Origin of the sequence: Streptomyces sp. NPDC101776, assembly GCF_044766845.1 — a bacterium.
Classification (GTDB): Bacteria; Actinomycetota; Actinomycetes; order Streptomycetales; family Streptomycetaceae; genus Streptomyces.
In genome coordinates this window covers 803,682-1,031,976 of the sequence record NZ_JBIWMV010000001.1, presented here as the reverse complement: position 1 = coordinate 1,031,976, position 228,295 = coordinate 803,682, and the positions used below count along the sequence as shown (strand labels likewise).

Below are 228,295 nucleotides of genomic sequence, written 5' to 3'. Positions count from 1 at the left end.
GCGTCATCGACCTGGAGTCCGCCTTCCACGAGGACCGGGGCGGCGGCGCGGGCCTGGGCACCCCGGGGACGGTCACCCGGCGCGCGGTGGCCGCGGGCCGCGGTGACCGGCGCTCCGACTACTACGCGCTCGGCGGCATCATGCTGTGCTGCGTCCTGACCTGCCAGCAGAACGACCTGGTCGAACACGCCGTACCGCTACGCCTGTTGGACGCGGTGGCCGCCGATCTCGCCCTGCCCGCCGAACTGGTCACCCTGATCAAGGACCTCTACGACGAGGACGCGCCGCTGCCCGACCCGGCCGCCCTGCGCCGCCGCCTGACCGAGCTGCCGTTCACCACCGCCTGGCGGCAACTCCCGCCGCTGGCGCACCGCGTGACACCGGACCCGGAGTCGAGCGACGACCTGCGCCGACGGATCGCGACCACGCTCGACGGCGTCGCGAAGTACCTGTGCGCCACCGCGGACCCGCAACGCGAGGACCGGCTCTTCCCGGCGGACATGCTGGTCTTCGAGACCAACCCGCTCTCCGTCGCCCACGGCGCCTACGGCTGCCTCTACGCACTCCACGCCACCGGCGACGCGGTGCCCGACACCTTCCTGGCCTGGGCGCTGCGCAGGCCGACCGGCCACAAGGCACTGCCGCCCGGCCTGTACTACGGTTCCGCGGGCGTCGCCTGGGTGCTGTCGGCGCTGGGTCATCGCGACATCGCCGCGCGGATCCTGCGCGACGCCGCCGGGCATCCGCTGCTGTACACCGAGCCGGGCGTGCTGACCGGCGCCGCCGGACACGGCATGGCGTGTCTGCGGCTGTGGCGCGACACCGGCGGCACGGAGTTCCTCGACCGCGCCCGCGAGATCGGCGAACACCTCGCGGGCAGCGCCCGGCAGGAGAACGGCCGGGCGCACTGGCCCGCTGCCGGCGGGCACATCCCCGTCGGCTACGGCGAGGGCGCGTCCGGTGTCGCCATGTTCCTGCTCGCCCTGCACGCGGCGACCGGTGACGAGGACGCGCTCCGACTGGGGCGCGCGGGGCTGGAGTTCGACCTGTCCTGCGGTACGTACTCGCCCACCGGCCTGCTGTCCTTCCCGGCCGTCGCGGCCACCGACGAACCGACCACCGTCCTGCGTCACTACTGGGACGAGGGCACGGCGGGCGTCCTGACGACGCTGCTGCGCTACCACCACGTGACCGGCGACGAGTCCCTCGGCAAGCACATCGAGGAGCTACTGCCGGACGTACGGCGCAAGTACACGACGTTCCCGCAGTTGTTCCACGGGATCAGCGGCCTCGGCAACGTCCTGCTGGACGCGTACGAGTTCCTGGGCGACCCGGAGTTGCTGGGCGACGCGGAGCGGGCGGCCGAGGCGGTGCTGTGCAGCGCGGTGCGGCGACCGGAGGGCGTGGTGTTCCCGGGCGAGCAGACGGTGCGGGAGAGCTGCGACCTCGCGACCGGATCGGCCGGTGTCGCGCTCTTCCTGGACCGGTTCCGCAGGACCCGCCCCGGCGCGCGCACCAACACCAACTTCCTGCTGGACGACCTGATCGCACCGTCCGGGCCCGGCGCATGACCGCCACCGCGCCCCTGGACACGGCCGACGCGCCCCGGCTGAGCCGCAACCGGGAGTTCCGGCTGTTGTGGATCGGCCAGGCGCTGTCGGACTTCGGTTCGTCGATGACGTTCATCGTGCTGCCGCTGGTGCTGCTGGCGGCGGGCTACTCCGCCACGGTCGCCGCGACCATCGGCACGGCCTCCCTGGTCGTCGCGCTGGTGACCCGGCTGCCGGCCGGCTATCTGAGCGACCGCTACGACCAGCGCACGCTGATGCTGCTCTGCGACCTGATCCGGATGTTCGCCGTAGGGGCGGTGGCGCTCTATGTGCTGCTGCGCCCCGTACCGATCGCGCTGGCCCTGGCGACGGTGATCGTGTCGGACGCGGCGCTCGAGGTGTTCCGGCCGGCCCAGAACAAGGTGATCCGACGGATCGTGCCGACGGAACAGCTGGGCGCGGCGATGTCGTTGAACCAGGCGCGGGCCTACGGCGCCGACATCGCCGCGCCGGCCGCGGCCGGGCTGCTGCTGTCGCTCTCCCCTTCCGTTCCGTTCACGGTGGACGCGCTGACCTTCGGCGCCTCCGCGCTCTGCGTGGCCGCGGCGGTTCGATCGAGGCGCCCCGCCGAAGCACACATGAGTACGGCCGCCGCACGCCCCGACCGCGCCCGCTTCCGGACCGAATTCACCGCCGGGTGGCGGTACTTGATCGGGGACCGGTTCATGCGCTGCTCCGCCGCGTACTTCGCCGGTCTCAACGTGACGTTCTCCGCGCTGGCGTTCGCTCTGATCCTCGGCGTGGGCAGGCTGCCCGACGGTGCGGTCATGGTGGGAACGGCCATGAGCGCGGCGGCGGTCGTCGGCCTGGCCGGCTCCCTCCTCACCCCCCTCTTCCAGCGGCACATCCCCCTGAGGACGACCCTGGCGTCGGCTCCCGCGCTCGCCGCCGCGCTGCTGGCCCTCGCCTGGAGCAGCGGCAGCACCGTCGCGTTCGTCGCCGGCTTCTGCGCGTTGTGCCTGCTCACCCCGGTGAGCGCGGCGACGTTCGCCACGATCATGGCGGTCGCCGTGCCGGAGGAGATCTACGGCCGGGTCAGCACCACCAGCAGCCTGCTCGCCCAGATCCTCCAGCCGCTCGGGCCGCTGGCCGCCGGACTGCTGCTGGCCCGTTTCTCGCTGCCCACGACCGCCGCGCTCTTCGCGGGAACGCTGGCCGTGCTGGCGGCTGTCCCCCTCGTACTTCCCGACTCCCCCGCGCAGGACAGGAGTTCTTCGTGAGCACGGCACAGATCGACACCGCCGACGGCGCGCGCCCCGCCGCCCTTCTCTCCGTGTTGGAAGTGGGCGCGACGGACGGACAACTCCCGGCCGCCCAGGTCGTCCAGGAGATCGCCGACGTCGCCCGGGTCAGCGAGGACTGCGGCTTCCACCGCTTCTGGGTCGCCGAACACCACGGCTCGCCCGACGTCGTCAGCAGCGCGCCGGCGGTCCTCATCGCCCACATCGCCGCCGTCACCCGGCGCATCCGCGTCGGTTCGGGCGGAGTGATGCTCCCCGACCACGCCCCCTACGTCGTGGCCGAACAGTTCGCCACACTGGCCGCCCTGCACCCCGGCCGGATCGACCTCGGCCTGGGCCGCTCGTCGAGCACCGCCGGAACCCCGGCCTACCGCGCGGCGCTGGAGACAGCACTACGACGCGACGCCAGGGCGACGATCGAGTTCCCCGCCCTGATCGACGAACTCACCGGATTCCTCGACCCGTTGAGGCAGGACACACCGGACGACCCGGCCCTGTTCCTGTCCCCCCGAGTCACCGCACCGGCCGAGGTCCACGTCCTCGGAGCGAGCGAGAGTTCGGCCCGCATCGCCGCCGAACGGTCACTGCCGTTCGTCTACGGCCATCACCTGGGCTACTCCAAGTGCCGCCCGGCCGCGGTGGAACGGTACCGGGCGGCCTTCGTCCCCGGCCCGAGCGGAGCCCGGCCCTACCTCATCGCCTCGCTCAACGTGCTGTGCGCGGGCAGCGACGAGGAAGCCGAGCGGCTGGCGGTGCGGGCCGCGCGCCGGACCGTACGGCGGCGCACCGGGGCCGCGCCTGAGGAGTCCTTGCCGCCGGCCCGGGAGGAGTTCCTCGCGCACCGGTTCCTGGCGGACCAGCAGGTGGTCCACGGCGGCCGGGACACGGTGCTCAAGGCCGTCGACCAGGTGGCGGGGGCGCTGGGCGCCGACGAGATCATGCTCGTCCCCTTCGACCTCACGGGCACGGAACGCGCCCGGACCCTGCGGTCCCTCACGGGCCGACGGGCGCCGACCTCGCCACTCGCCCGGGCCGGCTGATCAGGTTCTTGCCACCGGTCAGCATGGACCGGTACTGAGCTTCGAGCACCGGACTGGGACCCAGGCCGAACTCCCCGGCCAGGAGCTGCCGGTACTCGTCGTACACGGCGAACGCCTCGGTCTGCCGCCCCAGTCGGAACAGCGTGTTCATGTGCGCGGCCCGCAGTCGCTCGCGGTGCGGATGCAGCGCCGTCAGCTCCCTGATCGTGCCGGCGACCGCCCGCGCGTTGCCGAGCCACAACTCGGCCTCCGCCCAGTCCTCGTAGACCTGGAGGTACTCCCGGTCGAGGTGGCCGGCCTCGTCGGACAGAGACCTCGAACATCGGAGTTCCGGCAGCGCGGGTCCGCTCCACAGTGTCAGCGCCTGGTTCGACAGCCGGGCCGCCAGGGGGAGTTCGCCCCTGTCAGCCGCCTCACGTCCGGCGGCGGCGAGTCTTCGGAACCGTAACGAGTCCAGTTCCTCCTCGTCCACCGACAGGAGATAGCCGCCCGCCCCACGGACCAACCGGCCGCGCGCACAGGCGCCTTCGAGGAGTTTCCGCAGCGCCCAGACATGGACCTGGATGTTCTTGCGCGCGGTCCTCGGCGGTCCGTCGTCCCACAGGGCGTCCGTCAGCGCTTCGACGGACACCATGCTGTTGGGACGGCACAACAGCATGGCGAGAAGCACCCGTTGTTTGAGCGGACCGAGCGGCAGCGCTCCCGCTCCGCCGTCGGTGACGGACAGCGGACCCAATACGGAGAACCGAACCTGACCGGGCCGCGGCGCGGCCACTCCTGCCTGCATCTGTACCCCCACTGTCGGACCACGGGACGAAAGAGTGATCCTCGGAACCGTGTCTGTCGCGTCCGGTTCCGTTGAACGGAACCGGACGACCGGTCGGCTGAACCGAGACGGCGACCGTCGCGGGAGCGGCGCAGGTGTTTCTGTTCGCGATCATCAACTGGCGGCCGGCGCAAAGGGGTTCCCGTACCGGTGTCCGGGTGCTGCTGCGTGGTGTCCCGGTGTCGCTGTTCCTCTCGCTTTCTTCGGTTCGCCTTCGCCAAGTACGAGTTCCCGGCCCGGAAGTTGTTGTCAGGCATCCTGTCGGCGGCCTATATGAGTCCGGGCCGAGTGCGTTCATTTCAGCTCTGGAGCGACTGCATCTCGTCCCTGGTCTTCCAGGTCACCCCCGACCGGCTCACTCTCCGGGTCGCCCTGGCCAACCTCTGATCTGCGGACACTTCCGATTTCGGCATCGGAAATGCCACGAATCCCTTGCGCAGACTTTGAGGAGATGACCGCGACGCATATGCCGAGTGCCGCGACTGCGCTATATTTCACGCCTCAACTCCTTTTGCTCGTAGGCGTTTTCCCCGCTCCCCGCCTCCCGCGAATTCCTTTCGCCCCAGGCCGGTTCCGTCCGTTTCCCCTCCGTGACACGCCTCACCGAAAGCCTCCGCTCCGTGGCCATCACCCTGCACGAGGACCGGCCTCCGGCCGGTCGCCATGCAGCCGTTCCGTCCGGCAGTCTGTTCCGACGGATCTACGCACCCCGCACCAGTGACGCCCTGGCGTTCTCCATGTCGACATACGCCATGCCCTTGCTGGTGCTGGCGATCACCCGCTCCTCGACGCTGACGGGCCTGGCGTTCGCCCTGGAGTGGACACCGCGGATCGCCGCGTTCGTACTGGCCGGGAAGGTGGTGGACCGGCGCGGCGCGGCGATCGTGTGCTTCCTCGCCTCGCTGCTGCGGTCCGTGGTGCTGGCCGGGGCGGCCGTCGCGCTGGCGATGCTGCCGCGGGGCACCGCGGAGACGGTGACCGTGCTGGTGCTGGCCGCGGTGACCGGCACCCTCACCCAGTTCAGCTTCGTCGCCAACGAGGCGGTCGGCGCGATCGTCACCCGGCGGGCGGAGAACCGACCGCACGGAGTGCAGTCGGTCCTCATCGGCATCGACCAGACCGCCATGCTCGTCGGCCCCTTGCTCGCGGGCTTCCTGCTGCTGGTCAGTCCGGGCTGGATGCTCGGCTGCCTGACCGCGCTGTCCCTGCTGGCGGCCGTGCTCGGCCTGCAGACCCCGCCGACCCCACTGCGGTCCGCCCGCCCGGACGGCGAGCGGACACCGGGCAGTCTGCGGACCGGACTGCGCATGCTGCACAAGGTTCCCGCGCTGCGCTGGCTGGTGGCGGGCCTGGCCTGTTCCAATCTCGCCCTCGGCCTGCTCCAGTCGGCCAGCCCCGTGATCGTGGTGCAGAACTTCGGCCGCTCCTCCGCCGACGTCGGCACCCTGTGGTCCGCCGCCGCTGCCGCGACCCTGCTGGCGATCACGCTCTGCCGGCTCGCCCTGAGCCGGGTCGACCTGTGGGGCGTGGGGGTGGTGTGCGCGACGTTCGCCTCCGCGGCCTGTCTGGCGCTCCCCCAGGCCCCGTCCTACGCCGCCTATGTGGTCCTCATAGCGCTGTTCATGGCGGGCGACGGCGGCCTCACCGTGGTCCTGCGCACCCTGCGCTCGCTGGTCATCCCCGCGACGGCCTTCGGCACCACGCTCTCCCTGACCATGTTGCTCCTGCTGCTGCCGTTCCCGGTGGCCGGCGTCCTCGTCGCCGTCACCCCGCCGGCCCACCTGAACACGGTCGTGCTGTGCTGCGCCCTGGTCCAGGCGGTCGCCCTGGCCATCACCTTCGTACGGCTGCGCAACGAGCCGACGCTACGCGCGTCCGCCGACCGGCCACCCCACGCGATGTTCCCGAACGAGCCGTAGACCAGGGCTAGTTGACCCGTTCACCACCTCGGGAGCCGCAGTTCGTGGTCGGGCCGGACGCGTCGCATGTAGGCGGTGTCGTCCCGGCCGCGCATGCCCGAGTCGAGGTAGAGGCGGTGCAACCGGTCGAGGGCGTCCAGGTCGAGCTCCACACCCAGGCCGGGGCCGGTGGGCACCTGGACCGCGCCGTCGCGCAGTTCCAGGACGCCGGGGACGACGATGTCGTCGGCCGCGTTCCACGGGTAGTGCGTGTCGCAGGAGTGGTCGAGGTTGGGGATCGTCGCCGCGACATGGGTCATGGCGGCGAGGCTGATGCCCAGGTGCGAGTTGGAGTGCATGGACACACCGAGCCCGAACACCTCGCAGACGACGGCCAGTTCGCGGGTCCTGCGCAGTCCGCCCCAGTAGTGGTGGTCGGTGAGGAGGACCTGGATCGCGCGCTGCTCGATCGCGGGCCGCAGATGCTCCCAGGCGATCACGCACATGTTGGTGGCCAGCGGGAGCGGTGACTCCTTCGCGACCCGCGCCATGCCGGGGATGGTGGCGGTCGGGTCCTCCAAGTACTCCAGGACGCCGTCCAGTTGGCCGGCCACGTACGCCGATGTCTCCACCGTCCAGGCCGTGTTGGGGTCCAGGCGCAGCGGCCGCCCCGGGAAGTCCTCGGCCAGTGCCCTGATCGCGGCGATCTCCTCGTCGGGCGGGAAGACACCGCCCTTGAGCTTGAACGACCGGAAGCCGTACCGCTGTTGCATCAGCCGGGCCTGCTCGACGATCCCCGCCGGGTCCAGCGCCTCACCCCAGTCGTCGGTGATCGCGGGCCTGCCGTCGAGGGCGGGGTGTTCGGCCCATTTGTAGAAGAGGTACGCGGCGAAGGGCACGGCATCGCGCACCTTGCCGCCGAGCAGGTCGCCGACCGGGCGGCCGAGCAGCTTGCCCTGGGCGTCGAGGCAGGCCACCTCGACCGCCGAGGTGGTCCAGCCGCGTTCGTGCGAGCCGGGGACGGTCGGCCGCAGGGCGGCGTCGATCGCGGCGAGGACGGCCGCCGTATCGAAGACGTCCAGGCCCACGACGACCTTCGCCGCCATCTCAAGTCGCTCCAGCCGGAGCGTGCCGCCCGTGGTCTCGCCGAGGCCCACGGTGCCGTCCTCCAGGACGAGTTGGAGGACGCACCGCAGGGCGAGCGGTTCATGGACGCCGTCGGAGTTGAGAAGGGGCGGGTCGCGGAAGGCGATCGGGGTGACGATCAGCTCACGGATCCGGGTTCCTGCCGTACTGCGCATGCGCCCAGCGCCTCCAGGCCATGGCCGATCGGTTTCACCAGCATCCTGCCCCGCCCCACCGGTTCTCAGTCGCCCCTCAGGCCCAGGCCGTCACGGGCACGAACGAGCTGTCCGTCCGGAAGAGATCGGTGCCGTCCGTCGGGTCCACCCGCAGTTGGTAGTTGTAGTGACGCAGGTAGTAACCGGGGTAGTTGTACGACTCGAAGCGCAACGCGCCGGTGACGGTGCCGGTCCGGGCGTAGAACGTGGCGTCCCGCGCGAAGGTCGCCGTGCCGTCGTCGGCGTCGAAGCGGCCCCGGAAGTCGTAGTGGCGGAGGTAGTTGCCCGCCGGGTCCCGGAAGGAGAACCCGGTCGCGTCGGCGAGGCCGGCGACGACGGTGAACGTGGACGCCTGCTTCAGGGCGGTGGTGCCGGCGCTGGTCACCACCGGCAGGTTGAGCAGGGCGGACACCTCCTGCCAGTAGCGGGTGGTGTAGTTGGCGGACCGGAAGGAGCGGGTGACTCCGGTCGCGAGGCTCGGGCCGCCGGTCACCGTCTCCTTGATGACCGTGAAGTGGCGTGCCGTGCCGGAGAGGGTGGTCAGCGCGGTCGGCGCGGACCAGGTGGCGAAGGTGTCGTAGCTGTCGCTGTAGTAATAGTTGCCGTCGCCGTAGCCGTCGAAGAAGATCCGCCAGCCGCCGTTGTCGAGCTGGACGACCGAGGGGCCCTCGCGGTAGCTGCCCCAGCCGGCCCAGTCGCCGGTCTTCGAGAGCGTGTAGGGGCCGGTGAGGCTGGTCGCGGTGCCGTACTCGATGTACTTCGCCGTCTCGTTCTTGGTGAAGGCGTGGTAGGTCGAGCCGATCCGCACGATGTACGTGTCGATGTGGTTGGAGCCGATGCCCGACAGGGCGACCGGTGAACTCCACGCCGTCAGCGCGGAGTTGGCCGCCTTCAGCCGGTACGGCGTGAAGATCCACTCGTCGTCGGTGGTGGAGCAGGACACGATGACGTTGACACTGCCGTCGCCGTCGACGAACCACTCGGGCGCCCACGCCCGGGACAGGTTGGTGATCGGGACGGTGTAGTCGTACAGGAACGTCCAGTTGACCCGGTCGGCGCTGCGCGCGAAGCCGATGGTGGTGCTGACGTCCTCCCAGGTGTGGGTGGTGTACGTCAGGTAGTAGTAGCCGTCGGTGTGCTTGAACACGCTCGCGTCGCGGATGCGGTTGCTCGGCGGGGTGTAGGCGGAGGACTGGACGAGCCGGAAGTCGGTGGCGTCGTCGGACTGGTAGACATTGACCGTGCCGTCGTCGCTGTTGAGGAACGGGACGATCGTGTAGCGGGTCGCGTAGCCGCTCGACGGGGCGGCGGCCAGGGCCGTGCCGAGCAGTCCGGGGGCCTCGCCCAGGACGAGCGCCGAGGCGGGCAGAACGGCCATCGCGCGCAGCAGGGCACGACGGGACGGTGTGGGGGGACGTGTGGTCACGGGCGGCTCTCCCGGAGACTCGGTGGATTCCCTGGTTCGCCATGTCGAACATGGTTCGCCAAGTCGGTCAGAAGGTAGGGGTGGGGCAGGAGTACGTCAATGCTTTGCGCAGTGCTGGGTGATCTCTGTGGGAAGCCTGTCGCGAGGTCCGAACCACCCACTCTTCAGGGCAGGTTGCCGCATCCGCACCATGCCGGGCGCCCGGACGTTACCGTTCGGTAGACCACGCGCTTCCGGAGGTGCCCGCCATGACGCCCGACCGTTCCGCAGGCCTGGCCGAGTCCGCCCGAGCACTGGCCGCCGGGGAGGTGACCGCACGGGCCCTGGCCGAACGGGCCCTGGCCCGGATCGAGTCGACTCAGGCCTCCCTGAACGCCTTTCGGATCGTACGGAGGGAAGCGGCGCTCGCCGAGGCCGACGCGGCGGACCGCGAACTGGCTGCCGGAGTAAGCACGTTGCTGCTCGGCGTGCCGGTCGCCGTCAAGGACGACACGGACGTGGCGGGCGAGCCGACCGCGTTCGGCTGCCGGGGCGAGTTCCCTCCGGCGGCCGAGGACGGCGAGGCGGTACGGCGACTGCGGGCGGCCGGTGCCGTGATCGTCGGGAAGACGAACACCTGCGAGTTCGGGCAGTGGCCGTTCACCGAGGGGCCCGCGTTCGGCGCGACCCGCAATCCGTGGAACTCCCTTCATACGCCCGGGGGTTCGTCCGGTGGCTCGGCGGCGGCGGTCGCCGCGGGACTGGTCCCGGCCGCGCTCGGCTCGGACGGCGCGGGTTCGGTGCGCATCCCGGCCGCCTGGACCCATCTCATCGGCGTCAAACCGCAGCGCGGCCGTATCTCGACCTGGCCGCGCGGCGAGTCCTTCCAGGGCATCACGGTCAACGGCACCCTCGCGCGCACGGTCGCGGACGCGGCCCTGCTCCTCGACGCGGCGAGCGGCAACCACGCCCAGGACCCGCACCGGCCGCCTGCGATCAGGATGACGGAAGCGGTGGGCCGCGACCCCGGGCGACTGCGCATCGCGCTCTCGCTGAAGCCGCCGTTCACCGCGCTGCCCGCCCGGCTGCGACCGGAGGTGCGGGCCAGGGTCCTCGAACTCGCTGAGAAACTGGCCCAGTTGGGCCACACGGTCGTAGAGGACGATCCGCCCTACGGACAGATCGGGTTGACGTTCGTCCCGCGCGCCACCGTCGGTCTCGCCGAGCGGGTCCACGAGGCACCGCACCCCGAACTCCTCGACCCCCGCACCGTGGACGCCGCCCGCCTGGGCCGCCGGCTCGGCGGGGCCCCGCTGCGGGCGGCCCGGCGCGCGGAGGCGGCCCTGCACGACCGGTTCGGCGCGTTCTTCGGGAGGTACGACGTGGTCCTCGCGCCCACAACGGCCGCTCCCCCGCCCGCGGTCGGCGCGATGCTCGATCTGAACGGCCTGGCCACCGACCGCGCGATGATCGCCGCGTGCCCCTACGCCTGGCCGTGGAACATCCTCGGCTGGCCCGGCGTCAACATCCCCGCGGGTTTCGTGGCGGGCGGACTCCCGGTCGGCGCCCAGCTGTTGGGCCCGTCGCACAGCGAACCCCTCCTGCTGTCGCTCGCCGCCCAGCTGGAGGCGGACCTGCGCTGGCACGAGAGGTGGCCGGAGCCGATCGGCACGGATTCCCCGGCGGCACGGGCGGGTTCGGCCCGTACCCTGTGACCATGCAGGATGCGTCGATGGTCGGGCTGATGGGGCGGGTCACCGGGACGGTCGGACCCGGGCTCGTCGGTGAGGTGATCGTCCGGGTGCGCGGGGGCGCCGAGCACTTCCTCGCGTATGCCGCCACCGGCACGGGCCGGATCGAGCGGGGGACGGTGGTGATGGTCGTGGAATACCTACCGCCACGTACCGTCTACGTCACAGAGGCGTACGACAGTTGAGCGTGCTCCCTCGCAGGTGAGAGCCGTTTCAAGGGCGTTCGCGTCAAGATTGCAACAAGGATCCGTCAACGTCTGTACCCCGGTGTCGCACAGGCGCACACTCCCTTCGTTCGGTGCCGAAAGGGCACCATCACAAGGGGGCGTATGCCGATGGTCATCGGCGTCGTAGCGGGGGTGGCGCTTGTCGCCGTCCTCGCACTGATCGGCCTGTTCAAGTCGATGTGGCGGGTCGCGGAGCCCAACGAGGCACTCATCATCTCAGGCTCCAAACACCGTACCGAAGGCCTTGAAGAGGGCATGGGGTTCCGCATCGTCACGGGGCGCGGCACGCTGGTGCTGCCCGGTGTGCAGGCGGTGCGCAAGATCTCGCTGGACCTCAACGAGACCGAGCTGCACGTGGATTGTGTGACCACCCAGGGCATTCCGCTCAAGGTGCGGGGCGTGGTCATCTTCAAGGTGGGCGACGACTTCGTGTCCATCGCCAACGCGGGCCGTCGTTTCCTCGACCAGCAGAAGATGATGTCGGAGCGGGTGCACAACGTGTTCGCCGGTCATCTCCGGTCCATCGTGGGCGGGTTGACGGTCGAGGACATGATCCGCGACCGGGAGAAGCTGACGGGCCAGACCCGTGCCGCGTGCGGTACGGAGATGGAGAAACTGGGTCTGATCGTGGACTCGCTGCAGATCCACGAGATCGAGGACCCGACCGGGTACATCAAGAACCTCGCGATGCCGCACGCCGCCGCCGTGCAGCGGGACGCGCGCATCGCGCAGGCCGAGGCGAACCGGCTTGCCACCGAGGCCGAGCAGCGGGCCGCGGCACACATGTCGGAGGCCACCCGGGACAGCGAGATCCTCCAGGCCGGCTACCAGGCCGAGCGCGACAAGGCGGCGGCGAAGGCCCGCCAGGCCGGACCGCTCGCGGACGCCGCCGCCCGGCAGGACGTCGTCGTCCAGGAGACCCGGATCGCCGAACTCGACGCCCTGCGCCGGGAACAGCAGCTCCAGGCGGACGTCCGCAAGCCGGCGGACGCCCAGGCCTACGAGACCCGGGCCCGTGCCGAGGCCGAACGTGACGCGCGGATCTCCGCCGCGCAGGCGAAGGCGAAGGAGACCGAGCTGGCCGCCCTGGCCGAGGCGAGCCGGATCAAGACGGCCGCGAACGCCGAGGCCGAGGCGACCCAGGCACGCGGTGCCGCCGCCGCGACCGCCACCAGGGCCACCGGTGAGGCCGAGGCGGCCGCCGCGCAGGCGAAGGGTCTGGCCGCCGCCGAGGCGACCCGGGCCCAGGGTCTCGCCGAGGCGGAGGCCATCAAGGCGAGGGCCGCGGCCCTCGCCGAGAACCAGGAGGCGGTGGTCGCGCAGCAACTCGCCGAGAACTGGCCGGAGATCGTGAAGGCCGGCGCCTCCGCGTTCGGCAGCATCGACAACATGGTGGTCCTCAACGGGGCCGACGGCATGGCGGAGATGCTCGCCAAGGCGCTCACCATGGGCGGCACGGGCCTCGGTCTGGCCCGCCAGCTGCTCTCCACGATGAACCAGAACGGCCAGACCCCGAACGGGACTTCGGCCCTGAACGGGAGCACGGCACCGCCGTCGCAGAAGGTGCCGGTGGAGAAGGACGAGAAGTGATCGTCTGACGGGCGCCCGGCGTCCGCGGTCACGGAGGCACGTTCTAAGGTGCCTCCGTGACCGCGTATACCGATGAGAACGTCCCGGGCCGCTTCGGCCCCTCCGCCACCACCGAGGCCGACCCGCGTGAGGTCGGCAAGGTCCGTACCGAGTACTCCCCCGCGCACGACGGCGACCCCGACCCCGGCGAGATCGTCTGGACCTGGGTGCCGTTCGAGGAGAACGACGGCAGGGGCAAGGACCGTCCGGTCCTCGTCGTGGCCCGTGAGGGCGGCGGGACCCTGCTCGCCGTCCAGCTCTCCAGCAAGCGGCACGACGGCGACCGCGAGTGGGTGGCGATCGGCAGCGGCCCGTGGGACAAGTCCGGCCGCGACTCGTGGGTCGACGTGGACCGCGTCCTGCGCCTGCACGAGGACGGCATGCGCCGCGAGGCGTGCGCCATCGACCAGATGCGCTTCAACCTCGTCCGCCACCGGCTGCACGAGCGCTACGGCTGGACCTGAGCGGCTACTTCTGGAGCTGAGGCTCCGGAAACGCCCGTACGAAGGCGTCCCGGACCGTGGCACCCGGTGTGCGGTCCAGGACGCCGAACACCACGTGCTCGAAGGCCCCGGCGAACCGTCCGCCCGGCCCGAGCAGCGCGTGGAAGGCGCCCGCGACCTGCGCCGGGTCGTGTCGGAATACTCCGCACCCCCAGGCGCCCAGGACCAGCCGCCGGTAGCCGTGCGCGAGGGCCGTCTCCAGCACCCGCTCCGCCCGTACGGCGATGGCCTGCGGCAGCTCGGCCGCGCGCTCCGGTGCCGTCCGCAGCACGACTCCGGCGTTCGGCGCGGCGGCGGTCAGGAAGCCGGCGGTGTACGGCTCGTCCAGGAAGCGGCCCTTGTCGTCGCGGAAGACGGGGACGGCCGGTGAGTGGATGACCCGGTCCGTGTAGAACGGGTCGCGGTGGGCGCGATGGTGGTCGTAGAAACCGCGGGCCTCAAGCAGGCAGGTGTACAGCGCGGAGGCGCGGCACAGGGCCTCTTCCTGGGCCTGTGCGCCGTTGAGGAAACCGCCGCCCGGGTTGCGCGCGGAGGCGAAGTTCAGGACGGCCACCGGGCCGGTCAGGCGGCGGGCGGCCTCCAGGCTGCTCTCGCCGGTGACCTCGATGGATGTCGCCACGGGCGAGAACGGTGGTGTCCGCACCGGTTCCGGTCCGTACAGGCGGGTGCCCGCGCGGGCCGCCTCGGTCTCCGCGGCGATGAACACCTCGTGCCCGTCCGCCGCGCGGTAGGCGCCGGCCGCCACGATCTGCTCGGTCTGCTGCGCGATGCCGCGCAGGCGCGCGCTCATGGCATAACCCCCGTGTACGCCATGAGCGCGCGCCCCGCGATCTCCCCCGCGCTCTCCCCCGTCGTGCTCATACATCCATCGTGAGCGATGCTGGTCGTGCGGTGCAACGGAGTTTCCGGGCTCCGCGAACAGCCGGAGAACCGGAGATTACCGATCCCGAACGTGGCAATACGCACCCTTGTGCGACCAGCCGCGAGGGTCTTGGGTGGTACGAGTGTGCCGACCCGGGCCCAACCGAAACCGGGCCGGTGGCATGGTGGAATCTCAGGAGGATCCCGACATGTCCGATACGGCAAGTGACTGTAGCGACTGTACCGAGCCCGCTGTCGCGGTCACCGAACCCGAGGTGGAAGCCCTGGTCAGGGGCATCTGCTTCAAGACAGGTCCGCCCCGCACCCTCGGGGTCGAGGTGGAATGGCTCGTCCACGAGCTGCGCCTGCCGCAGCTCCCCGTGACACCCGAACGACTGCGAGCGGCCTACACCGCTCTGAAGACCGTGCCTCTGAGGTCGGCGCTCACCGTCGAGCCCGGCGGCCAGCTGGAACTCAGCTCGTCGCCCGCCGCCTCCCTGATGGAGTGCATCGGTTCCGTCTCCGAAGATCTCGACGCCGTCCGCGCCGTGCTGGGCCGCGACGGCCTGGGACTGGTCGGCGTCGGCCACGATCCCTGGCATCCCCCGCGCCGGTTCCTGCGCGAGCCGCGCTACGACGCCATGGAGCGCTGCCTCGACCGCACAGGCCCCGCGGGCCGCCGCATGATGTGCACATCGGCATCCGTGCAGGTGTGCCTGGACGCAGGTTACGAGGAGCCGGGTCCGCTCGGCCTCGGCCGGCGCTGGTGGCTCTCCCACCAACTGGGCGCGGTCCTGGTGGCCGCGTTCGCCAACTCCCCGCTGGTGGGCCGCAGTCCGACCGGGTGGCGCTCCACCCGGCAGCTGATCTGGATGGAGATCGGCTCCGGCCGGGCGGGCGGGCCGCCACTGGACACGGAGCCGCGCGATGCCTGGACCGACCACGTCCTGGACTCGCCGGTAATGTGCATACGCCAGGACGAAGGCCCGTGGGACGTCCCGGAGGAGCTGACCTTCCGGGAGTGGATCAGATCGGGGTCGCCGAGGCCGCCGACCCGCGCTGATCTCGACTACCACATCACGACCCTGTTCCCGCCGGTCAGACCGCGCGGTCATCTCGAACTGCGCATGATCGACGCGCAGCCCGGGGACGACGGCTGGATCGTGCCGCTGGCCGTGACGACGGCGCTGTTCGACGACCCGGAGGCCGCCGAGACCGCGTACCGGGCCGTGAAGCCGCTGGCCGAACGGACCCAGGGCCTGCCCGCGCCGCACAACCCGCTGTGGATCGACGCGGCCCGCTACGGCCTGTCCGACCCGGAGCTGCACGAGGTCGCCCTCGTCTGCTTCGCGACGGCGCTGGAGGCCCTGCCCCGGCTGGGTGCCACCGCCGGGGTCACGGACGCGGTCCGCGCGTACTTCGACCGCTATGTCGTCCGGGGCCGCTGCCCCGCCGACGATCTGCTCGACCGCGTGCGCGGCACGGACAGCCGCCCGCACGGGAAGGACATGCTCACATGACCGACGCCGACACCTCCGCCGACATCGATATCGAGGCGCTCCGGCAACGGGCGTTGACCACCCTCACCACGGCCCGGGACCGCACCACGCTCCTGACGAGCTGCGTGGACGAGCCCGAACTCACCGCCCAGCACTCGCCGTTGATGTCCCCGCTGGTCTGGGACCTCGCGCACATCGGCAACCAGGAAGAGCTGTGGCTGCTGCGGGCCGTCGGCGGCCGGGACGCGATGCGGCCCGACATCGACGGCCTCTACGACGCTTTCGAGCACCCGCGCTCCGAGCGCCCCTCGCTGCCGCTGCTGCCGCCCGAGGAGGCGCGGCGGTACGCGGCCGAGGTACGCGGCCGGGTGACGGACGTGCTGGAGAGCACCGCGTTCCGTGGAACGCGGCTGACCGAGCTGGGCTTCGCCTTCGGGATGGTCGCCCAGCACGAACAGCAGCACGACGAAACGATGTTGATCACCCATCAGCTCCGCACGGGGCCGCGGGCGTTGACGGCTCCGGACCCGGAACCGGTACCGCTGTTCACCGGTCCGGCCGAAGTCCTCGTCCCCGGCGGCCCGTTCACGATGGGCACCTCCACCGAGCCGTGGGCCCTGGACAACGAGAAGCCCGCGTACCGCCGCGAGGTGGCGTCCTTCCACATCGACACGACCCCGGTGACGAACGGCGCGTATCTCGCGTTCATCGAGGACGGCGGCTACGACGACCCGCGCTGGTGGACGAAGGAGGGCTGGGCGCACATCCGCCGCAACTCCGTTGTCGCACCGCTGTTCTGGCGCAAGGACGGCAAGCAGTGGCTGCGGCGTCACTTCGGCGTGACGGAGGCCGTGCCGCCCGACGAGCCCGTCCTGCACGTGTGCTGGTACGAGGCCGACGCCTACGCCCGCTGGGCCGGACGCCGGTTGCCCACCGAGGCCGAGTGGGAGAAGGCGGCCCGCCACGACCCGACGTCCGACCGGTCGATGCGCTACCCGTGGGGCGACGCCGACCCGGCACCCGAACACGCCAACCTCGGCCAGCGCCACCTGCGCCCGGCACCCGCGGGCAGCTATCCGGCGGGCGAATCACCGCTCGGCGTACGGCAGTTGATCGGCGACGTGTGGGAGTGGACGTCGAGCGACCTGCAGCCCTACCCGGGGTTCCAGGCGTTCCCGTACAAGGAGTACTCGGAGGTGTTCTTCGGCCCCGAGTACAAGGTGCTGCGGGGCGGTTCGTTCGCGGTGGACGAGGTGGCCTGCCGGGGCACGTTCCGCAACTGGGACTATCCGATCCGGCGGCAGATCTTCTCCGGCTTCCGCACCGCCCGCTCGGGGGCCGTCTGATGTGCCGTCATCTGGCGTACCTGGGACCCGAGGAGCCGCTGGGCCGGCTCCTCGTGGACCCGGCGCACAGCCTGTACCGCCAGTCCTGGGAGCCGCGTCGACAGCGGCACGGGACGGTCAACGCCGATGGTTTCGGGGTGGGTTGGTACGTCGAGGGCGACCCGGTACCGGGCCGCTACCGGCGGGCCGTACCCATCTGGGGCGACCAGTCCTTCGCCGACCTGGCCCGCGTGGTCCGCTCGGGGGCGGTGCTGGCCGCCGTACGGGACGCGACGTTCGCGGGCGCGGACGGGGAGGCCGCGGCGGCGCCGTTCGCCGCGGGCCCCTGGCTGTTCAGCCACAACGGAGCCGTCACCGGCTGGCCGCAGACGCTCGCCGCACTGGCCAGGCGCCTGCCGCCGGTGGACCTGTTGTCCCTGGAGGCCCGCTGCGACTCGGCGCTCGTCTGGGCGCTGATCCTGGGCCGGCTGCGTGCCGGTGACGAGGAGGGCCAGGCGCTGGCCGACACGGTGCTGGAGGTCGCCCACGCGGCGCCCGGCTCCCGCCTCAACCTCCTCCTCACCAATGGTGAGTCGATCGCCGCCACGGCCTGGGGCGACACCCTCTGGTACCTCTCGGAGCCCGGCCGCCGCACGGTCGTGGCCTCCGAGCCCTACGACGACGATCCGCGCTGGACGGAGGTCCCCGACCGCACCCTGCTCACCGCGACCCGCGCCGAGGTCCTCCTCACCCCCCTGAAAGACCTCGCACCACCGAAGGAGCCCCGCACGTGAGTCCGTTCCTTCTCACCCGCACCCTGCCCGAGGACGCCACCGACGCGGCCCTGCGAGCCGACGTCCTCCAGGGCCTCACCCGCACCCCGAAGACCCTCCCGCCGAAGTGGTTCTACGACGCCCACGGCAGCGAACTCTTCGAGCGGATCACCGAGTTGCCCGAGTACTACCCCACGCGCGCCGAGCGGGAGATCCTCGTCGACCGGGCCGGCGAGATCGCCGCCGCGACCGGCGCCCGCACGCTCGTCGAGCTGGGCTCCGGGTCCTCGGACAAGACACGCCACCTCCTCGACGCGTTCACCGGCCTGGCCGTGTACGTCCCGGTCGACGTCAGCGAGAGCGCGCTCACCCAGGCCGGGCACGCCCTCGTCGAGGAGCGGCCGGGGCTCGACGTGCACGCCCTGATCGCCGACTTCACCGGCGCCCTCACCCTGCCGGAGACTTCGGGTCCCCGGCTGCTGGCGTTCCTCGGCGGCACGATCGGCAACCTGCTCCCGGCGGAACGCGCCACGTTCTTCGCCGGTCTGCGCTCGCTGCTCTCCCCCGGGGACGCGCTGCTGCTCGGCACGGACCTGGTCAAGGACGAGCAGGTCCTGGTCAGGGCCTACGACGACGCGGCCGGGGTGACGGCCGCGTTCAACAAGAACGTCCTGACCGTGGTGGACCGCGAGCTGGGCGCCGACTTCGACACCGGCGCCTTCGACCACGTGGCCCTCTGGGACGCCGGCAACGAGTGGATCGAGATGCGGCTGCGGTCCCGCACCGACCAGACCGTGAAGATCCCGGCGCTCGATCTCGCCGTCGACTTCGCGGCCGGCGAGGAACTCCGCACCGAGATCTCGGCGAAGTTCCGCAAGAACGGCGTAGGGACCGAACTGGCGGCGGCCGGGCTGGAGTTGGCCCACTGGTGGACCGACCGGGAGGGCCGCTTCGCGCTGTCACTGAGCGTGGTGCGCTGACGGCGGGGTGACGGGCCGTCTCGCGCACCGCCGCACCTTGGGGCACGGTGGAGTGACGCGTGACGCGCCCGTCACGGCCGAGAGGAGTACCCGCATGTCCGATCACACGTACCGGGTCACCGAGATCGTCGGCACCTCTCACGAGGGCATCGACCAGGCCATCCGCAACGGCGTCGCCCGCGCCGCGCAGACCCTCCGCAGCCTCGACTGGTTCGAGGTGACGCAGGTCAGGGGCCAGATCGAGAACGGGCAGATCGAGCACTACCAGGTCGGTCTGAAGGTCGGCTTCCGCATCGAGGACGAGGACTGACAGCCGTAGGGCAGAGACTCCTCAGGTCCGGCCCTCCCCCTCCTGTGCCGCCTCCAGCGCGGCGGAGGGGGCGGTCCAGCGGGCCCGTACGACCCTGAACCCGGCGCGCTCGGCGTCGTCGCAGACCAACTCGTCGTCGTCCACGAGAACCCGGATGTCGCGGTCCCGGGCGAGCCGCTTGAGGACCTCCAGCTTGGTGCGCCGGGCGGGCCTGCGGTCGTCGTTGCGCCGCATGAGGACCCGCCCGTCGGGCAGCCCCTGCGCGGCGAGCCAGGCGAGCGTGTCGCGCCGGCAGCGCTCGGGCCGCCCGGTCAAATAGACGACCTCGCACTCCTTCGCGTACTCCAGCGCCAGAGCGACGCCCTCCGCGAGCGGCGGGTCCTGCGCGGCGGCACCGAAGAAGCCGTCCCAGTCGCGCGGCTTGTTCTCCAGGAACCGCTGCCGGTGCGCCGTGTCGGCAAGGGTGTTGTCGAGGTCGAACACGGCGAGTGGCCGCCTGCTGTCAGCTGTCACCGGGCCACCTTAGGCGGACAGCGGGACCCCCTTCGCACGCGCCGGAGCCGTGGCCTCATGCTTTTGGCATGTCTGCCGCCATTCCCGCTTCCCGAACCTTCCTGATCGGCGCCGCTCGCGAGCGCCCCTGCACCCTGGTGGTCTGCCGGGGCTGCTGCTGCGGCGACCCGCGCAAACACCCCGGCACCGACCACGCCTGGCAGCTCGAACGACTGCGGTCCGGCGCCGCCGAGCACGGTTTCGCCGTCCGTACGACGGACTGTCTGGGCCCCTGCGACCAGGCCAACGTGATCGTGGTCCAGCCGTCGGCCGCGGGGCGGCGGGCCGGTGGGCGGCCGACCTGGGTGGGGTTCGCGATGGACGACGACTGCACGGAGGAAGTGCTGGAGTGGGCGGCGGCGGGCGGACCGGGGCTCGCGGAGCCGCCGGTCACGCTGGAGATGCAGTTCATCGACCCGCCACGGGACGCACGGGTCCGGTCCCGGCGACGGTGACGGGCACGCGAGCGGGTGTCGTGGCCTTCCACCGGGCGCGGCGACGGCGGTGTGCTGTGGGGCATCTGCCGCTCGGGGACGGCCACGGGGTCAACGCCACCTCGTCCCTCGGCGGCCGGCGAGGGCGTACGCGCACGGGCTGCCGCGCGCCGAGGACCGACCGCCCCGGGAATGCCGCAGGCTCCCTCGCGTTGAACACGATGTGAGTTCCGTGATCGCCTCGACCCCCTTCTCCGTCCTCGACCGCTCCCGCACCCGCGAGGGGCACCCGCCCGCCGAGGCGCTGCGTGACACCGTGCGGCTGGCGCGGGAGGCCGAGGAGCTGGGTTATCACCGGTTCTGGGTGTCGGAGCACCACGGCGTGCCCGGGGTCGCCGGTTCCGCGCCGACCGTGCTGGCCGCCGCCGTCGCCTCGGCCACCCGGACCATCCGGGTCGGCACGGGCGGGGTGATGCTGCCCAACCACCAACCCCTGGTCGTGGCCGAGCAGTTCGGGGTCCTGGAGTCGCTGTTCCCCGGCCGGATCGACATGGGACTCGGCCGCTCGGTCGGCTTCACCGACGGCGTGCGCAAGGCGCTGGGCCGTGACAAGGACGACGCCGACGACTTCGCCGGACAGCTCGACGAACTCATCGGCTGGTTCCGGGGCACCTCGCCCACCGGCGCGCACGCGCGCCCCTCCGAGGGCCTGAGCGTCCCGCCCTTCGTGCTCGCGATGGGCGAGGGCGCCGACATCGCCGCCCGGGCGGGCCTGCCGATGGTGATCGGCGACCTCCGCGACCGGGACAAGATGCGGCGCGGCATCGACCACTACCGCGCCCGCTTCCGCCCCTCCCCCTGGACCGCCGAGCCGTATGTCGTCATCTCGGGCACGATCGCCGTGGCCGCGACCCCCGAGGCGGCCCGTCGGCTCCTCGTCCCGGAGGCCTGGTCGATGGCGTACTCGCGCACCCACGGCACGTTCCCGCCGCTGCCGCCCGCCGAGCGTGTGGAGCAACTGGCCATGACCGAACGGGAGTTCGGCTTCTACGAGTCCGGGCTCACCGGACAGCTCGCGGGCACCGAGGAACAGGTGGCCCACGAGCTGGAGACGGTCCTGAAGGAGACGGCGGCCGACGAGGTCCTCGTCACCACCAGCACCTACGACCGCGAGGCCCTGCTGGACTCCTACCGGCGGCTCGCCTCACTCATGGGGTGAGCACCATCCGGAAGCGCGCGGCTCCGGACAGCATCCGCCGATAAGCCTCGCCCGCCTGATCCAGGGGCACGGTCTCCACCATCGGGCGGATGCCGTGCAGGGCGCTGAAGTCCAGAGTGTCCTGCACGTCCTGCGCGGTGCCGGACGGGTGACCCCGAACCACCTTGGCGCTCATGAGCAGTTGGAGCGGACTGATCCCCAACGGCGCGGTGTCCGCCCCGACGACGACCAGCTCGCCGCGGTGCCTCAGCCCTTCCACGGTCGCCGTGGCGGCATCGGCGTTGCCCGCCGTGGCGAGGACCACCTTGGCACCGCCCAACGCCCGCAGCGCCTCCGCGACTTCGGTGTCCGCCGTGCTGTCGACGTAGTGGTGCGCGCCCAACTGCTTGGCGAAGTCGGCCTTTTCGGCTCCGCGCGCGATCGCCACGGTCTCGAATCCCATGGCGACCGCGTACTGCACGCCCAGGTGCCCGAGACCGCCGAGTCCGAGTACGGCCACCAGGTCGCCCGGCCCGGCCGAACTGCGCCGCAGCCCGTTGAACGTGGTCACGCCCGCACACCCCATCGGCGCGGCGGCACTCGCGGGCAGCCCCTCGGGGATCCGGGCGAGCGCGTCGACCGGCGCCACGGTCATCTCCGCGAAGCCTCCGTCGTACGCCCAGCCGGGCACCTTGAGGTTCTCGCAGACGATGAAGTCGCCCTGCCTGCACGGGGTGCAGTAGCCACAGCTGCCGCCGAACCAGCCGACGGCCACCCGGTCGCCGACCCGCCAGCCCCGGTCCGAGGCGCCCTCGCCGAGCGCGTCGATGTGCCCGGCGATCTCGTGCCCGGTGACCAGCGGGAACTGCACTCCCGGCACTCCGGCGTCCACGAAGAAGGTGTCGCTGTGGCAGATCCCGCAGGCTTCCACGGCGATCCGCACATGGCCCGGGCCGGGCTCCGGCACGTCCCGCTCGACGATCGCGAACTCGCCGCCGGCGGCGCTCACTTGCGCGACTCGATAACTGGTCATACCTGTCTCCCAGAGGGGTGCGAACGCGGCCCAGCCCGTGCTCGGCCGCTCGGCTGACCCAGATCTCGATCGTGCGGTCGGCCGCGTCGACCCGGGCCCGGCGGCGGCGGTCGGCATCCGTGCCTTCCAACGTGGCACAGCGCGGCCACCCCCGCACCTCCGCACCCCCGCAGCTCACCGGGCGGCACGCGGCGGGCTCGCATAGACTCGCCAGGTCATGCACAGCCCCCGCGAGCCCTACGTCCCCGACCCCTACGTCCGTGTCCGCGACGCCCGCGAGCACAACCTCCAGGGCGTCGACGTCGACATCCCGCGGGATGTGTTGACCGTGTTCACAGGCGTCTCCGGCTCCGGGAAGTCGTCCCTCGCCTTCGGCACGATCTACGCGGAGGCCCAGCGCCGCTACTTCGAGTCGGTGGCCCCGTACGCCCGCAGGCTGATCCACCAGGTCGGTGCCCCGAAGGTCGGCGAGATCACCGGCCTTCCGCCCGCCGTGTCGCTCCAGCAACGCCGCTCGACCCCCACGTCCCGTTCCTCGGTGGGCACGGTCACCAACCTCTCCAATTCACTCCGGATGCTGTTCTCCCGCGCCGGCGACTACCCGCCCGGGGCCGAGCGCCTCGACTCGGACGCCTTCTCCCCGAACACGGCGGCGGGCGCGTGCCCCGAGTGTCACGGCCTCGGCCGGGTGCACCGGACGACCGAGGAGTCCCTGGTCCCCGACCCCTCCCTGTCGATCCGCGAGGGCGCGATCGCCGCGTGGCCGGGCGCCTGGCAGGGCAAGAACCTGCGCGACATCCTCGACACCCTCGGCCACGACGTGGACGTTCCCTGGCGCGAACTCCCCGCCGAAGAGCGCGAGTGGATCCTCTTCACGGACGAACAGCCGGTGGTCACGGTCCACCCGGTACGGGATGCCGACCGCATCCAACGCCCGTACCAGGGCACGTACATGAGTGCCCGCCGCTACGTCATGAAGACCTTCTCCGACACGAAGAGCCCGACCCTGCGGACCAAGGCCGAACGCTTCCTGACCAGTACCCCCTGCCCGGTGTGCGGTGGCAGCAGACTACGAGCCGAGTCCCTCTCGGTCACCGTCGCGGGCCGCACGATCGCCGACCTGGCCGCACTCCCGCTGGCGGAGCTCGCGGGCACGCTGGGCGGCACCTCGGAGGCGGCCCGCGTCCTGACCGAGGACCTCACCTCCCGGATCGCCCCCATCCTCGAACTGGGCCTCGGCTACCTCAGCCTGGACCGCGCGACCCCCACCCTCTCGGCGGGCGAACTCCAACGCCTGCGCCTGGCGACCCAGTTGAGGTCCGGCCTCTTCGGCGTCGTCTACGTCCTCGACGAACCGTCCGCTGGCCTGCACCCCGCCGACACCAGGGCCCTGCTCACGGTGCTGGACCGGCTCAGGTCGGCGGGCAACTCGGTGTTCGTGGTGGAGCACCACCTGGACGTCATGCGCGCCGCCGACTGGCTGGTGGACGTGGGCCCGCTGGCCGGCGAGCACGGCGGGCGGATCCTGCACAGCGGACCGGTGGCCGGGCTGGCGACGGTGACGGAGTCGGCGACGGCCCGCTTCCTCTTCGACCGCTCCCCCACCCCGACCCGCGAAGTCCGTTCACCGCGCGGCGAGTTGAAGGTGGGTCCGGTGACCCGGCACAACCTGCGGGACGTGACGGCCGAGTTCCCCCTCGGTGTCTTCACGGCGGTCACCGGCGTCTCGGGCTCGGGCAAGTCCACGCTCATCGGCGAGATCACCGAGGAACTGCCGGGCGTGGGGCGCCTGGTGTCGGTCGACCAGAAACCCATCGGCCGCACCCCGCGCTCGAACCTCGCCACCTACACCGGCCTCTTCGACGTCGTCCGCAAGGTCTTCGCGAGCACCGACGAGGCACGCCAACGGGGTTACGGCGTAGGCCGGTTCTCCTTCAACGTGCCGGGAGGCCGCTGCGAGACCTGCCAGGGCGAAGGATTCGTGAGCGTCGAGCTGCTCTTCCTCCCGAGCACCTACGCCCCCTGCCCGGACTGCGGCGGGGCGCGCTACAACCCCGAGACCCTCCAAGTGACGTACCGGGGAAGGAACATCGCGCAGATCCTCGACCTGACGGTGGAGAGCGCGGCGGACTTCTTCGCGGACACGGACACCCCGGCCGTGTCCCGCAGCCTCACCACCCTCCTGGACGTGGGCCTCGGCTACCTGCACCTGGGCAGGCCCGCCACCGAGTTGTCCGGCGGCGAGGCCCAACGCATCAAACTGGCCACCGAGTTGCAACGCGCCCACCGCACCCACACCCTCTACCTCCTCGACGAACCCACCACCGGCCTCCACCCGGCCGACGTCGAGGTCCTCCTCGGCCAACTTCACGGCCTGGTCGACTCCGGCCACACAGTGGTGGTGGTCGAGCACGACATGGCGGTGGTGGCGGGCGCGGACTGGGTGATCGACATGGGTCCGGGTGGAGGGGAGGAGGGCGGCAGGATCGTGGCAACGGGCCCGCCGAGGGATGTAGCGAGGGCGGCAGGGAGCGCGACAGCGCCCTATCTGGCAAGCGCGCTCGGCTGGTTGCCCTGTTTTTAGGGGGCGCGGGGAACTGCGCGACCAGCGACAGCGCGCCCGCACCCAACCGACTACCTGTCTTCCATCAACCCGGCGACCATTTCACGGGGCAGCCCATGCGTGTCATGGAGATACCCGTAGTCCTCCTCGGTCAACGCCCCCTGAAACCGCGGCCGGGACAACACCCTCCGCCCCCGCTCAAGAAGCCGCCCGAACCGCCGCTCCTCGTCGAGAAGAACATCCCGCACAATCCCGGCCCCCAGAGACTGCCGAAAATGATCCAACGTGTGCTCGACAAGCCCGACCGGCAGATCGCCCACCGTCCGCGAAGGATCATCCCGCCGCAGCACCGTGAGCAACCGCCGCACCAGCCGCCGTAGAACATACCCACGCCCGGTGTTGGAAGGCCGCACCCCGTCCCCCACGACCACGACACTCGACCGCAGATGATCACAGACCACCCGCGTCGACTGCTCGTCCAGATCCCACAGCGGCGGAACCGTCCTCATCCACGGCTCGAACAGATCCGTCTCGTAGACCGACCGCCGCCCCTGAAGGACGGACACGAGCCGCTCCAGCCCCATGCCCGTGTCGACGTTGACCTGTCGCAGCGGCACGAGCCCGCCGTCCTCGCCCCGTTCGTACCGCATGTGCACGTGGTTCCAGATCTCCACCCAGCGGGAGTCGGTGGTCGGGCGGCCCTCCGGTGGGCCGTCGCCGGTCCAGAAGAAGATCTCGGAGTCGGGGCCGCAGGGGCCGACGGTGCCGTTGGACCACCAGTTCTCGTCCCGGGTCGACTCCAGCGGCAGGCCCAACTCCCGCCAGGTGCGCAGGGATTCGAGGTCGGGGCCGACCTGTTCGTCGCCGCCGAAGACGGTGACGTACAACTTCTCGCTCGGGATGCCGAAGCCGTCCCGCAGGAGTTCGTGGCCCCAGCGCAGGCTCTGCGGGTGGTCGTAGTCGCCGAGCGACCACGAGCCGAGCATCTCGAACACGGTCAGGTGGGTGACGTCGCCGATCTCGTCGAGGTCGGTGGTGCGCAGACAGCGTTGGACGTTGACCAGGCGTCGTCCCTGTGGATGGGGACGGCCCTGGAGGTACGGCGTGAGGGGGTGCATGCCGGAGGTGGTGAAGAGGACCGGGTCCGAGGGCGGTGGCAGGAGGGTGCTGCCGGTGATCAACTCGTGCCCGCGTTCGCGGTAGAAGTCGAGGAAGGTGCGGACGGTGTCGTCGGTGTTCATCGCGGTGAGTCCTTCAGGTCGGTGGGGACCGGAAAGGAACCGCGGGGAGACCTGCGAAGAGGCTGGGAACGACACGTCCCGGCGGTCCGTTTCCGGCCGCCGGGAGAGGTCTGTGAGGTCAGGCGTCGGCAGCCGGCGAGCTGGTCGCTCGCGCGGTCGCGGTGCCGGTGTGCCTGATGATCCTCATGGACGCAACGCTAACAGGACGCCTCCGCGCCGTCCTGCGGATTTTCCGCGGGGCCTGCGTCACCGAGGTGCAGTGGTCCTGGTGCCGGGGCTGAGCGGTCACCCCGGACTGTGCCGCGTGGGCGAGGGAGCGGCGGTCGGGGTGGCTGCCGGGCGCGATGGTCTCGCCCACCTCGACCTCGGCGACCAGACCGCGCGTCGACACCACCCGCCACACCGAGGTGAGCAGGGAGTCGCTGCCGACGAAGGCGGGGGCCGTGCTGGCGGTGCCGCCGTCGGTGAGGTAGTGCAGGCCGACGGGCTGGACGGGTACTCCGGCGTCGAGCGCGGCCTGGAAGACGGCCCGTCGGAAGTGGCCCTGGGCCCGGCCGCACCAGGTGCTGCCCTCGGGGAAGACGGCGACCGCTCCCCCGGCGCGCAGGGCACCCGCGATGGAGGCGACCGTCTCGGGGAGTGCGCGCAGCCGGTCGCGGTCGATGAACAGGGCGCCGCTGCCCGCGGTGAGCGTGCCGGCGACGGGCCAGTGCCTGATCTCGGCCTTGGCCAGCATGCGGGCGGGGCGTACGGCGGCCAGCAGCGGGATGTCCAGCCACGAGATGTGGTTGGCGACCAGCAGCAGACCGCCGGTGGACGTGGTGGTGCCGGTGATGCGGAGCCGGATGCCGGCGGACCGGACGATCGTCCGGCACCACCAGCGCACCGCGCGGGCGGGGATCCGGCTGCCGACGGGGGTGAGTGCGGCCCCGACGGCCACCACGGCCAGGACGGTCACGAAGCGCAGCACGGCGCGCGGTACGGCCGTGACGGACCCCTTCGACTCGATGCACGTCCTGGGGGTGCAGGGCGCGCTGGGCAGCCAGACGCTCATCACGCCGGGACGAGTGAGAGGAAGTGCCGCAGATAGCGCGGGTTGACCCGGCGCATCGACAGCAGCACGTACAGGTCGGCGACCCCGAAGTCCGGGTCGTGGGCGGGCTCGCCGCAGACCCAGGCGCCGAGGCGGACGTATCCGCGCAGCAGCGGCGGGAGTTCGACGCGTCCGGCGGGGCGGGTCACGCCGTCGGCGCTCCAGGGCAGCAGCGGGCGTACCCGGAACTCCTCGGGGGCGAGGTGCTTGGCGCCGACCCGGTCCCAGGTGCCGGCGGCGAGGGCGCCGCCGTCGGCCAGCGGGATGGAGCAGCAGCCGGCGAGCCAGTCGTGGCCGCGGTCCACCATGTAGCGGGCTATGCCGGCCCAGATGAGGCCGATGACCGCGCCGTCGCGGTGGTCGGGGTGGACGCAGGAGCGGCCGACCTCGACGAGGCCGGGGCGGATGCCGTCGAGGGGGGCGAGGTCGAACTCGCTCTCCGAGTAGAGCCGTCCGGCGACCGCGGCCCGCTCGGGCGGCAGCAGCCGGTAGGTGCCGACCACCTGCCCGGTGACCGTGTCGCGGACGAGGAGGTGGTCGCAGTAGGCGTCGAAGGCGTCGACGTCCAGGCCGGGTTCCGGGCTGGACAGGTGGGCGCCCATCTCCCCGGCGAAGACGTCGTGCCGCAGCCGCTGCGCGGCACGTACATCGTCCTCGTCTCGGGCGAGCGTGACGGTGTAGCGGGTCGGCGCGGCGGGCTGCGAGGGACGGTCGAGGGTGGAAACGCCGGTCATGGCTCTCCCTGATCACGGGCCGGGGACGGCGGAGGAACAAGCTGGCCGGTTCCGTAAGTCCAGCCGCACTAGTTCTTCCTATGCCGGGCGTCCTGCGCGTGACCTGTGCCCGGAGCCGGGATGTGGGGTTGTTGAACGGCGTCCGCGTGCTCCGGTGCTTGGCGGGGCCGGGGATGAGCACCACTCCCGGCCCCGCCCGTCCGCGTCTTGTCGGCGAACGTTCTTGTCCCTCAAGGGAGTTCGTGGGGGTGTTCAGCGCTTGGCGACCTTGCGGGTCGCCCGCAGCCACTCCTTGTTCATGCTCGTGATGGACACCAGCGGGATGCCCTTCGGGCAGGCGGTGGCGCACTCGCCGGCCAGGGTGCAGCCGCCGAAGCCCTCGTCGTCCATCTGCGTGACCATGTCGAGGACACGGGTCTCGCGCTCGGGGGCGCCCTGCGGGAGGACGCCCAGGTGGTTGATCTTGGCGGAGGTGAACAGCATCGCCGCGCCGTTCGGGCACGCGGCCACGCATGCCCCGCAGCCGATGCACTCGGCGTGCTCGAAGGCGAAGTCGGCGTCCGGTTTGGGCACGGCGGTGGCGTGTGCCTCGGGGGCCGCGCCGGTCGGGGCGGTGATGTATCCGCCCGCCTGGATGATCCGGTCGAAGGCCGAGCGGTCCACGACGAGGTCCTTGACGACCGGGAAGGCCGAGGCGCGCCACGGCTCGATGTCGATCGTGTCGCCGTCCTCGAAGGACCGCATGTGGAGCTGACAGGTGGTGGTGCGTTCGGGGCCGTGCGCGTCGCCGTTGATGACGAGCGAGCAGGCGCCGCAGATGCCTTCGCGGCAGTCGTGGTCGAAGGCGACCGGGTCGTCACCCTTGAGGATGAGCTCCTCGTTGAGGGTGTCGAGCATCTCCAGGAACGACATGTCCGTGGAGATTCCGTCCACTTGATAGGTGGACATGGCGCCTTCGGCGTCGGCGTTCTTCTGCCGCCAGACGCGCAGGGTGAGCTTCATGCGTAGCTCCGCTGAGTGGGGTGGACGTACTCGAAGACGAGGTCTTCCTTGTGCAGTACGGGAGTTGAACCGGTGCCGGTGAACTCCCAGGCGGCCGCGTAGCCGAACTCCTCGTCCCTGCGCGCCGCTTCGCCGTCCGGGGTCTGCGACTCCTCGCGGAAGTGGCCGCCGCAGGACTCGGCGCGGTTCAGTGCGTCGAGGCACATCAGCTCGGCGAGTTCGAGGTAGTCGACGACGCGGTTGGCCTTCTCCAGCGACTGGTTGAACTCCTCGCCGGTGCCCGGGACCTTGATCCGCCGCCAGAACTCCTCGCGGATCTGCGGGATGCGCTCCAGCGCCTTGCGCAGTCCGCTGTCGGTGCGGGCCATTCCGCAGAACTCCCACATGAGTTCGCCGAGTTCACGGTGGAAGGAGTCGGGGGTACGGTCGCCGTCCACCGCGAGCAGCAGGTTGAGGCGGTCCTCGGTCTCGGCCAACACCTCCTGTACGGCCGGGTGCTGGATGCCGATCTCCTCGTGTCCGGGGTGCCGGGCGAGGTAGTCGTTGATGGTCGCCGGGAGCACGAAGTAGCCGTCGGCGAGGCCCTGCATCAGCGCGGAGGCGCCGAGGCGGTTGGCGCCGTGGTCGGAGAAGTTGGCCTCGCCGATCGCGAACAGGCCGGGGATGGTGGTCTGGAGGTCGTAGTCGACCCAGAGGCCGCCCATCGTGTAGTGCACGGCGGGGTAGATCCGCATGGGGACCGTGTACGGGTCCTCGGCGGTGATCCGGGCGTACATGTCGAAGAGGTTGCCGTACTTCTCCTCGACGGCCTTGCGGCCCAACCGCCGTGTGGCGTCGGCGAAGTCGAGGTAGACGCCCTGCCCGCCGGGGCCGACGCCCCTGCCTTCGTCGCACACGTTCTTCGCGGCGCGGGAGGCGATGTCGCGGGGCACGAGGTTGCCGAAGGCCGGGTAGATGCGCTCCAGGTAGTAGTCGCGCTCGTCCTCGGGGATCTGGTTCGGCGGGCGTTCGTCGCCCTTGGCCTTCGGCACCCAGATCCGGCCGTCGTTGCGCAGCGACTCGCTCATCAGGGTGAGCTTGGACTGGTGCTCGCCGGTGCGCGGGATGCAGGTCGGATGGATCTGCGTGAAGCACGGGTTGGCGAAGAGCGCGCCGCGCCGGTGGGCCCGCCAGATCGCGGTGGCGTTGGAGTTCATGGCGTTCGTCGACAGGTAGAAGACATTGCCGTAGCCGCCGCTGGCGAGCACGACGGCGTCCGCGAAGTACGTGTCGATACGGCCGCTGATCAGATCGCGCGCGACGATCCCGCGCGCTTTCCCGTCGATGACGATCAGGTCGAGCATCTCGGTGCGCGGGTGCATCTCGATGGTGCCGGCGGCGATCTGCCGGGACAGCGCCTGATAGGCGCCGAGCAGGAGTTGCTGCCCGGTCTGGCCGCGGGCGTAGAACGTCCGGGACACCTGCACACCGCCGAAGGAGCGGGTGTCGAGGAGGCCGCCGTACTCGCGGGCGAAGGGCACGCCCTGCGCGACGCACTGGTCGATGATCTCGACGGAGATCTGCGCGAGACGGTGGACGTTGGACTCGCGGGCCCTGAAGTCGCCGCCCTTGACGGTGTCGTAGAAGAGGCGGTGGACGGAGTCGCCGTCGTTGCGGTAGTTCTTCGCCGCGTTGATGCCGCCCTGGGCGGCGATCGAGTGGGCGCGGCGCGGGGAGTCCTGGTAGCAGAACTGGACCACGTGGTAGCCCTGTTCGGCGAGGGTGGCGCCCGCCGCGCCGCCCGCGAGGCCGGTGCCGACGACGATCACCGTGTGTTTGCGCCGGTTGGCCGGGTTGACAAGTTTCGCCTCGAAACGGCGGGTGTCCCAGCGCTCGTTGATGGGGCCGGTCGGGGACTTGGTGTCGGTGACGGGTTCCCCGGTCGTGAAGTCCGCGTATTCAAGGGCCATTTCAGCTCACCACTCCGGTCATGACGCCCACGGGCACGGCGATGAAGCCGGCGGTGAGCAGCAGCGCGAGGACATTGGCGGTCGTCTTCAGGGCGCGGTCGCGGCTGCGGCTGCCCGCGCCGAGGGTCTGGGCCGCGCTCCAGAAGCCGTGCCGGACGTGCAGGCCGAGGGCGAGCATCGCGACGATGTAGATGGTGTCGCCGTACCAGGTGGAGAAGGTGTCCACGACGTTCTGGTACGGGTGGCCCTCCTGGAAGCCGCCGGAGTGCACGGTGCCGGTCGTCAGGTCGAGGATGTGCCAGACGATGAACAGGGCGAGGATGATCCCGCCCCAGCGCATGGTGCGGGTGGCGTAGGTCGCCCGGGGTTTCTTGTGCACGTACTTGCTGGGGCGCGCCCTGATGTCGCGGCGGCTGAGCTGGTACGCGGAGACGGCGTGGGCGACCACGGCGACGACGAGGCCGATCCGGATCAGCCAGAGCGTCCACTCGTAGTGCATGAAGGGCTCGCCGACGGTGCGCAGCCAGTGGGCGTAGTGGTTGAACTCCCCCGCGCCGAAGAAGATCTTCAGGTTGCCGATCATGTGGACGACCAGGTACAGCAGCATGATCAGGCCGCTGACCGCCATCACTGCCTTCTTGCCGACGGAGCTGTCCCACACCGTGCGCGCCATCGACGGCCGTCGGTCCGTCCGCGTTGCCAGAGCCATGTCCAAGGACGTTAGGCGCCGACAGGTCGATCGGTCCAAGACATGATCTGCCTGGATTCCATAGGCTACGGCTATCGTGGGTGTATGCAGTTCCAGCAGCTCCAGTACTTCGTGGCCGTCGCCGAGACCCGGCACTTCACCCGGGCCGCCGATCTCGTCCATGTCGCGCAGCCCTCGCTGTCCCAGCAGATCAAGGCGCTGGAGCGGGAGTTGGGCGCGGATCTGTTCCTGCGGGCGCGGGGCAACATCACGCTCACCGACGCCGGCGAGGCGCTGCTGCCGCTGGCCCGGCGCATCCTGGCGGACGCGGACACGGCCCGGCACGAGGTCCTCGAACTGGTCCAACTGCGCAGCGGCCGGATCAGGCTGGGGGCGACCCCGAGTCTGTGCACTGGTCTGCTGCCGGATGTGCTGCGCGCCTTCCACGACCGCTATCCGGGCATCCGGCTGCTGATCGAGGAGGGCGGTTCGCACGATCTCGTACGCGAACTCGCGCGCGGCGCCCTGGACCTGGCCCTGGTGGTCCTGCCGCTGCCCACCCCGTCACCGGCGCTGACGACGGTGGAGCTGCTGCGCGAGGACCTGGTGGTCGTGTCGTCACCGGAGGCGCCGGTGCCGGGGCGTGGGCGGACGGTGCGGATCGCCGATCTGGAGGGCGAGCGTCTGGTGATGTTCCGGCACGGCTACGACCTGCGGGAACTGACCGTCGCCGCGTGCCGCGCCGAGGGCTTCGAACCCGACTTCGCGGTGGAGGGCGGCGAGATGGACGCCGTGCTCGGCTTCGTGCGGGCGGGGCTCGGCGTGGCCGTCGTACCGCGCATGGTGGCGACGAAGTCGGGGCGGGGGCTGCGGGTGACCCCGCTGGCGCGGCCCGGGCTGCACCGGACGATCGCACTCGCGCATCGCAGCGATGTGGCTCCGCCGCGGGCGGCGAGGGAGTTGCAGCGGATGCTGCTGGAACGTTGATCGCCCGTAGGATGTCGGTTTCTCGAACGGGGGTCCGGAATTGGGACGGATACGACTGGTCGGAGCGGCATTCGTCGGGCTGCTGATCGCGGGTTGCGCGGGCACGGGGAACACGCCTTCCGACGGCTCGGGGCGTACGACGGTCTCGGCGGCCGGAGCTTCCTCCGCCGCGCACTCCGGTACGTGGCGTGCCTGGACCATCGCCAACTCCGCTCAGGAGGGCCTCTGCCAGGCGACCGCGCATCAGCTCGTGTGCGGGACGCGCTCCGGCGGACTCCTGGGTCGGTCCCGGGACACCGGCAAGGTCACGTGGAGCGTCCCCGTGACCGGCAGTGTCAAGAAGCCCGTGCTCGTCGTCGACGCCGCCGACGAGCGGGCCGTGGCCGGCGGCGGTGAGATCCTGCGCGCCGCGAATCTGCGCACGGGCAAGGCAGCCTGGACCCACCGGCTGGCCGACGGCAGCACCTCCGCCGCCATCGGCGCGGCGGACGGAACCGTCTACGCCCTCGAAGCCCTGGCCGAGCCCTCCGAGGACGTCGTCCTGCGCGCCTTCCGAGCGTCCGACGGCAGGCAACTGTGGCATCGCACCGTCGACGCGGATCCGTACGGGAACATGGCGGCCTTCGGCGGTCGCGTCTACGTCACCGACGGCGCTCGGGTCACCGCCCGCGACGCCCGCACGGGCGCGGCTGTGGCGACCAGCCCGCGCGCCACCGAGTGCCCGAACCTCGTCTCCGGCGGCGCCTACCTGGTGTGCACCGGCAGTCCGTACTCCGCCATGGACTACTTCCCGCCGTTGCAGCGCCTGGACGCGGTCTCGCTGAAGCCCCTGCCGACCGCCGAGGGCACCGGCATGCTGCCCGCACGCGGTCTGATCTCGGCCGACGGTGTGCTGATGCTGTTCGAGACCAGCGCGGAGGACCCGGGCGGCGGTGACTGGAACGCGTACGACCTCGTCCGGCACCGCAAGCTCTGGAGCTATCCCACCACCACGTACCAGGCGGGCGTCGTCGGTGGACGGTTCGTGACCTTCACCCCGGAGAACGACAAGCCCACCAAGGGACGTGTGATCACGATCGACCTGCGCGAGGGCCCGCGGGCGACCGGATCCGCCGCGCCGCGCATGTCCCCGGCGTATCCGCAGGCACGGGGCGGCGAACATCCCGGACTCGTCGTGCCGTTGGGCGGCGACGCGGGCCACATAGTGATCCAGGCCGCCGCGCATCGCTCCCTGCGCTCGGTTCCTCTCCCCTGAGTCCTCGCCCGCTCAGCCCGTCGCGTCGACCAGCGCCAGGTCGTGCAGTCGGTCCGGCGGGCCGGGGCGGGCGTAGTACCAGCCCTGGGCCGTGTCGCAGCCGAGTATGCGGAGCTGTTCGGCCTGCGCGCCCGTCTCGACGCCCTCGACCGTCACCGTGAGGTTCAGGCTGTGGGCGAGGGAGACGATGCCCTCGACGATCTTGAGGTCGACGGGGTCGGCCGGGAACTGCTGCATGCTCTGGGTGAAGGAGCGGTCCAGCTTGAGGATGCTCACCGGGAGGCGGCGGAGGTTGGCGAGGTTGGAGTAGCCGGTGCCGAAGTCGTCCAGGGCGATGTCGACGCCCATCTCGGCGAGTTGCCGCAGCGGCTTCAGCAGATCGTCGTCGGCTCCGATCAGCGCCGACTCGGTGACCTCCAGGCAGAGCGCGTCGGGGGAGACGCCGGTGCGCTCCAGGATGTCCACGGTGTCCTGGACCAGGCCGGGGTGGGTGAGCTGGCAGGGCGAGAGGTTGACGTTGATGCGCAGGGGCACGCCGTCGCCGTACGACTCGCGCCAGGCGCGGGCCTGTCGTACGGACTGTTCCAGGACCCAGCGGCCCAACGGCACGATCAGGCCCGTGTGTTCGGCGAGCGGGATGAAGCGGTCGGGGCCCAGGACGCCGTGCTGCGGGTGCAGCCAGCGGACCAGGGCCTCGGCGCCGTGCACGCTGCCGTCGCCGAGGTGGACCAGCGGCTGGTACTCGATGAAGAACTCGCCCCGGTCCAGGGCGGCGGGCAGTGCGTTGGTCAGGCCGTGGCGGGTGATCGCGCGGGCGTCGGCCTCGGGGTCGGCGAGTTCGAAGCGGTTGCCGCCCGCCGACTTGGCGCGGTACATCGTGATGTCGGCGCTGCGCAGCACCTCCGCCGGGCCGCGCTCGCCCGCCGGGCCCTCGACGATGCCGATGGAGCCGCGCACGGTGAGGTCACGGCCGTCGATGCTGACCGGGGTGATCAGGGCGTTCATGATCCGGCCGGCGAGTTCGTCGACCTCGCGCTCGGTGTCGGGTCCGGTGGTCAGCGCCACGAACTCGTCGCCGCCGAGCCGGGCGACCATCTCGCCGGGCGCGGTAGCGCAGGACTGGAGCCGGTCGGCGACCTCGACGAGCAGCCGGTCGCCGGCCGCGTGGCCGAGGCTGTCGTTGATGGTCTTGAAGCCGTCGAGGTCGAGGTAGCACAGGCCGAACCGCTGGTTGTTGCCCGCGCCGAGCGCCTTCTCCAGGCGTTCGAAGAACAGGGTGCGGTTGGGGAGGCCGGTGAGCGCGTCGTGGGTCGCCTCGTAGCGCAGCCGCAGATTGAGCAGCCGGCGCTCGGTGGTGTCCTCCATGAGGGCCAGCTGGTACTGCGGGTTGCCGTCGGCGTCGCGCAGCAGGGAGACCGTGAGGTTGGTCCACAGGACCGTTCCGTCAGGGCGGTAGAACGCCTTCTCGACGTGGTAGTGCTCGCGCTCGCCGCGGACGAGTTCGTCGTAGAGGGTCCAGGTCTGGGGCGCGTCGTCCGGGTGGGTCCACTCGCGGACGTTGCGGCCGCCCATGGTCTGCTCGGTGATGCCGAACATGCGCAGCAGCGCGCCGTTGACCTGGAGGATGTTGCCGTCGAGGTCGGCCATGCCGATTCCTATGGCCGCGCCCTCGAAGACCGCGCGGAAGCGGGCCTCGGTCGCGTGCAGGGCCTGGGCGACGACGCCCTGGGCCTGGAGGGCTGCCACCGAGATGGCCTCCTGCTCGGCCAGCGTGCGCTCGCGCAGTTCCTGGGCGAAGCCGGCGGCCAGGGCGTGCTGGAGGCGGGCCGAGCGGATCCGCAGGTCCTCCTGGGAGCCGTCGCCGCCGCAGTAGAGGACCAGGTAGGCGTCGACGCACTCCAGGGTGTGGGTGAGGGCGTCGGGGTCGGTGCAGTGCGCGGCGACGAGGGCGGCGCCGACGGCCTTGCCCTCCTCGGCCTCGAAGGTCCTGGCGCGCAGCGCCTCGCTCAACCGCCGCGCCAGCGGCAGGAGCAGCTCCTCGAACTCGGGCCGGGTCAGCGAGGTGGAGGTCGCCGGGAACACCGCGCGGCTCCAGATCGTCGCGAACCTGCGCAGTCTGCCCTCCGGCCCGTCCGGCTCCGCGATCACGCCGTGCGTCCTACGCCGGCGAATCCGGAGAAGGAGTACGGATCCTCGTCCTCCAGCACCGTGTCCGGCCGCCACTCCGGCATCGGCACCAGTCCGGGTTCCACCATGTCGTACCCCTCGAAGAACCGCGCGATCTCCTCGCGCGAGCGCATGATCAGCGGATTGCGAATGTCCTTGTACACGTCGACCGCGCCCTCCGCCCGCTCCGGTGGCAGCGGGATTCCCTCGTACGAGGCATGGGTGAGGATGAGCAGGCTGCCGGGCGCGAGCGCCTCGCGCAGCTGTGCAACCGCTCCGTACGGGTCGTCCGTGTCTTCCACGAAGTGCAGTATGGCAACGAGAAGTAAGGCCACTGGTCGATTCACGTCGATCAGCCGCTGGACCTCGGGGCTCGCCAGGATCTCCTGGGGCTTGCGGAGGTCGGCCGCGACGACGCCCGCGGTCTCGTTGCCGGCCAGCACGGCCTGGCTGTGCGCGACCGCCACCGGGTCGTGGTCGACGTACATGACATGGGCGCCGGGGCTGGCCGCCTGGGCCACCTCGTGGACGTTGCCGAAGGTGGGGATCCCGGAGCCGATGTCGAGGAACTGGGTGATGCCCTCGGCCGCCGCGAAGCGTACGGCGCGGCGCATGAACGCCCGGTTCGCCTGCATGATCTTGGGAAGTCCCGGGAGGAACTCCATGGCCTTGCGGGCCGCCTCCCGGTCGACCTCGAAGTTGTGCGAACCGCCCAGGTAGTAGTCGTAGATACGCGAAACGCTCGGCACCGAGATGTCGATGCTTCGTGGTGCCCAGGCGGGACGCTCCATGTATCTCTCCAAGGCGTAGGCGATCCGGTGTTCGAGCTGAGGCTACTGATCGCCCGCCAAAGGAGCGAGCGGAAACGGAAATTGACCATCCGTTCCCGGTGACTGCCCACGGCACGTGCCGAATTGACGTGCGGGGACTCGCGGAGAAGCGCGGCGAATGCCGGAATTGGCGGCTGGAGAACGCCAAAGCGGCCCGCCCCCTCCGTGCGGTGCGGAGGGGGCGGACCTGGGGTCGCGCGCGCTGCTGTTGTTCGGCATGGTGGTCGCTTGCCCACGTCCCTCCCTTCCGCGTCTCGGTGCCGAGTGGGCGGGGGGCGATCAACCCTGGGGAGGTTCTCGCTACGCCGCGGGCGCGCCGACCGCTTTACCTTCAGGGGAGACGGCGTACCAAGTGCCGCCCACGCCCTGACCGTTGGTCTGTCCGGCGGCCGTGTCACCGGAGAAGGTGTAGATCGGCCAGCAGTCGACGGTCATCTGCTTGGCGCCGTCGGACCGGGTGAAGCCCATGAGGCCCTTCTTCTCGACGCCCTTGGTGTCGTTCGCCGAGACGATCCCGACGGCCGGCCACTTCTCCGCGCAGGCACCGACACAGTTCGAGACGGACTTGGGCCATGCCTTGTCCTTGAGGAAGCGGTAGACCGTGTGGCCGTTCTTGTCGACGACGATGTCGCCGAGCTTGGCGTCCTTCTTCACGGACAGGCCGGGCAGGCTGGCGAGGGTCGCCTTCTTGCCGTCGGGGGCCAGCGCGTACCACTTGCCGCCCACACCCTGGCCGTTGACGTCACCGGCGTTCACGTCCTTGGCGTAACGGTAGGCGGGCCAGCCGCCGATGGTCAGCTGCTTGGTGCCGTCGGTGCGGGTCACCTCGCCGAGGAGGGCCTTGTCGATACCGGCACCGGCCGTGGCGTCGTCCGCGGGAACCGGCGGCCACGCGGTGGCGCAGTCGCCGTCGCAGTTCGACTTGGGCGGATTGGCCGTGTCGGCGTCGAAACGGTAGAGGGTCAGACCCGCTCCGTCGCTCAACACCTTGCCGAGGTCGGGGTTGTTGGCAACGGTCAGCTCACCCGCGGGCTCGGCGGCCGCGGCCTGCTGGCCGTCGGCGCCGTATCCGTTGCCCGAACCGGTGCTGGGGCTGGACGTGGCCGCACCGACGCTTCCGTAACCTCCGGCCGCCGCCGTGGCACCGACGTTCTGTGCCGCAGAGGAAGGCGTGGTCACATTTTCCGAACCGCACGCCGCCGTCAACGCCATGACGGACACGGCCGTCGCCGCGAGTGAGGCGCTCCGCCAGGAGGTCTTCATCGTCAACTCCCCATAATCACCTGGATGTTGCAGCGCCCGTCTGTGCCGCCGCACGGTCCTAGGTACGGGTGGGGACCACGGAAGTGTTCAACGGCCGCACAAATTTCTTTCCGACACCTGTGACACAGCACCGCTGTCGCATGCGCGTACGCATCCGGCCACCTTCGCGAAACGGTTCGTCAAACCGTCGCACCTCGCCTTCCACTCCTTCGGGGCAATCCTTCCGCGCCCCGGCGCGTCCCGGCGCGCGAGGCCTCATGATCTCCGTCGTGCATGGACCCGAACCCACCCGAACCGCCCTCGTCGCAAGGGTGTTGACCCTGGTGACGCTGACCTGGCTGCTGGCGGGCGCACCGGCGGGCCTGGCGGCGGCCGACGCGTGTGCGTACGCCTCGACGGGGCCGGACGGCACGGAGGCGGTGGCGGTCGCCGGTGGCGACTCCTGGCCGATCCCCCCGGCCTGTCAGAAGCCGACGCCGAAACCGCCCCCGCCGCCGCCCTGCCCCTCCCCGACGCCCACTCCGCCACCGCCGAAGCCCACACCGCCGCCCCCTCCGAAGCCGACGCCGACCCCTACTCCGACACCCCGGCCGACGCCGACGCCGAAGCCGCGACCCACGCCGAAGCCCACGCCACCGCCGCCCGCTCCGGCGCCCCGACCGGCGCCCGCGGCTCCGCCGCCCCGGGCGGCCCCGACGCCCACGCCCACACCGACCCCGCCGCCGAAACCGACGCCATCGCCCAGGCCCGCCCCGCATCCCGCGGCGACCCCGGTGAGTTATCCGAAGTACCACGCCCAGCCGCACCCGCGGCCCGCCCCCAGCCGGACGCCGCCCGTCGTCTACGTCCTGCTCATCACCATGCCCGCGGTGGTCGCCATCGCCGCGCTGCGTCCGCGCTGATCCCCGGAGGAACCCCTTGTCGGAATGGCTTGTTCTGGTCCTCGCGATGGCGGCGGCCTGTGTCGTCGTCGTCATCATCACCTTCCTGCGCGAACGCGCGGCGTCCGAGGACGAGGACCCCAGCGATACCCCGGACGTCATCGAGTACATGACGATGTGGATCGGCGTGGTGTACGCCATCGTCCTGGGTCTGGCGATCGCCGGTGTCTGGGAGGCCCGCAGCGCCGCCCAGGACCATGTGCAGGCGGAGGCACAGGCGCTGCACGAGATCTCGGAGCGGGTGCGGGTCTATCCGCCGGCCGAACGTGACCGGGTCCGGGCCGATGTCGAGGCGTACGTCTCACAGGTCGTCGACGTCGAGTGGAAGACGATGGCCGACCACGAGAAGCTCACCCAGCGCGGCACCGACCTCCTGCAGCGGATCCGCGCGGACGTCACGGACTACCAGCCGAAGACGGACTTCCAGGCGCAGGCCTACCAGCCGCTCGTCGACCAGGTGGCCGCCCTGGACTCGGCACGCAGCGCCCGTTCCAACTCCACCGGGGCGACCATGCCGTCGGTGGTGTGGTTCGGGCTGCTCGCCGGGGCTGTGATCACCATCGGCATGGTCTTCGCACTCCAGATCCGGCGTACGACGCGGGAACTGATCCTCGCCGGGCTGTTCTCGGCGCTGATCGCCTTCCTGCTGTTCCTGATCTGGGACTTCGACGCGCCGTACAGCCGCGGCATCACGGCGTCGGCGCAGCCGTTCCTGGACCTCTTCCCGCACATCAAGGGCTGACGGCCCCTCACCGGAGCCGGCCACCGGCGCACTCGCCGGGAGACTCGGAGGGGGACGTCCGCCACGCCGCGGGCGTCCCCCGGTCGCAGGAACGGCGTCCCCTGTGCGGCCCACACGATTGCCCCATTCGCGCGACTGCGATCGCGGGAGCGCACACATGTTCCTAGCGTTTCGGTCATCGAGGTGCATTTACGGCGCAAGCGGAAAAGGTCCGCTGCTGCTCCTCGGGGACCCGGAGGAATCACCATGCGCGCGATACGCGTCGCCTCGGCCGCACTGCTGGGCATCAGCGCCCTCGCCCTGTCCGCGCCGCTCGCCGTCGCGAAGGGCGACGGCAACCACAACATCACGCCGTTCGGCTTCAGCGTCCTGCCCTCGACGATCGCGGCGGGCGGCCAGGTGACCCTGCAACTCGACCGGGACAACGGCGGGTGCAGGGGCTCGGCCACGGTCTCCTCCGGGGTCTTCGACACGGTCAGGATCTCGCCGGGGCAGTCCTCGGCGACGGCGATGGTCGACTGGGACGCCAGGCCGGGCGCGGTGTACCAGGTGACGTTCACGTGCGGCGGCGAGAGCGGCTCCACGGGTCTGACCATCGCCTCCGGCCGCACGAACAACAACATCCAGCCGTTGCAGCCGGCCCAGCAGATCCCCCGCGGGGTCAGGGCCGGTGAGGGCGGCAGCATCGCCGGCTTCGACCTCAAGGAACTCGGCATGGGCGCGGCCCTGATCGCCGGTTCGGTGGGAGCGGCGTACCACTTCTCGCGTCGCCGTACCGGAGAGGACGGCGCCTGACCGCTCCACCACCCGCACAGGCCTTCGCCCCGGAACCCGAAAGGGTCCGGGGCGAAGGCCTGTTGTGTGTGCCACGTACTTGCGCCACTTGTCTGCGCCACGACCTCCGAAGGGGAGGAGGTCAGATGGTGCGCTCGGTGCGGCGGCGCATCCAGAACACCCCGCCGCCCACGACGGCCGCGGCGACCAGGCCGCCGCCGATCGCCATGTCCGTCGGCGTCGCCCCGGCGCTGCTGCTGCCGCCGAGACCGCCGCGGACCCCGCCGATGACGGTGTAGGCGGAGTCACGGGTCAGCGAGGACCCGTTGGAGCAGCGGACCGTGATGCTGTACGAGCCGGGGCTCGCCGATCTGCTGATCCTGGCCGTTCCGGTGGACGTCGTACCGGAGCCGCCCAGGAGGGAGAGGTTCGCGGGGCGTTCGAACCCCGGCGAGGTGGCGATGGCGTTGCCGCCGCTGAAGCAGCCGTCGACCGTGACGGTGAGCTGTCCACCGCGGGCGATCACGCTGGGCAGGGCGACGATGTTGCTGGGGCTGGCGCCCATGCCGTCCGCGAGGGCCGCCGGGGCGGCGAGCCCCAGGACGGCCGTCGCGACACCGGCGGCAGCCAGGGCACGAGTTGTACGCATGTCATCCTCCGCGGAAGGCGCCCCGGGACCCGTCCCCGGTCGATCGGCGAGAAAACGCCTCCCAGACAGACCCTCAGATGCCGTGCACGCGACCGCATTTCGAGAATGGTCCGTCCTGGTGAGAGGACACGCCGAGAGAAAAGCGCACAATCGGATATTGCCGCAGGTCACGGACCGTCAGAAAATTCCTGTGAGCGGCAACTCGTATGGCGCACATAAGGATGTCCGGGCCACCCGTTCGCGCTCGCCCCGTCGCCGGTTCCGACTTCCGGACTTAGCGTTCTCGTATGCGCGATGGACGTGGCGACGGCCGTGTCGAGAGGGGATGGCGAATGTCTGCGTCGGAGCTGTCCGAGCTTGCCGAAGAGGAGGAGCGGCAGAAGAAGCGCGCCCCGTGGGGAGTGATAGCGCTTGTTCTGCTGACCGGTCTCGCGCTCATTCGGAACGGTTCCGGGGAGTTCGACGTGGGGCCCCCGCAGCCGGCCACGGCGGCGGCCGCGGACGCCCGGACCGGCGTCGGTACCTTCGCCAAGGCCCCCGCTCCGCTGCCGTACTCGGTGGCCGACCGGGTGCGGATTCCGGCGATCCGGGTCGATGCCCCGATCATGCCGGTGGGACTGGACGCGGACGGCTGGGTCGGCGCTCCGCCGCCGGAGGACCCGAATCTGGCGGGCTGGTTCACCGGCGCCGTCTCCCCCGGCGAAAAGGGAACGGCGGTAGTCGTCGGTCACGTCGACAACAAAATGGGCCCCGCCGTGTTCTACGGACTCGGGGCCCTCAAGAAGGGAAATCGCGTCGAGGTCGAGCGCAAGGACGGAAAGACCGCCGTATTCGAGATCTACGGCATCGAGGTCTTCGAGAAGAAGGACTTCCCCGGCGACCGCGTCTACGCCTCCAAGGGAACTCCGGAACTCCGCGTCATCACCTGCGGCGGCGGTTTCTCCAAGCAGAACGGCTACGACGGGAACGTCGTCGCCTTCGCCCGCCTGGTCGAGGTCCGCTGAGCGTTCCCCGGCCGGGCGGGCGAAAGCCCGTCAGGTAGTCGTCCGGCGGCGCGGCAGCGTCATGTGGTAGCCGGAGTCGAGCAGGTGCGGCAGATATTCGCGCAGCGCCTTCACACTCTGGGAACGGTCGCCCCCGGCGTCGTGCGAGAGCACCACGACGCCGGGGGCGGCGCCGTCCTCGACCGCGTTGACGATGTGGCGGGTGCCGGGTGTGTTCCAGTCGAGGGTGTCGACGGTCCAGGCGAGGGGCTCCATGCCCAGCTCGGAGCCGAGTTGGAACGCGGCCCGGTTCCAGGCGCCGTAGGGCGCGCGGAACCACTGCGGGCGTTCGCCGTAGGCGTCCTCGATGACGTCGCTGGTGCGTTCCATCTCGGAGCGGATCTGGCGGCGGGTCAGCGTGGTCAACAGGGGGTGGGACCAGGTGTGGTTGCCGACGACGTGGCCCTCGTCGGACATGCGGGCCAGCAGGTCGTGGTTCCAGTCGGCCATCTCGCCGCACACGAAGAACGTGGCGCGGACGTCGTACTCGGCGAGGGTGTCGAGGATGTGCGGGGTGTAGCGGGGGTCGGGTCCGTCGTCGAAGGTCAGGACCATGGTGTTGCCGCGTCCGGACATGCGCAGGAAGGGTTCGTGCCGCACCGGCACATGGGCGGGGGTGGTGTGGGGTGCGCCGTATCCGGCCACGGGCTGGAGGCGGTAGGAGGAGGGCTTGCGGGTGAGGCGCGGTGGGGGTCCGGCGGCGGGGGCGGTGATCCGGGCGGGGGCGTCGTCCGAGAGTCCGGAGTACAGCAGACCGGCGGTGCCGGCCGCCCCGACGGCGGCGGCGCCGGCGAGCAGGGCCCGTCGGCGCGTGAGCGACTGATCCTTCTTCATGACTCATCAGTCGCCCGGGAAGGCACCGCCGCCCCACGGCACCACCGGTGCGGCGGTGGGAAAACACCCGCCCGGCCCAGTGTTCGTACCGTCAGCGGCGCCGGACGAGGGGGAACGGCAGCGTCTCACGGATCGTCAGACCCGTGAGGAACATGACGAGTCGGTCGACGCCGATGCCGAGTCCGCCGGTGGGCGGCATCGCGTATTCGAGGGCGTCGAGGAAGTCCTCGTCGAGTTCCATCGCCTCGGGGTCTCCCCCGGCGGCGAGCAGCGACTGAGCCGTGAGGCGACGGCGCTGTTCCACGGGGTCGGTGAGTTCGGAGTAGGCGGTGCCGAGTTCGGTGCCGAAGGCGACCAGGTCCCAGCGTTCGGCGAGCCGCGGGTCGGCGCGGTGCTGCCGGGTGAGCGGGGAGACGTCGGTCGGGAAGTCCTTGTAGAAGGTGGGCAGCCGGGTCGGCTCCTCCACCAGTCGCTCGTACATCTCCAGTACGACGTCCCCGCGGCCGTCGTCGGCGCCGTACGGCACACCCGCGCGGTCGCACAGCCGGTGCAGACGGGCGAGTTCGGTGTCGGCGTCGATCTCCTCGCCGAGCGCCTCGGAGATCGCGCCGTGCACGGTCTTCACCGGCCAGACCCCGGAGATGTCGTACTCCTCGCCGTCCTTGCGCGCGACGGCGGAGCCGAAGGCGGCGGTGGCTGCGCCCTGGATCAGTTCGCGGACGAGGTCGAGCATCACGTCGTAGTCGGCGTACGCCTGGTAGGCCTCCAGCATCGTGAACTCGGGGTTGTGCTTGTAGGAGACGCCCTCGTTGCGGAAGGTGCGGCCCATCTCGAAGACCTTCTCCAGGCCGCCGACGCAGAGGCGCTTGAGGTACAGCTCCGGGGCGATGCGCAGATAGAGGTCGAGGTCGTAGGCGTTGATGTGGGTGGTGAAGGGGCGGGCGTTGGCGCCACCGTGGATCTGCTGGAGCATCGGGGTCTCGACTTCCAGGTAGCCGCGCTCCAACAGCCCCTGGCGCAGGGCCTGTACGGCGGTGGAGCGGGCCCGGACGACGTCACGGGCGGCGGGGCTCGCGACGAGGTCCAGGTAACGCATGCGGACCTTGGCCTCGGGGTCGGTGAGGCCCCGGTGTTTGTCGGGCAGGGGGCGCAGGCACTTGCCGGTGAGCTGCCAGGAGGTGACGAAGACGGTGGGTTCGCCCTTGTCGCTGGTGCCCGCGCGGCCGGTGGCGGTGAGGTGGTCGCCGATGTCGGTGTCCGTGACGAAGCGGTCGAGGTCGGGGCCCGACTCGGCCCGGGTGAGGGCGAGTTGGTGGTCGCCGGACCAGTCGCGCAGGGTGAGGAAGACGATGCCACCGAGGTCGCGCACCCTCATCACCCGCCCGGCTACGGTGACTTGGTCCCCCGGGCGGACCTCGGCGAGGGCGTGGGTGCGCTGCGGGACGCCGACCGGGTAGGGGTCGATGCCCGCGGCGCGCAGCCGGTCGAGTTTGCGGTGCCGGACGCGGACCTGTTCGGGCAGCCCGCTCTCCGGGGCGTGGGCCTCGTCGTCCTCGCTGCCGAGGCCGAGCGCCGACAGGGACGGCAGATCCGCGGTGGTCGCGGGTCGCGGTCCGCTCTTCGGATGCCCCTTTCCCCAGAGTTGGCGCAGCGACGGTACGGAGACGAAGCCCTCGGCGATGCCGGAGGCGAGGCTGATCCGGGCCAGCGAGGCGGTCTCGCCGTAGCAGATGAAACGGGGGTACCACTCGGGGTGGTACTTGGCGTTGGAGCGGTAAAGGGCCTCCAGTTGCCACCACTTGGAGAAGAACAGCAGGAGCCGTCGCCACAGGCGGAGCACTGGTCCCGCGCCGATGCGGGCGCCCTCCTCGAAGGCCGAGCGGAACACGGCGAAGTTGAGGGAGATGCGGTGGACGCCCAACTTCGGGGCGGCGGCGCAGAGTTCGGCGACCATGAACTCCATGACGCCGTTGGGGGCGGTGCGGTCGCGGCGCATCAGGTCGAGGGAGACGCCGTCGCCGCCCCAGGGGACGAGGGAGAGAAGGGCGAGCAACTTGCCGTCCTCGCCGAGGGCTTCGACGAGGAGGCAGTCGCCGTCGGCCGGGTCGCCGAGGCGGTCCAGGGCCATGGAGAAGCCGCGTTCCGTCTCGGTGTCGCGCCAGGCGTCGGCGCGGTCGACGACCTCCTCCATCTCCGTGTCGGTGAGGGTGGCGTGGCGGCGGACACGGCAGGTGGCGCCGGCGCGGCGGACGCGGCTCACGGCCTGCCGGGTGACGCGCATGTCGCGGCCTGCGAGGTCGAAGTCGGCGACGTGCAGGATCGCCTCGTCGCCTAGTTGGAGGGCGCCGAGCCCGGCTCGGGCGAAGGCCTTCGCGCCGTCCTCGGAGGCTCCCATCACGGCCGGGGCCCAGGCGTGGCGGCGGGCCAGGTCGAGCCAGGCGGCGATGGCGTGCGGCCAGGCCTCGCGGTCGCCGACCGGGTCGCCGCTGGCGAGGCAGACACCGGCCTCGACGCGGTAGGTGACGGCGGCCTTGCCGCTGGGCGAGAAGACGACGGCCTTGTCGCGCCGGGTGGCGAAGTAGCCGAGGGAGTCCTGGCCGCCGTAGGCCTTCAGGAGGGCGCGGATGCGGGCCTCCTCGTCGCCGTGCAGGGCCGCTTCGAGGCGTTGGGAGCGGAAGAGGACGGTGGCCGCGTTGAGGAGGGCGAGCGCGCCGAACAGGCCGAGGAGGAAGAACAGGGCGCGGGGCGGGCGCCCGTCGAAGGAGCGGCCGGAGACCAGGCCGCCGCAGACCCGGTCGGCGGCCCAGCCCAGGTGCTGGCTCGTGGGCAGGGTGCCGGGGAACAGGGCGACCAGCCCCCAGCCGGCCAGGATCGCCACGGCGAGCCCTGCGAGCAGGACGGCGAGCGCCCGCCGGACGGCCGCGCGGCGGGAGGCGGCGTAGAACTGCTTGCGGGCGACGATCAGCAGGACGAGCAGCAGGGCGCAGACGATCAGGGACGGGAGGGACTCGGCGTACAGGCCGAGGGCCACGCCGAGGATGTCCGTCAGGACGAGCAGGCCCAGATAGACGACGACCAGCCACCAGGCGATCTTCTTGCGGGCGGCGGTCGCGGCGGCCAGCAGGAAGAGGAAGACCGCGTAGGCGAGGTTGGCGCTGACGGGGACGATGAGGAGGTCGAGGAAGCGGACCACCGGGCGCAGTGCGCGGCGCAGCGGGGCGATGAAGGCCAGCAGGACGCAGAGCAGGCCGAGGGCGCCGAAGAAGGTCGCGAAGCCCTCGGGCACCCTGCTGAGGAAGCCGTTGCCGGGCGGCCGTATCGGACCCTTGGTGTCCTTGGACCTGGCGGCCTCCGCGGTGGCAGTCATGCTTCCGACTGTAGGAACAGGGCGGGCGGCGCGCCCGTCGAGCGCTCCCGGGCGGGTTCGGGACCTGGTGGTTCCGATAGCCTCACGGCCGTGACGGAACAGCACTCAACTCAGTTCGAGCGGGGCACGGACGGGCCCAAGGTGATCGTGGCCGGGGTGGACGGCTCGGACTCCTCGCTCCGGGCGGTGGCATATGCCGCGGGCCTGGCCAGGCGTCAGGGCGCGCTGCTCGCGATCGTGTACGTGCAACCGGTGCTGGCGGCAGGTGCGGCCATGGGAGCGCCGGTCGCCGACACGACCGACGAGATCGCCGAGAACCTCGTCGCGCAGATCCGCCACGAGACCGAGCGGGTGAAGGGGATATTCGACATCCGCTGGGAGTTCCACACGTTCCGCGGCGATCCCTACGGCGGGCTGGTCAAGGCGGCCGACCAGCTCAAGGCCGACGCGGTCATCGTCGGCGCGTCGGAGCAGGCGGGGCACCGGATCATCGGGTCGGTGGCGGTGCGGTTGGTGAAGGCGGGGCGGTGGCCGGTGACGGTGGTGCCGTAGCCTCCGGCGGTTGTGCGGGGAGTGTGGGGCGGTGCTGTCGTGGACCTAGGTCTCCGGACGGTGTTCAGGTGGCTTCCGGCGTCCGACGATGTCCGGGTGACAGCTCACCCTTTCGATGTGGACGTCTTCCTCCGCCGCCCGCTCACCGCTCGCCTGGCGACGAACGGGCCGACCGTGCGCCCCGTCTGGTTCCTGTGGGAGGACGGGGCGTTCTGGGTTCTGACGGGGCCGTGGGCGCACCTGCTCGGCCATGTACGGGCGGACCCCGCGGTCGCGCTCGTGGTGGACGAGTGCGACCTGGCGGCGGGGACGGTCCGGCAGGTGATCGCGCGCGGGCGGGCCGAGATCGTGCCCTTCGACGTCGAGCGCGGCCGGCGGAAACTCGTGCGCTATCTGGGTGTGGACGAGGCGCTGTGGGACGAGCGGTTCGTGCGGTATCTGTACGCCGATCCGGCGGGGCACGGCACCGCGTGGGTGCGGTTGGAGCCGGTCTCGCTGAAGGCCGCCGACCTGAGTTACGTCACAGGGAGCGGAGGAACTCCGTGAAGATCCCGTTGAACACGTCCGGCCGCTCCAGGTTCGGGTAGTGGCCGGCGCCCTCGATCGTCGTGGCGCGGCCGTTCGGGACCGTGTCGGCGAAGCGTTGGGCCATGGCGATGCTGTCGGGCCAGTCGGCGGCGCCGTGGACGGCCAGCACCGGCATGTTCATCCCGGGGACGCTGGACCACGGGTCGTCGAGGGGCACGTGCCAGTCCTTCTCGCCCGGTGTGTGCTTGGCGAGCGTGTGGGCGGTCAGTTCGCGCAGGTGTCGCAGGACCGACGGGTCGACCTGGTCCGTCGTGCGGTGCGGGCCCGCCACCCCCTCGGCGAACTGGTCGAGCCAGCCCGTGATGTCGCCGACGGCGAGCAACTGCCCTGCGCGGGCCTGGTGTTGGAGCAGTTGGGGGTCGGTGTACTCGAAGGCGCTCGCGCCGGCGCCCGAGACCACGACCGCGCGGACCAGTTCCGGGTGTTCCAGCGCGGTGTCGGTGGCGACGGCCGCGCCCATGCACAGGCCGACCAGGACCGCGGGCCCGAGGTCGAGGTGGCGCAGGAGACCCGCCAGGTCGTCGGCCCAGCGGAACGGCCCGCTCGCGTTGGCCGAGAAGCCGTGCCCCCTGATGTCGGGCGCGATGACACGGAAGTCGCGGGCGAGTACGGGGAGTTGATCGTCGAAGACGCGGTGGTCGGCGAAGCCGGAGTGGAGGAGGACCACGGGGTCGCCGGTGCCCACGTCACGGTAGGCGAGGTCTCCGTCGGCAGATGCGAAGAAGCTCAGTTCCGAAACACGTTCCGAAGCAGCCGTCATGACAACCAAGGTGTCATCTTCGGCGAGGGTTTGGCAACCCAGGTGTCATGATGGGCTCGTGAACGACTCCGCTCCCCCGACCCCAGCGCCCACTCCCCGGACTCCCGCGGCCCTGTCCCCCGACGAACTCGGCCACCGCCTCACCGAGGTGTTCGACCTCGTCGGCCCGCTCTACCGGCGCGCGGCGCGCAAGGTGGAGCAGGCCGAACCGGTCGAGGGCGTGTCCGCGGGCGTGCGCGCCGTCCTGAACCTGCTGCGCCTGCACGGGCCGATGACGGTTCCTCAGATGGGCCGCGACCAGGCGCTGAGCCGGCAGTTCGTGCAGCGCATGGTCAACGACGCGGCAACCCGCGGCTGGGTCGAGAGCGTGCCGAACCCGGCACACCGGCGGTCCTCGCTGATCCGGCTGACCGACACCGGCCGGTCGACCGTCACCGCCGTGCTGGGCCGCGAGCACTACTTGATGCGCCAGGTCGGCGGCGAGCTCACCGAGGCCGACGTACGCGCGTGCGCCCGGGTGCTGACCCAGATGCTGGCGACCTTCGCGCACGTCGACGTGGACTGAGCCGCCGCTACTTCCCCATCACCAGCCCGTCCTTCGCCGCGCCCCGGCTCAGCACCACTTCGCGGATGCGGTCACGGTCGCCGTTCAGGTCGGCGCCCTGGCCGATCGCCTGATCGACGTCGACGACCCGGCCCGCGTCGATGTCGAACAACTCAGGGACGAACTCCGCCCGGGTCACCTCCCAGCGGCCGCCGGGCCGGGCGGGCGGTACGAAGGTGAAGCGGCCGATGGTGCTCAGGTTGCCGCCGGGGTCCTGGGTGCCCGCGTTGTCGTACATCTCGCCGGTGATCTGGTCGCCGAGCCCGTAGACCACCCAGGTGCCGTTGACCTTCTCGTACGCCTGCGGGGTGCGGGCGTGGGCGCCGAGGATCAGGTCGATGTCGGGGCGGCCGTCGGTGCGGGCGGCGGTGAGTTCCCTGGCCAGCGCCAGTTGTCGCGGGTCGGGGGCGTCCTGGCCCGGTGTGCCCCAGCGCAGGGAGACGACGACCACGTCGGCGCCCGCGCGCCGGGCGGCCCGGGCGTCGGCGAGGACGCGGGCGGGGTCGAGGAGGTTGACGGACCAGGGCTCGGCCGGCGGAAGCGGGACGCCGTTCGTGTCGGCGGTGTAGGCGAGTTGGGCGACCTTCGCGGGACCGGCGCGCAGGAGCGTGACCGTGCGCGCCTCGGCGTCGGTGCGCGCCGTCCCCGCGTGCCGTACGCCGGCGCCGTCGAGGGTGTCGAGGGTGCGCCGGATGCCTGCGGCGCCGAGGTCGAGGCTGTGGTCGGACGCGGTGGAGCAACTGTCGTAGCCGGTCGCCGCGAGGCCCCGCGCCTCCTCGGGCGGGGAGGTGAGAGGCACGTCCCCGTAGACGCTCTCGATGTGACAGAGCGCCAGATCGGCGCGGGAGACGAGGGGTTGGACGGCGGAGAGCATCGGCCGGAAGTCGTAGCCGGTGCCGCCGGCGTCGAAGCGGGCGCGGTCGAGGACGGCGCTGTGCGGGAGGATGTCACCGGCGGCGACCAGGGTGAAGCCGCGGGGCGCGGGAGGCGCCGGACGGCCGGACGCCTTCGAGTCGTGGTGCTGGGCCTGGCAGGCGGCGGCCGCGGTGAGCAGGCCCGCGAGGGCGACGGCCACCTGGCGTCTGCGTGCGATCATCAATTCACCCCACTGTGGTCATAGTTACCCACCCATAGGTATGAACTTCACCGCCCCCGCAAACGACTTCCGGCCTCCGATGACCCGTCCGGTGTGCGTGTGCGGTGGATCGCCGGGGGCGCGGACCGTTCGTCGCACCGTTCGTCGACGCGATCGACCGTCCGCCGCAGCCCCTCGTGCGCCCCCTGTCCCCGGACGGCCCCCTGCGATGCCATACGGCCATGACGGCCGGACCCACGCTCAGAGACGGAACGACCGCCGAGCACGAGCTCGCCGCACTGCAGCGCGAGCACGGCAGGCCGCTCTTCGCGCTGCTGCTCCGGCTCTGCGACGGCGACCGCCAGCGCGCCGAGGACCTCGTCCAGGAGACCCTCGTACGCGCCTGGCAGCACCCCGAGGCGCTGCGCGCCGACGACTTCGAGTCCGTACGGCCCTGGCTGCTGACGGTGGGCCGGCGGCTCGCCATCGACGCGCGCCGGGCCCGGCAGGCGCGACCGCCCGAGGTCGGGGACGCGGTGCTGGAGAACGCACGCGTATGTGCCGATCACGCGGAACGGTCGGCGGCGACTCTCGATGTGCGGGAGGCTGTGAAGACACTCACTCCGGAGCACCGTGAAGTCCTGGTGCTCGTGTACTTCCACGGGGCGAGTGTGGCGGAGGCCGCGGCGGCCCTCGGAATTCCGCCCGGTACGGTGAAGTCCCGCGCGTACTACGCGTTGCGCGCCCTGCGCCGGGTGCTTCCGGGTTACGCCGCCGACCTGCGGTGAAACCAATTGATTGGTCAAACCTCCGTAAAGCGCCTTGCTCAGGACCCTGGTTGAGTAATCGGCTGTCCTCATCCGTGTTCCGGACTGGGGGGCGCGGGGTTCCTGACGGAGCCCCGCGCCGGGCGACGCGCACGCACCGGAGGAAGGCAGGAAGGGATGCTGCACAGAGGTCAAGAGAGCACGGACGGCACCGGTGGCGGTGAACTCACCGTCCCCATGGCCTGGTTGTACGCCGAGTACATCGCCGACGAGTTGCTGCGGACCGGCGACCTGATGCCGCCGACGTCCTTCGAGTTCCGTGCGGGACGGGACGCGCTGGCGCTCACCATCTTTCTCTCCGACACGGACGGCGAGTTGTCCGGTATCCGCGTGGTCACTCAACTGGAGACGTGGCTTTCGCTCACGGCGTACGACCAGCCGTGGCAGGACTGGGTCGCGGAACGTATGTCCAAGTTGACGGCCGAGGCCGCCGAATCCGGGGCGGACGCACCGGACCTGGCGCTCGCGGAGGCCGCCTGGCGCTGGCTGGAGGAGACCGAACTGCTCGCGCCGGACCTGGACGCGGTGCCGGGCCCGGGAGGCGGTCCGGTGACCGGTGAGGACGACGGACCCCAGGTCTGGACGCCCGCCTGGCAGCTGGGTCTGCCGCTCGGCCATCTCGCCATCCATCTTTTTTGAAACGGGGACCAATCCATGGGCCCACCCGCTCCGAACTGTTGGTTGCGATTCTGTGTGTGCCTTGAGTGATTCGGCTGGCTGGTGCGTACCGATGGGAGCAAGGAGTAACCCCACCCGCACCTAACGGCACGAGGATTCGGCATGAGGTCCCTGGAAAGGCATCGCGACGTCGGCGCGTACGCGCTAGGCGTGCTGGACGAGGCGGACGCCTTCCGCTTCGAGGATCACCTCATGGAGTGCACCAGTTGCGCGGCTCATGTGACCGAATTCGGTCCCGCCTCACGGCAGTTGATGCTGTACCGGCGTGCGACGCCGCGCTCTGTGCACCCCATGGCACAACCCGGTTCCCGGATGCTGGACCGGTTGCTCGGCGAGGTCGCCTCGCGACAGCGGGCCGGACGGCGGCGGTTTCTGTACGCCGTGGCCGCCTCGGTGGTGTTCGCCGTGGGCGGGCCCGCGGTGGCGACCCTGGCCGCGCACGGCGACGGTGCCGTGCAACTCACGGCCACCGACGCGAAGTCGGGCGTGTGGGCGCAGATCACGGCCGCGAACGAGAACTACGGCAGTGATGTGTCCCTGAAGATCAAGGACGGTGCGGGCCCCCGGTCCTGTCGTCTGGTGGTCGTGGGCCGCGACGGTTCCGAGCAGACCGTGACCAGTTGGAACGTCCCCGAGCACGACGCGACGATGATCACGATGCAGGGTGGCGCGGCGATGCACCCCGCCGACATCGATCACTACGACGTGCGGACGGCCGGCGGAGAGCAGTTGGTGCGGCTCACCTCGCACTGAAGTCCGGGCCCACGGTGGCCGGTCGGCGCAGGGACCGCGCGGAGGGGGTCCCTGGGCCGGCGGTCATGAAGACGACCTGCTGGTCGTCGCACGGGCCGGTGAGCACATCACAGTTCACCCGCAGTCGGCCCACGTCCGGGTGGGTGAGCGTCTTGGTGCGATGGGCGGGTGCGTGCACCGGGTCGGTGTCCCGGATCCGGCCGAACTCCTCGCTGCCGGCGCGCAGTTCGGCAACGCGGGCATCATGGCCGGCGACAGCCCGAGGCCGACCTCGACGGCTTCCGCCGCGCCTACGAGACGAACGCCCTCTCCTACGCCCACTCCCTCGCACCCGAGGGCTTCAAGGTCAACGTCCTGGCCCCGGGCCTCCGTTCGACCGACCTCAACGAACGGGCCGCCGCGAGCGACGGGGATCCGGCTGAGGCGGCACGGGGCGCCCCCGCGGTCCGTGACGGCTACTTGAGCAGTTTCGACATCCGTCGGTCCGCGAGTGGCTTGCCGCCCGTCTGGCAGGTCGGGCAGTACTGGAGGGAGGAGTCGCTGAAGGAGACCTCGCGGATGGTGTCGCCACAGACCGGGCAGGGCTGGCCGGTGCGGCCGTGGACACGCAGGCCGCTCTTCTTCTCGGCCTTCAGGTGGCCGGCGGCGAGGCCCCGGGAGCGGTCGACGGCCTCGGTGAGGGTGCCGCGCAGGGCCTCGTAGAGCGTGTGGGTCTCGGCCGGGGTGAGTGACGAGGCGAGCTTGAACGGGGACATCTTTGCCGCGTGCAGGATCTCGTCGCTGTACGCGTTGCCCACCCCGGCGATCAGGGTCTGGTCGCGCAGGGCGCCCTTGAGCTGGCGCCGTTCGTCCTTCAGCAGGGCGGCGAAGCGCGGTTCGTCGAAGTCGTCGGCCAGGGGGTCGGGGCCGAGGCGGGCGACGCCCGGGACCGACTGCGGGTCGGCCACGACGTACACCGCCAGGCGCTTCTGCGTGCCCGCCTCGGTCAGGTCGAAGCCCTCGCCGGTCTCCAGGGCCACGCGGAGCGCGAGCGGGCCCTTGCCGGGGCGGGGCGGGCCGTCGGGGAGGCGGTCCTTCCAGTGCAGCCAGCCCGCGCGGGCGAGGTGGGTCACGAAGTGCGGGCCGCCGTCCGTCTCGACGTCCAGGAACTTGCCGTACCGGTGCACGGCCACCACCTCGTGGCCCTCCAGCGCGGTGGGCGGGGGGTCGTACGTCTTCAGGACGCTGATGGCGACGGGCAGCACCCGGACGATCTCGTGGCCGACGAGGTGTTCGGTCAGGAAGTCCTTCAGCGCTTCGACCTCGGGAAGTTCCGGCATGGATCCAGGGTGCCATCAGAGGCCCGCGAGGTCAGCTCGGACCGGACCACGTCTGTTCCGGTCCGCTGCCTTCCGGGATCAGGAACTCGCACCACACGCACTTGCCGCTGCCGCGCGCCTCCACGCCCCACACGTCCGTGAGCAGGTCGACCAGGAGCAGCCCCCGGCCCGAGACACCGTCCTCGCCCGCCTCACGCCGGCGCGGGAGGGCGCTGGAGGAGTCCTCGACCTCGACGCGCAACCGGCGTTCCGTGCCGTCGAGGACCCTGAGGGTGACGATCGCGGAGCCCTCGGTGTGCATCAGCGCGTTGGTGATCAGCTCGTCGGCGACCAGTTCGACCTCGTCGGAGCGCTCACCGGCGCCCCACGCGCGGACCGCGGCCCGGATCATGTGCCGTGCCTCGGTGAGGGCCTCGGAGTCGCCGGGAGCCACATGCTGCTGGAGCCGGCCGCCGGACCGCGGGGCGTCCTGGCCGCGCCGGCGCAGCAGGAGCAGCGCCACGTCGTCCTCGCCACCGCGTTCGTCGGCCACGTCGATGAGCAGATCGGCGAGGTCGCGTACGTCGTCCGGGCCGGAGGCGACGAGCGCGGCGAGGGTCCGCAGGCCGTCGTCGAGGTCCGCGCCGGGCTGTTCGACGAGGCCGTCGGTACACAGCACCAGGGTCTGGCCGACGTCGAGTTCGAGGGTGGAGACGGGGTATTCGAGCCGCCCGAACTCGGCGGACAGCCCGAGCGGCAGCCCGCCCGCGACGGCCGTCCGGCGGCAGGTGCCGTCCAACTGCCGTACCAGCGGGTCGATATGACCGGCCCGGACCACCTGCACCACTCCGGTCGACAGGTCGGCCTCGGCGTAGAGACAGGTGGCGAAGCGGTCCGTGTCGAGTTCGTGGAGGAAGACGGAGGCACGGGCCATCACCGTGGCCGGGGTGTGCCCCTCGGCGGCGTACGCCTTGAGGACGATGCGCAGTTGGCCCATGACGGCGGCGGCGTGCGTGTCGTGGCCCTGGACGTCGCCGATGACCGCGCCGACCCGCCCGCCGGGCAGCGGGATCAGGTCGTACCAGTCGCCGCCGATGTCCCGCCCGAGCTTCGCGGACCGGTAGCGGACAGCGACATCGGCGCCCGGGACGCTGGGGATGGCGCGCGGCAGCATCGCCTGCTGGAGGCCCTGGGCGAGGTCCTTCTCCTGCTCGTAGAACATGGCGCGCTGGAGGCTCTGCGCGATGCTGCTGCCGAGCGCGACGAGCACATTGCGGTCATCGGCCGTGAACCCGGTCCGGTCGTTGTAGAGCAGCCCCATCGCGCCGATCGGCCGGGCCTGCGCGATCAGCGGCAGATAGGCGGCCGCGGTGATGTGCAGCTCGGTGATGTGCTGCCACAGCAGCGGGTACCGCTCGGCGAACTCCTCCGGCGACTCGATGAACGCCGGGCTGAGGGTCCGTACGACGTCCGCCATCGGGTACGGCTCGTCGATCCGGATGACCTCCCGGCCGGGCACGACGCTTCCCTCGGCGACGAGGCGGATACGGCCGGCCTCGACCAGCCCCATGATCAGTCTGGTCGCGCCGAGGTGGACGAGACCGTGGGTGTCCCTGAGGACGTCGATCACGTCCTGGACGGTCCGGGCGTGCGCGAGGGCGGCAGTGGTGAGCTGGACGACGTTGGTCTGCCGGCGCCGGGCCGCGTCCTGGGCTGCCTGTTCACGGCGGGCCGCGCTCTCGGCGAGCTCCTGGGTGGCGTCCCGCACGATGCCGATGATGCGGCGCGGGCGGCCCGTCTCGTCGCGCCGGATGTAGCCCTGGGTGTGGGTCCAGCGCAGGGTGCCGTCGCGCAGCCGCATCCGGAAGTAGGCGCCGTAGTTCTCGCTGCCGTCCTTCATGGCCTGGGAGACGAGACCGTCGAGCCGGTAGCCCTCCGGTGGTGGTACCCGGATCGCGAGCGACTCGGGGCGTCCGTCGTACTCGTCGGGGCGCAGGTCGAAGACCTCGTGGGCCTGGGCGTCCATGTGGAACAGGCCGCTGTCCAGGTCCCAGTCGAAGCTGCCCATGCGGTTGAGCGCCAGGATCGGGTCCGGGTGGGCGGGCCAGTCGTCCGGGAGTGACAGGGCGCTCGCTCCCCGATCAACCATGCGGCCCACCTTGCCAGGATTTGCCCGATTATTCGACTTCTCCGAGCGCTACGACCCCGTCGCCCGGTCAGCCGTCGAAGACGTCCGTGGGGCTGTCGAAGATGCTGCTGCTCGCGGTGCCGTCGGGGATCCGTCCCCCACCGTCGGGCAGGTCGGGGGTCTCCGGGACGCCCGGCGGGCCGATCTCGTCCGGGGAGCCCGTACCCAGGGACGGCTCCGGCAGGACCGTCGAGGGCGGTTCGGCGCTCGGGGTGGTACCGCGCGGTGACGGCGCGAGGGTGCCGCCGGGCGGGCCGGCCGTAGTGGTCGCGGTGGGGCAGTCCGTGGGGCCGGGAGACGCCGCTACGGCCGCCGGGGCACCGGTCGCTCCCGGGGTGACCGTGACGGTCGGGGTCGCGCAGTCCGAGGGCGATGCCGCCGGGGCGGCGCTCGCACTGCTGCTCGGCGCCGGACGCGTGACGTCGGGCGAGATGCCCCCGGACGCGCTCTCGTGCGGTCGCGGCGAAGGGCGGGACGGCGTCGCGGAGGGGTGCGACGGCCTGGGAACCGGCGTCGGCGTCACATGCGTCGGCGGCGGTACGACATGGTCGTGGTGGGGTCCGCGATGGCCGAGGGGCCGTTCGATCCACGTGTTGTCGACGACATTGATGATCGTGATGTTGGTGATCACCTGCGGCGCCGGAGTCACCACGACCACCTCGGCGGGCCGGTACCCGGACCAGGACCGCCCGCTGTCGCCGGAGTCCCGCCCGCCCGGCACGCCCGCCTTGAGCGGGTTCCCGCAGGCGCAGCGGACGCGGGGCACGCCCCGGTCGTCGACGAGGACGGCGGTACCGGCCTGGAGGACCGACTGGAATCCGGTCACCCGCGCGTCACGGAACCCGTGGTTGGTGACCTGGGTGTCGGCGCGCAGCACGACCGAGGTCAGCCCGCGCAGATAGCCGGGGATCGCGCCCGGGGAGATCCCCTCGGCCTGCCCGAAGGCGCGGGCCTTGGCCCGGTCGGCGGTGAGATAACCGATCTGCCGCTCGACGTCGCAACTGCCGGCCCGCGCGGTCCCGCCGTACAGGCCGGGCGTGGCACCGGAGACCGCACGCGTCCGCCCGGTGGACGGAGAAGTCGACGGACGGGCGGACGGAGATGCGGTCCACGCAGGTGTCGACTGCGGCGTTCGGGTGACCCGTGGTGGGGCAGCCGGCGCGGTGGCCGTGGAGTCTGTGAAGGGGTCGGGGCCCTGTGCCGCGACGGGTTGGAGGAAGACCTCGCCGCTCGACTTCGTTTCCTTGCCGCTGTCACCGCCGCAGCCGGCGACGAGGAGCGTCGCCGAGAGGGCGCAGGCCGCGACGATGGTTCCGGTGGATGTGCGCACCGCGTTCTCCCGCCTCAAGCCGGGTGATTCGCCACTATTGTCTGCTTCACCCACTTGGGTCACGCAACCGGAGGCATGGATCGCGGAGAGTGACGGTCGACCGAGGTGTGACGATGGAGGGAGGAGTGCACGGTCGTGGGATGGTTCACCGCACCCGACTACTGGCTGAGCCGGCTGGTCTTCCAGCGGGCTCTGGCCGGTGTCTATCTGATCGCGTTCCTCACCGCGGCCCGGCAGTTCCGCGCACTGATCGGCGAGCGCGGCATGCTCCCGGTCCCCCGCTTCGTCGACCGCGTGGCCGTGGTCCTCACGATCGCCGCCCTGCTGTTGTGGCTCGGCCGGCGCCCGGTCCGCAACATGATCTCCCGCAGCCAGATCATGAACCGCTCCTTCGACCCGCTCCATCTGGTCAACACCTACGGCGCGTTCGGCAACGTCAGCCGCGTCCGCCACGAGGTGGTGATCGAGGGCACGACGGACGCCGTACCCCGCGTCGACTCCGACTGGCGGGAGTACGAGTTCAGGGGCAAGCCGGGCGATCCCCGGCACTGGCCACGCCAGTTCGCGCCGTACCACCTGCGGCTGGACTGGATGCTGTGGTTCGCGGCGCTCACCCCCGGCTATGCCGACCCGTGGTTCGGCGCCCTGGTGGAGCGCCTCCTGACCAACGACCCCGACACGCTACGGCTGTTGCGCCACTCGCCGTTCCCACCAGACGCTCCCCCGCGCTACGTCCGGGCCCGTCTCTTCCGCTACCGCTGCACATCCTGGCGGGAGTTGAGGGAGACGGGCGCGTGCTGGGAGCGGACGTTCGTGCGCGAGTATCTGCCGCCGACGCGGTTGGCGACGGCGGCTCAAAGCCCGTAGAACCGGTTGGTGACGCGGCGGCTCAGAGGCCGTAGACGCGGATGGCCGTGCCCTCGAAGACCTCCGTACGCTCGGCGTCACTGAGCTTGTCGGTCAACTCGACTGTGCTGTCGATGACTTGGCCGTAGGTCGCCGCCAGCGTGCACACCGGCCAGTCGGAGCCGAACATCAGCCGACTCGGCCCGAAAACGTCGAGCGCGGTGTCCGTGTACAGGCGCAGGCCCTCCGTGCCCCAGGTTTTCCAGTCGGCCTCCGTCACCAGGCCCGACAGTTTGCAGTACGTGTTGGGAAGCGCGGCGAGGTCACGGAGCGAGGTCGCCCAGGGTTCGAGGTGTCCCGAGGCGACGGGCGGCTTGCCCAAGTGGTCCAGGACGAAGGTGAGTTGGGGCAGCGCGGCGGCCACCTCCACGGCGGCCGGGAACTGGTGGGGCTGCACCAGCAGGTCGTAGACGAGTCCCGCGTCGGCGACGGCGGTGAGGCCTCGGAGTACGTCCGGGCGCAGCAGCCAGTTCGGGTCGGGCTCGCCCTGTACCTGGTGGCGGATGCCCTTCAGGTAGTGGCCGCCGGGGAGTTCGCGCAGGCGGGCCAGTTCGTTGGTGATGTCCGGGCCGGTGAGGTCGGTCCAGCCGACGACTCCGGCGATCAGGTCGTGCGCGTCAGCGAGGGCGAGGAACTCCGGGGTCTCCTCGACGACGGTGATCGTCTGGACGAGGACGGTCCGGTCGACGCCGGCCGCCCGGGCCTCGGGTTCGAGGTCGGTGACGGTGAAGTCGCACCGGATCGGCTGGAGTTCGGGTCCGGTGATCCAGTCCTGGTCGCGGACGGAGAGGTCCCATACGTGGTGGTGGGCGTCGACGGTCATGGCAGCTCCCATACGACGGGCAGGCCGGCCTCGGCGCCCTGGCCGGAGTAGTCGTGCGCCACGGAGAGGAGCTGCGCCATGCGGGCCTGCCAGGCCACGTTCACCGGGAGCTGGTCCAACTCGGCGAGCAGGCGGGCGTAGTCGTCGCAGTCCAGGACGTGGAAGAGGTCGGTGCCGCTGCGCCAGATCGTCCAGGAGGTGGCACCGGCGGCGCGGATCGCGGCGGTGAGTTCCTTGGGGACGTCGAGATGGGCGTTCTCGTACTCAGTGACGCGGTCGGCGCGGACCTTGGTGTGCAGGGCGACTCTCATGACGGCTCCTCCTCGGGCACCGGGGCGTCGAGGGTGAGCAGGCCCGTCTCCCGCAGCTCCTGCCAGAACGCGGCGGGCACCACGGAGGCGAACTGCTCGGCGCAGTCGCGTACTTCGTCCGCCGACCGGGCGCCGACGAGGACGCTCGCCACGGCGGGGTGGGCGGCGCAGAACGCGAGGGCGGCGGCGCGCAGCGTGATGCCGTGCCGCCCGGCGACGGCCTTCATGCGCAGGGCGCGGTCGAGCAACTCGGCGGGAGCCTGGGCGTAGTTGTACGTCGCGTCCGGCTTCGGGTCCGCCAGCAGGCCGGAGTTGAAGGCCCCGCCGATGACGACCGACCTGCCGCGTGCGACGGCGGCCGGGAGGAGGTCGCTCAGCGCGCTCTGGTCGAGCAGGGTGTAGCGGCCCGCGCACAACACCACGTCCACGTCGGTGTCCTGGACGAAGCGGGTGAGCATCCCGGCCTGGTTCATGCCCGCGCCGATCGCCCCGACGACGCCTTCCGCGCGGAGCTTCTCCAGGGCGGGATAGCCCTCGCGGAAGGCCTCTTCGGCGTGGTCGTCGGGGTCGTGGAGGTAGACGACGTCCACACGGTCGAGGCCGAGCCGCTCCAGGCTCGCGTCCAGGGTGCGGCGTATCCCGTCGGCGCTGAAGTCCCAGACACGGCGCTGCGTGGCGGGCACGGCGAAGCCGTCGGCGAGGTCGTCGCCGACCGGCGTCCCCACGGGCTCCAGGCGGCGCCCGACCTTGGTGGAGACCGTGTACTCCACGCGGGGGCGGTCGCGCAGCGCGGCGCCGAGCCGGCGCTCGGCGAGGCCGATGCCGTAGTGGGGTGCGGTGTCGAAGTAGCGGATGCCCTGCTGCCAGGCCACGTCGACGGCCCGGTGCGCCTCCTCGTCGTCGACCTCGGTGAACAGGTTGCCGAGGGGGGCGGTGCCGAGACCGAGCCCGCCGATCTCGACCCCGCTCGTGCCGAGCGTGCTCACTGACCCCCCAAGGGTGCTCACTGGCCCACCGGCCGCAGCCGCAGCCCCTGCATGCCGCCGTCCACGGCGAGTGCGGTGCCGGTGGTGGCGCCGGACAGCGGGCTCGCCAAGTAGGCGATGGCGCCCGCGACTTCGGCCGCCGACACGAGGCGGCCGGAGGGCTGGCGGGCGGCCAGGGCGGCGCGTTCGGCGGCCGGGTCGGAGGCGGAGTCGAGGAGGCGGCCGACCCAAGGGGTGTCCGCCGTACCGGGGTTGACGCAGTTCACCCGGACGCCCTCACGGACGTGGTCGGCGGCCATGGCGAGGGTGAGGGAGTACACGGCGCCCTTGGTGGCGCTGTACAGGGCGCGTTGGGGCAGTCCGGCGGTGGCCGCGATGGAGCAGGTGTTGACGATCGCCGCGTGGGACGACGCGCGCAGATGCGGGAGGGCGGCCCGGGCGACCCGGACCATGCCGATGACGTTGACGTTGAGGACGCGGAGCCACTCCTCGTCGTCGTTGTCCTCGACGGTGCCCTGCGCGCCGATGCCCGCGTTGTTGACCACCACGTCGAGTCCGCCGAGGTCGGCGACCGCCGAGGCCACGGCCTGTCGTACGGAGGCGTCGTCGGTGACGTCGGCGCGGTAGCCGAGCAGCGGCTTCTCGACGCTGCTCGGGTCCAGGTCGAGGACGGCGACCGACGCGCCGCGTTCGGCGAGGAGTTCGGCGGTGGCCCGGCCGATGCCGGAGGCGCCGCCGGTGACCAGGGCCTTGAGGCCCTCGAAGTCGGTCATGCCGCGTGTCCCTTCTGGTGGTCGAGGTCGGCGGCCCAGAAGGTGCCGCCGGGGAACGTGTAACGCGCGATGGATTCGGGCCGCATGGTGGCCGAGAACCCCGGTGCGGTGGGTGCCATGTAGTGACCTTCGCGGATCACCACCGGATCCAGGAAGTGGTCGTGCAGATGATCGACGTACTCGATGACGCGGTCGTCGGTCGTCCCGGAGACGGCGAGGTAGTCGAACATCGAGAGATGCTGGACGAGTTCGCACAGTCCGACCCCGCCCGCGTGCGGGCAGACGGGGACCCCGAACTTGGCGGCGAGCAGCAGGATCGCGAGGTTCTCGTTGACCCCGCCGACGCGGGCCGCGTCTATCTGGAGGATGTCGAGGGCGCCGGCCTGGAGCAACTGCTTGAACACGATGCGGTTCTGGACGTGTTCGCCGGTCGCGACCTTCACCGGGGCGACGGCCGCGCGGATCGTGGCGTGGCCCAACACGTCGTCGGGGCTGGTGGGTTCCTCGATCCAGTACGGGTCGAACTCGGCGAGGGCCTTGGTCCAGCGGATCGCCTCGGCCACGTCCCAGCGCTGGTTGGCGTCGATCGCCATCCGGATGTCGGGCCCGACCACCGAACGGGCCACCCGGCAACGGCGGATGTCGTCGTCGAGATCGGCGCCGACCTTCAGCTTGATCTGCCGGAACCCGTCCCGCACGGCCTGCGCGGCGAGCCGGGTGAGCTTCTCGTCGTCGTAGCCGAGCCAGCCGGCGGAGGTGGTGTAGGCGGGGAAGCCGCGCTCCGTCAGGATCTTCCTGCGGCCCTCCGCGCCCGCCCTGCCGCGCCGCAGGATGTCCAGGGCCTCGTCCGGGGTGAGCGCGTCGGTGATGTACCTGAAGTCGATCTGGCTGACGAGCCATTCGGGGTCGGCCTCGGCGAGGAGCTGCCACAGGGGTGTGCCGGCGCGCTTGGCGGTGAGGTCCCAGGCCGCGTTGATGACGGCGCCGATCGCCATGTGCATCACGCCCTTCTCGGGCCCCAGCCAGCGGAGTTGGCTGTCGCCGATCAGCTCGCGGTTCAACGACCCGGGATCCGCGCACAGTTCGTCGACCGGCCGGCCGATCACATGGTGGCGCAGCGCGTCGATCGCGGCGACCTGGACATCATTGCCCCGCCCGATGGTGAAGGAGAACCCGTGCCCCTCGTGCCCGTCGGCCGCGTCGGTGCGCAGCACGACGTACGCGGCCGAGTAGTCGGGGTCCGGGTTCATCGCGTCGGAGCCGTCGAGCTCGCGCGAGGTGGGGAAACGGATGTCGTAGGTGTCGACCGCGATGATGCGGGCGGGGGTCGGGGACACGGAGGGCCTTTCGGTCGGGTACAAGGATCCGGTGCCGTGCGGGTGCCGGAGGCCGGTGGGTCAGTCCTGGGCGCGGCCGGTCGTCACGCGGGCGATCATGAGGGCGACCAGGATGATCCCGCCGTAGATGGCCTGGATCCAGAAGGACGGGACCTGGGCGAGGGTGAGCAGGTTCTGCACGACTCCCAGGAGGAGTACGCCGGTCAGGGCGCCGAACATGGTGCCCTTGCCGCCGTCGAGGCTGATGCCGCCGATGACGGCCGCGGCCATCACGGTGAAGATCATGTTGTTGCCCTGGTTGGCGCTGATCGCGCCGACGTAGCCGGTCTGCATGATGCCGCCCACCGAGGCGAGGACGCCCGCGACGATCGACACGCCGAGCAGCATGCGGTCGACGCGGATGCCGGCCGCGCGGGCCGCCTCCTGGTTGCCGCCGATCGCGTACAGGGCGCGGCCGACGCGGTGGTACTTCAGCACGAACCCGGCGACCGCGAAGCAGACCGCCGCCAGCCACACGGACATCGGGACGTTGAGGAAGGTGCTGGTGGCGAGGGTGAAGAAGGAGTCGGGCATCCCGAACAGCGTCTTGCCCTTGGTGGCGCCGACCAGCAGTCCGCGCAGCACGATCAGCATGGCGAGGGTGACGATGAAGGCGTTGAGCTTGAACTTCACCACGAGGATGCCATTGAAGGCGCCGATGATCCCGCCGACGACGAGGACCGCGACGAGGGCGAGCGGGGCCGCCCACTCGGTGCCCCAGCCGGACTCGGCGGCCGGCAGGACCAGCAGGGCGCCGATGGCGGGCGCGATGCCCACCACCGATTCGAGCGACAGGTCGATCTTGCCGGTGATCAGGATCAGCGACTCGGCGAGGACCACCATCGCGAGCGCGGCGGAGGCGCCCAGGATGGAGATCAGGTTCCGTTCGGTGAGGAACGAGTCGTTGACGATCGAGCCCAGTATCAGAAGCACCAACAGGGCCGGTACGAGGGCGAGTTCACGGGCCCGGCGGAGCAGGACCGTGCGGGCCGAGCCGGTCCCGGTGGCGCGTGGGGCGGCGAGCGGCGGGGCCGCCTTGGTGTCAGCCATGGTCCACTCCTTCGATGGAGGCGATCAGCTCGTGGTCGCGCCAGCCCGCCGGGTGCTCGGCGACGACACGGCCGTGGAAGAGGACGAGGACGCGGTCGCAGCGCCGCAGGTCGTCGAGTTCGTCGGAGACGACGAGCACGGCGGTGCCGTCGTCGCGGGCGCTGTCCATGCGGGCGAGGAGTGACTCCTTGGACTTCACGTCGACGCCCGCGGTGGGGTTGATGAGGACCAGCAGCCTGGGGTCGGAGGCGAGCGCGCGGGCCATGACGACCTTCTGCGCGTTGCCGCCGGACAGGTCGGAGACGGGCTGTTCGGGGCCTTCGGTGTGGATGTCGAGGCGGTCGATCAGCTCGGTGGCGAAGGCCCGTTTGCGGTCGGTGCCGACGAATCCGAAGCGACCGAGCCGGCCTGGGACCGTCATGGTCGCGTTGTCCCCGATGGACATGCCGAAGACCAGCCCCTGCCCGTGCCGGTCGCGCGGCACGCACCCGACTCCGGCCTTGAGCGCGGCCTGCACATCCCCGAACGGCAGCTTCTCGCCGTCGAGTTGGGCGGTGCCGCCGGTCGGTGTGTACAGCCCGGTGAAGGACTCGGCCAGTTCGATCTTGCCGCTGCCGCTCGACCCGGCGAGTCCGACGACCTCGCCGCGCCGGACGGTCAGGTCGACGTTCTCGTACGACGCGGAGGTGAGCCCTCGCGCGTCGAGGAGGACGGGCGCCGCGTCGTCCAACTCCCGTAGCTGCACCTCCAGTTCGGCGATGGACTCCCCCGCCATGGCCTCCACCAGGGCGCGGCGAGGGAGGTCGGCGACCGGTGCGGTGGTGATCCAGCGGGCGTCGCGCAGCACGGTGACGGTCTGGCACACCTCGTACACCTCCTGGAGGTGGTGCGAGATGAACAGGAAGGTGACGCCCGACTCCTGGAGCGCCCGCATCCGGGTGAAGAGCCGCTCTATCTCCCGGTTGTCGAGCTGGGCGGTCGGTTCGTCGAGGACGATGAACCGGGCGCCGAAGCTCAACGCCCTTGCTATCTCGACCATTTGGCGGTCCTCGACCTTGAGGTCGGCGGTGCGCGCCTCGGGGTCGACGCGCACGTCCCAGGTGTCGAGGAGTTCGGCGGCCTCGGTCCGGAGCCTGCGCCAGCTGATGACTCCGCCGCGGGAGGTCGGCTGACGGTTGATGAAGAGGTTCTCGGCGACCGTCAACTCGGGCACCACGGTGGGCTTCTGGTAGACGCAGGCGACCTTGGCGCGCCAGGCGTCGCGGTCGGTGAGCGGGGGCGCCGGCTCGCCGTCGAAGCGGACCGTGCCCTCGTCGGGGGCCGCCAGGCCGGTGAGGACGGTGACGAGGGTGGACTTGCCGGCGCCGTTGCGGCCGACGAGGGCGTGGGACTCGCCCGGCAGCACGGTGAGCCGACCGTCGGCGAGGGCGACGGTCGGGCCGTACCGCTTGACGATTCCCGTCGCCTCCACCAGCGGAGTGATCAGTGGGCTGCTCATTTGACCGTGTTGCCCCAGAGCTTGGGGTCGTCCACGTTGTCCTTGGTGACCAGGGGCGCGGGCAGTTGGTCCTCCAGGATGCCGCTGGGCAGTTTGACGATCGTGGAGTCGTGGTCGGTGGGACCGGGCTTGAAGGTCTTCCCCTGCATCGCGGCCTTGATGTAGTACATGCCGTACTTGGCGTAGGCGTCGGCCGGTTGGGACACCGTGGCGTCGATCTCGCCCTTGCGGATCGCGTCGAACTCCTGCGGGATGCCGTCGTTCGAGACGATCATGATGTGCCCGGCCTGGCCGGCCTTCTTCAACAGGCCCTTGGACTTGAGGGTCTGGAGGGTGGGCGCGAGGTAGACGCCGCCCGCCTGCATGTAGATGCCCTTGATGTCCGGGTTGGCGTTGAGGAGCGTGTCGAGCTTGGAGGCCGCGGTGTCGGACTCCCACTTGGCGGGGATCTCCAGCACCTTCAGCTTCGGGTACTTCGTCTTGACGCAGTCCCTGAACGCCTCCGACCTGTCACGGCCGTTGACCGAGGCGAGGTCGCCCATGATCTGGACGACCTTGCCGCTGGTGATGTGCGCCCCGAGGTATTCGCAGGCCTTCTCGCCGTACGCCACGTTGTCGGCGCGCACGACCATCGCGACCTTGCCCTTGTCGGGCGCCACGTCGACGGCGACGACCGGCACGCCCTTGCGCTCGGCCTGGTCGAGGCCGGCTTCGATGGCGGCACTGTCCAGCGGAGCGACGACCAGGCCCTTGACGCCCTGGTTCAGCTCGTTGTTGATGTCGGTGATCTGCTGCGAGGGGTCGCTGTTGGAGTTGACCGTCTTCAGCGCCTGGACACCTTCGGACTTCGCCATCTTCGGCACATAGTCGTTGTACGACTGCCAGAACGGCGAGGTCAGCAGGGGCAGGATCACCCCCACCTTGCCGGTACCACTGCTGCCGCCGGCGCTGCTCGCGCCGGTGTCCTTGGTGCTGCCGCACGCGGTGAGCGCGAGGGTGCCGCACGCGGCGGCCGCCGTCGCGCGCACCGCCCACGCGGTCAGTCGTCTGCCTTGCCGTCCGTTCCGCACTGTGCTGCCGGCCATCTGTCGGGCTCCTCATCGAGCGTGTTCGAGCAGTTGCCGGAATATTTATCAGACCACTTCGGGGCTACAACACCCTCAGGAGCCAAAATTTCGCGGTTTCGAGCCGTAGTGGTCGGACCACATCGGTGGCTAGACTGCGCGGACCGGCGACAGGAGGAGTGGCGTGGACGAGACCCTGCCGAGCGAGACCGAACCGGAGGCCGCTCCGCCGAAGGGCACGGTGACGCAGCGCGCCATCGACTCGATCAAGGCGTTGATCGGCGAGGGCCGTCTGGAGCCGGGCCAGCGGCTGCCCACCGAGCGCGATCTCGCGGCCCAACTGGGCATCTCCCGCAGCTCGATGCGCGAGGCGATCCGCGCGCTCACGGTGCTCGGCGTCCTGGAGGCCCGGCACGGTTCGGGCATCTACGTCACGCAGTTGGAGGCCGGCGACCTGCTGGAGACCTTCGGTGTCGTCGCCGACCTCTCGCGCGGCCCGGGTCTGGTGGAGCTGCTGGAGGTCCGCCGCATCCTGGAGTCGACGGCGACCGCCCTGGCCGCCGCCCGCATCACCCCGGACCAGCTGGCCGAGGTCGAGAAGCACCTCACGGCGATGAACGCCACCGACGACCCCGAGGAGATCCTCGCCCACGACCTCGCCTTCCACCGCGAGATCGCGGCGGCGGCCGGGAACGACACCATGGCCGCGATCCTGGAGGGCCTCTCGTCCCGCACCTTCCGGGCCCGCGTCTGGCGCGGCTACCAGGAGGAGGGCGCCTTCGCCCGCACCCGCCGCGAACACGCCGCCATCCACCGGGCGTTGGTGGCCCGCGACCCCGAGGCGGCCCGCGCGGCGGCGGCCTCGCACGTCGGCGAGGTCGAGGAGTGGCTCAGGATGCAGCTGGGATCCTGACCGTCACCCGTACGGTCGGCGGTCCGACGGAAACCGCCGCGCGCCCGCCGCGCACGCCCTAGCATGACCGTCTCGCTCAGGGGGATGCGGGCAGGTTCGGGGGATGGCGATGGACGGTGCGGTGGACGTGGTCCTGTCCGTGACGAGTGCGGGGTCCGCGAACCAGCGGTCCGCCGAACTCCGGGACCTGTGGGAGTACTTGACGGACCGTCCGGCACTGCGCGGACGGGTCGCGCGGCGCACCACGGACGAGTCGGAGACGGGTCGTCTGGGCCCGCTGACCGACGCGCTGGTCGCCGCGCTCGAACCGGGCGGCGCCTTCACGGTCCTCGCCGGAGCCGTCGTGGCCTGGATCAAGTTCCGGCCGCGCACCGAGTCCGTCAGGCTCAATGTCCGCCGCCCGGACGGCAGTTGCGTGGAGATCGAGCTGAAACGGCAGCAGGCCAAGGAGTACGACGCCGTCGAGAAGTTGGTCCGGGCGGCCCTCGATCCCCCGCCCAGCACCCCTACCACCTCCCCGGACAGCGCCGAGTGAGCCCGGCATGGGCGCCCCGTCCGACCCCGTACGCCAACTGTTCCTCGGCTACGAGGGGACACGCGCGGTCGTCGTGTCCGCCTCCCCGGCCGACGGCAGCGCAGACTTCCCCCACCGCCCGTCGGTGCACCGCTCCGCCGACGCACTCGCCCGCCTCCTGGTCGAGCGGTGCGGCCTCACCCCCGACCGACTCCTGCGGCTGAAGGACCCCGGGCGCTCCACCGACGTACTCGCCCCGGTCGAGCGCCTCGCACGGGAGGCGTCGGGCGGCCTGCTCTTCTACTACGTCGGGCACGGGGTGCAGGCCTCCCGGCGCAGGGACGACTCCCTGCTCCTGGTGACCGCCGAGGCGGCCCGGTTCCCGTACGGCACCGCCTCCGTCGACGGCGCGGCGCTGCGCTTCGAACAGCTCATGAGCGCGCTGGAGCCGGTCGGTGACGCGCCCCTGATCGTCGTACTCGACTGCTGTTTCTCCGGACTCCCGCTCAGCAACGGCGAGTTCGCGGGCAGCAGGCTGCACTCACTGGCCGGACGGGCCGGCCGGCCGAGTCTGCTGCTGACCTCGGCGGACGACGACCAGCAGGCCCACGCACCCGGCGGCGCCGAGCACACCGCGTTCACCGGGGACGTCATCTCCTTTCTCCGCAACGGGAGTTCGGACGGGCATCCGCTGCTGACCGTGGGCCATCTCCTCGCCCACACCAGACGCCCCCGCCCCGAGGGCGAGGCCGCGCCCACCCCGCAGTCCGCCGCCCACAACCGCGTGGACAGCATCGTCCTCGCCCCCAACCCCGCCCGCACAACGGCCGATCCGCTGTCGGACGGGGACTGCGAAGCCTCCGACTACGGCCACACCGAGTGCCCGTATCCCGGTCTCGCGCCGTACAACTCCTCCGGCGTACAGAGCTTCTTCGGGCGTACGGCCGAGGTCGACGCCCTCGCCCGGCAGGTCGTCGAGCGGCGCGGCCGGGGGCCGTTGCTCGTCACCGGGCCCTCCGGCATCGGCAAGACGTCCCTGCTGCGAGCCGGGCTGCTGCCCGCGCTCGCCGTCGGCAAAGTCGCGCCGGAGACCGGCAGTTGGCATCAGGTCACGCTCACTCCCACGGACCGTCCGCTCCAGGCCCTGGCCCGGGCCGTCCTGGACCGCGAGGCCGGACCGGCCGACGTGGAGAACCTGACCCACCGGCTGGCGGCCGACCCCCACACGCTCGTCGAGACGCTCCGGGCCCGCGCCGAGCGGCTCACCGCGCACGAACCGCACCGCCCACCGGCCCACCACCTGCTGGTGGTCGACCAGTTGGAGGAGATGTTCCGGTACCGGGGCGACAGCGAGACAGCCGCGGAGCAGACGGAACGGGACGCCTTCGTCGCCTGCCTGATCGCCGCCTCTGTCTCCGTGACGGCCGACGGACGATCGGAATCGGAACCGACCGCGGCGAGCGTCGTGCTGTCCGTGCAGAACAGTCACCTCGGCGCGCTCCACGACTACGAGTCCCTGACACCGGCGCTGACCCTGGGCGAGGGCCTGTACGTCGTACCCCGCCTCGGCGCCCGGGAGTTGGAGGAGGTCATCACCGGTCCCGCCCGTGCGGCGGGACACGTCATCAGCGCCGAACTCCTCGCCCGGCTGCGGGCCGACGTGGCGCTGCACCGGGAGGCCCGGGCCGACTTCGACAGCGGTGTGCTGCCGCTGCTGTCGCACGCGCTGCGCGGCACCTGGGAGGCGCACCACGGCCGTACGCTCCGCACTCCGGACTACGAGCGCACCGGGGGTCTCGGCCGCTCCATCGCCCACGCCGCGGACACCTTTTACGAGAGCCTGACCGGCGACGAGGACCGCAGGACCGCACGGGAGATCCTGGTCGAACTCGTGCACTGGACGGGCGAGACGGAACAGACCGTCAAGCGGCTCCGCACGGAGGTCCTCGGCTCGTACTTCCCCGCCGACCGGCAACGCATCTTCCGCACCGTCCTCGACCTCCTGAAACAGCACCGCCTGGTCACCGAGGACGAACACCACGTCCAGCTGGTCCACCGTTCCCTGCTGATGAACTGGTCCGCGCTGGAGCAGTGGGTGGAACAACTCCACGACGGCGAACCGCTGTTGCGCCTACGACTGGAGCGGACCGCCGCCGACTGGGAGGAGCAGCGACTGGACCGACTGCTGTGGCTGGGCCCGGAGTTGGCGAGCGCCAGGGACTGGGCGAATCGCCAACAGGGCAGGATCAACAGCACAGTTCAGGCTTTCCTGACCGCCTCCGCCGACCACGAACGGCGGCGCAGGCTACGGACACGGGTGGTCTCGGCGCTGGCGGTGCTCGCCGTGCTGATCGCCTCGGGCGCCGGCTTCGGCTTCAAGGCAATACAGGCGGACCGGCAGCGGCAGCGCGAGGAATCCGTGCAGACCCTGCTCGCCGACGCCGAGTCCGCCCGTGCCATCGATCCCTCCCTGGCCGCCCAACTCGCCCTGGCCGCCTACCGGATCGAGCACACCGACCGCACCCGGGACGCCGTACTGACCGCCGCGTCCGCCCGGTCATCGGTCCAACTCACCGCGCGGGGACCGGACATCACCTCGCTGTCCTTCGACCGCTCGGGGACCCGGCTGGTCGCCGCCGGCGGCGGACGGGTCCGGCTGTGGCCCCTCGACAGCGGCGGCCCGGCCGGACCGCCCACCCAACTGCCCGGCACGAGCGGCGCGACCTTGGCCGTGTTCAGCCCCGACGGGAAGGCGCTCGCCTTCAACACGCTGGACGGGTCGACCCGGGAGGGCATGGTCAAGGCCCATGTGACAGTGCGCTCGACGGCAGGCGCGGACCGCCTCGCCGGGCAGGCCGTCACCGGCGTCCTCAACGCCCCGGTGCTGGGCATGGCGTTCCGCCCGGACGGCCGCCGACTCGCCCTGAACTTCTACCCCGGGTTCACCACGGTCCTCGACCTCACACACGGCGCCTCCCTGCCCTTCGCCTGGCCGCACACGCTCATCGCCGGGGACTCCGACCCCATCGCCTATGGCGGGGGCGGCAGTTGGACGGCGGTCGGTGCCCAGAACGGCGACGTCGTCGTCCTGGACGCGTCGGGGCCGCGCCGCGCACTGCTGAAACTCCACCGGGCCGACAGCCCGGTCAGCGCACTGGCCGTGGGCCCCGGCGGCACGCTCCTGCTCGCCGGCCACCAGAACGGAACGGTGTCCCGATGGCGGATCGCCGACGGCGGCCGAACCTCGGTCGCGCTCCCCCACCGGACGGCGTTCTCGGGCAAGGGCCCGGTGGTCGGGGTCGCCTTCACCGCCGACGGCAAGGAGTGGGTTGCCGCCCACCGCGACACGGGAGTGCGCGTCTTCGGCACGAGCGACAACCGGCTGACCGCGCGAGTGAGCACCGGCGCCCCGCTGACCACGATGGCCGTATCACCGGACGGCCGCACCGTGGCGACGGCCTCCGGCCCCCGACTCACCCTGCACCGCCTGCCCGACCCGGTAGCCCGCAGAGCGCCGGGCGGCCTGACCGCACTCGCCGTCCGCACCGACGGCGCCCTGATGGCGGGCGGCGGAAGGACCGGTCCCGTCTTCCTGTGGTCGCCGGGCCCGGACCGCTCCCTGCGCCCCATCGGCCCGCTCTCCCACGGCGGCGCCCGCCCCGGCGCACTCAACGCCCTCGCGTTCGGCGGCCGGGGCGCTGCCCTGCTGGCCGGCGGGTTCGCCTCCGGGACGGTCCTGCTCTGGAGACCGGGCGGTTCCGGCACACCGGTCGCGAGGCTCGCGACCCGGCGCGCCGAGCCGGTCGTCTCGCTGGCCCTGAGCCGGGACGGCACCCTGCTGGCCGCGGGCACGACGCACGGCCGGGTCTACCTCTGGAACCTGTCGGACTCCGGGCACATCCCCGACCCGACCGGGGTCGACGGCCATTCCGGCGCGGTGACGGGTCTCGCGTTCCTGGGCGGTACGCACCGGCTGGCCATCGGTTCGGACGACGGAGCGGTGGACGTCTGGAGCCTCGCCGACTGGACCCTGCCCGCCCTGGCGCTGAAGCTCGCGGGCACCGGTTCGAAGACCGGCCGCGCGCTGACGGCGAGCGCGGACGGGTCGGTACTGGCCGCGGCGGGAGAGCGCGGCTCGGTCACGGTCTGGAACCTGGGCGCGGGCACTTCCGCTTCGCCCACCCACCTCGACGCCGACGCCGGCTCCGGGGATGTCGTCGGCCTGGCACTCGGGCCGGGCACCCGCCCCGGTGCGCGCTTCCTCGCGGCACTCGGCGACGACGGCACCGTACGACTGTGGGGGTCGCCGCACCCGGGAGCCTGGACCGGAAAGGGGACGGTGGGAGACGGTGAGAACCGCGCCACGGCCATCGGAGCCGCGTCCATCGGGAGGACCGACCTGGTGACGGCGACGGACGACGGACGTCTTCAACGGCGGTTCCCTGACGTCGACTTGGCGGTCGCCGAGGTGTGTGCGGGCCGTGGCGCTTCCACGACCGCGCGACTGTGGCGGGACTCGTTCCCCGCCGCCCCGCCCTGCCGGGCCGGTGACGATCAGCGCCCGGCGACGACGTCGTCCACCTTGCGATAGGCGACCCGGGCGACCTCCTGGGCGACGTCCGAGTCGGCGGCGGCGCCGAAGGTCATGATCGCGAGGCTGATCACGATCCCCTTGGGATGCAGCAGGTAGACCAGGTCGGTGTTCTGCCGGAGCCCGTACGCCGACGACTCCACCCGTCCCGCCACCGTGCGCTCACCGAGCGTCGGGAACGCCAACGGGCTGAGATCACCGGTGAGATCACCCGCGACCAGACGGTGACAGTCCCGGAAGACGTCCGCCTCCAGCTCCACCTCTGTGCGCGCGTCCTCGACGCTTCGCTGCGTCAGCACCTCGTACACCAGCGACACGGGCTGGAACCGCTGCAACTTCGCGTCCACGGACGGCTGTAGCGTCGGCTTCCGGAACGCGTCCACGCGGTCCATCGCCGCGCACCCCGTCGAGCCGGAGGAGCTCGCGTCCGCCGAGGGCGGCGGTGCCGGGGAGAGGGAGAAGCCCTCCAGGTCGCCGGGGGCGAGGAGCGCGGAGGCCAGCCGCAGCGGCACCTCGGAGGTCGCCGTCGTCACGGTGCCGGAGGGCCCGGTTTCGATAGGTGCCGTGCTGGAGGTCACGGCTCCGGAAGGTGCCGTGCCGGAAGGTTTCGCTGTCGACTGTTTCACCAACGGCCGCTCCACCGGCGGGACTTGCCCACCCTGCGAGCACGCGGCCAGACCGAGTGAACCGGCCACCGCCACGCATATCAGCCCCCGGCGCATGATGTCTCCCCCGCGCCACTCCCCCGCCCGCCGGTCGTGGTCCCCGGCGGCGCCTGGCGCGATACCGGACGATACGCGCCGAAAGGGGCGCACATCACGGTTCCGCCGGATCGTGCGCGGCACACGGGCCGTGCGGGTACCATCACCGCCCGTGTGCGCGCCCGGTCGTCGGCGTGCCGCCCGCCTCAGCTCCTGCGCAGCCTGAGGGTCATCAACTCGAAGGGCCGCAGGACCAGTTGGATACGGTCACCGTCCCAACCGGGTGCGGCTTCGTCGGCCAACGGCCGCTCCAGCAGGTCCACGACCTCCACGGCGTCGAACGCGAAGCCCACCGTCAGTGTCGCACTGGCCCGTCCTCCGTGCGCCTCGTGGAAGCGGACCACGACGTCGCCGCTCCCGTCGTCGGCCAGTTTCACCGCCGTGACGACGACCGCGTCCCGGTCCACGCCCACCAGCGGCGCGACCTCCTGGCCACCCGTGACCCGCCGTTCCGGCAGGTTGATCCGCCAGCCCTCGCGCACCGCGTCGCCGATGCCCGCGCCGGGCACCAGCGCGTGCCGGAAACGGTGGACGCCCTGGTCGGTCTCGGGGTCCGGGAAGCGCGGGGCGCGGAGCAGGGAGACGCGGACCGTGGTGGTCGTCCCCTTGTCGCCGTCACCGCGGACCGTACGGGTCACATCGTGGCCGTACGTCGAGTCGTTGACGACGGCGACGCCGAAGCCGGGCTCCTCCAGGTGGACGAAGCGGTGGTTGCAGGCCTCGAACTTGGCGGCCTCCCATGAGGTGTTGGTGTGCGTGGGACGGTGGAAATGCCCGAACTGCGTCTCGGACGCGTACCGTTCGGCGTGCACGTCGAGTGGGAAGGCGAGCTTGAGGAACTTCTCGGTCTCGTGCCAGTCGACCTCGGTGTCGATGAGCAGCCGCCGCTCCCCGGGGGCGAGGGACAGCAGTTGGGTGACCTTGGACGCGCCGAAGGACCGTACGATCCGCACCGTGTTCCCGTCGGCGACGACCTCGTCCGCGTCCGTGAGATCGGTGACGGTGTTGCGGTAGAACTCGTCGACGTCCCAGGCGTCCCACATGTTCGGGAAATCCGGGTGGAGTTGGAGCAGGTTCGCGGCCCGGCCGAGGGCGACGGTCTCACGGTCCGCCTCGATGTCGTAGGCGGAGACGACGAGGCCCCGGCCGTCGATCTCGATGCGCAGCAGGCCGTTCTCCAGGACGTGTCCGCCGCCGACCCGTGTCGCGAGAGCCGTCTCGCCCTGCGCCGCCGGGGTCCGTGCGCCGCCCGCGGGGACGCCTTCGCGGGCGTGGGGCGCCGAGTTGAAGACGAGGGAGGTCGTCCCCTCCCCCGCCAGCGCGCGCTGGGCCGCGTCGATGATGCCGTTCAGTTCGGCGGCCAGCCCCTCGTAGGTCTTCCGGGCCTCGCGGTGCACCCAGGCGATGGAGGAGCCGGGCAGGATGTCGTGGAACTGGTGCAGCAGGACCGTCTTCCAGATCCGGTCCAAGTCCTCGTACGGGTAAGGGAATCCGGCCCGGACAGCCGCCGTGGCGGCCCACAGCTCGGCCTCGCGCAGCAGGTGTTCGCTGCGTCGGTTGCCTTGCTTGGTCTTGGCCTGGCTGGTGAGGGTGGCGCGGTGCAGTTCGAGGTACAACTCGCCGACCCAGACCGGGGGTTCGGGGTTCTCGGTCTCGGCCTTCTCGAAGAACTCCTTCGGGGTCTCCCAGGCCACGGTCGCCGAGCCCTCCAGGTCGCGCAGGCGGGCCGCCTTGGCGACCATCTCCCGTGTGGTGCCGCCGCCTCCGTCGCCCCAGCCGGTGGGCGCGAGGGAGTGCCGGGCGACGCCCTTGTCCTTGAAGTTGCGGGCCGCGTGGGCGATCTCGCGTCCCTGCATGGAGCAGTTGTAGGTGTCGACGGGCGGGAAGTGGGTGAAGATCCGGGTGCCGTCGATGCCCTCCCAACGGAACGTGTGGTGGGGGAACTTGTTCGTCTGCGACCACGAGATCTTCTGGGTCAGCAGCCACTTGGAGCCGGCGGCCTTGATGATCTGCGGCAGTCCGGCGGCGAAGCCGAAGGTGTCGGGCAGCCAGGCCTCCTCGTTCTCGATGCCGAACTCGTCGAGGAAGAACCGCTTCCCGTGCACGAACTGACGGGCCATCGCCTCCGAGCCCGGCATGTTGGTGTCCGACTCCACCCACATACCGCCGGCCGGCACGAAGCGCCCGTCCGCCACCGCCTTCTTGACCCGCGCCCACACCTCGGGCCGGTGCTCCTTCACCCAGGCCCACTGCTGGGCCTGGGACATGGCGAAGATGAAGTCCGGTTCGTCGTCCAACAGCGCCGTCATGTTGGACGTCGTACGGGCCACCTTGCGGACCGTCTCGCGCAGCGGCCACAGCCACGCGGAGTCGATGTGCGCGTGCCCGATGGCGCTGATGCGGTGCGCGGACGGGACGGCGGGCGCGGACAGGACGGCCGCCAGGCGTGAACGGGCGTGCTCCGCCGTGCCGTTGACGTTCTGGAGGTCAACGGCGTCGAGTGCCCTGTCGATGGCCCGCAGCAGGTCCCAGCGGCGCGCGGAGTCCACCGGCAGCTCGGCCATCAGCTCGCCGACCACCTCCAGATCGAGGACGAGCTGCCAGACGTTCTCGTCGAGGACCGCGAGATCCATGCGGGTGAGTGTGTACTGGGGCTCGCTGCCGGCGGTCTCCTTGTCGCCCAACTGGGTCGGCACGAACGGGTGGTAGTCCAGGACCACCGGGTTGGACGCGGCCTCGATGTGCAGCCGCACCTCCTCGCCGCCGGCGACGGGCGCGCCGATCCGCACCCACTGGTTGCGCGGGTTGAGGCCCTTCACGGGGGTGCCGTCGGGCCGGTATACGAGGCCCTCGCACTGGAAGCCGGGCATGTTCTCGTCGAAGCCGAGGTCGAGCAGCGCCTCGACGGTCTTCCCGGCCCACTCCTGGGGGACGGTCCCGGTGACACGGAACCAACTGGTCCCCCAGGGAGCACCCCACCGGGCACCCACCGCGATCGGTTCGGGTATGCCCGCGAGCCCCTCGGCCACCGGCACCGGCTCGTCGGGCGCGTGCCAGACGGCCACCTCCAGCGGCACGGACTCGGGGTACACGGCGGGACGGATGCGCTCTTCGAGGACGCGCTTGAGGCGGGCTTCGACCAGGCTGCGGTCGTCATGCATGTGGGGTGCTCCGTGGCTCGGTTGCGGGTGGGGACTGCGGTGTTACCAGGTGTGCGCGACGGTCACGGGGGCCGACGCTGTGTACAGCTCCCCTGTCGCGCGCACTTCGAACCACGCCTGCTGCTCGCCCTGTTCGGCCTGCTGCCCGCCGACGAAGAAGGCGCGCTGGCAGGTGCCGCCGAGGAACCGCCGGGTGCCGTCGGGGAGGAGGCGGTGGAGGGTGTAGTGGCGTACGGCGCCGAGCGCGGCGTCCCAGGCGAAGCGCAGGTCACCGACGGTGGCGGCGGTGATCCGCAGCCCCGAGGGAGCGGCGGGCGGCTGGGTATCGTTGACGTCGCGAACAGCCAGTCGGCCGAGCCGCCAGTTCACAGTGCTCCCGCTCGCATCGGCCGCGGTGAGCCGCACACCGATCGCATGCAGCGTCCCCGAAAGCCCTGTGAGCGGCACGGTCACCGTCTGCCGGCCGCGGCTGCCCGGTGTTGGCGAGCGCCTGCGCGGCGGCGAAGGCGGGCGTGGGCAGTTGGGGCAGCAGGGTTGCCGCCGCGCCGGCGAGCAAAACGGTGCGTCTGCTGGGGCGTCCGGGGTTCACGAGCTGGTGTCTCCTTGTGGGGTGGGGAGTACCTGGTCGGGAGTGACGACTTCGGTGATGCCGCGCGCGGCGAGGTGTTCCTTGTCGTCCGCGCGTGCGTCGAGGACGGTCGCCGGGCGGGCGCCGTCGGCGACGAGTCTGAAGTAGGCGTCGAACACCGGCCCGCCGGGGCCGCAGAGCGAGCGGACCGACGGATCGGCGGGCACGACGAGGGCCGTGGTGCGGACGGCGGGTTCGTAGGTGGGCTCGCGGGCCGCCTCGGCCAGCACGAGCGCGATGTCCTTGGCCTGCCGGCCGTTGGTCAACAGGCCCAGCCCGTACTCGAGTTCGGGGAAGTCGGCGAGTTCGCGGGACACGTCGTGCGAGCACCACCAGGTGATGCCCCAGAGGTCCGGGCAATCCAGGGCGTTGGCGATGGTCGCGGAGGCGAAGTCGGCCGCGTGCTCGGCCGGGACGAGCGGCTGGGGCGCGCCGACCTCCTGGAGCCAGACGGGCCGGTGCGGTGCGTCGGCCCAGGCCTTGCTCAGCTCGATCAGATACGCGGCGTGGTGCTCGGCGGGGACCGAACTGCGGCCGTGGCGTTGGCCGGTGCCGTTGAAGACCCAGGAGTGCACGGCCGTCATCGCCCCGTGGCGGGCGGCCTGGGCCGGAGTGAACGGCATGTCGTCCTGGTACCAGGTCGCGTCGTACTCGGCGTGCAGATGCGGCTTGCCGGGCGCACCCTCGGCGCAGGCCGCGAGCATCCGCGTCAGCCAGGCGTCGATCTGGTCCTCCGTCGCCCGGTCGGGGTCCGGATGCGGGCCGGCCGAGAACTGGTTGACCTCGTTGCCGAGGGTCATGCCGATGAAGTTCGGCCGGTCGGCGAGGGCGGCGGCGAGGGTGCGCAGATAGGCGGCCTGGCCGTCGAGGACGTCCGGGTCGGTGAAGAGGTTGCGCCGGTGCCAGGTCCGGGTCCAGGCGGGCAGGTAGTCGAAACTGCTCAAGTGCCCTTGCAGACCGTCCACGTTGACGTCGAGCCCGCGCTCACCGGCTGCGTCGACAAGCTGAACGAGTTGCTCCACGGCCTTCGGGCGGATCAGGGTGCGGTTGGGCTGGAAGTACGGCCACAGCGGGAAGACCCGGATGTGGTCGAGGCCCAGCTCGGCGATCGAGTCGAGGTCGGCGCGTACGGAGTCGGGGTCGAAGTCGAGCCAGTGGTGGAACCACCCTTGGCTGGGCGTGTAGTTGACGCCGAAGCGCACGGCAGAAGACATCGGGATCCTGGTTCTGTGGTGCGTACGGGATGTGTGTACGGGCGGAGTCCAACCGGCGGTCAGCCCTTCACGGCGCCTTCGCCCACGCCCCGGAAGAAGTACCGCTGGAGGCAGGCGAAGAGGGCGATCAGCGGTGCCACGGCGATGACCGTGCCGGCGGCCACCAGGCGTTCGTCGTTGGCGAAGGTGCCGTGCAGATAGTTGAGGCCGATGGTGAGTGTGAACTTGGACGGGTCGCTGAGCACGATAAGCGGCCACAGGAAGTCGTCCCAGGCGCCCATGAAGGCGAAGATCGCGACGACGGCGATCGTCCCCTTCACCGACGGCAGCGCGATCCGCAGGAACCGCTGCCACACGTTGGCGCCGTCGACGTAGGCCGCCTCCTCGATCTCGTAGGGCAGGTTGAGGAACGCATTGCGCATCAGCAGGACGTTCATCGCGCCGACGCAGCCCGGGAGGACCACCCCGATCAGGGTGTTGTTGAGGCCCAGCTCCCGCATGGTGGTGAACTGGGCGATGATGATGCCCTCCACCGGGACGAGCATCGCGAGGATGAAGACGAGGGTGGCGACGCGACGGCCGCGGTAGCGCAGCCGGGCCAGGGCGTAGCCCGCGAGGGCCGAACCGACGCAGTTCGTCACGACGTTGGCGGCGGCGACCTTCAGCGAGTTGAAGGCGTAGTCCCACACGGGGATGGTGTCGGCGACCCGTTGGTAGTTGTGCAGGGTGGGGTGCTGGGGCAGGAAGGTCGGCGGTGAGCTGTAGATGTCCTCGGTCGAGCCCTTGAGCGAGGTGGAGAGCTGCCACACGAAGGGGCCGACGGTGATGGCGAGGACGACGAGCAACAGCGTGTAGCGCAGGGCGAGTTCCCACCCCCGGATGCGACGGCCGTGCTCGTCGGTGACTCGGGGTTCGCGAACCGCCGTCTCCGGTACGGGTCTTGTGCGCTCGATGACGCTCAAGCGTCCTCCTTCCGGTCGGCCCGCAGCACGAGCAGCATCAGCGCGACGGTGACGACGAAGACGACGACCGAGAGCGCGGAGGCGTAGCCGACACGGCCGGTCAGTCCGGTGCCGGTGCGCTGGACGAGCATCACGAGGGTCGTGTCCTCGCCGGCCGGTCCGCCGCTCGGGCCCGCCATCAGGTACACCTCGGAGAACACCTTGAAGGCGGCGACCGAGGACAGCGCCCCGACGAGGACCATGGTGGAGCGGACGGCGGGCACGGTCACCGTGAAGAACCGGCGGATCGCGCCCGCGCCGTCGACCGAGGCGGCCTCGTGCAGTTCGCGCGGCACACTGGCGAGCGCGGCCAGATAAATGATCATGTAGTAGCCGAGCCCCTTCCACACCGTGACGGCCATGGCGCTCGACAGCAGTAGCCACTGATCACTGAGGAACCCGATCCGGCCGACGCCGATCGTCTCCAACAGCGAGTTGACGAGGCCGCGTTCGTCCAGCAGCCACACCCAGATCAGCCCGACCACGACGATCGACGCGACGACCGGGGTGTAGAAGGCGGACCGGAAGAAGGTGATGCCGGGGATGTTCTTCTGCACCAACAGGGCGAGCAGCAGCGGGAGTACGACGAGTGCGGGGACCACTCCGAGGATGTACAGGGTGCTGTTGCGCAGGCCGGTCCAGAACATGTCGTCGTGCCACAGCTCGCGGAAGTTGGCGAAGCCCACGAAGTGGCCGGGGATCAGCGTGCGCCGGTCCGTGAAGGAGTTGGCCACGGTGGAGCCGAAGGGATAGAGCACGAAGGCGCCGACGACGAGCAGCCCGGGAGCGGCGAACAGCCAGGGGCTGGTGGGCAGTTGGCGCCGCACGCGGGACACGTCGGCCATGGGGCCCTCAGCCTTCCTGCTGGAGCAGTGTGTCGCAGGCCTTGACAGCGTTGTCAAGAGCCGTCTTGGGGCTCTCCTTGCCTTGCAGCGCCTTGGCGACCTCGTTGCGCAGCGCGGTCTTCATCTGCTCACTGAACAGCACCGGCGTGTAATTCTCCGCGTTCTTCAGGGACTTGGCGGCGGCGATCCGCACCCGTGTCTCGTCGGTGCCGTCCTCCTTGGTGAAGTACGGGTCGTCGAGGGACCCGGCGGTGCTCGGGAAGATGGCGACCTTCTTCGCGAACGACATCTGCTGCTGGGCGTCGGTGACGTAGTGCGCGAAGGCCACGGACGCGGGCGTGTGCTTGGTCTTGGAGTTCACCATCACGCCCATCACGTACATGTTGACGTGCCCGGTGCTGGTGATCTGGTCGGTGATGCCGATGTTCTTGTACAGAGTGGGCGCCTGCTTCTTGAAGTTGTCGAGGTCCAGGGCGCTGCCCGGGTTCATGGCGACGGCCCCGGTGAGGAACTTCTTGCCGGACGACTCGGGGGTCGCGGTGAGCGCCTGCGGGTCGAGGGCCTTCGCGTCGTACAACTCCTTGTACTTGGTGAGGAGTTCGATGCCCTTCGTGTCGTTGAAGGCGAAGGCGGTGCCGGCCTTGTTCATGAGCTGGACGCCGTAGCGGCCGAAGTCCTCGACGGTGGGGACGTTGGCGAGGGTGGCGACCTTCCCGTCCGTCTTCTTCGCCAACTGGAGGGCCTGGGCGAAGAGTTCGTCGTACGTCTTCGGCGGCTGGTCCGGGTCGAGTCCGGCCTGCTTGAACAGGGACTTGTTGTAGAAGAGCGGGCCGGTGTTGAGATACCAGGGGAAGGCGTAGGTCCCGGTCATGCCCGGTATCTCGTGGCTGGCCCAAGCGCCCGCCAGATACTCGCTCTTGTACTTCGCGGCCGACTTGTCGAGGTCGAGGGCGAGGCCCGCCTTGGCGAGCGGGGCGACCAGGTCCGGGGAGACGTTGACGACGTCGGGCAGGGTGCCGCCGGCGGCGTCCGCGCTGATCTTGTCGGCGTAGCCCTCGGCGGGCTGGTCGATCCACTTCACATGGGTGCCGGGGTACTGCTTCTCGAAGCCGGAGATCACGCCCTCGAAGTACGACTTGAAGTTGGCGCGGAGGTTCCAGGTCTGGAAGGTGATGTCGCCCTCGACCTTGCCCGAGGCGTCGGTCGATCCGCCGTCGTCTCCCCCGGAGCCGCAGGCGCTCAGCGGCATGAGGACTACGGCGGCGGCAGCGGCGGCGAGGACTCTGCGGGAGATGCGCACAGCGAGTGGCTCCTTTGCAGTGGGGGTGGCCAATCGTGCCGGGGCAGACCTTGCACGCTGCCCGGCGCGCGAGTCAATGGATTCCGCTCAGCTAAATTCATTAGTTGGCCGGATCCGGCCAACTGCACTGGTCAGGTAGGTGTGTTCGCATTCTTGCGGTGGATCACTAATGCGCTTTAGGGTGTGCTGGCTCAAGCGCATTAGTGCGCGGCTCCGGTGGAATGGAGAGCAGGCTTGTCAGGCAAGCGGTCGCCCGCGCGTCGGCCGACGATGAAGGACATCGCGCAGCGCGCCGGTGTGTCCGAGAGCGCGGTCTCCTTCGCGCTCAACGGCCGGCCCGGCGTCTCCGAGATCACCCGCGACCGGGTGCGCCGGGTCGCGGAGCAGTTGGGCTGGCGGCCCAGTACGGCGGCGCGGGCGCTGTCCGGGGAGGGTGCGGCGACGGTCGGTTTCGTCCTCGCCCGGCCCGCGGAGACACTCGGCGTGGACTCCTTCTTCCTCCAACTCGTCTCGGGCATCCAGGAGATACTGGCCGAGCGCCATCTCGGGCTGCTCTTCCAGATGGCCGAGGACGTCGAGGACGAGTGCGCGGTGTACCGGCGCTGGTGGGCCGAACACCGGGTGGACGGCGTCCTGGTGGCCGACCCGCGCACCGTCGATCCGCGGCCCGATCTCCTCGACGAACTGGGCCTGCCCGCCGTGGTGATCGGCGGCGCCCCGGACGAACGGCATCCCGGTCTGTCGACGGTGTGGGCCGACGACGCGGGCGCGATGGCGTCGGTGGTCGACGAGTTGTACGCGCGCGGCCACCGCCGTATCGCGCACATCGCGGGCCTGCCGGGCCTCGCGCACACCGAGCGCCGGATCCGCGCCCTGCGCGCCGAGGCCGCGCGGCGCGGGCTGACCGAGGTGCGCTCGGTGACCACGGACTACTCGGACGCGGCGGGTGCCGCCGTCACCCGCCGGGTCCTCGAAGTCCCCGCTCCACCGACGGCGTTGATCTACGACAACGACGTGATGGCCGTCGCCGGGGTGGCCGCCGCGACCGAACTCGGCCGCTCCGTACCGGCGGACGTGTCGGTGGTCGCGTGGGAGGACTCCGCGCTGTGCCGGATGGTCCGGCCGTGGCTGTCGGCGTTGTCGCGGGACAGTGTGGAGTTCGGCCGTACGGCGGCCCGGGAGTTGACCGCGCTGCTGGACGGCGGCCCGGCCCGTACGGTGCGGGTGCCGGTGCCGCGGCTGATCGAGCGGGACAGCACGGGACCGGCACGGGTGTGAAAGTGCTGTGTCTCCCGGTTCGCGGCCGAATCGCCGGACACCGCCGGGTACTTCGTGTGAGGCTTTGCCCATGACCTCCGAAGACCCGCTGGCCGACCGGCTCCAGCTCGACCGGCCGCACTCCGCCCGTGTGTGGAACTTCCTCCTGGGCGGCAAGGACAACTACGCCGCAGACCGCGAAGCCGGCGAAATGATCGTCCAGATGTTCCCGGACATCGCCCTCCTCGCGCGTCTCCAACGCCGCTTCCTGGTAAGGGCCGTGCGCTATCTCGCCGAGGACGCGGGCATCCGCCAGTTCCTCGACATCGGGACCGGATTGCCCACCGTCGACAACACGCACGAGGTGGCGCAGCGCATCGCGCCCGAGAGCCGCATCGTGTACGTCGACAACGACCCGCTGGTGCTGGTGCACGCGCAGGCGCTGCTCACCAGCACCCCGGAAGGCGCCTGCGCCTACCTCGACGCCGATGTGCGCGACCCCGAGGGAATTCTCGAAGTCGCCGCGCAGACCCTGGACTTCAGCAAGCCGATCGCGCTGACGATGCTGGGCATCCTGGGCCAGATCCCGGACTCGGACGAGCCCGAGGCCGTCGTGGGCCGCTTCCTGGACGCCCTGCCGCCGGGCAGCTATCTCGCGCTGAGCGACGGCACGGACACCAACGCGGCGCTCAACCAGGCGATCTCGGTGTACAACGCGAACTCCGCCAGCTCCTACCACCTGCGGAGTCCGGAGCGGATCGCGGCCTATTTCAAGGGACTTGAGGTCATCGAACCCGGCATCGTGCCCACCTCGCAGTGGCACCCGGAGCCGGTCGACGTGGGCCGCGACCCGTCCGACGTGGACGCGATCTGCGGTATCGGCCGCAAGGTCTGAGCAACGGAAGAGGGGGGCATCGGCCACGATGCCCCCCTCTTCATCTGTCCCGGGTCAGAGTCGGAACAGCGCCCACACCGTCTTCCCGCCGCCCGCCCGCAGGTTCCAGCCCCACGACTCGCTGAGCGCGGAGACCACTTGGAGACCGCGCCCGGACTCCGCGAACTCGTCCGGGCTGCCCTCCACGGGGACGCGATCGCTGTCGTCGGTGACCGCGCACACCGCGTACGGCAGCCGGTCCCACACCGCGAGCCACAGTGAAGGCTGCTGCTCGGCAAGGGAGTTGGGCCCCCGGCCGTAGCGCAACGCGTTGCTCACCAGCTCCGACACGGTGACCGCCATGTCGTCGAGGACCTCGTCCCTGGCCCGGCCGGTCAGCGCCGCGCGGGTGAAGTCCCGTGCCACATGGGCCGATTGAGGCATCGGCGGCACGACCAGGACGGAACAGAGGGCGGGGTCGCGGCCGTCCCCGACCGTGGGGACCCGGGTGACGGTCTGTCCCGGCTCGGGCCGGCCCACCTCGTCCACGGCCCGGCACAGCCACTCCCAAGTCCCCTCTATGTGGAGGGTGTTGGTCGGCCGTACGACTTGCTCTGCGGACATCGCGACCCCTGAGACCCCTGGGAAGAGAACAACTGCGCGGCTACACCTGTCCGGAACATGGTCCTCCGACTGACCCTGCGAACGCAAGTGCATCGGCAATTACCGCTGCAATTGCAGACGATCTTGCGAGCGGTGCCCCCGAGGGCTATCGTCCTCCACATCACCAATGGGTGCAATTGAAGCTGCAATTGCATCTGATCTTCCGGGGGAGCGATGAGGCCTCAGATCGTGCACGAGAACGGCATGGCGGCGACCCTGCTGAACGGCGCGCAGTGGCGCAAGAGCCACCACAGCAACCCCGAGGGCAACTGCGTCGAGTTGGCCGCGCTCTCCGACGGTCACATCGCCGTGCGCAACTCGCGCCACCCCGAAGGTCCGGCGCTCGTCTACACCAGCGCCGAGATCTCCGCGTTCGTCCGCGGTGTGAAGGACGGCGACTTCGACGGCCTACTCCCCGGTCGTTGAGGTCAGGCAAACCCGCGGATGGCCGGAAGGCGCCGGACACAGGCCGGCACCTTCCGGCTCCTTCACTCCCCGCAGTTATCCGGAACCTCGGTGCTACGATCCTCTTTTAAGTCCCGAAAACTTGCGGACGGTATCGGCGCGACCGCCGAGGGGATGAACATGACTGCAGCTCAACCGGAATACGCGCCCTCGGGTTCGGACGTGCTGAGCCTTCAGCGCGGTGGTCCGACGGTCCAGCGCATCATGCTGGGCACCCGCCTGCGCCGCCTGCGCGAGTCCCTCAACATCACACGGGACACGGCCGCTTCGGCGATACGCGCCTCGGACGCCAAGCTCTGCCGTATGGAGCTGGGCCGCGTCGGCTTCAAGGAGCGCGACGTGGCCGACCTGTTGACGCTGTACGGCCTCCAAGAGCCCGACGTGCGCCAGGACTTCCTGGACTCGGCCCGCCGCGCCAACGAACCCGGCTGGTGGCGCGCGTACGGCGACGCCTTCCCGACCTGGTTCGAGCAGCATCTGGGTCTGGAGGAGGCCACCTCCCTCATCCGCACCTACGAAGTCCAGTTCATTCCCGGCCTGTTGCAGACCGCCGCGTACGCCGAGGCCGTCATCCGGCTCGGCCGCCCCACCGACACCCCGGACTCGATCCAGCGCCGCGTCGAACTCCGCATGACCCGCCAGGAGTTGCTCACCAGGCCCGGCGCTCCGAGGCTGTGGGTCGTGGTGGACGAGGCGGCGCTGCGCCGTCCGCTCGGCGGGGCGGACGTGATGCGCGAGCAGGTGCGCCACCTCATCGAGACGGCCGCCCTGCCGAACGTGACACTTCAGGTGCTGCCGTTCCACGTGGGCGGCCATGCCGCCGCCGGCGGTCCGATCACCGTGCTGCGCTTCCCGGTGCCGGACCTGCCGGACGTCGTCTATCTCGAACAGCTCACCAGCGCCCTCTACTTGGACAAGCCCGACGAGGTCGACCGCTATCTCGCGGTCATGGACCGGCTGAGCATGGTCGCCTCACCGGCCCCCGAGTCCGTGGCCTTCCTGGAGAAGCTGCTCAAGGACAGCTGACGGTCACACCCGCGACCGGTACAGCCCGAACTCCGCGATCCCTACGGCGTCCCGGGCCGCCGTCACCCGGATCCGCCACCGCCGGGCCCGTACGGGCGCGGCCAGCAGCAGGATGCGGCTCGCGCCGATCGTCCCGGCGCGGGTCACCTCCGTCCAGGCCCCGTCGACGTACGCCTCGACCACGAAGCCCTCGACCTGCTGGCCGTGGCGCCCGATGTCCTCCGCCAACCGGACGCGGTCCACGGCCTGTTCGGTACCGAGGTCGACGGTGACCCGCCCCGGCGAGACGGTCCTTCGCGCCCCGCGCGCCAGGTCCTCGGGCAGCTCCCGGTCCACGCGCTCGCGGAACTCCCGCAGGCGCGCCACGTCCGGCGCGGCCAGCAGACCGTCCGTGTCCGGCGGCACGTTGAGCAGCAGGACCGCGTTGCGGCCGACCGACCCGAAGTAGATGTCGATCAACTCCGCGACGCTCTTGGGGACTTGATCGGGGTGGTAGAACCAGCCGTCGTGGATCGACACATCGCACTCGGCGGGCCACCACTGGAGGTAGTCGGTATTGGGCTGCGCCGCGACGAGCGCGGCGCGACTGCCCTCGTCGGGGGTGTCGTAGGACAGCGCCCAGTCCGTACGGCCGTACTGCTCCTCCTTCACCGGGAGGACGCTCCACTCGTCCGTCCGCGCGGTGCCGCCCTCGTTGCCGACCCACCGCACATCCGGTCCGGTCACGGCGATCGCCGCGTCCGGGGCCAGCGACCTGACCAGGGTGTACCAGCTGTCCCAGTCGTAGTCCTCGACCTTGCCCGGCGGGATACGGCCCTGGGCGCCGTCGAACCAGACCTCGTCGATCGGGCCGTACTCGGTCAGCACCTCGTAGAGGGTGTTGAGCATATGGGCGCCGTAGTCGGTGGCGTCCAGTGCGTAGAAGCTGTCCGGTGAACGGTCGTCGCCGTCGACGAGGGTCGGGACGGTGCGCGTGGCGCGTGCACTGCCGTTGGCGTAGACGCCGTGGAGGTACTGGTTCTCGTCGGCGGGCGAGAGGTAGACGCCGGCCTTGAGGCCGTACCGCCGCATGGAGTCGGCGAAGGAGCGCAGTACGTCGCCCTCCCCCGCACGCCAACTGCTGTAGGCCACCGTGTGGTTGGTGTACCGGGACGGGTAGAGCACGAAGCCGTCGTGGTGCTTGACGGTGAGGATGGCCAGCTTGAAACCGCCGTCGCGCAGGGCTCGGGCCCACTGGTCGGTGTCGAGGCCGGTCGGCTGGAACACGTCCGGGTCCTCGTCGCCGGTCCCCCACTCCAGGCCGGTGAAGGTGTTCACGCCGAAGTGCAGGAACGCCGTCCGCTCCAGTCTCTGCCAGGCCACCTGCCGTGCGGTGGGCCGGACTTGGGAAGCCTTGCGGACCAGGTCGGCCTCGGTGTCGTCCGGGCCGACGGGAATACGGGAGCGGTCGCCGATCGTGGGCAGGGGTGCCGCGAGTGCGGGGAGCGTGGTGGTGCCGGTCGCGGCGAGCGCGGTGGCCGAGAGGACGAAGAGACGTCTGGAGAGGGCCATGGGGGTGGGACTCCTCCGGTCAGGTCAGTGTGCGGTCAAGTGCCAGGTGGCGGGCCGGTGTTGGTCCGGCGGGTACTGCACGAGCCGGCCGTCGTCCGCGATGCTCAACGCCATCTGCGTGATCGCGTTCACCAGCCGGTAGCCGCCCGCCGCGGGCGCCAGCTCCCAGCGCTGCATGGTGTTCGCGGCATCACAGGGCTGTGGGGTCGCCGAAACTCCGGGCTGGAGCGGCACGTTGAGGGTCAGCTTGCCGCCCTGTATCTCCAGGCAGCCCTCCGCCGTCCGCAGCGTCGCATAGCCGTCGGGTGTGCGCCGCACCGTGGCATCAAGAGAGGCACCCGCCGTGCGGAAGGTGTACGTGCCGTCCGGCACCGGTACCCGGGTCAGGTCCCGCCACCCGGGCGCATGCCCAACTGTCGTGCCCCGGGAGGTGAATTGGGCGTAGGTGGCGTCGGGATGCGGATCGCCCCAGGTCGCCTGGGCGAGGTGCCGTAGTGCGGGCTCGGTGTCGGCGGTGACCTCGTTCTCGGTCTCGCCGCGTCCGTTGTCGGGCCAGAGGCTGATCTTCGCGCCGGTGATACCGGTGCTGGAGGTGAGCTTCTCGCCCTCGAAGCTGCGCGGGTCCCAGCTCTGGTCGTAGAGCGACTCGGTGTCGCTGTGGAAACCGCCGCGCACGAGGTAGAGGGAGTAGGCCGCGTTCATCAACGGGTAGCCCTGGGCGACGATTTGGCTCGGTTTCTCCTGGACGTTCAGCCAGTGCTCGACCGTCGTGCCGGCCGCCACCGGCACGGTGTTGGCACCGGTGAGCCCGTCGTTCCAGATGCGCAGCTTCTTGCCCTTGCTCGCGGCGTAGGCCTGGACGCGGTTGATGAAGTCGATGTAGGCGTCCTGCGGGGTGGCGTTCGCGCCGTACTTCTCCTGGGCGTAGCGCAGCATCTGCGGGTACTTGGAGTAGTCGGAGCCGAGCATGTACTCGTCGGCGCCCATGTGCCAGGACGGCGCGGTGAAGACCTGCGCGTACTCGTCCATCAGGCTCGTGTAGTAGTCGAACGCGGCCTGCTGGGTGACGTCGAGCCGGGCGGGCTGCTTGTTGCCGTCGCTGTCGGTGAGCTGGAGGTCGGGGCGGTTCTCTATCCACGGGTCCATGTGGCCCGGGGAGTTGATCTCGGGGATGATCTCGACGTGGTACCGGTCGCCGAGCGCGACGAGGCGGCGCAGCTCGTCCTTGGTGTAGTAGCCCCAGGTGTTCGCCTCGGGGTGCGCGTCGCTCTTCACCTTGATCTCCAGGAGCAGTTGGTCGAGCTTGTGGTACGCCATCTCGCGCACCAGGTTCTCCAGCCAGGGCAGGGAGATGTGGATGTAGCAGGCGCAGACGCCGACCCCGCGTTCCTGGTAGCGCGGTACGTCGACCGTGCGGCCGGCCGGTATGTGGTCACCCTGGGCGAGCAGTTGGAGGAGGGTGCGGGTGCCGTAGAAGGCGCCGGTCTCGGTCGCGCCGGTGACCGACAGCCGCTTGCCCGCCCGGAGTTCATAGCCCTCCGCACCCAACGAGCCCTGTGTCGGCCGGACTTCGATCAGGATGTCGCCGGGACGGCCGGCACCGCCGCGCACGACGGGCACCGTTCCGTGGCCCGCCGCCTTGAGGTCGTCGGCGAGGGTGTCGGCGACCCTGCGCTCACTCGCGCTGCCGGCCACCAGCCGGGTCCCGCCGTCGAAGTCGTAACTCCCGGACCCGGGCGTCCAGTTGGACAGTGCGGGCACGGTCACCGGCGTCGCCGCCCGCTCCCGCTGGACCGCGACCGCCGGTACGGGCGCCGCGAGCAGCGCGCACACCGCCACGAAGCCGATCAGCCGGAACCGTCTCTTCCTGCGCTCAGCCATGCCACTCCACCGGTCGTGATTGATCGGACGTCTGATGATTGGACCGCCCTCAGGGGCTGTCAATGGGCAACGGGAGCAGCCAAGTTGGGCCAGTGATCGGAGGACCGGCTGGTCAGTGGGCTCCTACCCGGAACCGGCCCGCGAAAAGTCCAAGAAGACGGTCACGTATGTCCAAGGCGAACCCCTCCCGATTTTCCGGGGCGGCAGACACTCGACGCGACGCCCACACCGGGGCACAGTTCTCCGTACATACTCACGAGTAAGTCGAAGGAGCGCGCCCGTGACCAGCTGGATCGGCCGTACCGCCGCCGAGTTGTCCGCCGCCGTACGCGAGAAGCGGGTCACTCCGCGCGAGGTGATGGCCGAGCATCTCGCCCGGATCGAGCGGCTCGACGGGCGGATCGGCGCGTTCCGGGTGGTGCGGGCGGAGGCGGCGCTCGCGGAGGCCGACGAGGTGGCCGCGCGGGCGGATCTGGCCCGACTCCCCCTGGCGGGCGTGCCGGTGGCCGTGAAGGACAACCTGGCCGTGACGGGCGAGTCCAACCGGGTCGGCTCGGCCGCGACCCCGGACACGCCTGCCGACCACGACCATGTCACCGTGGCGCGCCTGAGGGCGGCGGGTGCGGTGGTCGTCGGGCTGACGAACGTGCCCGAGCTGTGTGTCTTCGGGACCACCGAGGGCGTCCACGGCACCAGCCGCAACCCGTGGGACACCACCCGAACCGCGGGAGGTTCCTCGGGCGGCAGCGCGGCCGCGGTCGCCGCCGGCATGGTGCCGATCGCGCTCGGCAACGACGGCATGGGCTCGCTCCGCATTCCCGCCGCGAACTGCGGTCTCGTCACCATCAAGCCGGGGTTCGGGGTCGTCCCGGCCGGCATCGGCGACGGTGACTGGTTCGGAATGTCCGAAAACGGACCCCTGGCGACGACCGTCGAGGACGCCCGGCTGATGTTTTCGGTCATCGCGGACACCGAGGTCGTACGCCCCGACGAGCCCATGTCCCGCAAGATCGCCGTTTCCGTGCGCAGCCCGCTCGCCGGGGTCGCCGTCGGCAAGCCGTATACGACCGCCGTCCGAGAGGCCGCCGGGCTGCTGGCCGGAGCCGGTCACGCGATGCACCGCGCCGATCCGCCGTATCCGCTGTCCCTGAGCAACACATCGCTCGCGCATTGGACGGCAGGCACCTCGGTGGACGCGGCGGGGCTCGACCCGCGGAAGCTGACGCGGCGGACCCGGGTGCACGCGGCGATCGGACGCCGGTTCGTGAAGAGCGTCCGCACCGGGAAGAGCCGGGAGCGACTGCGCGAACGCCTCACGCCCTTCTTCGCCGGGCACGACATCCTGCTGACGGCGGCGCTGGCCCGCCGCTCCCCCAAGGCCGGGCCGTGGCACGAGCGGGGCTGGCTGCGCAATGTGCTGGCCAACACCAACTACTCGCCGATGACGCCCCCTTGGAACCTCACCGGCTGGCCGGCCATGTCGGTCCCGTTCGGCACGCTGCCCTCGGGCGCGCCCTGCGCCGTACAACTGGTGGGGCGGCCGGGATCGGAGGCGGCGCTGCTGGAGCTGGCGGAGGAGTTGGAGAAGCTGCGTCCGTGGGTGCGGACCGCGCCGCTCGGCTAGAGAGCCCGGTGCATGATGTGCAGGCCCACGCGCCCGTCGCGGGGATGGTCGAAGGCCTCCGGGACCGTGCCCAGGATGGTGAAGCCGAGGGAGAGCCAGAGCTTGACGGCGGGGTTGGTCTCGACGACCGCGTTGAAGACCATGCCCCGGAAACCCTGCTCGCGGGCGGTGGTGAGGATGTGCTCGGCGAGGGCGCGGCCGATACCCCGGCCGCCGTGGTCGGGGTCGACCATGAAGCCGGCATTGGCGATGCGGTCGGCGGGGCCGCCGTAGTTCGGGGTGACGAAGGCCGAGCCGACGATCGCCCCGGTCTCGTCCTCGGCGACGTAGACGCGCTTGGGCGGGGACGTCCACAGGGCCCGGGCCGCCTCTTCGGAGGTGTCCCGGGCCCAGGTGTAGGTGTCGCCGGCGGCGACGATCCGGTGCCAGAATGGCCAGATCCGCGGCCAGTCGTCGGCCGCGGCTTCTCTGATCAGCATGGGCGTGATTTTCGCACGCCCATGCCGTCGGCGGTCGCGATGGGTCCCGTGGAGGTTCTGGGGGCGGTCAGTCCACGCTGGGCAGGATGTGGGGCTCGGCGAGGTCGTCCTCGTAGCCCGCGAGACGGATGGGGGCCGACCGTGCCCACACGGCCAGGCTGCCGAGCTCGTCGGACCGGTGGCCCGCACGCTCCGTGTGTTCCTTGGGGCGTTGCTCGCTGTTCGTCTTCTCCGGCGTCACCGCACACTCCTTATGCGTCGGGTCACCCTCGGGGCACACCGGCCGGTCTCCGGTCCGGTACCTGAGCCCGCTCGGGCGTGGGTTGAAGGCAGTTCGGACGCGGTGGCGCCGGTTCACTCGTGTGAGAGCAGGCCGTTGTGACCGGCTTGTCCCGGGACGGACCATGGGTGTGGGTGGGACCCCTTGTCGCTGTCCGTCTGCCTCAGGTTAACCAAATGAGCGGGCCGCCGCTCGATGGGGCTGAAAACATGGGGTAACTATTGCGAGTCTCCCCGTGTTCTTCGGCCATGACCTGAACCGGTTTGTTACATCATGCGCGGTTTGACGGCCACCCGCATGGCCTGCATCAGCGCACACACGGTCGAGAACATGACCTACGTCACTCAAGGCGTCGCGCAGTTCAGGTCCTGTTGGCTGAGCCGCAAGCTCGCCATGATCCCCTGGGGTTCCGCACGGGCTGTCTCGCGGGAGGACTGACGCATGGAGTTGCGCAGCGTCGAGGAGCTGATGGATCTGCTGTACGCCTGTCGGGGCGCCTGGGACACCCCCGACAGAAGCGGCGACCCGGTCGATCTGCACGAGCACGCGCTGCAGACGGCCGCGCTGCTGCGCCGAAGTCGCCCGGCCGACAAGGAACTTCAGATCGCCGGCCTGGTCCACGACATCGGGCATCTCCTGCAACCCGGCGACGACGCCGGGCACGCGGACCACGCGGCGGACGCCGTCCACGCCCTGCTCGGCGAGCGGGTCGCCCGGCTGGTCCGTCTGCACGTGCCCGCGAAGCGCTATCTGGCCACCGCCGCACCGGACCACGATCTGTCCGCGCAGAGCACGCTGACCCTGCGGACCCAGGGCGGCCCGATGTCCCGCGCCGAGGCCGCCGCCTTCGAGCGCGATCCGCTCGCCGACGACGCGATCACCCTCCGCCAGGCCGACGACGCGGCCAAGGTCGTCGGCCTCGACGCCGGGGTCCTGGAGGACTGGCGCACGGTCCTGGGCATCGTCGCCGCCCGGAACTCCCGACTGCCCAACTCCCGGCTGGGGGCTGTCGACTGACGGCCCGTCATGAGACGGTACGGCGATGACGTCGTCGTCGTACGGTCTGCGGGGCCGGGCCGTCCTGGTCACCGGGGGGACGCGCGGGATCGGTCGCGCGGTCGCCGAGGCGTTCGCCGGGGCCGGGGCGCTGGTGTGCGTGAGCGCGCGGGACGCCCGTGAAGTGGCGCGCGCCGCCGAGGAGTTGGGCGGGATCGGACTGGCCGGGGATGTCGGCGACCCCGAACACCCGCGAAAGTTGGCGGAGTTAGCGCTGCGCGCGTTCGGCCGGATCGACGTGGTCGTCAACAACGCGGCGACGAACCAGCCGTACGGTCCGCTCATGGAGGCCGATCCGGACGCCTGGCGGACGGCGTTCGCCGTGAACGTGGAGGCGCCGCTGCGGCTGGTGCAGTGCGCGTGGCGGGCGTGGATGCGGGAGCACGGCGGCGCGGTGGTGAACGTGTGCACGGAGGGCGCCGGGCATGTCGGGCCGAACGTCGGGGCGTACTCGACCAGCAAGGCGGCTCTGCTGCACCTGACCCAGCAGCTCGCCGGCGAACTCGCGCCGAGGGTGCGGGTCAACTCCGTCTCCCCCGGGCTCGTCCGCACCGAGATGGCCCGGTTCGTGTGGGAGCCGGGCGAGGCGGAGCTCGCCGCCGGGCTGCCGCTCGGCCGGATCGGTGAACCGGCCGACATCGCGCGGGCCGTGCTGTGGCTGGCCTCCGACCAGGCCGAGTGGATCACCGGGGCGGAGCTGCTGGTGGACGGCGGGACGCGGGTGCGGGCGGCGTACGCGTCGGGCGGGTACGCCGTCCACGACCGGCTGCGGTCGGCCGCACCGCCTCAGACCGGCACCGCGACCCGCTGAGGTCCGCCGAACCGCCCCGCCCCCTCAGCCGGTCACCACTTGCCGGGCGCGTAGTCCTTCAGAAAGACCCCGTACAGGTCCTCGCCCTGCTCGCCGAGCACGATCGGGTCGTAGACCCGGGCCGCGCCGTCGACCAGGTCGAGCGGTGCGTGGAAGCCCTCCTCGGCGAGGCGGAGCTTGTCGTAGTGGGGGCGTTCGTCGGTGATCCAGCCGGTGTCGACCGAGGTCATGAGGATGCCGTCGCTCTGGAACATCTCCTGGCCGCTGGTGCGGGTCACCATGTTCATCGCGGCCTTGGCGGCGTTGGTGTTCGGGTGTCCGGCGCCCTTGTAGCCGCGGCCGAAGACGCCCTCCATCGCGGAGACGTTGACGATGTACGCGCGTCCGCTGGTGGCGGCCTCGGCGGCGGCGGCCATGGCCGGGCGGAGCTTGCTGATCAGGATGAACGGCGCGGTGTAGTTGCAGAGTTGGGTCTCGAGGAGTTCCACCGGGGAGATCTGCTCGATGGTCTGCACCCAGGTGTTGGTGTCCACGACGTCGGGGACCAGGCCGCCGGCGTCGATGGCGGTGCCGTCGAGGTGCCGGGCGACGCTGGCGTTGCCCGCGACCAGGGCGAGGTCGGCGACCTGCTGGGCGTCGAGTCCGCTGATCCCGACGGGCAGCGCGGCGAGGCCGTCGACCGCGCCGGAGCCGAACGCGCCGATGACGTGGTGGGCGGGCAGCTCACCGGCGGGCAGCGGGGCGCTCTCGCCGTCGACGAGCGCGGCGTAGGCGGAGGGCAGCCGGCGTACGGTCTGGGTCGCGTTGTTGATGAGGATGTCGAGGGGGCCCGCCTCGGCCACCTGGTCGGCGAGGGCCACCACCTGCGCCGGGTCGCGCAGGTCGGTGCCGATGACCTCCAGGCGGTGCAGCCAGTCCGCCGAGTCGTCCATGGCCTTGAAGCGGCGGATGGCGTCCTTCGGGAAACGCGTGGTGATCGTCGTGTGGGCGCCGTCGCGCAGCAGCCGCAGTGCGATGTACATGCCGATCTTGGCGCGACCGCCGGTGAGCAGCGCGCGCTTGCCGGTGAGGTCGGCGTGGACGTCACGCTTCTCGCGGTTCAGGCGGGCGCAGTCCGGACAGAGCTGGTGGTAGAAGTAGTCGACTTCCACGTAGCGGGTCTTGCAGGTGTAGCAGGAGCGCGGGCGCTGGAGGATCCCGGCGATCCGGCCCTCCTCCGTCACCGACGACGGGAGGAGGCCCTCGGTCTCGTCGTCGATGCGCTGCGCGGAGCCGGTCGCGGTGGACTCGGTGACGGCCTTGTCGTGCGCGGTCTTCGCGGCCCGGCGGTCCTGGCGGCGGCGCTGCTTGACGCTGCGGTAGATGCCCGCGGTGGCGCGGCGCACGGTGATCGCGTCGGGGTGGTCGACGTCGATCTTCTCCAGTTCGTCGAGCACGCTGAGGCAGACGGCCAGCCGCTCGGGGTCGATGCCGGGCCCGTACACGACCTCGTCCGGGGTCGTGGAGCCGTTCTCTGTCACCGTCATCGCGCTGCCGTTTCCTTGGGTCGTCCGCGGTGGCGCTCCGATCGCACCGGCCGTCGAACAGGGAATTTTACGGAGCGCCGGGCCGCAGCACCAAACTCGTGCCGCGTCACGACCCACAGGCGGTGATGAGCGTCTCCACCTCCTCGGTGAGGGCACGGGCGAACAGATCGAGATCCGGTACGGCCGCCGCGTCCGCGACGAGGCCGTAGTGGACGTGTCCGCGGAAGGTGGAGACGGCGACCGCGAGGGACTGCCCGCGGGCCAGCGGGGCGAACGGGAAGACCGCGGTGACCGGGTTGCCGCCGAGTTTCAGGCCGATGCCGGGCAGCGGGACGCTGGTGACGAGGATGTCGAACCATAGCCTGGCGGCCTGTGCGGCGAACGGTCCGCCGAGCCGGTGGCCGAGGGCCGGCACATGGTCGGCGAGCAGGGCGACGGCGCCCGCGCCCCGGTTGGGTCCCGCGTCCTTGTTGCGGTCCATGGCGGCGCGCACGGAGTCGAGCCGGGCGAGGGGGTCCGGGTCGTCGACGGGCAGCCGTATCAGGTACCCGGAGAGCCGGTTGCCCTGCGGCTGCGCGCCGCGCGGGCGGCGTTTGGAGACGGGGATCAGAGCGCGGGGCGCGACGCCCTCGCTGCCGTCGCCGCGTTCGTCGAGCCAGCGGCGCAGGGCGCCCGCGACGACGGCGATGAGCACGTCGTTGACGGTGCCGCCGACGGTCTTGCGGATGCGGTGCACATCGTCGAGGTCGATGACGACTCCGGCGGTACGGCGGGTGCCCGAGGGCTCGGAGGTCAGCGCCGCCGACGAACGGACGTCGAGGGTGGAGCGGGCGACGGACGCCCCGATGTCGAGGGCCCGGCCCACGTCGGACAGCGCGCCCCGCAGCAGCCCGGGCAGCTTGCGCACATCGGGCAGGAGGCCTCGTGCGGGCTCCTCGGGGCGTGGCCGCCGCTCGGGCAGGTCCATCGGGTCGAGGATCGCGGCGGCGAGGGTCAGCGCCCGCAGTCCGTCGGCCAGGGCGTGGTGGAACTTGAACAGCACGGCGAAGGAGACCCCGTCCTCGCCGGGCAGCACATGCGCCTCCCACGGGGGCCGGCCGCGCTCCAGCGGGCGTTCCATGAGCCGGCCCGCGACCTCCTGGAAGTCGGCGGTCGGGGCGTGCAGCCGGACGTGGTGCAGCGGATCGAAGTCGGGGTCCTCCTCGCGGGTGGCGCTCCCGAAGGACAGGGACAGCGGCTGCCACACGTCCCGGATGCGCATCCGCAGCCCGGGGACGGCGGCCGCACGGGCGGCGAGAAGGTCGGCGGCGTGGGCTCCCGCGGTCGGCGAGTGTGCCGAGAAGACGCCGAGTGCGCCCAGGTGCATCGGGTTCCGGTCGGACTCGATGTTCCAGAACGCCAGGTCGAGTGGAGCGAGCGGATCGGAAGTCAAAGGCTTGCCTCGCGTCGACTAGGGGTGAGCAAGCAGTGAAGCGCCGACAAGCGATTACGGTCAAGTACGATCAAGCTACGCACAGTTAACAGCAGATTACATCCGGCCCCGATCCCGCCCCTCTGAGAGGGGCGGGACTCCAGTGGCGCCTGAGATCACTTCAGCGCAGGTGGTGCCGCCTGGGGTGATGTACCCCACTCCGACGGGTGCGGGCCGACCGTGAAGTCGAGCGACCGTACGGACCTCAGCTGCCCGGTCGTCAGATAGGTGCGGTCGTACGACGTCCCGTCCGTCCGGGCCGCCTGGATGTAGCGGTCGCCGGCGGAGGTGCCGGGCGCCTTGATGGTCAGGGCGCCGTGCGGGTAGTAACGGCGGTCCAGGGTCAGGTCGACCCGGTCGAAGACGGGCGTGGACAGGCCCCAGGTGTCGTAGCCGGGCTGGACCGGGAAGATCCCGATCGACGACAGGACGTTCCAGGCGGACATGGTGCCGAGGTCGTCGTTGCCGGTCATGCCGGTCGGGCCGTCCGTGAACAGGGTCAGCGCGGCATGGACGACATCGGTCGTCTTCCACGGCTGTCCGGTCGACAGATAGGTGTACGGGGCGATCAGGTCGGGCTCGTTCTGCGGGTTGTACTTGTCCGCGTTGTAGTAGTCGTACGGCCCGTCGACCCACACCTCGCGGGCGGTCTTCGCGGGGTCGGCGAGCAGCTGGTCGTAGGCGAAGAAGGAGTCGAGCCGGGCGTTGGCCGCCTGCTGTCCGCCGATGAGGTCGACCATGCCGGGCAGGTCCTGCGGGACCAGCCACTGGTACTGCCAGGACGTGCCCTCGTGGAAGCCCTCGCTCTGCGCAGGATCGGTCGGCCCGACGAAGGCGCCGGAGGCGTCCCGGGCGCGGAAGAAGCCGGTCGACGGGTCGAAGATGTTCCGGTAGCTCTGCGCGCGGGCCGCATAGCGCGCGGCGTCGGCGCCGTGTCCGAGGTCGCGGGCCATCTGCGCGAGCATCGCGTCCGAGAGGGCGTACTCCAGGGTGGCCGAGGCCCCGTGGTCGTAGTCGGAGTCACCGGGCTTCGCGTGGGGGCGGTCCTTGATGTACGGCGCGAAACCGTTGGCGATGTACTCCTTGTTGGCTTCCCGCCCAAGCGCCGCCGACTCGGTGGACGGCACACCGTCGGCGTTCTGCTTCAACGCCCGGTAGGCACGCTCCTCGTAGCCCTTCAACAGGCCTTGCTGGTAGGCGTTGGTGAGGAACGGTGTGACCGGGTCGCCGGTCATGATGTTCGTCTCGACCGTGCCGTAGCCCCACTTGGGCAGCCAGCCGCTCTCCTCGTCGATCTTGATCACCGAGATCGCCATGTCGCGGGCCTCGCGGGGTGCGAGCAGGGCGAGGAGCTGGGACTGGGTGCGGTAGGTGTCCCAGAGGGACCAGTTCTGGTAGTACGTGAAGCCCTTCGCGCGGTGGATCTTCTGGTCCCAGCCGGTGTAGCGGCCGTCGGCGTCACTGCCGATGTTCGGCGCGAGGAAGGACCGGTACAGGGACGAGTAGAAGGTCCGGCGCAGACTGTCGGAACCACCCTGCGCGCGGACGTCGTCGAGCCGGTCCTCCCAGGCCCGTTGGGCCCGGTGGCGTACCGCGTCGAACGAACTCCCGCCCTCCGCCCGGAGGTTGACGGCCGCGCCGTGCGCGTCGACGTAGGAGAGGGCGGTGGTCGCCTCGACCGTACGGTCCTTGCTCGTGTCGAAGCGGACGTACGCGCCGCCGCTCCCGCTCTTCGAACCGGCCGTCACCGTCGAGCCGTTCCAGGTGCCGTAGGTGGTGAAGGGGCGGTCGAAGCGGGTGATCGTGTAGACGGTGTACGGCTTGGTGTCCTGGCAGAAGCCGCGGCCGGTGATGGTGGTGCGTACGGTCCGGTTGTCGAGGACGTCGACCTTCGAGGAGACCCCGGAGTGCAGCGACTGGGCCGCGTTGAGCAGCACGTTGGCCTTGTCGGTGGCCGGGAAGGTGTAGCGCTGGACGCCGGTGCGCGCGGTCGCCGTGAGTTCGGCCTCGATGCCTGTTTTCAGACCGACCTGGTAGTAGCCGGGGCTCGCGTGCTCGTCGTCGTGGCTGAACTCGGCCGCGTACTGGGCGTAGTCCGTCCGCGTCACCTCGCCGGTCGTGGGCAGTACGGGCAGATCTCCGCCGAGCCCGCAGCCGACGCCGGAGAGGTGCACGAGGGAGAAGCCGCGGATGTGGTTCTGGGAGTAGTCGTACCCGGTGTTGTGGCCGGTGTCCGGCGAGAACTGCACCATGCCGAAGGGCACGGCGGCGCCGGGATAGGTGTTGCCGTCGTTCTCGGTGCCGATGAACGGGTTGACCAGGTCGGTGAGTCGACCGTTGGCAGAGGCTGCGGCGGGGGCGGGGGCGGCGAACAGCGCGGACACTGCCACCGCCCCCGCCATGCACAACCGCAGGCGCCGGGTCCATCTCATGGGTCCTCCAGGGGAGTTCAGGTGGTGGGGCACCCTGCGGGGGACGCCTGCGAGGCGTCGCGGATCAGGGCCTGCTGAGCGGCCTTCACCCGCTGCGCGTCGGGCTTGAGCACCCGCCGGTCGTAGGTCATCAGGCCGTTCAACTCGCCCTCGACATCGGATATCTGGGTGTAGACCGCGCCGTTGCTCCCCTGGCAGGTCAGGGCGTGCACCTCGGCGAGCTTGGTGAGGTAGTCGTCGGTGTAGGCGGCCGGGTCGACGTCGACGTACGACTGCTGGACCGACCAGGCGTGTCCCGGCACCGCGAGCCCGAGGCCGCCGTACTCCCCGCTGACCAGGGCGCGTTGACCGTCGGGATGGGGTGGCAGGGCGGGGCTGGGATAGCCGTGTTCGTCGATGATGTCGCCGGTGCCGCCGTCCACGCCGAGGTTGATGCCGGACATGCTGTTGACGAGCCGCGTCGGGTCCCAGGCCTTCGCCTGGTCGGCGATGCGGGCCTCGTCGTACTGGCCCCAACCCTCGTTGAACGTCACCCACATGACGATCGACGGGCTGCTGATGTGCTCGTCGATCATCTGCTTCATCTCGCGCTCGTACTCGGCGCGGGCGGCGGGAGACGGGTTCACCCCGGCGGTCATCGCGGGCATGTCCTGCCACACCATGAGGCCCAGCCGGTCGGCCCAGTAGAACCAGCGGTCGGGCTCGACCTTGATGTGCTTGCGCACCGCGTTGAAGCCCAACTCCTTGTGCACCTTGAGGTCATGGGCGAGTGCCTCGTCGGTGGGGGCGGTGTAGAGGCCGTCGGGCCAGAAGCCCTGGTCGAGGGTGGCCATCATGAAGACGGGTTTGCCGTTGAGGACCGTGCGCGGGACGCCGTTCACCTTCTCGACGGCGATCGAGCGCATCCCGAAGTAGCTGCCGACGCGATCCTTGCCGACGGTGACCTTCAGGTCGTAGAGGAACGGGTGGTCGGGTGACCAGAGTTGGGGGTTCTTGATGGTGAGGGTCAGTGGGCCGCCGGTGCGGCCGTGTGCGGTGGCTACCGCTCGCTTTCCGTCGTACGCCGTCGCCGTGATCGGTACGCCGTCCCGAACTCCCCGCGCTTCGACGGTGAGTTGGCGCTTGGCGACGTCCGGGGTGAGCTTGAGGGAGTCGACGTGGTCGGGGGCGACCGGTTCCATCCAGACCGTCTGCCAGATGCCCGAGGTCGGGGTGTACCAGATGCCGCTCGGGTCGAGGCGCTGTTTGCCGACGGGCGGGTTCTCGCCGTTCGCCGCGTCGGTGGGGTCGTAGACACCGACGATCAGTTCCTGGGTGCGGCCGGGCTTGAGGGCGTCGGTGACGTCGGCGCCGAACTTGTCGTAGCCGCCCTGGTGTTCGGTGACCTTCGTGCCGTTCACGTAGACCTCGGCACGCCAGTCGACCGCGCCGAAGTTGAGCATCAGGCGCTTGCCCGAGCCGATCTTCCAGTCGGCGGGGACGGTGAAGGTGCGGCGGTACCACATGCGGTCCTCGTGCCGTTCGAGGCCGGAGAGCTGGGACTCGACGGGGTACGGGACGAGGATGCGCTCGGCGAGGTTTTGGCCGACCGGCGGTTGCTCGCCCGCCGTCGCCGCCGCGAACTGCCAACTCCCGTTGAGGTTCCGCCAGTCGGTGCGGGTGAGCTGGGGGCGCGGGTACTCGGGGAGTGCGTTGTGCGGGCCCACCTGGTCGGCCCACGGGGTGCGCAGTTCGTAGGTGGAGTGGTTCCGGCCGGTGCTCCAGAACGCGTTGATAACGTTGCCATCGGCCGTGGTGAGGCCGGCTTCGCCGTCGTAGCGGATGTCGGCGGTGCCGGGTGCGGTGCCCGTCTTGTTGCCGACGACGGGTTCGGCGAGCGGGACGATCAGGGTCCGCGGGTCCGCCGGGTCCAACTGAGCCGTCCCCAGGGGCCACTTGGCGCCGCCGATCACCGCTTCGAGGTGGTCGGTCAGGTCGGCCGGGGGTGCGGCGAGGGGCTGGGCGAAGTCGAGCTTCAGGGTGCGGCCGGTGCCGGTGACCGTGGCGGCGAGGGCGCCGTCGTAGTCGTAGCCGTCGGGGAGGCGGAAGGCCGACTGCGGGACGGGGACCTTGGTGCCGCCGGGTTCGGTCCAGCGGAGGTGGAGGTTGGAGCCGCCGTAGTGCTCGAAGTACTCGACCTTGATGTCGTAGGCCGTGCCGGCGGTCAACTCGACGGGGGCGGCGGTCTGTTCGGTGTCCCAGTCGTCGACCCAGTGGTCGATGACGAGCCGGCCGTCGATCCACAGCCGGAACCCGTTGTCGCCGATGATCGAGAAGGTGTGGGGGCCGGACTTCGCCGGGACTATCTTGCCGGTCCAGCGGACGCTCACGTCGTCCGACCGGCCGGTGGCGAAGGCGAGCCGGGGTTCGAGGTTGTCGAAGTCGAGGTTCGGGTCGACGCCGGTGGCCTTGAGGTCGGCGAAGTCGAAGGCGCCCGGGGCGGACTGGGTGTAGTACTCGCCCTTCAGGCCGTGGATCTCCACGGGGTCGTCGGCGGTGGTGGCGCTCGCGGTGGGGACGGCGGCGAGCCCGGCGATGCCGAGGGCCAGGACGAGGAGTAGCGCGAGTCGGTCTCTGAGTCGTCTGATGCGCACGGAACCTCCATAACAACGTTGTCATTGGCGGCAGTTGGCATGACAACACGGATTCCGCATTCCGTCCAGGGACATGACAAGCGTGGGTGTGGAGCGCACCACGGCACGGCAAAGCCCCGGTGCGGCCGAAAAGCACCGGGGCCCTGGATCGGCTCTGCGAGGCGTTACGTGACCAGTTGGCCCTTCCCGAGTGCGATGACCCCGCCCTTGGAGACCGTGTACAGATCGGCGTCGCGCTCCGGGTTGACCCCGATCGTCGCGCCCGGCGGTACCTCGACGTTCTTGTCCAGGACGGCGCCCCGGACCACCGCACCGCGCCCGATGTGGACGTTGTCGTGCAGGATCGAGCCCTGGACCACGGCTCCCGGGTCGACGACCACACCCGGGGACAGCACCGAGCGCGTGACCTGGCCGCGGATGAGGCACCCGGAGCTGATGATCGACTCGCTGGCCATGCCGCCGGCGTTGAAGCGGGCCGGGGAGAGCTGGCCGGAGTGGGTGTAGATCGGCCAGTTGCGGTTGTAGAGGTTGAAGGCGGGGCGCTCGGCGATGAGGTCCATGTGGGCGTCGTAGTACGCGTCCAGGGAGCCGACGTCACGCCAGTAGCCCTGGTCGCGGGTCGTCTCGCCGGGAACGTGGTTGGCGCTGAAGTCGTACAGCGCCGCCTCGCCCCGCTCTGTGAGCGCGGGCAGGATCGAGCCACCCATGTCGTGCACCGAGCCGAGATCCTCGGCGTCCCGCTGGAGGGCCTCTATCAACGCCTTGGTGGTGAAGATGTAGTTGCCCATCGAGGCGTAGACGCACTCCGGGTCGTCCACCAGGCCCGGTGGATCGGCGGGCTTCTCCAGAAAGTTCTCCACCGTCTGGCCGTCCGAGCCCGGGGTGATCACGCCGAACTGCGAGGACTCCGCGCGCGGGACGCGGATACCGGCCACCGTGACGCCCGCGCCGCTCTCGATGTGCTGGGCGAGCATCTGCCGGGGGTCCATGCGGTACACGTGGTCGGCGCCGAACACCGCGACGTACTCGGGGCGTTCGTCGTAGATCAGGTTCAGCGACTGGAGGATCGCGTCCGCGCTGCCGAGGTACCAGCGCGGGCCGAGGCGCTGCTGCGCCGGGACGGGTGTGACGTAGTTGCCGAGCAGGCTGGACATGCGCCAGGTGGTGGTGATGTGGCGGTCCAGCGAGTGCGACTTGTACTGCGTGAGGACGCAGATGCGCAGAATGTCGGCGTTGACGAGATTGGACAGTACGAAATCCACGAGGCGGTACGTTCCGCCGAAGGTGACCGCGGGTTTGGCCCGGTCGGCGGTCAAGGGCATCAGCCGCTTGCCCTCACCGCCCGCCAGTACGATCCCGAGCACCGAAGGTCCGCCACGACGCATGGCCGCTCCCCTCACCCTGGTTGACCCCAGCCTGCCCCTGAGCAGCGCACACTAAGCCTTTTCGAGGATCTCCCCGTAGAGCCGCGCGGTGCGCAGCGCCACGGCGTCCCAGCCGAACTCGGTCACCGTGCGCTCCCGCCCGGCCTCGCCCATGCGTTTCGCAGTCTCCGGGTCGGCGAGCACGGAGTCGAGGGCCAGCGCGAGGTTGGCCTCGAAGTCGTCGTCGACGTCCACCAGGAGTCCCGTCTCCCCGTGTGCCACCACCTCCGGGATGCCGCCGACGCGGGAGGCGACCACGGCAGTGCCGCAGGCCATCGCCTCCAGGTTGACGATCCCGAGGGGCTCGTACACGGAGGGGCAGGCGAACACGGTCGCGTGGGTGAGGAGCTGGATGACCTCGGGGCGCGGCAGCATCTGCGGGATCCAGTGCACGCCCGCGCGGACGCCGCTCAGCTCCCGGAAGAGCTCGCGGAACTCCTGGTCGATCTCGGGGGTATCCGGCGCGCCCGCGCACAGCACGACCTGTACGGCCGGGTCGATGTCCCGCACGGCGCGCAGCAGATGAGGCACGCCCTTCTGGCGGGTGATGCGGCCGACGAACAGGACGTAGGGGCGGTCGGGGTCGATGCCGAGCCGGGTGAGGACGTCGGTGGCGTGGTCGGGCCGGTAGAGCGTGGTGTCGATGCCGTTGTGGATGACCCGCACCGTGGCGGGGTCCAGCGAGGGGTAGCAGCCGAGGATGTCCTCGCGCATGGCTCCCGATACGGCGACCACGGCGTCCGCGGCCTCGATCGCGGTGCGCTCGGCCCAGCTGGAGAGGGCGTATCCGCCGCCGAGCTGCTCGGCCTTCCAGGGGCGCAGCGGCTCCAGGGAGTGGGCGGTCATGATGTGCGGGACGCCGTACAGGAGCTTGGCGAAGTGGCCGGCGAGGTTGGCGTACCAGGTGTGGGAGTGGACGAGCTCACGGCCTTCGAGGGCGGCGGCCATGGAGAGGTCCACGGAGAACGTCCGCAGGGCGTCGTTGGCGCCGTCGAGGGTGGGCCAGGAGCGGTGGCGTACGACGCCGTCCGTTCGGCCCTCGCCCCAGCAGTGCACGTCCAGGTCGACCAGGGGCCTCAACTCCCGGGCGAGGAACTCCACATGGACGCCCGCGCCGCCGTACACATCCGGCGGGTACTCCCGGGTCAGCAGTCCCACTCGCACCCGAAACCCCTTGTTCTCGGCGGCAGATTGCACTCATGGTCACCCAGAAGTGGCGTTCGGGGAAGAGCCGGGCGGTTGTGTGAAGCAGCAGTCCCCGCACACCCCGCCACCTGGGATCCGATAGTAGAGGCAGCAGCTGCGGCGCCGGAAGGCGGTGCCGGTGAACGTTCCGGTGCCGGTGAGGAGCGGGTGGGCGAAGAGTTCCGCGGTGAGGGCACGCGCGCGTGTGGCGACGTCCGTGCGGCCACGCGTGCGTGCCCAGCGGTTCAGCTCCCGGGCCGCGCCCGCCAGGGCGGAGGCCGCGTTGCCCCACAGGAGGCCGGTGGACATGCGGTGGCGGGCGGCCAGGGCGGCGGTGAGCGGTTCGAGGTGGCCGTGGAGCACGGTGTCCGCGAGGGCGGTGGCGTCGCCGGGCAGCGGGCGCACCTCGGCCAGCCAGAGGTCGTCCGGTGCGCTGCTCTCGGCGTCCCAGTGCAGCAGCCTCGGGTCGAGGTCGGGGATCCGGCCGTACAGGGCGGCGCAGCCGAGCGCCACCGACCACAGCCGGGCCGCGAGCGCCTGCTGGGCGATCGAGGCGGCGATGCGCAGCTCAGGGGCTTGGAGACGCTCCGCGACGGTACGAACACGAAAAGTCAGGGAATTTCCGTAAACATCCGACGCCGGGTTTTCGTAGGTCCGCGCGAGCGTCGGCAGCGGGCCGTGCGGGGCTCCGCCCGTGCGTAGTACGAAGAAGCCGCCGAGGGGGCGGAGCGCGGCGAGTTCGGGGTCGAGGTCCACGAACAGCAGTAGTACCAAGGCTCTTAGGGGTTTCACCCAGGGGGTGTCGTCCGGTGTCACCCACCTTGGGGAGGACAGAGGGCCTTTCGTACTCCATCGGCAGTACTACCCAATCGGTGCTCAGGTACGACGACGGGAAGAACATCAAGCGGCATCGTGTTCTGTATGAAAGCCGACCGTTCGCCGCGTGGTGCCAGAGGTGCCCGCCCGACGCAGAGGAGCTGCCGATGAGCGCCCTCGCGTTGTCCATCGTGCTGTCGCTCGTCTCCGCCGTGGCCTACGCGGGCGGAGCGATCGTGCAGGAGCGCGTCGCGGTGTCCTCTCCCGACCAGGAGTACGCGCCGCTGCGCCGCCCGAGCTGGTGGGCGGCGGTCGCGTTGAACGGCACGGGCGGGCTGCTGCACGTGGTGGCGCTGGCCTACGGCCCGCTGAGCCTGGTGCAGCCGCTCGGTGCGCTGACGATCGTGTTCGCGCTGCCGATGGCGGCCCTGTTCGTCGGCCGCAAGGCGGGCTCCACCGCCTGGCGCGGCGCCATCATGGCGACGATCGGTCTCGCGGGTCTGCTGTCCCTCGTCGGCACGTCCGACGGTCAGTCGCTGAGCACCGCCCAGCGGGTGTCCGTGGCCGTGTTCACCGGCGCGGCGGTCGTGACCCTGATGATCGCGGGGCGCGCGGCACACCGGCACCCGGCGGTGCGCAGCGTGCTGCTGGCGACCGCGTCCGGCATAGCGTTCGGCATGTCCTCGGTGTTCACGAAGACGGTGACGGTCGACTGGGACAACGGCGCGGTGTCGGCGACCGACATCCCGTTCCTCGCCGTGATCGCGGTGTTCGCCGTGGCCGGTCTGATGCTCTCGCAGGCTTCGTACCAGGGCGCCGGCCTGGCGGCTCCGCTGGCCGTCCTCACGGTCGTGAACCCGGTGGTGGCGGCCGCGGTCGGCATCACGATGTTCGGCGAGACCTTCCGCTACGGCACGACGGGCACCCTCCTCGCCCTGAGCGCCGGAGTGGTCGCCGCGGGCGGCCTGATCCTGCTGACCACGGAGCGGCTGGGCAGCGAGAGCGCACCGGCCGACACCACCGCGCCTCCCGTGGTGCCCTCGCCCGTCGAGGAGTTGCTGGACGCCCTCCCTGGACAGCCCGTCGGCGTGAGCGCGAACGCCGACGTGCCGGGCGCGGACATCACCGTGGACGCGCCGGGCGACGAGATCCTCGTACCGGCCCAGGCGGCGGTTCGGGCCGACGAGAGTTACGAGACCCTGGAGCCGGCCGGCTCCGTCGAACCGGCCGGCTACTTCGGTCCGTTCCACGCCGGGCTGTACGTGATGATGCCGGTCCACGACCGGCGCCGTACCCGAGTCAAATCTTGACGCCGCCGGCCCGCAGATAGGCGAGCGGGTCGATGTCGGTACCGAATCCGGGCCCCGTCCGCACCTCGAAGTGCAGATGCGGGCCCGTGGTGTTCCCGGTGGACCCCGAGCGTCCGATGCGCTGCCCGGCGCCGACGGACTGACCGTCCCGCACCGAGATCGCGGACAGGTGCGCGTACTGCGAGTACCGGCCGTCGGCGTGCCGGATCACCACCTGGTAGCCGTACGACCCCGCCCACCCGGCGCTGACGACGGTCCCCGTCTCGATGGCCTTCACCGAGGTGCCGGTGGGGACCAGGAAGTCGACGCCGGTGTGGTAGCCCTTCGACCAGGAGGAACCCGTCGCGTGGTACGCGGTGCCGATGGGGGCGCTCACGGGGGCGACGACGGAGTGGGTCGTCGTCTTGTGGGTGACCTTCTCGGTGGTCTCCGAAGGGGCCTTCTTCTTCGGGGACTTGGTGGTCGACGACTTGGTGGCCGGTTTCGTCGTGGTGCGGTCCGTCGGGTCGGCCTTGGTCCGCAGACTGAGCCGCTGGCCCGGCAGGATCAGGTCGGGATCGCTGCCCACGGTCGTGCGGTTCGCGGCGTAGAGCCCGTGCCAGCCGCCGTCGACGCGCTCGGTGTCGGCGATCCCGGAGAGGGTGTCGCCGCGCACCACCGTGTACATCTCGGCGGTGCCCGCGCGGGACTGCGGAGTGGTCTGCGGCTGGACGTCCTTCACGGACCGCTTGACGACGGTCTGCTTCTTGGCGTCCGCGGCCTTGGCCTTGGTCTGTTCGGTGCCCTTGGTGCCGCCGACGTGGATGTCGGGGGAACCACCGCCCCGGGTGAGCCCGGCGCGCACGGAGCACACCGGCCAGGCACCGGGCCCCTGACCGTCGAGCACCTTCTCCGCTACGGCGATCTGCTGGTCCCGGGTGGCCAGATCCGCGCGGCTCGCGTACGCCGTGCCGCCGTAGGCCTCCCAGGTGGACTGGGTGAACTGCAGCCCGCCGTAGTACCCGTTGCCGGTGTTGATGTTCCAGTCGCCGCTGGACTCACAGGCGGCGACCTTGTTCCAGGTGCTCACATCGGCCGCCTGGGCGGTGCCCGCGCCCACGCCGACCAGCGGGATCGCGATGCCCGCGCCGCCCGCCGTGACCGTGAGCAGCGAGGCCCGGTTGATCCTGCTCGGCTGATACCGGCGGTGCCGGCCGCGTACGGCCATGGGGAATCCCCCTCCACATGCGTCAGGAGGGCCAAAAGTAAGCGCCCCGAACAGGCCATGACAAGACCGCAACCGGCCGCACTGGGGCCCAAGTGACCGGTTACCCGCTCCGGTTCCGCTGAGCACGTGCGGTCGGGGTAGCGGCGGGCCAGGATGGTCAGTGCGGCAATACTGGCGAGGCACGACCGGTACCACCGATGTCAGGATCTTCCTGATCTTTTGGCCTGATCCTTAGGAGCCAACCGAATGAGCACTTCAGCGCAGATCGGCGTCACGGGCCTCGCGGTCATGGGCCGCAACCTCGCCCGCAACTTCGCGCGCAACGGCTATACGGTCGCCGTGCACAACCGGACCGCGTCCCGCACGCGTGACCTGGTGGCGGAGTTCGGGAGCGAGGGCGACTTCATCGCGGCGGAGACCGCCAAGGACTTCGTGGCGGCGCTGGAGCGGCCGCGCCGCCTGGTCGTCATGGTGAAGGCCGGTGAGCCGACGGACGCGGTGATCCAGGAGTTCGCCCCGCTGCTCGAACCCGGCGACATGATCATCGACGGTGGCAACGCGCACTTCGCGGACACCCGGCGCCGGGAGCGCGACCTGCGCGAGCAGGGCATCCACTTCGTCGGCATGGGTGTCTCCGGCGGCGAGGAGGGCGCGCTGCACGGGCCGAGCATCATGCCGGGCGGCCCGAAGGAGTCGTACGACTCGCTCGGTCCGATGCTGGAGAAGATCTCCGCGAAGGCCGAGGACGGGGCGCCCTGTGTGACCCATGTGGGTCCCGACGGCGCCGGGCACTTCGTGAAGATGGTGCACAACGGCATCGAGTACGCCGACATGCAACTCATCGGCGAGGCCTACCAGTTGCTGCGCGATGTCGCCGGGTACTCCCCCGCGCAGATCGCGGACATCTTCCGGACCTGGAACACGGGGCGGCTGGACTCCTACCTGATCGAGATCACGGCCGAGGTCCTGTCCCATGTCGACGAGGCCACGGGCAAGCCGTTCGTGGACGTGGTCGTCGACCAGGCCGAGCAGAAGGGCACCGGCCGCTGGACGGTGCAGATCGCCCTCGACCTGGGTGTCCCGGTCTCGGGCATCGCCGAGGCGGTCTTCGCCCGCTCCATCTCCGGGCACGCGGCGCTGCGCGAGGCCTCGCGGGGGCTGGCCGGACCCACGGCCTCGCCCCTGAGCGAGTCCGAGGCGGGGGCCTTCGCGGACCGGGTCGAGCAGGCGCTGTACGCGTCGAAGATCGTGTCGTACACGCAGGGCTTCCACGAGATCGCGGCGGGCAGCGAGGAGTACGACTGGAACGTCGACCTCGGCACCATCTCCTCGATCTGGCGCGGCGGTTGCATCATCCGCGCGGCCTTCCTCGACCGCATCCGCGCCGCGTACGACGCCCGCGCGGACCTGCCGAGCCTGCTGTCCGACGAGACGTTCGCGCAGGAGATCGCGGCGGCGCAGGACGACTGGCGCGAGGTCGTCGTCGCGGCGACCCGCCAGGGCGTCCCGACGCCGGGCTTCTCGGCCGCCCTCGCGTACTACGACGCGTTGCGCGCCGAGCGGCTGCCCGCGGCGCTGACGCAGGGGCAGCGGGACTTCTTCGGGGCGCACACCTACCGGCGGGTGGACCGGGACGGTTCCTTCCACACTCTCTGGGGCGGTGACCGCTCGGAGGTCTCCGGCTGACCTCACCGACTGTGCGGGCCCGCCTGCCGATGACGGCTGGGCGGGCCCGTCTGTCTGTCTGTCTGTCTGTCTGTCTGTCTGTCTGTCTGTCTGTCTGTCGAAGTGCCGGTCAGGCGGGCTGCCACAGTTCGATGCGATTGCCCTCGGGGTCGGTGACCCAGCCGAAGCGGCCGACGCCGTCCATGTCCTGCGTCTCGGCGTCCACATGCGCGCCCTTGGCGCGCAACTGCGCGAGCATCGCGTCGAGGTCGCGGACCCGGAAGTTGAGCATGGTCTGCTGGGTGCCGGACCCGAAGTAGTCGGTGTCCGCCGGGAAGGCCGCGAACACCGTGGGCCCGGCCTCCTGCTGCCACAGCCCGTGCTCGTCGGTGTCCAGGCCGAGGCTGTCGCGGTACCAGGCGCTCAGCGCCGCCGGGTCGGCCGCCCGCATGAAGTGTCCGCCGATTCCAAGCACACGTTCCATGCGGCCATCCTGCCAGGACTGCGATCGGGCGGCAGTTCTCAGCTGAGCAGCGGTCCCGGTTCCGGGCTCGGCACCGGCTCCGGGCCCGGCGGGATCGGCGACGGAGAAGGCGGCTCCGGGGTGGGACGGGGTCCCGGCGGCGGTGTGGGGAGCGGTCGCGGGGGCTCGGGGGGCGGGCCCGGCACGGGGCTCGGTACGGGACTCGGCGGTACGGGGTCGGGGTACGGGTTGGTCATCATGCCCTCCAGCCAGTGGGTACGTCGGCTCTGGACTACTCCCCGCCTACCCGTCTCCGGCCCCACCACTCACCCGACCGGGCTCACCCGCCCCGTGCCGCCCGTGCACCGGCGGCCAGCCCCGGGCGAGGGCTCGACAGCACCGGGATCGCCGTGGTCGTCAGATGCTGGGCCGGTGCCATCGAACCCTGCGCGAGGACGATCGCGTCCGCGCCGGTGACCGTGTCCACGGCATCCGCCACCAGCCGGGCGCAGCCCTCGGTGTCGCCGGCCTCGAAGCGGGCCCAGGCGCCGTCGACGAGCAGGGTGCGGACGTCGAGAGATCCGACGGGGTGGCCGAAACGCCTCCCCTCCTCCTCGACCAGCGCCACGGTCGGCCCCAGCGTGCTCTCCAGCGTCGCGGCCACGACGACGCGCGGACCGGCGGCCACCGCGGCCGCCGCCATCGGGCGGTCACCGCGCAGCACCGGTACGCCGACCCGCGCACCGGCCGACTCCGCGACCCCGCCGATGGTCGAGCAGGTGCAGAGCACCGCCCGGGCCCCTTCGGCGACGGCCTTCTCCAGCAGGTCCCGCACCGCTTCGGCCACCGCTTCCGGCCCCTCGCGCCGGGCCCGCGCGAGCAGCTCCTCGTCCACGAAGTGCCGTAGTTCCAGGCCCTGTTGGTCCTCGTCGCGGAGGGCGTCGAAGACCGGGACGTGAGCGGGCGAGGTGTGCAGGAGTGCGAGCACGCGGGCAGGGCCTTTCTGTGGGACCGGTACCGATGTCCTGCCTAGAACCGGCCGGGATGCGCCCTGAGCCACTCCATCGCCGCATGCAGCAACGCGGGGTCGGCGGCCGGGGCCTCGTCCGGGTGACGTGCCGCCCACTTCACGACGTACGGGCACAACGGCGCGACGACGATCCCCTCGCGGGCCGCGATGCCGTACAGCTCGCGGGCCAGTGAACCCGCGATGCCCTTGCCCTCGTGGGCCGGTTCCACGAGCGTGTGCACCGGGACGAGGGCACGCTGCGGGGACTCCAGGACGAAGTACTCGATGTGGCCCACGACTTCACCGCCGTCACCGATCGCCTCCAGGCGGCCCGCCGCCCGGTCGTCACGGATCTCGGTCTCGCTCATGGGCTTCCTCCTGCTGCGATGGTCGGTCGGCGGCGCACGCCCGAGCGTAACGGATGGTGATCACCGGGTCTCCGGGATGCACGCGATGTATGCACCAGGTAAAGACCGTGGTTCACAGTTTCAGTTGCGGTTGCCGGGACCGGTCCGGGGGATGAATGTGGCCACAGCGGCTGGATCAGCGCCTGGGAGGCACCGTGACCACTGCATCAGAGCCCCGGGTGTCGGGGCTGGAGATACGTTCCATCGACTATGTGCCCCTGAACGAACGGCACGGCAAGCTGTGGCACCTGGGGCCCCTGTGGTTCATGTCGAACGCGCAGATCGCCACGCTCGCGGTGGGCCTGATCAGCATCACCGAGGGCGGCAACCTCATCTGGTCGCTCATCGCGATCGTCGCGGGCACCCTGCTCGGCACCTTCTTCATGGCCTTCCACTCGGCCCAGGGCCCGCAGCTCGGGCTGCCGCAGATGATCCAGTCGCGGCCCCAGTTCGGTTATGTGGGCGCCCTGTTGGTGTGGCTCTTCGCGTATGTGCAGTACGCGGGCTTCAACGTCTTCAACACGATCCTCGCCGGGGAGGCCCTGCACACCACGGTGCACGGCGGCACCAAGATGTGGGTGGCCGTGGTCACCGTCGTCGGCTTCGTGATCGCGCTGGTGGGTTACGACGTCATCCACAAGGCGGAGCAGTTCCTGACGTACACCTTCCTGGTCGTCTTCGGGATCTTCACCGTGGGTGTGCTGGCGACCCTGCACTACCCGGCCGGATCCTTCGACCTCGGCGGGTTCTCCTGGACGCCGTTCCTCGCGCAGTTCGGTGTGGTCGCCGGCTATCAGATCAGCTGGGCCATCTACGTCTCGGACTACTCGCGCTACCTCCCGCCGGACGTGACCGTCCGCAAGACCTTCTACTGGACCTACTTCGGCTCGGCGCTCGGCGGGGTCTGGCTGATGACGCTGGGCGCGCTGCTCGCCGCCTGGGCGGGCAAGGACTTCGACACGATCCGCTCGATCAACGCGGCCGGCGACAAGGTGTTCAGCGGCTTCGGCGCGATCGTGCTCCTCTTCGCCACCCTGGGCCTGGTCTCGGTGACCGCGCTGAACATGTACGGCGGCTCACTGACCCTGATCAGCGCGATCGACTCGTTCAAGAAGGTCCAACCGACCGTGGGCGTACGGGCGTTGACGATCGGGCTGACCGCCGCGCTGTCCCTGGCCGGCGCGATGGCCGCGACCGCCGACTTCCTCACGAACTTCAACAACTTCCTGCTGCTGGTGCTCTATCTGTTCATCCCGTGGACCGCGGTCAACCTGATGGACTACTACGTGGTGCGCCGCGGCCACTACGCGATCGCCGAGATCTTCAACCCGCGCGGTATCTACGGCCGTTGGGGCTGGCACGGCATCATCTCCTACCTGGTCGGCTTCGGCGTGATGGTGCCGTTCTTCTCGGTCGGCACTCTCTACGTCGGGCCCGTCGCGCACGCCATGGACGGCGCCGACCTCTCGCTGTTCGTCGGGCTGCCGGTCGCCGGGGCGCTGTACTGGTGGCTGAGCCGCTCGATCGACGTGGAGGCCGAGATCCGGGTGGCCGAGGCGGAGGCGGAGGGGTTGGAACAAGCGGCGCACGAGCACCGCGAGCCCTGACCCACCGAGGCCTTGGCCACGCCTGATCCCTGACACACCGAAGCTCCGACCACACCGGATCCCTGACGCCTCGTCAGGCGACCGTCTCCGGCTGCTGCTTCGCGAACTGCGTGCGGTACAGCTCGGCGTATCGCCCACCGGTGGCGAGGAGTTGGTCGTGCGTGCCGCGTTCCACGATGTGGCCCGCCTCGACGACGAGGATCTGGTCGGCGGAGCGCACGGTGGACAGCCGGTGGGCGATCACCACGGCCGTGCGGTCCTGCAACGCCTCGGTCAGTGCCTCCTGCACGGCCGCCTCCGAGGTGTTGTCGAGGTGCGCGGTGGCCTCGTCGAGGATGACGACGCGCTGGCGGGCCAGCAACAGGCGGGCGATGGTGAGGCGTTGGCGCTCGCCTCCGGAGAGCCGGTAGCCGCGTTCGCCGACGACCGTGTCCAGGCCGTCGGGCAGCGACCGTACGAGATCGTCGAGGCGGGAGCGGCGCAGCGCGTCCCACAACTCGGCCTCGGCAGCACCAGGTTGGGCCAGCAGCAGGTTGGCGCGGACCGACTCGTGGAACAGGTGCCCGTCCTGCGTGACCATGCCGAGGGTGGCCCGCAGGGAGCCGGCGGTGAGGTCGCGGACGTCGAGCCCGCCGATGCGGACGGCGCCTTCGTCGACGTCGTAGAGACGCGGCAGGAGTTGGGCGATGGTCGACTTGCCCGCGCCGGAGGAGCCGACGAGGGCGATGGTCTGGCCGGGTTCGGCGCGGAAGGAGATGCCGTGCAGGACCTCGGCGCCGCCGCGGGTGTCGAGGGTGGCGACCTCTTCGAGTGAGGCGAGGGAGACCTTGTCGGCGGAGGGGTAGGCGAAGCGGACCTCGTCGAACTCGACCGCGACCGGGCCCTCGGGCACCTCGCGGGCGTCGGGTTTCTCCTCGATCAGCGGTTTCAGGTCGAGGACCTCGAAGACGCGCTCGAAGCTGACCAGGGCGCTCATCACCTCGACGCGGGCTCCGGCGAGGGAGGTGAGCGGGGCGTAGAGGCGGGTCAGGAGCAGCGCGAGGGAGACGACCGCGCCCGGCTCCAGGCTGCCGTGCAGGGCGAACCAGCCGCCGAGGCCGTAGACGAGGGCGAGGGCCAGGGCGGAGACCAGGGTCAGCGAGGTGATGAACACCGACTGGGCGGTGGCCGTGCGGACGCCGATGTCGCGGACCCGGCTCGCGCGGTCGGCGAACTCCAGGGACTCCTCCTCGGGGCGGCCGAAGAGTTTGACGAGGGTGGCGCCGGGGGCGGAGAAACGTTCGGTCATCCGGGTGCCCATCGCCGCGTTCAGGGTCGCCGCCTCGCGCTGCATACGGGCCATGCGGCTGCCCATCCGGCGGGCCGGGATCACGAACACCGGGAGCAGCACGAGGGCGAGCAGGGTGATCTGCCAGGACAGGGTGAGCATGACGACGAGGGTGAGCAGCAGGGTCACGACGTTGCTGACCACTCCGGACAGGGTGTTGCTGAACGCCCGCTGCGCGCCGATGACGTCGTTGTTGAGCCGGGAGACGAGCGCTCCCGTACGGGTACGTGTGAAGAACGCGACCGGCATGCGCTGCACATGATCGAACACAGCCGTCCGCAGATCGAGGATGAGTCCCTCCCCGAGCGCCGAGGAGAGCCGCCGGCCGAGAATGCCGAGGGCCGCCTCGGCGACCGCGATCAGGGCGATGAGCAGGGCGAGGCGTACGACGGTGCCGTCGTCGCCGCCCGACACGATCGCGTCGACGACATGGCCGGCCAGGACCGGGGTCGCGACGGCGAGCAGCGCGGTCACCACCCCGAGCAGGACGAAGCGGGCGATCGGGCGGCGGTGCGGGCGCGCGAACTCCGCGATGCGGCGCAGCGTGGCGCGGGCGAACGGGCGGCGCTCCTGTTCCGCGGTCATGACACTGTGCAGTTGGGTCCAGGCCGTGCTCTCCATGCTCATGGGAGAGACCGTAGGACCTCAAGCGTTGTCGAGGTCAACACAATCGCGACATCGCCGCGCGGCGCATCCCCGTGTAGGGCCTCGTGTAAGGAACTGTCCCCGCTGCCGCAACCCGCAGTTGTCGTGGCGCGGAGAACCTCCAGTGGTGTGAGACACATCCGCGTCCGGCAGATCCTGTGCCTGCTTCCCCTGCTTCTGGTCGCCGTCGTCGCCGTCCAGCACCGGTCTGTCCTCGTCGACGGCTTCGGCCAACTGCGCTCGGCGGAGTGGCCCTGGCTGGTGGCCGCGGCCGCTGCCACCTGTCTGACCTGGGTCGCCGCCGCGTTCACCCGACAGGGCGCGGTGGTCGAACGGCTGCCCGCGCGGCGGCTGTTGGCCACGCAGTTCGCTGCGGGCGCGGCAAATCACCTGCTGCCCACGGGACTTGGCGCGGGTGCGGTGAACCTGCGCTTCCTGACGGTGTGCGGGCTGCCGCTGGCCCGCTCCTCGGCCGCGCTGGCCCTGTTCCTGCTCGCCGAGTCGATAGCCCGGCTGACGCTGCTCACCGGTCTGCTGATCGCCTTCCCGGACGCCCTGCGCCTGGGAACTCTCCTTCCGGCAGGGGCACTTGGCCCCCTGATGCTGATCATCGGGGCCGTGCTGTGCGTGGCGGTCCTGGTCCTCGTACTGGTGCGCCGGCTGCGTACGGCGATCCTGTCGTTCCTCCGTACGGCGTTCAGTGAGGCGCGTTCCGTGCACACGCGGCCGGCCCGGGCGCTGGCGCTGTGGGGCGGTTCGCTGGCGTTCCCCGCGCTCCAGGCGGCCGGACTCGTGGCCGTGGGGCAGGCGTTGAACCTGCCGGTGCCACCCGCGCAGATGGCGCTCGCCTACCTGGCGGCGACGGTCGCGGTCGCGCTGGTGCCGACGCCGGGCGGGATCGGCTCGGTGGAGGCCGCGCTGATCGTGGCGCTGGTGGCGGCGGGCGGCCCGGTCGCGGTGGCCACGGCGGTGGTGCTGGCCTACCGGATCATCACGGTCTGGATCCCCATCATTCCGGGGGCGTTGACCCTCGGAGCGCTGGTGCGGCTGAGAGTCATCTGATTCTCGGGTCCGCTCGAATCTTCTTGTAAAGCGACATCAGCCCTGGTCGGAACATTGACCGGGGCTGCTTCGCGTTTGCCCCAACTACCTTGTTTTACTTTTTACTTGACTCTGCATGACAGCACGAGTTGACTGAAGAGCGTTGATTTGTCAGCCGAGGAGGCAGGACTGTCATGGGGGACGAGACGTTAGGAATCATCCTGGCGGGAGGCAGGGGCGAACGCGCCAAGCCGCTCACCCTCGCCTCGGCCGACTACATCCGCAGCAAGGCCCTCATCCCGTTCGTCGGCCGCTCCGTCGTCGAATGGCTCGTCCAGTCCTGCCGCGACCAGGGCATCCGCCGCTTCTACGTGATCGCCCAGGGCGCCGAGAACCACAGCCAGATCAAGCTCGTGCTCGGCCACGGCGAACGGTTCGGCGTGGAGATCCACTACTCCCGTGCCCGCCTCGACCGCTACAACGTCGGATCGGGCGCCGCCACCCTGCACAACCTCGAACAGTGGGACCTGGCGGGCCGTGCCCTGGTGCTGCCGGTGGACTCCGTCTTCGAGTTCGACCTGCGCAGACTCAAGGACGCGCACGACGCCGCCGACGCCGTCGTGACCGTCGCCTCGGTCGGCCGCACCCCCGAGGAGATCGCCGGCAAGTACGGCGTGATGCAGACCTCCCCGGACGGACTGGTCTCGGGCTTCGTGGAGAAACCCGACCTCGACCGCGTCCACCGGATCTTCCCCGAGACATCGTTGCCCTCGTTGGCCTTGTTATCGTCGGCTGTCCGCACCCTGCCCACCAACGCCGGCATGTACCTGGTCGACTGCGGCCGGCTGCGGCTGGCCGTGCGCACCCCCGAGATGATCCGGCTCGCCCAGCAGCGCCTCGACTGGGGCGGCGACCTGCTGCCCTGGCTGGTCGGGCGCGGGCTGCCGGTCGCCGCCGCGCCCATAGACCGGCTCGGCGACCTCGGCAGCATTCCCGACTACCTCGCCACCCTCGGCGACGTGCTCGACGGCCGCTACCCGTGGATGACCCGGGCCATGGGCGAACCGACGAGCGCCCACCCGCCGTACTGGATCCACGAGTCCAGCCTGCGCACCAAGGACAGCGTGACCGGTACCACCCTCGCCCAGAAGATCTCCGAGGGCAGTGTGGTCATCGGCCCCGCCGTCCGCATCGGGCGCAACGCCGAGATCGGACCGGGCGTGAAGCTCCGGTTCAGCGACATCGGTGACGGCGTGGACGTGGACGAGGGCGCCCGGATCAGCCGGGCCGCGATCGGCGACAGCGCTGTCGTCGGGCCGTACGCCCGCATCACCGACTCGTACGTCGGGCCGATGGCGCGGGTGCACTCCGAGCGCGACAACCCCGTCCGGCTCGTCCACTCCGCGATCGGCGAGGCCGCCGATCTGCGTCCCGGCACCCGGCTGTCCGGGGTGAGCGTCTATCCCCGGCTGCGGGTGCCCGCCGTCACCGGTCTGCCCACCGGCACCCATCTGACCAGCTCCGACGACATCCTGCAGTGGATCTGAGCGCTCCCCCGCCAACTCCCCCGCCCTTTCCGGCTCTTCCGCAGCCCCCGTGGAGAACTCGATGGACAGCCCGATCGCCGTCATAGGAGGAACCGGCCGCGTAGGCCGGCTCGTCGCCCGTCAACTGCTCGCCCGGAGCGAGAGCGTCCGCGTCATCGGCCGCTCCACCCAGCGGGCCCGCCGCCACACACCGCCGCAGGCCCAGTTCTTCGCGGCCGACGTGCGCGCCCCCGCCTCCGTCCGCACCCCGCTGTACGGCTGCTCGGCGGTCGTCTACATCGTGGAGCCGGGCACCGACGACGCCGGTCCCGACAGCCCCGAGACCACCCTGCACACCGGGGTCCGCCACGTCCTCGACGCCCTGCGCTCCACCGCCGCGAGCCCGCACTTCGTGCTGGTCAGCCAGCGCCATGTGACCCGCCGCGACCACCCCATGAACGCCTACGGCCGGATGCTGGACTGGCGCCTCGCCGGCGAGAACGCGGTCCGCGGCTCCGGACTCCCTTACACCGTGATCCGCCCGGGCTGGCTGACCGACGAGCCCGGACACGGCCATCTGCACCTGGAACAGGGCGACTTCGGCGACGGCATCGTGACCCGCCCGCTGGTCGCCGACGCCTGTGTGCAGGCGCTGTACTCCCCCGCCGCCCGCGGCGTCACCTTCGAGATGCGCAGCGAGACGGGACCGGGCACCTCGCCCGTGCCCTGGCAGGAACTCTTCGCCGGCCTCCGCGCCGACGCCCCGACCGCGGCCCGGGCCGCACTCACCTGAGGGTGGCCACCCATGCGTACGACACTCCGACGGACTCTGCGACCGATGCCATGACAGAACAACTGACCTTACGCCCCGACGAGGCCACCGGATCCCCCGGCGGCCACCCCTCCGACGTCACCCCCGGGCGGCCACAGCCGCTGGGCCCCACCGTCGACGCCGACGGTGTCAACTTCTCGCTCTTCTCCGAACACGCCACCCGGGTCGACCTGTTGCTCTTCGAGCACTGCGACAGCCCGCGGCCGTACCGCACCATCACACTGCTCCCCGACCGGCACCGCAGCTTCCACTTCTGGCACTGCCACGTCCGCGGGATCGGCGCCGGCCAGGTCTACGCCTTCCGCATCGACGGACCGCGCGACAACGGCGAGCTGGGCACCCGCTTCGACCACCGCAAGGTGCTGATCGACCCGTACGCGCGCGCCAACATCAACGGCCGCTGGGACCGCACCCACGCGATCGGCCCCGGCGACAACGTCGAGCACTGCATGCGCAGTCTGGTGGTCGACCTCGACGACTACGACTGGGAGGGCGACACCCCGCTGCGCACCCCGATGGCGGACACCGTCGTCTACGAGATGCACGTACGCGGTCTGACCGCCTCGCCGAGTTCGGACGCCGAGCGGCCGGGCACCTTCTCCGCCGTCATCGACAAGATCCCGCATCTGCGCGAACTCGGCGTCACCGCCGTGGAGTTGCTGCCGGTCTTCGACTTCGACGAGACCCAGGTCCTGCGCTCGGGACCCGACGGCACCCCGCGCCGCAACTACTGGGGCTACGACCCCTACGGCTTCTTCGCCCCGCACACCGGCTACTGCTCCAGCCCCCATCTCGCCACCCACATCACCGAGTTCCGCGACATGGTGAAGGCGTTCCACCAGGCGGGCATCGAGGTCATCCTCGACGTGGTCTTCAACCACACCAGCGAGGGCAACGAGTTCGGGCCGACGATCAGCTTCCGGGGCGCGGCCAACGAGGCGTACTACCACCTGTGGCCGCAGGACCGCTCGCACTACATGGACTTCACGGGCTGCGGCAACGCGGTCAACGCCAACCATCCGATGGTCACCAAGTTCATCGTGGAGAGCCTCGAGTACTGGGTGACCGAGCACCACATCGACGGTTTCCGCTTCGACCTCGCCTCGGAACTCTCGCGCGGCCCGCTCGGTTACGAGATGGCCGTGCCGCCGGCCCTGTGGGCGATCGAGCTGTCGCAGGTGCTCTCCGAGACGAAGATCATCGCGGAGCCGTGGGACGGCGGCGGCCTCTACCAGGTCGGCCGCTTCCCGGGGAAGCGCTGGGCGCAGTGGAACGGCCCGTTCCGCGACGACGTACGGCGGTTCGTGCGCGGCGACGCGGGCATGGTCGGCGAAGTCGCCTCGCGGCTCGGCGGCTCGGCCGACCTGTTCGCCGCCCAGGGCGAACTGCCCACCAACAGCATCAACTTCATCACCTGCCACGACGGCTTCACCCTCAACGACCTGGTCAGCTACAACACCAAGCACAACCACGGCAACGGCGAGGCCAACGCCGACGGCGCCGACGAGAACTACAGCTGGAACTGCGGTGTCGAGGGCCCCAGCGACGACACCGACGTCGAGTACCTGCGGGTGCGGCAGATCAAGAACCTGCTGTCCCTGCTGATGCTCAGCCGCGGGGTGCCGATGCTGCTGGCCGGCGACGAGTTCCGCAACAGCCAGGGCGGCAACAACAACGGCTACTGCCAGGACGGTCCGGTCTCCTGGCTCGACTGGAACCAGGCCAGGAAAGAGAAGGAGACCACCGGCTTCACCCAGCGCGTCATCCGGCTCCGGGGGCGCTACCGCACCCTGCGCGAACCGCAGTTCTTCTCCGAACGCCTCAACTCCCGCTCCCTGCCCGACATCACCTGGCACGGCACCCGGCTCGACCAACCCGGCTGGGAGGACCCCAACGCCCGGGTGCTGGCCTGCACGTACGGCGGCTTCGACGGCGACCCCGATCTGCATCTGATCCTCAACATGTACCACCTGGGCCTCGACTTCGAGCTGCCCGTCATCCCCGGTCACCGCTGGCACCGCGTGCTCGACACGGCCCGCCCCGGCCCCGACGACATCCCGCCGCCCGGAGAAGAGGAGCTGGTCGAAGGTCCCACCCACCACGCCCAGGGCCGCAGCGTCGTCCTGCTGGCGGCCCTGCCCGACGAGAAGGGCACCTGAGATGAGTACACCTGCCCAACGACGCACCCACTCCGACACCCTCGCGGGCTACGTCACCTACTACAGCCCCACCGGCCGCCGCTTCGGCCTGCGCACCTCCGACGAACGGGAGTTCACCGTCCACCTGGCGTCCAACGCCGTCTCCCGCATCGTCCGCAACCTCGGCGACGACTACCGCGACACCACCGCCGACACCGTCGACATGCTGGCCGAGGGCCGGTTCGTCTTCGCGTACGGCATCCTCTACGAGTGGGAGGGCGGCTCCCGGTTCGACGCGAAGGAGATCACCTTCCCGGAGGAGACCCGCGGCCAGTACGTCTTCGAGCACCCGAACTGGTGGGTCCAACAGGCCACCGCCATCGCCGACTTCTATCTGCGCGGCCAGTTCCCCGACGGGGTGTACGACTGGCGCGGGTTCCGCACCCACCTCACGCTCAGCGGCACCCATCTGCCGGACTTCGCCGGCGGGGACGTGCGCCAGGAGACGGACACCATCTCCCGGCTCGTCTACGGCCTGTCCACGGCGTATCTGCTGACCGGCAAGGACCGCTTCCTGGAGGCGGCCGAGGCCGGCACCCTGTATCTGCGCGAGCACATGCGGGTGGACGACGTGGCCGACGGCATCACCTACTGGTACCACGGCATCGACATCACCTCCTCCGGCCACCGCCCGGTCTTCGCCTCGGAGTTCGGCGACGACTTCGACGCGATCCCGATGTACGAGCAGATCTACGCGCTCGCCGGCCCCACCCAGACCTTCCGCATCACCGGCGACCCGCGGATCCTGGAGGACATCGACCGGACGTCCGCCCTGTTCCAGAAGTACTTCCGCGATCCCGTGCGCGGCGGGTTCTTCTCGCACATCGACCCGATCACGCTCGACCCGAACGCCGACTCGCTCGGCCGCAACCGGGCCCGCAAGAACTGGAACTCGGTCGGCGACCACGCCCCGGCGTACCTGATCAACGCCTATCTCGCCACGGGCCGTTCGGACTTCGCGGCGCTCCTGGAGGAGACCGCGGACACCATCGTGGAGCGGTTCCCCGACGAGCCGAACAGCCCCTTCGTGCAGGAGCGGTTCCACGCCGACTGGAGTCCGGACCGGACCTGGGGCTGGCAGCAGGACCGGGCGGTCGTCGGCCACAACCTCAAGATCGCCTGGAACCTGACGCGCATCAAGGCCCTGTTCGACAAGCCCGAGTACGCCACGACCGCCGAGCGCATCGCCGAGATCATGCCGGCGGTGGGCAGCGACGGACTGCGATGCGGCTGGCTGGACGTGGTCGAGCGGCAGCCCGACCCGGACAGCGGCATCCACCGCATGGTGTGGCACGACCGCAAGGCCTGGTGGCAGCAGGAGCAGGCGATCCTCGCCTATCTGATCCTGGCCGGCACCACCGGCGACCCGGAGCAACTGCGGCTGGGCCGCGAGGCGGCGGCGTTCTACAACGCCTTCTTCCTCGACTACCAGGACGGCGGCGTCTACTTCAACGTCCTCGCCGGCGGCATCCCGTATCTGCTGGGCACCGAGCGGCTCAAGGGCAGCCACGCCATGGCCGGCTACCACGCGCTGGAGCTGTGCTATCTGGCGGCCACCTACACCGGGCTGCTGCTCAGCAACGACCCGGTCACCCTGCACTTCAAGCCCCGCCCGGAGGACCTCCCGGACCGGGTGCTGCGGGTGGCGCCCGATCTGCTGCCGGCCGGCTCGGTGGAGCTGACCCGGGTGTGGGTCGACGACCAGCCGTACCGCGACTTCGACGGCAAGGCCCTGACGGTCCGGCTGCCGCGCGGCGACGAACCGGTGCGGGTCCGCGTCGAGTTGGAGCCGGCCACGATGCGGCTGCGGATGCGCACCTCGTTCGACGGCGGTACCGCGCACGTGAGTTGCCACGGGGTGATCGACGCGGCCGAACTGGGCAAGTTCCGCAGGATATTGGCCGAGGTGATGGCGGCGACCCCACAGCGCGTGGAGTTCCATCTGTGCGAGGTCGGGGGCATGTGCCGGCCCGCCATCAACGAGCTGCTGTTCCAGCGCACCAAGGCGGGCCTGGACGTCGACTTCGTCATCGTGGGCTGCGCGCTGCCGGACGTGGCGGACGCGTTGCTCGCGACGGACGCCTTCCTGCTGGCTGGGGGTGACGAGTGCAACCATGACTGAACTCGCGACCTTCACGCTCCCATTACCCTCGATGCGCACCCCGGGGGCACCGCCGGGCGCCCTGGCCGGGCTCCCCGCCTACTGCCGTGATCTGTTCGGCGACTTCACCCGTGCCGACCAGCGGCGCTGGGGCGAGGTGTATGTGCGCGGGCTGCTGGACGTGCCCGGGCGCAAGACGCCGGCCCGGATCTCCGAGCAGGTGCTCGGCAAGCGGGCCGTGCAGCAGATCCAGCAGTTCGTGAACCAGAGTCCGTGGGCGTCGGCTCCCGTCCGGGGGCGGCTCGCCCGGCAGGTGGTGCGAGCCTCGCGGGCCGAGGCCTGGTCCGTCGACGAGGTCGTCTTCGCCAAGAACGGCGACCGGTCGGTGGGCGTGGCCCGGCAGTACGCGGCCTCCCAGGAGCGGACGGTGAACTGCCAACTGGCCCTCGCCGCCTCACTGGTGGGGCAGGCCGGCGGGGTCCCGGTGAACTGGCGGCTGATGCTGCCGGCCCGCTGGGATCTCGACGAGCGACTGCGCGGCCAGGCCCACGTGCCAGTCCAGGAACGCTGCCGGCCCCGCTGGAGCTATATCCTGGAGGCGCTCGACGAGATGCTCGACGAGTGGTCCCTGGAGCCGCTGCCGGTGCTGGCCGACTGGCGCTGCGAGAGCGACCCGGATCCCCTGCTGCGCGGTCTGGAGGCACGGGGGCTCGGCTATCTCGTGCAGGCCGCGCCGCACACCCCGGTGCTGCTGCCGCGCAGGCAGGCCACCGCCCCGGGGGTGCGCGGCACGCTCGCCGAACTCGCCGCGCACGCGGCCCGGCACGGTGAGCGCACCTCGGTGACCTGGCACGATCCGGTGACCGAGCGCATGCGGCACTCGGAGTTCGTGACGGGCCCGGTCCTGCTGCGCGCGGACCCGGCCACCGCCACGGCACCCCGACCGCGGCTGCTGCTCGCGGACTGGCCCTACGGCCGCCCCCGGCCGCGCGCCTACTGGCTGACGAACCTCCCGGCCCGCCGGCTCGCGGAGATCGTCCCGCTGGCACAGCTGCGGCGGTTCGCCGAGGAGGCGCTGGGCCGGATGCACGAGGAGTTCGGGCTCGGTGACTTCGAGGGCCGGTCCTTCCGGGGCTGGCACCACCATGTGACGCTGGCCTCGGCCGCGTTCGGCTACGACATGGTGCGCCAGCAGGCCGACGAGAGAGCACTGAGCCGGACGCGTGTCTGAGCACGCACCCAGCGGCGGCCCCGTACGGATTCGTCCGTACGGGGCCGCCGTGCGCTCACTTCTGCCAGCCGACCCGGCTGAAGTCGATGTCACCGAGTCCCGGCACCCCGTAGTTCGCCAACCCCTTGCGCACGGCGAGGATCTGCGGCCGCTGGTAGAGCTCGATGTCGTGGCCGAGCGCCCAGATCTCGGCGTCCGCCCGGTCGTAGAGCTGCTGGGCCGCCTTCTGGTCGAGGGTGCCGACGGCCTGCGCGAGGAGGCTGTCCACCTCGGCCGAGCCGACCCCGCCGTAGTTCTGGAACGGCTGTCCCGTCTCGGGGCGGCGGTAGACGGCGTAGGCGGAGCTGGGGTAAGTCAGGCCCGTGAAGCGGAAGATGGCGAGGTCGAAGTTGCCCTTCTCCAGGTACTGGGACGCGTAGGCGGAGGCGGGTACCTGCTGGATGACGACCTGGACGCCGACCTGGGCGAGCATGTGCTGGACGAGCTGGGCGAGATCCTCGCCGAGCCGGTTGGTGCCCTCGCTCAGCACGAAGCGGAGGGTGAGGGTGTGGCCGTCCTTGACCCGCGGCTTCCCGCTGCCAGGGCTCTTCCAGCCCGCGGCGGCCAGGGCGCGTTCGGCGGCGCCGGGGTCGTAACTGCCGTACGGGCGGGAGTCGTCGGTGTATCCCGGCTGGTTGGTCATGAAGAAGTGGTTGCCGAGCAGCGGCACCTTCACCGGGAGGCCCTGGGCCGCGACCTCGGCCAACGCCGTGCGGTCGACGGCCTGTTGGACCGCGTTGCGCACGGCCTTGTCGGCGAGCGGACCGCCCGCGCCGTTGAGGGTGATGTGCACCTCGTCCCACGCGGACCCGATGCGGATGTCGCTGTCGCGGGCGCCCTTCAACTGGGCGTAGGCCTCGCTGGTGGCCGCGTTGACCGCGTCGACCTCGCCGTTCAGGAAGGCCTGGAGGGCGGCGTCGGCGTCCAGGACGCGGAAGACGATCCGGTCGAGCCGGGGCCGGGTGCCCCACCAGCGGGGGTCGGGCACGAAGGTGAGCGTCTCCGCCGTCCGGTCGTCCGAGGCCAGCTTGAACGGCCCGGCGGTGATGGGCAGTCGACCCTGCCAGCCGGTGTTGAAGCGCTGCGGGGTGTCATAGCCGGCGGCCGGGAAGAGCGGGGTGAACAGCCTGCGCCAGTCGGCGTACGGCCGCTTGAAGGTGACGCGGACCTCGTGCGGGCCGGCGCCCTGGCGGACGTCGGAGATCCGGTCGTAGCCGCTGGTGTCGGCGACCAGGTAACGCTGGTCGGCGCCGCTGAGCGCGTGCCACTGGGCGGCGAAGTCCCGCCGGCCCAGGGCCCTTCCGTCGGACCAGCGGGCCTTCGGGTTGAGCCGGTAGGTGACGACCTGGGGCTCGGTGCCGGTGACGGAGGCGGCGAGCAGGTACTCGGGGACCGTGTGCGGGACGCCCTTGACGTCACGGGCGAAGAGCCGGGGCTCGGTGAAGCTGTCGACGGTCCACACGTCGTCCGTGGCTCCGTCGACGTGGTCGAAGTTGAACTGCGTGATCATCTGCGCGATCGGCAGGGTCAGCGTCCCGCCCGAGCGAAGAGCCCCCGAGGGGCGGGAGTTGATGTCGGAGGTGCCGTACGTCGGCAGGGCGGCGGGTCGTTCGGGGGGCGGGGAGCCGGTACAGCCGGTCGCGGTGAGAAGGGTGAGCGCACACGTCACCGTCCAGGCGAACCAGACCCGTAAACGCTGCACCCCACGGCCCTCCCAGTGCGGACGAACCGTCAACTGCCCGAACTGTCCGGCGAATTGCGGAGCCGGAGCTTAACATCACGATGTGTCACCCACATGAAGCGGAACGAGTTCCATGCTCTCCCTGATCATCAGGCGCCTGGTCCACTGCACGATCCTCTTCCTCTCCTCCGTCGTCCTCACCTACGCCCTCGCCTCGGCGGCGCTCGATCCGCGCGCCTACTTCGAGGGCCGGCAGCCGCCCCCGCCCAGCCGGGTCGTCGACGCCGAGCTGTCCCGGCTGGGCATGGACGACCGCGTTCCGCTGCCGGAACGCTTCGGGCACTGGGCGGACCGGGCGGTCCACGGCGACCTGGGCCGGACCATCGACGGCGAGTCCGTGAACGCCGAGTTCGGCCGCCGGGTCGGGGTGTCGCTGCGGCTGCTCCTGGTGGGCACCGTCACCGGCACGGCCGTCGGCGTGCTGGCCGGAGTGTGGGCGGCGGTCCGGCGCGGCCGGCTCGGCGACCGGGCGCTGACGGTGTTCTCCTTCGCGGTGCTGTGCGTGCCCACCTTCGTGCTGGCGGTGCTCCTGAAGACCGGGGCGCTCTCCGTCAACCGGGCCGCCGGCAGCACCGTCATCCTCTACACGGGCGAGCACACACCGGGGCTGGAGGGCGGCTGGCCGGTCCAACTGCGCGACACGGCGGCCCACTTGCTGCTCCCGGCGATCTGTGTGGCGCTCCCCGCGATCGCCTCGTACAGCCGCTACCAGCGGGCCGCCACCCTCGATGTGCTCGGCGCCGACCATCTGCGCACCGCGCAGGCCAAGGGGCTCACCCCGGGGCGGGCGCTGCTGCGGCACGGACTGCGGATCTCGCTCGTCCCGGTGTCGGTGTTCTTCTCCTTCGGGGTGCTGACCCTGTTCACCGGGGCCGTGTTCACCGAGGAGATCTTCGGCTGGCCCGGGATGGGCAGTTGGCTCGTCGACTCGGTGCAGAAGGGCGACGTCAACTCGGTGGTGGCGATCGACCTGTTCGCCGCGGCCGTCGTGCTGCTCGCCGGGCTGCTGGCCGATGTCGTGCACGCGCTCCTCGATCCCCGGGTACGGCAGCCGTGAGCGCCGGGGGGCGAGGGCGGGCGGTGCTGAAGCGGATGGTGCGGCGGCCGGGGGCGGTGTGCGGGCTCGCGGTGCTGCTGGTGCTGTTCGCGCTGGCCTTCGTGGGGCCGTCTCTCAGCCCGTGGACCCACACGGACGTCGACTACACCGCGCTGCGGCAGCCGCCGGACGCCCGGCACTGGATGGGCACCAACCGGATCGGGCAGGACGTGTTCGCGCAGGTGGTGCGGGGGTTGCAGAAGTCGCTGCTGATCGGGCTGCTGGTGGCCCTGTTCTCGACCGTGCTGGCCGCGGCGGTGGGCGCCTGCGCCGGGTACTTCGGCGGCTGGACCGACCGGGTGCTGATGTTCGTCGTGGACCTCATGCTCGTCCTGCCGGGTCTGCTGGTGCTGGTGGTGGTCGCGCCGAGGCTGCGCGAGTGGGGCTGGATCGCGCTGGTCGGGCTGCTGGCGCTGCTGGGCTGGATGGTCACGGCGCGGGCGGTGCGCGGCATGACACTCTCCCTGAAGGAGCGTCAGTTCGTGGTGGTGGCACGGCTGATGGGGGTCTCTCCGGTGCGGATCATCTGGCGGCATGTGCTGCCGCACACGGCGTCGTTCCTGATCACGGACGCGACGATCGCCGTGGGCGGGGCGGTGATCAGCGAGACCGGGCTGTCGTACTTCGGGCTGGGCGTCCAGCCGCCCGATGTCTCCCTCGGCACGCTGATCGCGGACGCGACGGACGTGGTGCTGGTGTATCCGTGGATGTTCTTCTTCCCCACGGGGCTGCTGATCGCGTTCGTGCTGGCCGTCAACCTCGTCGGCGGGGCGCTTCGGGACGCGCTGGACCCGACCTCCGCGGACTCCGGGCCGTCGCCGACCCGGGCCACCCTGTCGAGGCTGTCCGGGTGACCGCCGTCCTGGAGGTCCGCCAACTGACGGTAACCGTCGGCCCGTTGCCCGTGGTGCGCGGTGTCGACCTCACCCTGCGGCGGGGTGAGGTCCTGGGTCTGGTGGGCGAGTCGGGCACCGGTAAGACGCTCACCGCGCTCGCCCTGATGGGGCTCGCACCAGCGGGGGCCCGGGTGGGCGGGTCGGTACGGCTGCTGGGTGAGGAGCTACTGGGCCTGCCGGTACGGGAGTTGGCCCGGATCCGCGGGCGCCGCATCGCGATGGTCTTCCAGGACCCGCTGCACGCCTTCACCCCGGTGCTGCGGGTCGGCGACCAGATCGCGGAAGCGCTGCGCATCCACCAACGGCCGCGCCCGCAGCGGGAGTCGGCGCGGCGCCGGGCGGTGGAGCTGCTGGACTTCGTGGGGGTACCGCGACCGGCGTGGGCGGCGCGCGCCTATCCCCACCAGCTCTCCGGCGGTATGCGCCAACGCGCCATGATCGCGATGGCGATGGCCAACGGCCCCGACGTCCTGGTCGCGGACGAGCCCACCAGCGCGCTCGATGTCACTGTCCAGGCACAGGTGTTGGAGGCCCTGGCCGCCGCCCGCCGGGAAACGGGAGCGGCCCTGCTCCTGGTCACCCACGACCTGGGGGTGGTGGCGGGCGCGGCGGACCGGGTGGCCGTCCTCTACGCGGGCCGCATCGTGGAGACCGGCCCGACCGAGGCGGTGCTGACCCGCCCCCGCATGCCGTACACCCTCGGCCTGATCGGCTCGGTACCCCGCCTCGACGCCCGCGTTCCGCTCACTCCCATCCCGGGCACGGCCCCGGTTCCGGGGGCGGTGGGCCCCGGGTGCGCCTTCTCCCCCCGCTGCCCGCTCGTGGAACCGGACTGCGTCACCTCGGACGTCCAACTCCTGGGCGTGGACAGCCCGTCCAGGGCCGGCCTCGCGGGGTTCGACGCACACGAGGCCGCCTGCCGACGGGTGCGGTTGGTGTCGCGTCGGACGGCGGTGGAGCTGTTTCCGCCCGGCGGGGAGCCTGCCTCCGGCGGGTGGGACGGCGGCGCCGATCCAGGGGGCCACACCAATCCGGTCCTCCCCACCGAAGACGAAGCAGACCCGTGGGGACGACCGCCCACTCGGGCTGTCCCAAGCGAACTGGAACCGGGGATGTGGCGGGGCCACGCACGGTCCGTCCCGGGCGACGAGCCCCCGACCTCACAGCAAGGCCACACACCGGCCGTCCCGAGCGACGAACCCTCAGCCTCACGGGGACGCCACGCACCGACCGCCCCCGACAACGAACCCCCGACCTCACAGCAAAGCCACACACCGGCCGCCCCGGACAACAAACCCCCAGCCTCACGGGGACGCCACGCACCGACCGCCCCCGACAACGAACCCCCGACCTCACAGCAAAGCCACACACCGACCGTCCCGAACGACGAACCCCCCGCTTCACGGGGACGCCACGCCCGGCTCGCCCCGAAAGGGAGGAACCCGAGGCCGAGGGAACACCCCGCGCTCCCCTTCCCCACTCCGCCGTCCGTCGCATCGCCCGACCCTGGCCGCGAACCCCCGTCCGCCCCGGGTCCGCCGCGCCCCGAACTCCCCTTCCCCGCCCCGCCGTCCGCCCCTCCCCCTGCCCCCGCCCACGCCACCCCGGCCTCACGGCGACACCCGTCCGCCCCCGGCCCGTCGCACCCCGCGCGCTCCCCTGCCCTACCGGGCCCAACCCCTTTCCCCGGACCCGCCCCCGACACCTCCGAGGTCGTCCTCCGCGTCTCCGGTCTCGCGAAGTCCTACGTCCCTTCCGGTGGCCGGCGCCGCCAGGAGCGGGCGGTGCGGGCGGTGGAGGAGGTCGACCTTGAGGTGGGCCGGGCGGAGACCCTCGCGCTGGTCGGTGAGTCCGGGGCCGGCAAGTCCACGACCCTGATGGAGATCGTGTCGCTCACGGCGCCGGAGGCGGGGGTCGTGGAGATCCTCGGGCAGGATGTCGCCCGGCTGACCCGGCGGACGGCGCGGCTGTTGCGCGGGGCCGTGCAGATCGTGCCGCAGGACCCCATGTCGAGTCTGGATCCGCGGATGCCGGTGGGTGACATCGTCGCCGAGCCGCTGTCCGCGCGGCGCGTGCCACGGGACGTCGTAGCGGCGCGGATTCCTCGGCTGCTCCGGCAGGTGGGGCTGGAGGCGGCGGACGCGGAGCGGTATCCGCATCAGTTCTCCGGGGGGCAGCGGCAGCGCGTCGCGATCGCCCGGGCGCTCGCCGTCGAACCCGCGCTGCTGCTGCTCGACGAGCCGGTGTCCGCGCTGGACGTGTCGGTGCAGGCCCAGATCCTGGACCTGTTGCTGCGGCTGAAGCGGGAGTTGGGGCCGGCCTATCTACTGGTGTCGCACGATCTGGCCGTGGTCCGGCAGATCGCCGACCGGGTCGCGGTGATGTACGCGGGGCGCACGGTGGAGACGGGGCCGGTGGCCGAGGTGTTCGACGCCCCCCGGCATCCCTACGCGCGCGCCCTCCTGTCGGCCGTCCCGCTGCCGGACCCGGTCGCCGAACGTGCCCGGCGCCGGATCGTGCTGCCCGGTGATCCCCCGTCCGGTGTGCCGGTCACGGCGGGGTGCCGGTTCCTGCCGCGCTGTCCGGTCGCCGCGCTGCTGACACCCGGTCGCCGGACGCGCTGCGAGACCGAGATCCCGCGGCCGACCCAGGTCACCGCGGCCGGCACCCACACGGTCGCCTGTCATTTCCCGCACGGTGGAATGCCCTGGCAGCACATACGGACAGACCGGGGGACGTCCGGCCGGCCGTGGAATCCGCCGCCGGACCGTCCACCGGTCCACTGAGCCTGAAGTGCCGTTCTCGGTGCGGGCAGCGCCTCAGCAGCAGGCGCCGCTCGCGCCGCTCGACTGGGCGATGCCTTCGCGCAAGGGATGGGTGGTGGCACCCGAACCGTTGAACCAGAGTCCGCTCGTCACAAGTCCACCGACGAAGACGACGATTGCTATGAGCGTGAATATTTTGATGCTCATGAAAATCTCCTCTCCGAGCATTTACGGATGACGCGTTGACAAGAAGAGTCAACAATAACTTACTCAATGAGTCAAGTATTAATCTAGCAAAAGACGATCTCGAAAAGCGGAACTCCCTTTCCCAAATGAGATCTGAATTAGCGTCAATTCAGAAAATGCCAGCCCAGACCAGCCACGACCGCTTCGCGCCAGCGAATCGATCATGCCAACTCCATTGGATGGTCAAGGACTTACTGGTAACGTTGATCTGTCATCCCGGTGGTCATAGCCACCTCCAAGGAGCCCACATGGACCCTCTCGAAAACACGACGACCACAGGGCTGGGTGAGCGCATCCGGCTGCTGCGCGGCAAACGTGGCCTCAAGCAGCAGGATCTGGCGTCCAGCGAGATATCGGCGAGCTACATCTCCTTGATCGAATCCGGCAAGCGCGCTCCCTCGGAGTCGGTGCTCGCCACGCTCGCGGAGCGCCTCGGCTGCTCCGCCGAGTATCTGCGCAGCGGCCGGGACGACCACGAGCTGGAAGAGGCGCGGCTGCGACTGGCCTTCGGCGAGATGGCCCTGCGCAACGGCAGCAACGGCGAGGCACTGCAGACCCTCAGCGAACTCCTGACCAGGCCCAGCCTCCTGGACGTCACCATGACCCGGCGCGCCCGTATGGGACAGGCCTCCGCACTGGAGAAGCTCGACCGCACCGAGGCAGCCATCGCGGTCCTTGAGGAACTCCACCGCGACCCCGACCTGGCCTCGGGTTCCGCCGAGTGGTGCCAGATCGCGGTCGCCCTGTGCCGCTGCTATCGCAACGCCGGCGACATCACCCTCAGCATCGAGATCGGCGAGCGCGCCATGTCCCGGCTGGACGCCCTCGGCCTGGACGTGACGGTCGACCACGTCCAGCTCGGCGCCACGCTCATGGCGTCGTACCACATGCGCGGTGACCTGACCCGCGCCCAGCTCATGGGCGGCAAGCTCCTCGACGCCGCCGAGAAGCAGGGCGCCCGGGCCGCACGGGGCGCGGTGTACTGGAACGCGGGTCTGGTGGCCCGCTCCCGGGGCCAGTTGAACGAGGCCATGGCCCTGGTGGAGCGGGCGCTCGCGCTGATGTCGGAGGACGACAACCTGCGCCACCTCGCCATGCTCAAGATGAACTACGGCTCACTGCTCCTCCAGGTCGACGAGCCCGAACCGGCGCGCGGCAAGCAGCTGTTGGAGGAGGCGCAGCAACTGCTGGCCGAGGTCGGCAACGCGCCGGAGCTGGCCCAGTGCGAGATCGGGCTGGCCGACGCGGACGCGATGCTCGGGCACTGGGACGAGGCCGCGGCGCACGCCGAGCGCGCGCTCGGGCTGACCGGCACCGAGTCCCGCATCCAGGCCGTCGGCGCCCGGGGCACGCTCGCCGAGATCCAGCTGATGCGCGGCAACTTCGACCAGGCGGCACAGTATCTCCAGGCCGCCACCCGGCAGTTGCGCCAGTTCCGGCCCTCCCACCAGGTGGCGCTCAACTGGCGTTACCTGGGCGACCTGTGGAAGCGGCAGGGCAACACCGCCGAGGCGCTCAAGGCGTACGACCGGGCCCTGTCGGCGGCCGGCATGGCACCGCACCGCGACCCCAGCCAGATCTTCACCGAGCACCGCCGTTCCTGAACCCCCGGCCGTTTTCCCGAATCCGGCCCGATTCCCCACCTTCCTGGTGGAGTTCACCTCGCGGGCAGCCCCACGCAAAGGCATGGGCCTTTGGCTGTCGCCCCCGGTAAAGGCATGGACCTTCAGGCGTCGAACGGCCCGACGGGGCAGGCGACCCGGTTCCGTTTCCGGCCGGATCCGAACCCTGCGAACCCCCCGCCTGGACGGGTGTCCGGGCCGGGGGGTTCGTCGTGTCTCCGGTCGACAGGTGGCGGCGACCGGACCGGTCGATTCCCGAGAGCCACCCGAATTCCACACCCTGTTCCGTCACCGTAATTCTCGGCGGGCGACGGGGAATTCGGCGGGGAATCAGCGGGAGGTATTCGCCAGCCGGTGCACCGCGGCGAGTGGAATGGGCAGCCGTTCGGGGCGGAGGCGGGATTCGTACACGGCCTCGTAGATCGCCTTGTCCGCCTCGAAGGCGCGCAGCACCACCGGCTGGCAGTGCGGGTCCTCCCGCCCGGCCGAGGCGTAGCCCTCGATGAAGGCGCGCCGGTTGCGCACCGCCCACGCGGCCGCCCGCCTCCTTCGGCGCAGCCGTCCGGCGGGCGAACCGTCCTGGGGATCGGCGGACTCCAGGGTGGCGAGGCCGGTGCGGGCCGCGTAGTCGAAGGAGCGCAGCATGCCGGCGACGTCCCGCACCACCGGCTGCGGGAGGGCGCGTTCGGCGGCGGTGCGGGCCGGTTCGCCCTCGAAGTCGACGATCCGCCAGCCGTCGGTGGCACGCAGCGCCTGCCCCAGGTGCAGATCACCGTGGGTGCGCTGGGCGAAGACGGGAGAGCCGCGCCCGGCGACCCGGGCGTAGTCGTCGAAGAGGGCGCCGAGCCGGGTGGTGTAGCGGGCGAGCGCCGGGACCTCCTCGGCGGCCTCCTTGAGCCGCATGTTCATCCGGGCGGCCTCCTCGGCCACGTCCGGTGCGGTGAGCCGGCTGCGGCCGAACGCCCGGTCCAGCGCGCCGTGCACCTCGGCGACGGCCCGGCCCAGGCTGCGGGCGTGCGGGGTGAATCCGCCGCTCACCGGCACGCCGCGGCACGCGTCGGCCATGCAGTCGCTCGCGTTGCGCACCGCCTCCTCCCAGCCGTCCCGGGCGTCGGGCAGGAACTCCTCGACGAGGCCGAGCACCAGGCCCTCGGCGCCGGGGGCGTCGCTGTGCAGGGCGCCGTAGAGGCGGGGGGTGCGTGCGCAGTGTTCCCGGGTGAGGGCGTGCAGGGCCTCGACCTCGGTGTGCGGGCCCGGTTCGGGGCGGCGGAAGATCTTGAGGAGGATACGGCCGCCGTAGGCCACGGCCGTGTTGCTCATCTCGCCGTCGAGCGGGTGGGGGACGAGGCCGACGGGGAGCGGGTAGCGGCCGGTGCGTTCCAGGCGCGGGCCGGGGCCCGTACCGCCGCCCGCCAGGGTGCGCAGCAGCAGTCCGAGCAGGGCGCCGTCGGCGAGCGCGTCGTAGACCCGCCAGCCCTGCCAGGGGCCGGACGGGACGGTGGAGACGGCGGCGGGTTCGAGGCGGGCGGGGAGTTCGGGGCGCAGGCCGAGCAGGAGCTGGTAGTGCAGGGCCTCTCCGCCCGGGCGGCGGGCCGTGACCACGGCGTGCAGCAGCAGGGGCGGTTCGTCGCCGAGCACGGACGCGGCGCGGGCTTCGAGGTGTGCCCCGGTGAAGCGGGCGTCGAACCAGCGGCGCCCTTCCAGCCAGGGTCCCAGGGCCGGGAGCAGGGGTTCGAGGATGCCGTCGCTCATGATCCCTCCGCGGGTGTGAGCACGTGCGCGACCTGGTGGGCCGGATCGAGGCGTACGTAGGTGGACTCGCCCCAGGAGTAGGTCTCCCCGGTGAGTTCGTCGCGCAGCTTGAGCGTGCCGTCGGCGGGCGGGCCGAGGGCGGCCGGGTCGCAGGTGACGGTGGCCTCGTGGGCGTGGTGCGGGTCGAGGTTGACGATCACGAGCACCAAGTCGGTGCCGCCGTCGGGCAGTTCGACGCGTTTGGTGTAGGCGAGGATCTGGTCGCTGTCCGTGCTCTGGAGGCGCAGGTTGCGCAACTCCTGGAGCGCCGGGTGCTGTCGGCGTAGCCGGTTGAGGAGGGTGATCAGCGGGGTGATGGTGCGGCCCTCCGCTTCCGCACGTGCCCAGTCCCTGGGCCTGAGTTGGTACTTCTCCGAGGCGAGGTAGTCCTCGGTTCCCTCGGTCAGCGGGGTGTTCTCGCAGAGTTCGTAGCCGGCGTAGACGCCCCAGCTCGGCGCGGCGGTCGCGGCGAGCACGGCCCGGACCTCGAAGGCGGGTCTGCCGCCCTGCTGGAGGTAGGCGGGCAGGATGTCGGGGGTGTTCACGAACAGGTTGGGCCGCAGGAACCCGGCGCTGTCCAGGGCGAGTTCGGGCAGGTAGGCGGTCAACTCCTCCTTGGTGTTCTTCCAGGTGAAGTAGGTGTACGACTGCTGGAAGCCGGCCTGCGCCAGCGCGTGCACCATCGCCCGCCGGGTGAACGCCTCGGCCAGGAACAGCACATCGGGATCGGTGGCGCCGGCCTCCGCGATCAGCCACTCCCAGAACTGCACGGGTTTGGTGTGCGGGTTGTCCACGCGGAAGATCCGCACACCCAGGTTCATCCAGTGCCGCACGATCCGCAGCGCCTCGGCGTACAGACCCTCCGGGTCGCCGTCGAAGTCGAGTTGGTGGATGTCCTCGTACGTCTTCGGCGGGTTCTCGGCGTACGCGATGGAGCCGTCGGCGCGATGGTGGAACCACTCGGGGTGCTCGGTGAGCCAGGGATGGTCCGGTGAGCACTGGAGGGCGAGGTCCAGGGCGACTTCGAGGCCCGACTCCCTTGCGGTGGCGACGAAGTGGCGGAAGTCTTCCTTGGTGCCGAGGTCGGGGTGGATGCTGTCGTGGCCGCCGTGCCGGGAGCCGATGGCCCAGGGCGAGCCGACGTCGTCGGGGCCCGCGTGGAGCGTGTTGTCCGCGCCCTTGCGGTGAGTCCTGCCGATCGGGTGGACCGGTGGAAGGTAGACGACGTCGAAGCCCATCGCGGCGACGGCGGGCAGCCGCTCGGCGGCACTCCGCAGTGTGCCGCCGACCGGGCGGCTGCCCGCCCGGACCACCGCCCCCTCCGAGCGCGGGAACAGTTCGTACCAGGAGCCGAAGAGGGCGCGTCGCCGTTCGACGCGCAGCGGCAGTGGCCGGGAGGCGGTGACGAGGTCACGCAGCGCGTAGCGCCCCAGGGCGGCCGTCACCCGGGGGGTGGTGACGGCGGACAGCCGGGCCGGAGGGGGGCCCAGGGTGTCACGGAGCGCGGCGACGGCCGCGGAGACCGCCTCCCGGCGGTCCGATTCGGTGATGCCGAGTGCCGCTCGTTCGTACAGCAACGCGCCCTCGGTGAGGGTGAGTTCGGTGTCGACGCCGGCCCGGATCTTCAGCGCGGCGTCGTGCCGCCAGCTCTCCAGCGGGTCGGCCCAGGCCTCGACCCGGAAGGTCCAGAGGCCCTCCGTGTCGGGTACCACGGTCGCCTGCCAGCGGTCGGCGTCCTCGTCGACGAGGGTCATCGGGACCCGGTGGGCGGGGCGCCCCGCGGGATCGTGCAGGACGACGTCCGCGGCGACGGCGCCGTGGCCCTCGCGGAAGACGGTGGCCGTGATGTCGAGGTGTTCGCCGGTCACGGCCTTGGCGGGCAACTCCCCGTCCCGCACCCGTGGTCGGACGTCGAGGACGGGGATGCGCCCGGTCACCGGTGTCATGGTCGACTCCTCCCGTTCGGATCCCGTCAGCGGAGCCCGGTCGGGGCCGGCGTCCGGGATGCGAGCAGGTCGATGATGGTCCGTGCGAAGAGGTGGCAGTGGTTGCCGGTGCGGCCGGTGACCAGGTCGTCGTGGATGACGACGTCCTGGTCGACGTACTCGCCGCCCATGTTCCGCAGATCGCCCAGCAGGTTGTTGTGCACCACCGCGCGCCTGCCCTGCATCAGGCCCTGCACGGGTGCGGCCAGCCACATGCCGTGGCAGATGATGCCCTTGAGGATCGCCGGGTCGGCGAACGCGCGGCGCAGGAACTGGGAGGCGGGCGGCAGGAGTTGGGGGTCCTCGGTGAAGCGCAGCCGGTCGGCGACCATCCCGGAGGGGACGATGATCGCGGAGTACTCCTTCAGCGCGAACTCGTCGAGGTCCTCGAAGGACTCGGTGACCTCGAAGGGCATGCGGTGCTCATGGCCCTGGAAGGTCATCTGCTCGTTGCCCCACAGCCGGGACAGGAAGTGGACCTCGGCTCCCTCCTCGGGGAAGCGGTACCGGTAGTAGAGGATCTCGGGCTCGTAGAAGTCGCTCTCCATCAGGACAGCGATCTTGTGACCGGTCAGTCGCACGGCGACTACCCCTTCCCCTTGGCGGTCACCAGGTCGATGAGGAACGGCCCGCGGTGCGCGAGCGCCTGCGCGACGGCCTCCTCCGCCTGCCCGGGCTTCTCGACCCGGAGGGCGGCCACGCCGAGCGAGCCGGCGAGGGAGACGAAGTCGACGGCCGGGCTGCTCAGGTCGAAGATCTCGGGCTGTTCGTGGGCGGGGATGTGCTGGTCCCGCCAGTACTCCTCGATGTTGTCCTCAAGGAGCTTGTAGCTGCCGTTGTTGCAGATGACGAACTTGGTGGGGAGGCCGTAGCGGGCCGCCGTCCACAGTGCCTGGAAGGTGTACATGCTGCCGCCGTCGCCGGTGAAGCCGACCACCGTGCGGTCGGGATGGGCGAGTTGGGCACCCAGCGCGCCGGGGATGCCGACGCCGAGGGAGCCGCCGCGGGTCTGCATCCACTGGCCCGGCACGGTCGGCGCGAGCCGCCGGAAGATCTCCGGGGACGCGGTCAGCGCCTCGTCGAACAGGATCGCGTCCGGCGGCAGCCGCCGCGCGAACTCCTGGGCGAGCGCGATGGTGGGCAGTTCCAGGGCCGTGGCCGTGGCCTCCTGCCGCGCGTCGGCCGCGGCGAGCGCGGCCGAGCGCTGCGCGGCGTGCCGGCGCAGCCGCTCGACGGCCGCCGTCCGCCGCCCCAGGCCCATCTCCCGGCCGAGCGCGTCGGCGAGCAGGCTCAGGGTGGCCTTCGGGTCGGCGACGATGCCGAGGTCGACGGGGTGGTTCTTGGCGATCGCGCCGGGGTCGAGGTCGATGTGCACGACCGGGACGCCGGCCCCGAACACGCCGTCGAGGGCCGGGTAGACCTCGGGCAGCGCGTAGGTGCCCACGACGAGGACACCGTCGGCGGCGCCGGTGATCTTCCGGCTCTGCTCGCCGAACATGTGGCCCAACTGGCCCGCGTAGGCGGGGTGTTCGACGGAGAGGTTGACCTCGGCCCAGTCCGCGCCGTACACATCGGCGCCCCACACCTCGGCCAGCCGCCCCAACTCGGCCTGCGCGCCCGCGAAATGGACCCCGTCACCGGCGATGACGATCGGCTTGCGGGCGTCGGCGAGCAGGGCCGCGGCCTTCGCCACGGTGTCCGGGGTCGGCAGGCTGCGCGTCTCCGGGTAGGACACGGGCGCCACCGGTTCGGCGGTGTCGTGGTCCATGACGTCGGCGGGCAGCACGACCAGCACCGGACCGTACGGCGGGGTCGCGGCGACCTTGAAGGCGCGGCGCAGGACGCGCAGCGTGGAGTCGGGATCGACCACGCGGGTGGCCCACTTGGTCACCGGCCTGGCCATGCCGACCAGGTCGGCGGCCATCTGCGCGTCCATGCTGTCGTAGCGCAGTCCGGACTCGCCGACCAGGGTGACGATCGGGGCGTGGCCGCGCATCGCCTGGTAGAGCATCCCGATGCCGTTGCCGAGCCCGACTCCGGAGTGGAGTTGCAGGACCGCCGGGGTGCGGGTGGCGCGTGCGTAGCCGTCCGCCATGCCGACGGCCGTGCACTCCTGGAGGGCCAGGATGTACTGGATCGAGGGGAAGGAGCGCAGTTCGTCGAGGAACCCCTGCTCGACCGTGCCGGGGTTGCCGAACATGAACCGGACCCCTTCGGCCTGCAGTTGTTCGAGCAGCGCGATCCGCGCGGGCCTGCTGTCCATCGTGCTCACCTCTCGTCGGAGCAAAGGGCGTCGGGGCGGCCTCAGGCGGTCGCCGTGAACCCCCACTGCCGCAGGCCCTCTTCGAGGACCTCGACGGTCTTCTGTCCGGTCAGATAGGAGTCGGGCGTCGAACGGCCCGTGATGAACGGGTAGTCGACGATGACGGAGGTCGTCCTGCCGAAGTTCCCGTGGTACGCGCCGCCGGGTGCGGTGGCGTCGCGCAGGATGTACTCCAGCGGGTACGGCGGCGGGCCCATCACGAAGTCGGTGCCGAGGAAGCCGGTGCCGTCCTTGTAGTCGTACTCGATGCAGTGCCCGGTGACGTGCTTGCCGCGGATGAGGGAGACCCGGGTCTCCTGGTCGCGGGCGAAGGCGAGGCAGGCGACGCCGTAGCACTCGGCGGCGATCGGCCGGTCCAGGGCGTGGAAGGCGAGGATCAGGTCGTGGACGCGCCAGTTGTTGGCGAGGTCGACGATCGGTCCGCTGCCGCCGACGATCAGCAGCGCGTCGTAGCGGTCGGCGATCTGTGAACGCACCTGCTCCAGACGGGAGTTGTAGGCCTCCCAGTCGCGCAGGAAGTACGGCTTGGACCGGTAGGGCCGGTCGGGCAGCCAGGACGACAGGTCGAGCGGGTTGTCGAGCCGGTCCGAGGCCTCGACCTTCCGCACCTTGGCCGCCGTCTCGGGCGTGGTGACGGAGCGGCCGAGCGGCGGGTCGACGTACTCGGGGTCCAGGCTCGGCGGCAGCGCGTGCGGGCGCTTGCCGGTGGCGGTGGCGAAGGTGACGTGATAGCCGGCCTGGTCGAAGGTCTCCAGGGGGCCGATCAACTCCTCGCCCCAGTAACCGTATTCGGACAGGACGACCAGAATGCGCTTGCTCACGGGGTTCCTCCCGTTCGGCGGGACGGTGCCGGCTGGCGGATTCCTGTGTACGTCGCGGTCGTTCGCGCCGGTCGTCGGCGGGGCCCGGGTCGTGGCACATCCTCAAGTGGCCGAACGCACTACGGCATGTCCTGGCCATCGATCTTCGACCCGTGAACCCGCGCGCGTCCGCCGGGAGTTGCCGCAGCTCCGGCGGCGACTTCGCACAGTGCGGCCCGTCCTCGCGCACGGGCGGCCGGGGCGGGCGCGGTTGTGGGGTCATCGGTCGTGTGTCGCTTCCGGACCCCGGGAGCGGAACCCCGATGAGCGGAGACATTCAATGCCGAGCGAACAGACCGGCTCCGACCGGGAGATCGCCGAGTTCGTGCAGCGCTGGTACGACCTGCTGAGCGAGCACGCGCCGGTCGAGGAACTGCTGCCCTTCGTGGCCGACCAGGGCCTGGTGATGGCCTTCCCGGAGCGGACCCTGTACAGCCACGCGGACTTCCTCGACTGGTACACGGCCGTCGGCGCGGCCTACACCGACCAGAGCCACACCGTCGAGAACGTCACCCGGCAGGAGGACGGCACCCGTATCGCCCTCGACGTCACGGTCGTGTGGACCGCCAAGTCGACCGCGGACGGCACCGTTTCGTCCTTCCGGATCAACCAGAAGTGGCAGTTGGAGCGCCCCGCCCCGGGTGCCCGTCCGCTGATCGTCGACTACCGGGTCGGCGAGCCGGCCGCCATCTGATTCCCCGTCACCTTTTGGAGGCTGACATGCCGTCGAAGTCGGTGCCCCTCGGGGCCGATTACATCGTCGTCGGCGCCGGCTCGGCCGGCTGCGCGGTCGCGGCCAGGCTGAGCGAGGACCCGTCCGTGAGCGTGGTCCTGCTGGAGGCGGGCGGCTGGGACGAGCGCCCCGAGATCCATCAGGCTGACGCGGCCTCGGTCCTCTCGCTGCTCACCGCCGAGTGGCGCGGCGAGATCGACTGGGGCTACGTCACCGAGTCCGAGGCGGGCATGGAGGGCCGCCGTGTCCCCGTGGCCCGTGGCAAGGTCGTCGGCGGGTGCAGTTCCGTCAACGCCCTGATGTGGGTGCGCGGCAGCCGCCACGACTACACCCGCTGGGTCGCCGAGGGCGCCACCGGTTGGTCGTACGAGGAGGTCCTGCCGTTCTTCCGCAAGGCCGAGGACTACTCGGGCGGCGCCGACGCCTTCCGCGGCGCGGGCGGTCCCGTCCGGGTGCGGCAGCTCGACCGGCCCGCGCCCATCGCCCGGGCGTTCGTGGAGGGTGCCGGTGAACTCGGGTACGCCACGAACACCGACGGCGACTACAACGGCGCCCGGCAGGAGGGCTTCGGCTTCCTGTACCAGACGTTCCGCGACGACGCGGGCCACCGGTGCAGCACCGCCGACGCCTATCTGCGCCCGGCCCTCGGGCGCCCCAACCTGACCGTGCTGACGGACACCCTGGTCACCAGGCTGCTGCTCTCCGGGACGCGGGCCACGGGCGTCGAGTACGTCCACGAGGGCACCCGGCGCGAACTGCGCGCCGAGGGTGAAGTCATCGTGTCCGCCGGGGCGTTCGAGACGCCCAAGCTGCTCATGCTGTCCGGGATCGGCCCGGCCGCACACCTTCGGGAGCACGGCATCCGCTGTGTCCAGGACCTGTCCGGGGTCGGCGCCGGACTTCAGGACCACCTGTTCGTGCCGATCTGCTACCAGTCGCTGCGGGAGCACCCCGACGGGGCGCTGCTGTCCGAGGCGGGGCTGTTCACCCACACCCGCGAGGCCGGTCCGGAGGACTCCCCCGACCTCCAGTTCACGTTCGGTCCCATCAAGTTCCTGCCGGCCGACGCACCCGCCGACCAGTGGGAGGGGCCCGGCTTCACCTTCGCGCCGATCGCGCTGCGGCCGCAGAGCCGGGGGCGGGTGCGACTGCGCGACAGCAGTCCCGAGTCCAACGCCGTCATCAGCGCCGGCTACCTCACCTCCACCGCCGACCTCGATGTCCTGGTGCACGGCGTGCGGTTGGCGCGCGAGCTGGCCGCCACCCGTGCCTTCGACCCGTTCCGCGGCGACGAACTGGGCCCCGGCAAGGACATCACCGGGCCCGAGGAACTGCGCCGGTACATCGCCGCGAACGCGACGACCCTGTGGCACCCGGCCGGCACCTGCCGGATGGGCACGGGCACGGACGCCGTCACGGACCCGGAGCTGCGCGTGCACGGCATCGCGGGGCTGCGGATCGCGGACGCGTCGGTGATGCCGTCGATCACCGCGGGCAACACACACGCGCCGGCCGTGCTGATCGGCGAGCGCGCGGCGGCGTTCGTCCGCGAGGCCGCCACCGCCGCCGACTCCCAACCGTCCCTGTCCGACGTCCACTTGAGCTAGGGGATGCAGCATGTCCGACCTCGACCAGAACCAGCAGGAGAACCTTCGGCTGTACCGGCGCTTCCTCGAAGCGTTCAACTCCGGCGATCTGGCGGAGATCCCCCGGGTCATCGCCGCCGACTTCACCGACCATCACCCCGGGTTCGACACCAACGGCCTCGACTCCTATCTGGAGGCGCTGCGCGGGGCGTACAACACCCTTGAGCTGAAAGGTGAGTTGGAGGAGCTGTCGGCGCTCGGCGAGGACCGGGTGCTGACCCGGGTCAAGCTGACCGGCACCCACCTCGGCACGCTGCTCGGCTTCCCGGCCACCGGCCGCAAGGTGGAGTGGTCCACCACCGAGATCTGGCGGGTCCGGGGCGGCCTCTTCGTGGAGCGCTGGGCGCAGGACGACATGCTCGGACTGCGCGAGCAGATCTCCTCCGACGCCTCGAACCTGGCCGTCGTCCAGCAGGTCAGCGACGCCGTCAACCACCGCCGCCTGGACGACCTCGACGACCTGTTCGGGCCGACCTTCCACGACAACAACCCGGCGTGGAGCTGCGAGAGCCTGGCGGAACTGAAGGGAATCATCCAGGGCGCGTACGACGGGCTCGACTTCAGCGTGCACCTCGACGCGCTGTACCCGGCCACGCCCGACAAGGTGATCATGCACATCACCTTCCACGGCAAGCACATCGCCCCGTTCTTCGGCCAGGAGCCGACCGGCAAGGAGGTCTCCTGGACCAGCCTGGAGGTCTATCGGCTGGAGGACGGCAAGGTCGTCGAGCGCTGGGTGCAGGCCGACACCGCGGGCCTGATGCGCCAGGTCGGCGTCCCGCTCCCCTGATCGATCCCGTACCCCGCAACAGCCACAGGAAAGGACGGGCGCATGAACACCCGAGAAGTGGTCGACACGTACTACCGGCTGGCCAACTCCGGCGAGTGGGACGCCTGGTGCGACCTGTTCGCCGTCGACCAGACCATGGACGAGCAGTTGGCCGGTCATGTCGAGGGCCGCGAGACCCTCCGGGAGATGATGAAGGGCTTCCCGGAGATGTACGCCTCCTTCGCCAACGTCCCCCGGCACGTGGTCGTGGACGGCGAGCAGGCCGCGGTGGTCTCCGACATCACCGGCCGCACCCACGACGGCGTCACCGTCGAGGCCAAGGTGTGCAACTACTTCCACGTCACCGGCGGCCTCATCACGTACTTCGCGAACTTCCACGACAGTGTGCCGTTCGCCGCGATCACCGGGAAATGAGGGCTCACCGATGACGACCGCCGCCCCGGCCGGCCTGCGCTGGTCGCACGTCGGCCTCAACTGCCGTGACCAGAAGGCCACGGAGGAGTTCTACACCCGGCACTTCGGGTTCGCCCGGGCCCGGGTGGTGGAGGCCGACGGGGTCCGTGTGGTGTTCCTGCGCAACGGCCCCGTCTATCTGGAGCTGTTCGCTACGGACGCGGACGCCCTGTTCACCACGGCGAAGGACGGTCCCGACAACCCCGGCACGGCACGCCATCTCGCGTTCCAGGTCGACGACGTGGACGCGTTCCTCGCCGCCGCAGGGGGCGAACTGGAGCCGTTGCTCGGCCCGTTGGCCTTCGACGCGTTCATCCCCGGCTGGAGGACGGTGTGGGTGTCCGACCCGGACGGCGTCGTGCTGGAGGTCAGCCAGGGATACACCGATCAGTCCACCGACGAACTGGCCACGTACGCCTGACAGGAGAGTGCACCACCATGAGGCCCGTCCCCGACCAGACCATCCTCCTCACCGGCGCCACCGACGGCATGGGCCGTGAGCTGGCCCGTGAACTCGCCGCGCAGGGGGCGTCGTTGATCCTGCACGGCCGCAGCGCCACCAAGGGCGCCGAGCTGCTGGCGGAACTGCGCGCGTCCACCGGCAACGAACGGCTGAGCTACGAACTGGCCGACTTCTCCTCGCTGGAGGACATCCGCAAGCTCGGCGACCGGATCCTCTCCACCCACGACCGGCTCGACGCGCTGGTGAACAACGCCGGCATCGGGGTCGAGCTGGCCCGCCACGAGAGCCAGGACGGACTGGAACTCACCTTCCAGGTCGACTACTTGGCGGCCTACATGCTCAGCTGCCGGCTCGCGCCGCTGCTGGTGCGCTCGGCCCCGGCCCGCATCGTGAACGTCAGCTCCGCGGGCCAGGCGCCGATCGACTTCCGTGACGTGATGCTGGAGCGGAACTGGGACGGGGTGCAGGCCTACTGCCAGGCGAAGCTCGCCCAGATCAGCCTGACCTTCGACCTGGCCGAGCGGCTGCACGGCACCGGGGTGACGGTCAACGCCCTGCACCCGGCGTCGTACATGCCGACGAAGATGGTGGTGAACCTCTTCACCCCGCAGTCCACGGTCGAGGAGGGGGTGCACAGCACCCTGCGCATGATCACCGACCCATCCCTCGACACCGTGACGGGCGCCTACTTCAACCGCACCCAGCGGTCCCGGGCGGGCGCCCAGGCCTACGACGAGCGCGACCGCGCCCGGCTGCGCGCGCTGAGCGAGTCGCTGACCGGGGTGAGCTTCCCGGCCGACCTGAACTGAACGACCCGAACCGGGCGACCGGAACACCGAGCCCCCGCCTCGTGCACGCGAGGCGGGGGCTTCGTGGTGTGCGGGTGCTAGTTCACGGTGACGGACAGCTTGTGATGGAACACGTTGCCGGGGTCCCAAGTGGCCTTCACTTGACGCAACTTGACTAGGTTGCCCTTGAAGTACAGGGTCCCCCAGGGCACGCCGGAGGTGTTCCAGGCCGGGTCGGTGAGGTCGGTGTCCGGGTAGTTGATGTAGGAGCCGTCGTTCGTGTCGTTCGGCACCGGCACCCCGCCGGTGTCCGCGTAGAGGTCGCGGTACAGGGCGCGCATCCACGCCACGTGCCGGTCGTCCTGGGTCGGATCGGGCCAGTACGTCGTGAAGTTGGCCTTGAGGATCGAGTCCCGCTGGGCGAGCGCGGTGGCCGTGGGCGACACGGTGTTGACCTTGCCGCCGTAGGAGTAGAGCAGAATGCCGGCGTGCCCGTCGTAGGCCGCGTCGGAGAGGTAGCCGTAGAGGGTCTTCGCCTGGGCGGCTGACCAACCCTGGCGCAGATAGGCGCCCTTGGACTTGGTGCGGTTGTAAAGGCCGGTGTCGTAAGGGTCCTTGAGGGTGGTCTTGAGCCAGGGCCAGGAGGAGCGGGCGTCGGTGTAGGGGACGCCGATGCCGCCGGTCACCGCCGTGACGTAGGCGTCGAGGAGGGCCGAGGCGTCCGAACGGGTGCCGTCTATCTGGGTGTTGAGGACCAGGCTGCCCTGGATCCGGTTGTAGAGGATCAGGACGCTGTGCAGGCTGTCGTAGGAGGAACCGGCGACGCTGTTGCGGGCGTGCCAGGCGCCGTGGTTCGCGATCAGCGCGGTGAAGGCGGCCTCCGTCAGGTCGCTCCACTTGATGGCGACGGTCGACTTCAGCAGGGTCTTCGGCGGTCTCGGAAGGAGGGTCGAGGGGTCGGTGCCGGTGGCGTCGGGGGCGCGGAACCAGTAGCGGGTGACGATGCCGAAGGTGCCTCCGCCGCCGCCCGTGTGGGCCCACCACAGGTCGCGGTGCGGGTCGTCGGCCTCGCGGGTGGCGACGACGGCACGGGCGGTGCCGGAGGCGTCGACCACGACGACCTCGACGGCGTAGAGGTGGTCGACGACGGCACCGTACTGGCGGCACATCGCGCCGTAGCCGCCGCCGGTGACATGGCCGCCGACGCCGACGGTCGGGCAGGTCCCGCCGGGCAGGGACACGCCCCACTCCAGGTACAGGGTGCGGTAGACGTGGCCGAGGGTGGCGCCGCCCTCGACGAGGAAGGCGCGGCGGGCGGGGTCGTAGCGGACCGTGTCCATCTCGGACATGTCGACGAGTGTGCGTACGTCCGGGTCGTCGACGAGTCCGTCCAGGCAGTGCCCGCCGCCGCGCACGCCGATGCGTTTGCCGGCGTCGACGGCCTCCTGGACGACGGACACCACCTGCGCGGTGGTGTGGACGAGCCGTATCGAGTCGGGGGCGGCGGTGAATCTCGCGTTGTAGCCGCGGGAGGTGAGGTCGAGATAGCGGGGGTCGGCTGCGTTGACGGTGACCGCGGCGGGGGTGGTGGTGGCGTCGGCGGCCAGGGCGCGGGTGGGGACCACGGCCGCGCCGATCCCCACGGCGGTCGCGGTGCCGAGGAGGCCGCGCCGGGTGAGAGCGGCCGACGGGCGTCGGTCGGGTGGTTGTCGTGTCACTGCGTCTCCTTCTGTCACGGAAAAAAGCTGCCGCCCAGGAGGCCAGGAGCCTTCTGGGCGGCAGGGGTTGAGGGGGTCAGACGACGTCGTGTCCGCTGACCGTGGTCTCCGGGATCTCGTCGCGGACGTCCCAGTGCTCGACGATGAGTCCGCCTTCGAGCCGGAAGATCTCCACGACGACCGAGCCCCGGTCCGTGGCGGTGGCACGGAAGTGGGTGTGGACGAAGACCAGTTCGCCCGAGCCCGCCGCGCGCTTGATCTCGAACCGGGCGTCGGGGAGCTGCTTGCGGAAGCCCTTGATGAACTCGACCAGCGGCTCCCGTCCGTCGGGCAGGTTCGGGTTGTGCTGGATGAGGTCCGCGGCCAGGTACTTGTCGGCCAGGTCGGTCTGCCCCTGGTTCCAGACGGTCTCCAGGTATTCGCTGACGAAGTGCACCTGGTGGCTGCTCATGAGTTCTCCTTGACTGACTGATCTAACTGATGTGTACGGGTGTGGCGGGCTGCTCGGCGGCCTTGGCCGCCGACGCCTGCCGGACGGAGAGCAGATGGGCCAGCGCGGCGAGGACGAGCACGCCCAGGGCCGCGGCCGGGATGGGGCCCGCGCCCACGCCCGGCAGCAGGGAGCTGCCGATGAAGCTGCCGAGGCTCATCCCGAGGTAGAGCGCGGCGGCGTTCAGGGCGAGGATCAACCCCGGTTGCAGGGGCACCAGTTCGACCAGCCGGGCCTGTTGCGGGGCCTGGTACAGCTGGCTGAAGAAGGCCCAGAACGCGAAGAACACGAGCCCGGCGGTGGAGTGCGGGGCGACCAGCAGCAGCGCGAAGCCGAGGGCGAGACCGCCGACGGCGAGGCCCACGGTGCGCTCGCCGCCGATCCGTTCGGCGATCCTCGGCGCGGACGCGTTGCCCGCGACCCCGATCACGCCGAAGGCGAGCAGGGTCACCGAGATCAGTCCGGACGACGCGTCGAAGCGGTCCTTCAGATAGGCGCCCGCGATGCCGTAGACGGTGAACTGGGCGGCCATGAACAGCAGGGTCGTCGAGACGGTGGCCACGGTGGCGGGGGTGTGCAGCGCGCCCCGGTAGGCCTGCACGGTGGGGGGTTCGCCGGCCGGGATCTCGGGGACGAACACGAACACCGTCACGAAGGCGATCGCGGAGAGCGCGGCCACGCCGAGCAGCGCCGGACGCCAGCCGAGGCTGCCGCCGAGGAACGACGCCAGCGGCACGCCGAGCACCGCGGCGGCCGTCATGCCGCCGAAGACGGTGGCCAGCGCCCGCTGCCTGCGCTCCGGCGGGACGATGAGCGCGCCGGCCGCCGAGGCGCCGGGTCCGAAGACGGCGGCGCCCATCGCGCCGAGGACCCGAGTGGCCGTGAGGAAGCCGTAGTTGGGCGCCAGGGCGCCGAGGGCGGCGCCGACGGTGAGCAGTCCGATGCCGACGAGGAGGACGCGCTTGCGGTTCCACCGGCGCAGCAGGATGGGGGCGCTGGGCGCGCAGACCGCGAAGGTCAGCGCGAAGACGGTGACGAGGATGCCCACCGCGGCGGGCTGGACGTGCAGATCGTCCCCGATCGGACCGCCCAGGCCGACGACCGCCAGCGAGATCGTCCCCAGGCTGAAGTAGCCGAGTGACAGCGACAGCAAGGCCGGTAAGGCGTTGCGGTTCGGCATCACGCCACCTCCTCTTCCGAACGGGAAAGTTGCATACGGTGACCGTAGGAGCGCCCTGTGACCCCTCGCGCGCGTCGCGAGGAGGACCCCGGCACTGCCCGAGGTCCGGCCCCGCACTACGTCAGGTCGTGCCGAACGAGCGTGAGCGCAGCACCAGCGGCACCCGGCGGCCGGAGCTGATCAGCCAGTGCTCCACGCCGTTGACCAGCAGGAGCAGCAGGGAGGTGAGGGCCAGCACGGCGAGGGCCGGCAGGAAGGGTGCCACGGCGGCGGCGGCCAGGAGCACGAGGCCGCAGTAGAAGCGGGTGGCGGACGCGGCGCCGAACATCCGGCGGCGTGTGTAGCAGAACGTCAGCAGGATCAGGGCCGCGCCGACGGGCAGCAGTCCGGCGGCTCCGGAGTGCGGGGTCCGCAGTGGGTCGTGCACGGTCCTTACGGCGCCGACGGAGACCAGCAACAGCCCTGCCACCAGGACGAGATGGCCGTAGCTGAGGACGTCACGGACGACGACGGCGGGGGTGGGGTGGGTGCGCAGGGCGTGGGCGACGGCCGAGGCGACGAGGTGGAAGTAGAGCCACCACAGGGCGCAGCCGATGAGGAAGGCGAGGACGAGCGCGGTCAGGCTGACGGGGTCGAGCGGGCCTTTGGCGACTCCGGCGCCGACGGAGAAGATGTTCTCGCCGAGGGCGATGATGATGAACAGGCCGAATCTTTCCGGGAGATGGTTGACGCCGAAGGCCAGCCGCCGCAGATGGCCGCTCAGCAGGACGGGTGCCGCGAGCTCGGCGACCACCGCGACCGCCCAGCACACCACGCGCCAGGGGGCGGGGAGGTTGGCGGCGGCGAACAGCACGAGGGCGAAGGCGAGTCCGGCCCGATAGGGGTGGATGGTGTAGAGGGCGCACTCTCGGCGGATGGCCTCGCCGATGAGCAGGCGCAGGGCGAGGTAGCTGCCCGCGTACAGCAGCGCCTGTTCCCGGTCGTCGAGGGCCTGCGGGGCGGCGACGGCCATGCCGTAGACGGCGAGCGCGGTCAGCATCAGGAACACCCGTTGCAGACTGGTCTCCTGTACGGCGTTCATCGCCATGACGACGTCCACCCAGGCCCACCACAGCGGGACGAGCACGAGCAGACACTGTCCCAGCACGGGCCAGGTGGCGTGTCCGGCGAGCAGGTGCGCGATCTGGCCCACGCCGAACGCGAGGACCAGATCGAAGAAGAGCTCCGCCCAGGTGGCCCGGTCGCGCACCTGAACGGCCGGGACGGTCGTTGTCGTGGTTGCGTCGGTCATCGTCGTATCGGGACACGGGCAGGCCCGAGCAGCGCGAAATGTGCGAAGTGGGCACCTACTGCGGCAGGTTGAGCGCCCGGTTGTCCGAACTCAGCGCCCGGAGAGCGACACCCGCACCGGCCCGCCCGTCGGGTCGACGAGCCGGGTCCAGCCCGCCGTCAGGGTCAGCGTGCGATGCGGTACGGCCGCCCGCAAGGTCAGTGCGAGATGCGCTACGGCCGTCCGCGGCCGCTCCTGATGCAGCGGCCGCCCGTCCTGGACGACGCGCAGGACCGGCCGGTTCACCAGCGCCGAGGTCCGCAGGACGTACGGGCGGTCGTCGCCCGGGGCGACGCGGTGCGGGGCGATCCAGCGCAGGGGCGCCTCGACGAGGAGGGGAACGGAGGCTCGGGACCACTCGGCCCCGGCGAGCAACTCCAGTACACCGGCGGCGACATGGGCCCCCTCGCGGGCGGCGGTGGCCGCGCTCTCCACGGGGTGCAGCACGCTGCCGACGGCGAACACACCGGGCCGGGAGGTGCGCAAGGCCCCGTCGACGACGGGGCCGCGGCTGCCGGGGCCCAGGTCCAGGCGTCCCCGCCGGGCGAGTTCGTGGTCGGGCACGAAGTCACCGGTGAACACGACCGTGTCGCAAGCCAGTTGGACGCTACGGCCGTCCCGGTGCCGGACGCGGACGCCGGACAGCCGTCCGTGGCCGAGGAGTTCGGTGACCGTGGTGTCGGTGAGGAGCGGGACGCGGTGGCGGAGGCGGGCGTCGTGGGCGCGGGCGGCTGCCGTCTGGGGGACGGGCAACTCGGTGACCATGGCGACGACTTGGGCCCCGGCGGCCCGTACGGTGTCGGCGGCGGCGTAGGAGACGCCCTCCGCTCCCACCACGACGGCCCGGGTCCCGATCCGCTGCCCGTGGAGATGCACCGCCTGCTGCAACTCCCCTGTGGTGTAGACCCCGTCGGGGCGAGTGCCCGGCACCAGCCGGGCCGCGCGCGGTCGTTCGCGGGCACCGGTGGCGAGGACGACGGCTTGCGCGCGGACGGTCTCCGGACCCTGCGGACCTGTGGTGTCGAGGGCGAGCCGCCCCGCCCAGTCGAGGGCCGTGGTCCCGGTACGGACGACGGCACCGGACCGTACGGCGGCCGTGTGGAGCAGACGGGCGTACGCGGGTCCGGTGAGCTGATGCGTCCAGGTGCCGAAGCCGCCGTGGTGGCAGTACCGGGGCACTCCCCCGGCCTGCTGTTCCCGGTCGAGGACTTCGACCCGGGCGACTCCGGCGGCGGCGAGGCGTGCGGCGGCGGCGAGTCCCGCAGGCCCTGCGCCGACGACGAGGACGTCGACATCGCGCGTCGGGCGGGTCACGCCCCGGCCCCCTCGAACAACTCCCGTACGGCCGCACCGCAGTAGAACCCCTGGCAGCGCCCGGCCCGGGCCCGTGTGCGCCGGCGCAGCCCGTCGAGGTTGCGCGGTGGCACCGTACTGGTGAACGCGTCCCGTATCTCGCCGCGCGAGACGCGCTCGCAGTGGCAGACGAGGGTGCCGTACTCCGGGTCGGCGGCGACGAGTCGGGCGTTCCGGTGGGGGCGCGGGTGGGTCTCACCGAGGTTCGGCATGCGGACCGGTGCCAGGTCCCGCGCCGGGCCGAGATCGAGGCCCATGTCGGCCAGCAGCGCGGTGACGTGGGAGGCGATGGCGAGGGACGCGGTCAGGCCGGTGGAGCGGATGCCGCCGACCGTGACGTACGTCTGCTCGGGGTGGGCGGTGATGCGGTAGTCGTCCTGTTCGGTGGCGGCGCGCAGACCGGCGTAGACGGCGGTGACCTCCTCGTCGAGGAGCGCGGGGAGGATCCGCGCGCCCAACTCCCGCAGCAGGGCGAGGCCTTCGGCGGTCGAACCGGTCGCCCGCTTGTCGTCCAGGTCCTCGGCGGTGGGCCCGAGGAGCAGGTTGCCGTAGACGGTCGGGGTGACGAGGACTCCTTTGCCGCGTGCCGTGGGGACGGGCAGGAGGATGTGGTGGAGCAGGTCGCGGGCGAGCTTGTCGAAGACGATGAGCTGGCCCCGGCGCGGGGTGACGGTGAAGTCGTGGTGTCCCAGGCGGCGGTCGAGGATGTCGGCGTGCAGTCCAACCGCGTTGACGAGGCAGCGGGTGCGGAGGGTTCCCCGGGCGGTGCTGAGGAGGTGCTCGCCCTCGCGCGAACTGATCCCGCCGACCGGTGAGTTGAGGTGCAGGTCGACCCCGTGCCGGACGGCCTGGGTCGCGTACGCCAGGGTCGTCGTCCAGGGGCAGATGACGCTCTCGCCGGGCACGTGCAGGGCGCCGAGCGCACCCGGGCCGAGGTGCGGTTCGCGTTCGTACAGTTCGGGGGGCTCGATCAGTCGGGTGGCACGGTATTCGTTGCGTACGGCCTTCTCCGCCAAGTGCGGGAGCGCGGCGAGCTGTTCCTCGTCCCAGGCCACGAGCAGCGCGCCGACGGGCTCGACGGCGATGCCCGACTCACGTGCGTACACGGCGAGTTGGCGCGCGCCCTCGCGGACGAGGCGGGCTTCGAGGGAGCCCGGTACCGCGTCGAAGCCGGTGTGCAGGATCGCGGTGTTCGCCTTCGACGTGCCCTGGCCGACGTCGTCCTGCGCCTCGACGAGGGCCACGCGCAGATGTGGACGGCGGGCGAGTTCGCGGGCGATCGCGCAGCCGACGACTCCCGCGCCGACCAGCGCCACGTCGTAACTCCCCGACGGCAGCGGTCCGTTGACCGTGACCGTCATACGGGTGCCCGGTCGAGCAGGGCGGTGACTTCGGTGCGGAAGGCGGCGAGGCGTTCGGCCGCGTGGTCGGGGGTGATGCGTGGTTCGTAGACGGCGGCGGGTTTCCAGTCGGGCAGGGCGTCGGCGAGCGTCAGCCCCGGCTCCGCGCCGAGTTGGGCCAGGGCGCCCACGCCGAGGGCGGTCGCGTCGGGCAGCGCGGACACCTCGACCGGGCGTTGCAGGAGGTCGGCCTGGGTCTGCATGAGCAGGGCCGAGCGGGTCAGGCCGCCGTCGACGCGCAGCACGTCCAGGGGGGTGCCGAGGTCGGTCGCGGCGGCTTCGGCGAGTTCGACGACCTGCGCGGCGAGGCCCTCGCAGAGGGCGCGCACGAGGTGTCCGGAGGTGGTGTCGAGGGCGAGTCCGGTGAGGGAGCCGCGCAGGTCGCCGCGCCACCAGGGGGCGGCAAGCCCGGCGAGGGCGGGCACGAAGGTGACACCGCCCGCGTCCGGTACCGCGCCGCCCACGCGGTCCAGGTCGGCGGGGCCGGTGATGACGCCGAGATCGGTGAGCCAGCGGACGGCGGACGCGGCCGTGTACACCTGCCCGTCGAGGCAGTAACTGGTCCGCCCGCCGAGCCGCCAGGCGACACAGCTCACCAGTCCGGAGTCGCCGCGCCGGGGTGTGTCACCGGTGTGCGCGAGCAGGAACGCCCCTGTGCCGTAAATGCACTTGGCGGCACCGGGCGTGGTGACGCGCTGGGCGAGCAGCGCGGCCTGCTGGTCAACGACGAGTCCGGTGAGGGGTATCTCCGCGCCGAACGCCGTGGTCGTACCGATGGGCCCGGCGCAGTCGACGACTCCCGGGAGACGTTCGTCCAGGAGTCCGTGGAGGTCGAGCGCGCGGGGCGACCAAGCGGCCTTGTCCAGGTCGAGGAGTTGGGTGCGGCCGGCGGTCGCGGCGTCGGTGACATGGGTGCCGGTGAGGCGGTGGACGAGCCAGGAGTCGCTGGTGGTGACCATGCCGTCCCGGGTGAGGTGGCGCCGGATCCAGGCCATCTTGGGTGCGGCGAAATACGGGTCGAGCGGCAGACCGGTGATCCGGCGCAACTCGTCGCCGTGCTCGGCGAGTTCGGCACACACGCTCTCAGCCCGGCGGTCCTGCCGGACGAGTGCGTCGGTGAGCGGCATCCCTGTGTCGGGGTCCCAGGCGAGTACCGTCTCGCCCTGGTTGGCGAGGCCCAGCGCGGTCACGGGTTCGTCGGCCTCGGCGAGCGCGCGACGCCCGGCGACGATCACCGACTCGTACAGTTCCTCGGGGTCGGCCTCGACCAGGCCGCCCGGCAGCCGACGGTTCCCCACCGAGACGAACCCGGTGCCGATCACGCCGCGTTCGGGACAGATCACCAGGGCCTTCGTGCCGGATGTTCCCTGGTCGACGGCGAGTACCGGACCCGTCATACCACCCCTCTCGTAGATCAACGCCCGACAGCCTGCCGCCGGGCCGCACACCACGTCAAGCGTTTCTGATCATCGATCAACTCGTGGATATATCTACGGAGTTGGGGATGAAGCGCCCTCTCGGAGAGCATCTCCGCGGCAGTAGGTGTCAGGGGGGCCTGGTTGAACTCCGAGCTCGCCGAGTCAATCGTCCGAAAGCCGTGCTCACAGCCCCGGACCAGGTACGAACTCCCCCTCCGGATACGGCAGGATGAGCGGTCGCGTCGGTCGGAGAACCGTTCCGGCCGACGCGACCGCAATGCCCGCACTTCGAGCAGGTGGACAACGTGACGACTTCGCACATCCGGCCGTCGGCGGCACTTTTCGCCGCAGTCCCGCTCCCCGGAGGTGACCGATGAACCGCACGCCGACCCTGGACGACTTCATGCTGGCCGGAATAGCGCTGGCCTCGGGCCTGTTGGCGGCGTTCCTGCTGCGGGTCCTGCTGCGCTGGCTCGGCAAGCACGCGGACCGTACGCGGTGGAGCGGCGACGACGTGATGGTGGACGCGCTGCGGACCGCGCTGCCGTGGTCGGCGATCGCCGGTGGCGCGGCGGTCGCGGGGGCGGCCCTGCCGTTGACGCACACGGTCCAGCACCAGGTCAACCAGAGCCTCAAGGTGCTGATCATCCTCGCCGTGACGGTGTCGGCGGCCCGGGTGATAGCGGGACTCGTGCGGGCGGTCACCAACTCCCGTTCCGGGGTCGCCGGTTCGGCCACGATCTTCGTCAACATCACCCGGATACTGGTCCTCGCCATCGGCTTCCTGGTGATGCTCCAGACGCTGGGCATCTCGATAGCGCCGATGCTCACAGCCCTCGGTGTCGGCGGCCTCGCCGTCGCACTCGCGCTCCAGGACACCCTCGCGAACCTCTTCGCGGGCATCCACATCCTCGCCTCGAAGACCGTCCAGCCCGGCGACTACATCAAGTTGAGCAGCGGCGAGGAGGGCTACGTCGAGGACATCAACTGGCGCCAGACGACCGTACGGGCGCTCTCCAACAACCTCGTCGTGATACCGAACGGCCAGCTCGCCAAGACGAACATGACCAACTTCATGCGTCCCGAGCAGCAGTTGACGATCCTGGTCCAGGTGGGCGTCGGCTACGACAGTGACCTGGAGCATGTCGAGGAGGTGACCATGGAGGTCATCGCCGAGGTCATGACCGACATCACCGGTGCGATCCCCGAGCACGAACCGGCCATCCGCTTCCACACGTTCGGCGACTCGCGGATCGGCTTCACGGTGATCCTCGGTGTCGGCGAGTTCAGCGACCAGTTCCGTATCAAGCACGAGTTCATCAAGCGTCTGCACAGGCGGTACCGGGAGGAGGGCATCCGCATTCCTGCACCGACGCGGACGGTGGCGCTCCAGCAGGGGTCCATCGCCATACCGCAGCAGCGGATCCCGGAGGACGAGCCGGGCGAAGTCCCCTCCGCCCGGCTCGACTGACCGCTCAAGGACGGCTCTGCCTACCCTGACCGGTCAACTCCCTCAGAGCGTCGCCGAGTTGTCGCGGGAGCGCCCGCCGGTCCGGCCGTGCGGGGCGGTGAGGGACGGGTTCACCGGCGTCACCGTCCAGTCCGGATGACCGGGCATGCGCGGCGTCGCCGTACCGTAGAGCCAGTCCCGCAGGAAGCCGGACAGGTTCTGGCCGGAGACCTTCGACGCGACGGCGATGTAGTCCTCCGTCGTCGCCGAGGAGTCGCGGTACCGGGCGAGGAAGGCGCGTTCCACGGCGTGGAAGGTGCCCTCGCCGATCAACTCCCGCAGGGCGTACAGGACCAGGACCCCGCCCAAGTAGCGCTGGCTGTCGAAGAGGTTGGCCTCGTTGGGGGCCGCGACCGGACCGGAGTCGTGGCGCCACTGGTCGCCGCGCGCGTAGGTGTCCTTCATGCGGGCCTCCATCGTGGTGAGGCCGAGGGAGTCGGGCCAGCCGCGCTCGTAGCGGTAGAGCAGGCCGTAGAAGTCCGCGTGGCCCTCGTTCAGCCAGAGGTCGGCCCAGGTGGCGGGGCTGACGCTGTTGCCGAACCAGGAGTGGACCAGCTCGTGCATCATGTGCGAGCCGATCCTGCTCTCCTCCTGGAGCAGGAAGTTCGGCTTGTAGAGGGTGAGGGTCTGGGTCTCAAGTCCCGTGAAATCAAAGGCGGTCGGGCTGTCGGAATTGCAGGGCAGCAGTCCGTACGTCTCGAACGGGAACGCCCCGAGCCGCTGCTCCAGCCAGTCCACCTGGCCCGGGGTCAGCGCGAGCGCCGGTTCCAGGGCGGCGGCGCGCGCGGTGGGCACGATGTCCCGCAGCGGCAGGCCGTGCGGGCCCCGCCGGTTCTTGACGACGTAGTCGCCGACGGTGATCTGCACCAGCTCGGTCGCCATCGGTGAACGCGAGCGGTAGCTGAACGCGGTCCGGTCGCCGTCCAGCCGCTCGGTGCACAGCAGTTGACCGTTGGCGACCCCGCGCAGCCCGTCCGGGACGGTGATCCGGAACGTGAAGTCGGCCTTGTCGCTGGGGTGGTCGTTGCAGGGGAAGACGGTGTGCGCCAGGTTCGGCTGGCCGCACACCGCGAAACCGTCGGGAGTGACGACCCAGCCGCCGGTCGGCGCGGCGGCGCGGGCCGGGTCGGCGGAGTACTCCACGCGGACGGTGACCCTGGCCTTCGCCGGGAGCGTCCGGGCAGGCGTGATCCGCAGCTTCTGGTCGACCTGCTCGAAATCCGTCCTACGGCCCTGGACGCGGACCTCGTGGATGTCGAGGCCGAGGGCGTCGAGGGAGAACCGGGTCAGGGACTCGGTGGTGCGCAGTTCTATCGTGACCGCGCCGTCGACGAGTTTCGTCGTCGCGTCGTAGGCGAGGTCGAGGTCGTAGGACCGGACGCGGTAGCCGCCGTTGCCGAGGCTCGGGTACACCGGGTCGCCGAGGGTCTCGGCGCCCTCGTCGCCCGTCTCCCGTCCGGTCGCGGTGTCGCCGTTCCCCCCTACGGTCGCCGCGTCGCCGCTCCCCCGTCCGGCCGCGAAGGCCGGGGAACCCACGGTCAGTGCCGTGGCCGTACCGATCAGGGCGGCCACCGGGGCCGTCACTCTGGTGCGATTTCTCATGATCCGCTTTCGCTCGGGCGGCCGGGTGGTCGGCTCCGGCCGTCGGTCAGTGAAGGTGATCCACTCATTACTGACCACGGGGTCGGGCGAACGGTTGCCCTTAATCGTCGGACGGATGTTCGCGCAGTGCGGACGGACCGCTGTCGAGCGGTACCGCATCACGAGATATCTTGATGTCGAGCAATGTTGCAGACGTGGAGCGGAGCACCGGTGACTGACTCGACCATCATCTATACGCACACTGACGAGGCCCCGGCCCTGGCGACGTATTCCTTCCTGCCGGTGGTCCAGGCGTACGCCTCGCAGGCGGGTGTCGCCGTGACCACGCGGGACATCTCGCTGGCCGGGCGGATCATCGCCGTGTTCCCGGAGTACCTCACCGAGGACCAGCGGATCCCGGACGCCCTGCACGAGCTGGGCGAACTGGCGAAGACGCCCGAGGCCAACATCATCAAGCTGCCGAACATCTCGGCGTCCATCCCGCAGCTCAAGGCCGCCGTGGCCGAGCTGCAGGAGCAGGGCTACGCGCTGCCGAGCTACCCGGACGACCCGAAGACCGACGAGGAGCGGGACGTCCAGTCCCGCTACGACAAGATCAAGGGCTCCGCGGTCAACCCGGTCCTGCGCGAGGGCAACTCCGACCGGCGCGCCCCCGCCTCGGTCAAGAAGTACGCCAAGACCCACCCGCACCGCATGGGCGCCTGGTCGGCCGACTCCAAGACCAATGTCGCGACCATGGGCGAGAACGACTTCCGCTCCACCGAGAAGTCCGTGACGATCGCCGAGGCCGGCTCGCTGAAGATCGAGCTGGTCGCCGCAGACGGCACCACCACCGTGCTGCGCGAGTCCGTACCCGTCCTGAAGGACGAGGTCGTCGACGCCTCCGTGCTGCACGTGGCCGAACTGCGGGAGTTCCTCACCGCGCAGATCGCCCGCGCCAAGGCCGAGGACATCCTGTTCTCCGTGCACCTCAAGGCCACGATGATGAAGGTCTCCGACCCGATCATCTTCGGCCACGTGGTCCGCGCCTTCTTCCCGAAGACCTTCGAGCAGTACGGCGCGACGCTCGCCGCGGCCGGTCTCTCCCCGAACGACGGTCTCGGCGGCATCCTCAAGGGCCTGGCCGCGCTTCCCGAGGGCGACGCGATCAAGGCGTCCTTCGACGCGGAGATCGCCGAGGGCCCCGCGCTCGCGATGGTCGACTCCGACAAGGGCATCACCAACCTGCACGTGCCGTCCGACGTGATCGTCGACGCCTCGATGCCGGCCATGATCCGCACCTCGGGTCACATGTGGGGCCCGGACGGCGCGGAGGCCGACACCCTCGCGGTGCTCCCGGACTCCTCCTACTCCGGCGTCTACCAGGCGGTCCTCGACGACTGCCGCGCGCACGGCGCCTACGACCCGTCCACCATGGGCTCGGTGCCGAACGTCGGTCTGATGGCGCAGAAGGCCGAGGAGTACGGCTCCCACGACAAGACCTTCGAGCTCCCGGCGGCCGGTACGGTCCGTCTCGTCGACCAGGCCGGCAACGTCGTCCTGGAGCAGTCGGTCGCCAAGGGCGACATCTTCCGCGCCTGCCAGACCAAGGACGCCCCGATCAAGGACTGGGTGAAGCTGGCCGTCACGCGGGCGCGTGCCACCGGCAGCCCGGCGGTGTTCTGGCTGGACGAGACCCGCGCGCACGACGCCCAGCTGATCAAGAAGATCGAGGCGTACCTGCCGGAGCACGACACCGAGGGCCTGGACATCCGTGTGCTCGCCCCGGTCGAGGCCACCAAGCTGTCGGTGGAGCGCATCCGGCGCGGCGAGGACACCATCTCGGTGACCGGCAACGTGCTGCGCGACTACCTGACCGACCTCTTCCCCATCCTGGAGCTGGGCACCAGCGCCAAGATGCTGTCGGTCGTCCCGCTGATGGCGGGCGGCGGTCTCTTCGAGACGGGCGCCGGCGGCTCCGCGCCGAAGCACGTGCAGCAGCTCGTCAAGGAGAACTACCTGCGCTGGGACTCGCTCGGTGAGTTCTTCGCGCTGGTCCCCTCCCTGGAGCAGTACGCGACGTTCACCGGCAACGCCCGCGCGCAGGTCCTCGCGGACACCCTCGACCGCGCCACGGCGACCTTCCTCAACGAGGACAAGTCCCCGACCCGTCGTGTCGGTGGCATCGACAACCGCGGCAGCCACTTCTTCCTGTCCCTGTACTGGGCGCAGGAGTTGGCCGCGCAGACCGACGACGCGGACCTCGCGAAGGCCTTCGCGCCGCTCGCCGAGACCCTCGCGGGAGCCGAGCAGCAGATCGTCGAGGAGCTGGGCGCGGTGCAGGGCAGCCCGGCCGACATCGGCGGCTACTACCAGCCCGACCCGGACAAGGCCGCGAAGATCATGCGTCCGTCGACGACGTGGAACGAGGCGCTGGCTTCCCTGAGCTGACGCACGAAGTCTGAAGGGCATCCGCCCTCCGCCCCGGCCGGGGTCTCCTCCGGCCGGGGCGGTCGCGTTCCGGGGAACAGTCGGGCTCACCCGTGCCAGAACCTCGGCCGGCCGCCGACGCCGGGCGGAGCGCCACTCCCCCGCCCCGGCCGGCGCGGCTCACCAGTCCGGGACGGCGCAACTCACCAGTCCCGGACGGCGATCAGCTTCTCCACGTCCGCGTCCGCGAAGCCGTACGCCTTGGCCACGAACCAGAAGTCCTCGGCTATCTCCTCGCGGGCCACGGTCTCGATCTCGCTGTCGGCCGCGTCGAAGTCGTCCTGAAGCGCGTTGAATTCCTCGGTGGCGACCTCGGTGAGCGCGTACAGCGCGGGCAGGTCGGCGGGGCTCTCCGTCTCGATGCGCTCGCACAGGCGCAGCAGGATCGCCTTGCCGAGGTCCACGACGTGGTCGGGGTAGTAGTCGTCCCGGTACAGCCCGCGCAGGAAGGCGTGCTCGGTGATCTGCTCGTTGCTGACGGGCATGGTGCTGCTCCCCCGGTCCGTGATCGTCCATGCGGATACCTTGATCCTGCACCACGCCACTGACAACGCCCTCGGGAGCCGCCCGTGTCCCCGCCCTCCCCGCCCTCCGCGCCGTCCTCGCCGTCCTCGCCGTCTTTCGAGCTGCTGCCCGGCGCCGCCGACTCGCCCGTGATCCTCCATGTCCCGCACTCCGCGCGGGAGATACCGGCCGACGTCCGCGCGGATCTCCTGCTCGACGACCCGGCGCTGGAGCGCGAGCTGGACCACATCACCGACAGCCACACCGCCCGGATCGCCGCGGAGGCGGCACGCGCCTGTGCGGTCGCCCCGTGGCGGTTCGTGAACCGGCTGTCGCGTCTGGTCGTCGATCCGGAACGCTTCCCGGACGAGCGCGAGGAGATGCTCTCCGTGGGCATGGGCGCGGTCTACACCCGCACCACGCACCACGCCGACCTACGGCCCGCCGACCACGATCCCGGGCCGCTGCTCGACCGCTACTTCCGCCCGTACGCCCGCGCGATGACGGAGGCCGTCGCCGACCGGCTGGCCGCGACGGGCCGGGCCGTCCTCATCGACCTGCACTCCTACCCCACCGCCGCGCTCCCCTACGAACTGCACGGCAGCGACCCACGGCCGGCCGTCTGCCTGGGCACGGACACCCTCCACACCCCGCCCGCCCTGCTGTCGGCGGCGCGGGACGCGTTCGCGGGGCGCGGGGAGACCGGGCTCGACAGCCCGTTCCGGGGGGTCTACGTCCCGCTGGAGTTCTACGGCAAGGAGCCGGCGGTCGGTGCTCTGATGGTGGAGATCCGCCGGGACACGTACATGACGGAGCCCGGCGGCCCGCCCGACGGCCCCGGCGTCGCCCGGCTCGCCGCCGCGCTGGCGGCGCTCGTGACCGCCGTGACGGACTGACCTCCCGGCTGGAGCAGCCCCGCAGGACAGGCGGCCGGGGGCGTACGAGGGTGGACAGCATGACCGAGGAGACCACCACGCTGACCGGCCAGGCCCCGCCCCCCGTCCGGGACTGGCCCCCGCTCGACCTGACCGGGACGGAGTTCGACCCGGTCCTCGCGGAACTGATGCGCGAGGGCCCGCTGAACCGGATCCGGCTGCCGCACGGCGAGGGCTGGGCGTGGCTGGCCACCCGCTACGACGACGTGAAGATGATCACCAACGATCCGCGGTTCGGCCGCGCGGAGGTCACCACGCGTCAAGTGACGCGCATGGCACCGCACTTCAAGCCGCGCCCGGGGTCACTGGCGTTCGCCGACCAGCCGGACCACAACCGGCTGCGCAAGGCGATCGCGGGCGCGTTCACGGTCGGCGCGATGAAGCGGCTGCGGCCCCGGGCGCAGTCACTGCTCGACGCGCTGGTGGACGGCGTCGTGGCGGACGGGCCCCCGGCCGACCTGATCGAGCGGGTCCTGGAACCCTTCCCGATCACCGTGGTCAGCGAGGTCATGGGGGTGCCCGACGAGGACCGGGACCAGGTGCACGCCTGGACGCGGCAGATCATCTCCACGTCCGGTGGCGCCGAGGCCGCCGACCGCGCCAAGAACGGCATGTACGCGTGGATCACCGACACCATCCGCGCCCGCGCCGACAGCGACGGCACCGATGTGTACTCCCTGCTCGGCAACGCCGTGGCCCGGGGCGACATCGGCGAGCCGGAGGCGGCCGGGGTGGCGGGCCCGCTGCAGATCGGCGGCGAGGCGGTCACCCACAACTGCGGCCAGATGCTGTACCTGATGCTCACCCGGCCCGACCTGCTGGACCGTCTGCGCGGTCAACCCGAGTCACGGGAAGCCGCGTTGGACGAACTCCTGCGCTACATCCCGCACCGCTCCTCGGTCGGTCTGGCCCGGATCGCCCTGGAGGACGTCGAGTTGCACGGTCTGCGCATCAGCGCGGGCGACCCGGTCTACGTCTCCTATCTCGCCGCCAACCGGGACGCGGCCGTGTTCCCGGACCCGGAGCGCATCGACGTCGACCGCGATCCCAACCCGCACCTGGCCCTCGGCAACGGCGCGCACTACTGCACCGGCGCGGTGCTGGCCCGGCTCCAGACGGAACTCCTCGTGGACACCCTGCTGGACCGCCTCCCGGGGCTTCGACTCGCCGTGCCCGCCGAGGAGATCGTCTGGCGCCGGAAGACCATGATCCGGGGGCCGCAGACGTTGCCGGTGACCTGGTAGCGGCTATCGGCCAACGGCGTGCACGCGAGGACGGAGCGTCTCGAACTCCGTCCTCGCGCACCGGCGTTCAGGCCCGCAGCCACTCCGTGACGACGACCTCCCCGCCGGCCCGCAGCCGCAGCGCGAAGGGGCCGGTCGGTGGCGCGTCGCCGGTGAAGCGGCCCATGGAGTCGGCCGTGAGGGCGGTGGGGCGCGGGGCCCGGGAGCCGCCGAGGATCTCGATGCCGGCCGGCTGGGGCGGCATCACCTGGCCCATCAGACCCTCGCTCGTCACCTCCACGTCGATGCTGAGGGCGCCCGCGGTGAAAGTGAGCATGCGGGGGACGTCCGTGGCTCCTCTGACCGGGATGGCGTCGACCAGGGAGTCGAAGGTGAGCTCCGCGAGCCGGCCGTCGAGGTCGTGGAAGGTGTAGGCGTCCATGGCGAGTTGGAGCAGCTCGGCGGGGACCGGGTCCAGGACGGCGGCCGCCTGGCGCAGCTCCTCCTCCAGGAGTGCGTCCTCCCCTCCGCCGTCGCCCGGTTCGTCCCCTCGCTCGTCGAACTCCTCGTCGTCGAAGGGTTCCTGGCCGAAAGCGCCGAAAGCGTCGGGCCCGTCGTCGTGCATGCCGTTCACACCGCCCCCCGGGCGTCGAGTCGGGCCCGCAGCCGGCGCAGACAGCGCTGGCGCATCGGGCCGATGCTGCCGACGGCGATCCCCAGGCCGGCGGACACTTCCAGATAGCTGGGCGGCGGCGAGGCCATCAGCACCCGCAGCAACTGCCTGCACCGCTCGCCCAGTTCCTCGAACTCCTGCCACAGCCGCCGGACGCGCTCGGCGTCGGAGGCCGCTTCCTCCGAGTCGATCAGCGACTGCTCGGGGGTGCGCTCCTCGCTGACGCGGTCGAGGAGTTGGGGATCGTCCGTGGGCATGAGCCGCCGTAGGCTCTTGATCACTTTCAGGCATTCGTTGCGTGCGGTGGACGCGAGCCAGGAGCCGGCCTTCTCGGGTTCCCGGATGCGCCGCAGGTGCTGGGAGAAGCGCAACCACACGGTCTGGTAGACCTCGTGGCCGTCGGCGTCGGAGAGCCGGTGGGAGCGCACCACGGACCAGACCAGTGGGCTCAGACCCTCCACGAGCGCCTTCCAGGCCGCCGCGTCGCCGTCGACGGCGGACTGGACGAGCGCGCCGACCTCTGCACGGTCCACTGTGCCACCCCTCGTGTACGGCATGTCATCGTACGCCGTGGAGGGGAGGGTTCCGGCCCTCATGCCGGAGGGGAGAGCGGTACGACGGGGACCGGGCGCCAGGTGGGTGGGCGCAGCGCCGGTACGTGCGCCCCGCGCACTTCGGCGTACTCGGTGTTGGCCGCGAGGAGTTGGCCACGGGCGGCGCGGGCGTCGGTCTCCTTGTTCGCCGTCATGAAGGCGGCGACCATGCCGGCGGCGACGGGCGCGGCGAACGAGGTGCCGCTCCAGTGGGCGAACCCGTCGAACGTCACCTGGTCCGGGCTGCCCGGCTCGGCGTCCCCGGCCTGGCTCAACACACCCTTGTGGGCAGGCGATTGGCAGGTGCAGGTGTAGGTGAAGCCGAACCGGCAGGCGTCGTAGGTGGTGTGCTGGTAGGCGTACGGCGTGGGGGTGTCGAAGCCGGTGAGGGGGCCGATGAGCCGCTCGCCGGGGGCGTAGGCCTTGACCCAGGCGCCGTGGTTGCTGAAGCAGGCGCCGAACTCGCCGTCGCTGCGCAGCGCGCCGACCGAGAGGACGACGTCCTGGTAGTCGGGCAGGTCTGCGTAGGCGGCGGGCCAGAAGGGCGTGGCGCTGGCGTTGTTGCCCGCGGCGGCGACGAGGAGGGTGCGCTGTCCGCGCAGCGCCTGCATGAAGCCCTCGACACCGAGGAGTCCGTCGGTGCGGCCGTTGGAGGTGCCGGCGGAGAGGCTGATGACGTCGGGCCAGCCGTGCTGGTCGACGGCGGCGAACAGGGCCTCGCCGAAGTCGGATTCGAGGATGGCGCCCGCGTCGTTGAGGGTGTTGCGGACCGTCACCGCGGTGTTGGGCGAGACGGCCGCGACGAGCCCGGCGATGAACGTGCCGTGCCCTACGTACTGTTGGAGCACTCCCGCGTCGTCGGTCTCCCGGATCTGCGCGTCGCCCTGGACGTGGGCGAGCAGCGGGTAGGACCGGTAGTCGTGCATGAGCCCGGTGTCGATGACGAGGACGCCGACGGCGGTGTCGGGGTCGTAACCGGCTTCCGCGGGCGCCGGGTTGGCTCCTTCGGAGCGCGGGGCGGGCACGGGTTCGTCGCCGGGACAGGCGTTCACGGCGATCGACACCACGTGGTTGCGGCTGACGAGCCGGCGGCCGGTGCGGCCCTCCGGTTCGCGCAGGGCGCGCAGCGCGTTCGCCACGGCGTGGTCGCCGCGCCGGTCGCCCTGGCCAGGGTCGCCGACCTGGATACGGGTGATGCCGGACCGGTTGGTCTCGGGGCCCGCCCGGCGCACGGAGTCGGCGGTGAGGTCGGTGGCGGCGGTGAAGTGCGTGCGGACGGTGTCCTCGACGAGGCGGGCCTCCTCGCCGTCGCGGGCGAGCACGACGCCCTTCTCGTAGAAGAACTCGGCGGAGTCGTCCGGCCCCATCGCCAGGGGGATGTCGGGCATCGAGCGTTGGATCTGGTCGAACTGCTCGTGGAATCGCTGTGGTGCCATGGCGTGTCCTCCCACTACGGCGGCGGTCGTCAATCAGAGCCGCCGGACCGCTACTTGATACAGCACCAAACCTGTGAGGTCCGCACCAGGGACCACTAGCATGGGAGGAGTGACAGCGGGAAGCGACTCGGTCCTCGAACTGCTGCCGATGGTCTTCGCGGATCCGGGCGAGGCGCTGGCCGGTGCGCGGGAGGTCCTCGACGGCGATCCGACGCCGTTCCATGCCTCCGTGGCCCACCATGTGATCGGCATCTGGCAGCGGGACTTCGGCGATCTACGGCTCGCCCTGCACCATCTGCGGCGCGCCCGCGACCTGGCGGCCCGCGCGGACTCGGCGGACCGCGAGGCGGACGTCCTCGGCACGCTGGGCGTGGCGTTGGTGCACGCCGGACGCACCCGGCAGGGCCTGGAGGCCTTCGAGCGGGGCATCGCCCGGGGCACGGGGCAGACCCGGGCCCGGGTCCTGTACCGGCGGGCGTACGTCTGGTGGGTGCTGGGACACCATCCGGAGGCGCTGGACGACGTACGGCGGGCGATTCCCGTGCTGCGGCAGGTGGACGACACGATCTGGACGGCGCGGGCGCTCACCCTGCGCGCCACCGTGCATCTCGCGCTCGGCGCGGTGGACCGGGCCGACGCCGACTTCACGGCGGCCGAGTCGCTGTGGGAGACCACCGGCCAGGAGCACGACAAGGCCGACGCGGTGGAGAGCCGGGGGCTGGCCAAGTTCCGGTCGGGCGACATCCCGGTGGCGCTCCAACTGCTCGACGAGGCGGAGGAGATGTACGCCAAGCTCGCCACCCCGACGTTCATGCTGACCATCCGCCGCTGCGAGGTCCTGATGAGCGCGGGTCTGGCCGGGGAGGCGCTGGCGCACGCGGACACGGCGGTCGGGCTGCTCGACGGCATCGGCGGTCAGTCCACCCGCAAGGCGGAGTTGCTGCTCGTGGCCGCCCGGGCCGCGCGGCTCGCGGACGATCCGCAGCGGGCGATAGCGCGCGCGGCCGTGGCGGTACGGCTGTTCGCCGCGCAGCGGCGCACCTGGTGGCAGACGCATGCCCAACTGGTGCTGATCGAGGCCCGGTTGGCGGCCGGGCGGGCGTCCGGACGGCTGGTGGCGGACGCCGCCGCGGTGGCCGACCGGCTGGCCGGCTTCGGCTCGCCGTCCGCTCCGGAGGCCTCGCTGCTCGCGGGCCGGATCGCGCTGGCGCTGGGCTGGACGGCGGACGCGGAACGGCACTTGGCGGTGGCCGCCCGCAGCAGACGCGGCGGCCCGCCGCTGGCCCGGATGACCGGCTGGGCGGCACAGGCGCTGCGCGCGCAGGCCGCGGGTTCCGGTCGCGGGGTGCTGGAGGCGTGCCGGCGCGGGCTCGACGTTCTCGACGATCACCGTACGACCCTGGGCGCCTCGGAGTTGCGGGCGCGGGCGACCGCGCAGGGCGCCGAACTGGCGGCGCTGGCCCAGCGCGCGAGCCTCCTCTCCGGCGGTCCGCGGCAGCTGTTGGTGTGGAGCGAGCGCTGGCGGGCGACCGCGCTGTCGACCCCACCCGCCAGGCCACCGGCCGATCCCGCGCTCCTCAGCGATCTGACGGCGTTCCGCGTGATCGCCGCCCGCGCGGAGGAGGCCCGCAGCAAGGGCCGCCCGCTTCCGCCCCTGGAGCGCGAACAGCGGCGCCTGGAACGGGAGATCCGCTCCCGCACCCTCCGTATGCGAGGCGACTCCCCCGGCGAGGGCGACCGCTTCGACGCGTCCCGGCTGCTGGCCCGCCTGGGCGAAGGGCGGCTGGTCGAACTCGCCGTCGTGGACGGCCGGGTGCACGCCCTGCTGTGCGGGGCGGGCCGGGTCCGTCGCTTCGAGGCGGGCCTGCTCGCGGAGGCGATGGCCGAGGCGGAACACGTACAGGCGGGGCTGCGGCGGCTGGCGCATCCCGGGGCGGAGGCCAGGCTCCCGGTGGTGGAGGCGGCGGGCCGACGTCTGGAGGAGCTGCTCCTCGGCGAGGCCGCTCAACACCTGGGCTCCGGACCGGTGGTGGTGGTCCCGCCGGGCCGACTCCACCGCGTTCCCTGGGCGTTGCTGCCCTCGCTGCGCGAGCGGGTGCTCAGTGTGTCGCCGTCGGCGGGCAGTTGGCTGCGCTCCCTGGACACCGAACCGCCGCCCGGCGGCCGGCACGTCCTGGTGCGCGGGCCCGGTCTCGCGACCGGTGGCGCCGAGGTCCCCGACCTGGCCGGCCGGTACGGCAGGCCCACGGTCCTGGAGCACGACGGCGCCGAAGTCCCCCGGGTGCTGGCCGAGTTGGACGGCGCGACGCTGGCTCACATCGCGGCCCACGGCACGTTCCGCGCGGACAGTCCCCTGTTCTCGTCGCTGCGCATGGCCGACGGTCCGCTCATCGTCCACGACTTCGAACGCCTCGCCCGCAGCCCGTACCGCATCATCCTCTCCAGCTGCGACACCGCCCGCCTCGCCTCGGTGGGAGCCGATGAACTCCTGGGCCTGGTCACGGCGTTGCTCCCGCTGGGCACGGCGGGCGTGGTGGCGAGCAGCGCCCCGGTCAACGACGCGGCGGTGGTTCCGCTGATGCTCGCCCTGCACAAGGGCCTCAGCTCGGGCCTGTCCCTGGCCGAGGCCCTGCGCGACGCCCGGGCGGCGCTGCCGGGGGACGCGACGCACCAGGCGACGGGGTGGGCGTTCACGGCGTTCGGGGCGGCCTGACCCTCCGGGGGCGGACCAGGCTGTTGACCGTCCCGCCGGGTGGGCGGATGGGCCCGTCGGCCGCCCCGCCGGGTAGGCAAGCGAGCCAGGCCGCCGACCGTCCCGCCAGGCAGGCAAACCAAGCCCCAGACCGTCCGGCCCGGTGAGCGGGCCAGGACATCGGCCATCCCGCCGGGTGCGCGAGCAAGGTCGACGACCGTCCGCGCCGCTCAGGCCGACTGCGTCGTCGGCAGTTCCACCAGCCACGGCAGGGCGCCGCGGTCGCTCGCGCCGAGGCGGGCGTAGGCGCTGTAGAGGTGGTTGCCGACGGTGCGCACGGAGAGGGTGAGGCGTTCGGCGATCTGGCGGTTGCTGAGGCCGGCTGCGGCGAGGGTGACGATCTGCCGCTGGCGGGTGGTGAGTTCGCCGAGGACCAGGCCCGACAGGGCCGGGGTGCGGGCGCCCTGGCAGCGGCGGGCGAGGGCGACCGCGCGGGTGCGGGACATGCGGGCGGCGCGCGGGTCGCGGTGTGCGCGTACGGCCTGGGCGTGGGCCTCGGCCGCGAAGAGCAGGAAGCCGCGCTGCTCCAACTCCCCCGCGACCCGGTCCAGCGCGGGCCCGTCCCCCTCGACCAGCGCCTCCGCGTGCCGGGCGAGGACGGCCGGCCCGTCGCCGGGCAGCCGGGCGAGCCGTCCGGCGACCCGTTCGGGAGCACCGAGGCGTACGGCGTCGTAGAGGACGTACGCGGCGGGCCTGCCGTCCTCGGCGGTGGTGCCGTGGCTGTCCTCGCCCTCTCTCCAGCGGTCGGTCGCGGTCTCGCGGGCCGCCTCCACATCGCCCCGGGCCGCCGCGCGCCAGCCGTCCACGCCGTCCGACGCGGGGCGGGCCAAGGCCTCGTCGGTGGCCGGTACGTCGCCCGACTGGGCGGCGGCCAGGGCGAGTTCGACCCCGCAGACCCGGTGCCCCGGGGACTCCCGCAGTCCCTCCCGCGCCCAGGCCGCCGCCTCGCGCAGCTCACCCCGCAGCCTCGCGAACCGGGCGCGGACGGCGGCGTACCCGACCGGCACGGGCGCGTCCTCCGCCACCAGCCACTCCCCCACGGGCGTCGGCAGCGGGCGTACGTCGGTGCGGTCGATGCGGTCGGCCAGCGCGGCCCGTTCGGCCGCGAGGGCCGGGGCGCACTGGTCCGGGGTACGGGCCAGCCGGCGGGCCCGGAGCCGGCCGGCCGCGGCGCGCAGCGCGGGGCCGTGCAGCGGGTGGGCGAGGCGGACGGCGCCCTGGTCGTCGACGCGGATCAGGGCCTCGGTCTCCAGGCGTTCGAGGACGTCGAGGTCGAAACCGTCGAGGGGCGCTGCCAACGGCTCGGCGAACGCGAGGCGTTCGAGGCTCTCGCGCTCCTCGGGGCCGGTACGGGCGAGGACGTGCGCGGTGCGTTCGCGGACCGTCGCGGTGACCGGTACCGGGCCGCGCCAGGTCCACTCGTCGGAGTCGGTCGCCCGGGTCAGCAGCCCGCGCTCGCGCACCGCGCCGAACAGGTCGCGCAGCAGTCGCAGATCGCCCTGGCAGAGGCCGTACAGGCGGTTCACGGTGAGGGGTTCGAGCGGGCCGCCGGCGCCCAGGGCCAGCAACTGGGCCGTCTCCTCCCGGGGCAGCGGCTCCAGCGCGAGGCGCGGCAGCAGTTCGCCCGTCCACAGGCGTGACACCGCACCGGGTACCGGGTCGCCGTCGGTCACCACGACCACCAGGCGGGTCCGCCCGTGCACGGCGAGCTGGTGGACGAGGGCGGCCGAGGAGCCGTCGAGCAGATGGGCGTCGTCGACGAGCAACAGCCGGACGCCGGACAGGAGTTGGACCGCGCGGTGCAGGGTGACGCTCTCGGGGAGCAGGTGCGCGAACGCGGCGAAGGCGATCCCGCGCGTCTCGGGGGTCCCGGTGACCCTGGCGCAGTCGCTGCCCCGGACGGCCTCGGTGACCAGCCGGGTCTTGCCCCGGCCGGCCGGGCCGGTCACCACGATGCCGGGGCGGCCGGCCGTCAACGCGCCGCGAATGAGCTCGAGTTCGTCCTCCCGGCCGGTGAACGGCCAGGGCAGTTCGAGGGTCTTCGCGTCCTGTTCGAAAGTCATCACGCAGATACGACTCCGGCTACTCACCCTTGATACAGGGTGACTTGAGTAGCCCTCGACTCAGGCGCCCGGGAACGGTCGGCGGCAGTCTGGTCGCATGACCGCTCGCTACTGCTCCCTCGCGCAGCAGCCGGCCCCGGAGTTCCGACCGGGACTGGCCGCCGAGCGGCGCGGTGCGCTCATCGGCGGCAGCCGGATGTGGGTCAACGGCACGGTCCTGCACTACTACTTCTTCGACGCCGACACACCCGACAACACGGCTACCGCCGACACCTCCGTCATCCCGGTCCCCGGGACCGGCGAGATGCGGCGGGTCCCGTGGGGCGGTGCCAAGGAGCAGCAGGACGTCGTACGCGAGTGCTTCCGTGAGTGGCAGGGCCTCGGCATCGGGCTCGGCTTCGCCGAGGTCGGCGACCGGTCGGAGGCGGAGCTGCGCATCGGGTTCCAGCCCGGTGACGGCTCCTGGTCGACGGTGGGCCGCGACGCTCTCACGGTGGGTCTGTCCGACCGCACCATGAACTTCGGCTGGGACCTGACCGTGCCCGGGCAGCGCTGCACGGCCCTGCACGAGATCGGGCACGCGCTGGGTCTGCTGCACGAGCACCAGAGCCCGTTCGCCGGTATCCACTGGGACGACGAGGCCGTGTACGCCGAACTGGCGGGCCCGCCGAACTTCTGGAGCCGGGACCGGACGCTCTTCAACATCCTGCGCAAGCTCGACCCGGACGAGGTCAACGGCTCCGTCTGGGACCCGCAGTCGGTCATGGAGTACCCGTTCGCGTCGGGACTGATCCTGGAGCCGGAGGAGTACCGCACGGGTCTGCACCCGCACGGCAGTCTCTCCCCCTCCGACAAGGAGTTCGTCCTGCGCTGGTACCCGCCCGCCGGCCCTCCCCGGCCGGCCGAGCTGGTGCCGTTCCGGTCGGCGCCGCTGCGCCTGGGACCGGGCGAGCAGGCCGACTTCGCCATCGAGCCGACGCAGACGCGCGAGTACGCCGTCGGCACCTTCGGGGACAGCGACACCGTCGTCGTGGCCTTCGAGGAACGGGACGGCGAACCGCGCTTCCTCGCCGGTCAGGACGACGGGGGAACGCCCCACAACGCCACACTCAAGGTCCGGCTCGTCAAGGGCCGCCGCTACTTCGTCCGTGTGCGCCTGTACTCCACGTGGAGTTCGGGGGAAACCGCCGTGATGTGCTGGTAACAGCATGTGTACAGCGCACGCGGACGAACGGACCACCAGTCCGGCGCCGGGGGAATGGTCGCGGATGTCGCCTTCGGGGGAGGGAGACATCCGCGGCCACGCCGTTTCCGGGGTGGCCGCTCAGGGCCCCAACTCCAGTGGCCTGACAGGGTCCTTGGACCACTCCTCCAGTGAGCCGTCGTAGACGGACACGTCCGTACGGCCGAGCAGCGTGAGCGCGAGTGCGGCGCCCGCCGCCGAGATGCCGCCGCCGCAGTACAGGACGACCGGTGAGTCCTCGGTGCCGAGGACCGCGCCGACCCGCGCCGTGAGTTCTTCGAGGCGCAGGACGTGTCCGGAGTCGTCGAGGAGACCCCGGCCCGGGAGGCTGCGGCTGGCGGGGATGTGGCCGCGGCGGCTGTAGCGGGTGGGCGCGGAGCCGTCGTAGCCGCCGGTGGGCAGTGCGCACACGAGGGTGCCGGGGCGTTCGCCGCGGCTGATGGCGGCCACGTCCTCGATGCCGGCCCACAGGTCCGGTCGTACGACGGGTGTCACGGGCCGGTCGGCCGGCACCGGGTCGGCGTCGACCCCGGCGGCCAGCGGACGGCCGGCCGTCTCCCACGCTTCGAGACCGCCGTCCAGGACCGCCGCCGGGACGCCGATCGCCCGGAGCATCCACCACAGGCGGGCCGCCCAGATGCCACCGCCGCTGTCGTACGTGACGACCTCGACGCCCTCCCCCACACCCAGCTCGGCCAGCGCGGCGGCGAGGGCCTCGGGGGACGGCACGGCGAAGTGGTACGGCGCGTCGTGGTCGGAGAGGTCGCCGGTCAGGTCGGCGTGCCGCGATCCGGGGAGATGCCGTTCGGCCCAGGTCCCGCGCCCGCTCGCGGAGCGGTGGTCGCCGTCCTCGCGGGGTGAGGGCAGGAGCGTGGTGGCGTCGAGGACGACCAGCCGGGGATCGTCGAGACGTGCGGCGAGCCAGGTGTCGTCGACCAGCGGGCCGGGCAGCAGGGAGGTGGTCATGGCCGCCGATCGTACGCCCGCGACCTGGGCGTCTCACCCCTCGGGCACACCCGTCCCACATTCCGGACCGCGCTTGCACAGAATCCGGGTAGTCCGGTTATCGTTCGGCCATCTACGCGGGAGCCCCTACCCGGTTGGGCTGAGAGGGCGTCTGGGACCGGCTCGTCGAGAGTCCGGCCCCCATGGGGACGCCGACCGCACCACTCGCGCCTCAGCGCCCGCGTAGGAGTCCACGTGTCTGCACCAGTCGAGCCCCAGTACCCGGTGGTCAACTCCCCGGCGCGCCGCTCCTGTTGTTGTCGCCTGTACTGATCCACCACCTCCGCGCACCCCCTCCCTTCCTTCAGGCGCCGTCACGCCTGCGCACCTCCCGGAGTACCCCCATGCCGCACATACGGGTCATGCTCGACTATTTCCACCCGTGGCCGAATTCAGCCGGTCTGTACGTGGCCCGCGCCCGCCGCTGGTACGCCGAGGCCGGTCTTGACGTCGAGCTGGTGGTCCAGGATCCGGGACGCGGGGACACCCTCGAATATCTGGCGCGCGGCGAGGTGGACTTCGGGATCTTCCCGCCGAACCGGCTGCTGGCCCGGCGCGCGGAGCACGGCCAGCCGTTGATCGCCGTGGCCGCGATCAACCACCGGGGCCTGGAGGCGATCCAGACCACCACCTCGACGGGCATCACCCGCCCCCGCGAGCTGGCCGGCCGCCGGATCGCCTTCAACCCGACACCGCGCGGCCGGGCCATGGTGCGCCATCTGGTGGCCGCCGACGGCGGCGACCCGGACGCCGTGATCGGCGTGGACGCCGGCGCGCGTGAGCTGACCGTGGACGACATCGTGGCGGGCGAGGCGGACGCGACCTTCGGCAACTACTGGTCCTGGGACGCGCTGCGCGGCGATCTTCCCGAGGAGCAGCGGCTGACCTGGCCGGTCGACGAGATCGGCGCCCCGAGCTATCACAGCTATCTGCTCGGCACGAGCGAGACCCTGCTCGACCAACACCCCACTCTCGTACGGGACTTCCTCGCCGTCACGGCCCGCGGCTACACGGCCGCCGCCCAAGAGGCCGACGCCACACTGGAGTTGCTGGAGCGGGTCATCCCGTACTTCCCGCGCCCGCTGATCGCCCGTTCCCTGGCGCTGATCGCGCCCACCTGGACGGACGCGGACGGCCGTTGGGGTGTCATCGACGAGGGCCGGATGGGTCCGTACGCGCACTGGCTCGCCGAGAACGGCGCGCTCCCGGACGACCGTGACTGGGCCAAGTCGTTCACCAACGGTCTGCTGGACGTGGCCACATGAGAGCCCTGGCCTGCCAGGCGCGGACGCTGACCCGGCGTCTGGCCGTCGACTTCATGCGGGTGGGCAGCGCACTGTGTCGGCCCTGACCGGACCGACCCGCCAGCCCTCCCACCCCTCGAAGGACCCGACATGCAGCGCCGTACCGCCCTGACCGCCATAGCCGCTTCCGCCCTCCTCGCCGTCACCGGCTGCTCCGCCGACTCCACGGCCGCCGCGAAGGACGGCACCACGACCGTCACCCTCGCCCTGGACTGGACGCCCAACACCAACCACACCGGGATCTACGTCGCCCAGGCCAAGGGCTGGTTCAAGGCCGCCGGGATCAACGTGAAGATCGTGCCGTACGGCTCGACCGCGCCCGAGACCCTGATCGCCAACCACAAGGCGGACTTCGGCATCTCCTACCAGGAGGGGATCACCACCGCCCGGGCGGCCGGCCAGGACATCACCTCCGTCTACGCGGTGACACAGAAGACGGACGTGACGATCGCCGTACGCGCCGACCGGACCGACATCACCTCGCCGAAGGATCTGGACGGGAAGACGTACGCCGGTTTCGGCGCCCCGTACGAGAAGCCGCTGCTCCAGAAGGTGATCCAGAACGCGGGCGGCAAGGGCGACTTCAAGCAGGTCACCCTCAACACCTCGGCGTACGCGGCGCTTTACGCGGGCAAGGCGGACTTCGCGATGCCGATGCCGACCTGGGAGGGCCTGGAGGCCGAGCTGAGCGGCAAGCCGCTGAAGAACTTCCAGCTCTCCGACTACGGCTTCCCGGCGATCTACTCGACCCTCGTCGCGTCCTCGGACCAGTTCCTGAAGAAGAACCCGGAGACCGCGAAGAAGTTCCTCGCGGCCGTCGACAAGGGCTACCGCTACGCCGCCGAGCACCCCTCCCAGGCAGCCGACTTGCTGATCTCCGCCAACAAGAGTGTCCTCACCAACACCAAGCTGGTGCAGGAGAGCGAGGCGCTGCTGGCCAAGGAGTACTACAAGGGCGCGGACGGTTCGATCGGCACCCAGAGCGCGGCGCGCTGGCAGGCCTTCGCGGACTTCGAGTACAAGGCGGGCCTGCTGGTCGACGCCAACGGCAAGAAGCTCACGTCCGCCCCGAAGGCGTCGACGTTCTTCACCAACGCGTATCTCCCGGACGCCAAGTGAGGCCGCTGCTGCGGTCGTTGTGGCCGCCGCTCCTCGTCCTGACCGTGCTCCTCGGCGGCTGGCAGCTCTACGTCACCGCCGCAGGCGTCGATCCGACGACGCTCCCCTCCCCCGCCCGGGTCGTGGAGCAGGGCTGGTTGAACTGCCAGGACCTGTGGGACCAGACACTCCCCACCCTCCAGGAGACGCTGCTCGGCTTCGCGCTGTCGTTCACGGCGGCCTGGCTGGTCGCCGTGCTCCTCGACTTCTCCTCGGCGGCCCGCCGGGGTCTGTACCCGCTGCTCGTCGCCTCGCAGACCATCCCGATCGTGGCCGTCGCTCCCCTGCTGATCATCTGGTTCGGCTTCGGACTGCTGCCGAAGATGCTGGTGGTGACCCTCACGACGTTCTTCCCACTCGCCGCGAACCTCGCTGCGGGCTTCGCGGCGACCGACCGCGAGGCCATGCGGCTGCTGCGCTCGCTCGGTGCGGGACGCTGGCGGACTTTCCGGCTGGTCCGGGTGCCGAGCGCGATGCCGTACTTCTTCGCCGGGCTGCGCGTGAGCATCACCTACGCCGTCGTCGGCGCCGTGTTCGCGGAGTACGCGGGCGCGGAGGCGGGCCTCGGGATCTATATGCAGGCGCAGAAGAGCGCGTTCCGCACTGACCTGGTGTTCGCGGCGGTCGCGGTGACGGCCGCGCTGAGCATCGCCTTGTTCGGGGCGACCTATCTGCTGCAACGGCTGGTACTCCCGTGGGAACGGGCGTTGAAGGAGGACAGGTCGTCATGAGCAGTCTGCGCATCGAGGGCGTCGGCAAGTCCTTCGGGCAGTTGGAGGTGCTGCGAGACCTCCAACTCACTGTCGAACCTGGCGAGTTCGCGGCCGTCATCGGCCCGAGCGGCAGCGGCAAGAGCACGTTGTTCAACCTGGTCTCCGGCCTCGACCGCCCCACGTCCGGCCAGGTACTGGTGGAGGGCGAACCGGCCGGAGTGGAGTCCGGCAAGGTCGCCTACATGCCACAGAAAGACCTCCTCTTCCCCTGGCGGACCGTGCTCGACAACACGGCGCTGGGCCTGGAGGCGCAGGGAGTAAGGAAGAAGGAGGCGCGGCAGCGGGCCGACGCCCTGTTCTCCGACTTCGGCCTCGACGGCTTCCAGAAGGCGTACCCGGCCCAACTCAGCGGCGGTATGCGGCAACGCGCGGCCCTGCTGCGCACGGTGGTCCTGGAGCGTCCGGTCCTCCTGCTCGACGAGCCGTTCGGCGCGCTCGACTCCCTCACCCGTACCGAGATGCAGTTGTGGCTGGCGGGCATGTGGCAACGCCACCGCTGGACCGTCGTCCTGGTCACCCACGACATCCGCGAGGCGGTCCTGCTCGCGGACACGGTCCACGTCCTGTCCCCCCGCCCGGCCACGATCGTCGACCGCGTCGAGGTCCCGCTGGCCCGTCCGCGCGGCGCGGACGACTTCACGAACCCGGACTTCGCGTCGACCGAGCGCCGCGTCCTGGACGCCCTGCGCGGCACAACGGCGGTGAAGACAGCGTGAGTTCCCACCAAGCCCACGGCCTGGGCACCGACCCGGTCGAGCCCGACTGGCCACCCCTGACGGACACCGAGGTCACGGACATCGTGGGCCCGGCCCGGGTGGTCTGGCGCAGCCCCCGCCCCCTGTCGGCGGCGGCCGTGGTGGAACGGGACGAACGCCACCTGTTCGTGAAACGCCACCACACCTCCGTCCGCACGATCGAGGGCCTGACCGAGGAACACACCTTCCTACGGCATCTACGGCGGCACGGCGCCCCGGTGGTCGAGGTGCTGGACGCGGCGACGCGCGGTGAGTGGTCCTACGAGGTGCACTCGACCGGCGCGGGCACGGACCTCTACCGCGACGCCCTGTCCTGGTCCCCGTTCCGCACCTCCGCCCACGCGCGCGCGGCCGGCGAGGCGCTGGCCCGCCTGCACCTGGCCGCCGAGGGCTTCGACGCCCCGCGCCGCCAAGTACAGCCGCTGGTGGCGTCGTTCACGGTGTTCGCCTCGGCAGATCCGCGGGCGGAGCTGGAGCGGTACGTGGCCGAGCGCCCCCAACTGGCAAAGGGGCTGGCGGAGTTCCCGTGGCGGGAGGACACAGAGCGCGTGCTGCTCCCCCTGTACGAGGAACTGGCCCCGCACCTCGGGGGGTTGGACCCCCTGTGGACCCACAACGACTGGCACGCCTCCAACCTCCTCTGGAACGAGGACGGTTCGGTCGCCACGGCCCTCGACTTCGGCATGAGCGACCGCACGACAGCCGTGCACGACCTCGCCACGGCCATCGAACGCAACACGGTCCAGTGGCTCCAGCCCGGTTTCCCGGTCCGCGAGGCGGACGCGGTCGCACTCCTCGCCGGCTACCAGTCCGTACGCCCGCTCAGCCCGGCCGAGTCGAAGGCTCTCCCCGCGCTACTCCCCCTGGTCCACGCCGAGTTCGCGCTCTCCGAGCTGGGTTACTTCCACGGTGTGACGCGGTCGGCGGAGAACACCCGGCTGGCGTACGAGTACTACGTGGGGCACGCGGAGTGGTTCGCCGGGGAGGGCGGACGGCGACTGCTGGACCTGTGCGGCCGCGTCAGCGGGGCAGCAGTTCGCGGGTGAAGACGACGCGGGGTCGGCCAGGACCGTCGTAGTCCTCCACGACCCGCGCGTCGAAACCGAGGGTGCGGTGGAAGGCGATCGAACCCTCGTTGGTGACCGAGGTGATGGCCTTGAGGCGGACCGCGCCCTGCCGTCCGGCGGCCTCGACGAAGGCCGCGTACAGGCTGCGGCCGAGACCGGTACCGCGTGCGTCGTCCCGGGTCGCCACGAGGTGCACGTATCCGGTGTGGTCCGGCGTGACGAACCCGAAGAGGTATCCACGGATGCCGTCGTCGGCACGGGCGACCAGACAGGTGGACCCGAACTCCTGCACCAGCGCCGTGAGATGGAGTGCGCGGAGGTCACGCTCTCCCCAGTAGCGTGCGTGGTCCCCCAGGACCTGGTGAAGGTCGGTGACATCGGCGGGTTCGATACGGACGGCCATGGCATCGATCATGGCACAGGGCGGTCCGACTCCCCGCGCCATGATCGAATGCCTCCGCGCATCAGCTCGCCGGTGAGGAGTGACCCCGTCGGCTCCATTCCTGGGCGAGCAGTTCGTACGAGCGCACTCGGTCCGTGTGGTCGTGGGTGATGGTGGTGATGAGCAACTCGTCGGCGCCCGCTGCCTCTTGGAGTTGTTCCAGTTGGTCGGCGACCCGGCCGGGTGAGCCGACGAACTGGGTGTCGACGCGGTCCTGGACCAGCGCGCGGTCCTCGTCGGTCCACACGTGGGCGCGTGCCTCGTCGGGGGTCGGGAACTGGATGGCGCCCCGCGCCGTGCGGATGGAGCGCACCCACAGGCCGTAGCCGGTGGCGAGTTCGCGGGCGGTCTCGTCGTCCTCGGCGACGACGACGTCCGCCGAGACGCTGACGTACGGCTTGTCGAGGACGTCGGAGGGCTGGAACGCGGCACGGTAACCGTCCGCCGCCTCAAGGACGGTGGCGGGGCTGACGTGGTAATTCGCCGCGAAGCGCAGTCCGTTGCGGCCCGCGACCTCCGCGCTGGTGCCCCCGCTGCTGCCCAGGATCCACACCTCCACGTCGGCGCCCTCGCCGGGGACGACGTGCGCTTCGACGCCGTCCGGAGACCGGTAGGTGCCGGCCAGCAGCGCGAGGACGTCGTCGATCTGCTCGCCGTACTCCTGGGACTCGGCGTTGGGCAGCAGGAGCAGCTTGCGCTGGAGAGCGATCCTGGGCGAGCCGAGGAGGAACTCGAAGGAGAAACGGGGCGGGATGCGCAGCCCGTTGGGAGCCCGGCCGTCCACGACCGGGGTCGCCGACGGGAGCGGTGGCGACGGTCTGCCGCCGGAGCGGCCCAGGCCCAGGTCGAAGCGGCCGGGGTGCAGCGCGTCGATCAGGCCGAACTCCTCGACCGTGGACAGCGCGGTGCGGTGGCCGAGTTGGACGGCGCCGGAGCCGAGCCGGATCGTGGAGGTCGCGGAAGCCGTGAGCGCCAGGACGACCGCGGGGGACGTGCCCGCGACGCCCGGGTTGAGGTGGTGCTCGGCGAACCAGTAGCGGGCGTAGCCGAACTCCTCGGCCCGCTGGGCGAGTTGGATGGAGTTGCGCAGGGCTTCGGGTGCGGTGGAGCCGGAGGAGATCGGGACCAGGTCGAGGACGCCAAGAGGGATGTCAGGCATGCGCGGGCTCCTCAGCGGTGGACGCCTCCGGCAGTACCGGGCCCCAGGCGAACGGCGGGTCCGGGATGTCCTTGCGCAGCACTGGTGCCACCGCCGCCCCGAACAGCTCCAGCGAGTCCCGGTGCTGACGGTCCGTCAAGCCGCTGGCGTCCGCGTGCAGATGCAGCACCGTGTGACCGAACTGTTCGTGGTAGCGGTGCACCTTGTCGATGATCTGCTGCGGGCTGCCGATCAGCGCGGAGCTGCGCTCGACGTAGTCCTCCAGGGTCTCGAAGACTATGGGCAGGCCCACCTGCTTCTGGAAGGCGAGGTTGCTCTCGAAGATCGGGCGGTAGGCGGTCAGCGCCTCCTGGGTCGTGGGAGCGACGTAGAGGCCGGCCGTGCCCGCGCCCACCGCGATGTCCGCCGGGTCGTGGCCGTAGTACTCCCAGCGTTCCCGGTAGTAGCGGATCAACTCGGCATAGGGCTCTATGGGGTTGGTGACGTTGGCGGAGAACAGCGGGTCGCCGTAGCGGGCGGCCAGGTCGACGCTCTCCTTGCTCGTCGCGCTGCCGTGCCAGACGCGGATCGGCTGCTGGTACGGCCTCGGCCACACCTCCGCGTCCTTCAGCTCCGGGCGGAAGCGGGTCTTCGCCGTCGTCCTGTCCTGCCGCCAGAGCTGCCGGAACACCTCGTAGCTCTCGGCGTTGCGCTCCCACTGGTCCTCGGGTGTGACGTGGAACAGCTCGCGCTGGGCCGTGCCGTTGCCCTTGCCGATGATCAGGTCCAGGCGTCCGCCGGAGAGGTGGTCGAGCGTGGCGTAGTCCTCGTAGGCCCGGACCGGGTCGAGGAGGCTCAGCGTGGTGACCGCCGTGAAGAGGCGGATGCGGCGGGTGAGCGCGGCGACGTGGCTGAGGACGACGGTGGGCGAGGAGGAGATGAAGGGGCGCTCGTGCCGCTCCCCCACGCCGAAGCCGTCGAAGCCCAACTCCTCGGCGACCAGGGCGTTGTCGAGGACCTCGCGGAAGCGTTCGTGGGTCGACTTCTGTACGCCCGTGATCGGGTCGGGGCGGTGGACGATGAGGGTGATCGCGAGGAACTTCACGATGCCGCCCGTTCCTCGCGCACCTCGTCGGGGTGGGTGAGGCCGAGGTGGTCGCGGAGGGTCGGGCCCTCGTACTCGGTGCGGAAGACGCCCTGTTCCTGGAGCAGCGGGACCACCTTGTCGGCGAAGGGGTCGAGGCCGGTCGGCGTGATGTGCGGGACGAGGATGAAGCCGTCGCTGGCGTCGGCCTGCACGAAGTCGTTGATGGTCTTCGCGACCGTCGACGGGGAGCCGATGAAGGCCTGCCGGTTTCCGGTCTCGATGACCAGGTCGCGGATGGACCAGTTGTTGGCGGCGGCCCGCTCGCGCCACTCGCGCGCGGTGGCCAACGGGTCGCGGTACATGCGGACTTGGGCGCGGCCCTTGGAGATGTGGTTCTCGCTGACGTCCGGGTCGATGTCGGGCAGCGGGCCGTCCGGGTCGTAGGAGGACAGGTCCCGGTTCCAGACGAACTCCAGGTGCTTGAGGGCCGTGGCGCCGCTGACCTGCTGGCGGCGCACCTCCTTCGCGAGGTCTTCCGCCTCGGCGTCGGTGTCGCCGAGCACGAAGGTCGCGGCCGGGAGGATCAGCAACTGGTCCGACCTGCGGCCGTACTTGGCGAGGCGGGACTTGACGTCGGTGTAGAAGGCCTGGCCCTCGTCGAGGGTGCTGTAGCGGCTGAAGATGGCGTCGGCACCGGCCGCGGCGAACTCGCGGCCCTCGTCGGAGTCGCCCGCCTGGAAGATCACCGGGCGGCCCTGCGGGGAGCGCGGGACGTTGAACTGGCCCTGGATGTCGAAGTGGTGGCCCTGGTGGACGAAGGCTCCGGCCTTGGCGTCGGTCAGGAAGGTGCCGCTCGCCTGGTCGGCGAGGATCTCGTCGCCGTGCCAGGAGTCGAAGAGTTCGTTGGTGGTGGCGAGGAACTCCTTGGCCCGGGAGTAGCGCTCGTCCTGCGGAAGGAAGCCGCCGCGGCGGAAGTTCTCGCCGGTGAACGCGTCCCAGGAGGTGACGACGTTCCAGGCCGCGCGACCGCCGGAGAGGTGGTCGAGGCTGGCGAACTGGCGGGCCACCTCGTAGGGCTCGTTGAAGGTGGAGTTGATGGTGCCGGTCAGGCCGAGGTGCTCGGTGACGGCGGCGAGCGCGGCGAGGATCGTGAAGGTGTCGGGGCGGCCGACCACGTCCAAGTCGTAGATCTTTCCGCCCTGTTCACGCAGCCGCAGGCCTTCGGCGAGGAAGAGGAAGTCGAACTTGGCGCGTTCGGCGGTCTTCGCGAAGTGCGCGAAGGAGCTGAACTCGATGTGGCTGCCGGCCGCGGGGTCGCTCCACACGGTGGTGTTGTTGACACCGGGGAAGTGGGCGGCCAGGTGGATCTGCTTCAGGGGCTTGCTCATGTCGTACGGTCCTCCGGCTCAGGCGGTGGCTGCGGCAGCGGCGTAGCGGTTGGCGGGGCGGGCGAGCCCCAGCAGTCCGCGCAGGGTGTCGGCCTCGTAGGCGCGGCGGAAGGCGTCCCGGCGCTGGAGTTCGGGGACCAGGCCCTGGGTGATCGCCGGGAGGTCGTGTCCGGCGACGGCGGGCCGCAGCCGGAAGCCGGTCAGCCCTGCCGACTGCAACTCCTGGAGCAGGTCGGCGAGTTGGGCGGGCGTACCGGCGAAGATCCGGGCGTCGCTGATGTACGGCTCCCCCGCGAGGGCGTCGAGGCGCTCGCGGCGGGCGACCGCCGTGGCCTCGTCGTCGTCGAGGAAGACCACCAGGTCGCCGAAGATGTGCAGCGGCTCGTCGGCGCGTCCGGCGGCCTGCTGCTCGGCGCGGATCTCCGCGACGATGGCCCGCGCGTCGTCGGTGTCGTGCGGGGTGACGTAGCCGATGTCGGTGGCACGAGCCACCAGCCGGTACGGGATCGTCTGGTGGGCCAGGGAGCTGACGACCGGCTGGCCCTGCGGCGGCCGGGGGGTGATGGCGGGGCCCTTGACGCTGAAGTGCCGGCCCTCGAAGTCGATGTAGTGCAGCTTGTCGCGGTCGACGAAGCGGCCGGTTGCGATGTCCCGGATCTCGGCGTCGTCCTCCCAGCTGTCCCAGAGGCGGCGCACGACCTCGATGTAGTCGGCGGCCTCGTCGAAGTGCTCGGCGAGCCGCTGCTGTCCGGCCGGGGTCCGCAGGCTCTCCAGGCTGATCGGCTCGAAGGTGCGGCGGCCGAAGTGGTCGGCCTCGTGCGGCCGGGCGGAGAGCTGCACCCGGACACCGGCGCGGCCGGTGCTGACGTAGTCGAGGGTGGCGATCGCCTTGGATATGTGGAACGGCTCTGTGTGCGTGGACACCACCGTCGGGACCAGGCCTATGTGGCTGGTGAGCGGTGCGATACGGGCCGCGACGAGTACGGCGTCGAGGCGGCCGCGGACCTGGTCGGTGCGGCCGTCCAGCTCGCCGTACTGCGAGGACTGGAGGCCGAGGCCGTCCTCGAAGGTCACGAAGTCGAGCAGACCGCGCTCCGCCTCGGCGACCTGGTCGGCCCAGTACGCGGCGCTGAACAGGTCCCGGGGCCGGGCCACCGGCTCGCGCCAGGAGGCCGGGTGCCAGCCGGTGCCGTCGAGGGCGACGGCGAGATGCAGGGGTGAAGGGGAGGTCAATGACACGAGTGGTGCCTTCCTGGAGGTCCGTACGAGATCGCCGGCCCACAGAAGTGGGCGCACGGCGGCTGGGGAGCGCAGCGAATGGGGGTCCCCCCGGCCGAAGGTTGGGGGAGGCGTCAGGGGCGACAGAGCGCGCCGGCGATGCGCAGCAGATCTATGTGCTGCCGCGTGGTGAGTCGCACGTGGAGGACGGATGCGCCACACATGTGCTCCACCTCCACGGTTTCCGGCTTCACAAGGGACAACGGCACAGCTATGCCGTTTCTTCCGGGTCGGCGGCGGCGATCGGGCCGGTGCGCCGGACGAGCGAGAAAACCGTACGGGCGCGCAGCGTGAAGCCGATCGACTCGTACAGGCGGATCGCGTTGGTGTTGTTGGCCGCCGCGTGCAGGAAGGGGTGCTCGCCGCGTTCCTTGATGCCGGCCGCGACGGCGCGGACCAGGCGGGTGGCCAGACCCCGGCCGCGGTGGTCGGGGTCGGTGCAGACGGCACTGATCTCGGTCCAGCCGGGCGGGTGGAGGCGTTCGCCGGCGAGCGCGACGAGCCGGCCGTCCTCGCGGATGCCGAGGTAGGTGCCCAGCTCGACGGTGCGGGGCAGGTAGGGGCCGGGTTCGGTGCGGGCGACCAGGTCGAGGATCTCGGGGACGTCGTCCGGGCCGAGGAGGACGGCCTCGGGGTCGGGCTCGGCGCGCAGCCCGGTGTCCACGAGCTGGACACCCTGTCCGGAACGGACGATCTCCCAGCCGTCCGGGGTCTCGCTCACCCCGCGCACCGCGGCAAAGCCGCCGGGACCGACGAGGGTGGCCAGGTCCGCCCAGGCGCGTGGGTCGTCGTTGTCGGTGATGGCGTTGAAGCCGGCGACGTCGACGGGGTAGCGGGCGGCCCGGCCGACGCGCTCGGCGAAGTGGGCGTGCGGGCCGGTGAGCGCGGCCCATGCGGGGTTGTCCAGGATGTGGGAGGTGGTGGTGTCGATACTGGCGGTGGAAGACATCGGGTGACGGCTCCAGTACTGGTCGCGCGGGTGGGGACCCCGTCGTGAAGCGGCGGGGTCCCCTGGCCGAGAGGGTGGGTCAGGAGTCGCTGAGGGGCAGTCCGGGCGGGTTGACCTCGGACTTGGCGACGGCCTCGTTGGAGAGGTTCCAGGCGGCCAGCCACTTGGCGTACTGGCCCTTCTTGATCAGGTAGTTGATGGCGTCCGCGAGGGGCTTGGCGAGGCCGCTGTCCTTCTTCGCGGTGGCCGCGATCAGGCCCTGGAGGGAGGATCCGGCGCCGGAGTAGGTTCCCGCGTTGCGGACCGCCTTGGCCGTGCCCTTGGTCGAGGAGACCTGGTAGGCGACCGACGGGTTCGGGGTGAGATAGGCGTCGATCTTCCCGGAGGCCAGCGCGAGGTAGGTGCTGTTGTTGTCCTGGAAGTACTTGACGGTGAGCGCCTTCTTGCCCTCGGCGGCCAGCTTCTTCTTCCACTCCAGGAGGATCCGCTCCTGGTTGGTGCCGGCGCCCACGGCGACGGTCTTGCCGGCGAGGTTCTCGTAGTTGCCGTCGAAGTTCCAGGAGTTGTCGGCCTTCACCGCGAAGCCGAGGTTGTCCTCGCGGTAGGAGGCGAACTCGTACTTCGCCTTGCGCTCCTCGGTGTCGGTGACGTTGGAGAAGGCGACATTGACCTTGCCGCTGTCGAGGCCGATGAAGAGGTTCTCCCACGTGGAGTTCTTCAGGTCGGGCTTGAGACCGAGGACGGCCGCGACCAGGCGGGCGATGTCGGTCTCCGAACCGGTGAGGGTCTTCTGGTCCGAGCCGACGTAGCCGAGCGGCGGGGAGCCGGCGGGCAGGAAGCCGACGCCGATCTCCAGCTTGCCGCTCTTCGCGATCGCCTTGGGCAACTCGGCGCTGATCGACTTCACTTCGGCGACCTTGAGCGTCGTCTCCTTGGCGGCGCCGAGGGAGAGCGCGCCCACCGTGACCGTGCCGGAGGCGGCGTTGCTCGACGTGGTGGCCGCGTCGCTGTCTCCCCCGCAGGCGGCGAGCCCGCCCGCGAGGGAGGCGACGACGGTGCCGGCGGTGAGTCCGCGAGTGAGTCTGCTGCGAAGGCTGAGGGGAGACATGGCTGTTCCTAGGCTCGGTGTTGAAGGACTGATGAGGGTGAAAGAGGTGGGGCTCAGAGGACCTTGCTGAGGAAGTCCCTGGTCCGTTCGTGCTGTGGTTTGTCGAGGACCTCGTGCGGCGGGCCCTGCTCGACGATCTTTCCGCCGTCGATGAAGACGACCCGGTCGGCGACCTCGCGGGCGAAGCCGATCTCGTGGGTGACGATGACGAGGGTGGTGCCGCTGGTCGCCAAGTCCTTGATGACGGCGAGGACTTCGCCGACGAGTTCGGGGTCGAGGGCGGAGGTCGGCTCGTCGAAGAGGATGACGCCGGGGCGCAGGGCGAGGGCCCGCGCGATGGCGACGCGCTGCTGCTGGCCGCCGGAGAGCTGCCTCGGGTAGGCGCCGGTCTTCTCGGCGAGTCCGACGCGGCCGAGCAACTCCCTTGCCAGTTCCAGGGCTTCGGGCTTGCCGAGCCTGCCGGTGGCGACGGGAGCCGCGGCCACGTTGTCGAGGACGGTCAGGTGCGGGAAGAGGTTGAAGTTCTGGAAGACGAACCCGATCCGGCCACGTTGGGTGAGGATGGCGCGCTCGCTCAACTCTTTGAGCCGTCCGCCCTGTTGCTTCACTCCGATCAGTTCGCCGTTGACGCTGACGTAGCCGATCTCGGGCTTCTCCAGGTGGTTGATGACCCGCAGCAGCGTGGACTTGCCGGAGCCGGACGGGCCGAGGATCACGGTGACCTCGCCGGGCCGCACGGTCAGGTCGACGCCGTCCAGGACCCGGTGGGCGCCGTACCACTTGTGCACGTCGTGCACTTCTACGGCGGCGGGTGTGATGTCCGCGAGCGGTTCGGCGGTCTTCGCGGTCATATCGCGGTCTCCCTGCGGATGCGGGCCCGCAGATCGGTGACACCGGCGCGGAGTTTCTGGATCGGGGTGGGCGGCAGGTTGCGGGTGGCGCCCCGGGCGTAGTGCCGTTCGACGTAGAACTGGATGACGGACACGACGCTGGTCAGGATCAGGTACCAGACGGTGACGACCAGGAGTAGCGGCACGATGTCGCCGGGGTAGGTCGAGCCCATCGTCTGCGCGGAGCCGAACAGGTCGAGCAGCGAGACGTAGAAGACCAGCGAGGTGCTCTTGATCAGGCCGATCAGCTGGTTGACGTAGTTCGGGGTGATGGAGCGCAGTGCCTGCGGGAAGACGATCCTGCGGAACTGGTAGCTCTTCGGCAGGCCGAGGGCGGAGGCCGCCTCGTGCTGGCCCTGGTCGACGGAGAGGATGCCGCCGCGGACCACTTCGGCCGCGTACGCCGCCTCGTTGAGGCTGAGGCCGACGACGGCGACGGCCATGTCGGTGGCGAGCTTCGACTCGTCGAAGGAGAAGAAGGCGGGGCCGAAGGGGACGCCGATGCTCAGCGTCTGGTACAGGGCGCTGAAGTTGTAGAGAAAGATCAGCACCACGATGAGCGGGATCGAGCGCAGGGCCCATACATAGGTCCAGCTCGCCGCGCGTAGTACCGGGCTCTTGGAGAGTCGGGCCAGGGCGAGCAGGATGCCTCCGACGAGGCCCAACACCGCGCTGAGCGCCGCCACTTCGAGGGTGATGACGAGTCCGTCGAGGATCGTCGGGCGCAGGAACCAGTAGCCGAAGCGGTCCCACTGGTAGAAGGAGTTGGTGACCAGTCCGTGGATGAACTGGGCGACCACCACCAGCACGACCAGCGTGACGATCCACCGGCCGGGCCGGCGCAGCGGCTGAACTCGCTGTGCTGTCAGGGGTTTTGACGGGGCGTCGGCAGACGGTGCGTCGGCCAGGGACACGGTGGTTCCCGGGGGTTCAGTCATGGAGGGCTCCGGCGGAAGTCGGACACCCCGGGTCGCGACACCTGGGCGTGGCTGGCGCGACGCACACGGTGGGAAACGCACGGGACCGGGGACTGGGCGGACAACGGCACACCGCACGGGCGGTGTTCGTCAGGAACGCGGGACGCGAGGACTGGGGGAAGTCGTCAGCCTCGACAGCGGGCGAAGCCCGGCGCGGTACACGTGCTACACAGTGCGCTGTTGACGCGGAGCAGATCGACGGCGCGGTCGGCGACGAGAGGGTTCGTGCACGGCAGTACGCAGCCCGGGGAGCGGCGCGTCGCCGTCCGGAGAGCTGCGTACATGTCCGTCACCCATCACTGTTCCGGCCCTGCTGGGGGCCGCGCGCTTACCGAAACGTCATCCGGTCCGGTCGTCACCTGGGGCACCCCACCGCGTGCGAGGGTTGCCGGTCAGCAAGCCAGGGCTTGTCGCTGACACTCATGACCGTTCTAGGTCGCAAGTTAAGACAATTGTCCGAACGTATGTCAATGCCTGTCCAGCACTCGGACGGCGTCGACGGCGCTCAACTGCGGCAAGCTCCCGTTTCGTCCGCCGCGTGGGCTGCCCAGTCCAGGATCTGGACAGCGGCGCCGGCGGCCTCCAGGCCCCGGCAACGGGCGTGGTGGCGGCGGGCGATGCCGTCGAGGTCGAGGTGGGTGCCGAAGGCAGGATGGGCGGCCAGTCGGCGGGCGTAGGCCCACAGGTGGGGGTGGTCGGCGATCCGCTGCACGGCGGCGGCGTCCAGGTGGTAGCGGTGCACGGTGTCGAGTTGGACCAGTGACACCCACAACTCGACGTCGGCGGCGGTGAGTTCGTCACGGATCATGTGCTCACGGCCGTCCAGCCAGCGGTCCAGCGAACCCAGCGTCTCCAGCAGTCGGCCGAGCGCCTCCTCGTGCTCCTCCTGCTCGCCACCGGCCGCGCCGGCGCGCTGCGCGGCGTCCTCGATGCCCTGTGCGCAGAGCCGCTCGACGGCCTCGATCTCCGACTCGGCGCCGCACGGGTACAGCTGGGGTCCGCCCTCGCCGAAGTGCCGGGCGAGGTCGCGCGTGATGTCGGGGGCGTGGGTGCTGACGATCCGGCCGGACCAGTCGTCGCTGAGGACCGGCGCGGTGGCCGGTCCGGAGTAGCGGTGCGCGCTCGCCTCGTAGAGCGGACGCAGTGCGGAGTGTCCACCACTCGGACAGTCGGGTACGGCGGACAGGAACACGGCCGGACAGCTCTCGTCGAGGCCGAGCAGGCTGTGGGTGACGGCGATGCGCAGGCCGTCGGCGCAGGCGGTGGACAGATGGAGGCGGTAGCGGCGCGGCACGGCGTAGTGCCCGCTCCGCGCGTCACGGCCGATCCGGCCCCGGAACGCGGGGGTGGACCGGGGCGAGGGGATGGCGGCGAGAGGCGTGCTGGACATGGGACTCCCCGGGTACGGGCGCGTGGACGTACGCGCGGCGGAAGCGTCGTCGAGCGGTGGAGGGGCTCAGCGCAGTGGGCTCATGGCGCTGCAGACCCGCAGCAGATCGATGTGACGGCGGGAGGTCAGAAGGGGCGAACGGTCCACGCGAGAGGTGGTGACCGGCTCAAGGCGCCCCATGTTTCCCTACCTGTTCACTAGGATTCCCTACTGGAGTGTCGATCCGGTGCCGCCGGAGGTCAAGAGGGCGTCCACGGAGCAGGCACCGCCGGCCCGATCCGTGGACGCCTCGCGCCGCTACTTCGCGTACATCAGGGTGCCGAAGCCGAGCTGGTCGTAGCCGCCGCTGTCGGAGCCGTAGTCACCTCCCCCGCCCTCGGGCGCGACGAGGTCGTAGTACATGGCCGAGATGTACTTGTCGTCGAGACCGATCCGCCGGTTGTAGTGGAAGTGGAGCATCGCCCACACGGGCCGGATCTGGCCGCGCGAGGATGCGGAGATCACCGTCTGGGACGACTGGGCGCAGCTCTGCCCGGTGCCCCAGGTGTAGGTGGTGAAGGGCACGTCGCTGCCCGCGTTGTACTTGGCGACGTACTGGGCGGCCTCCATGAAGCGGCGGCTGTCGTACGAGTACAGGTCGTCGCCCTGGTTCCAGGCCATCTCGCAGATAGCGCCCATCTGGCCCATGCCCAGGACGGTGTGGCCCTGGTCGCGGCCCGACTCCTGCCACTGGCCGAGCGCGTAGCCGTCCGAGTCGGTGTACAGGTACGGCACGGCGTGCGCGATCGAGCCGTTGCCCGCACCGGACTTGAAGTACGCGACGGCCTGGTCGTACTTGGCGCTGTCCTCGTTGAGGATCCCGATGGCCAGGATCGACGCCATGTTGCAGAGGTCCCAGTTGGCCCAGTAGTTGGTGATGCAGGCGTCGTTGTGGTTGGTGAGGAAGCTGTTGTTGAGCGGGTAGAAGACGTTCGCCAGCATTGCCCTGGCGGCGTCCAGATCGAAGCCGCTGTAGTCCCGCATGAGTTCGCAGGCGTTGGCGAACTGCCAGCCGTAGAGGCCGGCCGCGAGGAACCGGTCGGCGTTCCCGGTGACCGAAGTCAGCGTGGACGACCAGGCGTTGAGGATGTTCGCGGCGCACACGGCGTTCGCCTCGGTGCCGCCGACCTTCCAGCGCAGGGCGTTCTGGTAGGCGGCGGCGATGTCGTTGTAGAGCAGGCTGTAGTTCTGGCCGTCGCCGCCCCGGATGATCGTCGCCGTCGCCCGGTTCGTCCAGGTCGACTGGGAATGGGAGTTGGCGGTCAGCCTGTTCCAGCCGGACAGCCAGGGGTCGGTTCCCGCCGCGACCCTGACCTTGGCCCGGTTGATGTCACCGGCGTTGTGCAGCATGCCGGGGTGGGTGAAGGTGGCCGGGGCCGCGTGCGCGGTCGTGGCCACCGCGGCGCCGCCGAGGGCGACGGCTGCGGTGAGCCCGCCCGCGGTCCTCAACAGACCGCGGCGGCTCAACTCTGTTCTGCGGAGGTGCTCGTGGGGGGAAGTGCGGCTCATTGCTGTGCGTCTCCAATCCGTGGAGGATCAGGTGGGCGTGATGCTCACCTCGTCGAACTCCGTGGTGCAGCGGACCGGTTGACTGCGCGAGCAGACCACCAGGCCGACGTGGTAGGGGGCGTCACCGAAGCCGGGGATCTCTCCGTCGGCGAGGGGGGTCCAGGTGACACCGTCATCGGTGGACAGGGCTGCGCTGAAGGCGGTCCCGGCGCGCTTCAGCCGCAGCAGGGCGGGGAGGGTGACGGCGGCGCCGCCGGTGAAGGCGGAGGCACCGGCCACGGTCTTGCGGAGCATGAGCTGGGCGCTGCTCCCACCGGTGACGACGACTCCCGCCGCCTGGTCGAACGGCGACAGCGACTTCGCCATGAGCAGCCCGATCCGGTCGGTCGTGACACCGCTGCGGGAGACCAGCCGGGCGACGACCTCACAGTCACCGCTGACCGGCCGCCGCACGAACTGCCCTGTCATTCCTTGTCCGTTGGCGTTCAGATCGACGCCCGCGCCCCGCACGGTGAAGGTCCCGCCGTCGTACGACGTGCTGCCCGGCGTGGTGATCGCCACCACTCCCAGCGTCCCGAAGGCACGGTCGTCGAGCACGGTGTCGCCGAGATCGCCGTACGTCCACGGCGCGGGCGGGGCGGTGCCGACCGTGAGGGCGAGGGTGCCGCTCGCGGTACCGGAGGCGTTGGACGCGGTCGTAGCGACCGTGAACTCCCCTGCCTCCGTGGGGATTCCGGAGACGAGCCCGGTGCGCCGGTCGATGCGCAGACCGGCGGGCAGCCCGTCCGCGGTGAACCGCACGGGCTCGTGCGAGGCCCGCAGCAGATACCGGAAGTCGGCACCTTCGTTCGTGAACACTGCTGAGGCGGACGTGAGTCGGGGAACGGAAGGGTGCGGCATCACGGCCCGCGCCGACGTCGAACGCGGCCCGCGTCCACCGGCGTTGGTCTTCGCGACCGTGTAGTGGTACGTCGTTCCAGGCGTCCCCGTCGCGTCGACGTACCAGACGCGGGTGCCGAAGCCGACCGGGCCGACGCGGGTGGCGAGGGTCTTGTACGGCCCGTTGGCTCGGGTGGCGCGCAGGACGGTGTACTCGGCGGACAGGTCCGGGTCGCTCCAGGTCAACTCGACGGCGTCGGCACCGGTTTCGGCCCGCGGGTCGGTGGCGCTGCGTGCGGGGCGGGGCACTTGCCAGACCGTGCCCTTCACGGACGTCACACTGACGTTGTCGAAGGCTCCGGTGCCGGTCTCGGCGTAGTCCGCGTCCACGCCGAGGCAGGAGGTCAGGGCGAGGCCCATGTAGGCCGTACGCCCCAACTCGACGTCAGACACGCCCACTTCTGTCCAGTGGTCGCCGTCCGGTGAGATGGCGCCGGTGCAGCGCGCACCCTTCCGGGTCACCCGCACCCAGTAGGGCTTCCGCAGCCGGTAGCCGTCACCCGCGCCCTCGACGTGCGGGGCCTCCAACGGGGTCGCCGACGTGGGCAGTGTGCCGAGGTCGGAGATCGGGAACGCGGCCGACGTCGTGATCGCCTGCTGCTGCGAGGGCGGTACGGGTGTGCTGCCGGTCGCGGAGATGTCGGCGCCGGTAGTGGGCCGGGTGGAGAACACCCCGCTCCAGGTGTGCAGCGGCAGCCCCTGGATCAGCATCGAGGCGTGTGCCGCGTCCGCGTCGAGGGAGGCCCGGACGGTGACGCCTATCTTGGAGTACTGCGAGCTGAGCGGCCACACGATGCGCGCGGTGACGGTGCCGTCGCCGCGCAGCGGAAGGTGGACGAGGCGGTAGGTGTCGGCGGTGCCGCTCGCCTCCAGGACGAAGCGCTCGCTGTCGAAGGCGGCGAAACCGGGGATCTTCATGTCCCCGACGTCCTGGGTCGACCAGGGCTCGGGGAGACCGGCCACGGCTGCTGCCCATGTCGAACTACCGCTCGTGCCAAAGGTGTTGGAGGCCTCGACCGTGTAGTAGTACGTCCGTCCTGCGTGGACGTTCCGATCGGTGTACGTCGGTCGGCCGACCCCGGACGCGATCTTCTCGTAGTGGCCGTCCACGTCGGTCGCCCGCAGGACCGTGTAGGAGTCGGCCCATGTCGACGGCAGCCAAGTCACCGTGACGGAACGGTCGTTGCCGACCGCCGTGACACCGGCTGGTGGTGATGGCACGGTCGGTGCGAGGGCCGTGGCTCCGGCGTAGGCGAAGGTGCCCCAGCTCGGCAGGTCGTCGTTGCCGCCCTCGACGACGCGGCTGCCGCCGCTGCCTCGGAAGACGGCGTTCTTCGTGTACGGGGTGTCCAGGCCGCGCACACCGGCGTAGTGCGCGTACGCCATCTCGTAGATCGGCGGCAGGGTGCCGCGCGAAGTGGCCGAGACGGACAGCTTGATGTACTTGCCGGTGCGGTCGAGGTCGGGGACGAACGGGACGTCGCCGCCGAGGTTGTAGCGGGCGGCGTATTCGACGTTGGCGAGGATGCGGTTGTCGTCGAAACCCCAGAGGTCGACGCCCTGGTTCCAGGCGACCTGCGCCGCGTCCGCGAGCAGGCCGACCGCGAGTTGTTCGTGGCCCTGGTCCCGGCCGCTCTCCTGGCCCTGGCCGGCGTCGGTGACGATGCGGTGCAGGACGCTGCCGTTGCCCACGCCGGCCGCGGCGAAGCGGAGCGCGTCGTAGAAGAGGGTGGGTTCCTCGCAGAACACGCCTATGGACAGCAGGGATTGAAGGGACGTCAGGTCCCAGTTGCCGTTGGCGTAGAGGGTGTAGCAGGACAGGGCCGGGTACCAGACGCGGCGGAAGGAGTCCTCGCAGCGGGCGATGTCGGCGGCGCTCCAGCCGTCGTAGCCGGTGTGTCGGAGGAGTTCGGCGGCGTTGACGAACTTGAAGGCCTGGAGGCCCGCGCCGAGGGGGCCGTCGGCTCCGGTGATGGCGGTGAGGGAGGCGGACCAGGCGTTCAGGATGTCGCGGGCCTTGTCGGCGTGCGCGGTGTCTCCGGTGACGGACCAGATGAGGGCGTTCTGGTAGGCGGCGGCCGAGTCGGCGGCGGCCTGGTTCTGGTAGTTGGCGGGGCCGCGGCCCCACGTGGTGATCTGACCGGTGTTCTGCACGGCGTACGAGGACGAGGAGCGGGCGTGGGCCGCGAGCGCCAAGTACCCTTCGTAGACCGGCGATTGCTTGGCGACGACCGCCGCCTTCATCCGGGCGAGGTCATCGGCGGTGTGCAACAGGCCGGGGTGGCTGAAGGTCACCTCGGAGTCGGTTTGGGCCGCCGCCGCCCGGCCGGGCACGAGCAGTCCGCTCGCGCCCGACGCCAACAGGAGGGCGGCGGTGCCGCCGAGGAAGCCTCGGCGGCTGAGCGGACCCGTTGTTGTCGACTGCGGCCCGGCGACAGCGCCCCGAAGGGGCGCGGGGAACGGCGCGACCAGCCACGACGGCGCCACAGCCTCCCCAGTACCGGAGCCAGGTGCGGGGATCGTCATGACGCAGCTGCCGCCTCGGCGGTCGTGAGGAACTTCAGGTTGGTGACGTGCTCGTTGTAGAACCACTGGATCTCGTCCGTGGTGTAGAACCAGCTCGGCTTCTTCATCGAGTCGGCGACGACCAGCCCGTTGATCACCAGGTTCTCGAACGTGACGTTGGTGATGGCGTGTTCGGCGTCGTAGCCGAGGAAGAGCGACGGGTTGGCGTGGGTGCCGGTGTAGCTGAGGTTCTTGACGTAGACGCCGTCGATGCCGCGGCCGACCGAGGTGTTGTACTTCGTGTTGTACATGACCTTCATGTAGATGACCTGGCCCCAGCGGAAGTCCTCGATCCGTACGTCCTCGATGCGGACGTTCTTGATCAGGTTGGAGTCGCCGGGGTTGAGGGCGATACAGCCCTGGTAGTTCATCTGGGGTTCGCGGTGGTCGAGGATGTCGATGTTCTTGATGACGAGGTTCTCGATCGTCTCGGGCGCGTCGGAGTTGCCGTGCGTGCCGACGTTGATGGGGTGGGCGACGTCGGCCCAGAGGGTGCAGTTCTTGACGGTGATGTCGCGGGTGTCCCCGTAGTAGTCCCAGCGGTGGCAGTAGATGGCGATGCAGTCGTCGGAGTTGCGCATGAAGCAGCCGTCGAAGGTGATCCCGGTCGAGGAGAAGACGTCGAAACCGTCGCCGTTGCCGCGCGAACTGAACGCGCGCGCCTTGGTGATGTGGACGTTCCTGCTCTCCGCGAACGTGCCCGCGTAACCGGCCGGGTTGAGGATGATGACGTCCTCGACGCGGATGTTCTTGCTGCCCTCGCAGAGGATGGCGCCGCCGGGGTTGTTGTAGAGCACGCCGTGGCCGGTGAGGCGGGACTTCTCCACGTCCTTGAAGTAGACCTGCGCGGTCAGGACGGCGCCGCCCGCCAGGTAGACGGTCTTGCCGCTGGGGACCAGGAGGACGTTGCCGGTGACGGTGTGGACGCCGGGGCCGAAGTAGATGACGTTCGGGTCGTCGGCGGACGGGGTGTGGTGCTCGACGCGGTTGGTGATGAGGTGCAGGGCGTCGAAGATCTCGTCGTTGATCTGGACGACGACGTCCTTCGGCTCTTCGAGGGTGAACCGCAGGGTGTCGCCGAGGAGTTCGGGCTTGATGCCCAGCGCGTCCGGTCTCACCCGGGCCTTGGTGGTGCCGCCCTTCAGGTACGTCACCTCGATCTCCACCGAGCCGTTGAAGTCGAAGTACGCCATCGACGAGTTGTAGACCTTGCCCGACCCGGTGGTGGCGTTGATCTCCTCGAACTGCGGCCGGTAGATGTCGAGGGTCTGCCAGGCGCCGTCGGGGGCGGTGCGGACCCGCACCTGGAAGCTGGTGTTGGTCGGCATGGTCGCGGGGCGCGGGTAAGTGACCAGCTTGGGGCGGGAGTTGTGGCCGCCGCCGGCGTGCGCCGCCGTGGCGGTCAGCCCGGTCAGTCCGGCGGCGAGCGCGGTGGCACCGACGGCTTGCAGGGCCGTACGACGGGACAGGGGCGTGTTCATGCGTGACTCCTTGCAACAGGTGGAGAGGAAGGGCTACTTGAGGCCGCTCGTCGACATCCCGGCGACGAACCCGCGCTGGGCGACGAGGAAGATCAGGAGGATGGGGACGACGTACATCACGGAGGCCGCGGCCTGGAGGTTGGTACTGGGGGTGCCGGCCGCCGAGACGTAGGTGGTCATCACCGCGACGGCGAGGGTGGAGTGGTCGGTGGAGAGCAGGAGTTGGGGCGCTATGTAGTCGCCCCAGGTCCAGGTGAAGGCGATGACGAAGCTCGCCGAGAGCACCGGCCAGGACTGCGGGAGGAAGATCCGCCAGAAGATTCCGGCGTAGCCGCAGCCGTCGACGATGGCCGCCTCCTCCAGTTCGCGGGGCAGGCCCGCGAAGAACTGGCGGAAGAGGAAGACGAGATACGGGGCCGAGGACAGGCCCCACAGCACCCACGGCCAGTAGGTGTCGACCATGCCGAACTTGGCGAAGATCAGGTAGGTCGGCAGCAGGGTGATCATCTGGGGCAGCATCATCGAGCCGATGAGGATGCCGAACAGGACCTTCTTGCCGGGCGCGGTCAGCCGGGCGAAACCGAAGCCGACCCAGGCCGAGCTGAGGGTGACGAGTGTCGCGTAAATGGTCGCGATGATCAGGGAGTTGCGGGCGTAGCCGAGGAAGTCGACGGCCTTGTAGGCGTCGACGAAGTTGTGCCACTCGAAGTGCGTCGGCAGCCAGTGCACCGGAGCCGCCGCCAGCTCGGCGGGGCCCTTGAGGCCGGTGAGGATCAGCCAGCCGAAGGGGCCGAGGAACAGGCCCGTGATGACGACGAGCGCCGTGTAGAGGACGAGCCGGTTGACGCGTATCCGCGTGCGGGCCGGGGAGGTGGGGTTCACGCTGGTGGCGGTCACTTCTGCGCCTCCGGGCCGACGTTGTAGAAGACCACGTCGGCGGTGAACTTGAAGATGAGTCCGGTCGCGATGAGGATCAGGAGGAAGAGCACCCACAGCAGTGCGGAGGCGTATCCGTACCGGCCGAGCGCGAAGTACTCCGAGAACACATGGATCATGTAGGTGTAGTTGGACTGCGGGATCGAGGTGAGGCCGCCGGTGCCGGCGGTGGGGGCGAGCAGCATCGGCATGATGGTCTGCACCGAGGCGATCACCCCGGTCACGGTCTGGAAGAGCAGAACCGGCGACAGCAGCGGCACGGTGATGCTGCGGAAGGTGCGCCAGGTGCTCGCGCCGTCGATGCGGGCCGCCTCGTGGAGTTCGCGGGGCACGTCCTGGAGCCCCGCCAGCGAGATGATCATGATGTTGCCGGCGGCCCAGAGCACCGTCATGACGAGGACGTAGCGGGCGTAGGGGTCGGCCAGCCAGCCGATCGCGTCGAAGCCGAAGAAGGTCAACGCGCCGTTGGCGGCACCGGAGTTCTGGTCGAAGAGGTTCTTGAAGGCGATGCCCGCGCCCACCGGCGGTACCACGGCGGGCAGATAGAGCAGGGTGCGGAAGAGTCCGCGTCCCTTGAGGGGGCGGTTGACGAGGACGGCGAGTGCCAGTCCCGCGATGATCGACAGCGGTACGGAGAGCAGGGCGAACAGACCGGCCCGGCCCAGGGCGTCCCAGGTGACCGAATCGCTCATCAGCTCGCGGTAGTTACCGAGGCCGACGTAGTGCCAGTGCGGCGAGATGCCGTCGTACGTGGTGAAGCTCAGCCACAACGCGTACGCCATGGGCGCGATGGTCAGCAGTGAGAAGCCGATGATCCACGGTGAGGCGAACATGTAGAACGCGCGGTGCTTGCGCGTCGTCATGGACGGCCCGGTGCGCGTGGTGGAACGGGCTCGGCCGGCCTTCGCGATCGGGTGCGGCCGTCCGACGGCCGGCGAGGATGCCTGATCGACCGTCATCCCACTTGCTCCTTGCCGCGGTTGAGTTGCTTGTTGATGACCGAGTTGAGGCGTCCGGCGAGGCGGTCGACGGACATCTCGCCCTGCATCGCGGGCGTGGCGGCCTGGTTGAAGAGGGCCTCGAAGCCGTCGCCCGAGATGTACGGGGAGACGGCGACCACCGAGAAGTGCTTCAGTTCGTTCCGCTGCGCCCTCAACGTCCGTTTCTGGAAGTCCTCCTGATGGGGCATCAGAGGTCGCAGGGATTTCAGGGTGGGGATGCCCCAGCCGCTGGAGGCGCGGGCCTTGGCCGGTGCCTCGCCGAAGAACCACTCGAAGATCCGCCAGGCGGCGTCCTTGTTCCTCGACTTGCGGGGCATCCACATGCCGGTGCCGCCCTGGCAGGCGCTGATCCGGGGGCCGCCCGCGAAGACGGGGGCGGGGGCGAGCCGGGAGACCTCGGCCAGTTTCTTGTCGGTGCCGATCATGCCGCCCATCCAGTAGCCGTTGTTCGACATGGCGAGCCGGCCGGCCTGGTAGGTGGGGCCGTCCCAGCCGTTGGGGTCCGGGAGGACGGGGCTGGGTCCGACCTTGAGCCGGCAGTAGTCCAGGTACCAGGCGAGCGCCTTGCGGGCCTCGGGGGTGGTGAAGTCGACCTTGGAGAAGTCGTCGGCGAACAGGTTGCCGCCGGCCGAGGCGGTCATGGTCGCCATGAGCGTGAGTTTGACCAGGCCGTTGTAGCTGCCGCCGAAGACGGTCGTCTGGCCCTTCGAACGCTGTGCGAGATGCTGGGCGTTGTCGAGCCATTCGTCGAAGGTGACGGGTTCGGTCGCCGACGGGTAGGCGACGCCCTTCTTGTCGAAGGCCGCGGTGTTGTACCAGAACATGGAGTCCTGGGAGAAGTCCTTGGCCATGCCGTAGCGGGGGCCCTTGCCCTGGACCTTTCCGTCGTAGCGCCAGAGGTTGTTGACGGGGTCCAGGTCGTCGGGCCGCAGGACGCCGCTGGTGGCGAAGTAGGAGTCCAGTTCCTGCATCACGTCCCGCGCGGCGTAGAACGCGGCGTCCACGGCGCCGACCCCGCGCACCAGGTCCGGCGGGTAGCCGCTGGTGAGCATCGCGATCAGCTTGGTGATGTCGTAGTCCACCCGCTTGATCGCGATGCCGGTCTCCTTCTTGGCCTGCTTGACGAGGTCGGGGCCGAGGTCGTCGGCCTTCGCCATCACCGTGATGGTCTCGCCCGCTCCGCTCACCCCGGTCGACACCTGGAGCGCGCAGCCGTTCAGCGCCGCCGCACCGACCCCCGCACCGGTCGCCGAGAGGGCGAGAAACCGTCGGCGGCTCAGGGGAGCACCAGCACGTGGGTGCATGACCGCACCACCTCCAATAGAAACCGGTTGTCACGCGTTGGGGCAGAGCTTCTTCCGGCTTGGAAACGGCGTCAAGACCTTGGGCGAACTTTCGAAAAGACTGGGTAACCTCGGTGAGACAGTGCCGGAACGCGGTGTACTAGAAACCGGTTGTCCAACAGATATGGCCCAAGTCCCGGGAACCGGGACCGTGTTCGGGCCGTCAGTGCAGGTCGGCGGCCTGTTCCGGGCTCTCGTCGAGGAAGCCGCCCGACTGGTGCAGCCACAGCTTCGCGTAGGCGCCCTCGGCCGCCAACAGCTCCTGGTGCGTGCCCTGTTCGACGATCCGGCCGCGGTCGAGGACGACGAGGCGGTCCATGCCGGCGACGGTGCTCAACCGGTGCGCGACGACGAGCGCGGTCCGGCCCTCCATGAGCCGCCACAGCGCTTCCTGGACGAGGATCTCGCTCTCGGAGTCGAGGGCACTGGTGGCCTCGTCGAGCAGCAGGATCGGGGCGTCGCGCAGGATCGCCCGGGCGAGGGCGACGCGTTGGCGCTGTCCGCCGGAGAGCTTGATCCCGCGCTCCCCCACCATCGTGTCGAAGCCGTCCGGCAGCGCGTCGGCGAACTCGGTGACGTGCGCCGCCTCGGCCGCCCTGCGGACCTCGGCGTCGGTGGCGTCGGGGCGGGCGAAGGTGAGGTTCTCGCGCAGGGTGCGGTGGAACATCGCGGGGTCCTGCGGGACGTAGGCGATCAGGCTGCGCAGGTCCGCCTGGCGCAGTCTGCTGATGTCCTGGCCGCCGATCATGATGCGGCCCGCGTCGATGTCCGTCATCCGCAGCAGCAGTCGGCTGAGGGTGGTCTTGCCGCCGCCGGAGCGTCCGACGAGGCCGACCTTCGTACCGCCGGGCACGGTCAGGTCGAGCCCGTCGAAGAGGGTGTCCGCGCCGGCGTGGGCGAAGGTCACGTTCTCGAAGCGGACGTCGGTGGCCCGGGTCCGCAAGGGCTCGGGCGAGACAGGGTCGACGACGGTGGGCGGCGCCATCAACAGCTCGGTGAACTGGGCGGCTTCGGTCATCGAGCTTTCCAGACGCCGGTAGATCTGATTGAACTCGAACATGATCCGGGTCGCGTTCGTGTAGTACGTGAAGGCGACAACCACCGCCTCCACGCCGTGAGTTCCGCCACCGAGGGCCACCGCGAGCAGCAGCCCGAGCGCGTTCGTGAGCACGGAGAGCGGTGCGACCAGGGTGTCGATGCGCAGGTTGCCGTAGTCCCAGGAGCGCAGGGTGAGACGCCTCGACTGGGCGACGCGGGAGCGGTGTTCGGCCGCTTCGCGTTCCTCGGCGGCGAAGGCGCGGACCGTGTCCATGTTCATCAGGCTGTCGGCGACATGGCCGGACATCCGGGCGATGGCCTCCTCGCGCAGGTCGACGAGTGCCTGGCGGCGCCGGATGAGGGGCGCGACGACCAGGGCGGTGAGCGCGATCATCGCCAACAGGCCGACGACGAGGAGCGGTTCGTAGCGCCACAGCACGACCGAGCCGAACAGCAGCGGCACCAGGCTGCCCACCACCTGGAACGTCATCGTGTCGACGAACTCCTCGAAGCGGGAGGCGAAGCTCAACACCCGCTTGGTGAGCGACCCGGCGAAGTTGTCGTGGAAGAACGCGGCGTCCTTGGCGAAGAGTTCGTCCATGCCGATCACGTACAGGTGCTCGATGCCGAGCGCGTCCAGCCGGTTCAGACAGTGCAGTCCAAGGCGCCACAACACCTCGGCGAGCAGCAGGACTCCGGCGAACCCGAGGACGTACGGCAGTGTCGTACGGACGCTGATGTCCGCGTCGCCGGCGATCCGGCCGACGAGCTTGGCGACGATCAGCGGGGCGACGTAGTTGATGCCGATGTTGCCCAGCGCGGGCAGCAGTGTGGCGGGCGCGGTCCAACGGCGGAGCCGGACCGACTCCCGTCCGTAGTAGCGAAGTGCGAGTAACACCGAGCCCTTGCGCGGCCCGACGTCGCGCGATTCAGGCGATCCCATCCCCACCCCGTGACATCGATGACGGCCCGGTATAAGCACAGGCCAGAAGTGGCAGTGTCCCGCGCCGACGCCCGTGCGGTCCAAGCGTTTTTCGCCCGACAGCGGTGATGCGCACGGGGTTCGCGGGACCTACGGTGACTCCATGCCGACCGATTCCGTGGGCGAGCCGATGCTGCTTCCCGACATGCCGTTGCACGATCCGTTCGTCGTGGCCGACGACACGACCCGCACCTACCACCTCTACACGTCCAACGACCCTTCCGTGTCGGGCGTGGAGGGCGTCGGCACGATGGTCTACCGCAGTCGTGACCTGCGTGCGTGGACGCGGCCGGTCGTGGTGTTCCTGGCGGCGGAGCAGCCCAACCTCTGGGCCGCCGACGGTGGTTGGGCGCCGGAGGTGCACGCGTGGGGCGGCAGGTACTACCTCTTCACCACGCTGCACGACGAGAACAGCCCGCTCCCGGTACCTCCAACTGGCCGGTGGGGCACGCCGTTTCAGCTCGCGAACCACCGGCGCGGCACGATCACGGCCGTGTCCGAATCCCTGCTGGGCCCCTTCACTTCGGTCGACCCCGCACGCCCCACCCCGCCCAGGCACCTCATGACCCTGGACGGCACGCTGTACGTCGACCCGTCCGGGCAGCCGTGGATGGTGTACGCGCACGAGTGGCTGCAGACCGTCGACGGCACGATGGAGGCGATCCGGCTGGCCCCGGATCTGACCGGCACGATCGGCGACCCGGTCTTCCTGTTCAAGGCCTCGGACGCGCCCTGGATCGGCGAGGAGATCCCCGCCGGCGTACCGCACCAACTCCCGCCCTACGTCACGGACGGTCCGCAGATCTACCGCACGCCCGACGGGTCGCTGCTCATGCTGTGGTCGACGTACGAGAAGAACGTGCCCGGCGCGGACGGCAGCCTCACCGGCGGGTACGTCCAGACCTGTGCCGTCTCCAAGTCCGGTGCGATCGAGGGGCCTTGGCGGCAGCGGCGACCGCTGGTGCGGGAGGACAGCGGGCACGGGATGCTGTTCCGCACGTTCGAGGGGCAGTTGACGATGATCCTGCATCGCCCGTTCGAGAACGCGCGCGGCAAGCTGTACGAGATGGAACTCGTCGGCCACGAACTGCGGGTGCTGCGGCAGCGGACCGACCTGGACGGCGGCGGCTGACGGCGCCGAGCGGTGGGCGGTCCGCCGGATCCCTCACGCGTTCCGTAACGCGCACACCAAGGGCCGTACAACTAATCCCCAACAACAAGTGTCTCGTAGGGAAACCGCACTTGTCCCGGGGGGGATATTTTGATCAAGGTAAGCGTTGTCGTGCCTGTGTACAACGCCGGTTCCTACATTGACCGTTGTGCGCCGTCGCTCGTCAACCAGAGCCTGGGGGCCGACGCGTACGAGGTGGTGTACGTCGACGACGGGTCGACGGACGACTCCGCCGAGCGGCTCGGGCGGCTGGCCGAGGCGCACGCGCATGTCCGGGTCTTTCGGCAGGAGAATTCCGGCTGGCCGGGCAAGCCGCGGAATGTGGGGGTGGACCGGGCGCACGGGAAGTACGTCCAATTCGTCGACCAGGACGACGAGTTGTCGTACGAGGCGCTGGAGCGGCTGTACGCCCTGGCGGAGCGCAACGGGTCGGACATCGTGCTGGGCAAGGTGCACGGGACGATGCAGGGGCCCAGCAATGTGTTCAAGCGGACGGTCGAGCGGTGCACCGCCGCCGACGCGCCGCTCTTCGAGAGTCTGACGCCGCACAAGATGTTCCGCCGGGAGTTCCTGCGGGAGCACGGGATCCGTTTCCCGGAGGGGCGGGTCAGGCTGGAGGACCAGTTGTTCATGGCGCGCACCTACGTGCGGGCCAAGACGGTGTCGATACTCGGCAACTACCCCTGTTACCAATGGAATCGGCGTGAGGACGGCGGCAACAACAGCAGTCGCCGGATCACCGCCGACGACTACTACGGCCACCTGGGCAATGTGGTGGAGGCGATCAAGGAGGGCACCCCGCCCGGCGATCTCCAGGACCGGCTGCTGCGCCGCTCGTACCGGGTGGAGCTGTTGCGGCCGGTGAGTGAGCCGCGGGTGCTGCGGCGTACCGGGAAGGATCTGGAGGAGTACTTCACCACCGTCCGCAGGATGGCGATGACGAGTTATCCGCCGGGGGTGAGCGAGGGGCTCCCGGCGATCAGCCGGCTGCGGGCGGAGCTGCTCGTGCGGGGGCGGCTGGACTCCCTGGTCGAACTCGCCCGCCGCACCGAGCAGATCAAGGCGCACGTCGAGGTGGAGGACATGCGCTGGCGGAACGGCAAGTTGGTGATCCGGAGCCGGGTCGGCATGGTCCGGGCCGACGGCGAGCCGCTCACCGTCGTGGAGCGCGGTGGACACATGCTGCTCGACCCCGAACTCCTGGACGGCATAGAGGGAGCGGAGAACTGGGAGGTCCCGGACCCCTTCTCGTACGCGTACGGGGAACTCATCGTGCACGACACCGCCGACAACCACTGGTGGTACCCCGACGGGGAGTTGACCCCGGCACTGGAGCCGCTCGGCGGCGGCCGGCACCGGGTCGTGGTCGCCGGTGAGACGGTCATCGACCCGCTGACCCTTGCCGGTGACGCGCCCATGGACCCCGGCGCCTATCAAGTCTGGGCCAGCGCGCAGCTGTTGGGGGTAGGCCGCCGCCCCCGGCTGGCCGCCAGCCCGGGCGGCGCCCGCATCCTCCTCGGCACCGTCGCCGTCGGCGCGCCCGCGCGCCTCGTCTCCCCCACCTGGGCCGGCCCCGGCGGCCAGCTCCGGCTCACCGTCGGCATGCCTGGCCGGATCGGCACCACCCGCCGCCTCCTGCTGCGCACCACCGCCGACCACCGCCTCCGGCACGGCGTCCGGGAGGTGCTGCGCCGCCTGCCGTCCGGCGCACGCCGTGGCATTCGGGCGGGGGCGCGGCGGGCGGAGGGGTGGATGGTGGGGTAGCGGGTACGGCGAAGGGGTGGGATCGGGACGGGACGGGATGGGGCGGGGTGTCAAGAGTCCAGGTCGATGGCGGAAGAAGCAGTCGGCATCGACCCGACCACCTCGATGTCCACCGGCCCGACCAGCCGCGCCCAGACAAGCTCCGAAAGCCCCGGGAAGCGCATCACCCTCCAGGGAAGTGGCCAGCTCTCGGAGCTGGAGATCCTTTCGATGAAGCCGCCCTCGTCTTCCGAGAGGACCAAACGCCCAGTGAGGCGTCGTCCCGTTCCGGCCACATCAGCCGTCAGAAGGAAAAACAGGGGCACGGTGGAAGGCGATGGGCGACGCTGATGTGCACCATCCCTCGTACGGTCCGAAGGCGCAGGAGGTTGCGGTATGCGCGGCTCGCCCAACCAGGGCCAGGATGTGGAGACGTTCCGGACGACCGATGTGGGCGAGGCTCGGCAGGTCATCCACGAACGCTTCTACGCCAACTTCATCGACGTGCCCGACGGCGGCGCCGAGTTCATGGCCCGGTACGACATCGCCGCACTCGGTCCGCTCACCCTCGGACGACTCTCCTTCGGCGCGGAGGTGGGCATTCGGTTCGGGGAACTCGGCTCGTACCACGTGGACATCCCCCTCGGCGGGCACCTGAACTGGCGTCAAGGAACGCGCATCCATGCCGTGGCGACGACCACAAACGCCGCCGTCTTCCAGCCGCACGGCGACACGGCCCTGGATCGAGTGAGCACCGACTGCTCCATGCTGGCCGTGAAGATCGACCCCAAGGCCCTCAACGATCAACTCGAACGCCTTCTCGGCCGACCGCTGCGCACCCCCGTCGTCCTCACGCCCGAACTCGACGTCGCGCACGGCGCGGGCCTGAGCTGGGTCCGGATGATCCGCGCGGCGTTCGACGAGATGCGGGCCGGCGGGCTGCTCACCCGGCCGGCGGTCGCCCGCCCGCTCCAGGAGGCCCTGCTGACCGGGCTCCTCCTCGCCACCGGCCACCGCTATCGCGACGAGCTCGACCGACCACAACCCGCCCTGCGCCCCGGCCCCGTCAAGCGTGCTGTCGAGGCCATGCACAGCATGCCGCAACACCCTTTCACGGTAGGAGAGTTGGCCGTGCTCGCCGGGGTGAGCGTGCGGCGACTCCAAGAAGCCTTCCAGCAGTACGTCGGCATGGCCCCGCTGGCCTACCTCACCGACGTCCGTCTCACCCGCGCCCACGACGAACTGCGCCGCGGCACGCCGGGCGAAGTGACCGTGAGCGAGGTCGCCCATCGCTGGAGCTTCGACCACCTGGGCCGTTTCGCGTCCCGCTACCGAGCGCGCTTCGGTGAGTTGCCCTCGCAGACACTGCGTTCCGGGTGACCACAGCTCACACCATCTCCCCGCGCTGTGCGGACAACAGCCGCGCTCAGTGGATCGTGCGCGGCGGCCACCGCGGGCTAGATTCCTGGAGTTCGCGCGGCCGCCTCTTCGGTCAGCCGCGCGGACATCGGCCGGCCCATCTCCATCCCTTCGGGCCGGTCACCGCCCGTCGGCGCCCCCCAACAGCCGCGGGCGGGTCGGCAGCGCGCACGCGGCCTGAACTCCGCCACGGTGTGCTGACCGACACCGGAGAGGGTCCGGGCCGGGGTCGGTGCCGGCCCGGACCTTGACCGTACTCCGCGTGGCCGGCCCAGGGGCCGGTCGTCGCCCGCTGGGCGGTCATGCGAGCCAGGCGGACTCCTTCGGGCGGGTGTGCGGGGAGGTGTCGGTGCCCCCGTGTGCGGCCGAGTGGCCCAGGTAGCGGTGCACGAAGTGGATGCTCATCGCGCCTTCCCCGACCGCGGAGGCCACGCGCTTCACCGAGCCGCTGCGGACGTCGCCCACGGCGAAGACGCCGGGCAGGCTGGTCTCCAACGTCAGGCAGTCGCGGCCCTGGCTCTGCCACAGGTCGGGAGCGGAGCACGCCTGCGCCTCCGCGCCGGTGAGCACGTAGCCGCGTGCGTCGAGGGCGAGCGCGCCGGACAGCCACGCGGTGTGCGGGTCCGCGCCGGTGAAGACGAACAGGGCCCGCACCGCGAGATGGCGATGCTCGCCCGTACGGTGGTCGACCACGGTGACCGCCTCCAGAGCCTTGTCGCCGAGTGCCTCGGTCACCTCGGTGTGCGGCAGGACGCGCGCCCCCGGGTGGCGCTCTATCTGGTCGATCAGGTAGCGGGACATGTGGGCTTCGAGGCTCGGCCCGCGGACGAGCAGATACACCCGCGGCGCGTACGCGGCCAGGAAGAGCACGGCCTGGCCCGCGGAGTTGCCGCCGCCGACCACCGCCACCGGATCGGCACGGCACTGTCGGGCCTCGTAGACGGTCGCCGAGTAATGGACGCTCGTGCCCTCCAACGGCTCGATGCCGGGCGCATGGAGGCGGCGGTAGCGTGCGCCGGTGGCCAGGACGACGGTACGGGCGGTGATCTCGCTGCCGTCGGCGAACCCGACGGCGTAGTGGCCGTCCCGCCGTTCGAGCCGGGCCGCCTCCGCGGGGACACTGATCCGGGCACCGAACTTGCCCGCCTGGAGCACCCCGCGCTCGGTGAGTTCGGCGCCGGAGATGCCGGAGGGGAAGCCGAAGCAGTTCTCGATGCGGGAGGACGTACCGGCCTGGCCGCCGGTGGCCATCGCCTCGACCACGGTCGTGCCGAGGCCCTCCGAGGCGGCGTTCACCGCGGCGGCGAGACCGGCCGGACCGGAGCCGACGATCAGGAGATCACCGCGGGCGTTGCCCGACGGCAGGGGAGGCAGGCCGATGAACCGGGCCAGTTCGGCGTTGCTCGGATTGCGCAGCAGGGTCGTGTCCCGCCAGATCACCAGCGGCGTCTGCTCCGGACCGACCGCGAAGCGGCGCAGCAGCGCCTCGGCCTCCTCGTCCGTCTCCAGATCGATCCAGCGGTGCGGCAGCCGGTTGCGGGCGGCGAATTCGCGCAACCGCCGGGTGTCGGGCGAATAGCGCGAACCAATAATGCGGAAACCGGCGCCCTGTCCGACGAGCAGGGCTCGGCGGCCCAGACAGGCGCGCAGCACCACATCACCGAGGAGGGAGTCCCGGGTGACCAGGTCACGCAACTGGTCCATGGACAGGGCGAGGATCTCGCCGGGGTCCCTGACCACAGCGGTGTAGAAGGCCAACTGTCCGTTCAGGAGGCCGAGTTCGCCGATGAAACGGCCAGGGCCATGCACACGCAGCAGGCGTTCACCGGGCGTGCCGTAGCCCTCGACGATGGCGACCGAGCCGCTGAGGACGACGTAGAACGTCTCGCACCGCTCGCCTTCCCGGATCAGCACCTCACCGGCGTCGGCCGGGCGCCTGCGGCCGTGCCGGGCCAGACGGGTCATCGTGTCGTCCGGCAGGCGGGGATAGGCGCCGTAGATGTCGGGGGTCTCGAAGGGGACGCGCTCGTCCGCCTCCTGTGGCACGGGCGCTTCGCCCGTCCGCGTCTCGTCGCCGGGCATCACACGAACGCCTCGTGGGCGTAGCACCACCGCCAGTCCTCGCCGGGTTCCAGCGACGCCACGATCGGATGGCCGTGGGCGGCGGCGTGACCGCGAGCGTGCCGGTTCGGCGAGGAGTCGCAGCAGCCGACATGGCCGCAGGTCAGGCAGAGCCTGAGGTGGACCCACGAGGATCCGAGTACCAGGCACTCCTGGCACCCTTCCGGGGTCAGCGGCTGGACCGGCCGGACAAGCGCGAGGTGGGGGTCTGCGTGCAGGGTCATCCGGATCACTCCTTCCGGGCCGTGATCGACTGTTCCACCCACCGGCGCAGAGCGGGGGCGGGCGCCGCCCCCGCCTGCCGGGCGATGGTCCTCCCTTTGTCGAGGACGAGCAGTGTGGGCACCGCCTGCACCTCGAACCGCCGCGCCAGCAGCGGGTTCTTGTCGATGTCGACCTTGACCAGTTTGATCGTTCCCGCGAGATCGGTGGCGACCTTCTCCAGCGCGGGGCTCACCATGCGGCAGGGGCCGCACCATGTGGCCCACAGGTCGACGACGACGGGCACGGTGGCCCGCTCGACGACCTCGGTGAAGTCGTCGTCGCCCGCGTCGGCCATCCACGGCAGCGGCTGCTGGCAGTTGCCGCACCTGGGGCGGCCCTCGGCGGCCACGGGTACCCGGTTGGTGCGCCCGCAGTGCGGGCAGGTGACGTTGGTGGCCTGCACGGTGCTCATGCCGCACTCGCTCCCTTCACGTCCTCGGGCTGCTCGTAGGTGACCACCAGTTCGCCGTGCTCGGCGTCGACGCGCACCGTCGCGCCGTCCTGGACGTCGCCGCGCAGCAGGGCGCGTCCGACCAGTGTCTCGACCTCGTGGGAGATGTACCGCCGCAGCGGCCGGGCCCCGTACACCGGGTCGTAGCCCTGGTGGGCGATCAACTTCCTGGCGGCATTGGTGAGTTCGACGGTGATGCGGCGCTCGGCGAGCCGCTGCCGCAGCTCGTCGAACTGCAACTCCACGATCCGCTCGATCTGCCGCTCACCGAGCGGCTTGAACAGCACGATGTCGTCGACACGGTTGAGGAACTCCGGGCGGAAGTGCCCGCGCAGCTCGCCCATCACCAGGGTGCGGGCGTCGGGCTTGATCTCGCCCTCGGCGGTGGCGCCGTCGAGGAGGTGCTCGGAGCCGATGTTGGACGTCATGATGATCACGGTGTTGCGGAAGTCGACCGTGCGGCCCTGAGCATCGGTGATGCGGCCGTCGTCGAGGATCTGCAGCAGGGTGTTGAAGACGTCCGTGTGCGCCTTCTCGATTTCGTCGAACAACACGACCGAATACGGCTTGCGGCGTACGGCCTCGGTGAGCTGGCCTCCTTCCTCGTAGCCGACGTATCCGGGCGGTGCGCCCATCAACCGGCTGACGGTGTGGCGCTCCTGGTACTCACTCATGTCGAGGCGGACCATGTTCTCCTCGGAGTCGAACAGGGTCCGTGCGAGGGTCTTGGCCAGCTCGGTCTTCCCGACGCCGGTGGGGCCGAGGAAGATGAACGAGCCGATGGGGCGGCGGGGGTCGCGGATGCCGGAGCGGGCGCGGATGATGGCGTCGGTGACGAGCTCGACGGCCTCGTCCTGGCCGATGACGCGCTCGCGCAGGATGTCGTCGAGGCGCAGCAGCTTCTCGCGTTCGCCCTCCTGGAGGCGGGAGACGGGGATGCCGGTCCAGGCGGCGACGATCTCGGCGATCTCCTCCTCGGTGACGACCTCGCGCAGCAGCCGGTTCTGCCCCTGTTTGGCGGCCAGTTGCTCCTCCTCCGCGGCGAGGCGGCGTTCCAGGTCCTGGAGGCGGCCGTAGCGGAGTTCGGCCGCGCGGTTGAGGTCGTAGACGCGTTCGGCCTCCTCCGCCTCGTGGCGGACCTGCTCCAGTTCCTGGCGCAACTCCTGCACGCGGCGGATCGCCTGCCGTTCGGCCTCCCACTGGGCGTGCTTGGCGTCGGCCTCGCCGCGCAGGTCGGCCAGTTCCCTGCGCAGTTCCTCCAGGCGGGTTTTGCTGGCGGGGTCGGTCTCCTTGGACAGTGCCGCGTCCTCGATCTCCAGGCGGGTCACCCGGCGGGTGATCTCGTCGAGTTCGGCGGGCATGGAGTCGATCTCCGTACGCAGCCGGGCACAGGCCTCGTCGACGAGGTCGATGGCCTTGTCGGGCAGGAATCGGTCGGTGATGTAGCGGTGGGAGAGCGTCGCGGCCGCGACCAGCGAGGTGTCCTGGATCTTGACACCGTGGAAGACCTCAAGGCGTTCGCGCAGTCCGCGCAGGATGGAGACGGTGTCCTCCACGCTGGGTTCGTCGACCACGACCTGCTGGAAGCGGCGTTCGAGGGCGGCGTCCTTCTCGATGTGCTTGCGGTACTCGTCGAGGGTGGTGGCGCCGATCATGTGGAGTTCGCCGCGGGCGAGCATGGGCTTGAGCATGTTGCCCGCGTCCATCGCCCCTTCGGCGGCGCCCGCGCCGACGACGGTGTGCAGTTCGTCGACGAAGAGCAGGATGCGCCCCTGGGCGGCCTTCACCTCGGACAGTACGGCCTTGAGGCGTTCCTCGAACTCGCCGCGGTACTTGGCGCCGGCGACCAGGGAGCCCATGTCGAGGGCGAACACGATCTTGTCGCGGAGTCCTTCGGGCACGTCGCCGCGGACGATGCGCTGGGCCAGGCCCTCGACGATTGCGGTCTTGCCGACGCCGGGGTCGCCGATCAGGACGGGGTTGTTCTTGGTCTTGCGGCTGAGGATCTGGGTGACGCGGCGGATCTCGGCGTCCCGCCCGATGACCGGGTCCAGCCGCCCGGACCGGGCTTCGAGGACCAGGTCGCGGCCGTACTTCTCCAGGGCCTCGTAGGCAACCTCGGGGTTGGCGGAGGTCACGCGCTGGTTGCCGCGGACCTGGGTGAGCGCGCCGAGGAAGGAGTCCTGGGTCACGCCGTGCTCCTTCAGCAGGCGGCCGGCGGCGGTCGCCGAGCCCTCCGCGGTCAGCGCCAGCAGCAGGTGTTCCACGGACACGTACTCGTCCTTGAGGCGTTTGGCCTCCTGCTCCGCCGCGTCCAGCAGCCGGGCCAGGCGCTGGGTGACGAAGACCTGGCCCGGCGCCGCGCCGGGGCCGGTCACCTTGGGCCGGCGGGAGAGCTCCTCGCGTACGGCAGCGCGCAGCTCCTTGGGCTCGGTGCCCGCCTGCTGCAGCAGTCGTGGGATCAGGCCCTCCTTCTGGTCGAGGAGGGCGAGCAGCAGGTGTTCGCCGTCGACCTCGGTGTGGCCCAGGCGGCCGGCGGCGCTCTGAGCCTCCTGAAGGGCGTCCTGTGACTTCTGGGTCAGGCGGTTCATGTCCATGGTGGTAGGTCACTCCTCATGCCTGCACGCCGGAGCGCGGCTTCGAGCAAGCTGATGCGGTCGAGCAGATCGAGCACCAGACCGAGGGACGCGTAGTTCAGGCACAACCCGGTGCGCAGGCGTTGGACGCGGGCCAGGGCGGCCGGGGCCGCGGGGGTGAACACCAGACGTCCGGAGGCGTCACGCCCGGCCTCCACCAGTCCGAGGGCGACGAACCGACGGATCAGGTCGGGATGGAGGCCCGAGCGGCGGGCCGCGGTCTCCAGGGAGAGCATGGGGACGGGCACGATCGCGTACCGCGCGCCCACCTCGGTCGTGCGTGCGTGGGACGGGTGGGCCTCGGCCGGTCGGTCGGTCATCAGCTCCTCCTGGGGTCGAACGAGGAGACGGCGGCAAGTTCCTCCAGCAGCTCCCGCTCCCGGTCGCTCGGCCGGGGCGGCACCATGATCCGCAGCTCCGCGTACAGGTCTCCGTTCGGGCCGCGCGGCCCCGGCATGCCCTCGCCGCGCAGCCGCAGGCGCCGTCCGCTGGAGGACCCGGCCGGCACGGTCACCTTCGCCGTGTCACCGCTCGGCGTGCGCACCGGCACGGTCGCTCCCAGCGCCGCCTCCCACGGGGTGACCGGAAGCCTCACGTGGACGTCCCGGCCGTCGAGTCGGAACTCGGGGTGCGGCTGGATTCGCACCCTCAGGTACAGGTCCCCGGCGGGGGCGTCGTCGCCGCTCCCGCGCCCGCCCTCCCCGGCCAGCCGGATGCGCTGCCCGTCGACGGTGCCGGGCGGCACGTCGACCTGGTAGCGCCGCTGCCCGTTCGGCCCGGCGAGGGTGACCGTACGGCGGCCGCCCCGATAGGCCTCCTCGACGGTGAGGGGCAGTTCGGCCTCTTGGTCGGCACCGGGCACGCGCATACGCCCCACGCCGCCGAACAGCGAGCCGAACAGGTCCTCGACGTCGACCCCCTCGCCGTCGAAGCCGGCCGTGGAGTACCGCACCCGGGGACCGCCGCCGGTGGCCCGACGGGAGCCGTTGCCGGCTCCGGCGCCGGCGGCGACCCGCTCCTCCCAGTCCTCCGGGACCTTCCGGAAGTCCTCGCCGAAGCGGTCGTAGCGGGCTCGCTGGTCCGGATCGGACAGGACGCCGAAGGCCTCGTTGATCTCCTTGAACCGCTCCTCCGCCTGGGGGTCCTTGTTGACGTCGGGGTGGTGCTTGCGAGCCAGGGTGCGATAGGCCCGCTGGATCTCGTCCCGGTCGGCGGTGCGCGAGACACCGAGCACCTCGTAGAAGTCGCGTGCCATGGCCGCTCACTCCCGCTTGGCGACGGTCACGGCGGCAGGTCGCAGCTGCCGCTCGGCCTCGCCGTAGCCGGGTCGCAGCACCTGGGCCACGGTGTTCGGATCGGCGTCCGGATCCTGGACCACGCCGACCACCTCGTGCAGGGCCGGGTCGAACGGCGCGCCGATCTCCGCGTGGCGCGGGTAGCCCAGCCGTTCCAGGACGTTCACGGCCTGGTCACGCACAGCGCGGACGCCTTCGACGATCGCACCGGGGTCGGCGTTCGCGTGGGTCAGGGCGAGTTCCAGGTTGTCGATGACGGGCAGGAAGGCCGCAGCCGTACGGGCGCGTTCGGCCGCACCCTCCCGCTCCAGCTCCCTGATGTGGCGTTTGCGCAGGTTGTCGAGGTCGGCCAGGGCGCGGCGCCAGCGGTCCTCGGCCTCTCGCAACGCGGCCGCGTGTGCGTCGTCGGGTGCGGCGGCACCGGTCGCGGCGTCGGGCCCCGGCTCGGCCTCCACGGTCGGCTGTCCGGGCTGCGCGGGATCTCCGCGCGGCGGCTGTACGGCGCCTTCCGGCGGCGGGTCGGGCTCTGGGCTCCGGGGTGGGATGGACATGGCGGGCACCTCAGCCCTTGTCGAACTCGGCGTCGATCACGTCGTCGTCGCCCGGCGCGGACCCGCCGGTACCGGATCCGTCCGGTGAGCCGGCGCCCGCCGGGTCGCCCGCGGCGGATCCGGCCTGGTGGGCCGCGAGCCCCGCGAAGACCTGCTGGAGTTCGGATGTCAGCGGCCGGACCTTGTCCACCCCGGCCTCGTCCTTGACCGCCTCGCGGGCCTCGGTCACCAGCATCTCGGCGCGGGCCTTCTCATGGGCGGGCGCGGCGTCGCCGAGCTCGCCGAGGCGCTTCTCGACCTGGTAGGCGATGGCGTCCAGTTCGTTGCGGGCGTCGACCGCCTCGCGCAGGGCCTGGTCCTGGTCGCGGTTGCTGTCGGCCTCCCGGACCATCCGCTCGACCTCGCCGCGGTCGAGGTTGGAGCTCTCGCTGATGGTGATGCCCTGCTCCTTGCCGGTGTCCTTGTCGCGCGCGGTGACGTTGAGGATGCCGTTGGCATCGACGTCGAAGGTGACCTCGACCTGCGCCTCACCGCGCGGCGCGGGGCGGATGTCGGTGAGCTGGAAACGACCCAGGACCCGGTTGTCGGCGGCCCTCTCCCGCTCCCCCTGCAGGACGACGACATCGACGGCGGGCTGGTTGTCCTCGGCGGTGGAGAAGGTCTCGGTGCGGCGCACCGGGATGGTGGTGTTCCGCTCGATGATCTTCGTCATCACGCCACCGCGCGTCTCCACGCCCAGTGACAGGGGGGTGACATCGAGCAGCAGGACGTCCTTGACCTCGCCCTTGAGGACCCCGGCCTGGATCGCGGCGCCCATCGCCACGACCTCGTCGGGGTTGACGCTCATGTTGGGGTCCTTGCCGCCGGTCAGCCTGCGCACCAGGGCCTGGACCGCGGGAATGCGGGTGGAGCCGCCGACGAGGATGACCTCGTCGATGTCGTTGTCACTGACCTTGGCGTCGTCCATGGCCTGCCGGACCGGGCCCAGGCAGCGCTCCACCAGGTCGCCGGTGATCTGCTCGAACGTGGACCGCATGATCGTCGTGGTCAGATGCTTGGGCCCGGAGGCGTCGGCCGTGATGAACGGGAGGCTGACCTGCGTCTGGGTCACCGAGCTGAGCTCCGTCTTGGCCTTCTCGGAGGCCTCGAACAGGCGTTGCAGCGCCTGCGGGTCCTTGCGCAGGTCGATGCCGTTCTCCTTCTCGAAGCCGTCGGCGAGCTGGTCGACCAGTCGGCGGTCGAAGTCGTCGCCGCCCAGATGGGTGTCGCCCGCCGTGGACCGCACCTCCACCACACCGTCGCCGACGTCGAGGACGCTGACGTCGAAGGTGCCGCCGCCCAGGTCGAAGACGAGCACGGTCTCGTGCTCCTTCTTGTCCATGCCGTAGGCGAGAGCGGCCGCGGTCGGCTCGTTGATGATCCGCAGCACCTCCAGGCCGGCGATCCGTCCGGCGTCCTTGGTGGCGGTGCGCTGGGCGTCGTTGAAGTAGGCGGGCACGGTGATGACCGCCTCCGTGACTCGCTCGCCCAGTTGCTTGGAGGCGTCGTCGGCGAGCTTGCGCAGCACCTGCGCGCTGATCTCCTCGGGCGCGTAGAGCTTGTCGCGCACCTTGAAGCGGGCGGCGCCGCCGTCTCCCTCGACCACGTCGTACGTGACGGCCTTGGCCTCTTCGGAGATCTCGTCGAAGTGTCGGCCGATGAACCGCTTGGCCGAGTAGATGGTGCCCTTGGGGTTGAGGATCGCCTGGCGGCGGGCCAGCTGGCCCACCAGGCGCTCGCCGGTGTCGGTGAAGGCCACCACGGACGGCGTCGTACGGTTGCCCTCGCTGTTGGGTACGACCGTCGACTCGCCGCCCTCCCAGACGGCGATCACCGAGTTCGTGGTGCCCAGGTCGATGCCTACTGCCTTGGCCATGAGGAACTCCTTCCGCGACGGGCGCCCCTCTTCACCCTCGGAGTCGCGCCCGATCTTCCGCACGTGTCCAGGTGACCGCGGGACCGCTCCGCGGCGGCTGCTCTTGAAAGCCCCTTGTGGCGGTCCCGCCGTTCGGCCCGGCCCGCTGTGTCCCATGCGGCCGGTCACCTGCCCGACCAGTACGAGACGGTGGTTCTTCGGGCCTGTTCGTTCATCAGCCGGCTCTTTCCGCCACGGCCACCGGTGCGCCCGAGGTTCCCTGACAGTCCACAGTGGCAAGTGAGCAGCGCGGTCCGCCTGACCCCGGCGGGTCGGAAATCGACGCAGTCGATCGGTCCACGAGTACAAGCCCGAACTCGGACAAGTCCGATGTCCGTGCCTAGGCTGGGTACTCGGGGTCCACCCGGACACGGATCGCACGATTCGCTCGATCGCCTCCGACGGCCGGAGGAGAACGGAGTGATCAATGGACCGCCACCCGACACGGAGGCCGTCCTTCCACGTCTCCGCCCAGGAAGTGACCCACCACCCGAGCAACCCCGCGGGGACCGACCGGCGCGACCCCCGTCCGCTCGCGGCGCTGGATCCGAACGGGCTGCTGGTGCTGTCCCACGCCCTGTTCGCCTGCGCGGAGCAGAGTGAGATCGTGCGGTTGGCCATGCGGCACGTCAGGGCCCTCGGTCCCTACCGCGCCGAGGCCGGATACCTCGCGACGAGCGACGGTTTGTCCCGCGTCCCCGGCCCCGACGGAGAAGCGCCGACGGTCGACGACGCACGGATGAAGGAGCTGGGCGCGGCCGACGGATCCGTATCCCTGCCGGAGCGGTCCTGGAACTGGGCGTTCGGCCTGCGCGGGGCCGGCTGTCTGCTCGGCTACATCGTGGTCTCCTCCGCTTCCGAGCCCGACGAGCAGGGGCGCTTCCTCCTCTCGACCCTCGTGGGGCTCACATCGGTGGCTCTGTCGGTGGCCGCCACGCGGCCCGCGCACCGTGACAACGCCGGCGAACCGAGTCGGCTCCGCGCCGAACGGGACACCGCCCTGCGGCAGTTGGACACGATGCGAGTCGAGCTGCAACTGCAGGAGACCGTGCACGAGACGCTCGCCCGTGTCGCCGCCCGGGGTGGCGGCGAGGACGCCATCACGCAAGCGCTGTACGAGCTCACCGGGCTGTCGGCACTCATCGAGGACCGGTTCGGCAACCTGAGGTCGTGGGCCGGTCCCGACCGGCCCGACCCTTATCCGGTGCGGTCCTCGACTCACCAGGACGAGATGCTGCGGCAGGTCGCGCACGAGGCGGGCCCGGTCAAGGTCAGGGGCCGGCTGATCGCCCTGGCCCGGCCGCGCGGCGAACTCCTCGGCGTACTCGCCGTCGAGGACCCCGGGGCAACGGCCGACGAGCACACCGTGTTCGCCTTGGATCACGCCCAGCAGTTGCTCGCCCAGGAACTCATGCACACCCGTGAACTCACCGAGGTCGGACAACGGCTGCGCCGCCGGCTGATCGACGACCTGCTGGAGGGCACGGACGGGACGAGTGCCTACGCCCGGGCCGAAGCCGTCGGCCACGACCTGCACCGTACGCATTACGTGGTCGTGGTGCAGTGGCCGGGCTGCACCCCGGACGACTCCTTCACCCGTGCCGTCGAGCAGAACGCGGCCGCCACAGCGACCCGTCCGCTGATCACCCGTCGCGGAGACCGGGTGGTCCTGCTGACCGAAGCGAGGCCGAACGACGATGCCGTGCACCTGGCCCTGACCCATGAGCTGGGGACACCCGACGGTGCGATCGGGGTGAGCACCCCCTGCGACTCCCCAGACGCCGTCCCCCGCTGCTATGAGGAGGCACTGCGGGCCCTGGAGGTGCGGCAGAACTCCCGCCAGCGCAGCGGGACGACGTTCTTCGACGAACTCGGGCTGTACCGGATCCTGGGGCCCGGCAACTCTCTCCGGGAGCTCGAAGGCTTCGTGCGGGAGTGGCTCGGCCGGCTGATCGACTACGACGCCGGGCACGACGCGGAGTTGGTGGAGACGCTCTCGCGCTACTTCGACTGCGGAGGCAACTACGACGACGCGGCCGCCGCGCTGAGGGTCCACCGCAGCACCCTGCGCTACCGGTTGCAGCGCATCCGTGAGATCAGCGACCGTGACCTGACGGATGTGGACACCCGGCTCAATCTGCAGGTGGCGACGCGCGTCTGGAAAATCATCCTGGGCGGGCGGCACTGACCGCGGACACCCGCGGGACCGGCGCAGAGCGGTCCACGTCCAGCAACGGCGTTCTCGCCGCCTCCGGGCAAAGGCGCCGATGAGCGACATGCTCTACCTCGAGGATCGGAAACCACCCACACGAAAAGGGCCCCCGCAGGCTCTCGCCTGCGAAGACCCTTCGCACCGTCGGGACGACAGGATTTGAACCTGCGACCCCTTGACCCCCAGTCAAGTGCGCTACCAAGCTGCGCCACGTCCCGCTCGCGCCGCACCCGGTCGATCGGCCGGGTGAACACGCAGGTAAACCCTACCGCATGTGCCGGGTCACTTCGGCGGCGTCGGGGTGTCGTGGGTGCGGTACATCGCCTGGATGTCCAACTCCAGCTGGACGGTGGGGCCGACGACGGCGATGCCCCGGGCCAGCATGCTGCGCCAGTTCAACGTGTAGTCCTCGCGGTGCAGTTCGGCCGTGGCGAGGGCGGCGCAGCGGAGTTCCTCGGCGTAGCCGCCGTTGACCGTGCCCAGGTAGGTGGTGTCCAGGTTCACCGAGCGGCTCACGCCGTGCATCGTGAGCGAACCCTGGAGCGTCCACTTGCTGCCGCCCCGGTAGGCGAACCGGGTGCTGGTGAAGTCGATGTACGGGTAGCGCGCTACGTCGAGGAAGTCACCGGAGCGCAGATGGTTGTCCCGCGTGGTGTTGCCGGTGGTGATGCTGGACGCGTCGATGCGGACGTGGACCTTGGACTCGGCCACCTCCTGGGCGATCTGGATACCGCCCTGGAACCGCTCGAACCGGCCGTGCACATGGGCCATGCCGACGTGTTTGGCGATGAAGCGGATCGCGGTGTGCGGCGGGTCGAAGAGCCAGGTGCCGGGCGGCGGGAGTTCCTGGGCTCGGCCGGGCTGGAGCCAGACCCGCTCCGCGGGCGTGGGGGTTCCGGCGACGATCTCCACCGTCTCCTGGTGCGGCTGGAGTCCCTGGGCCGAGACGAGGAGGCCGTAGCGGCCGGGCGGCAGGGCCGCGAGGAAGAAGCCGTAGGGGTCGGTCGTACCGGAGGCCGCGACGCGGTGCGAGTCCAGGGCCGTCACGGTGACCTCGGCGGACGCCATGGGCGCCCCCATCGGGTCGACGATCTCCCGGGCGAGGCCGCCCGCGCCGGGCGGAAGGGGGAGCGAGAGGCCCGCCGCCGTGGCGGCGGCGCCTTGGGGCAGCCAGCGCCTGAGCAGTGCGAGGGCCATGGTGATCACCTTTCTTCACAGCAGTCGTACCGGCATACGGCGCCAGCCGACACGCTCCCGATCCTGCGCGCTCGGGTGGTGGGACGGGTGTCTCAGATCGAGACACCCGGGACACCGGGGACCGCTGTTCCGCCGTCGCCCTCCGCGTAGCGGCGGACGATCGGCTCCAGGTAGTCCGCGTGCGGGCCTGCCAGGTCCGGGAGTTGGGCCGCGGAGCGGATCAGGGCGATGCGGTCCAGCTCCGGTTCGCGGTCCTCGGCCCGTTCCGCCGCCGCCATCGCCGCGTGCCGCTCGCGCAGCAGCGCCTCGGGGAGGGCGGGCGCGCGGAACAGGACCCCGATGCTGCCGTTTCCGGCGCGGGTGACGTTCCAGAAGGTGAGGTCGTCGGGCGGGGTGTCGATGCCGGTCTCCTCGCTCAACTCCCGTGCGGCGTGCCGGTGCAGGGATCCCATGTCGAGCGGTTCGTCGCCGTCGGGGGGTTCCAGGGAGCCGCCGGGCAGTTGCCAACGTCCCGGCGCCGCCGTGGAGTTGGACATCCGGCCGACCAACAGGCGTCCGTCGTCGGCCGGTTGGAGGACGGAAACGAAGAAGGACGGCAGCCAGGAGGTGGCGCCGGGGACGCGGCGGAGGGCGAAGTGGCGGTACGTCGTCCTGACCCAGGAGACGGTCAGGCCGTACGGTCCCTCCCGTTCCGCGCCCGCGCAGACCAGGACCGGGCCGTCGAAGAAGTGCGGGTTGGCGCCGACCAGTCGGTCCCACACCCGGTCCATGGCCAGCCGCTCCCCGGGCGTGAGCCGGGGAGCGGCGGTCTCGACGAGCCGGAGCCGGTGGACGTCCAGGAGTTCGGCGCCGGAGCCCCGCGCGTTCTCTTCGATCATCGGCTCATGCTGGCACACCGGGCAGGTCAGTTGAGGGCGCCGGGAGCCACCGCAGAGGCCTCCGCCTCCGCCCGCAGGAGTGACGACTCGGAGGAGCTGACGGTCGTTCCTCCGCCGCGACCGGACCGCCGGGCCGGCACCAGGAGCGCGGCCAGCGCGGCGCCGAGGAGCAGCACCGCCAGCAGCGTGAACCCGTGGGTGTACCCGGAGTCGTAGGGCAGGCCGGATGCCTGGAGCCGGCCGGTGACCAGGACGCTGGTCACCGCGGCGCCGATCGAGCCGCCGATGGTGCGGATGTTGGCGTTCATGCCGGTCGCGGCGCCGGTCTGCTCGGGCGGGACGCTGCCGACGATAAGGTTGGCCATGGAGGCGAAGGCGAGTCCGATGCCGAGGCCGAAGATGCCCGCGACCAGCGCGATCTGCCACTGCTGGTCGTGCCAGAGGGCGAGGATGCCGCAGGCGACCGCGCCGAGGGCGGCACCGGTGGTGAGGAGCGCCTTGGCGCCGACGACGGGTTCCAGTCGGCCGCTGAGCACGCCCGAGATGAACATCGCGATCAGCATGGGCAGCATGAGGAGTCCGGACGCGGTCACGCTGGCGCCGAAGCCGTAGCCGGCCGAGGAGGGGGTCTGGACGAAGCCGGGGAGGAAGGACCAGATCGCGTACATGCCGGCGCCGAACAGCAGCGCGGCGGTGTTGGTGGTCCACACGGACGGCAGTCGCATCACCTTGAGGTCGATGAGCGGGCTGCGGGAGCGGGCCTCCGAGAACAGCCAGGCCGCGAAGAGCACGACGGCCGCGGCGAACAGACCGACGACCCGTACGGAGCCCCAGCCCCAGATGCCGGCCTGGCTCAGCGGCAGCAGCAGGGCGACCAGCCAGCCCGAAAGGAGCACGGCGCCCAGCCAGTTGACGCGTCCGGCGGCGCGGCTGGGCGACTCGGGGACGTAGCGCAGGGCGATCAGGGTGGTGACGGCGACGATGCCGACGGGGAACCAGAACAGCCAGCGGTAGTCGAGCGCGGACACGATGGGACCGGCGGCCACCATGCCGACGCCACCGCCCGCGGCGATCACGGCGGACAGGTTGCTGATGCTGCCGGGGACCTTCGACGCGTCGAACTCGTCCCGGATGATGCCGAAGGAGAGCGGGAACAGCGCGCCGCCGATGCCCTGGACGACCCGGGCGATGATCAGGACGCCGATGTTGGGGGCGAGCGCGGCGATCAGACAGCCGGCCAGCACCGCCACGAGGACGGCGACGAGGGTGCGCTTCTTGCCGACCAGGTCGCCGACGCGGCCGAGTATCGGGGTGAAGACCGAGGCGGACAGCAGATAGGCCGTCATCACCCAGGTCGCGGTGGACTGGGAGGTGTGCAGCGCGTGCTGGACGGTCGGCAGGGCCGGCGCGATCAGTGACTGCAGCATGGAGAACACGCCCGCACCGGTCGCGAGGACCGCGAAGGTGAGGCGGGTGGACTTGCGGGGCATGGAGAGCCTCTCCGAAAACAAGCGAACGGGGATGCGCCCGCGCGGGCTTTACGGCGGAACGCGCCCACACTGCTAAAGTGGAGGTACCCCTCCACCATAGCGGAGGCACACCTCCGGTTCAACCGAGCCCGCCCAGGGAGGCACCCGTGACGGCCCAGCCGTTCCCCGTCAGCGAGATCGTCGCGGCGCAGAGACCGCACCGCAAGGACGCCGCCCGCAACTACGACGCCCTGCTGGCCGCCGCACGCGAGGCCTTCGCGGAGCACGGCGCGGAGGCGTCCCTGGAAGACATCGCGCGGCGCGCGGGCGTCGGCATCGGCACCCTGTACCGCAACTTCCCGACCCGCCGGGCCCTCTTCGAGAGCGTCTACGCGAGCGAGGTGAACGCTCTGTGCCAGGTCGCCCTGGACGTCGCCGGCCAGGAACCGTGGGAGGCGCTGGAGTCGTGGCTGGACCGGTTCGCGGGCTACATGGTGACCAAGCAGGCGGTGCGCGAGGCACTGGAGAACGACTCGGAGATCTTCGGCGCCTGCCGGGATTCGATGTTCTCCGCGGGCGGCCCGCTGTTCGAGCGCGCGCAGAAGGCGGGCGTGGCCCGCACGGACATGGACTTCGGTGATCTGCTGCGCATGGTCGCCGGCATCACCGGGACGAAGTACGTGGACGACACCCAGCGCGACCGCGTCCTGACCATCGCGCTGGACGGCGTCCGCACGAACCGCTGACCGCGCGGACCACCGACCGGCCGACTACGTGGGGGGCGTTCCCGAGTACGCCGCACGCAGCAGCGCGAGCACCCCGTCCTCGGTGACGGGCCGTGGGTTGGCATACGCCTGGCTCACCGCCTGCGCCGCCGCCGTCGCCAAGTCGTCCTCGTTCAGGCCGAGTTCGGCGAGCGAGCGCGGTGCGTCGAGCCGCCGCGCCAGATTCCACAGGGCGCGTGGAGCCTCCTCGGCGTCCAGCGCGCGGGCCACGGCGGCCGCCGCCTCCGGTGCGGCGGCCTCGTTGTACGCCAGCGCGTACGGCAGCACCACCGTGTGCGTCTCCGCGTGCGGCAGGCCGAAGGTGCCGCCGAGGACGTGGCACAGCTTGTGGTGCAGGCCCATGGTCGTACCGCCGAGGCAGGTCCCGCACAGCCAAGCCCCGTACAGGGCGCGGCTCCTGGCCTCCGACGACCGGGGTTCGGCGGCCAGGTCGGGGAGCGCGTCCGCCAGCACCCCTACGCCCTCCTCCGCCATCATCGCGATCAACGGGGAGGTGTCCGGGGCGTACAGGGCCTCCACGGCGTGCGCGATCGCGTTGATGCCGCTGGTCACCGAGAGCGGTACGGGGAGATCCAGGGTGAGTTCGGGGTCGTAGACGACGCTGCGGGGCAGGACGGCGGGGTCGCGGCCGGTGCGTTTGGCGCCGTGTTCGGTGAGGCCCCAGACCGGGGTCATCTCCGAGCCGGAGTAGGTGGAGGGCACGGCGATCAGCGGGAGGCCGGTGCGCAGGGCGATCACCTTGCCGAGGCCGACCGCCGAGCCGCCGCCCACCGCGACGCAGCCGTCGGCGCCCAGTGTGCGCGCCAACTCGACCGCGCGGTCGGCGACTTCGACCGGGACGTGCATCCTCGCCTCCGCGTGCACCCCGACGCACACCTCCCCCAGCGAGTCGGCGACCGCCTGCGCGGTGTCCGCGCCCCGGGCGCCCGAGAGCACCAACACCCGCCGCAGACCGAGCCGTTCGGCCTCCCCGGCGGTCGCGGTCAGCGCGGCGCCGGGGCGGAACACGACCCGCATGGGCTGGGCGTCGTAGGCGAAGTCGAGGAAGTCCTTCACGACCGCTGCTCCAGTACGAGGTCGAAGCGGGCGTGGCGGAAGGGGTTGGCGATGCCGAACTCCCGTGCCAGGGACGGGTCGTCGGTCGGGGCGAAGTCCTCGACGAGGCTCTGTTTGACGGCGAAGACGGCGTCGGAGTCGAGGTACTCGCTGCCCGCGACGAAGATGTGCGTGGTGACGGGGGTGTGGCCGTCGGCCGAGGCGATGAAGTGGATGTGGGCGGGGCGGTAGGGGTGGCGGCCGGTCGCCTTGAGGAGTTCGCCGACCGGGCCGTCCGTGGGGATCGGGTACGGGCTCGGTACGCAGGTGCGGAACCAGAAGCGGCCCTCGGCGTCCGCGGTGAACAACCCCCGTCCGTTGCCCGGGGGTTGGACGTCCGGCCGCTGCACGTCGTAGAAGCCGTCGCCGTCGGCCTGCCACACGTCGAGGAGCGCGCCGGGGAGTGGGGTGCCGTCCCCCGACACGATCCGGCCGCTGACCACGCACGGCTCGCCGCCGCCCACCAGGTCGATGTTCGCGCCGAGTTCACGGACCGGCGACTCCGTCATGTGGAAGGGGCCCAGCACCGTCGACTCGGTGGCCCCGGGGGCCCGGTCGCCGTTGATCGTCTCGACCAGCATCGACAGACCGAGCACGTCCGACAGCAGGATGAACTCCTGCCGGGTGTCGGTGCAGGTCTGCCCGGTCTCCGTCAGGAAGCCGATCGCCCGCTCCCACTCGGCCTGGGTGAGACGGGTCTCCTGGGCGAACGCGTGGAGGTGTTGGATCAGGCCGGTCAGCAGTTCACGCAACCGCGGGTCGTCCGTCCCCCGCAGACTGGCGACGGCCTCATCGGTGACGGTGACGTGCGTGGTCATCGCGGCTCCCCTTCTCATTGCTCTTTCGCCTACGGGGTGCTCCAGCCCCTGCGGCTCACTCGCTGTACCCGAATGCGAAATGTCAGCCGTGCCCGAGGATGCGGCGCAACGCGTCCGTGAGCAACTGTTCGGCGTTCCCGGCCGCGTCGGCGTGGCGGAAAGCCACGTACCCGTCGGGGCGGACGAGGATCGCGCCCGCGTCGGACACCTCGCTCAGCCGGGCCCAGTCGCCGTACGGGTCCTCGTACTGCCGGCCGGGACCGACGACGACCGTGGCGATGTCCAGGGGCTGCGCCTCGGCCGCGCGCAGCCAGGCCTCGCCGCCGATGCCGGTGAGGAGGGTGAAGCGGCCCTTGCCGACCGTGTCGAGGGTCGAGACGGTGCGGGTGCCGGCGGTGATCCAGGCGTGCGGGAGCTTGGCGCCGGGGCGGGAGCTGGGCTGGTGGTACAGCTCGCGGTCGCGGTCGAACCCGGGGTCGGGCGTACCGTCGGGCACGACCGCGATGGAACTCTCCGCGGAATAGCGCTGGTTGAGGTCGACGCCGTGCGCGTTGAACTCGTACACCTTGAAGGCGATCGCCTCGCGCAGCGCGGCCCGCTGCTTGGCCGCGGCCTCGGTGGCGTCCTTGCGGGCGGTGATGTTGGCCCACAACTGCTCGGGGGTCTGCGGGGAGAGGCCGTCGAGCGCCTCGAAGATCGGGGCGGTCTCGCCGATGGACTTGTTGGCGCGGGTGACGATCTGCTTGCCGACCGGGGCGCGTTCGGCGTCGTAGGTGTCGAGCAGTTTCGGCGTGGCGGTGCCGTCGAGGACCAGCTTCAGTTTCCACGCCAGGTTGTAGGAGTCCTGGATCGAGGTGTTGGAGCCGAGCCCGTTGGACGGCGGGTGGCGGTGCACGGCGTCACCGGCGCACAGGACCCGGCCGTTGGCGTAGGTCTCGGCGTACATCTCGTTGACCGTCCACGCCGAGGACGACTTGATGGTGACCGGGATGTCGTCGTCGCCGACCAACTGCCGTACGACGGACAGCGCGTACTCCTCGGTGAGGTCGGGGGCGCCGGCGCTCACGTCGTAGCCCCACACGATCAGCCACTCGTTCCAGGGGCTCACGCAGCGCACCAGGCCCGCGCCGATGCCGCCGACGGTGGCGCCGGGGGCGAGCACCCAGTAGAGGGTGGAGGGGCGGTGGGCGGTGTACTCGCTCAGGTCCGCGTCGAAGACGATGTTGATGCTGCCCGCGACCCCCATCTGGCCGCCCATCGGCAGCCCGGCGTCCTCGGCGATCTGGGAGCGGCCTCCGTCGGCGCCGATGAGGTACTTGGCACGGATCCGGTACTCGTCGCCGCGCAGCCGGTCCTCGACGGTGACCGTGACGCCGTCCTCGTCCTGCTCGAAGGACTTGTAGACGGTGCTGAAGCGGACGTTCGAGCCGCGTGCGAGCGCCGCGTCGATGAGCACCGGTTCCATCAGGTGCTGCGGCATGTCGCACATACGGGTCGGGCTGGCCAGGTCATGGGCGGCCTGCACGAGCGGCTCGTTGCCCCAGGAGCGGATCCGGCCGAGCTCCTCGCCGGCGAGGCTGGTGCAGAACGTGGTGTAGCCCATCAGATTCTGCGGGGTCGCCTGGGCCAGCACCTCGTCCTCGACACCGAGGTCGCGCAGGACCTCCATGGTGCGCTGGTTGGTGATGTGCGCGCGGGGCGTCCTGGTGAGGCGCGAGTAGCGCGTGACGACGATGTTGGGGACGCCGTAGGTGCTCAGCGCCAGCGCGGCCGAGGCTCCGGCCGGGCCGCTGCCCACGATCAGTACGTCGGTCTCGACAACGCGCACGGCGGGACGCTCCAGGGGTGAGACAGGGAGAGGCTGGGTGGGACTGAGCGGGACGGGGTGAGACTGGGGTGAGAAGGGCACCGACTCTTCACGATCATCATGCGGGCGGGACACCGCCGGGTGTCTCATTACGAGACAGCGTCAGCCCCTCGGCGGCCGTCGCCAGGGGCCCGATACGGTGAGAGGCGTCATGACCACCGTGGAGCACTCCCCCGCCCTCGCCCCGCTGCGTCAGGCGCGCGAGCGGTTCCTGAGCGGCCGCCCGCTGCCCGACGACGTCCCGGACGAGGTCCTCGCGGCCTGGCGCCGCGCCCGGTTCTTCGGCGTTCGGCACGACCTCGACGGGCCCGCACCCGAGCCCGAACTCCCGCCGGAATCGCACCTGTTGGAAGCTGCGCGGCCCGTACTGGAGCGCATCGCGCCCGTGCTCGGCCACTCCGGGCTGCTCCTGACCGACGAGCGGCTGCGGGTCCTGTGGACCACGGGCGAGGTCCCCGGCGACGACCGCTGCCGCGACCTGTCCGAGCGGGAGGTGGGCCACAACAGCGCGGCCCTCGCCCTGCGCACCCGGCGCCGGGCCGAGGTGCACGGCCCCGAGCACTTCCTCGACGTGTGGCAGGACGTGTCCGCCGTCAGCGTGCCGCTGCTCGCCCCGGGCTCCGGGCAGGCGCTCGGCACGGTGACCGTCTCGTCCGGTCTGTGCGCCGGCTGCGGCCCGCATCCCGGGGCCGCCCTCGCCGAGGCGGCGGCCACGGCCGTGGAGGCGGAACTGCTCGCCCGCTCCCGCACCGCCGAACGGGTGCTCCTCGACGCCTACACCCGGGCCGCCCACGGCCCGGACCGCGCGGTCGTCGCCCTCGACGGCCGCAACCGCCTGATCAGCGAGGCCGCGGTCCGCCTCGCCACACCCCAGGTACTGGCCGCCCTGGAACACGCGAGCACGGGCGAGGAGTCGTACGACGTGACGCTCCCCGCCGACGCCGGGTGCACCGTCGAGATCGCTCCCGTACGGCACGAGCGCCGCGTCCTCGGGATCGTCGCCGTGCTCGCGGCGCGCGCCGCCGAGGTGCCGCGGCTCGATCCGCGCCCCGCGCTGGCGCTCGCGGGCGGTTCGGTGCCCTGGCGGCACGCGGTCGCCCGGGCGGTCGAGCTGGCCCGGGTCCATGAGCCCCTGCTGCTCACCGGCGAACGCGGAAGCGGCAAGACCGCGCTGGCCCGTGAACTGCTCGGCGGGACCGTGCCGTTGGTCGCCGATGCCGCCGAATCGCCCGAACTGGGCGTGAAGTACAGCGAGTTGGCCGACGGCCGCCCGCTGCTCCTGCGGCACGCCGAACGGCTCGCCCAGCCGGACGTCGCCGCGCTCAACTCCCTGCTCGACGAACACCCCGACGTCTACCTGCTGGTGACCTACACGCCCGGCACTCCCCCGGGCCCGTGCTTCCAGCGGCTGCTGGACACCCTGGGGGCCCGGTCGGTGACCCTGCCCGCGCTGCGTGAACGCCCGGAGGACGTACGGGAGTTGTTGCCGGTCCTGGCCCCCCGCCCGGTACCGGGACAGCCTCCGCTCACCTGGACCCTGGACGCGTTGCGCGCGCTGGAGGAACACCCGTGGCCGGGGAACGTCACCGAACTCGCCCATGTCGTGCGGGCGTTGGCGGAACACCGGCGGGTCACCGGCCCGGTGCGGCGGGCGGAGCTGCCCGATCCCGTCCGGGAGGGTCCCGCGGCCCGGCGGCTCAGCCCGATGGAGCACGCCGAACGCACCACGATCCTGGCGGCGTTGCGACGGCACGGCGGCAACAAGGCGCGGGCTGCTGCCGCGTTGGGGATCGGCCGGGCGACGCTGTACCGCAAGCTGCGCGGTTACCAGGGCGGACACGGCTGAGATCAGCATGTCCGACACCTACTTGATCAGGGCGTTCGCGACGACCACGACCACCCCGAGCAGCGCGTCCAGCGCCCCGATGACCACGGCCGCCGGCCAACTCCGCGCCGACCAGCGGGCCGTGACCAGGCCCAGGCAGAACAGCAGCGCGATGTTGAGGACGAAGGCCGCGTACTCGACGCCGTTCGCGGGCCACCAGCCCCAGCCGGCCCCGGCGAGCAGCAGCACGGTGGGCAGCGCGGCGGCGACCAGGGGCCACTCGTCGCGCAGGGTGCGCAGGGCGTCCCAGCGGCGGTGCGGGGCGCGCTCGGCGATGTAGTGGGCGTACCCGTGGGCCAGCGCCGAGGCGGCCGCGGTCACCAGCAGCCACAGGGCGTCGTAGCGGCGGCTGCCCTTGGAGGTGTGCCCGTACTGGGTGAGCGCGGCGACCATCGAGCAGGCGAGGACCGCGCCGTAGACGCCCCCGAAGAGGATGTTCTCCCGGGTCTCGTGCCGGTGCGGCTCGGGGAGGGCCGTCGTGGTGTCCGCCATGGGCTGCCCTCTTCGCAGGCGTACAGGGATCGCGAGTGTACGGGGACGGTTCCCCTCCACGATCACCCGGGCCCGGCCGCCCCGCCACTCCGCGACGAAGTGTCCTCCCACCTGCACCGATACCCCACACAGTGTCCACGTCCGGATCACTCCCGGCCGGGCTAGGGTCGCCGTATGACGCACAGTTTCGTTGTCCGTGTCCCCGATGCCGAGCTCGAACCCGAGCCGCTCGACCCGGCGCAGATCGTCTCCGGTACGCCCGAGGTCACCGGGAAGGTCGTGTGGGAGTCCGCGGACGGGCGGCAGATCCGGGGGATCTGGCAGATCACGCCGGGTGTGGTCACCGACACCGAGGCGGACGAGCTGTTCGTCGTGATCAGCGGTTCGGCGACCATCGAGGTCGAGGGCGCGGAGACCCTGACGGTAGGTCCCGGGGACCTGGCCGTGCTGCGCGAGGGCGACCGTACGACGTGGACGGTGCACGAGACGCTGCGCAAGGCGTATGCCATCAATCTGTGAACCGAGTCAACCGCTCTGTGAACCGAGTCAACGCGTGGGCGCCGTAGGCAGGTTGTAGGGCGTGACCACCTGGATCGCGGACGGCAGGGTCGGGCCCGCGGGCGGCAGCGCGTCGTGGGCGCGCATCACGATGCGGCAGGCCTCGCGGACGTCCTGGCGCAGATCGTGGTGGAGGACGGCGGACAGTCGCTGCTCGTGCAGCAGCCGGGTGTTGTCGTGGTCGAGGTCGTGCGCGACGAACACGGCGCACTCGCGGCCGAGGTCGGCGAAGGCGCGCAGGGTCGCGATGTTGCCGCCGCCGATCGAGTAGACCGCGCGGATGTCCGGGTCGCGCTTCAGGGCGGCCCGGACCAGCTCGTACTGGGTGGCGTCCAGGCCGTGCCCCTCGGTGATCTCGACGAGGGACCGCTCCGGGTAGCGGGCGCGCATCGTGCTGCGGAAACCCATCTCGCGTTCCTCCTCGTTGCGGAAGAAACCGCTGCTCAGGCTGGTGAGGACATTGCCGGGACGGTCGCCGAGCCACTGGCCCATCAGATACGCGGCCGTCGCGCCCGCCGCCCGGTTGTCTATGCCGACGTAGGCCAGGCGGGCGCTCGCGGGCAGGTCGGTCACCAGCGTGACGACCGGGATGCCGGCGGCGACGAGCCGGCCGACGGCCGCGGTGATCTCGGGGACGTCCGGCGCCTTGAGGATGACGCCCTGCGAGCCGCGCCGCACGATCCTGTCCAGGGTCCCGACCAGCTCCTTCACCGGCGCGGTCTCCCGGAAGTGGAAGCGGGAGCGCACGACGGCCGGGTGCAGATCGGGCAGCTCGGCCTCCAGCGCCACCCGTACGGCGGTGGAGAACCGCTCCGGCGTCTGCATCACGATGTCGATCATGAACGTACGGCCGACCAGCCTGACCTGCGTGCGCTGCCGGTCGAGATCGGCGATGGCCTGGCGCACCTCACGCTCGGTGCTCTCCCGCACACCGCCCCTGCCGTTCAGAACCCGGTCCACGGTGGCCTCGCTGAGACCCGCCTGACGTGCGATTTCGCGGATCGGGAAGAGGTGGCCCACCGGTCGTCTCCTTGAGGGGTTTTTGATGGCTGGCTGCTGGTTGTTCGAAGGGTTTGTACTGACAAGAATGACAGGACCGCACCGCTTCGTGACCCGAGGGGACGACGATGTCCTTCACATCAGCAGAACGCCGCGCCTGGCTCACCGACCAGGACTGCGACCTCGACGCCTTCCGCGCGCTGGTCGAGCAGCCGACCGACCTGGCCGACTTCCCCTACGCGTCCTCGGTCGACCGGAACGTCCTCGTCTACGACGGCGAGCGGCTCCGCAAGTCCCTGGCGGCCGGTGAGCGCCGCGAGGTGCAGGCCGAGCTGGTGCGGGCGTTCGCCGAGGGGCCGGGCATCGTGGTCCTTCAGGGTGCCTTCCCGGATGCGGCGGTGGTGGACCGCGCGACCGAGGTGTTCGAGGCCCTGATCGCCGAGCAGCGCGCGTCGGGCGCGGGCGCCGGCGACCACTTCGCGAAGCCGGGGGCCAACGACCGGGTGTGGAACGCGCTGGAGAAGGCCGCGCTCCACGACCCGGCGGCGTTCGCCGACTACTACGCGAACGACATGCTCGCGCTGGTGTCCGTGGCCTGGCTCGGCCCCGGCTACCAGGTCACCTCGCAGATCAACGTGGTCCACCCGGGCGGCGCCGCGCAGACCGTGCACCGCGACTACCACCTCGGGTTCCTCACGAACCAGGTCGCCGCGGACTACCCGGCGCACGTGCACCGCCTCTCCCCCGTGCTCACGCTCCAAGGGGCGGTCGCGCACTGCGACATGCCGGTCGAGTCGGGGCCGACGATGTACCTGCCGCACTCGCAGAAGTTCGAGCCGGGCTATCTGGCATGGCGACTGCCGGAATTCCAGGCCTACTTCGAGGCCCACCACATCCAACTCCCGCTCGCCAAGGGCGATGCCGCGTTCTTCAACCCGGCGCTGTTCCACGCGGCCGGCACCAACCGCACGTCGGACGTCCGGCGCATGGCCAACCTGCTCCAGGTGTCGTCCGCGTTCGGGCGGGCGATGGAGACGGTGGACCGCGAGGCCGTCACCAACGCGGTGTTCCCGGTCCTGCTCCGGCGCAAGGCCGAGGGCGTGGGCCAGGAGTGGCTCGACACGGTCGTCGCGGCCAGTGCCGAGGGTTACGCCTTCCCCACCAACCTCGACAACGACCCGCCGGTGGAAGGTCTGGCCCCGCCCTCGCAGGCCGACGTCGTACGACGCGCGGTGCGTGAGGGCTGGGACCCGCAGGCGCTCCGCGGGGAACTGCGGGCCGGTGCCGAGCGGCGCGAGAGCTGAGGGGCGTCATGGGGCTTCGACTTCTCGACGACAAGGTCGTCCTCGTCAACGGCGGCAGTCAGGGTGTGGGCGCCGCGATCGTCCGGGCGGCGGTGCGCGAGGGCGCGACCGTCGTCTTCACCGGCCGCCGTGCGGAGGTGGGCGAGAAGCTCGCCGCGGACACCGGCACGCGCTTCCTGCGGGCGGACCTCGCCGATCCGGCACAGGCGCGGGACAGCGTCGTACACGCCGTAGAGGCCCACGGGCGGGTCGACTGCCTCGTCAACGCGGCGGGGCTGACCTCACGCGGCTCGCTGCTCGACACCACACCCGAACTGTTCGACCAACACATGGCCATCAACCTCAAAGCCCCGTTCTTCGCGATGCAGGCCGCGGTCGCCGACATGACCGCCCGCAAGGCACCGGGCACGATCGTCAACATCGGCTCCAACTGCGCCCACGGCGGCCCGTCTTACCTCGCGCCCTACTCCACGGCCAAAGCCGGACTCGCGGGACTGACCCGCAACGCGGCGCACGCGCACCGCTTCGACCGGATCCGCATCAACACCGTCAACATCGGCTGGACCGACACCGAGGGCGAGGACGCCACCCAGCGCGCGTTCCACGGCGCCGGGGACGACTGGCGGGAACAAGCCGCCCGCGCACAGCCGATGGGCAAGCTCGGCCAGCCGGACGAGATCGCCGACTTCGTGGTGTTCCTGCTCTCCGAGCGGTCCGGCGTGGTCACCGGCTCGGTGATCGACTGGGACCAGAACGTCCTGGGCGCCCTCGACTGACCTTCACCACCCGCACCACACCCGCACCCACAAGAAAGCAAGTGCCCTCATGCGCATCGGAATCCTCGGCCTCGGCCGCATCGGCGCCTTCCACGCCGAGACCCTCTCCGGACTCGACGCGGTCGATTCCCTCGTCCTGGCCGACCCGTTCGCGGAGGCCGCGAAGAAGGCCGCCGAGCGGTTCGGCGCCGAGGTCGCGGACTCCCCCGAGGCCGTGCTGGCCGCCGGGATCGACGGTGTCGTGATCGCCGCGGCGACCGACGCCCACCCGGGCCTGATCCTGGCCGCCGTCGAGGCGGGCATCCCCGTCTTCTGCGAGAAGCCCGTCGCGAAGACGATGGCCGAGGGCGTCCAGGTCCTCAAGGCCGTCGAGGGCAGCGACGTACCGATCCAGATCGGCTACAACCGCCGCTTCGACGCGGGCTTCGTCGCCGCGCGGGCCGCCGTGCAGTCCGGCGAACTGGGCAAGCTGCACACCGTGCGCTCGACCACGCTGGACCCGGCGCCGCCGCCCGCCGCGTACATCGCCGCGTCCGGGGGCATCTTCCGGGACTGTTCGGTCCACGACTTCGACATCATCCGCTGGGTCACCGGCCGCGAGGTCGTCGAGGTGTACGCGGTCGGCGGCAACCGGGGCGCCGAGTACATCAAGGAGGCGGGCGACGCCGACACCACCGGCGCGATCCTCACCCTGGACGACGGCACCATCGCGGTGGTCTCCAACTCCCGCCACAACG

General features: G+C 70.9%; 191 protein-coding genes, 1 tRNA gene, 2 pseudogenes and 1 riboswitch (2 of these 195 only partly in view). Of the genes and pseudogenes, 81 read left to right on the top strand and 113 right to left on the bottom strand.

Annotation, left to right across the window (positions count from 1 at the left end; all coding sequences use genetic code 11):
• The 3 genes in view from lanKC to ACIRRY_RS04445 are tightly spaced (each overlapping or abutting the next) and all read left to right on the top strand, a layout consistent with a single transcriptional unit that may run on beyond the window.
• Nucleotides 1-1,571: the 3' portion of a class III lanthionine synthetase LanKC gene (gene lanKC / locus ACIRRY_RS04455; RefSeq protein ID WP_403967779.1), read on the top strand. 1,168 nt of this gene lie to the left of the window's left edge; 1,571 of the gene's 2,739 nt are visible here — the last part of the coding sequence; its start codon lies beyond the left edge, outside the window; its stop codon occupies nt 1,569-1,571.
• Nucleotides 1,568-2,830 carry an MFS transporter gene (locus tag ACIRRY_RS04450; RefSeq protein ID WP_403967777.1) on the top strand — a complete coding sequence of 421 codons (1,263 nt, stop codon included), beginning with the start codon at nt 1,568-1,570 and terminating at the stop codon, nt 2,828-2,830. The genes lanKC and ACIRRY_RS04450 overlap by 4 nt, the downstream gene beginning before the upstream one ends.
• Nucleotides 2,827-3,891 (top strand): MsnO8 family LLM class oxidoreductase, encoded by a 1,065-nt coding sequence (locus tag ACIRRY_RS04445; RefSeq protein WP_403967775.1) that lies wholly within the window; start codon nt 2,827-2,829, stop codon nt 3,889-3,891. The genes ACIRRY_RS04450 and ACIRRY_RS04445 overlap by 4 nt, the downstream gene beginning before the upstream one ends.
• Here ACIRRY_RS04445 and ACIRRY_RS04440 read toward each other — a convergent pair.
• Nucleotides 3,845-4,678, bottom strand: coding sequence for a BTAD domain-containing putative transcriptional regulator (locus tag ACIRRY_RS04440; RefSeq protein ID WP_403967773.1), 834 nt, complete (start codon nt 4,676-4,678; stop codon nt 3,845-3,847). The genes ACIRRY_RS04445 and ACIRRY_RS04440 overlap by 47 nt on opposite strands.
• A gap of 659 nt (nt 4,679-5,337) precedes the next feature.
• Here ACIRRY_RS04440 and ACIRRY_RS04435 point away from each other — a divergent pair.
• Nucleotides 5,338-6,636, top strand: a complete 1,299-nt coding sequence (locus ACIRRY_RS04435) for an MFS transporter (protein WP_403967771.1) — start codon at nt 5,338-5,340, stop codon at nt 6,634-6,636.
• A gap of 20 nt (nt 6,637-6,656) precedes the next feature.
• Here ACIRRY_RS04435 and ACIRRY_RS04430 read toward each other — a convergent pair whose 3' ends face one another.
• The gene (locus ACIRRY_RS04430; RefSeq protein WP_403967769.1) at nt 6,657-7,916 is read right to left on the bottom strand and encodes a glucarate dehydratase family protein; all 1,260 of its coding nucleotides are present in this window, start codon (nt 7,914-7,916) and stop codon (nt 6,657-6,659) included.
• A gap of 76 nt (nt 7,917-7,992) precedes the next feature.
• Entirely contained in the window at nt 7,993-9,381 is a 1,389-nt protein-coding gene (locus ACIRRY_RS04425) for a glycoside hydrolase family 43 protein (protein WP_403967767.1), read from the bottom strand.
• Between the two features lie 248 nt (nt 9,382-9,629).
• Between ACIRRY_RS04425 and ACIRRY_RS04420 the strand changes: the two genes are divergently transcribed.
• From ACIRRY_RS04420 to ACIRRY_RS04405, 4 genes are all read left to right on the top strand, one after another.
• Complete coding sequence (locus ACIRRY_RS04420; RefSeq protein ID WP_403967765.1) at nt 9,630-11,075, top strand: amidase; 1,446 nt, start codon at nt 9,630-9,632, stop codon at nt 11,073-11,075.
• Nucleotides 11,076-11,077: 2 nt separating this feature from the next.
• A complete protein-coding gene (locus tag ACIRRY_RS04415) occupies nt 11,078-11,296 on the top strand; it encodes a hypothetical protein (protein WP_234476770.1) in 219 nt (72 codons plus the stop codon).
• A 144-nt stretch (nt 11,297-11,440) separates the two neighbouring features.
• Nucleotides 11,441-12,928 carry a flotillin family protein gene (locus ACIRRY_RS04410; protein ID WP_403967763.1) on the top strand — a complete coding sequence of 496 codons (1,488 nt, stop codon included), beginning with the start codon at nt 11,441-11,443 and terminating at the stop codon, nt 12,926-12,928.
• A gap of 56 nt (nt 12,929-12,984) precedes the next feature.
• Complete coding sequence (locus ACIRRY_RS04405; protein ID WP_403967762.1) at nt 12,985-13,431, top strand: type II toxin-antitoxin system PemK/MazF family toxin; 447 nt, start codon at nt 12,985-12,987, stop codon at nt 13,429-13,431.
• Nucleotides 13,432-13,435: 4 nt separating this feature from the next.
• Here the strand turns inward: ACIRRY_RS04405 and ACIRRY_RS04400 are convergent, their stop codons facing one another.
• The gene (locus ACIRRY_RS04400) at nt 13,436-14,260 is read right to left on the bottom strand and encodes a TIGR02452 family protein (RefSeq protein WP_403967760.1); all 825 of its coding nucleotides are present in this window, start codon (nt 14,258-14,260) and stop codon (nt 13,436-13,438) included.
• Between the two features lie 280 nt (nt 14,261-14,540).
• Between ACIRRY_RS04400 and egtA the strand changes: the two genes are divergently transcribed.
• The 5 genes from egtA (at nt 14,541) to ACIRRY_RS04375 (ending at nt 19,218) form a co-directional block, all read left to right on the top strand.
• The gene (egtA, locus tag ACIRRY_RS04395) at nt 14,541-15,851 is read left to right on the top strand and encodes an ergothioneine biosynthesis glutamate--cysteine ligase EgtA (protein ID WP_403967758.1); all 1,311 of its coding nucleotides are present in this window, start codon (nt 14,541-14,543) and stop codon (nt 15,849-15,851) included.
• Entirely contained in the window at nt 15,848-17,176 is a 1,329-nt protein-coding gene (gene egtB, locus ACIRRY_RS04390; protein ID WP_403967756.1) for an ergothioneine biosynthesis protein EgtB, read from the top strand. Before egtA ends, egtB begins: the two co-directional genes overlap by 4 nt.
• Nucleotides 17,176-17,949, top strand: a complete 774-nt coding sequence (gene egtC / locus ACIRRY_RS04385; protein WP_403967754.1) for an ergothioneine biosynthesis protein EgtC — start codon at nt 17,176-17,178, stop codon at nt 17,947-17,949. Before egtB ends, egtC begins: the two co-directional genes overlap by 1 nt.
• Nucleotides 17,946-18,908 (top strand): L-histidine N(alpha)-methyltransferase, encoded by a 963-nt coding sequence (gene egtD, locus ACIRRY_RS04380; RefSeq protein ID WP_403967752.1) that lies wholly within the window; start codon nt 17,946-17,948, stop codon nt 18,906-18,908. The genes egtC and egtD overlap by 4 nt, the downstream gene beginning before the upstream one ends.
• A gap of 94 nt (nt 18,909-19,002) precedes the next feature.
• Nucleotides 19,003-19,218, top strand: coding sequence for a dodecin (locus ACIRRY_RS04375; protein ID WP_403967750.1), 216 nt, complete (start codon nt 19,003-19,005; stop codon nt 19,216-19,218).
• Between the two features lie 21 nt (nt 19,219-19,239).
• Here ACIRRY_RS04375 and ACIRRY_RS04370 read toward each other — a convergent pair whose 3' ends face one another.
• Nucleotides 19,240-19,731 (bottom strand): hypothetical protein, encoded by a 492-nt coding sequence (locus ACIRRY_RS04370; RefSeq protein WP_403967748.1) that lies wholly within the window; start codon nt 19,729-19,731, stop codon nt 19,240-19,242.
• A gap of 68 nt (nt 19,732-19,799) precedes the next feature.
• Between ACIRRY_RS04370 and ACIRRY_RS04365 the strand changes: the two genes are divergently transcribed.
• Both ACIRRY_RS04365 and ACIRRY_RS04360 read left to right on the top strand, forming a co-directional pair.
• Entirely contained in the window at nt 19,800-20,225 is a 426-nt protein-coding gene (locus tag ACIRRY_RS04365) for a (2Fe-2S) ferredoxin domain-containing protein (RefSeq protein ID WP_403967746.1), read from the top strand.
• Nucleotides 20,226-20,427: 202 nt separating this feature from the next.
• Nucleotides 20,428-21,423: an LLM class flavin-dependent oxidoreductase gene (locus ACIRRY_RS04360; protein ID WP_403967744.1), complete on the top strand. Its 996-nt coding sequence runs from the start codon at nt 20,428-20,430 to the stop codon at nt 21,421-21,423.
• Here the strand turns inward: ACIRRY_RS04360 and ACIRRY_RS04355 are convergent.
• Nucleotides 21,413-22,435, bottom strand: a complete 1,023-nt coding sequence (locus ACIRRY_RS04355; RefSeq protein WP_403967742.1) for an alcohol dehydrogenase — start codon at nt 22,433-22,435, stop codon at nt 21,413-21,415. The genes ACIRRY_RS04360 and ACIRRY_RS04355 overlap by 11 nt on opposite strands.
• A gap of 217 nt (nt 22,436-22,652) precedes the next feature.
• Here ACIRRY_RS04355 and ACIRRY_RS04350 point away from each other — a divergent pair, with 217 nt between their 5' ends.
• On the top strand, nt 22,653-25,019 hold the full coding sequence (locus tag ACIRRY_RS04350; RefSeq protein WP_403967740.1) for an ATP-binding cassette domain-containing protein: 2,367 nt from the start codon (nt 22,653-22,655) through the stop codon (nt 25,017-25,019).
• A gap of 50 nt (nt 25,020-25,069) precedes the next feature.
• On the opposite strand, the gene ACIRRY_RS04345 is transcribed toward ACIRRY_RS04350, so the two are convergent.
• The 6 genes from ACIRRY_RS04345 to ACIRRY_RS04320 form a co-directional block, all read right to left on the bottom strand.
• Nucleotides 25,070-26,239 carry an alanine--tRNA ligase-related protein gene (locus ACIRRY_RS04345; RefSeq protein ID WP_403967738.1) on the bottom strand — a complete coding sequence of 390 codons (1,170 nt, stop codon included), beginning with the start codon at nt 26,237-26,239 and terminating at the stop codon, nt 25,070-25,072.
• 118 nt (nt 26,240-26,357) lie between these two features.
• Entirely contained in the window at nt 26,358-27,293 is a 936-nt protein-coding gene (locus tag ACIRRY_RS04340) for a lysophospholipid acyltransferase family protein (protein WP_403967736.1), read from the bottom strand.
• Entirely contained in the window at nt 27,293-28,066 is a 774-nt protein-coding gene (locus ACIRRY_RS04335; protein ID WP_403967734.1) for a GNAT family N-acetyltransferase, read from the bottom strand. The genes ACIRRY_RS04340 and ACIRRY_RS04335 overlap by 1 nt, the downstream gene beginning before the upstream one ends.
• 252 nt (nt 28,067-28,318) lie before the next feature.
• Nucleotides 28,319-29,068 carry a succinate dehydrogenase/fumarate reductase iron-sulfur subunit gene (locus ACIRRY_RS04330; RefSeq protein ID WP_403967732.1) on the bottom strand — a complete coding sequence of 250 codons (750 nt, stop codon included), beginning with the start codon at nt 29,066-29,068 and terminating at the stop codon, nt 28,319-28,321.
• The gene (locus tag ACIRRY_RS04325; protein WP_403967730.1) at nt 29,065-31,017 is read right to left on the bottom strand and encodes a fumarate reductase/succinate dehydrogenase flavoprotein subunit; all 1,953 of its coding nucleotides are present in this window, start codon (nt 31,015-31,017) and stop codon (nt 29,065-29,067) included. Before ACIRRY_RS04325 ends, ACIRRY_RS04330 begins: the two co-directional genes overlap by 4 nt.
• 1 nt (nt 31,018) lies before the next feature.
• Nucleotides 31,019-31,690 carry a succinate dehydrogenase gene (locus ACIRRY_RS04320; RefSeq protein ID WP_403968347.1) on the bottom strand — a complete coding sequence of 224 codons (672 nt, stop codon included), beginning with the start codon at nt 31,688-31,690 and terminating at the stop codon, nt 31,019-31,021.
• Between the two features lie 120 nt (nt 31,691-31,810).
• Between ACIRRY_RS04320 and ACIRRY_RS04315 the strand changes: the two genes are divergently transcribed.
• On the top strand, nt 31,811-32,692 hold the full coding sequence (locus ACIRRY_RS04315; protein ID WP_403586405.1) for a LysR family transcriptional regulator: 882 nt from the start codon (nt 31,811-31,813) through the stop codon (nt 32,690-32,692).
• Nucleotides 32,693-32,732: 40 nt separating this feature from the next.
• A complete protein-coding gene (locus tag ACIRRY_RS04310; protein ID WP_403967728.1) occupies nt 32,733-33,947 on the top strand; it encodes a PQQ-binding-like beta-propeller repeat protein in 1,215 nt (404 codons plus the stop codon).
• Nucleotides 33,948-33,959: 12 nt separating this feature from the next.
• Here ACIRRY_RS04310 and ACIRRY_RS04305 read toward each other — a convergent pair whose 3' ends face one another.
• From ACIRRY_RS04305 to ACIRRY_RS04290, 4 genes are all read right to left on the bottom strand, one after another.
• Nucleotides 33,960-36,095 carry a putative bifunctional diguanylate cyclase/phosphodiesterase gene (locus tag ACIRRY_RS04305; protein WP_403967726.1) on the bottom strand — a complete coding sequence of 712 codons (2,136 nt, stop codon included), beginning with the start codon at nt 36,093-36,095 and terminating at the stop codon, nt 33,960-33,962.
• On the bottom strand, nt 36,092-36,904 hold the full coding sequence (locus ACIRRY_RS04300) for an SAM-dependent methyltransferase (protein ID WP_200680603.1): 813 nt from the start codon (nt 36,902-36,904) through the stop codon (nt 36,092-36,094). Before ACIRRY_RS04300 ends, ACIRRY_RS04305 begins: the two co-directional genes overlap by 4 nt.
• A gap of 339 nt (nt 36,905-37,243) precedes the next feature.
• On the bottom strand, nt 37,244-38,206 hold the full coding sequence (locus ACIRRY_RS04295; protein ID WP_403967724.1) for an SCO0930 family lipoprotein: 963 nt from the start codon (nt 38,204-38,206) through the stop codon (nt 37,244-37,246).
• Nucleotides 38,207-38,669: 463 nt separating this feature from the next.
• Entirely contained in the window at nt 38,670-38,909 is a 240-nt protein-coding gene (locus tag ACIRRY_RS04290; RefSeq protein WP_403967722.1) for a hypothetical protein, read from the bottom strand.
• A gap of 70 nt (nt 38,910-38,979) precedes the next feature.
• Between ACIRRY_RS04290 and ACIRRY_RS04285 the strand changes: the two genes are divergently transcribed.
• The 3 genes from ACIRRY_RS04285 (at nt 38,980) to ACIRRY_RS04275 (ending at nt 40,684) form a co-directional block, all read left to right on the top strand.
• Nucleotides 38,980-39,108 (top strand): hypothetical protein, encoded by a 129-nt coding sequence (locus tag ACIRRY_RS04285; protein WP_403967720.1) that lies wholly within the window; start codon nt 38,980-38,982, stop codon nt 39,106-39,108.
• A 16-nt stretch (nt 39,109-39,124) separates the two neighbouring features.
• Entirely contained in the window at nt 39,125-39,889 is a 765-nt protein-coding gene (locus tag ACIRRY_RS04280; RefSeq protein ID WP_403967718.1) for a DUF4239 domain-containing protein, read from the top strand.
• 246 nt (nt 39,890-40,135) lie between these two features.
• On the top strand, nt 40,136-40,684 hold the full coding sequence (locus ACIRRY_RS04275; protein ID WP_403967716.1) for a hypothetical protein: 549 nt from the start codon (nt 40,136-40,138) through the stop codon (nt 40,682-40,684).
• Between the two features lie 121 nt (nt 40,685-40,805).
• On the opposite strand, the gene ACIRRY_RS04270 is transcribed toward ACIRRY_RS04275, so the two are convergent.
• Nucleotides 40,806-41,312: a hypothetical protein gene (locus tag ACIRRY_RS04270; RefSeq protein WP_403967714.1), complete on the bottom strand. Its 507-nt coding sequence runs from the start codon at nt 41,310-41,312 to the stop codon at nt 40,806-40,808.
• Nucleotides 41,313-41,644: 332 nt separating this feature from the next.
• Here ACIRRY_RS04270 and ACIRRY_RS04265 point away from each other — a divergent pair, with 332 nt between their 5' ends.
• Nucleotides 41,645-42,316 carry a class F sortase gene (locus ACIRRY_RS04265; protein WP_403967712.1) on the top strand — a complete coding sequence of 224 codons (672 nt, stop codon included), beginning with the start codon at nt 41,645-41,647 and terminating at the stop codon, nt 42,314-42,316.
• Nucleotides 42,317-42,346: 30 nt separating this feature from the next.
• Here the strand turns inward: ACIRRY_RS04265 and ACIRRY_RS04260 are convergent, their stop codons facing one another.
• Both ACIRRY_RS04260 and lysX read right to left on the bottom strand, forming a co-directional pair.
• A complete protein-coding gene (locus ACIRRY_RS04260; RefSeq protein ID WP_403967710.1) occupies nt 42,347-43,189 on the bottom strand; it encodes a polysaccharide deacetylase family protein in 843 nt (280 codons plus the stop codon).
• A 91-nt stretch (nt 43,190-43,280) separates the two neighbouring features.
• Nucleotides 43,281-46,556 carry a bifunctional lysylphosphatidylglycerol synthetase/lysine--tRNA ligase LysX gene (lysX, locus tag ACIRRY_RS04255; protein WP_403967708.1) on the bottom strand — a complete coding sequence of 1,092 codons (3,276 nt, stop codon included), beginning with the start codon at nt 46,554-46,556 and terminating at the stop codon, nt 43,281-43,283.
• A gap of 90 nt (nt 46,557-46,646) precedes the next feature.
• Between lysX and ACIRRY_RS04250 the strand changes: the two genes are divergently transcribed.
• Together ACIRRY_RS04250 and ACIRRY_RS04245 are read left to right on the top strand one after the other, a co-directional pair.
• Nucleotides 46,647-47,108, top strand: a complete 462-nt coding sequence (locus ACIRRY_RS04250) for a universal stress protein (protein ID WP_403967706.1) — start codon at nt 46,647-46,649, stop codon at nt 47,106-47,108.
• A gap of 96 nt (nt 47,109-47,204) precedes the next feature.
• Entirely contained in the window at nt 47,205-47,654 is a 450-nt protein-coding gene (locus ACIRRY_RS04245; protein WP_403967704.1) for a pyridoxamine 5'-phosphate oxidase family protein, read from the top strand.
• Here the strand turns inward: ACIRRY_RS04245 and ACIRRY_RS04240 are convergent.
• Nucleotides 47,629-48,456, bottom strand: coding sequence for an alpha/beta fold hydrolase (locus ACIRRY_RS04240; protein ID WP_403967702.1), 828 nt, complete (start codon nt 48,454-48,456; stop codon nt 47,629-47,631). The genes ACIRRY_RS04245 and ACIRRY_RS04240 overlap by 26 nt on opposite strands.
• Nucleotides 48,457-48,514: 58 nt before the next feature.
• Between ACIRRY_RS04240 and ACIRRY_RS04235 the strand changes: the two genes are divergently transcribed.
• The gene (locus ACIRRY_RS04235; protein WP_403967700.1) at nt 48,515-49,021 is read left to right on the top strand and encodes a MarR family winged helix-turn-helix transcriptional regulator; all 507 of its coding nucleotides are present in this window, start codon (nt 48,515-48,517) and stop codon (nt 49,019-49,021) included.
• Nucleotides 49,022-49,028: 7 nt separating this feature from the next.
• Here the strand turns inward: ACIRRY_RS04235 and ACIRRY_RS04230 are convergent, their stop codons facing one another.
• Complete coding sequence (locus tag ACIRRY_RS04230) at nt 49,029-50,156, bottom strand: CapA family protein (RefSeq protein ID WP_403967698.1); 1,128 nt, start codon at nt 50,154-50,156, stop codon at nt 49,029-49,031.
• A 221-nt stretch (nt 50,157-50,377) separates the two neighbouring features.
• On the opposite strand from ACIRRY_RS04230, the gene ACIRRY_RS04225 reads away from it, so the two are divergent.
• The 3 genes from ACIRRY_RS04225 (at nt 50,378) to ACIRRY_RS04215 (ending at nt 52,393) form a co-directional block, all read left to right on the top strand.
• The gene (locus tag ACIRRY_RS04225) at nt 50,378-50,923 is read left to right on the top strand and encodes a sigma-70 family RNA polymerase sigma factor (protein ID WP_329262799.1); all 546 of its coding nucleotides are present in this window, start codon (nt 50,378-50,380) and stop codon (nt 50,921-50,923) included.
• A gap of 156 nt (nt 50,924-51,079) precedes the next feature.
• On the top strand, nt 51,080-51,601 hold the full coding sequence (locus ACIRRY_RS04220) for a hypothetical protein (RefSeq protein ID WP_403967696.1): 522 nt from the start codon (nt 51,080-51,082) through the stop codon (nt 51,599-51,601).
• Nucleotides 51,602-51,742: 141 nt separating this feature from the next.
• Nucleotides 51,743-52,393, top strand: a complete 651-nt coding sequence (locus ACIRRY_RS04215) for a zf-HC2 domain-containing protein (RefSeq protein WP_403967692.1) — start codon at nt 51,743-51,745, stop codon at nt 52,391-52,393.
• On the opposite strand, the gene ACIRRY_RS04210 is transcribed toward ACIRRY_RS04215, so the two are convergent.
• A complete protein-coding gene (locus ACIRRY_RS04210) occupies nt 52,380-52,724 on the bottom strand; it encodes a hypothetical protein (RefSeq protein ID WP_403967690.1) in 345 nt (114 codons plus the stop codon). The genes ACIRRY_RS04215 and ACIRRY_RS04210 overlap by 14 nt on opposite strands.
• On the opposite strand from ACIRRY_RS04210, the pseudogene ACIRRY_RS04205 reads away from it, so the two are divergent.
• Nucleotides 52,694-52,831, top strand: a pseudogene (locus ACIRRY_RS04205) (short-chain dehydrogenase); the annotation flags it as partial. The gene ACIRRY_RS04210 and the pseudogene ACIRRY_RS04205 sit on opposite strands and share 31 nt — an antisense overlap.
• A gap of 17 nt (nt 52,832-52,848) precedes the next feature.
• On the opposite strand, the gene ACIRRY_RS04200 reads toward ACIRRY_RS04205, so the two are convergent.
• The 3 genes from ACIRRY_RS04200 to ACIRRY_RS04190 form a co-directional block, all read right to left on the bottom strand.
• Nucleotides 52,849-53,712, bottom strand: coding sequence for an Fpg/Nei family DNA glycosylase (locus ACIRRY_RS04200; protein ID WP_403967688.1), 864 nt, complete (start codon nt 53,710-53,712; stop codon nt 52,849-52,851).
• A gap of 31 nt (nt 53,713-53,743) precedes the next feature.
• Nucleotides 53,744-55,840, bottom strand: coding sequence for a SpoIIE family protein phosphatase (locus ACIRRY_RS04195; RefSeq protein WP_403967686.1), 2,097 nt, complete (start codon nt 55,838-55,840; stop codon nt 53,744-53,746).
• Between the two features lie 67 nt (nt 55,841-55,907).
• Complete coding sequence (locus ACIRRY_RS04190) at nt 55,908-57,209, bottom strand: DUF6777 domain-containing protein (protein ID WP_403967684.1); 1,302 nt, start codon at nt 57,207-57,209, stop codon at nt 55,908-55,910.
• A 135-nt stretch (nt 57,210-57,344) separates the two neighbouring features.
• Here ACIRRY_RS04190 and ACIRRY_RS04185 point away from each other — a divergent pair, with 135 nt between their 5' ends.
• The gene (locus ACIRRY_RS04185) at nt 57,345-58,076 is read left to right on the top strand and encodes a lipase maturation factor family protein (RefSeq protein ID WP_403967682.1); all 732 of its coding nucleotides are present in this window, start codon (nt 57,345-57,347) and stop codon (nt 58,074-58,076) included.
• 22 nt (nt 58,077-58,098) lie between these two features.
• Here ACIRRY_RS04185 and ACIRRY_RS04180 read toward each other — a convergent pair whose 3' ends face one another.
• The 8 genes from ACIRRY_RS04180 to ACIRRY_RS04145 are packed head-to-tail and all read right to left on the bottom strand — an operon-like array spanning nt 58,099 to nt 66,017.
• On the bottom strand, nt 58,099-58,938 hold the full coding sequence (locus ACIRRY_RS04180; RefSeq protein ID WP_403967680.1) for an amidohydrolase family protein: 840 nt from the start codon (nt 58,936-58,938) through the stop codon (nt 58,099-58,101).
• Nucleotides 58,935-59,249: an L-rhamnose mutarotase gene (locus ACIRRY_RS04175; RefSeq protein WP_403967678.1), complete on the bottom strand. Its 315-nt coding sequence runs from the start codon at nt 59,247-59,249 to the stop codon at nt 58,935-58,937. The genes ACIRRY_RS04180 and ACIRRY_RS04175 overlap by 4 nt, the downstream gene beginning before the upstream one ends.
• Nucleotides 59,246-60,235 (bottom strand): aldo/keto reductase, encoded by a 990-nt coding sequence (locus ACIRRY_RS04170; protein ID WP_403967676.1) that lies wholly within the window; start codon nt 60,233-60,235, stop codon nt 59,246-59,248. Before ACIRRY_RS04170 ends, ACIRRY_RS04175 begins: the two co-directional genes overlap by 4 nt.
• 17 nt (nt 60,236-60,252) lie before the next feature.
• Entirely contained in the window at nt 60,253-61,008 is a 756-nt protein-coding gene (locus tag ACIRRY_RS04165; protein ID WP_403967674.1) for an SDR family NAD(P)-dependent oxidoreductase, read from the bottom strand.
• Nucleotides 61,005-62,345 carry an L-fuconate dehydratase gene (locus ACIRRY_RS04160; protein ID WP_403967672.1) on the bottom strand — a complete coding sequence of 447 codons (1,341 nt, stop codon included), beginning with the start codon at nt 62,343-62,345 and terminating at the stop codon, nt 61,005-61,007. The genes ACIRRY_RS04165 and ACIRRY_RS04160 overlap by 4 nt, the downstream gene beginning before the upstream one ends.
• Before the next feature lie 60 nt (nt 62,346-62,405).
• Nucleotides 62,406-63,434 carry an ABC transporter permease gene (locus ACIRRY_RS04155; RefSeq protein ID WP_403967670.1) on the bottom strand — a complete coding sequence of 343 codons (1,029 nt, stop codon included), beginning with the start codon at nt 63,432-63,434 and terminating at the stop codon, nt 62,406-62,408.
• Nucleotides 63,427-64,932, bottom strand: a complete 1,506-nt coding sequence (locus ACIRRY_RS04150; protein ID WP_403967668.1) for a sugar ABC transporter ATP-binding protein — start codon at nt 64,930-64,932, stop codon at nt 63,427-63,429. Before ACIRRY_RS04150 ends, ACIRRY_RS04155 begins: the two co-directional genes overlap by 8 nt.
• Entirely contained in the window at nt 64,929-66,017 is a 1,089-nt protein-coding gene (locus tag ACIRRY_RS04145) for a sugar ABC transporter substrate-binding protein (protein ID WP_403967666.1), read from the bottom strand. The genes ACIRRY_RS04150 and ACIRRY_RS04145 overlap by 4 nt, the downstream gene beginning before the upstream one ends.
• A 163-nt stretch (nt 66,018-66,180) precedes the next feature.
• Between ACIRRY_RS04145 and ACIRRY_RS04140 the strand changes: the two genes are divergently transcribed.
• From ACIRRY_RS04140 to ACIRRY_RS04130, 3 genes are all read left to right on the top strand, one after another.
• The gene (locus ACIRRY_RS04140; protein ID WP_403967664.1) at nt 66,181-66,909 is read left to right on the top strand and encodes a FadR/GntR family transcriptional regulator; all 729 of its coding nucleotides are present in this window, start codon (nt 66,181-66,183) and stop codon (nt 66,907-66,909) included.
• A 103-nt stretch (nt 66,910-67,012) separates the two neighbouring features.
• The gene (locus ACIRRY_RS04135; RefSeq protein WP_403967662.1) at nt 67,013-67,444 is read left to right on the top strand and encodes a hypothetical protein; all 432 of its coding nucleotides are present in this window, start codon (nt 67,013-67,015) and stop codon (nt 67,442-67,444) included.
• A 7-nt stretch (nt 67,445-67,451) separates the two neighbouring features.
• Nucleotides 67,452-72,014, top strand: coding sequence for an AAA family ATPase (locus tag ACIRRY_RS04130; RefSeq protein WP_403967660.1), 4,563 nt, complete (start codon nt 67,452-67,454; stop codon nt 72,012-72,014).
• Here the strand turns inward: ACIRRY_RS04130 and ACIRRY_RS04125 are convergent.
• The 7 genes and pseudogenes from ACIRRY_RS04125 to ACIRRY_RS04095 all read right to left on the bottom strand — a co-directional run bounded on the left by ACIRRY_RS04125 (nt 71,978) and on the right by ACIRRY_RS04095 (nt 80,924).
• Nucleotides 71,978-72,592: a hypothetical protein gene (locus ACIRRY_RS04125; protein WP_403967658.1), complete on the bottom strand. Its 615-nt coding sequence runs from the start codon at nt 72,590-72,592 to the stop codon at nt 71,978-71,980. The genes ACIRRY_RS04130 and ACIRRY_RS04125 overlap by 37 nt on opposite strands.
• A 329-nt stretch (nt 72,593-72,921) precedes the next feature.
• On the bottom strand, nt 72,922-75,936 hold the full coding sequence (locus tag ACIRRY_RS04120; RefSeq protein WP_403967656.1) for an alpha-mannosidase: 3,015 nt from the start codon (nt 75,934-75,936) through the stop codon (nt 72,922-72,924).
• Nucleotides 75,937-75,978: 42 nt separating this feature from the next.
• Nucleotides 75,979-76,401 (bottom strand): annotated as a pseudogene (locus ACIRRY_RS04115) (endo-beta-N-acetylglucosaminidase); the annotation flags it as partial.
• A 120-nt stretch (nt 76,402-76,521) separates the two neighbouring features.
• Entirely contained in the window at nt 76,522-77,778 is a 1,257-nt protein-coding gene (locus tag ACIRRY_RS04110; RefSeq protein WP_403967654.1) for a glycosyl hydrolase, read from the bottom strand.
• Between the two features lie 59 nt (nt 77,779-77,837).
• Nucleotides 77,838-78,740: a carbohydrate ABC transporter permease gene (locus tag ACIRRY_RS04105; RefSeq protein ID WP_403967652.1), complete on the bottom strand. Its 903-nt coding sequence runs from the start codon at nt 78,738-78,740 to the stop codon at nt 77,838-77,840.
• Nucleotides 78,737-79,624, bottom strand: a complete 888-nt coding sequence (locus ACIRRY_RS04100) for a carbohydrate ABC transporter permease (RefSeq protein ID WP_403967650.1) — start codon at nt 79,622-79,624, stop codon at nt 78,737-78,739. The genes ACIRRY_RS04105 and ACIRRY_RS04100 overlap by 4 nt, the downstream gene beginning before the upstream one ends.
• 7 nt (nt 79,625-79,631) lie before the next feature.
• Nucleotides 79,632-80,924: an ABC transporter substrate-binding protein gene (locus ACIRRY_RS04095; RefSeq protein WP_403967648.1), complete on the bottom strand. Its 1,293-nt coding sequence runs from the start codon at nt 80,922-80,924 to the stop codon at nt 79,632-79,634.
• A 270-nt stretch (nt 80,925-81,194) separates the two neighbouring features.
• Here ACIRRY_RS04095 and ACIRRY_RS04090 point away from each other — a divergent pair, with 270 nt between their 5' ends.
• Both ACIRRY_RS04090 and ACIRRY_RS04085 read left to right on the top strand, forming a co-directional pair.
• Nucleotides 81,195-82,202, top strand: coding sequence for a LacI family DNA-binding transcriptional regulator (locus ACIRRY_RS04090; RefSeq protein ID WP_403968345.1), 1,008 nt, complete (start codon nt 81,195-81,197; stop codon nt 82,200-82,202).
• Nucleotides 82,203-82,272: 70 nt separating this feature from the next.
• Complete coding sequence (locus tag ACIRRY_RS04085) at nt 82,273-83,076, top strand: SAM-dependent methyltransferase (protein ID WP_403967646.1); 804 nt, start codon at nt 82,273-82,275, stop codon at nt 83,074-83,076.
• A gap of 54 nt (nt 83,077-83,130) precedes the next feature.
• Here ACIRRY_RS04085 and ACIRRY_RS04080 read toward each other — a convergent pair whose 3' ends face one another.
• Nucleotides 83,131-83,679: an ATP-binding protein gene (locus ACIRRY_RS04080; protein WP_403967644.1), complete on the bottom strand. Its 549-nt coding sequence runs from the start codon at nt 83,677-83,679 to the stop codon at nt 83,131-83,133.
• Between the two features lie 213 nt (nt 83,680-83,892).
• Here ACIRRY_RS04080 and ACIRRY_RS04075 point away from each other — a divergent pair, with 213 nt between their 5' ends.
• Nucleotides 83,893-84,144, top strand: a complete 252-nt coding sequence (locus tag ACIRRY_RS04075; RefSeq protein WP_234477210.1) for a DUF397 domain-containing protein — start codon at nt 83,893-83,895, stop codon at nt 84,142-84,144.
• A gap of 159 nt (nt 84,145-84,303) precedes the next feature.
• Complete coding sequence (locus ACIRRY_RS04070) at nt 84,304-85,209, top strand: helix-turn-helix domain-containing protein (RefSeq protein WP_403967642.1); 906 nt, start codon at nt 84,304-84,306, stop codon at nt 85,207-85,209.
• A 3-nt stretch (nt 85,210-85,212) separates the two neighbouring features.
• Here ACIRRY_RS04070 and ACIRRY_RS04065 read toward each other — a convergent pair whose 3' ends face one another.
• Both ACIRRY_RS04065 and ACIRRY_RS04060 read right to left on the bottom strand, forming a co-directional pair.
• The gene (locus ACIRRY_RS04065) at nt 85,213-86,760 is read right to left on the bottom strand and encodes an alpha-L-fucosidase (RefSeq protein WP_403967640.1); all 1,548 of its coding nucleotides are present in this window, start codon (nt 86,758-86,760) and stop codon (nt 85,213-85,215) included.
• 24 nt (nt 86,761-86,784) lie between these two features.
• Complete coding sequence (locus ACIRRY_RS04060) at nt 86,785-88,641, bottom strand: family 20 glycosylhydrolase (RefSeq protein WP_403967638.1); 1,857 nt, start codon at nt 88,639-88,641, stop codon at nt 86,785-86,787.
• A 280-nt stretch (nt 88,642-88,921) separates the two neighbouring features.
• Here ACIRRY_RS04060 and ACIRRY_RS04055 point away from each other — a divergent pair, with 280 nt between their 5' ends.
• The gene (locus tag ACIRRY_RS04055) at nt 88,922-90,265 is read left to right on the top strand and encodes an amidase (protein ID WP_403967636.1); all 1,344 of its coding nucleotides are present in this window, start codon (nt 88,922-88,924) and stop codon (nt 90,263-90,265) included.
• On the opposite strand, the gene ACIRRY_RS04050 is transcribed toward ACIRRY_RS04055, so the two are convergent.
• Both ACIRRY_RS04050 and ACIRRY_RS04045 read right to left on the bottom strand, forming a co-directional pair.
• Nucleotides 90,262-90,744: a GNAT family N-acetyltransferase gene (locus ACIRRY_RS04050; protein ID WP_403967634.1), complete on the bottom strand. Its 483-nt coding sequence runs from the start codon at nt 90,742-90,744 to the stop codon at nt 90,262-90,264. The two genes, ACIRRY_RS04055 and ACIRRY_RS04050, sit on opposite strands and share 4 nt — an antisense overlap.
• Before the next feature lie 67 nt (nt 90,745-90,811).
• A complete protein-coding gene (locus ACIRRY_RS04045; protein ID WP_403967632.1) occupies nt 90,812-90,985 on the bottom strand; it encodes a hypothetical protein in 174 nt (57 codons plus the stop codon).
• Between the two features lie 321 nt (nt 90,986-91,306).
• Between ACIRRY_RS04045 and ACIRRY_RS04040 the strand changes: the two genes are divergently transcribed.
• From ACIRRY_RS04040 to ACIRRY_RS04030, 3 genes are read left to right on the top strand one after another with little or no spacing between them, the layout of a single operon-like run.
• Nucleotides 91,307-91,462, top strand: coding sequence for a hypothetical protein (locus ACIRRY_RS04040; RefSeq protein WP_403967630.1), 156 nt, complete (start codon nt 91,307-91,309; stop codon nt 91,460-91,462).
• A 3-nt stretch (nt 91,463-91,465) separates the two neighbouring features.
• Nucleotides 91,466-92,041 carry an HD domain-containing protein gene (locus ACIRRY_RS04035; RefSeq protein ID WP_403967628.1) on the top strand — a complete coding sequence of 192 codons (576 nt, stop codon included), beginning with the start codon at nt 91,466-91,468 and terminating at the stop codon, nt 92,039-92,041.
• A gap of 25 nt (nt 92,042-92,066) precedes the next feature.
• Nucleotides 92,067-92,891 (top strand): SDR family oxidoreductase, encoded by an 825-nt coding sequence (locus ACIRRY_RS04030; protein ID WP_403967627.1) that lies wholly within the window; start codon nt 92,067-92,069, stop codon nt 92,889-92,891.
• A 32-nt stretch (nt 92,892-92,923) separates the two neighbouring features.
• On the opposite strand, the gene ACIRRY_RS04025 is transcribed toward ACIRRY_RS04030, so the two are convergent.
• From ACIRRY_RS04025 to ACIRRY_RS03995, 7 genes are all read right to left on the bottom strand, one after another.
• Complete coding sequence (locus ACIRRY_RS04025) at nt 92,924-94,417, bottom strand: SDR family NAD(P)-dependent oxidoreductase (protein WP_403967625.1); 1,494 nt, start codon at nt 94,415-94,417, stop codon at nt 92,924-92,926.
• Nucleotides 94,418-94,523: 106 nt separating this feature from the next.
• The gene (locus ACIRRY_RS04020) at nt 94,524-95,849 is read right to left on the bottom strand and encodes a wax ester/triacylglycerol synthase family O-acyltransferase (protein ID WP_403967623.1); all 1,326 of its coding nucleotides are present in this window, start codon (nt 95,847-95,849) and stop codon (nt 94,524-94,526) included.
• A 155-nt stretch (nt 95,850-96,004) separates the two neighbouring features.
• Complete coding sequence (locus tag ACIRRY_RS04015; RefSeq protein ID WP_403967621.1) at nt 96,005-98,320, bottom strand: GH92 family glycosyl hydrolase; 2,316 nt, start codon at nt 98,318-98,320, stop codon at nt 96,005-96,007.
• A gap of 17 nt (nt 98,321-98,337) precedes the next feature.
• Nucleotides 98,338-100,953, bottom strand: coding sequence for a PA14 domain-containing protein (locus ACIRRY_RS04010; RefSeq protein ID WP_403967619.1), 2,616 nt, complete (start codon nt 100,951-100,953; stop codon nt 98,338-98,340).
• 164 nt (nt 100,954-101,117) lie between these two features.
• Nucleotides 101,118-102,338: a glucose-1-phosphate adenylyltransferase gene (gene glgC, locus ACIRRY_RS04005; protein WP_327399598.1), complete on the bottom strand. Its 1,221-nt coding sequence runs from the start codon at nt 102,336-102,338 to the stop codon at nt 101,118-101,120.
• A gap of 51 nt (nt 102,339-102,389) precedes the next feature.
• Nucleotides 102,390-103,541: a glycogen synthase gene (glgA, locus tag ACIRRY_RS04000; protein WP_403967617.1), complete on the bottom strand. Its 1,152-nt coding sequence runs from the start codon at nt 103,539-103,541 to the stop codon at nt 102,390-102,392.
• Between the two features lie 39 nt (nt 103,542-103,580).
• Nucleotides 103,581-104,336, bottom strand: a complete 756-nt coding sequence (locus ACIRRY_RS03995) for a (2Fe-2S)-binding protein (RefSeq protein ID WP_403967615.1) — start codon at nt 104,334-104,336, stop codon at nt 103,581-103,583.
• 209 nt (nt 104,337-104,545) lie between these two features.
• Between ACIRRY_RS03995 and ACIRRY_RS03990 the strand changes: the two genes are divergently transcribed.
• Entirely contained in the window at nt 104,546-105,688 is a 1,143-nt protein-coding gene (locus ACIRRY_RS03990) for a DMT family transporter (RefSeq protein WP_403967613.1), read from the top strand.
• Here the strand turns inward: ACIRRY_RS03990 and ACIRRY_RS03985 are convergent.
• Nucleotides 105,678-106,895 carry a transglycosylase family protein gene (locus ACIRRY_RS03985; RefSeq protein ID WP_403967611.1) on the bottom strand — a complete coding sequence of 406 codons (1,218 nt, stop codon included), beginning with the start codon at nt 106,893-106,895 and terminating at the stop codon, nt 105,678-105,680. The genes ACIRRY_RS03990 and ACIRRY_RS03985 overlap by 11 nt on opposite strands.
• Before the next feature lie 246 nt (nt 106,896-107,141).
• On the opposite strand from ACIRRY_RS03985, the gene gndA reads away from it, so the two are divergent.
• Nucleotides 107,142-108,581 carry an NADP-dependent phosphogluconate dehydrogenase gene (gene gndA, locus ACIRRY_RS03980; RefSeq protein ID WP_403967609.1) on the top strand — a complete coding sequence of 480 codons (1,440 nt, stop codon included), beginning with the start codon at nt 107,142-107,144 and terminating at the stop codon, nt 108,579-108,581.
• 109 nt (nt 108,582-108,690) lie between these two features.
• Here gndA and ACIRRY_RS03975 read toward each other — a convergent pair whose 3' ends face one another.
• The 3 genes from ACIRRY_RS03975 to ACIRRY_RS03965 form a co-directional block, all read right to left on the bottom strand.
• The gene (locus ACIRRY_RS03975; protein ID WP_403967607.1) at nt 108,691-109,044 is read right to left on the bottom strand and encodes a VOC family protein; all 354 of its coding nucleotides are present in this window, start codon (nt 109,042-109,044) and stop codon (nt 108,691-108,693) included.
• Nucleotides 109,045-109,363: 319 nt separating this feature from the next.
• Nucleotides 109,364-110,011: an aspartate/glutamate racemase family protein gene (locus tag ACIRRY_RS03970; RefSeq protein WP_403967605.1), complete on the bottom strand. Its 648-nt coding sequence runs from the start codon at nt 110,009-110,011 to the stop codon at nt 109,364-109,366.
• Nucleotides 110,012-110,052: 41 nt separating this feature from the next.
• On the bottom strand, nt 110,053-110,400 hold the full coding sequence (locus ACIRRY_RS03965) for a GNAT family N-acetyltransferase (protein ID WP_403967603.1): 348 nt from the start codon (nt 110,398-110,400) through the stop codon (nt 110,053-110,055).
• A 194-nt stretch (nt 110,401-110,594) separates the two neighbouring features.
• Here ACIRRY_RS03965 and ACIRRY_RS03960 point away from each other — a divergent pair, with 194 nt between their 5' ends.
• Nucleotides 110,595-112,046 (top strand): purine-cytosine permease family protein, encoded by a 1,452-nt coding sequence (locus ACIRRY_RS03960; protein ID WP_403967601.1) that lies wholly within the window; start codon nt 110,595-110,597, stop codon nt 112,044-112,046.
• Between the two features lie 73 nt (nt 112,047-112,119).
• On the opposite strand, the gene ACIRRY_RS03955 is transcribed toward ACIRRY_RS03960, so the two are convergent.
• Nucleotides 112,120-113,994 carry an ABC transporter ATP-binding protein gene (locus ACIRRY_RS03955; RefSeq protein ID WP_403968344.1) on the bottom strand — a complete coding sequence of 625 codons (1,875 nt, stop codon included), beginning with the start codon at nt 113,992-113,994 and terminating at the stop codon, nt 112,120-112,122.
• A gap of 153 nt (nt 113,995-114,147) precedes the next feature.
• Here ACIRRY_RS03955 and ACIRRY_RS03950 point away from each other — a divergent pair, with 153 nt between their 5' ends.
• From ACIRRY_RS03950 to ACIRRY_RS03925, 6 genes are all read left to right on the top strand, one after another.
• Nucleotides 114,148-115,080, top strand: a complete 933-nt coding sequence (locus ACIRRY_RS03950; RefSeq protein ID WP_403967599.1) for a YbhN family protein — start codon at nt 114,148-114,150, stop codon at nt 115,078-115,080.
• Nucleotides 115,081-115,253: 173 nt separating this feature from the next.
• Entirely contained in the window at nt 115,254-116,606 is a 1,353-nt protein-coding gene (locus ACIRRY_RS03945; RefSeq protein WP_403967597.1) for a sugar phosphate nucleotidyltransferase, read from the top strand.
• Nucleotides 116,607-116,667: 61 nt separating this feature from the next.
• Nucleotides 116,668-117,378: an NAD(P)H-binding protein gene (locus tag ACIRRY_RS03940; protein ID WP_403967595.1), complete on the top strand. Its 711-nt coding sequence runs from the start codon at nt 116,668-116,670 to the stop codon at nt 117,376-117,378.
• A gap of 50 nt (nt 117,379-117,428) precedes the next feature.
• Nucleotides 117,429-119,576, top strand: coding sequence for a glycogen debranching protein GlgX (glgX, locus tag ACIRRY_RS03935; RefSeq protein WP_403967593.1), 2,148 nt, complete (start codon nt 117,429-117,431; stop codon nt 119,574-119,576).
• 1 nt (nt 119,577) lies between these two features.
• The gene (locus ACIRRY_RS03930) at nt 119,578-121,737 is read left to right on the top strand and encodes an AGE family epimerase/isomerase (protein ID WP_403967591.1); all 2,160 of its coding nucleotides are present in this window, start codon (nt 119,578-119,580) and stop codon (nt 121,735-121,737) included.
• On the top strand, nt 121,730-122,947 hold the full coding sequence (locus ACIRRY_RS03925; protein ID WP_403967589.1) for an IS701 family transposase: 1,218 nt from the start codon (nt 121,730-121,732) through the stop codon (nt 122,945-122,947). Before ACIRRY_RS03930 ends, ACIRRY_RS03925 begins: the two co-directional genes overlap by 8 nt.
• 55 nt (nt 122,948-123,002) lie before the next feature.
• Here the strand turns inward: ACIRRY_RS03925 and ACIRRY_RS03920 are convergent, their stop codons facing one another.
• Nucleotides 123,003-124,688, bottom strand: a complete 1,686-nt coding sequence (locus tag ACIRRY_RS03920; protein WP_403967587.1) for an ABC transporter family substrate-binding protein — start codon at nt 124,686-124,688, stop codon at nt 123,003-123,005.
• 112 nt (nt 124,689-124,800) lie between these two features.
• Here ACIRRY_RS03920 and ACIRRY_RS03915 point away from each other — a divergent pair, with 112 nt between their 5' ends.
• Genes ACIRRY_RS03915 through ACIRRY_RS03905 form a run of 3 tightly spaced genes read left to right on the top strand, consistent with a single transcriptional unit; the run spans nt 124,801 to nt 129,505 of the window.
• On the top strand, nt 124,801-125,784 hold the full coding sequence (locus tag ACIRRY_RS03915; protein ID WP_403967585.1) for an ABC transporter permease: 984 nt from the start codon (nt 124,801-124,803) through the stop codon (nt 125,782-125,784).
• Nucleotides 125,785-125,807: 23 nt separating this feature from the next.
• Nucleotides 125,808-126,677 (top strand): ABC transporter permease, encoded by an 870-nt coding sequence (locus ACIRRY_RS03910; protein WP_403967583.1) that lies wholly within the window; start codon nt 125,808-125,810, stop codon nt 126,675-126,677.
• The gene (locus ACIRRY_RS03905; RefSeq protein WP_403967581.1) at nt 126,674-129,505 is read left to right on the top strand and encodes a dipeptide ABC transporter ATP-binding protein; all 2,832 of its coding nucleotides are present in this window, start codon (nt 126,674-126,676) and stop codon (nt 129,503-129,505) included. Before ACIRRY_RS03910 ends, ACIRRY_RS03905 begins: the two co-directional genes overlap by 4 nt.
• A gap of 33 nt (nt 129,506-129,538) precedes the next feature.
• On the opposite strand, the gene ACIRRY_RS03900 is transcribed toward ACIRRY_RS03905, so the two are convergent.
• On the bottom strand, nt 129,539-129,691 hold the full coding sequence (locus tag ACIRRY_RS03900; RefSeq protein ID WP_329262681.1) for a hypothetical protein: 153 nt from the start codon (nt 129,689-129,691) through the stop codon (nt 129,539-129,541).
• A 287-nt stretch (nt 129,692-129,978) separates the two neighbouring features.
• Between ACIRRY_RS03900 and ACIRRY_RS03895 the strand changes: the two genes are divergently transcribed.
• Complete coding sequence (locus tag ACIRRY_RS03895) at nt 129,979-131,334, top strand: helix-turn-helix domain-containing protein (RefSeq protein WP_403967578.1); 1,356 nt, start codon at nt 129,979-129,981, stop codon at nt 131,332-131,334.
• 348 nt (nt 131,335-131,682) lie between these two features.
• On the opposite strand, the gene ACIRRY_RS03890 is transcribed toward ACIRRY_RS03895, so the two are convergent.
• The 5 genes from ACIRRY_RS03890 to ACIRRY_RS03870 are packed head-to-tail and all read right to left on the bottom strand — an operon-like array spanning nt 131,683 to nt 138,272.
• On the bottom strand, nt 131,683-133,104 hold the full coding sequence (locus ACIRRY_RS03890; protein WP_403967576.1) for a hypothetical protein: 1,422 nt from the start codon (nt 133,102-133,104) through the stop codon (nt 131,683-131,685).
• Nucleotides 133,101-135,089 carry an alpha-1,4-glucan--maltose-1-phosphate maltosyltransferase gene (locus tag ACIRRY_RS03885; protein WP_403967574.1) on the bottom strand — a complete coding sequence of 663 codons (1,989 nt, stop codon included), beginning with the start codon at nt 135,087-135,089 and terminating at the stop codon, nt 133,101-133,103. Before ACIRRY_RS03885 ends, ACIRRY_RS03890 begins: the two co-directional genes overlap by 4 nt.
• Before the next feature lie 26 nt (nt 135,090-135,115).
• On the bottom strand, nt 135,116-135,709 hold the full coding sequence (locus tag ACIRRY_RS03880) for a DJ-1/PfpI family protein (protein WP_403967572.1): 594 nt from the start codon (nt 135,707-135,709) through the stop codon (nt 135,116-135,118).
• Between the two features lie 5 nt (nt 135,710-135,714).
• Nucleotides 135,715-137,391, bottom strand: a complete 1,677-nt coding sequence (locus tag ACIRRY_RS03875) for a thiamine pyrophosphate-binding protein (RefSeq protein ID WP_403967570.1) — start codon at nt 137,389-137,391, stop codon at nt 135,715-135,717.
• 41 nt (nt 137,392-137,432) lie between these two features.
• Nucleotides 137,433-138,272: a type 1 glutamine amidotransferase domain-containing protein gene (locus ACIRRY_RS03870; protein WP_403967568.1), complete on the bottom strand. Its 840-nt coding sequence runs from the start codon at nt 138,270-138,272 to the stop codon at nt 137,433-137,435.
• A 319-nt stretch (nt 138,273-138,591) separates the two neighbouring features.
• On the opposite strand from ACIRRY_RS03870, the gene ACIRRY_RS03865 reads away from it, so the two are divergent.
• The 6 genes from ACIRRY_RS03865 to ACIRRY_RS03840 are packed head-to-tail and all read left to right on the top strand — an operon-like array spanning nt 138,592 to nt 143,205.
• Entirely contained in the window at nt 138,592-139,005 is a 414-nt protein-coding gene (locus ACIRRY_RS03865; protein WP_403967566.1) for a nuclear transport factor 2 family protein, read from the top strand.
• Nucleotides 139,006-139,031: 26 nt separating this feature from the next.
• Entirely contained in the window at nt 139,032-140,651 is a 1,620-nt protein-coding gene (locus ACIRRY_RS03860) for a GMC family oxidoreductase (RefSeq protein ID WP_403967564.1), read from the top strand.
• Nucleotides 140,652-140,661: 10 nt separating this feature from the next.
• On the top strand, nt 140,662-141,480 hold the full coding sequence (locus tag ACIRRY_RS03855) for an ester cyclase (protein ID WP_403967562.1): 819 nt from the start codon (nt 140,662-140,664) through the stop codon (nt 141,478-141,480).
• 42 nt (nt 141,481-141,522) lie between these two features.
• A complete protein-coding gene (locus ACIRRY_RS03850; protein ID WP_403967560.1) occupies nt 141,523-141,894 on the top strand; it encodes a nuclear transport factor 2 family protein in 372 nt (123 codons plus the stop codon).
• A 10-nt stretch (nt 141,895-141,904) separates the two neighbouring features.
• A complete protein-coding gene (locus ACIRRY_RS03845) occupies nt 141,905-142,354 on the top strand; it encodes a VOC family protein (RefSeq protein ID WP_403967558.1) in 450 nt (149 codons plus the stop codon).
• A gap of 17 nt (nt 142,355-142,371) precedes the next feature.
• Entirely contained in the window at nt 142,372-143,205 is an 834-nt protein-coding gene (locus tag ACIRRY_RS03840; RefSeq protein WP_403967556.1) for an SDR family NAD(P)-dependent oxidoreductase, read from the top strand.
• A gap of 77 nt (nt 143,206-143,282) precedes the next feature.
• Here the strand turns inward: ACIRRY_RS03840 and ACIRRY_RS03835 are convergent, their stop codons facing one another.
• From ACIRRY_RS03835 to ACIRRY_RS03805, 7 genes are all read right to left on the bottom strand, one after another.
• On the bottom strand, nt 143,283-144,902 hold the full coding sequence (locus ACIRRY_RS03835) for an FAD-binding oxidoreductase (protein ID WP_403967554.1): 1,620 nt from the start codon (nt 144,900-144,902) through the stop codon (nt 143,283-143,285).
• A 76-nt stretch (nt 144,903-144,978) separates the two neighbouring features.
• Nucleotides 144,979-145,353, bottom strand: a complete 375-nt coding sequence (locus ACIRRY_RS03830) for an ester cyclase (RefSeq protein ID WP_403967552.1) — start codon at nt 145,351-145,353, stop codon at nt 144,979-144,981.
• Nucleotides 145,354-145,375: 22 nt separating this feature from the next.
• On the bottom strand, nt 145,376-146,572 hold the full coding sequence (locus ACIRRY_RS03825) for an MFS transporter (RefSeq protein WP_403967550.1): 1,197 nt from the start codon (nt 146,570-146,572) through the stop codon (nt 145,376-145,378).
• Nucleotides 146,573-146,693: 121 nt separating this feature from the next.
• Entirely contained in the window at nt 146,694-147,863 is a 1,170-nt protein-coding gene (locus ACIRRY_RS03820) for a low temperature requirement protein A (RefSeq protein ID WP_403967548.1), read from the bottom strand.
• 90 nt (nt 147,864-147,953) lie between these two features.
• Nucleotides 147,954-149,216, bottom strand: coding sequence for an NAD(P)/FAD-dependent oxidoreductase (locus ACIRRY_RS03815; protein WP_403967546.1), 1,263 nt, complete (start codon nt 149,214-149,216; stop codon nt 147,954-147,956).
• Nucleotides 149,213-150,616, bottom strand: a complete 1,404-nt coding sequence (locus tag ACIRRY_RS03810) for an FAD-dependent oxidoreductase (protein ID WP_403967544.1) — start codon at nt 150,614-150,616, stop codon at nt 149,213-149,215. Before ACIRRY_RS03810 ends, ACIRRY_RS03815 begins: the two co-directional genes overlap by 4 nt.
• Nucleotides 150,613-152,052: an FGGY family carbohydrate kinase gene (locus tag ACIRRY_RS03805; RefSeq protein WP_403967542.1), complete on the bottom strand. Its 1,440-nt coding sequence runs from the start codon at nt 152,050-152,052 to the stop codon at nt 150,613-150,615. Before ACIRRY_RS03805 ends, ACIRRY_RS03810 begins: the two co-directional genes overlap by 4 nt.
• Nucleotides 152,053-152,446: 394 nt before the next feature.
• Between ACIRRY_RS03805 and ACIRRY_RS03800 the strand changes: the two genes are divergently transcribed.
• Entirely contained in the window at nt 152,447-153,544 is a 1,098-nt protein-coding gene (locus ACIRRY_RS03800; protein ID WP_403967540.1) for a mechanosensitive ion channel family protein, read from the top strand.
• 42 nt (nt 153,545-153,586) lie between these two features.
• Here ACIRRY_RS03800 and ACIRRY_RS03795 read toward each other — a convergent pair whose 3' ends face one another.
• The gene (locus tag ACIRRY_RS03795; RefSeq protein ID WP_403967538.1) at nt 153,587-155,185 is read right to left on the bottom strand and encodes a M1 family metallopeptidase; all 1,599 of its coding nucleotides are present in this window, start codon (nt 155,183-155,185) and stop codon (nt 153,587-153,589) included.
• A gap of 210 nt (nt 155,186-155,395) precedes the next feature.
• On the opposite strand from ACIRRY_RS03795, the gene ACIRRY_RS03790 reads away from it, so the two are divergent.
• Nucleotides 155,396-157,615: an NADP-dependent isocitrate dehydrogenase gene (locus ACIRRY_RS03790; protein ID WP_403967536.1), complete on the top strand. Its 2,220-nt coding sequence runs from the start codon at nt 155,396-155,398 to the stop codon at nt 157,613-157,615.
• Nucleotides 157,616-157,797: 182 nt separating this feature from the next.
• Here ACIRRY_RS03790 and ACIRRY_RS03785 read toward each other — a convergent pair whose 3' ends face one another.
• On the bottom strand, nt 157,798-158,139 hold the full coding sequence (locus ACIRRY_RS03785; RefSeq protein ID WP_403967534.1) for a DUF5713 family protein: 342 nt from the start codon (nt 158,137-158,139) through the stop codon (nt 157,798-157,800).
• Nucleotides 158,140-158,223: 84 nt separating this feature from the next.
• On the opposite strand from ACIRRY_RS03785, the gene ACIRRY_RS03780 reads away from it, so the two are divergent.
• Entirely contained in the window at nt 158,224-159,054 is an 831-nt protein-coding gene (locus ACIRRY_RS03780; RefSeq protein WP_403967532.1) for an N-formylglutamate amidohydrolase, read from the top strand.
• 59 nt (nt 159,055-159,113) lie between these two features.
• Entirely contained in the window at nt 159,114-160,337 is a 1,224-nt protein-coding gene (locus ACIRRY_RS03775; RefSeq protein ID WP_403967530.1) for a cytochrome P450, read from the top strand.
• Nucleotides 160,338-160,404: 67 nt separating this feature from the next.
• On the opposite strand, the gene ACIRRY_RS03770 is transcribed toward ACIRRY_RS03775, so the two are convergent.
• Genes ACIRRY_RS03770 through ACIRRY_RS03760 form a run of 3 tightly spaced genes read right to left on the bottom strand, consistent with a single transcriptional unit; the run spans nt 160,405 to nt 163,018 of the window.
• A complete protein-coding gene (locus tag ACIRRY_RS03770; protein ID WP_403967528.1) occupies nt 160,405-160,941 on the bottom strand; it encodes a hypothetical protein in 537 nt (178 codons plus the stop codon).
• A gap of 5 nt (nt 160,942-160,946) precedes the next feature.
• The gene (locus ACIRRY_RS03765) at nt 160,947-161,585 is read right to left on the bottom strand and encodes an RNA polymerase sigma factor (RefSeq protein ID WP_403967526.1); all 639 of its coding nucleotides are present in this window, start codon (nt 161,583-161,585) and stop codon (nt 160,947-160,949) included.
• The gene (locus ACIRRY_RS03760; protein WP_403967524.1) at nt 161,582-163,018 is read right to left on the bottom strand and encodes a S8/S53 family peptidase; all 1,437 of its coding nucleotides are present in this window, start codon (nt 163,016-163,018) and stop codon (nt 161,582-161,584) included. Before ACIRRY_RS03760 ends, ACIRRY_RS03765 begins: the two co-directional genes overlap by 4 nt.
• Nucleotides 163,019-163,118: 100 nt before the next feature.
• Here ACIRRY_RS03760 and ACIRRY_RS03755 point away from each other — a divergent pair, with 100 nt between their 5' ends.
• On the top strand, nt 163,119-165,731 hold the full coding sequence (locus ACIRRY_RS03755; protein ID WP_403967522.1) for a CHAT domain-containing protein: 2,613 nt from the start codon (nt 163,119-163,121) through the stop codon (nt 165,729-165,731).
• A 209-nt stretch (nt 165,732-165,940) separates the two neighbouring features.
• Here the strand turns inward: ACIRRY_RS03755 and ACIRRY_RS03750 are convergent, their stop codons facing one another.
• On the bottom strand, nt 165,941-167,833 hold the full coding sequence (locus tag ACIRRY_RS03750; RefSeq protein WP_403967520.1) for a LuxR C-terminal-related transcriptional regulator: 1,893 nt from the start codon (nt 167,831-167,833) through the stop codon (nt 165,941-165,943).
• 97 nt (nt 167,834-167,930) lie between these two features.
• On the opposite strand from ACIRRY_RS03750, the gene ACIRRY_RS03745 reads away from it, so the two are divergent.
• Nucleotides 167,931-169,037 (top strand): M12 family metallopeptidase, encoded by a 1,107-nt coding sequence (locus ACIRRY_RS03745; protein ID WP_403967518.1) that lies wholly within the window; start codon nt 167,931-167,933, stop codon nt 169,035-169,037.
• A gap of 120 nt (nt 169,038-169,157) precedes the next feature.
• On the opposite strand, the gene ACIRRY_RS03740 is transcribed toward ACIRRY_RS03745, so the two are convergent.
• On the bottom strand, nt 169,158-170,042 hold the full coding sequence (locus tag ACIRRY_RS03740) for a sulfurtransferase (RefSeq protein WP_403967516.1): 885 nt from the start codon (nt 170,040-170,042) through the stop codon (nt 169,158-169,160).
• Nucleotides 170,043-170,425: 383 nt separating this feature from the next.
• On the opposite strand from ACIRRY_RS03740, the gene ACIRRY_RS03735 reads away from it, so the two are divergent.
• The 5 genes from ACIRRY_RS03735 to ACIRRY_RS03715 all read left to right on the top strand — a co-directional run bounded on the left by ACIRRY_RS03735 (nt 170,426) and on the right by ACIRRY_RS03715 (nt 175,117).
• Nucleotides 170,426-171,346: an ABC transporter substrate-binding protein gene (locus ACIRRY_RS03735; RefSeq protein ID WP_403967514.1), complete on the top strand. Its 921-nt coding sequence runs from the start codon at nt 170,426-170,428 to the stop codon at nt 171,344-171,346.
• Between the two features lie 129 nt (nt 171,347-171,475).
• Entirely contained in the window at nt 171,476-172,504 is a 1,029-nt protein-coding gene (locus ACIRRY_RS03730; protein ID WP_403967512.1) for an ABC transporter substrate-binding protein, read from the top strand.
• Nucleotides 172,501-173,274: an ABC transporter permease gene (locus ACIRRY_RS03725; protein ID WP_403967510.1), complete on the top strand. Its 774-nt coding sequence runs from the start codon at nt 172,501-172,503 to the stop codon at nt 173,272-173,274. The genes ACIRRY_RS03730 and ACIRRY_RS03725 overlap by 4 nt, the downstream gene beginning before the upstream one ends.
• Nucleotides 173,271-174,032, top strand: a complete 762-nt coding sequence (locus ACIRRY_RS03720) for an ABC transporter ATP-binding protein (RefSeq protein ID WP_403967508.1) — start codon at nt 173,271-173,273, stop codon at nt 174,030-174,032. The genes ACIRRY_RS03725 and ACIRRY_RS03720 overlap by 4 nt, the downstream gene beginning before the upstream one ends.
• Nucleotides 174,029-175,117 carry a phosphotransferase enzyme family protein gene (locus tag ACIRRY_RS03715; RefSeq protein WP_403967506.1) on the top strand — a complete coding sequence of 363 codons (1,089 nt, stop codon included), beginning with the start codon at nt 174,029-174,031 and terminating at the stop codon, nt 175,115-175,117. The genes ACIRRY_RS03720 and ACIRRY_RS03715 overlap by 4 nt, the downstream gene beginning before the upstream one ends.
• Here ACIRRY_RS03715 and ACIRRY_RS03710 read toward each other — a convergent pair.
• The 18 genes from ACIRRY_RS03710 to ACIRRY_RS03625 form a co-directional block, all read right to left on the bottom strand.
• Entirely contained in the window at nt 175,092-175,541 is a 450-nt protein-coding gene (locus ACIRRY_RS03710) for a GNAT family N-acetyltransferase (RefSeq protein ID WP_403967504.1), read from the bottom strand. The two genes, ACIRRY_RS03715 and ACIRRY_RS03710, sit on opposite strands and share 26 nt — an antisense overlap.
• 61 nt (nt 175,542-175,602) lie before the next feature.
• On the bottom strand, nt 175,603-176,739 hold the full coding sequence (locus ACIRRY_RS03705) for an LLM class flavin-dependent oxidoreductase (RefSeq protein ID WP_403967502.1): 1,137 nt from the start codon (nt 176,737-176,739) through the stop codon (nt 175,603-175,605).
• Complete coding sequence (locus tag ACIRRY_RS03700; protein ID WP_403967500.1) at nt 176,732-177,823, bottom strand: LLM class flavin-dependent oxidoreductase; 1,092 nt, start codon at nt 177,821-177,823, stop codon at nt 176,732-176,734. Before ACIRRY_RS03700 ends, ACIRRY_RS03705 begins: the two co-directional genes overlap by 8 nt.
• A complete protein-coding gene (locus tag ACIRRY_RS03695; RefSeq protein ID WP_403967498.1) occupies nt 177,820-179,193 on the bottom strand; it encodes an NtaA/DmoA family FMN-dependent monooxygenase in 1,374 nt (457 codons plus the stop codon). Before ACIRRY_RS03695 ends, ACIRRY_RS03700 begins: the two co-directional genes overlap by 4 nt.
• An 18-nt stretch (nt 179,194-179,211) precedes the next feature.
• Nucleotides 179,212-180,432 (bottom strand): LLM class flavin-dependent oxidoreductase, encoded by a 1,221-nt coding sequence (locus ACIRRY_RS03690; RefSeq protein WP_403967496.1) that lies wholly within the window; start codon nt 180,430-180,432, stop codon nt 179,212-179,214.
• A 250-nt stretch (nt 180,433-180,682) separates the two neighbouring features.
• Nucleotides 180,683-181,420, bottom strand: coding sequence for a GNAT family N-acetyltransferase (locus ACIRRY_RS03685; protein WP_403967494.1), 738 nt, complete (start codon nt 181,418-181,420; stop codon nt 180,683-180,685).
• A gap of 79 nt (nt 181,421-181,499) precedes the next feature.
• Nucleotides 181,500-182,528: an ABC transporter substrate-binding protein gene (locus tag ACIRRY_RS03680; RefSeq protein ID WP_403967492.1), complete on the bottom strand. Its 1,029-nt coding sequence runs from the start codon at nt 182,526-182,528 to the stop codon at nt 181,500-181,502.
• 53 nt (nt 182,529-182,581) lie between these two features.
• Nucleotides 182,582-183,379 (bottom strand): amino acid ABC transporter ATP-binding protein, encoded by a 798-nt coding sequence (locus tag ACIRRY_RS03675; protein ID WP_403967490.1) that lies wholly within the window; start codon nt 183,377-183,379, stop codon nt 182,582-182,584.
• On the bottom strand, nt 183,376-184,356 hold the full coding sequence (locus ACIRRY_RS03670) for an amino acid ABC transporter permease (protein ID WP_403967488.1): 981 nt from the start codon (nt 184,354-184,356) through the stop codon (nt 183,376-183,378). Before ACIRRY_RS03670 ends, ACIRRY_RS03675 begins: the two co-directional genes overlap by 4 nt.
• A 358-nt stretch (nt 184,357-184,714) precedes the next feature.
• A riboswitch (SAM riboswitch) is annotated at nt 184,715-184,823 on the bottom strand.
• Between the two features lie 77 nt (nt 184,824-184,900).
• Complete coding sequence (locus ACIRRY_RS03665) at nt 184,901-185,785, bottom strand: glutathione S-transferase C-terminal domain-containing protein (RefSeq protein ID WP_403967486.1); 885 nt, start codon at nt 185,783-185,785, stop codon at nt 184,901-184,903.
• Nucleotides 185,786-185,851: 66 nt separating this feature from the next.
• Nucleotides 185,852-185,965 carry a putative leader peptide gene (locus tag ACIRRY_RS03660; protein WP_317880146.1) on the bottom strand — a complete coding sequence of 38 codons (114 nt, stop codon included), beginning with the start codon at nt 185,963-185,965 and terminating at the stop codon, nt 185,852-185,854.
• Between the two features lie 117 nt (nt 185,966-186,082).
• Nucleotides 186,083-187,333: an alginate lyase family protein gene (locus ACIRRY_RS03655; protein WP_403967483.1), complete on the bottom strand. Its 1,251-nt coding sequence runs from the start codon at nt 187,331-187,333 to the stop codon at nt 186,083-186,085.
• Nucleotides 187,334-187,360: 27 nt separating this feature from the next.
• Nucleotides 187,361-190,606: an alginate lyase family protein gene (locus tag ACIRRY_RS03650; protein WP_403968342.1), complete on the bottom strand. Its 3,246-nt coding sequence runs from the start codon at nt 190,604-190,606 to the stop codon at nt 187,361-187,363.
• Between the two features lie 188 nt (nt 190,607-190,794).
• Complete coding sequence (locus ACIRRY_RS03645) at nt 190,795-192,318, bottom strand: glycosyl hydrolase family 28 protein (protein ID WP_403967481.1); 1,524 nt, start codon at nt 192,316-192,318, stop codon at nt 190,795-190,797.
• Between the two features lie 33 nt (nt 192,319-192,351).
• Complete coding sequence (locus tag ACIRRY_RS03640; RefSeq protein WP_403967479.1) at nt 192,352-193,215, bottom strand: carbohydrate ABC transporter permease; 864 nt, start codon at nt 193,213-193,215, stop codon at nt 192,352-192,354.
• Nucleotides 193,212-194,213 carry a carbohydrate ABC transporter permease gene (locus ACIRRY_RS03635; protein WP_403967477.1) on the bottom strand — a complete coding sequence of 334 codons (1,002 nt, stop codon included), beginning with the start codon at nt 194,211-194,213 and terminating at the stop codon, nt 193,212-193,214. The genes ACIRRY_RS03640 and ACIRRY_RS03635 overlap by 4 nt, the downstream gene beginning before the upstream one ends.
• Nucleotides 194,210-195,559 (bottom strand): extracellular solute-binding protein, encoded by a 1,350-nt coding sequence (locus tag ACIRRY_RS03630; protein ID WP_403967475.1) that lies wholly within the window; start codon nt 195,557-195,559, stop codon nt 194,210-194,212. The genes ACIRRY_RS03635 and ACIRRY_RS03630 overlap by 4 nt, the downstream gene beginning before the upstream one ends.
• 202 nt (nt 195,560-195,761) lie before the next feature.
• Complete coding sequence (locus tag ACIRRY_RS03625; protein WP_403967473.1) at nt 195,762-197,579, bottom strand: ABC transporter ATP-binding protein; 1,818 nt, start codon at nt 197,577-197,579, stop codon at nt 195,762-195,764.
• Between the two features lie 142 nt (nt 197,580-197,721).
• Between ACIRRY_RS03625 and ACIRRY_RS03620 the strand changes: the two genes are divergently transcribed.
• The 3 genes from ACIRRY_RS03620 to ACIRRY_RS03610 all read left to right on the top strand — a co-directional run bounded on the left by ACIRRY_RS03620 (nt 197,722) and on the right by ACIRRY_RS03610 (nt 201,912).
• Nucleotides 197,722-198,750, top strand: coding sequence for a glycoside hydrolase family 43 protein (locus tag ACIRRY_RS03620; RefSeq protein ID WP_403967471.1), 1,029 nt, complete (start codon nt 197,722-197,724; stop codon nt 198,748-198,750).
• Nucleotides 198,751-198,900: 150 nt separating this feature from the next.
• A complete protein-coding gene (locus ACIRRY_RS03615) occupies nt 198,901-200,553 on the top strand; it encodes a glycosyltransferase family 2 protein (RefSeq protein ID WP_403967469.1) in 1,653 nt (550 codons plus the stop codon).
• Between the two features lie 375 nt (nt 200,554-200,928).
• A complete protein-coding gene (locus ACIRRY_RS03610; RefSeq protein ID WP_403967467.1) occupies nt 200,929-201,912 on the top strand; it encodes an AraC family transcriptional regulator in 984 nt (327 codons plus the stop codon).
• Nucleotides 201,913-202,251: 339 nt separating this feature from the next.
• On the opposite strand, the gene ACIRRY_RS03605 is transcribed toward ACIRRY_RS03610, so the two are convergent.
• From ACIRRY_RS03605 to dnaK, 8 genes are read right to left on the bottom strand one after another with little or no spacing between them, the layout of a single operon-like run.
• Nucleotides 202,252-204,033 (bottom strand): FAD-dependent oxidoreductase, encoded by a 1,782-nt coding sequence (locus ACIRRY_RS03605; protein ID WP_403967465.1) that lies wholly within the window; start codon nt 204,031-204,033, stop codon nt 202,252-202,254.
• Nucleotides 204,033-204,296 carry a UBP-type zinc finger domain-containing protein gene (locus ACIRRY_RS03600; RefSeq protein ID WP_403967463.1) on the bottom strand — a complete coding sequence of 88 codons (264 nt, stop codon included), beginning with the start codon at nt 204,294-204,296 and terminating at the stop codon, nt 204,033-204,035. Before ACIRRY_RS03600 ends, ACIRRY_RS03605 begins: the two co-directional genes overlap by 1 nt.
• A 5-nt stretch (nt 204,297-204,301) precedes the next feature.
• Nucleotides 204,302-204,748 carry a thioredoxin gene (gene trxA, locus ACIRRY_RS03595; protein ID WP_403967461.1) on the bottom strand — a complete coding sequence of 149 codons (447 nt, stop codon included), beginning with the start codon at nt 204,746-204,748 and terminating at the stop codon, nt 204,302-204,304.
• Nucleotides 204,745-207,384 (bottom strand): ATP-dependent chaperone ClpB, encoded by a 2,640-nt coding sequence (gene clpB, locus ACIRRY_RS03590; RefSeq protein WP_403967459.1) that lies wholly within the window; start codon nt 207,382-207,384, stop codon nt 204,745-204,747. Before clpB ends, trxA begins: the two co-directional genes overlap by 4 nt.
• Nucleotides 207,375-207,743 carry a chaperone modulator CbpM gene (locus ACIRRY_RS03585; protein WP_403967457.1) on the bottom strand — a complete coding sequence of 123 codons (369 nt, stop codon included), beginning with the start codon at nt 207,741-207,743 and terminating at the stop codon, nt 207,375-207,377. Before ACIRRY_RS03585 ends, clpB begins: the two co-directional genes overlap by 10 nt.
• Complete coding sequence (locus ACIRRY_RS03580; RefSeq protein WP_403967455.1) at nt 207,743-208,678, bottom strand: DnaJ C-terminal domain-containing protein; 936 nt, start codon at nt 208,676-208,678, stop codon at nt 207,743-207,745. The genes ACIRRY_RS03585 and ACIRRY_RS03580 overlap by 1 nt, the downstream gene beginning before the upstream one ends.
• A 6-nt stretch (nt 208,679-208,684) precedes the next feature.
• Nucleotides 208,685-209,269 (bottom strand): nucleotide exchange factor GrpE, encoded by a 585-nt coding sequence (locus ACIRRY_RS03575; protein WP_403967453.1) that lies wholly within the window; start codon nt 209,267-209,269, stop codon nt 208,685-208,687.
• A 10-nt stretch (nt 209,270-209,279) separates the two neighbouring features.
• A complete protein-coding gene (dnaK, locus tag ACIRRY_RS03570; protein WP_403967451.1) occupies nt 209,280-211,184 on the bottom strand; it encodes a molecular chaperone DnaK in 1,905 nt (634 codons plus the stop codon).
• A gap of 466 nt (nt 211,185-211,650) precedes the next feature.
• On the opposite strand from dnaK, the gene ACIRRY_RS03565 reads away from it, so the two are divergent.
• On the top strand, nt 211,651-213,411 hold the full coding sequence (locus ACIRRY_RS03565) for a PucR family transcriptional regulator (RefSeq protein ID WP_403967449.1): 1,761 nt from the start codon (nt 211,651-211,653) through the stop codon (nt 213,409-213,411).
• A 168-nt stretch (nt 213,412-213,579) separates the two neighbouring features.
• Here the strand turns inward: ACIRRY_RS03565 and ACIRRY_RS03560 are convergent.
• The 4 genes from ACIRRY_RS03560 to ACIRRY_RS03545 all read right to left on the bottom strand — a co-directional run bounded on the left by ACIRRY_RS03560 (nt 213,580) and on the right by ACIRRY_RS03545 (nt 217,000).
• Nucleotides 213,580-213,653: transfer RNA gene (locus tag ACIRRY_RS03560), tRNA-Pro, on the bottom strand.
• A gap of 64 nt (nt 213,654-213,717) precedes the next feature.
• A complete protein-coding gene (locus tag ACIRRY_RS03555; protein ID WP_403967447.1) occupies nt 213,718-214,632 on the bottom strand; it encodes a YceI family protein in 915 nt (304 codons plus the stop codon).
• 92 nt (nt 214,633-214,724) lie between these two features.
• Nucleotides 214,725-215,510 carry an NUDIX domain-containing protein gene (locus tag ACIRRY_RS03550; protein WP_403967445.1) on the bottom strand — a complete coding sequence of 262 codons (786 nt, stop codon included), beginning with the start codon at nt 215,508-215,510 and terminating at the stop codon, nt 214,725-214,727.
• Nucleotides 215,511-215,536: 26 nt separating this feature from the next.
• On the bottom strand, nt 215,537-217,000 hold the full coding sequence (locus ACIRRY_RS03545; protein WP_403967443.1) for an MFS transporter: 1,464 nt from the start codon (nt 216,998-217,000) through the stop codon (nt 215,537-215,539).
• 146 nt (nt 217,001-217,146) lie between these two features.
• Here ACIRRY_RS03545 and ACIRRY_RS03540 point away from each other — a divergent pair, with 146 nt between their 5' ends.
• The gene (locus tag ACIRRY_RS03540) at nt 217,147-217,725 is read left to right on the top strand and encodes a TetR/AcrR family transcriptional regulator (protein ID WP_403967441.1); all 579 of its coding nucleotides are present in this window, start codon (nt 217,147-217,149) and stop codon (nt 217,723-217,725) included.
• Nucleotides 217,726-217,749: 24 nt separating this feature from the next.
• Here the strand turns inward: ACIRRY_RS03540 and ACIRRY_RS03535 are convergent, their stop codons facing one another.
• The 3 genes from ACIRRY_RS03535 to ACIRRY_RS03525 form a co-directional block, all read right to left on the bottom strand.
• Nucleotides 217,750-218,820: a maleylacetate reductase gene (locus ACIRRY_RS03535; RefSeq protein WP_403967439.1), complete on the bottom strand. Its 1,071-nt coding sequence runs from the start codon at nt 218,818-218,820 to the stop codon at nt 217,750-217,752.
• The gene (locus ACIRRY_RS03530) at nt 218,817-219,677 is read right to left on the bottom strand and encodes an intradiol ring-cleavage dioxygenase (protein WP_403967437.1); all 861 of its coding nucleotides are present in this window, start codon (nt 219,675-219,677) and stop codon (nt 218,817-218,819) included. Before ACIRRY_RS03530 ends, ACIRRY_RS03535 begins: the two co-directional genes overlap by 4 nt.
• 82 nt (nt 219,678-219,759) lie before the next feature.
• Nucleotides 219,760-221,505: an FAD-dependent oxidoreductase gene (locus ACIRRY_RS03525; protein WP_403967435.1), complete on the bottom strand. Its 1,746-nt coding sequence runs from the start codon at nt 221,503-221,505 to the stop codon at nt 219,760-219,762.
• Between the two features lie 190 nt (nt 221,506-221,695).
• Between ACIRRY_RS03525 and ACIRRY_RS03520 the strand changes: the two genes are divergently transcribed.
• On the top strand, nt 221,696-223,390 hold the full coding sequence (locus ACIRRY_RS03520; RefSeq protein ID WP_403967433.1) for a helix-turn-helix domain-containing protein: 1,695 nt from the start codon (nt 221,696-221,698) through the stop codon (nt 223,388-223,390).
• Between the two features lie 18 nt (nt 223,391-223,408).
• On the opposite strand, the gene ACIRRY_RS03515 is transcribed toward ACIRRY_RS03520, so the two are convergent.
• Nucleotides 223,409-223,921, bottom strand: coding sequence for a hypothetical protein (locus ACIRRY_RS03515; protein ID WP_403967431.1), 513 nt, complete (start codon nt 223,919-223,921; stop codon nt 223,409-223,411).
• 174 nt (nt 223,922-224,095) lie between these two features.
• On the opposite strand from ACIRRY_RS03515, the gene ACIRRY_RS03510 reads away from it, so the two are divergent.
• Complete coding sequence (locus tag ACIRRY_RS03510) at nt 224,096-224,440, top strand: cupin domain-containing protein (RefSeq protein ID WP_403967429.1); 345 nt, start codon at nt 224,096-224,098, stop codon at nt 224,438-224,440.
• Nucleotides 224,441-224,467: 27 nt separating this feature from the next.
• Here ACIRRY_RS03510 and ACIRRY_RS03505 read toward each other — a convergent pair whose 3' ends face one another.
• Complete coding sequence (locus tag ACIRRY_RS03505) at nt 224,468-225,499, bottom strand: LacI family DNA-binding transcriptional regulator (protein WP_403967427.1); 1,032 nt, start codon at nt 225,497-225,499, stop codon at nt 224,468-224,470.
• Nucleotides 225,500-225,606: 107 nt separating this feature from the next.
• Between ACIRRY_RS03505 and ACIRRY_RS03500 the strand changes: the two genes are divergently transcribed.
• The 3 genes in view from ACIRRY_RS03500 to ACIRRY_RS03490 are tightly spaced (at most 49 nt apart) and all read left to right on the top strand, a layout consistent with a single transcriptional unit that may run on beyond the window.
• The gene (locus ACIRRY_RS03500; protein ID WP_403967425.1) at nt 225,607-226,782 is read left to right on the top strand and encodes a phytanoyl-CoA dioxygenase family protein; all 1,176 of its coding nucleotides are present in this window, start codon (nt 225,607-225,609) and stop codon (nt 226,780-226,782) included.
• A gap of 8 nt (nt 226,783-226,790) precedes the next feature.
• Complete coding sequence (locus tag ACIRRY_RS03495; protein WP_403967423.1) at nt 226,791-227,558, top strand: SDR family oxidoreductase; 768 nt, start codon at nt 226,791-226,793, stop codon at nt 227,556-227,558.
• A gap of 49 nt (nt 227,559-227,607) precedes the next feature.
• A protein-coding gene (locus ACIRRY_RS03490) for a Gfo/Idh/MocA family oxidoreductase (protein ID WP_403967422.1) crosses the window boundary here: on the top strand, nt 227,608-228,295 show its 5' portion. The gene runs 317 nt beyond the window's last position; only the first 688 of its 1,005 coding nucleotides appear in the window; its start codon is at nt 227,608-227,610; the stop codon falls past the right edge of the window.

Excerpts from the sequence above, each read along its gene's own strand:
- ACIRRY_RS04015 (WP_403967621.1), bottom strand. The coding sequence starts at position 98,320 with ATGAGATGGACCCGGCGCCTGCGGTTGTGCATGGCGGGGGCGGTGGCA.
- ACIRRY_RS03825 (WP_403967550.1), bottom strand. The coding sequence starts at position 146,572 with ATGCCGAACCGCAACGCCTTACCGGCCTTGCTGTCGCTGTCACTCGGC.
- ACIRRY_RS03685 (WP_403967494.1), bottom strand. The coding sequence starts at position 181,420 with ATGTCTTCCACCGCCAGTATCGACACCACCACCTCCCACATCCTGGAC.
- ACIRRY_RS04240 (WP_403967702.1), bottom strand. The coding sequence starts at position 48,456 with ATGACGGCTGCTTCGGAACGTGTTTCGGAACTGAGCTTCTTCGCATCT.
- ACIRRY_RS04265 (WP_403967712.1), top strand. The coding sequence starts at position 41,645 with ATGTCTGCGTCGGAGCTGTCCGAGCTTGCCGAAGAGGAGGAGCGGCAG.
- ACIRRY_RS04035 (WP_403967628.1), top strand. The coding sequence starts at position 91,466 with ATGGAGTTGCGCAGCGTCGAGGAGCTGATGGATCTGCTGTACGCCTGT.
- ACIRRY_RS03760 (WP_403967524.1), bottom strand. The coding sequence starts at position 163,018 with ATGGCACCACAGCGATTCCACGAGCAGTTCGACCAGATCCAACGCTCG.
- ACIRRY_RS04420 (WP_403967765.1), top strand. The coding sequence starts at position 9,630 with ATGACGCCCGACCGTTCCGCAGGCCTGGCCGAGTCCGCCCGAGCACTG.
- ACIRRY_RS04060 (WP_403967638.1), bottom strand. The coding sequence starts at position 88,641 with ATGGCTGAGCGCAGGAAGAGACGGTTCCGGCTGATCGGCTTCGTGGCG.
- ACIRRY_RS03755 (WP_403967522.1), top strand. The coding sequence starts at position 163,119 with ATGGGAGGAGTGACAGCGGGAAGCGACTCGGTCCTCGAACTGCTGCCG.
- lysX (WP_403967708.1), bottom strand. The coding sequence starts at position 46,556 with ATGACTGCCACCGCGGAGGCCGCCAGGTCCAAGGACACCAAGGGTCCG.
- ACIRRY_RS03625 (WP_403967473.1), bottom strand. The coding sequence starts at position 197,579 with ATGGGATCGCCTGAATCGCGCGACGTCGGGCCGCGCAAGGGCTCGGTG.
- ACIRRY_RS04315 (WP_403586405.1), top strand. The coding sequence starts at position 31,811 with ATGCAGTTCCAGCAGCTCCAGTACTTCGTGGCCGTCGCCGAGACCCGG.
- ACIRRY_RS04325 (WP_403967730.1), bottom strand. The coding sequence starts at position 31,017 with ATGGCCCTTGAATACGCGGACTTCACGACCGGGGAACCCGTCACCGAC.
- ACIRRY_RS03875 (WP_403967570.1), bottom strand. The coding sequence starts at position 137,391 with ATGGACAGCAGGCCCGCGCGGATCGCGCTGCTCGAACAACTGCAGGCC.
- ACIRRY_RS03765 (WP_403967526.1), bottom strand. The coding sequence starts at position 161,585 with ATGAGGGCCGGAACCCTCCCCTCCACGGCGTACGATGACATGCCGTAC.
- ACIRRY_RS04260 (WP_403967710.1), bottom strand. The coding sequence starts at position 43,189 with ATGAAGAAGGATCAGTCGCTCACGCGCCGACGGGCCCTGCTCGCCGGC.
- ACIRRY_RS03900 (WP_329262681.1), bottom strand. The coding sequence starts at position 129,691 with ATGAGCATCAAAATATTCACGCTCATAGCAATCGTCGTCTTCGTCGGT.
- ACIRRY_RS03915 (WP_403967585.1), top strand. The coding sequence starts at position 124,801 with ATGCTCTCCCTGATCATCAGGCGCCTGGTCCACTGCACGATCCTCTTC.
- ACIRRY_RS04415 (WP_234476770.1), top strand. The coding sequence starts at position 11,078 with ATGCAGGATGCGTCGATGGTCGGGCTGATGGGGCGGGTCACCGGGACG.
- ACIRRY_RS03800 (WP_403967540.1), top strand. The coding sequence starts at position 152,447 with ATGAACCGCACGCCGACCCTGGACGACTTCATGCTGGCCGGAATAGCG.
- ACIRRY_RS03495 (WP_403967423.1), top strand. The coding sequence starts at position 226,791 with ATGGGGCTTCGACTTCTCGACGACAAGGTCGTCCTCGTCAACGGCGGC.
- ACIRRY_RS04150 (WP_403967668.1), bottom strand. The coding sequence starts at position 64,932 with ATGAGCAGCCCACTGATCACTCCGCTGGTGGAGGCGACGGGAATCGTC.
- ACIRRY_RS03585 (WP_403967457.1), bottom strand. The coding sequence starts at position 207,743 with ATGACCGACCGACCGGCCGAGGCCCACCCGTCCCACGCACGCACGACC.
- ACIRRY_RS03510 (WP_403967429.1), top strand. The coding sequence starts at position 224,096 with ATGACGCACAGTTTCGTTGTCCGTGTCCCCGATGCCGAGCTCGAACCC.
- ACIRRY_RS04345 (WP_403967738.1), bottom strand. The coding sequence starts at position 26,239 with ATGAACACCGACGACACCGTCCGCACCTTCCTCGACTTCTACCGCGAA.
- ACIRRY_RS04410 (WP_403967763.1), top strand. The coding sequence starts at position 11,441 with ATGCCGATGGTCATCGGCGTCGTAGCGGGGGTGGCGCTTGTCGCCGTC.
- ACIRRY_RS03695 (WP_403967498.1), bottom strand. The coding sequence starts at position 179,193 with ATGAGCAAGCCCCTGAAGCAGATCCACCTGGCCGCCCACTTCCCCGGT.
- ACIRRY_RS04440 (WP_403967773.1), bottom strand. The coding sequence starts at position 4,678 with ATGCAGGCAGGAGTGGCCGCGCCGCGGCCCGGTCAGGTTCGGTTCTCC.
- ACIRRY_RS04065 (WP_403967640.1), bottom strand. The coding sequence starts at position 86,760 with ATGGCCCTCTCCAGACGTCTCTTCGTCCTCTCGGCCACCGCGCTCGCC.
- ACIRRY_RS03830 (WP_403967552.1), bottom strand. The coding sequence starts at position 145,353 with ATGAGCAGCCACCAGGTGCACTTCGTCAGCGAATACCTGGAGACCGTC.
- ACIRRY_RS04375 (WP_403967750.1), top strand. The coding sequence starts at position 19,003 with ATGTCCGATCACACGTACCGGGTCACCGAGATCGTCGGCACCTCTCAC.
- ACIRRY_RS03895 (WP_403967578.1), top strand. The coding sequence starts at position 129,979 with ATGGACCCTCTCGAAAACACGACGACCACAGGGCTGGGTGAGCGCATC.
- ACIRRY_RS03745 (WP_403967518.1), top strand. The coding sequence starts at position 167,931 with ATGACCGCTCGCTACTGCTCCCTCGCGCAGCAGCCGGCCCCGGAGTTC.
- ACIRRY_RS03620 (WP_403967471.1), top strand. The coding sequence starts at position 197,722 with ATGCCGACCGATTCCGTGGGCGAGCCGATGCTGCTTCCCGACATGCCG.
- ACIRRY_RS03680 (WP_403967492.1), bottom strand. The coding sequence starts at position 182,528 with ATGTCTCCCCTCAGCCTTCGCAGCAGACTCACTCGCGGACTCACCGCC.
- ACIRRY_RS03925 (WP_403967589.1), top strand. The coding sequence starts at position 121,730 with ATGACTGAACTCGCGACCTTCACGCTCCCATTACCCTCGATGCGCACC.
- ACIRRY_RS04215 (WP_403967692.1), top strand. The coding sequence starts at position 51,743 with ATGAGGTCCCTGGAAAGGCATCGCGACGTCGGCGCGTACGCGCTAGGC.
- ACIRRY_RS03965 (WP_403967603.1), bottom strand. The coding sequence starts at position 110,400 with ATGAGCGAGACCGAGATCCGTGACGACCGGGCGGCGGGCCGCCTGGAG.
- ACIRRY_RS04230 (WP_403967698.1), bottom strand. The coding sequence starts at position 50,156 with ATGATCGCACGCAGACGCCAGGTGGCCGTCGCCCTCGCGGGCCTGCTC.
- ACIRRY_RS03730 (WP_403967512.1), top strand. The coding sequence starts at position 171,476 with ATGCAGCGCCGTACCGCCCTGACCGCCATAGCCGCTTCCGCCCTCCTC.
- ACIRRY_RS04295 (WP_403967724.1), bottom strand. The coding sequence starts at position 38,206 with ATGAAGACCTCCTGGCGGAGCGCCTCACTCGCGGCGACGGCCGTGTCC.
- ACIRRY_RS03810 (WP_403967544.1), bottom strand. The coding sequence starts at position 150,616 with ATGACGGTCACGGTCAACGGACCGCTGCCGTCGGGGAGTTACGACGTG.
- dnaK (WP_403967451.1), bottom strand. The coding sequence starts at position 211,184 with ATGGCCAAGGCAGTAGGCATCGACCTGGGCACCACGAACTCGGTGATC.
- ACIRRY_RS04145 (WP_403967666.1), bottom strand. The coding sequence starts at position 66,017 with ATGGCCGGCAGCACAGTGCGGAACGGACGGCAAGGCAGACGACTGACC.
- ACIRRY_RS03515 (WP_403967431.1), bottom strand. The coding sequence starts at position 223,921 with ATGGCGGACACCACGACGGCCCTCCCCGAGCCGCACCGGCACGAGACC.
- ACIRRY_RS03940 (WP_403967595.1), top strand. The coding sequence starts at position 116,668 with ATGGACAGCCCGATCGCCGTCATAGGAGGAACCGGCCGCGTAGGCCGG.
- ACIRRY_RS04225 (WP_329262799.1), top strand. The coding sequence starts at position 50,378 with ATGACGGCCGGACCCACGCTCAGAGACGGAACGACCGCCGAGCACGAG.
- ACIRRY_RS03855 (WP_403967562.1), top strand. The coding sequence starts at position 140,662 with ATGTCCGACCTCGACCAGAACCAGCAGGAGAACCTTCGGCTGTACCGG.
- ACIRRY_RS04330 (WP_403967732.1), bottom strand. The coding sequence starts at position 29,068 with ATGAAGCTCACCCTGCGCGTCTGGCGGCAGAAGAACGCCGACGCCGAA.
- ACIRRY_RS04030 (WP_403967627.1), top strand. The coding sequence starts at position 92,067 with ATGACGTCGTCGTCGTACGGTCTGCGGGGCCGGGCCGTCCTGGTCACC.
- ACIRRY_RS04135 (WP_403967662.1), top strand. The coding sequence starts at position 67,013 with ATGGCGATGGACGGTGCGGTGGACGTGGTCCTGTCCGTGACGAGTGCG.
- ACIRRY_RS03850 (WP_403967560.1), top strand. The coding sequence starts at position 141,523 with ATGAACACCCGAGAAGTGGTCGACACGTACTACCGGCTGGCCAACTCC.
- ACIRRY_RS04355 (WP_403967742.1), bottom strand. The coding sequence starts at position 22,435 with ATGACCAGTTATCGAGTCGCGCAAGTGAGCGCCGCCGGCGGCGAGTTC.
- ACIRRY_RS04320 (WP_403968347.1), bottom strand. The coding sequence starts at position 31,690 with ATGGCGCGCACGGTGTGGGACAGCTCCGTCGGCAAGAAGGCAGTGATG.
- ACIRRY_RS03740 (WP_403967516.1), bottom strand. The coding sequence starts at position 170,042 with ATGACCACCTCCCTGCTGCCCGGCCCGCTGGTCGACGACACCTGGCTC.
- ACIRRY_RS03775 (WP_403967530.1), top strand. The coding sequence starts at position 159,114 with ATGACCGAGGAGACCACCACGCTGACCGGCCAGGCCCCGCCCCCCGTC.
- ACIRRY_RS04400 (WP_403967760.1), bottom strand. The coding sequence starts at position 14,260 with ATGAGCGCGCGCCTGCGCGGCATCGCGCAGCAGACCGAGCAGATCGTG.
- ACIRRY_RS04200 (WP_403967688.1), bottom strand. The coding sequence starts at position 53,712 with ATGCCGGAACTTCCCGAGGTCGAAGCGCTGAAGGACTTCCTGACCGAA.
- ACIRRY_RS03795 (WP_403967538.1), bottom strand. The coding sequence starts at position 155,185 with ATGAGAAATCGCACCAGAGTGACGGCCCCGGTGGCCGCCCTGATCGGT.
- ACIRRY_RS04350 (WP_403967740.1), top strand. The coding sequence starts at position 22,653 with ATGCACAGCCCCCGCGAGCCCTACGTCCCCGACCCCTACGTCCGTGTC.
- ACIRRY_RS03605 (WP_403967465.1), bottom strand. The coding sequence starts at position 204,033 with ATGCCCGGCGACGAGACGCGGACGGGCGAAGCGCCCGTGCCACAGGAG.
- ACIRRY_RS03890 (WP_403967576.1), bottom strand. The coding sequence starts at position 133,104 with ATGAGCGACGGCATCCTCGAACCCCTGCTCCCGGCCCTGGGACCCTGG.
- ACIRRY_RS03705 (WP_403967502.1), bottom strand. The coding sequence starts at position 176,739 with ATGCCTGACATCCCTCTTGGCGTCCTCGACCTGGTCCCGATCTCCTCC.
- gndA (WP_403967609.1), top strand. The coding sequence starts at position 107,142 with ATGAGCACTTCAGCGCAGATCGGCGTCACGGGCCTCGCGGTCATGGGC.
- egtB (WP_403967756.1), top strand. The coding sequence starts at position 15,848 with ATGACCGACGCCGACACCTCCGCCGACATCGATATCGAGGCGCTCCGG.
- ACIRRY_RS03930 (WP_403967591.1), top strand. The coding sequence starts at position 119,578 with ATGAGTACACCTGCCCAACGACGCACCCACTCCGACACCCTCGCGGGC.
- ACIRRY_RS03840 (WP_403967556.1), top strand. The coding sequence starts at position 142,372 with ATGAGGCCCGTCCCCGACCAGACCATCCTCCTCACCGGCGCCACCGAC.
- ACIRRY_RS04050 (WP_403967634.1), bottom strand. The coding sequence starts at position 90,744 with ATGCTGATCAGAGAAGCCGCGGCCGACGACTGGCCGCGGATCTGGCCA.
- ACIRRY_RS04165 (WP_403967674.1), bottom strand. The coding sequence starts at position 61,008 with ATGACCGACTTCGAGGGCCTCAAGGCCCTGGTCACCGGCGGCGCCTCC.
- ACIRRY_RS03750 (WP_403967520.1), bottom strand. The coding sequence starts at position 167,833 with ATGACTTTCGAACAGGACGCGAAGACCCTCGAACTGCCCTGGCCGTTC.
- ACIRRY_RS03990 (WP_403967613.1), top strand. The coding sequence starts at position 104,546 with ATGAGCGCCCTCGCGTTGTCCATCGTGCTGTCGCTCGTCTCCGCCGTG.
- ACIRRY_RS03500 (WP_403967425.1), top strand. The coding sequence starts at position 225,607 with ATGTCCTTCACATCAGCAGAACGCCGCGCCTGGCTCACCGACCAGGAC.
- ACIRRY_RS03785 (WP_403967534.1), bottom strand. The coding sequence starts at position 158,139 with ATGCCCGTCAGCAACGAGCAGATCACCGAGCACGCCTTCCTGCGCGGG.
- ACIRRY_RS03665 (WP_403967486.1), bottom strand. The coding sequence starts at position 185,785 with ATGTCCAGCACGCCTCTCGCCGCCATCCCCTCGCCCCGGTCCACCCCC.
- ACIRRY_RS04100 (WP_403967650.1), bottom strand. The coding sequence starts at position 79,624 with ATGGCCGACGTGTCCCGCGTGCGGCGCCAACTGCCCACCAGCCCCTGG.
- ACIRRY_RS04075 (WP_234477210.1), top strand. The coding sequence starts at position 83,893 with ATGAGGCCTCAGATCGTGCACGAGAACGGCATGGCGGCGACCCTGCTG.
- ACIRRY_RS04275 (WP_403967716.1), top strand. The coding sequence starts at position 40,136 with ATGCGCGCGATACGCGTCGCCTCGGCCGCACTGCTGGGCATCAGCGCC.
- ACIRRY_RS04430 (WP_403967769.1), bottom strand. The coding sequence starts at position 7,916 with ATGCGCAGTACGGCAGGAACCCGGATCCGTGAGCTGATCGTCACCCCG.
- ACIRRY_RS03565 (WP_403967449.1), top strand. The coding sequence starts at position 211,651 with ATGGACCGCCACCCGACACGGAGGCCGTCCTTCCACGTCTCCGCCCAG.
- ACIRRY_RS03575 (WP_403967453.1), bottom strand. The coding sequence starts at position 209,269 with ATGTCCATCCCACCCCGGAGCCCAGAGCCCGACCCGCCGCCGGAAGGC.
- ACIRRY_RS03865 (WP_403967566.1), top strand. The coding sequence starts at position 138,592 with ATGCCGAGCGAACAGACCGGCTCCGACCGGGAGATCGCCGAGTTCGTG.
- ACIRRY_RS03655 (WP_403967483.1), bottom strand. The coding sequence starts at position 187,333 with ATGAGCCGCACTTCCCCCCACGAGCACCTCCGCAGAACAGAGTTGAGC.
- ACIRRY_RS04450 (WP_403967777.1), top strand. The coding sequence starts at position 1,568 with ATGACCGCCACCGCGCCCCTGGACACGGCCGACGCGCCCCGGCTGAGC.
- ACIRRY_RS03735 (WP_403967514.1), top strand. The coding sequence starts at position 170,426 with ATGCCGCACATACGGGTCATGCTCGACTATTTCCACCCGTGGCCGAAT.
- ACIRRY_RS04025 (WP_403967625.1), bottom strand. The coding sequence starts at position 94,417 with ATGACGGTGACAGAGAACGGCTCCACGACCCCGGACGAGGTCGTGTAC.
- ACIRRY_RS03635 (WP_403967477.1), bottom strand. The coding sequence starts at position 194,213 with ATGACGGTCGATCAGGCATCCTCGCCGGCCGTCGGACGGCCGCACCCG.
- ACIRRY_RS03985 (WP_403967611.1), bottom strand. The coding sequence starts at position 106,895 with ATGGCCGTACGCGGCCGGCACCGCCGGTATCAGCCGAGCAGGATCAAC.
- ACIRRY_RS03675 (WP_403967490.1), bottom strand. The coding sequence starts at position 183,379 with ATGACCGCGAAGACCGCCGAACCGCTCGCGGACATCACACCCGCCGCC.
- ACIRRY_RS04300 (WP_200680603.1), bottom strand. The coding sequence starts at position 36,904 with ATGGAGCGTCCCGCCTGGGCACCACGAAGCATCGACATCTCGGTGCCG.
- ACIRRY_RS03845 (WP_403967558.1), top strand. The coding sequence starts at position 141,905 with ATGACGACCGCCGCCCCGGCCGGCCTGCGCTGGTCGCACGTCGGCCTC.
- ACIRRY_RS04080 (WP_403967644.1), bottom strand. The coding sequence starts at position 83,679 with ATGTCCGCAGAGCAAGTCGTACGGCCGACCAACACCCTCCACATAGAG.
- ACIRRY_RS04070 (WP_403967642.1), top strand. The coding sequence starts at position 84,304 with ATGACTGCAGCTCAACCGGAATACGCGCCCTCGGGTTCGGACGTGCTG.
- trxA (WP_403967461.1), bottom strand. The coding sequence starts at position 204,748 with ATGAGCACCGTGCAGGCCACCAACGTCACCTGCCCGCACTGCGGGCGC.
- ACIRRY_RS03955 (WP_403968344.1), bottom strand. The coding sequence starts at position 113,994 with ATGGAGAGCACGGCCTGGACCCAACTGCACAGTGTCATGACCGCGGAA.
- ACIRRY_RS03670 (WP_403967488.1), bottom strand. The coding sequence starts at position 184,356 with ATGACTGAACCCCCGGGAACCACCGTGTCCCTGGCCGACGCACCGTCT.
- ACIRRY_RS03945 (WP_403967597.1), top strand. The coding sequence starts at position 115,254 with ATGGGGGACGAGACGTTAGGAATCATCCTGGCGGGAGGCAGGGGCGAA.
- egtA (WP_403967758.1), top strand. The coding sequence starts at position 14,541 with ATGTCCGATACGGCAAGTGACTGTAGCGACTGTACCGAGCCCGCTGTC.
- ACIRRY_RS04220 (WP_403967696.1), top strand. The coding sequence starts at position 51,080 with ATGCTGCACAGAGGTCAAGAGAGCACGGACGGCACCGGTGGCGGTGAA.
- ACIRRY_RS03820 (WP_403967548.1), bottom strand. The coding sequence starts at position 147,863 with ATGACCGACGCAACCACGACAACGACCGTCCCGGCCGTTCAGGTGCGC.
- ACIRRY_RS03645 (WP_403967481.1), bottom strand. The coding sequence starts at position 192,318 with ATGAACACGCCCCTGTCCCGTCGTACGGCCCTGCAAGCCGTCGGTGCC.
- ACIRRY_RS03710 (WP_403967504.1), bottom strand. The coding sequence starts at position 175,541 with ATGGCCGTCCGTATCGAACCCGCCGATGTCACCGACCTTCACCAGGTC.
- ACIRRY_RS03550 (WP_403967445.1), bottom strand. The coding sequence starts at position 215,510 with ATGATCGAAGAGAACGCGCGGGGCTCCGGCGCCGAACTCCTGGACGTC.
- ACIRRY_RS03530 (WP_403967437.1), bottom strand. The coding sequence starts at position 219,677 with ATGACCACGCACGTCACCGTCACCGATGAGGCCGTCGCCAGTCTGCGG.
- ACIRRY_RS04340 (WP_403967736.1), bottom strand. The coding sequence starts at position 27,293 with ATGAGCGTCTGGCTGCCCAGCGCGCCCTGCACCCCCAGGACGTGCATC.
- ACIRRY_RS03545 (WP_403967443.1), bottom strand. The coding sequence starts at position 217,000 with ATGCCCCGCAAGTCCACCCGCCTCACCTTCGCGGTCCTCGCGACCGGT.
- ACIRRY_RS04120 (WP_403967656.1), bottom strand. The coding sequence starts at position 75,936 with ATGCATGACGACCGCAGCCTGGTCGAAGCCCGCCTCAAGCGCGTCCTC.
- egtC (WP_403967754.1), top strand. The coding sequence starts at position 17,176 with ATGTGCCGTCATCTGGCGTACCTGGGACCCGAGGAGCCGCTGGGCCGG.
- ACIRRY_RS03805 (WP_403967542.1), bottom strand. The coding sequence starts at position 152,052 with ATGACGGGTCCGGTACTCGCCGTCGACCAGGGAACATCCGGCACGAAG.
- ACIRRY_RS04335 (WP_403967734.1), bottom strand. The coding sequence starts at position 28,066 with ATGACCGGCGTTTCCACCCTCGACCGTCCCTCGCAGCCCGCCGCGCCG.
- ACIRRY_RS04175 (WP_403967678.1), bottom strand. The coding sequence starts at position 59,249 with ATGAGAGTCGCCCTGCACACCAAGGTCCGCGCCGACCGCGTCACTGAG.
- ACIRRY_RS03520 (WP_403967433.1), top strand. The coding sequence starts at position 221,696 with ATGACCACCGTGGAGCACTCCCCCGCCCTCGCCCCGCTGCGTCAGGCG.
- ACIRRY_RS04090 (WP_403968345.1), top strand. The coding sequence starts at position 81,195 with ATGAAGGACATCGCGCAGCGCGCCGGTGTGTCCGAGAGCGCGGTCTCC.
- ACIRRY_RS03600 (WP_403967463.1), bottom strand. The coding sequence starts at position 204,296 with ATGACCCTGCACGCAGACCCCCACCTCGCGCTTGTCCGGCCGGTCCAG.
- ACIRRY_RS04180 (WP_403967680.1), bottom strand. The coding sequence starts at position 58,938 with ATGACCGTCGACGCCCACCACCACGTATGGGACCTCTCCGTCCGCGAC.
- ACIRRY_RS04195 (WP_403967686.1), bottom strand. The coding sequence starts at position 55,840 with ATGGTTGATCGGGGAGCGAGCGCCCTGTCACTCCCGGACGACTGGCCC.
- glgC (WP_327399598.1), bottom strand. The coding sequence starts at position 102,338 with ATGCGTCGTGGCGGACCTTCGGTGCTCGGGATCGTACTGGCGGGCGGT.
- ACIRRY_RS03720 (WP_403967508.1), top strand. The coding sequence starts at position 173,271 with ATGAGCAGTCTGCGCATCGAGGGCGTCGGCAAGTCCTTCGGGCAGTTG.
- ACIRRY_RS03885 (WP_403967574.1), bottom strand. The coding sequence starts at position 135,089 with ATGACACCGGTGACCGGGCGCATCCCCGTCCTCGACGTCCGACCACGG.
- ACIRRY_RS03770 (WP_403967528.1), bottom strand. The coding sequence starts at position 160,941 with ATGCACGACGACGGGCCCGACGCTTTCGGCGCTTTCGGCCAGGAACCC.
- ACIRRY_RS03580 (WP_403967455.1), bottom strand. The coding sequence starts at position 208,678 with ATGGCACGCGACTTCTACGAGGTGCTCGGTGTCTCGCGCACCGCCGAC.
- ACIRRY_RS04155 (WP_403967670.1), bottom strand. The coding sequence starts at position 63,434 with ATGGCTGACACCAAGGCGGCCCCGCCGCTCGCCGCCCCACGCGCCACC.
- ACIRRY_RS03630 (WP_403967475.1), bottom strand. The coding sequence starts at position 195,559 with ATGCACCCACGTGCTGGTGCTCCCCTGAGCCGCCGACGGTTTCTCGCC.
- ACIRRY_RS04365 (WP_403967746.1), top strand. The coding sequence starts at position 19,800 with ATGTCTGCCGCCATTCCCGCTTCCCGAACCTTCCTGATCGGCGCCGCT.
- clpB (WP_403967459.1), bottom strand. The coding sequence starts at position 207,384 with ATGGACATGAACCGCCTGACCCAGAAGTCACAGGACGCCCTTCAGGAG.
- ACIRRY_RS03610 (WP_403967467.1), top strand. The coding sequence starts at position 200,929 with ATGCGCGGCTCGCCCAACCAGGGCCAGGATGTGGAGACGTTCCGGACG.
- ACIRRY_RS03860 (WP_403967564.1), top strand. The coding sequence starts at position 139,032 with ATGCCGTCGAAGTCGGTGCCCCTCGGGGCCGATTACATCGTCGTCGGC.
- ACIRRY_RS04110 (WP_403967654.1), bottom strand. The coding sequence starts at position 77,778 with ATGTCTTCTGCCGTGCGCTTCGGCGTCAACTACACGCCCAGCCAAGGG.
- ACIRRY_RS03975 (WP_403967607.1), bottom strand. The coding sequence starts at position 109,044 with ATGGAACGTGTGCTTGGAATCGGCGGACACTTCATGCGGGCGGCCGAC.
- ACIRRY_RS04270 (WP_403967714.1), bottom strand. The coding sequence starts at position 41,312 with ATGCGTACAACTCGTGCCCTGGCTGCCGCCGGTGTCGCGACGGCCGTC.
- ACIRRY_RS04130 (WP_403967660.1), top strand. The coding sequence starts at position 67,452 with ATGGGCGCCCCGTCCGACCCCGTACGCCAACTGTTCCTCGGCTACGAG.
- ACIRRY_RS03660 (WP_317880146.1), bottom strand. The coding sequence starts at position 185,965 with ATGGGGCGCCTTGAGCCGGTCACCACCTCTCGCGTGGACCGTTCGCCC.
- ACIRRY_RS03555 (WP_403967447.1), bottom strand. The coding sequence starts at position 214,632 with ATGGCCCTCGCACTGCTCAGGCGCTGGCTGCCCCAAGGCGCCGCCGCC.
- ACIRRY_RS04085 (WP_403967646.1), top strand. The coding sequence starts at position 82,273 with ATGACCTCCGAAGACCCGCTGGCCGACCGGCTCCAGCTCGACCGGCCG.
- glgX (WP_403967593.1), top strand. The coding sequence starts at position 117,429 with ATGACAGAACAACTGACCTTACGCCCCGACGAGGCCACCGGATCCCCC.